Source organism: Cupriavidus sp. GW822-FHT03E04 (genome assembly GCF_058801495.1).
In genome coordinates this window covers 57,672-280,253 of sequence record NZ_JBXANI010000010.1, presented here as the reverse complement: position 1 = coordinate 280,253, position 222,582 = coordinate 57,672, and the positions used below count along the sequence as shown (strand labels likewise).

The 222,582-nt window shown below is 65.1% G+C and carries 220 protein-coding genes and 4 pseudogenes (2 of these 224 running past the window's edge); 97 read left to right on the top strand and 127 right to left on the bottom strand.

Annotated elements, in window-relative coordinates:
- The 6 genes from AC1RQC_RS16785 to AC1RQC_RS16760 form a co-directional block, all read left to right on the top strand.
- Positions 1-72, top strand: the end of a protein-coding gene (locus AC1RQC_RS16785) for a Bug family tripartite tricarboxylate transporter substrate binding protein (RefSeq protein ID WP_150985594.1). Its footprint begins 909 nt before the window's first position; 72 of the gene's 981 nt are visible here — the last part of the coding sequence; its start codon lies off the left edge, out of view; it ends in the stop codon at positions 70-72.
- A 135-nt stretch (positions 73-207) separates the two neighbouring features.
- Positions 208-1,386: a DSD1 family PLP-dependent enzyme gene (locus tag AC1RQC_RS16780; protein ID WP_492884028.1), complete on the top strand. Its 1,179-nt coding sequence runs from the start codon at positions 208-210 to the stop codon at positions 1,384-1,386.
- A 74-nt stretch (positions 1,387-1,460) separates the two neighbouring features.
- On the top strand, positions 1,461-2,987 hold the full coding sequence (locus tag AC1RQC_RS16775; protein ID WP_492807228.1) for an amidase: 1,527 nt from the start codon (positions 1,461-1,463) through the stop codon (positions 2,985-2,987).
- A gap of 505 nt (positions 2,988-3,492) precedes the next feature.
- Positions 3,493-4,947, top strand: coding sequence for a cytochrome ubiquinol oxidase subunit I (locus tag AC1RQC_RS16770; protein ID WP_492371988.1), 1,455 nt, complete (start codon positions 3,493-3,495; stop codon positions 4,945-4,947).
- 5 nt (positions 4,948-4,952) lie between these two features.
- A complete protein-coding gene (gene cydB / locus AC1RQC_RS16765; protein ID WP_492371989.1) occupies positions 4,953-5,960 on the top strand; it encodes a cytochrome d ubiquinol oxidase subunit II in 1,008 nt (335 codons plus the stop codon).
- Entirely contained in the window at positions 5,960-6,124 is a 165-nt protein-coding gene (locus AC1RQC_RS16760; RefSeq protein WP_492371990.1) for a DUF2474 domain-containing protein, read from the top strand. The genes cydB and AC1RQC_RS16760 overlap by 1 nt, the downstream gene beginning before the upstream one ends.
- A gap of 89 nt (positions 6,125-6,213) precedes the next feature.
- On the opposite strand, the gene AC1RQC_RS16755 is transcribed toward AC1RQC_RS16760, so the two are convergent.
- Positions 6,214-6,978, bottom strand: a complete 765-nt coding sequence (locus AC1RQC_RS16755) for an SDR family NAD(P)-dependent oxidoreductase (RefSeq protein ID WP_174423665.1) — start codon at positions 6,976-6,978, stop codon at positions 6,214-6,216.
- A gap of 158 nt (positions 6,979-7,136) precedes the next feature.
- On the opposite strand from AC1RQC_RS16755, the gene AC1RQC_RS16750 reads away from it, so the two are divergent.
- The 9 genes from AC1RQC_RS16750 to AC1RQC_RS16710 all read left to right on the top strand — a co-directional run bounded on the left by AC1RQC_RS16750 (position 7,137) and on the right by AC1RQC_RS16710 (position 17,766).
- On the top strand, positions 7,137-7,733 hold the full coding sequence (locus tag AC1RQC_RS16750) for a TetR/AcrR family transcriptional regulator (protein ID WP_492884026.1): 597 nt from the start codon (positions 7,137-7,139) through the stop codon (positions 7,731-7,733).
- Positions 7,734-7,786: 53 nt separating this feature from the next.
- Entirely contained in the window at positions 7,787-9,103 is a 1,317-nt protein-coding gene (locus tag AC1RQC_RS16745) for an MFS transporter (RefSeq protein WP_492371992.1), read from the top strand.
- 364 nt (positions 9,104-9,467) lie between these two features.
- Positions 9,468-11,483, top strand: a complete 2,016-nt coding sequence (locus tag AC1RQC_RS16740; protein ID WP_492884024.1) for a hypothetical protein — start codon at positions 9,468-9,470, stop codon at positions 11,481-11,483.
- A gap of 30 nt (positions 11,484-11,513) precedes the next feature.
- Complete coding sequence (locus tag AC1RQC_RS16735; RefSeq protein ID WP_416052405.1) at positions 11,514-11,681, top strand: hypothetical protein; 168 nt, start codon at positions 11,514-11,516, stop codon at positions 11,679-11,681.
- 101 nt (positions 11,682-11,782) lie between these two features.
- On the top strand, positions 11,783-13,951 hold the full coding sequence (locus AC1RQC_RS16730; protein WP_492371994.1) for a phosphocholine-specific phospholipase C: 2,169 nt from the start codon (positions 11,783-11,785) through the stop codon (positions 13,949-13,951).
- 147 nt (positions 13,952-14,098) lie between these two features.
- Positions 14,099-14,968 (top strand): LysR substrate-binding domain-containing protein, encoded by an 870-nt coding sequence (locus AC1RQC_RS16725; RefSeq protein ID WP_492371995.1) that lies wholly within the window; start codon positions 14,099-14,101, stop codon positions 14,966-14,968.
- 137 nt (positions 14,969-15,105) lie between these two features.
- Positions 15,106-15,804, top strand: a complete 699-nt coding sequence (locus tag AC1RQC_RS16720) for an HAD family hydrolase (RefSeq protein ID WP_492371996.1) — start codon at positions 15,106-15,108, stop codon at positions 15,802-15,804.
- A gap of 166 nt (positions 15,805-15,970) precedes the next feature.
- Positions 15,971-17,002, top strand: coding sequence for a M14 family zinc carboxypeptidase (locus tag AC1RQC_RS16715; RefSeq protein ID WP_492371997.1), 1,032 nt, complete (start codon positions 15,971-15,973; stop codon positions 17,000-17,002).
- On the top strand, positions 16,999-17,766 hold the full coding sequence (locus AC1RQC_RS16710) for an alpha/beta fold hydrolase (protein WP_492371998.1): 768 nt from the start codon (positions 16,999-17,001) through the stop codon (positions 17,764-17,766). The genes AC1RQC_RS16715 and AC1RQC_RS16710 overlap by 4 nt, the downstream gene beginning before the upstream one ends.
- A gap of 17 nt (positions 17,767-17,783) precedes the next feature.
- Here AC1RQC_RS16710 and treF read toward each other — a convergent pair whose 3' ends face one another.
- The 4 genes from treF to AC1RQC_RS16690 form a co-directional block, all read right to left on the bottom strand.
- The gene (treF, locus tag AC1RQC_RS16705; protein WP_492371999.1) at positions 17,784-19,454 is read right to left on the bottom strand and encodes an alpha,alpha-trehalase TreF; all 1,671 of its coding nucleotides are present in this window, start codon (positions 19,452-19,454) and stop codon (positions 17,784-17,786) included.
- Between the two features lie 191 nt (positions 19,455-19,645).
- Positions 19,646-21,823 carry a sensor domain-containing protein gene (locus AC1RQC_RS16700; RefSeq protein ID WP_492372000.1) on the bottom strand — a complete coding sequence of 726 codons (2,178 nt, stop codon included), beginning with the start codon at positions 21,821-21,823 and terminating at the stop codon, positions 19,646-19,648.
- A gap of 146 nt (positions 21,824-21,969) precedes the next feature.
- Positions 21,970-22,710 carry a DsbA family protein gene (locus AC1RQC_RS16695; RefSeq protein WP_492884021.1) on the bottom strand — a complete coding sequence of 247 codons (741 nt, stop codon included), beginning with the start codon at positions 22,708-22,710 and terminating at the stop codon, positions 21,970-21,972.
- 68 nt (positions 22,711-22,778) lie between these two features.
- Entirely contained in the window at positions 22,779-23,684 is a 906-nt protein-coding gene (locus tag AC1RQC_RS16690) for an MBL fold metallo-hydrolase (protein ID WP_492372002.1), read from the bottom strand.
- Between the two features lie 148 nt (positions 23,685-23,832).
- On the opposite strand from AC1RQC_RS16690, the gene AC1RQC_RS16685 reads away from it, so the two are divergent.
- On the top strand, positions 23,833-24,759 hold the full coding sequence (locus AC1RQC_RS16685; RefSeq protein WP_492372003.1) for a LysR family transcriptional regulator: 927 nt from the start codon (positions 23,833-23,835) through the stop codon (positions 24,757-24,759).
- Between the two features lie 66 nt (positions 24,760-24,825).
- On the opposite strand, the gene AC1RQC_RS16680 is transcribed toward AC1RQC_RS16685, so the two are convergent.
- From AC1RQC_RS16680 to AC1RQC_RS16670, 3 genes are all read right to left on the bottom strand, one after another.
- The gene (locus AC1RQC_RS16680; protein WP_492884019.1) at positions 24,826-26,964 is read right to left on the bottom strand and encodes an alpha/beta hydrolase domain-containing protein; all 2,139 of its coding nucleotides are present in this window, start codon (positions 26,962-26,964) and stop codon (positions 24,826-24,828) included.
- Between the two features lie 166 nt (positions 26,965-27,130).
- Positions 27,131-27,652 (bottom strand): DUF2938 domain-containing protein, encoded by a 522-nt coding sequence (locus AC1RQC_RS16675; protein WP_492807201.1) that lies wholly within the window; start codon positions 27,650-27,652, stop codon positions 27,131-27,133.
- Positions 27,645-28,526 carry a class I SAM-dependent methyltransferase gene (locus AC1RQC_RS16670; protein ID WP_492884017.1) on the bottom strand — a complete coding sequence of 294 codons (882 nt, stop codon included), beginning with the start codon at positions 28,524-28,526 and terminating at the stop codon, positions 27,645-27,647. Before AC1RQC_RS16670 ends, AC1RQC_RS16675 begins: the two co-directional genes overlap by 8 nt.
- A gap of 73 nt (positions 28,527-28,599) precedes the next feature.
- Between AC1RQC_RS16670 and AC1RQC_RS16665 the strand changes: the two genes are divergently transcribed.
- Entirely contained in the window at positions 28,600-29,037 is a 438-nt protein-coding gene (locus AC1RQC_RS16665) for a helix-turn-helix domain-containing protein (protein ID WP_492372007.1), read from the top strand.
- Between the two features lie 166 nt (positions 29,038-29,203).
- Here AC1RQC_RS16665 and pdxR read toward each other — a convergent pair whose 3' ends face one another.
- Positions 29,204-30,649, bottom strand: coding sequence for a MocR-like pyridoxine biosynthesis transcription factor PdxR (pdxR, locus tag AC1RQC_RS16660; protein ID WP_492884015.1), 1,446 nt, complete (start codon positions 30,647-30,649; stop codon positions 29,204-29,206).
- Positions 30,650-30,730: 81 nt separating this feature from the next.
- On the opposite strand from pdxR, the gene AC1RQC_RS16655 reads away from it, so the two are divergent.
- Positions 30,731-31,627, top strand: coding sequence for a DMT family transporter (locus AC1RQC_RS16655; protein WP_492884013.1), 897 nt, complete (start codon positions 30,731-30,733; stop codon positions 31,625-31,627).
- 345 nt (positions 31,628-31,972) lie between these two features.
- Here AC1RQC_RS16655 and AC1RQC_RS16650 read toward each other — a convergent pair whose 3' ends face one another.
- On the bottom strand, positions 31,973-32,389 hold the full coding sequence (locus AC1RQC_RS16650; RefSeq protein ID WP_416052389.1) for a hypothetical protein: 417 nt from the start codon (positions 32,387-32,389) through the stop codon (positions 31,973-31,975).
- Positions 32,390-32,908: 519 nt separating this feature from the next.
- Between AC1RQC_RS16650 and AC1RQC_RS16645 the strand changes: the two genes are divergently transcribed.
- The 4 genes from AC1RQC_RS16645 to AC1RQC_RS16630 all read left to right on the top strand — a co-directional run bounded on the left by AC1RQC_RS16645 (position 32,909) and on the right by AC1RQC_RS16630 (position 36,572).
- Positions 32,909-34,675 carry an FAD-dependent oxidoreductase gene (locus tag AC1RQC_RS16645; protein ID WP_492807189.1) on the top strand — a complete coding sequence of 589 codons (1,767 nt, stop codon included), beginning with the start codon at positions 32,909-32,911 and terminating at the stop codon, positions 34,673-34,675.
- 170 nt (positions 34,676-34,845) lie between these two features.
- Entirely contained in the window at positions 34,846-35,133 is a 288-nt protein-coding gene (locus AC1RQC_RS16640; protein WP_253929278.1) for a hypothetical protein, read from the top strand.
- A 257-nt stretch (positions 35,134-35,390) separates the two neighbouring features.
- A complete protein-coding gene (locus AC1RQC_RS16635; protein WP_492884011.1) occupies positions 35,391-36,077 on the top strand; it encodes an alpha/beta hydrolase in 687 nt (228 codons plus the stop codon).
- Between the two features lie 72 nt (positions 36,078-36,149).
- Positions 36,150-36,572, top strand: coding sequence for a hypothetical protein (locus AC1RQC_RS16630; protein ID WP_492884048.1), 423 nt, complete (start codon positions 36,150-36,152; stop codon positions 36,570-36,572).
- A gap of 47 nt (positions 36,573-36,619) precedes the next feature.
- Here the strand turns inward: AC1RQC_RS16630 and mdtD are convergent, their stop codons facing one another.
- Positions 36,620-38,014 (bottom strand): multidrug transporter subunit MdtD, encoded by a 1,395-nt coding sequence (mdtD, locus tag AC1RQC_RS16625; RefSeq protein WP_492884009.1) that lies wholly within the window; start codon positions 38,012-38,014, stop codon positions 36,620-36,622.
- 189 nt (positions 38,015-38,203) lie between these two features.
- On the opposite strand from mdtD, the gene AC1RQC_RS16620 reads away from it, so the two are divergent.
- Complete coding sequence (locus AC1RQC_RS16620) at positions 38,204-39,064, top strand: LysR family transcriptional regulator (RefSeq protein WP_043354809.1); 861 nt, start codon at positions 38,204-38,206, stop codon at positions 39,062-39,064.
- A 30-nt stretch (positions 39,065-39,094) separates the two neighbouring features.
- Here the strand turns inward: AC1RQC_RS16620 and AC1RQC_RS16615 are convergent, their stop codons facing one another.
- On the bottom strand, positions 39,095-39,685 hold the full coding sequence (locus AC1RQC_RS16615; protein ID WP_492807183.1) for a copper resistance protein CopQ: 591 nt from the start codon (positions 39,683-39,685) through the stop codon (positions 39,095-39,097).
- A gap of 339 nt (positions 39,686-40,024) precedes the next feature.
- Between AC1RQC_RS16615 and AC1RQC_RS16610 the strand changes: the two genes are divergently transcribed.
- A complete protein-coding gene (locus tag AC1RQC_RS16610) occupies positions 40,025-40,744 on the top strand; it encodes a Crp/Fnr family transcriptional regulator (protein WP_492831073.1) in 720 nt (239 codons plus the stop codon).
- 24 nt (positions 40,745-40,768) lie between these two features.
- Here the strand turns inward: AC1RQC_RS16610 and AC1RQC_RS16605 are convergent, their stop codons facing one another.
- Complete coding sequence (locus tag AC1RQC_RS16605) at positions 40,769-41,908, bottom strand: AGE family epimerase/isomerase (RefSeq protein WP_492807181.1); 1,140 nt, start codon at positions 41,906-41,908, stop codon at positions 40,769-40,771.
- A 376-nt stretch (positions 41,909-42,284) separates the two neighbouring features.
- Between AC1RQC_RS16605 and AC1RQC_RS16600 the strand changes: the two genes are divergently transcribed.
- Positions 42,285-42,557: a hypothetical protein gene (locus tag AC1RQC_RS16600; RefSeq protein WP_174423701.1), complete on the top strand. Its 273-nt coding sequence runs from the start codon at positions 42,285-42,287 to the stop codon at positions 42,555-42,557.
- A 42-nt stretch (positions 42,558-42,599) separates the two neighbouring features.
- On the opposite strand, the gene AC1RQC_RS16595 is transcribed toward AC1RQC_RS16600, so the two are convergent.
- The 8 genes from AC1RQC_RS16595 to phnG all read right to left on the bottom strand — a co-directional run bounded on the left by AC1RQC_RS16595 (position 42,600) and on the right by phnG (position 49,270).
- Positions 42,600-43,181 carry an MOSC domain-containing protein gene (locus AC1RQC_RS16595; protein ID WP_492372015.1) on the bottom strand — a complete coding sequence of 194 codons (582 nt, stop codon included), beginning with the start codon at positions 43,179-43,181 and terminating at the stop codon, positions 42,600-42,602.
- A 2-nt stretch (positions 43,182-43,183) separates the two neighbouring features.
- Positions 43,184-44,425: an alpha-D-ribose 1-methylphosphonate 5-triphosphate diphosphatase gene (locus tag AC1RQC_RS16590; protein ID WP_492884007.1), complete on the bottom strand. Its 1,242-nt coding sequence runs from the start codon at positions 44,423-44,425 to the stop codon at positions 43,184-43,186.
- Between the two features lie 52 nt (positions 44,426-44,477).
- Positions 44,478-45,251 carry a phosphonate C-P lyase system protein PhnL gene (gene phnL / locus AC1RQC_RS16585; RefSeq protein ID WP_492372017.1) on the bottom strand — a complete coding sequence of 258 codons (774 nt, stop codon included), beginning with the start codon at positions 45,249-45,251 and terminating at the stop codon, positions 44,478-44,480.
- 2 nt (positions 45,252-45,253) lie between these two features.
- Entirely contained in the window at positions 45,254-46,042 is a 789-nt protein-coding gene (gene phnK, locus AC1RQC_RS16580) for a phosphonate C-P lyase system protein PhnK (RefSeq protein WP_150989340.1), read from the bottom strand.
- Complete coding sequence (locus AC1RQC_RS16575) at positions 46,039-46,950, bottom strand: alpha-D-ribose 1-methylphosphonate 5-phosphate C-P-lyase PhnJ (protein WP_492372018.1); 912 nt, start codon at positions 46,948-46,950, stop codon at positions 46,039-46,041. Before AC1RQC_RS16575 ends, phnK begins: the two co-directional genes overlap by 4 nt.
- Positions 46,947-48,101, bottom strand: coding sequence for a carbon-phosphorus lyase complex subunit (locus tag AC1RQC_RS16570; RefSeq protein WP_492372019.1), 1,155 nt, complete (start codon positions 48,099-48,101; stop codon positions 46,947-46,949). Before AC1RQC_RS16570 ends, AC1RQC_RS16575 begins: the two co-directional genes overlap by 4 nt.
- Position 48,102: 1 nt before the next feature.
- Positions 48,103-48,681: a phosphonate C-P lyase system protein PhnH gene (gene phnH / locus AC1RQC_RS16565; RefSeq protein WP_492372076.1), complete on the bottom strand. Its 579-nt coding sequence runs from the start codon at positions 48,679-48,681 to the stop codon at positions 48,103-48,105.
- Positions 48,682-48,760: 79 nt separating this feature from the next.
- A complete protein-coding gene (gene phnG / locus AC1RQC_RS16560; protein ID WP_492372020.1) occupies positions 48,761-49,270 on the bottom strand; it encodes a phosphonate C-P lyase system protein PhnG in 510 nt (169 codons plus the stop codon).
- 196 nt (positions 49,271-49,466) lie between these two features.
- Between phnG and phnF the strand changes: the two genes are divergently transcribed.
- From phnF to phnN, 4 genes are all read left to right on the top strand, one after another.
- Positions 49,467-50,201, top strand: coding sequence for a phosphonate metabolism transcriptional regulator PhnF (phnF, locus tag AC1RQC_RS16555; RefSeq protein ID WP_492372077.1), 735 nt, complete (start codon positions 49,467-49,469; stop codon positions 50,199-50,201).
- 93 nt (positions 50,202-50,294) lie between these two features.
- The gene (locus AC1RQC_RS16550; RefSeq protein WP_492372021.1) at positions 50,295-51,491 is read left to right on the top strand and encodes an alpha-D-ribose 1-methylphosphonate 5-triphosphate diphosphatase; all 1,197 of its coding nucleotides are present in this window, start codon (positions 50,295-50,297) and stop codon (positions 51,489-51,491) included.
- 26 nt (positions 51,492-51,517) lie between these two features.
- Positions 51,518-52,279: a DUF1045 domain-containing protein gene (locus AC1RQC_RS16545; RefSeq protein ID WP_492372022.1), complete on the top strand. Its 762-nt coding sequence runs from the start codon at positions 51,518-51,520 to the stop codon at positions 52,277-52,279.
- Between the two features lie 11 nt (positions 52,280-52,290).
- The gene (phnN, locus tag AC1RQC_RS16540) at positions 52,291-52,920 is read left to right on the top strand and encodes a phosphonate metabolism protein/1,5-bisphosphokinase (PRPP-forming) PhnN (RefSeq protein ID WP_492372078.1); all 630 of its coding nucleotides are present in this window, start codon (positions 52,291-52,293) and stop codon (positions 52,918-52,920) included.
- Here the strand turns inward: phnN and AC1RQC_RS16535 are convergent.
- The 7 genes from AC1RQC_RS16535 to AC1RQC_RS16505 all read right to left on the bottom strand — a co-directional run bounded on the left by AC1RQC_RS16535 (position 52,874) and on the right by AC1RQC_RS16505 (position 61,229).
- Positions 52,874-54,154, bottom strand: coding sequence for a CoA transferase (locus tag AC1RQC_RS16535; RefSeq protein ID WP_492807175.1), 1,281 nt, complete (start codon positions 54,152-54,154; stop codon positions 52,874-52,876). The genes phnN and AC1RQC_RS16535 overlap by 47 nt on opposite strands.
- 44 nt (positions 54,155-54,198) lie before the next feature.
- Entirely contained in the window at positions 54,199-55,395 is a 1,197-nt protein-coding gene (locus AC1RQC_RS16530) for an acetyl-CoA C-acetyltransferase (protein ID WP_492884005.1), read from the bottom strand.
- Complete coding sequence (locus AC1RQC_RS16525) at positions 55,392-56,216, bottom strand: enoyl-CoA hydratase/isomerase family protein (protein ID WP_492372025.1); 825 nt, start codon at positions 56,214-56,216, stop codon at positions 55,392-55,394. The genes AC1RQC_RS16530 and AC1RQC_RS16525 overlap by 4 nt, the downstream gene beginning before the upstream one ends.
- Positions 56,209-56,958 (bottom strand): SDR family NAD(P)-dependent oxidoreductase, encoded by a 750-nt coding sequence (locus AC1RQC_RS16520; protein WP_492884003.1) that lies wholly within the window; start codon positions 56,956-56,958, stop codon positions 56,209-56,211. Before AC1RQC_RS16520 ends, AC1RQC_RS16525 begins: the two co-directional genes overlap by 8 nt.
- Before the next feature lie 47 nt (positions 56,959-57,005).
- Positions 57,006-57,899 (bottom strand): MaoC/PaaZ C-terminal domain-containing protein, encoded by an 894-nt coding sequence (locus tag AC1RQC_RS16515; protein WP_492884001.1) that lies wholly within the window; start codon positions 57,897-57,899, stop codon positions 57,006-57,008.
- 138 nt (positions 57,900-58,037) lie between these two features.
- On the bottom strand, positions 58,038-60,143 hold the full coding sequence (locus tag AC1RQC_RS16510; RefSeq protein ID WP_492883999.1) for an acetate--CoA ligase family protein: 2,106 nt from the start codon (positions 60,141-60,143) through the stop codon (positions 58,038-58,040).
- Positions 60,144-60,251: 108 nt separating this feature from the next.
- On the bottom strand, positions 60,252-61,229 hold the full coding sequence (locus AC1RQC_RS16505; RefSeq protein ID WP_492372029.1) for a tripartite tricarboxylate transporter substrate binding protein: 978 nt from the start codon (positions 61,227-61,229) through the stop codon (positions 60,252-60,254).
- Positions 61,230-61,377: 148 nt separating this feature from the next.
- Between AC1RQC_RS16505 and AC1RQC_RS16500 the strand changes: the two genes are divergently transcribed.
- Positions 61,378-62,343: a LysR family transcriptional regulator gene (locus AC1RQC_RS16500; protein ID WP_492883997.1), complete on the top strand. Its 966-nt coding sequence runs from the start codon at positions 61,378-61,380 to the stop codon at positions 62,341-62,343.
- Between the two features lie 55 nt (positions 62,344-62,398).
- Positions 62,399-62,929, top strand: coding sequence for a DUF2726 domain-containing protein (locus AC1RQC_RS16495; RefSeq protein ID WP_492883995.1), 531 nt, complete (start codon positions 62,399-62,401; stop codon positions 62,927-62,929).
- A 31-nt stretch (positions 62,930-62,960) separates the two neighbouring features.
- On the opposite strand, the gene AC1RQC_RS16490 is transcribed toward AC1RQC_RS16495, so the two are convergent.
- The 5 genes from AC1RQC_RS16490 to phnC form a co-directional block, all read right to left on the bottom strand.
- On the bottom strand, positions 62,961-63,458 hold the full coding sequence (locus AC1RQC_RS16490; protein WP_492883993.1) for a GNAT family N-acetyltransferase: 498 nt from the start codon (positions 63,456-63,458) through the stop codon (positions 62,961-62,963).
- A gap of 43 nt (positions 63,459-63,501) precedes the next feature.
- A complete protein-coding gene (locus AC1RQC_RS16485; protein ID WP_492372032.1) occupies positions 63,502-64,038 on the bottom strand; it encodes a phosphonate degradation HD-domain oxygenase in 537 nt (178 codons plus the stop codon).
- Positions 64,039-64,107: 69 nt separating this feature from the next.
- The gene (gene phnE, locus AC1RQC_RS16480) at positions 64,108-64,899 is read right to left on the bottom strand and encodes a phosphonate ABC transporter, permease protein PhnE (protein ID WP_492831065.1); all 792 of its coding nucleotides are present in this window, start codon (positions 64,897-64,899) and stop codon (positions 64,108-64,110) included.
- Between the two features lie 102 nt (positions 64,900-65,001).
- A complete protein-coding gene (phnD, locus tag AC1RQC_RS16475; RefSeq protein ID WP_492883991.1) occupies positions 65,002-65,994 on the bottom strand; it encodes a phosphonate ABC transporter substrate-binding protein in 993 nt (330 codons plus the stop codon).
- A 69-nt stretch (positions 65,995-66,063) separates the two neighbouring features.
- Positions 66,064-66,903, bottom strand: a complete 840-nt coding sequence (phnC, locus tag AC1RQC_RS16470) for a phosphonate ABC transporter ATP-binding protein (RefSeq protein ID WP_492883989.1) — start codon at positions 66,901-66,903, stop codon at positions 66,064-66,066.
- A 384-nt stretch (positions 66,904-67,287) separates the two neighbouring features.
- Here phnC and AC1RQC_RS16465 point away from each other — a divergent pair, with 384 nt between their 5' ends.
- On the top strand, positions 67,288-67,695 hold the full coding sequence (locus AC1RQC_RS16465) for a DoxX family protein (RefSeq protein WP_492372035.1): 408 nt from the start codon (positions 67,288-67,290) through the stop codon (positions 67,693-67,695).
- 22 nt (positions 67,696-67,717) lie between these two features.
- On the opposite strand, the gene AC1RQC_RS16460 is transcribed toward AC1RQC_RS16465, so the two are convergent.
- From AC1RQC_RS16460 to AC1RQC_RS16450, 3 genes are all read right to left on the bottom strand, one after another.
- Positions 67,718-68,008 (bottom strand): type II toxin-antitoxin system RelE family toxin, encoded by a 291-nt coding sequence (locus tag AC1RQC_RS16460; protein ID WP_150989398.1) that lies wholly within the window; start codon positions 68,006-68,008, stop codon positions 67,718-67,720.
- Positions 67,998-68,252, bottom strand: coding sequence for a type II toxin-antitoxin system Phd/YefM family antitoxin (locus AC1RQC_RS16455; RefSeq protein ID WP_043354770.1), 255 nt, complete (start codon positions 68,250-68,252; stop codon positions 67,998-68,000). The genes AC1RQC_RS16460 and AC1RQC_RS16455 overlap by 11 nt, the downstream gene beginning before the upstream one ends.
- 196 nt (positions 68,253-68,448) lie before the next feature.
- Positions 68,449-69,099, bottom strand: a complete 651-nt coding sequence (locus AC1RQC_RS16450; protein WP_492807157.1) for a VTT domain-containing protein — start codon at positions 69,097-69,099, stop codon at positions 68,449-68,451.
- A gap of 210 nt (positions 69,100-69,309) precedes the next feature.
- On the opposite strand from AC1RQC_RS16450, the gene AC1RQC_RS16445 reads away from it, so the two are divergent.
- A complete protein-coding gene (locus tag AC1RQC_RS16445; RefSeq protein WP_253929250.1) occupies positions 69,310-69,711 on the top strand; it encodes an OsmC family protein in 402 nt (133 codons plus the stop codon).
- Between the two features lie 64 nt (positions 69,712-69,775).
- Here AC1RQC_RS16445 and AC1RQC_RS16440 read toward each other — a convergent pair whose 3' ends face one another.
- Complete coding sequence (locus tag AC1RQC_RS16440; RefSeq protein ID WP_492372037.1) at positions 69,776-71,008, bottom strand: bifunctional alpha/beta hydrolase/OsmC family protein; 1,233 nt, start codon at positions 71,006-71,008, stop codon at positions 69,776-69,778.
- Between the two features lie 189 nt (positions 71,009-71,197).
- Complete coding sequence (locus AC1RQC_RS16435) at positions 71,198-71,599, bottom strand: MerR family transcriptional regulator (RefSeq protein ID WP_492372038.1); 402 nt, start codon at positions 71,597-71,599, stop codon at positions 71,198-71,200.
- Positions 71,600-71,661: 62 nt separating this feature from the next.
- Here AC1RQC_RS16435 and AC1RQC_RS16430 point away from each other — a divergent pair, with 62 nt between their 5' ends.
- Together AC1RQC_RS16430 and AC1RQC_RS16425 are read left to right on the top strand one after the other, a co-directional pair.
- Positions 71,662-71,895: a GDCCVxC domain-containing (seleno)protein gene (locus AC1RQC_RS16430; RefSeq protein ID WP_492807154.1), complete on the top strand. Its 234-nt coding sequence runs from the start codon at positions 71,662-71,664 to the stop codon at positions 71,893-71,895.
- Between the two features lie 54 nt (positions 71,896-71,949).
- The gene (locus AC1RQC_RS16425; RefSeq protein WP_492831063.1) at positions 71,950-72,150 is read left to right on the top strand and encodes a hypothetical protein; all 201 of its coding nucleotides are present in this window, start codon (positions 71,950-71,952) and stop codon (positions 72,148-72,150) included.
- 21 nt (positions 72,151-72,171) lie between these two features.
- Here AC1RQC_RS16425 and AC1RQC_RS16420 read toward each other — a convergent pair whose 3' ends face one another.
- The gene (locus AC1RQC_RS16420; protein WP_492372041.1) at positions 72,172-73,089 is read right to left on the bottom strand and encodes a LysR family transcriptional regulator; all 918 of its coding nucleotides are present in this window, start codon (positions 73,087-73,089) and stop codon (positions 72,172-72,174) included.
- 95 nt (positions 73,090-73,184) lie between these two features.
- Between AC1RQC_RS16420 and AC1RQC_RS16415 the strand changes: the two genes are divergently transcribed.
- The 4 genes from AC1RQC_RS16415 (at position 73,185) to AC1RQC_RS16400 (ending at position 79,672) form a co-directional block, all read left to right on the top strand.
- Positions 73,185-76,616, top strand: a complete 3,432-nt coding sequence (locus tag AC1RQC_RS16415; RefSeq protein WP_492884046.1) for a molybdopterin-dependent oxidoreductase — start codon at positions 73,185-73,187, stop codon at positions 76,614-76,616.
- A gap of 43 nt (positions 76,617-76,659) precedes the next feature.
- A complete protein-coding gene (gene lhpI / locus AC1RQC_RS16410) occupies positions 76,660-77,652 on the top strand; it encodes a bifunctional Delta(1)-pyrroline-2-carboxylate/Delta(1)-piperideine-2-carboxylate reductase (protein ID WP_492372042.1) in 993 nt (330 codons plus the stop codon).
- Positions 77,649-79,112, top strand: a complete 1,464-nt coding sequence (locus AC1RQC_RS16405; RefSeq protein ID WP_492372043.1) for a short-chain fatty acid transporter — start codon at positions 77,649-77,651, stop codon at positions 79,110-79,112. The genes lhpI and AC1RQC_RS16405 overlap by 4 nt, the downstream gene beginning before the upstream one ends.
- Before the next feature lie 155 nt (positions 79,113-79,267).
- The gene (locus tag AC1RQC_RS16400) at positions 79,268-79,672 is read left to right on the top strand and encodes an FKBP-type peptidyl-prolyl cis-trans isomerase (RefSeq protein WP_006163829.1); all 405 of its coding nucleotides are present in this window, start codon (positions 79,268-79,270) and stop codon (positions 79,670-79,672) included.
- A 270-nt stretch (positions 79,673-79,942) separates the two neighbouring features.
- On the opposite strand, the gene hfq is transcribed toward AC1RQC_RS16400, so the two are convergent.
- Complete coding sequence (hfq, locus tag AC1RQC_RS16395; RefSeq protein WP_492883986.1) at positions 79,943-80,311, bottom strand: RNA chaperone Hfq; 369 nt, start codon at positions 80,309-80,311, stop codon at positions 79,943-79,945.
- Between the two features lie 360 nt (positions 80,312-80,671).
- Here hfq and AC1RQC_RS16390 point away from each other — a divergent pair, with 360 nt between their 5' ends.
- The 3 genes from AC1RQC_RS16390 to AC1RQC_RS16380 all read left to right on the top strand — a co-directional run bounded on the left by AC1RQC_RS16390 (position 80,672) and on the right by AC1RQC_RS16380 (position 84,469).
- On the top strand, positions 80,672-81,595 hold the full coding sequence (locus tag AC1RQC_RS16390; RefSeq protein WP_492807147.1) for a LysR family transcriptional regulator: 924 nt from the start codon (positions 80,672-80,674) through the stop codon (positions 81,593-81,595).
- 335 nt (positions 81,596-81,930) lie between these two features.
- Positions 81,931-83,232 carry an MFS transporter gene (locus tag AC1RQC_RS16385; protein WP_492372046.1) on the top strand — a complete coding sequence of 434 codons (1,302 nt, stop codon included), beginning with the start codon at positions 81,931-81,933 and terminating at the stop codon, positions 83,230-83,232.
- Between the two features lie 52 nt (positions 83,233-83,284).
- Complete coding sequence (locus tag AC1RQC_RS16380; RefSeq protein WP_492372047.1) at positions 83,285-84,469, top strand: M20 aminoacylase family protein; 1,185 nt, start codon at positions 83,285-83,287, stop codon at positions 84,467-84,469.
- Positions 84,470-84,618: 149 nt separating this feature from the next.
- On the opposite strand, the gene AC1RQC_RS16375 is transcribed toward AC1RQC_RS16380, so the two are convergent.
- Positions 84,619-85,050 (bottom strand): hypothetical protein, encoded by a 432-nt coding sequence (locus AC1RQC_RS16375; RefSeq protein WP_492883984.1) that lies wholly within the window; start codon positions 85,048-85,050, stop codon positions 84,619-84,621.
- A complete protein-coding gene (locus AC1RQC_RS16370) occupies positions 85,050-85,634 on the bottom strand; it encodes a M35 family metalloendopeptidase (RefSeq protein ID WP_492883982.1) in 585 nt (194 codons plus the stop codon). The genes AC1RQC_RS16375 and AC1RQC_RS16370 overlap by 1 nt, the downstream gene beginning before the upstream one ends.
- A gap of 49 nt (positions 85,635-85,683) precedes the next feature.
- Here AC1RQC_RS16370 and AC1RQC_RS16365 point away from each other — a divergent pair, with 49 nt between their 5' ends.
- The 4 genes from AC1RQC_RS16365 to AC1RQC_RS16350 are packed head-to-tail and all read left to right on the top strand — an operon-like array spanning position 85,684 to position 87,581.
- The gene (locus AC1RQC_RS16365; RefSeq protein WP_492372050.1) at positions 85,684-86,031 is read left to right on the top strand and encodes a PAAR domain-containing protein; all 348 of its coding nucleotides are present in this window, start codon (positions 85,684-85,686) and stop codon (positions 86,029-86,031) included.
- Between the two features lie 2 nt (positions 86,032-86,033).
- The gene (locus AC1RQC_RS16360; protein ID WP_492372051.1) at positions 86,034-86,567 is read left to right on the top strand and encodes a PAAR domain-containing protein; all 534 of its coding nucleotides are present in this window, start codon (positions 86,034-86,036) and stop codon (positions 86,565-86,567) included.
- A complete protein-coding gene (locus tag AC1RQC_RS16355) occupies positions 86,506-87,273 on the top strand; it encodes an EF-hand domain-containing protein (RefSeq protein WP_492372052.1) in 768 nt (255 codons plus the stop codon). Before AC1RQC_RS16360 ends, AC1RQC_RS16355 begins: the two co-directional genes overlap by 62 nt.
- Positions 87,270-87,581, top strand: coding sequence for a hypothetical protein (locus tag AC1RQC_RS16350; protein WP_492372053.1), 312 nt, complete (start codon positions 87,270-87,272; stop codon positions 87,579-87,581). Before AC1RQC_RS16355 ends, AC1RQC_RS16350 begins: the two co-directional genes overlap by 4 nt.
- 123 nt (positions 87,582-87,704) lie before the next feature.
- Here the strand turns inward: AC1RQC_RS16350 and AC1RQC_RS16345 are convergent, their stop codons facing one another.
- A complete protein-coding gene (locus AC1RQC_RS16345; RefSeq protein ID WP_492372054.1) occupies positions 87,705-89,342 on the bottom strand; it encodes an acyl-CoA synthetase in 1,638 nt (545 codons plus the stop codon).
- 159 nt (positions 89,343-89,501) lie between these two features.
- Here AC1RQC_RS16345 and AC1RQC_RS16340 point away from each other — a divergent pair, with 159 nt between their 5' ends.
- The 3 genes from AC1RQC_RS16340 to AC1RQC_RS16330 all read left to right on the top strand — a co-directional run bounded on the left by AC1RQC_RS16340 (position 89,502) and on the right by AC1RQC_RS16330 (position 91,625).
- Positions 89,502-90,257 (top strand): Crp/Fnr family transcriptional regulator, encoded by a 756-nt coding sequence (locus AC1RQC_RS16340; protein WP_492372055.1) that lies wholly within the window; start codon positions 89,502-89,504, stop codon positions 90,255-90,257.
- A gap of 152 nt (positions 90,258-90,409) precedes the next feature.
- A complete protein-coding gene (locus AC1RQC_RS16335; RefSeq protein ID WP_492883979.1) occupies positions 90,410-91,057 on the top strand; it encodes an AraC family transcriptional regulator in 648 nt (215 codons plus the stop codon).
- A gap of 343 nt (positions 91,058-91,400) precedes the next feature.
- Complete coding sequence (locus AC1RQC_RS16330; RefSeq protein WP_492372057.1) at positions 91,401-91,625, top strand: hypothetical protein; 225 nt, start codon at positions 91,401-91,403, stop codon at positions 91,623-91,625.
- 242 nt (positions 91,626-91,867) lie between these two features.
- Here AC1RQC_RS16330 and dmpG read toward each other — a convergent pair whose 3' ends face one another.
- Genes dmpG through AC1RQC_RS16295 form a run of 7 tightly spaced genes read right to left on the bottom strand, consistent with a single transcriptional unit; the run spans position 91,868 to position 99,517 of the window.
- Positions 91,868-92,884, bottom strand: coding sequence for a 4-hydroxy-2-oxovalerate aldolase (gene dmpG / locus AC1RQC_RS16325; protein WP_492372058.1), 1,017 nt, complete (start codon positions 92,882-92,884; stop codon positions 91,868-91,870).
- Between the two features lie 27 nt (positions 92,885-92,911).
- Positions 92,912-93,862 carry an acetaldehyde dehydrogenase (acetylating) gene (locus tag AC1RQC_RS16320; RefSeq protein WP_492883977.1) on the bottom strand — a complete coding sequence of 317 codons (951 nt, stop codon included), beginning with the start codon at positions 93,860-93,862 and terminating at the stop codon, positions 92,912-92,914.
- Positions 93,863-93,888: 26 nt separating this feature from the next.
- Complete coding sequence (locus AC1RQC_RS16315) at positions 93,889-94,869, bottom strand: Bug family tripartite tricarboxylate transporter substrate binding protein (protein WP_492372060.1); 981 nt, start codon at positions 94,867-94,869, stop codon at positions 93,889-93,891.
- Positions 94,870-94,921: 52 nt separating this feature from the next.
- A complete protein-coding gene (gene mhpD / locus AC1RQC_RS16310; RefSeq protein ID WP_492372061.1) occupies positions 94,922-95,713 on the bottom strand; it encodes a 2-keto-4-pentenoate hydratase in 792 nt (263 codons plus the stop codon).
- Positions 95,714-95,730: 17 nt separating this feature from the next.
- Positions 95,731-96,681: a 3-carboxyethylcatechol 2,3-dioxygenase gene (locus tag AC1RQC_RS16305; RefSeq protein WP_492372062.1), complete on the bottom strand. Its 951-nt coding sequence runs from the start codon at positions 96,679-96,681 to the stop codon at positions 95,731-95,733.
- Between the two features lies 1 nt (position 96,682).
- Entirely contained in the window at positions 96,683-98,548 is a 1,866-nt protein-coding gene (locus AC1RQC_RS16300; protein WP_492372063.1) for a bifunctional 3-(3-hydroxy-phenyl)propionate/3-hydroxycinnamic acid hydroxylase, read from the bottom strand.
- A 33-nt stretch (positions 98,549-98,581) separates the two neighbouring features.
- Positions 98,582-99,517: an alpha/beta fold hydrolase gene (locus AC1RQC_RS16295; protein WP_492807132.1), complete on the bottom strand. Its 936-nt coding sequence runs from the start codon at positions 99,515-99,517 to the stop codon at positions 98,582-98,584.
- 175 nt (positions 99,518-99,692) lie between these two features.
- Between AC1RQC_RS16295 and AC1RQC_RS16290 the strand changes: the two genes are divergently transcribed.
- Entirely contained in the window at positions 99,693-100,499 is an 807-nt protein-coding gene (locus tag AC1RQC_RS16290; protein ID WP_492372080.1) for a DNA-binding transcriptional regulator, read from the top strand.
- 7 nt (positions 100,500-100,506) lie between these two features.
- On the opposite strand, the gene AC1RQC_RS16285 is transcribed toward AC1RQC_RS16290, so the two are convergent.
- The 9 genes from AC1RQC_RS16285 to AC1RQC_RS16245 all read right to left on the bottom strand — a co-directional run bounded on the left by AC1RQC_RS16285 (position 100,507) and on the right by AC1RQC_RS16245 (position 108,030).
- A complete protein-coding gene (locus AC1RQC_RS16285) occupies positions 100,507-101,514 on the bottom strand; it encodes a Bug family tripartite tricarboxylate transporter substrate binding protein (protein WP_492372065.1) in 1,008 nt (335 codons plus the stop codon).
- Between the two features lie 57 nt (positions 101,515-101,571).
- Complete coding sequence (gene hpaI, locus AC1RQC_RS16280; RefSeq protein WP_492372066.1) at positions 101,572-102,375, bottom strand: 4-hydroxy-2-oxoheptanedioate aldolase; 804 nt, start codon at positions 102,373-102,375, stop codon at positions 101,572-101,574.
- A gap of 21 nt (positions 102,376-102,396) precedes the next feature.
- The gene (gene hpaH, locus AC1RQC_RS16275; RefSeq protein WP_416052332.1) at positions 102,397-103,200 is read right to left on the bottom strand and encodes a 2-oxo-hept-4-ene-1,7-dioate hydratase; all 804 of its coding nucleotides are present in this window, start codon (positions 103,198-103,200) and stop codon (positions 102,397-102,399) included.
- A 63-nt stretch (positions 103,201-103,263) separates the two neighbouring features.
- The gene (locus AC1RQC_RS16270) at positions 103,264-103,653 is read right to left on the bottom strand and encodes a 5-carboxymethyl-2-hydroxymuconate Delta-isomerase (protein WP_492372068.1); all 390 of its coding nucleotides are present in this window, start codon (positions 103,651-103,653) and stop codon (positions 103,264-103,266) included.
- A gap of 51 nt (positions 103,654-103,704) precedes the next feature.
- Complete coding sequence (gene hpaD, locus AC1RQC_RS16265; RefSeq protein ID WP_492883974.1) at positions 103,705-104,553, bottom strand: 3,4-dihydroxyphenylacetate 2,3-dioxygenase; 849 nt, start codon at positions 104,551-104,553, stop codon at positions 103,705-103,707.
- A gap of 37 nt (positions 104,554-104,590) precedes the next feature.
- Entirely contained in the window at positions 104,591-106,051 is a 1,461-nt protein-coding gene (gene hpaE, locus AC1RQC_RS16260) for a 5-carboxymethyl-2-hydroxymuconate semialdehyde dehydrogenase (protein WP_492807128.1), read from the bottom strand.
- Between the two features lie 68 nt (positions 106,052-106,119).
- Entirely contained in the window at positions 106,120-106,884 is a 765-nt protein-coding gene (locus AC1RQC_RS16255; RefSeq protein WP_492372070.1) for a fumarylacetoacetate hydrolase family protein, read from the bottom strand.
- Positions 106,881-107,546, bottom strand: coding sequence for a fumarylacetoacetate hydrolase family protein (locus AC1RQC_RS16250; protein ID WP_492372081.1), 666 nt, complete (start codon positions 107,544-107,546; stop codon positions 106,881-106,883). The genes AC1RQC_RS16255 and AC1RQC_RS16250 overlap by 4 nt, the downstream gene beginning before the upstream one ends.
- Positions 107,547-107,784: 238 nt before the next feature.
- Entirely contained in the window at positions 107,785-108,030 is a 246-nt protein-coding gene (locus tag AC1RQC_RS16245; protein WP_492372071.1) for a hypothetical protein, read from the bottom strand.
- Between the two features lie 35 nt (positions 108,031-108,065).
- On the opposite strand from AC1RQC_RS16245, the gene AC1RQC_RS16240 reads away from it, so the two are divergent.
- The 9 genes from AC1RQC_RS16240 (at position 108,066) to AC1RQC_RS16200 (ending at position 119,068) form a co-directional block, all read left to right on the top strand.
- Positions 108,066-109,166, top strand: coding sequence for a substrate-binding domain-containing protein (locus tag AC1RQC_RS16240; protein ID WP_492372072.1), 1,101 nt, complete (start codon positions 108,066-108,068; stop codon positions 109,164-109,166).
- Between the two features lie 77 nt (positions 109,167-109,243).
- Entirely contained in the window at positions 109,244-110,275 is a 1,032-nt protein-coding gene (locus AC1RQC_RS16235) for an ABC transporter substrate-binding protein (RefSeq protein WP_183032245.1), read from the top strand.
- 524 nt (positions 110,276-110,799) lie between these two features.
- Entirely contained in the window at positions 110,800-111,618 is an 819-nt protein-coding gene (locus AC1RQC_RS16230) for an ABC transporter permease (RefSeq protein ID WP_416052326.1), read from the top strand.
- 11 nt (positions 111,619-111,629) lie between these two features.
- Complete coding sequence (locus AC1RQC_RS16225; protein WP_492375212.1) at positions 111,630-112,511, top strand: ABC transporter permease; 882 nt, start codon at positions 111,630-111,632, stop codon at positions 112,509-112,511.
- Complete coding sequence (locus AC1RQC_RS16220) at positions 112,504-113,577, top strand: ABC transporter ATP-binding protein (RefSeq protein WP_492375200.1); 1,074 nt, start codon at positions 112,504-112,506, stop codon at positions 113,575-113,577. The genes AC1RQC_RS16225 and AC1RQC_RS16220 overlap by 8 nt, the downstream gene beginning before the upstream one ends.
- Positions 113,574-114,437, top strand: a complete 864-nt coding sequence (locus AC1RQC_RS16215) for a phosphodiesterase (protein WP_492807124.1) — start codon at positions 113,574-113,576, stop codon at positions 114,435-114,437. Before AC1RQC_RS16220 ends, AC1RQC_RS16215 begins: the two co-directional genes overlap by 4 nt.
- Before the next feature lie 493 nt (positions 114,438-114,930).
- Positions 114,931-115,593 carry a response regulator gene (locus AC1RQC_RS16210; RefSeq protein WP_492807122.1) on the top strand — a complete coding sequence of 221 codons (663 nt, stop codon included), beginning with the start codon at positions 114,931-114,933 and terminating at the stop codon, positions 115,591-115,593.
- 3 nt (positions 115,594-115,596) lie between these two features.
- On the top strand, positions 115,597-117,408 hold the full coding sequence (locus tag AC1RQC_RS16205; protein WP_492375197.1) for an ATP-binding response regulator: 1,812 nt from the start codon (positions 115,597-115,599) through the stop codon (positions 117,406-117,408).
- Positions 117,409-117,616: 208 nt separating this feature from the next.
- The gene (locus AC1RQC_RS16200) at positions 117,617-119,068 is read left to right on the top strand and encodes an aldehyde dehydrogenase family protein (protein WP_492883971.1); all 1,452 of its coding nucleotides are present in this window, start codon (positions 117,617-117,619) and stop codon (positions 119,066-119,068) included.
- Between the two features lie 52 nt (positions 119,069-119,120).
- Here AC1RQC_RS16200 and pssA read toward each other — a convergent pair whose 3' ends face one another.
- Positions 119,121-119,753, bottom strand: coding sequence for a CDP-diacylglycerol--serine O-phosphatidyltransferase (gene pssA, locus AC1RQC_RS16195; RefSeq protein ID WP_492807120.1), 633 nt, complete (start codon positions 119,751-119,753; stop codon positions 119,121-119,123).
- A gap of 107 nt (positions 119,754-119,860) precedes the next feature.
- Positions 119,861-120,484 carry an HAD family hydrolase gene (locus tag AC1RQC_RS16190; RefSeq protein WP_492375194.1) on the bottom strand — a complete coding sequence of 208 codons (624 nt, stop codon included), beginning with the start codon at positions 120,482-120,484 and terminating at the stop codon, positions 119,861-119,863.
- 162 nt (positions 120,485-120,646) lie between these two features.
- Here AC1RQC_RS16190 and AC1RQC_RS16185 point away from each other — a divergent pair, with 162 nt between their 5' ends.
- The 3 genes from AC1RQC_RS16185 (at position 120,647) to rrtA (ending at position 125,965) form a co-directional block, all read left to right on the top strand.
- Positions 120,647-122,755, top strand: coding sequence for an ExeM/NucH family extracellular endonuclease (locus tag AC1RQC_RS16185; RefSeq protein WP_492807116.1), 2,109 nt, complete (start codon positions 120,647-120,649; stop codon positions 122,753-122,755).
- A 125-nt stretch (positions 122,756-122,880) separates the two neighbouring features.
- Positions 122,881-125,364 (top strand): ExeM/NucH family extracellular endonuclease, encoded by a 2,484-nt coding sequence (locus tag AC1RQC_RS16180; protein WP_492883969.1) that lies wholly within the window; start codon positions 122,881-122,883, stop codon positions 125,362-125,364.
- On the top strand, positions 125,351-125,965 hold the full coding sequence (gene rrtA, locus AC1RQC_RS16175) for a rhombosortase (protein WP_492883967.1): 615 nt from the start codon (positions 125,351-125,353) through the stop codon (positions 125,963-125,965). The genes AC1RQC_RS16180 and rrtA overlap by 14 nt, the downstream gene beginning before the upstream one ends.
- On the opposite strand, the gene AC1RQC_RS16170 is transcribed toward rrtA, so the two are convergent.
- Complete coding sequence (locus AC1RQC_RS16170; RefSeq protein WP_492375190.1) at positions 125,940-126,404, bottom strand: DUF2127 domain-containing protein; 465 nt, start codon at positions 126,402-126,404, stop codon at positions 125,940-125,942. The two genes, rrtA and AC1RQC_RS16170, sit on opposite strands and share 26 nt — an antisense overlap.
- A 127-nt stretch (positions 126,405-126,531) precedes the next feature.
- Here AC1RQC_RS16170 and AC1RQC_RS16165 point away from each other — a divergent pair, with 127 nt between their 5' ends.
- On the top strand, positions 126,532-126,759 hold the full coding sequence (locus tag AC1RQC_RS16165) for a DUF3820 family protein (protein ID WP_043354709.1): 228 nt from the start codon (positions 126,532-126,534) through the stop codon (positions 126,757-126,759).
- A gap of 21 nt (positions 126,760-126,780) precedes the next feature.
- Here AC1RQC_RS16165 and AC1RQC_RS16160 read toward each other — a convergent pair whose 3' ends face one another.
- On the bottom strand, positions 126,781-128,274 hold the full coding sequence (locus tag AC1RQC_RS16160; protein WP_492883965.1) for a fumarate hydratase: 1,494 nt from the start codon (positions 128,272-128,274) through the stop codon (positions 126,781-126,783).
- A gap of 132 nt (positions 128,275-128,406) precedes the next feature.
- A complete protein-coding gene (locus tag AC1RQC_RS16155; protein WP_492375188.1) occupies positions 128,407-129,135 on the bottom strand; it encodes a GntR family transcriptional regulator in 729 nt (242 codons plus the stop codon).
- Positions 129,136-129,365: 230 nt separating this feature from the next.
- Between AC1RQC_RS16155 and AC1RQC_RS16150 the strand changes: the two genes are divergently transcribed.
- Positions 129,366-130,337: a tripartite tricarboxylate transporter substrate-binding protein gene (locus tag AC1RQC_RS16150; RefSeq protein WP_492883963.1), complete on the top strand. Its 972-nt coding sequence runs from the start codon at positions 129,366-129,368 to the stop codon at positions 130,335-130,337.
- A 31-nt stretch (positions 130,338-130,368) separates the two neighbouring features.
- On the opposite strand, the gene AC1RQC_RS16145 is transcribed toward AC1RQC_RS16150, so the two are convergent.
- From AC1RQC_RS16145 to AC1RQC_RS16125, 5 genes are all read right to left on the bottom strand, one after another.
- Positions 130,369-130,668, bottom strand: coding sequence for a hemagglutinin repeat-containing protein (locus AC1RQC_RS16145; RefSeq protein ID WP_492883961.1), 300 nt, complete (start codon positions 130,666-130,668; stop codon positions 130,369-130,371).
- A gap of 36 nt (positions 130,669-130,704) precedes the next feature.
- Positions 130,705-131,238 (bottom strand): PoNe immunity protein domain-containing protein, encoded by a 534-nt coding sequence (locus AC1RQC_RS16140; protein WP_492883959.1) that lies wholly within the window; start codon positions 131,236-131,238, stop codon positions 130,705-130,707.
- Positions 131,156-131,758: a hypothetical protein gene (locus AC1RQC_RS16135; protein WP_492883957.1), complete on the bottom strand. Its 603-nt coding sequence runs from the start codon at positions 131,756-131,758 to the stop codon at positions 131,156-131,158. The genes AC1RQC_RS16140 and AC1RQC_RS16135 overlap by 83 nt, the downstream gene beginning before the upstream one ends.
- A 5-nt stretch (positions 131,759-131,763) precedes the next feature.
- Complete coding sequence (locus tag AC1RQC_RS16130) at positions 131,764-132,615, bottom strand: hypothetical protein (RefSeq protein WP_492883955.1); 852 nt, start codon at positions 132,613-132,615, stop codon at positions 131,764-131,766.
- A gap of 77 nt (positions 132,616-132,692) precedes the next feature.
- Positions 132,693-134,696: a zinc-dependent metalloprotease family protein gene (locus AC1RQC_RS16125; protein ID WP_492883953.1), complete on the bottom strand. Its 2,004-nt coding sequence runs from the start codon at positions 134,694-134,696 to the stop codon at positions 132,693-132,695.
- Between the two features lie 551 nt (positions 134,697-135,247).
- On the opposite strand from AC1RQC_RS16125, the gene AC1RQC_RS16120 reads away from it, so the two are divergent.
- The gene (locus tag AC1RQC_RS16120) at positions 135,248-135,958 is read left to right on the top strand and encodes a GntR family transcriptional regulator (RefSeq protein WP_492829612.1); all 711 of its coding nucleotides are present in this window, start codon (positions 135,248-135,250) and stop codon (positions 135,956-135,958) included.
- A gap of 5 nt (positions 135,959-135,963) precedes the next feature.
- Here AC1RQC_RS16120 and AC1RQC_RS16115 read toward each other — a convergent pair whose 3' ends face one another.
- The 3 genes from AC1RQC_RS16115 to AC1RQC_RS16105 all read right to left on the bottom strand — a co-directional run bounded on the left by AC1RQC_RS16115 (position 135,964) and on the right by AC1RQC_RS16105 (position 139,066).
- Positions 135,964-137,223 (bottom strand): MFS transporter, encoded by a 1,260-nt coding sequence (locus AC1RQC_RS16115; protein WP_492375210.1) that lies wholly within the window; start codon positions 137,221-137,223, stop codon positions 135,964-135,966.
- Between the two features lie 80 nt (positions 137,224-137,303).
- Positions 137,304-138,002 (bottom strand): hypothetical protein, encoded by a 699-nt coding sequence (locus AC1RQC_RS16110; protein WP_492807109.1) that lies wholly within the window; start codon positions 138,000-138,002, stop codon positions 137,304-137,306.
- Positions 138,003-138,154: 152 nt separating this feature from the next.
- Positions 138,155-139,066: a LysR family transcriptional regulator gene (locus AC1RQC_RS16105; protein ID WP_492375185.1), complete on the bottom strand. Its 912-nt coding sequence runs from the start codon at positions 139,064-139,066 to the stop codon at positions 138,155-138,157.
- 415 nt (positions 139,067-139,481) lie between these two features.
- Between AC1RQC_RS16105 and AC1RQC_RS16100 the strand changes: the two genes are divergently transcribed.
- Positions 139,482-140,327 (top strand): AraC family transcriptional regulator, encoded by an 846-nt coding sequence (locus AC1RQC_RS16100; RefSeq protein WP_492375184.1) that lies wholly within the window; start codon positions 139,482-139,484, stop codon positions 140,325-140,327.
- 112 nt (positions 140,328-140,439) lie between these two features.
- Complete coding sequence (locus AC1RQC_RS16095; protein ID WP_492375183.1) at positions 140,440-141,381, top strand: alpha/beta hydrolase; 942 nt, start codon at positions 140,440-140,442, stop codon at positions 141,379-141,381.
- 174 nt (positions 141,382-141,555) lie between these two features.
- Here AC1RQC_RS16095 and AC1RQC_RS16090 read toward each other — a convergent pair whose 3' ends face one another.
- From AC1RQC_RS16090 to AC1RQC_RS16070, 5 genes are all read right to left on the bottom strand, one after another.
- Positions 141,556-141,873, bottom strand: a complete 318-nt coding sequence (locus AC1RQC_RS16090) for a hypothetical protein (protein WP_492375182.1) — start codon at positions 141,871-141,873, stop codon at positions 141,556-141,558.
- Complete coding sequence (locus AC1RQC_RS16085; protein WP_492807106.1) at positions 141,861-142,028, bottom strand: hypothetical protein; 168 nt, start codon at positions 142,026-142,028, stop codon at positions 141,861-141,863. Before AC1RQC_RS16085 ends, AC1RQC_RS16090 begins: the two co-directional genes overlap by 13 nt.
- Before the next feature lie 183 nt (positions 142,029-142,211).
- Positions 142,212-144,413 carry a peptidase domain-containing ABC transporter gene (locus AC1RQC_RS16080; protein WP_492883951.1) on the bottom strand — a complete coding sequence of 734 codons (2,202 nt, stop codon included), beginning with the start codon at positions 144,411-144,413 and terminating at the stop codon, positions 142,212-142,214.
- Positions 144,414-144,465: 52 nt separating this feature from the next.
- Positions 144,466-145,725 carry an HlyD family secretion protein gene (locus tag AC1RQC_RS16075; RefSeq protein WP_492375180.1) on the bottom strand — a complete coding sequence of 420 codons (1,260 nt, stop codon included), beginning with the start codon at positions 145,723-145,725 and terminating at the stop codon, positions 144,466-144,468.
- Between the two features lie 73 nt (positions 145,726-145,798).
- Positions 145,799-147,061, bottom strand: coding sequence for a TolC family outer membrane protein (locus AC1RQC_RS16070; protein WP_492807471.1), 1,263 nt, complete (start codon positions 147,059-147,061; stop codon positions 145,799-145,801).
- On the opposite strand from AC1RQC_RS16070, the gene AC1RQC_RS16065 reads away from it, so the two are divergent.
- A complete protein-coding gene (locus tag AC1RQC_RS16065; RefSeq protein WP_492884052.1) occupies positions 147,039-147,515 on the top strand; it encodes a hypothetical protein in 477 nt (158 codons plus the stop codon). The two genes, AC1RQC_RS16070 and AC1RQC_RS16065, sit on opposite strands and share 23 nt — an antisense overlap.
- 474 nt (positions 147,516-147,989) lie before the next feature.
- Here AC1RQC_RS16065 and AC1RQC_RS16060 read toward each other — a convergent pair whose 3' ends face one another.
- From AC1RQC_RS16060 to AC1RQC_RS16050, 3 genes are read right to left on the bottom strand one after another with little or no spacing between them, the layout of a single operon-like run.
- A complete protein-coding gene (locus tag AC1RQC_RS16060) occupies positions 147,990-148,832 on the bottom strand; it encodes an NAD-dependent protein deacetylase (RefSeq protein WP_492883949.1) in 843 nt (280 codons plus the stop codon).
- A gap of 60 nt (positions 148,833-148,892) precedes the next feature.
- Positions 148,893-149,162, bottom strand: coding sequence for an oxidoreductase-like domain-containing protein (locus AC1RQC_RS16055; protein WP_492372173.1), 270 nt, complete (start codon positions 149,160-149,162; stop codon positions 148,893-148,895).
- Positions 149,163-149,184: 22 nt separating this feature from the next.
- Complete coding sequence (locus tag AC1RQC_RS16050) at positions 149,185-150,057, bottom strand: helix-turn-helix transcriptional regulator (RefSeq protein ID WP_492883947.1); 873 nt, start codon at positions 150,055-150,057, stop codon at positions 149,185-149,187.
- A gap of 114 nt (positions 150,058-150,171) precedes the next feature.
- Between AC1RQC_RS16050 and AC1RQC_RS16045 the strand changes: the two genes are divergently transcribed.
- Positions 150,172-151,608, top strand: coding sequence for an MFS transporter (locus AC1RQC_RS16045; RefSeq protein ID WP_492883945.1), 1,437 nt, complete (start codon positions 150,172-150,174; stop codon positions 151,606-151,608).
- On the opposite strand, the gene AC1RQC_RS16040 is transcribed toward AC1RQC_RS16045, so the two are convergent.
- Entirely contained in the window at positions 151,609-152,133 is a 525-nt protein-coding gene (locus AC1RQC_RS16040; protein WP_492372178.1) for an SRPBCC family protein, read from the bottom strand. It lies immediately after the preceding gene.
- Between the two features lie 369 nt (positions 152,134-152,502).
- On the opposite strand from AC1RQC_RS16040, the gene AC1RQC_RS16035 reads away from it, so the two are divergent.
- Complete coding sequence (locus AC1RQC_RS16035; RefSeq protein ID WP_492883943.1) at positions 152,503-154,584, top strand: patatin-like phospholipase family protein; 2,082 nt, start codon at positions 152,503-152,505, stop codon at positions 154,582-154,584.
- A 96-nt stretch (positions 154,585-154,680) separates the two neighbouring features.
- Here the strand turns inward: AC1RQC_RS16035 and AC1RQC_RS16030 are convergent, their stop codons facing one another.
- The 4 genes from AC1RQC_RS16030 to AC1RQC_RS16015 form a co-directional block, all read right to left on the bottom strand.
- The gene (locus AC1RQC_RS16030) at positions 154,681-156,228 is read right to left on the bottom strand and encodes an efflux transporter outer membrane subunit (RefSeq protein WP_492372169.1); all 1,548 of its coding nucleotides are present in this window, start codon (positions 156,226-156,228) and stop codon (positions 154,681-154,683) included.
- An 11-nt stretch (positions 156,229-156,239) separates the two neighbouring features.
- Positions 156,240-159,431: an efflux RND transporter permease subunit gene (locus AC1RQC_RS16025; protein ID WP_492372168.1), complete on the bottom strand. Its 3,192-nt coding sequence runs from the start codon at positions 159,429-159,431 to the stop codon at positions 156,240-156,242.
- A gap of 225 nt (positions 159,432-159,656) precedes the next feature.
- Complete coding sequence (locus tag AC1RQC_RS16020) at positions 159,657-160,919, bottom strand: efflux RND transporter periplasmic adaptor subunit (protein ID WP_492372167.1); 1,263 nt, start codon at positions 160,917-160,919, stop codon at positions 159,657-159,659.
- Between the two features lie 143 nt (positions 160,920-161,062).
- Positions 161,063-161,986, bottom strand: coding sequence for an alpha/beta hydrolase (locus AC1RQC_RS16015; RefSeq protein WP_416052301.1), 924 nt, complete (start codon positions 161,984-161,986; stop codon positions 161,063-161,065).
- Positions 161,987-162,281: 295 nt separating this feature from the next.
- Here AC1RQC_RS16015 and AC1RQC_RS16010 point away from each other — a divergent pair, with 295 nt between their 5' ends.
- Positions 162,282-163,238 carry a LysR family transcriptional regulator gene (locus AC1RQC_RS16010; RefSeq protein ID WP_492372166.1) on the top strand — a complete coding sequence of 319 codons (957 nt, stop codon included), beginning with the start codon at positions 162,282-162,284 and terminating at the stop codon, positions 163,236-163,238.
- A gap of 33 nt (positions 163,239-163,271) precedes the next feature.
- On the opposite strand, the gene AC1RQC_RS16005 is transcribed toward AC1RQC_RS16010, so the two are convergent.
- Entirely contained in the window at positions 163,272-163,736 is a 465-nt protein-coding gene (locus AC1RQC_RS16005) for a RidA family protein (RefSeq protein WP_492372165.1), read from the bottom strand.
- A 127-nt stretch (positions 163,737-163,863) separates the two neighbouring features.
- Between AC1RQC_RS16005 and AC1RQC_RS16000 the strand changes: the two genes are divergently transcribed.
- From AC1RQC_RS16000 to pstS, 3 genes are all read left to right on the top strand, one after another.
- Positions 163,864-164,523: a helix-turn-helix transcriptional regulator gene (locus tag AC1RQC_RS16000; protein WP_492807095.1), complete on the top strand. Its 660-nt coding sequence runs from the start codon at positions 163,864-163,866 to the stop codon at positions 164,521-164,523.
- A 149-nt stretch (positions 164,524-164,672) separates the two neighbouring features.
- Positions 164,673-165,488, top strand: a complete 816-nt coding sequence (locus tag AC1RQC_RS15995) for an alpha/beta hydrolase (protein WP_492883941.1) — start codon at positions 164,673-164,675, stop codon at positions 165,486-165,488.
- Between the two features lie 237 nt (positions 165,489-165,725).
- A complete protein-coding gene (pstS, locus tag AC1RQC_RS15990) occupies positions 165,726-166,757 on the top strand; it encodes a phosphate ABC transporter substrate-binding protein PstS (protein ID WP_492807091.1) in 1,032 nt (343 codons plus the stop codon).
- A 41-nt stretch (positions 166,758-166,798) separates the two neighbouring features.
- Here the strand turns inward: pstS and AC1RQC_RS15985 are convergent, their stop codons facing one another.
- Both AC1RQC_RS15985 and AC1RQC_RS15980 read right to left on the bottom strand, forming a co-directional pair.
- The gene (locus AC1RQC_RS15985) at positions 166,799-167,053 is read right to left on the bottom strand and encodes a hypothetical protein (protein ID WP_183031900.1); all 255 of its coding nucleotides are present in this window, start codon (positions 167,051-167,053) and stop codon (positions 166,799-166,801) included.
- Between the two features lie 89 nt (positions 167,054-167,142).
- On the bottom strand, positions 167,143-167,901 hold the full coding sequence (locus AC1RQC_RS15980) for a CDP-diacylglycerol diphosphatase (protein ID WP_492883939.1): 759 nt from the start codon (positions 167,899-167,901) through the stop codon (positions 167,143-167,145).
- Between the two features lie 462 nt (positions 167,902-168,363).
- Here AC1RQC_RS15980 and AC1RQC_RS15975 point away from each other — a divergent pair, with 462 nt between their 5' ends.
- Both AC1RQC_RS15975 and yjjJ read left to right on the top strand, forming a co-directional pair.
- Positions 168,364-168,609 (top strand): DUF3562 domain-containing protein, encoded by a 246-nt coding sequence (locus AC1RQC_RS15975; protein WP_416052295.1) that lies wholly within the window; start codon positions 168,364-168,366, stop codon positions 168,607-168,609.
- 354 nt (positions 168,610-168,963) lie between these two features.
- Complete coding sequence (gene yjjJ, locus AC1RQC_RS15970) at positions 168,964-170,289, top strand: type II toxin-antitoxin system HipA family toxin YjjJ (RefSeq protein WP_492883937.1); 1,326 nt, start codon at positions 168,964-168,966, stop codon at positions 170,287-170,289.
- A gap of 96 nt (positions 170,290-170,385) precedes the next feature.
- Here the strand turns inward: yjjJ and AC1RQC_RS15965 are convergent, their stop codons facing one another.
- On the bottom strand, positions 170,386-171,408 hold the full coding sequence (locus tag AC1RQC_RS15965) for an SGNH/GDSL hydrolase family protein (RefSeq protein ID WP_492372158.1): 1,023 nt from the start codon (positions 171,406-171,408) through the stop codon (positions 170,386-170,388).
- Positions 171,409-171,745: 337 nt separating this feature from the next.
- A complete protein-coding gene (locus AC1RQC_RS15960; protein WP_492829610.1) occupies positions 171,746-172,366 on the bottom strand; it encodes a TetR/AcrR family transcriptional regulator in 621 nt (206 codons plus the stop codon).
- Positions 172,367-172,489: 123 nt separating this feature from the next.
- Between AC1RQC_RS15960 and AC1RQC_RS15955 the strand changes: the two genes are divergently transcribed.
- From AC1RQC_RS15955 to AC1RQC_RS15940, 4 genes are all read left to right on the top strand, one after another.
- A complete protein-coding gene (locus tag AC1RQC_RS15955) occupies positions 172,490-173,545 on the top strand; it encodes a sugar phosphate isomerase/epimerase family protein (RefSeq protein ID WP_492883935.1) in 1,056 nt (351 codons plus the stop codon).
- A 65-nt stretch (positions 173,546-173,610) separates the two neighbouring features.
- A complete protein-coding gene (locus tag AC1RQC_RS15950; RefSeq protein ID WP_492372156.1) occupies positions 173,611-174,492 on the top strand; it encodes an alpha/beta fold hydrolase in 882 nt (293 codons plus the stop codon).
- Positions 174,482-175,420 (top strand): alpha/beta hydrolase, encoded by a 939-nt coding sequence (locus AC1RQC_RS15945; protein WP_492807081.1) that lies wholly within the window; start codon positions 174,482-174,484, stop codon positions 175,418-175,420. The genes AC1RQC_RS15950 and AC1RQC_RS15945 overlap by 11 nt, the downstream gene beginning before the upstream one ends.
- 278 nt (positions 175,421-175,698) lie before the next feature.
- The gene (locus tag AC1RQC_RS15940; protein ID WP_492372154.1) at positions 175,699-177,033 is read left to right on the top strand and encodes an MFS transporter; all 1,335 of its coding nucleotides are present in this window, start codon (positions 175,699-175,701) and stop codon (positions 177,031-177,033) included.
- A 126-nt stretch (positions 177,034-177,159) separates the two neighbouring features.
- Here the strand turns inward: AC1RQC_RS15940 and AC1RQC_RS15935 are convergent.
- The 3 genes and pseudogenes from AC1RQC_RS15935 to AC1RQC_RS15925 all read right to left on the bottom strand — a co-directional run.
- Positions 177,160-177,429 (bottom strand): annotated as a pseudogene (locus AC1RQC_RS15935) (DJ-1/PfpI family protein); the annotation flags it as partial.
- A 163-nt stretch (positions 177,430-177,592) separates the two neighbouring features.
- Entirely contained in the window at positions 177,593-178,930 is a 1,338-nt protein-coding gene (locus tag AC1RQC_RS15930; protein ID WP_492883933.1) for an MFS transporter, read from the bottom strand.
- 29 nt (positions 178,931-178,959) lie between these two features.
- Positions 178,960-179,652: a DJ-1/PfpI family protein gene (locus AC1RQC_RS15925; RefSeq protein ID WP_492829551.1), complete on the bottom strand. Its 693-nt coding sequence runs from the start codon at positions 179,650-179,652 to the stop codon at positions 178,960-178,962.
- Between the two features lie 58 nt (positions 179,653-179,710).
- On the opposite strand from AC1RQC_RS15925, the gene AC1RQC_RS15920 reads away from it, so the two are divergent.
- Positions 179,711-180,715: a GlxA family transcriptional regulator gene (locus AC1RQC_RS15920; RefSeq protein WP_492829606.1), complete on the top strand. Its 1,005-nt coding sequence runs from the start codon at positions 179,711-179,713 to the stop codon at positions 180,713-180,715.
- Between the two features lie 169 nt (positions 180,716-180,884).
- Positions 180,885-181,922 (top strand): carbon-nitrogen hydrolase family protein, encoded by a 1,038-nt coding sequence (locus AC1RQC_RS15915; RefSeq protein WP_492883931.1) that lies wholly within the window; start codon positions 180,885-180,887, stop codon positions 181,920-181,922.
- Positions 181,923-181,979: 57 nt separating this feature from the next.
- Here the strand turns inward: AC1RQC_RS15915 and AC1RQC_RS15910 are convergent, their stop codons facing one another.
- Positions 181,980-182,933, bottom strand: a complete 954-nt coding sequence (locus AC1RQC_RS15910) for an AraC-like ligand-binding domain-containing protein (RefSeq protein ID WP_492372150.1) — start codon at positions 182,931-182,933, stop codon at positions 181,980-181,982.
- Positions 182,934-183,159: 226 nt separating this feature from the next.
- On the opposite strand from AC1RQC_RS15910, the gene AC1RQC_RS15905 reads away from it, so the two are divergent.
- Positions 183,160-184,026, top strand: a complete 867-nt coding sequence (locus AC1RQC_RS15905; RefSeq protein WP_492829546.1) for a transporter — start codon at positions 183,160-183,162, stop codon at positions 184,024-184,026.
- A gap of 91 nt (positions 184,027-184,117) precedes the next feature.
- Here the strand turns inward: AC1RQC_RS15905 and AC1RQC_RS15900 are convergent.
- The 3 genes and pseudogenes from AC1RQC_RS15900 to AC1RQC_RS15890 form a co-directional block, all read right to left on the bottom strand.
- Positions 184,118-184,435 (bottom strand): annotated as a pseudogene (locus AC1RQC_RS15900) (helix-turn-helix domain-containing protein); the annotation flags it as partial.
- A 123-nt stretch (positions 184,436-184,558) separates the two neighbouring features.
- Positions 184,559-185,200 carry a DsbA family protein gene (locus AC1RQC_RS15895; RefSeq protein WP_492372148.1) on the bottom strand — a complete coding sequence of 214 codons (642 nt, stop codon included), beginning with the start codon at positions 185,198-185,200 and terminating at the stop codon, positions 184,559-184,561.
- A 31-nt stretch (positions 185,201-185,231) separates the two neighbouring features.
- A complete protein-coding gene (locus AC1RQC_RS15890; RefSeq protein WP_492372147.1) occupies positions 185,232-186,110 on the bottom strand; it encodes an MBL fold metallo-hydrolase in 879 nt (292 codons plus the stop codon).
- Between the two features lie 113 nt (positions 186,111-186,223).
- On the opposite strand from AC1RQC_RS15890, the gene AC1RQC_RS15885 reads away from it, so the two are divergent.
- The gene (locus AC1RQC_RS15885) at positions 186,224-187,144 is read left to right on the top strand and encodes a LysR family transcriptional regulator (RefSeq protein ID WP_492883929.1); all 921 of its coding nucleotides are present in this window, start codon (positions 186,224-186,226) and stop codon (positions 187,142-187,144) included.
- A 222-nt stretch (positions 187,145-187,366) separates the two neighbouring features.
- On the opposite strand, the gene AC1RQC_RS15880 is transcribed toward AC1RQC_RS15885, so the two are convergent.
- Complete coding sequence (locus AC1RQC_RS15880) at positions 187,367-188,143, bottom strand: alpha/beta fold hydrolase (RefSeq protein WP_492883927.1); 777 nt, start codon at positions 188,141-188,143, stop codon at positions 187,367-187,369.
- 166 nt (positions 188,144-188,309) lie between these two features.
- On the opposite strand from AC1RQC_RS15880, the gene AC1RQC_RS15875 reads away from it, so the two are divergent.
- Positions 188,310-189,266: a LysR family transcriptional regulator gene (locus AC1RQC_RS15875; RefSeq protein WP_492883925.1), complete on the top strand. Its 957-nt coding sequence runs from the start codon at positions 188,310-188,312 to the stop codon at positions 189,264-189,266.
- A 139-nt stretch (positions 189,267-189,405) separates the two neighbouring features.
- On the opposite strand, the gene AC1RQC_RS15870 is transcribed toward AC1RQC_RS15875, so the two are convergent.
- Complete coding sequence (locus AC1RQC_RS15870) at positions 189,406-190,599, bottom strand: alpha/beta fold hydrolase (RefSeq protein ID WP_492883923.1); 1,194 nt, start codon at positions 190,597-190,599, stop codon at positions 189,406-189,408.
- Between the two features lie 8 nt (positions 190,600-190,607).
- The gene (locus AC1RQC_RS15865; protein ID WP_492829531.1) at positions 190,608-190,973 is read right to left on the bottom strand and encodes a nuclear transport factor 2 family protein; all 366 of its coding nucleotides are present in this window, start codon (positions 190,971-190,973) and stop codon (positions 190,608-190,610) included.
- Positions 190,974-191,086: 113 nt separating this feature from the next.
- On the opposite strand from AC1RQC_RS15865, the gene AC1RQC_RS15860 reads away from it, so the two are divergent.
- Positions 191,087-192,034, top strand: coding sequence for an AraC family transcriptional regulator (locus AC1RQC_RS15860; RefSeq protein WP_492372142.1), 948 nt, complete (start codon positions 191,087-191,089; stop codon positions 192,032-192,034).
- Positions 192,035-192,093: 59 nt separating this feature from the next.
- Here the strand turns inward: AC1RQC_RS15860 and AC1RQC_RS15855 are convergent.
- From AC1RQC_RS15855 to AC1RQC_RS15830, 6 genes and pseudogenes are all read right to left on the bottom strand, one after another.
- A pseudogene (locus tag AC1RQC_RS15855) lies at positions 192,094-192,387 on the bottom strand (DUF3363 domain-containing protein); the annotation flags it as partial.
- A complete protein-coding gene (locus AC1RQC_RS15850; protein WP_492372180.1) occupies positions 192,324-192,644 on the bottom strand; it encodes a hypothetical protein in 321 nt (106 codons plus the stop codon). The pseudogene AC1RQC_RS15855 and the gene AC1RQC_RS15850, both read right to left, overlap by 64 nt.
- 98 nt (positions 192,645-192,742) lie before the next feature.
- Complete coding sequence (locus tag AC1RQC_RS15845; RefSeq protein WP_492372141.1) at positions 192,743-193,366, bottom strand: HD domain-containing protein; 624 nt, start codon at positions 193,364-193,366, stop codon at positions 192,743-192,745.
- A gap of 134 nt (positions 193,367-193,500) precedes the next feature.
- Positions 193,501-194,154, bottom strand: a complete 654-nt coding sequence (locus tag AC1RQC_RS15840) for an alpha/beta fold hydrolase (protein ID WP_492883921.1) — start codon at positions 194,152-194,154, stop codon at positions 193,501-193,503.
- A 112-nt stretch (positions 194,155-194,266) separates the two neighbouring features.
- Positions 194,267-194,617 (bottom strand): DUF6616 family protein, encoded by a 351-nt coding sequence (locus tag AC1RQC_RS15835; protein WP_492883919.1) that lies wholly within the window; start codon positions 194,615-194,617, stop codon positions 194,267-194,269.
- A gap of 271 nt (positions 194,618-194,888) precedes the next feature.
- Positions 194,889-195,530 carry an HD domain-containing protein gene (locus tag AC1RQC_RS15830; RefSeq protein WP_492883917.1) on the bottom strand — a complete coding sequence of 214 codons (642 nt, stop codon included), beginning with the start codon at positions 195,528-195,530 and terminating at the stop codon, positions 194,889-194,891.
- Positions 195,531-195,707: 177 nt separating this feature from the next.
- Here AC1RQC_RS15830 and AC1RQC_RS15825 point away from each other — a divergent pair, with 177 nt between their 5' ends.
- Complete coding sequence (locus AC1RQC_RS15825; RefSeq protein ID WP_492829526.1) at positions 195,708-196,676, top strand: GlxA family transcriptional regulator; 969 nt, start codon at positions 195,708-195,710, stop codon at positions 196,674-196,676.
- A gap of 199 nt (positions 196,677-196,875) precedes the next feature.
- Here the strand turns inward: AC1RQC_RS15825 and AC1RQC_RS15820 are convergent, their stop codons facing one another.
- Complete coding sequence (locus AC1RQC_RS15820) at positions 196,876-197,832, bottom strand: AraC-like ligand-binding domain-containing protein (protein ID WP_492372136.1); 957 nt, start codon at positions 197,830-197,832, stop codon at positions 196,876-196,878.
- 220 nt (positions 197,833-198,052) lie between these two features.
- Between AC1RQC_RS15820 and AC1RQC_RS15815 the strand changes: the two genes are divergently transcribed.
- The 3 genes from AC1RQC_RS15815 (at position 198,053) to AC1RQC_RS15805 (ending at position 200,229) form a co-directional block, all read left to right on the top strand.
- Positions 198,053-198,400: a hypothetical protein gene (locus AC1RQC_RS15815; protein ID WP_492883915.1), complete on the top strand. Its 348-nt coding sequence runs from the start codon at positions 198,053-198,055 to the stop codon at positions 198,398-198,400.
- 55 nt (positions 198,401-198,455) lie between these two features.
- Positions 198,456-199,208, top strand: coding sequence for a DJ-1/PfpI family protein (locus AC1RQC_RS15810; RefSeq protein ID WP_492372134.1), 753 nt, complete (start codon positions 198,456-198,458; stop codon positions 199,206-199,208).
- A gap of 352 nt (positions 199,209-199,560) precedes the next feature.
- Positions 199,561-200,229 (top strand): peroxiredoxin-like family protein, encoded by a 669-nt coding sequence (locus AC1RQC_RS15805; RefSeq protein WP_492372133.1) that lies wholly within the window; start codon positions 199,561-199,563, stop codon positions 200,227-200,229.
- Here AC1RQC_RS15805 and AC1RQC_RS15800 read toward each other — a convergent pair.
- Positions 200,160-200,927: a hypothetical protein gene (locus tag AC1RQC_RS15800; RefSeq protein ID WP_492883913.1), complete on the bottom strand. Its 768-nt coding sequence runs from the start codon at positions 200,925-200,927 to the stop codon at positions 200,160-200,162. The two genes, AC1RQC_RS15805 and AC1RQC_RS15800, sit on opposite strands and share 70 nt — an antisense overlap.
- Positions 200,928-201,280: 353 nt before the next feature.
- Between AC1RQC_RS15800 and AC1RQC_RS15795 the strand changes: the two genes are divergently transcribed.
- A complete protein-coding gene (locus tag AC1RQC_RS15795) occupies positions 201,281-201,664 on the top strand; it encodes a DUF2946 family protein (RefSeq protein ID WP_492372129.1) in 384 nt (127 codons plus the stop codon).
- 89 nt (positions 201,665-201,753) lie between these two features.
- On the top strand, positions 201,754-202,707 hold the full coding sequence (locus AC1RQC_RS15790) for a TonB-dependent receptor (protein ID WP_492372128.1): 954 nt from the start codon (positions 201,754-201,756) through the stop codon (positions 202,705-202,707).
- Between the two features lie 50 nt (positions 202,708-202,757).
- Here the strand turns inward: AC1RQC_RS15790 and AC1RQC_RS15785 are convergent, their stop codons facing one another.
- The 4 genes from AC1RQC_RS15785 to AC1RQC_RS15770 form a co-directional block, all read right to left on the bottom strand.
- Positions 202,758-203,366, bottom strand: coding sequence for a TlpA family protein disulfide reductase (locus AC1RQC_RS15785; protein WP_492372127.1), 609 nt, complete (start codon positions 203,364-203,366; stop codon positions 202,758-202,760).
- A gap of 39 nt (positions 203,367-203,405) precedes the next feature.
- Positions 203,406-204,269, bottom strand: coding sequence for a GntR family transcriptional regulator (locus AC1RQC_RS15780; protein WP_492884050.1), 864 nt, complete (start codon positions 204,267-204,269; stop codon positions 203,406-203,408).
- Positions 204,270-204,485: 216 nt separating this feature from the next.
- Positions 204,486-204,800 carry a hypothetical protein gene (locus AC1RQC_RS15775; protein ID WP_492883911.1) on the bottom strand — a complete coding sequence of 105 codons (315 nt, stop codon included), beginning with the start codon at positions 204,798-204,800 and terminating at the stop codon, positions 204,486-204,488.
- Positions 204,801-205,113: 313 nt separating this feature from the next.
- Positions 205,114-205,356 (bottom strand): hypothetical protein, encoded by a 243-nt coding sequence (locus tag AC1RQC_RS15770; protein ID WP_150990685.1) that lies wholly within the window; start codon positions 205,354-205,356, stop codon positions 205,114-205,116.
- Between the two features lie 288 nt (positions 205,357-205,644).
- On the opposite strand from AC1RQC_RS15770, the gene AC1RQC_RS15765 reads away from it, so the two are divergent.
- Entirely contained in the window at positions 205,645-206,322 is a 678-nt protein-coding gene (locus tag AC1RQC_RS15765; RefSeq protein ID WP_492807068.1) for a LysE family translocator, read from the top strand.
- A gap of 60 nt (positions 206,323-206,382) precedes the next feature.
- On the top strand, positions 206,383-207,186 hold the full coding sequence (locus AC1RQC_RS15760; protein WP_492807066.1) for a BPL-N domain-containing protein: 804 nt from the start codon (positions 206,383-206,385) through the stop codon (positions 207,184-207,186).
- Positions 207,187-207,287: 101 nt separating this feature from the next.
- Here the strand turns inward: AC1RQC_RS15760 and AC1RQC_RS15755 are convergent, their stop codons facing one another.
- The 7 genes from AC1RQC_RS15755 to AC1RQC_RS15725 form a co-directional block, all read right to left on the bottom strand.
- On the bottom strand, positions 207,288-208,034 hold the full coding sequence (locus AC1RQC_RS15755) for a type II toxin-antitoxin system HipA family toxin (protein ID WP_492372122.1): 747 nt from the start codon (positions 208,032-208,034) through the stop codon (positions 207,288-207,290).
- Positions 207,928-208,320 (bottom strand): hypothetical protein, encoded by a 393-nt coding sequence (locus tag AC1RQC_RS15750; protein ID WP_492807063.1) that lies wholly within the window; start codon positions 208,318-208,320, stop codon positions 207,928-207,930. Before AC1RQC_RS15750 ends, AC1RQC_RS15755 begins: the two co-directional genes overlap by 107 nt.
- Positions 208,320-208,781: a helix-turn-helix domain-containing protein gene (locus AC1RQC_RS15745; RefSeq protein WP_416052270.1), complete on the bottom strand. Its 462-nt coding sequence runs from the start codon at positions 208,779-208,781 to the stop codon at positions 208,320-208,322. Before AC1RQC_RS15745 ends, AC1RQC_RS15750 begins: the two co-directional genes overlap by 1 nt.
- Positions 208,782-208,931: 150 nt before the next feature.
- On the bottom strand, positions 208,932-209,846 hold the full coding sequence (locus AC1RQC_RS15740; protein ID WP_492883909.1) for a glutaminase: 915 nt from the start codon (positions 209,844-209,846) through the stop codon (positions 208,932-208,934).
- Between the two features lie 84 nt (positions 209,847-209,930).
- Positions 209,931-211,088 carry an MFS transporter gene (locus AC1RQC_RS15735; protein ID WP_416052268.1) on the bottom strand — a complete coding sequence of 386 codons (1,158 nt, stop codon included), beginning with the start codon at positions 211,086-211,088 and terminating at the stop codon, positions 209,931-209,933.
- 308 nt (positions 211,089-211,396) lie between these two features.
- Complete coding sequence (locus AC1RQC_RS15730) at positions 211,397-212,089, bottom strand: LrgB family protein (protein WP_477132310.1); 693 nt, start codon at positions 212,087-212,089, stop codon at positions 211,397-211,399.
- Positions 212,082-212,570, bottom strand: coding sequence for a CidA/LrgA family protein (locus tag AC1RQC_RS15725; RefSeq protein WP_492883907.1), 489 nt, complete (start codon positions 212,568-212,570; stop codon positions 212,082-212,084). The genes AC1RQC_RS15730 and AC1RQC_RS15725 overlap by 8 nt, the downstream gene beginning before the upstream one ends.
- A gap of 167 nt (positions 212,571-212,737) precedes the next feature.
- Between AC1RQC_RS15725 and AC1RQC_RS15720 the strand changes: the two genes are divergently transcribed.
- A complete protein-coding gene (locus AC1RQC_RS15720; RefSeq protein WP_492883906.1) occupies positions 212,738-213,634 on the top strand; it encodes a LysR family transcriptional regulator in 897 nt (298 codons plus the stop codon).
- An 865-nt stretch (positions 213,635-214,499) separates the two neighbouring features.
- Here the strand turns inward: AC1RQC_RS15720 and AC1RQC_RS15715 are convergent.
- Positions 214,500-214,928: an NUDIX hydrolase gene (locus AC1RQC_RS15715; RefSeq protein WP_492807469.1), complete on the bottom strand. Its 429-nt coding sequence runs from the start codon at positions 214,926-214,928 to the stop codon at positions 214,500-214,502.
- Between the two features lie 27 nt (positions 214,929-214,955).
- A pseudogene (locus tag AC1RQC_RS15710) lies at positions 214,956-215,261 on the bottom strand (transposase); the annotation flags it as partial.
- A gap of 187 nt (positions 215,262-215,448) precedes the next feature.
- On the opposite strand from AC1RQC_RS15710, the gene AC1RQC_RS15705 reads away from it, so the two are divergent.
- Positions 215,449-215,925: a GNAT family N-acetyltransferase gene (locus tag AC1RQC_RS15705; protein WP_492807055.1), complete on the top strand. Its 477-nt coding sequence runs from the start codon at positions 215,449-215,451 to the stop codon at positions 215,923-215,925.
- A gap of 274 nt (positions 215,926-216,199) precedes the next feature.
- Positions 216,200-216,379, top strand: a complete 180-nt coding sequence (locus AC1RQC_RS15700) for a hypothetical protein (protein WP_416052260.1) — start codon at positions 216,200-216,202, stop codon at positions 216,377-216,379.
- A gap of 425 nt (positions 216,380-216,804) precedes the next feature.
- Here AC1RQC_RS15700 and AC1RQC_RS15695 read toward each other — a convergent pair whose 3' ends face one another.
- From AC1RQC_RS15695 to AC1RQC_RS15670, 6 genes are all read right to left on the bottom strand, one after another.
- Entirely contained in the window at positions 216,805-217,551 is a 747-nt protein-coding gene (locus tag AC1RQC_RS15695) for an immunity protein Imm33 domain-containing protein (RefSeq protein ID WP_492829500.1), read from the bottom strand.
- Between the two features lie 12 nt (positions 217,552-217,563).
- Positions 217,564-217,872 carry a hypothetical protein gene (locus tag AC1RQC_RS15690; protein ID WP_492829499.1) on the bottom strand — a complete coding sequence of 103 codons (309 nt, stop codon included), beginning with the start codon at positions 217,870-217,872 and terminating at the stop codon, positions 217,564-217,566.
- A gap of 53 nt (positions 217,873-217,925) precedes the next feature.
- A complete protein-coding gene (locus AC1RQC_RS15685) occupies positions 217,926-219,329 on the bottom strand; it encodes a HEAT repeat domain-containing protein (protein ID WP_492883904.1) in 1,404 nt (467 codons plus the stop codon).
- A 229-nt stretch (positions 219,330-219,558) separates the two neighbouring features.
- On the bottom strand, positions 219,559-221,331 hold the full coding sequence (locus AC1RQC_RS15680; protein WP_492883903.1) for a ShlB/FhaC/HecB family hemolysin secretion/activation protein: 1,773 nt from the start codon (positions 221,329-221,331) through the stop codon (positions 219,559-219,561).
- Positions 221,332-221,402: 71 nt separating this feature from the next.
- The gene (locus AC1RQC_RS15675; RefSeq protein WP_492883901.1) at positions 221,403-221,915 is read right to left on the bottom strand and encodes a hypothetical protein; all 513 of its coding nucleotides are present in this window, start codon (positions 221,913-221,915) and stop codon (positions 221,403-221,405) included.
- A 139-nt stretch (positions 221,916-222,054) separates the two neighbouring features.
- Positions 222,055-222,582, bottom strand: the 3' portion of a protein-coding gene (locus AC1RQC_RS15670; RefSeq protein ID WP_492883899.1) for a hypothetical protein. 42 nt of this gene lie beyond the right edge of the window; only the last 528 of its 570 coding nucleotides appear in the window; the start codon falls outside the window, past its right edge; it ends in the stop codon at positions 222,055-222,057.

Here is a 222,582-nt window from a genome sequence, read left to right as displayed (position 1 = left end):
ACCGCGCTGATCACCAAGGAACTACCGCGCATGCGCGCCATTGCGCAGCGTGCCAACATCACGGCGGACTAAGCGCACCCAAATGGCCCGTGGCGGGCTCGGTTTGACAGCGCCCGCCTCCAGCCCACATCATCGCAAGCACCGCCGCCCCCGAGGCGGCGCCACGCCCTCCAGAACGATCCGAGACAGCCCAAGACAGCCCGACATATGACGCTCCCCGACTCCACTTCCGCCACCCTGCAGCTTGGCGCCTGCGCCGTCGTCGGCCAGCCCGCGGTGGCCATCGACACGCCGGCGCTGATGCTCGACCTCGATGCCTTTGAGCGCAACCTGGCGCAAATGCAGCAAGCCGCCGACCGCGCAGGCGTGCAACTGCGCCCGCATGCCAAGGCGCACAAATGCCCGGAGATAGCGCTGGCGCAGATCGCGCGCGGCGCGGTCGGCATCTGCTGCCAAAAGGTCAGCGAGGCGCTGCCCTTCGTGCAGGCCGGGGTCAGGGACATCCATATCAGCAACGAGATTGCCGGGGCGGCCAAGGCCGCGCTGCTGGCCCGCCTGGCGCGGCATGCACGGATGAGCGTTTGCGTGGATGACGCGCGCCAGGTCGCCGCGCTGGCGCAAGCCGCCGCGCAGGCCGGCAGCAGCATCGGGGTGTTCGTCGAGATCGACGTGGGCCAGGGACGCTGCGGCGTGGCCGACGCGCCTGCCGCGCTGCGCCTCGTCCAAGCCATCGGCGCGCACCCGCAACTAGCGTTCCGCGGCTTGCAGGCGTATCACGGCGGCATCCAGCATGTGCGCGATTATGCTGCGCGCCGGCAGGCTGCAGCCGATGCCGCGGCGCGTACCGCCAACATCGTCGCCGAACTGGCCGAGGCCGGCGTGGCTTGCGCCACGGTGACGGGCGGCGGCAGCGGCAGCGTGGAGTTCGACCTGGAGAGCGGCGTCTATACCGAAATCCAGCCCGGCTCCTATATCTTCATGGACGCCGACTACGGCCGCAACGACTACAGCGGCGCGCTGCGTTTCGAGCACAGCCTGTTTATCGCCACCACCGTGATGAGCGTGGCGGCGGCAACGCGGCCCTCGCCGCGCGTTGTGCTGGACGCGGGCCTGAAATCGATGGCGGTGGATTCCGGCCTGCCGCTGGTGTGGGGCGCCAATGGCCAGGACCACGCGCTGGCCTATGTGGCGGCCAACGACGAGCACGGCATCGTCGAGCCCGTGCCCGGCACCAGCGCAGCGGGCCTGCCGGGCCTCGGCAGCCAGGTGCTGCTGGTGCCTGGCCATTGCGACCCCACCCTCAACCTGTACGACGAGATCGTTGGCGTGCGCGGGCAGGCCGTGGCCTGCTTGTGGCCGGTGTCGGCGCGCGGGCTGAGCCGCTAGCGCGATCCGGATGCCACGCCGCCGCACCTGCCATGCCGGCGCGGCGCTTCCCCCTACCTGCCAGAGAATTCACCATGACCCAGACCGATAACCTGCTTGCCCAATCCGCCGTGGCGCTGCGCCGCCTGATCGGCAGCAAGGAGATCTCGCCCGTTGAGCTGCTTGAGGCGTGCATTGCCCGCATCGAGGCGGTCAACCCCTTTATCAACGCCATCACCGCCACCTGCTACGAGCGTGCCCGCGCAGAAGCCCGCGCGGCTGAGCGCGCCGTGCTCGACGGCGCGCCGCTGGGCCTGCTGCATGGCCTGCCGCTGGGCGTGAAGGACCTGGAAGCCACGGCCGGCCTGCTCACCACCTATGGCTCGCCGCTGTACCGCGACAACGTGCCCAGCGCCGACAACGTGCTGGTGGCCCGGCTGCGCGCGGCCGGCGCCATCGTCACCGGCAAGACCAACATCCCGGAGATGGGCGCGGGCGCCAACTCGCGCAACGCGGTGTGGGGCGCCACCGGCAACCCCTTCAACCCCAACCTGAATGCAGGGGGATCCTCGGGCGGCTCCGCTGCCGCGCTAGCGACCGACATGCTGCCGGTCTGCACCGGCTCGGACACCGGCGGCTCACTGCGCATCCCCGCCGCCAAATGCGGCGTGGTGGGCTTCCGCCCGTCGCCTGGCGTGGTGCCGAGCTCGCGCAAGCTGCTGGGCTGGACACCCATCTCCGTAGTCGGCCCGATGGGCCGCACCGTGGCCGATGCCTGCCTGCAACTGGCGGCCTCGGCCGGCGTCTCGGCCAGCGACCCGCTCACCTATGCGCTCGACCCGATGTCGTTCCTGCTGCCCGCCAATGTCGACCTGGGCTCGCTGCGGGTCGGCTGGACCGAGGATTTCGGCGTGTGCGCGGTCGACAACCAGATCCGGCAGGTCTTTCGCGACAAGATCGCCGCCATGCGTCACCTGTTCCGCAGTTGCGACGAGATCCAGTTCGACCTGGGCGAGGCGCACCGCTGTTTCGACGTGCTGCGCGCCGAGAGCTTTGTCGCCGGCATGCACGAGGCCTATCAGCGCGATCCGCAGAGCCTGGGCCCGAACACGCGCGCCAACTATGAGATGGGCGCGGCCATGTCGCTGGTCGACAGCGCCTGGGCGCAAGCCGAGCAGACCCGCATCCTGGGCCGCTTCCAGGCCGCCTTTGAAGACTACGACGTGATCCTGTCGCCAACCACGCCGGTGTCGCCGTTCCCGTGGACCAACCTCTACGCCGAGACCATCAACGGCGAAAAGCAGGAAAACTACTACCGCTGGCTGGCCCCTACCTATGTGGTCACGCTCACCACCCACCCCGCCATCAGCCTGCCCTGCGGCCTGGACCATGCCGGCATGCCGTTCGGGCTGCAGGTGGTGGGCCGCTTCCGCGCCGATCACCATACGCTGGGCGTGGCGCATGCCATGGAGCAAGCCTTTGCAGGGTCGGAGGCACTGCGCCGTCCGCTGCCGCGGCTGGACCAGTTGCGCGCGGCGCAGCCCGGGCTGAAGTCGATCGTCACCGCGCCGCCGGTGCTGGATGGCTCGTCGGGCGGTGCCGCTTCGGTCTCGGCCGTCTAGCGCAGCCGCTGCCGCCCGCGCGCGCGGCAACAACGTGACGTGAAGCGAACGCCCCCGGCAAGGACTCCGCCTGTGCAAGTCCCCGGGGGCTTTGCTTCGAGCGCTCAGGCGGCAGCCCGCCCGGCGACGGCTCGGCCGCTGAGCCGTCTTCCGAAACAAGACACCGCTCTCAAATCTGATCCGGTCTTTTTCTGAGCCGTTGCTTCTGTTATCCACCGCAAGCTACCGGTAGCATGTTGTCCATGGCATGCCGCCAATCTCCCAGCCTCACTGCTGCCCCATCCATGGACATCCCTGCATCAAACCCGGCCGCCTCGGCGGGTTTCCTTTTGCGAGCCACATCCCCCGGCCTTTCGCCCCCTCAGTCAGCCCACGAAAAAGAGCACCTCTATGCGCTCGGCCTGTGGTCTACTCTATGTACGCGTGCGCCTGAAACGCAACGTGAATGGACCGCCCCCGAACTGGCCGGCCAAGCCTGTTCCCAATGCCCCACGGAGATCACGACATGTTTGGCTTGAGCGCGCTCGACCTGGCACGGATCCAGTTCGGCTTCACGATTTCCTTCCATATCATCTTCCCAGCCATCACCATCGGCATGGCGAGCTACCTCGCCGTGCTGGAAGGCTGCTGGCTGCGCACGCAAAACACGGTCTACCGCGATCTCTATCACTTCTGGTCCAAGATCTTTGCCGTCAACTTCGGCATGGGCGTGGTCTCGGGGCTGGTGATGGCGTACCAGTTCGGCACCAACTGGAGTTTCTTCTCGGACTTCGCCGGCAGCGTGACCGGCCCCTTGCTGGCCTACGAGGTGCTGACCGCGTTCTTCCTGGAGGCCGGCTTCCTGGGCGTGATGCTGTTCGGCTGGAGCCGGGTCGGCCCCGGCCTGCATTTCTTCGCCACGCTGATGGTGGCGCTCGGCACCCTGATCTCGGCCACGTGGATCCTGGCCTCCAATAGCTGGATGCAAACCCCGCAGGGCTACGAGATCGTCGATGGCCGGGTGGTGCCGGTGGACTGGCTGGCGGTGATCTTCAACCCGTCGTTCCCCTACCGCCTCTTGCATATGAGCGTGGCGGCCTTCCTCGCCACCGCGCTGTTCGTGGGCGCCTCCGCCGCCTGGCACCTGCTGCGCCGGCGCGACAATCCGGCCATCCGCAAGATGCTGTCGATGGCCATGTGGATGCTGCTGATCGTGGCCCCGATCCAGGCCGTCATTGGCGACATGCACGGCATCAACACGCTCAAGCACCAGCCGGCCAAGATCGCCGCGCTCGAAGGCCACTGGGAAAACCGCGGCGACGAACCGCTGCCGCTGATCGTGTTCGGCTGGCCCGACATGGCGCGCGAGGAAACCCGCTTCGCGGTGGAAATCCCGCGCCTGGGCAGCCTTATCCTCACCCATAGCCTGGATGGCCAGATCCAGGGCCTGAAAGAGTTCGCGCCGCAGGACCGCCCCAACTCCACCATCATCTTCTGGAGCTTCCGCGTGATGGTGGGCCTGGGCATGCTGATGATCCTGCTCGGCCTCTGGAGCCTGCTGCTGCGCCGGGGCGGCAAGCTGTTCCACGCGCGCGCGTTCCTGCGCATGGCGCTATGGATGGGCCCGACCGGGTTGATCGCGATCCTGGCCGGCTGGTTCACCACCGAGATCGGGCGCCAGCCGTGGGTCGTCTACGGCGTGATGCGCACCGCCGACGCGGTCTCGCCGCACGGCGTGCCGGAACTGGCGTTCTCGCTCGCGCTGTTCGTGGTGGCTTATTTCTTCGTCTTCGGCGTGGGCATCGCCTACATGATGCGGCTGGTACGCAAGGGCCCGGTCGAGCATGAGGGCGATCCGGAACCCGACGGCGGACACGCTGTGGAAGGCACGCCGGCGCGACCGCTCTCCGCGGTGGACGATCCAGGCGATGTGCCTGGCGCGGTCGCTTCCACCAACCGCCTGGCCGATAGCAGGAGCTGATCATCATGGGCATCGACCTCTCTCTGATCTGGGCCGTCATCATCTTCTTTGGCGTGATGATGTATGTGGTGATGGACGGTTTCGACCTGGGCATCGGCATGCTGTATCCCTTCGTGCCGGACCGCCATGACCGCGACGTCATGATGAACACGGTGGCACCCGTGTGGGACGGCAACGAGACCTGGCTGGTGCTGGGCGGCGCGGGCCTGCTGGCCGCGTTTCCGCTGGCCTACTCGGTGGTGCTCAGCGCGCTCTACCTGCCGCTGATCTTCATGCTGCTGGGGCTGATCTTTCGCGGCGTGGCGTTCGAGTTCCGCTTCAAGGCCAATGACCGCGAGCGCCACGTCTGGGACAAGGCGTTTATCTGCGGCTCGCTGGTGGCGGCGTTCTTCCAGGGCGTTTCGCTGGGTGCGTATATCGACGGCATCAAGGTGACCGGGCGCACCTTCTCGGGCGGCCCGCTGGACTGGCTGCAGCCCTTCCCGCTGTTCTGCGGCATTGGCGTGGTGGTGGCGTACACCGTGCTGGGCAGCACCTGGCTGATCATGAAAACCGAAGGCAAGCTGCATGAGCGCATGCTGGAGCTCACCGGCAAGCTGGCCTGGGTGTTGCTGGCTGTCATCGCGGTCATCAGCATCTGGACGCCGCTGTCGCAGCCGCGCATTGCCGAGCGCTGGTTCAGCCTACCCAACCTGTTCTGGTTCTCGCCGGTGCCGCTGCTGGTGGCGTTTGCCATGTACCGGCTGATCCGCTCGTTGCAGCAGCATGCGCACCTGGCGCCGTTCATGTACACGCTGGCGCTGGTCTTCCTGGGCTATAGCGGGCTGGCGATCAGCGTATGGCCGAATATCGTGCCGCCGGATATCTCGATCTGGGACGCCTCCTCGCCAGCGCAAAGCCAGGGCTTTGCGCTGGTGGGCGCGCTGTTCATCATTCCCTTCATCCTGATGTACACGGTGTGGGCCTATTACGTGTTCCGAGGCAAGGTGAAACACGGCGAGGGCTATCACTGATGCCAGCGACGCAGCACCGCCGGCGACCGCCGGATGATGCGCCCAGGCCGTGGCTCAAGCGGGTCGGCTGGATGGTGCTGATCTGGGTGGCCAGCGTGGCCGCGCTGGGCGTGGCGGCTTTACTGCTGCGCCTGCTGATGCGGCTGGCAGGCATGCATAGCTGAGGGGCGTTTGCGGCCCGGCGCCCCGGCATCTGCGGGGCGCGATCCTTTGACCGTTGACCGTTGACCTTTGATCCTTGACCCTCAGCGGCTCACGCCGAAAGTCCACCATCCACGCCAATGCTCTGGCCGTGGATAAAGCGCCCGGCTGGCGATGCCAGCAACACCGCCAGCCCCGCTACATCCTTCGCCTCACCGATCCGCCGCATGGGAATTGCGGCGGCCAGGCGTGCCTCCTGTTCGGGGTTACCCCATAGCGCCTCGCGCGAGAACTCCGTGCGCACCGGCCCGGGGTTGATCGCATTCACGTTGATCCCCTTCGGCCCGAGCTCCAGCGCCAGGCTGCGCACCGCTCCGTCCGTTGCGGCCTTGGTGATGCTGTACATGCCGAGCATGGCCGAGCCGCGCTTGGCGGCGATGCTCGACATGAAGATGACGGCACCGTCACCACGCTCGATCATCTGCGGCGCCAACGCATTGACCAGCACCAGGTTGCCTCGCACATTGCCCGCCATGGCCTGCTCGAACACTTCCGGGCCCTGGCTCAGCAGCGCGCCCGCCGTGCCGCTGCCCGCCGCGTTCAGCACCAGCGCATCCACGCGGCCGTAGGCGTCCAGCGCTTGCCTGGCAAACGCCTGGACGCTCTCCACGTTGCCGATATCGCAAGCGATGCCCTTGGCCTTGAAGCCCTCGCCCTCCAGTGCGGCCGCTACCGCCTGGGAAGCGGCCTGGTCACGGCCGGATACCACGAGCGCGGCGCCGGAGGCGCCCAGCGCGCGGGCCATTTCCAGGCCCATGCCCTTGGTGGAGCCGGTGATGACGGCAACGCGGCCGGTGAGATCGAACAGGTTCTGCATGACGGATTCTCCTGATACAGAGGAAAAGAAAAGCGACGCTGCCCGCATCTGCGATGCCGCGCGGCGACGCCGGTTTAAATGATGACCAACATCTATTGAATAAATTATGGTCGTCATATAAAATCCGGTCAAGCAAAGTTTCAGCAGGAGAGATCAATATGGCGCGCGCATCACGAGAGCAGGCCGACAAGCATAGGGAAGCCATCGAGCAGGCCTCCTCCAAGCTATTCCGCGAGCGCGGCCTGAACGGCGTGAGCGTGGCCGAACTGATGGCCGGCGCCGGCCTCACGCACGGTGGCTTCTATGGGCACTTCTCGTCCAAGGACGCGCTAGCCGCGCTGGCGAGCAAGCGCGCCTTCGAGGAATCCGCGCAGCGCTGGTCGCGCCGCATCGAACGCGCCAAAGGCGACAAGCAAGCGATGCGCGCCAACCTGGTGGAGGCCTACCTCACCACGGCGCATTGCGCCAACCGCGGCGAAGGCTGCGCGGCGGTGGCACTCGCTGGAGACATTGCCCGCGAGCCGGCGGACAAGCCGGTGCGCCAGGTCTATATCGACGGCTTCAAGGTCATGGTCGATGACTGGATGAAGACGGTCGAGCACGCCGACCCGGCCGAGCGCCGCAAGCTGGCGCTGGGACAACTGGCCATGCTGGTGGGCGCCATGACGCTGGCACGTGCCACCGAAGGCGATGCCATCTCCGAAGACATCCTGGCCGCGGCGCGCGACATGCTCCTGGGCCCGAATCCGCAGTAACAGCAAGGGCCAGCGCCCCAAGACAAACCAAACGCCCCCCCGGAACCCGACCCATGTTCGCTCAAGCACTTTCCAGCCGGCTCGACCGGCGCGGCATCCACTACGCGTGGCTGATCGCCGCCATCACCTTCTGCGTGATGCTCACCACCTCGGCCGCACTCGGCCTGCCCGGCGCCTTCCTCAAGCCGCTGACGCGCGAGATGGGCTGGGACACGGATCAGATCTCATCCATCCTCGCGTTTCGCTTTGCGCTGTTCGGCCTGATGGCCCCGTTCTCGGCGATCCTGATGGAGCGTTTCGGCGTGCGCAACGTGGTGTGGGCCGCGCTGGCGCTGATTGCCGGCGGCATGGCGCTGGCCACTGCGGCCACCGAGCTGTGGCAGTTGTTCATTGCCTGGGGCCTGATGCTCGGCATTGGCTCTGGCCTGACCGCGCTGGTGCTCGCGGCCGTGGTCGCCAGCCGCTGGTTCAGCGCGCGCCGCGGGCTGGTGATCGGCATCCTGACCGCCAGTTCGGCCACCGGCCAGTTGGCGTTCCTGCCCGTGGCCGCCTGGCTGATCGAACATATGGGCTGGCGCATCGCGGTGCTGCCGGTGCTGGGCGCCTGCGCGGTGCTGGCCGTGCTGGTGTTCTGCTTCATGCGCAACCGTCCCGCCGATGTGGGCCTGGCTGCGTTCGGTGAAGTGCCAGTGCACGTGCAAGCCGCGCCGGCACCGACCAGCGCGCCCGCGCCGCTGACCTTGCGCGGGCCCTTCGTGGTGCTGCGCGACGCCGCCCGCAACCAGACCTTCTGGATCCTGGCCGGCACCTTCTTCATCTGCGGGCTAAGCACCAACGGCCTGATCCAGACGCACTTCATCTCGCTGTGCGCGGACTTCGGCATGGCCGCCGTGCCGGCCGCCGGCGCGCTGGCGATGATGGGCGCGTTCGACTTTGTCGGCACCATTCTCTCGGGCTGGCTGTCGGACCGCTATGACTGCCGCAAGCTGCTGTTCTGGTATTACGGCCTGCGCGGCCTGTCGCTGTTCTGGCTGCCCCACTCCACGTTCACGCTGTACGGCTTGTCCATCTTTGCCATGTTCTATGGCCTGGACTGGATCGCCACGGTGCCGCCCACGGTCAGGCTGGCAGGCTCGGTATTCGGCAAGGAGCGTGCGCCGATGGTGTTCGGCTGGATCTTTGCCGCCCACCAGGTCGGCGCCGCCACGGCTGCGTTTGGCGCGGGTCTTACCCGTACCTTGCTGCTGACCTATACACCGGCGCTGTACGCCGCAGGCGCGGCGTGCGTGGTGGCCGCGCTGCTGGCGTTGATGGTCCGCCGCCCGAGCACGCAGCCTAGCGGTGCGGCCCCGCAGGCAGCCAAGGCCTGACATTCGCGGCGCTCGCCGCCGCTGCGTTGCCCACGTCGCCATGACAAGGGCAACGCAGCACGTTTGATCCCCGCACTACATCCCGCCTTACGCCTCGCTTCCTCTCCCTTCGTCGTCCTCCGCGGTCATTCCTGACGCCGCGCTTTCCTCGTTTTTTCGTCCCCCAACCCGCCATCCAGGCAGGGCCTGTGCCTCTGCGCGCCTGTCCCATCAAGAATGCAAATGGGCGCATCAGCATTCTTTGCCTCCCTGTCACCCGCATGACAACCCCTTTTTTTACTCTGCCAACGCGTCACGGGGAGCGTGATCGGACGCGCCGCCGGAGCGGCGCGCCGCGTTGGACAACAGAAAAGAGGAACCGGATATGGCATGGAAACAGCAGGCACGCATGGCATGTGGCCTGGCCCTGGCGGGCACGGTAGCGGCATGCGGCGGCGGCAGCGACTCGCCGGCAGTGGTGGCACCCGATCAGAACAACTTGAGCGGCGCAAGTGTCGGCAGCAAGAAGAAGGTGCTGCTGGTCGGCGTGGACGGCGCCACCTATAGCCAGCTGCAGAGCGGCATCGGCCAGCGCACTTTGCCTAACCTGGCCACGCTGTCGATCACGCCAGCATCGACCGGCGGCCGGCTCGGCACCACCACCGAGCAGGCTCCGCTTGCCGGCCCGAGCTGGGCCACGGTCCTCGCCGGCAACTGGGCCAACCGCCACGGCGTCAGCGACGACGTTGCCGTGGCCAGCGGCATGCGCACGCCGAGCCTGTTCCAGTACTTGCGTGCCAACGCCAGCTCGAGCCGGCTGCGCCGCGGCGTCGCTTCCAGCGCGCCCGTGCTGCCGGCACTGCTCAAGGCCGACGTGACCGCGGGCAATCTCGATTCGATGCGCGACTGCACCGCCGACGACAACTGCGTGGCACAAGAGGGCGTGAAGCTGGTGCAGTCCGGCTACGACGTGGTCTTCACCCAGTTCAGCGCGCCCGGCCTGGCCGCTGCCGCCCAAGGCTTCCAGGGCGGCAGCTACGCCACCGCGCTGTCCGCCTTCGACCAGGCACTCGGCAAGCTGCTGGCCGCCGTGCAGGCAAGCCGCCAGGCCAACGCCGATGAGGACTGGCTGGTAGCCGTGACCACCAGTCACGGCCTGGACGCGACGGGTTCCACCACCACGCTGCCGACGGTGCAAAACCGCACCACCTTCATCGCGCTCAACAAGCCCTTCAACACCGCGGTGGCCAGCAACTTGCCGGCCGCGCCCGCCAACGCGGACGCGCTGGCGGCACTGCCGACCGAGGCCGACCTGCTGCCCACCATGCTCGCGCACGTCGGCGTGGCCCTGCCCGCCGCCTCGTACCAGATCGACGGCTCGGCCTTGGCCGGCACTGCGGGCGTGCGGGCCTTGCAGTCCGTGGTGGGCAGCACCAACACCTCGGTCGTGCTGTCATGGCAAAACCCCACCACCGCCACCGGCGACATGACGCTGCTGCGCGACGGCGTGCAGATCGCCACGCTGCCCGCCGGCACGTCCACCTATGAGGACAAGACCATCACCGCGCCGGCCAGCGGCGTGTACCGCTTCAACTACACGTTGGTGCGCAACGGGGTGCCCACCGCGTTGCTGGCGCAGATCAACTACGCCAAGCCGATCGTGCTGGCCGACACGCTGCGCAACAACCTGGCTGCTTACTACAGCTTCGAGACGCTGCCGGCAACCGACAGCAAGGGCACTACCACCATCGGCCCCTGGGTCCCCGGCACCGATGGCGGCTCGCTGAGCAGTGACAATTTCGGCGGCAAGGCGCTGAAGGTCGATTCGAGAATCGATGCCTATCGGCTCACGCAGAGCGGCGCCGATATCGCACTCGCCCCGCAATTCACCATCGGCTTCTGGTTCAGGTCCGACTGCACCCAGGGCAACGGCACCGGCGAGCCGATCCTGGCCAACAAGGACTGGACCTCCGGCAGCAACCCGGGCATCGCGATCGGCCTGTGGGGCAGCTGCTCGGTGAGCTTCAACATCGGCAGCGGCGGCAAGCGCGACGACATTAAGGGCATGACGTTCAGCGCCAACCAGTGGACCTATCTGGCCTTGTCGATCAACGCCACGGCCAAGACATTCAGCGCCTACGTCATGGATCCGGTCCTCGGGTTGCAGAAGAGCGAGAACATGGCCATCGCCAACACCGACGTGACCAAGCTCAACGGCCTGGCCACCAAGGCTTGGGGCCTCAATGACGATGCCACGCATGCCTATGTGCCGAACAACGGCGGCGCGCTCAAGGGCGTGATGGAGTTCAACGACCTGGCCATGTGGACACGCCAGCTCAGCCTGGCCGAGCTGCAGACCATTGCCGGCTCGCGCCAGCCGCTGTCCACGCTCAACCCTTGATACCCATTCACCCCGAGAGCAAACATCATCATGAAGCCTTCGATCTCCTTCTTTGCCCGGCCAGGCTGGCTGGCGGCACTGGCGCTGTGCGCCGCGCTGGCCGCCTGCGGCGGCGACTCCACCGACAGCAAGCCCGCCGATCCTGCGCAGCCCGGGCAGCCGCCCGCAGCCACGCCGCAGCTGCGCTGCGCGCCTTAACGAGCAGCCGCCAACAGCGGCGACCCGTCCCTAACAGCAGCGCACCGCAGGGCACCGGCCCTGCCCACCGCACGAACCAAACAGTCCAGCTAAACACCAAGATGAGCCTTCACAGCAGACGCAAATTCCTCAAGATGGCCGGCGGCAGCGCCGCCGCCACCGCGGCGCTGGCCGCCTTCCCGCCGTCGATCCGGCGCGCGCTGGCGATTCCCGCCAACAACGCCACCGGCACCATCCGCGACGTGGAGCACGTGGTGATCCTGATGCAGGAAAACCGCTCCTTCGACAATTACTTCGGCACGCTGCAGGGCGTGCGCGGTTTTGGCGATCGTTTCCCGATCCCGCTGGCTGGCGGCCTCAATGTCTGGCAGCAGGCCTACACCAACCGCATCGTGCAGCCGTACCACCTCGACAGCACGGCCGGCAATGCGCAACGCGTCAGCGGCACGCCGCACAGCTACCCCGACGCCCAGAACGCCTGGGACCTGGGCCGCATGAACAAGTGGCCCACCTACAAGAACACCCAGTCGATGGGCTACTACACCCAGACCGAGCTGGACTTCCAGTTCGCACTCGCCAACGCCTTCACGCTGTGCGACGCCTACCACTGCGGCTTCCATGGCGGCACCAACACCAACCGCCTGTTCCACTGGACCGGCACCAACGACCCCACCGGCGCCAATGGCGGCCCGGTGATCGACAACAGCGGCGACTCCATGGGCGCTTCCACCGGCGGCTACCGCTGGACCACGTATCCGGAACGCCTGCAGGCGGCGGGCGTGAGCTGGAAGCTGTACCAGAACATGCCGGACAACTTCACCGACAACCCGCTGGCTGGCTTCGTGCAGTACCGCAAGGCCAATGAGGCGCGGGGCAATACGTCCAATGGCAGCCCCTACCCGGCCTATACCATCGCCGACGACGTCATCAACCCGCTCATCAAGGGCATCGGCAACACCATGCCGGACGGCGGCTTCCTGCAAGCGCTGAAGGACGACATCGCCGCGGGCAGCCTGCCGCAGGTGTCGTGGATCGTGGCGCCGGCGACCTACTCCGAGCACCCGGGGCCTTCCAGCCCGGTGCAAGGCGCCTGGTACACGCAGGAAGTGCTCAATGCGCTGACGGCCAACCCGGCCGTCTGGAGCAAGACCGTGCTCCTGATCAACTTCGACGAGAACGACGGCTTCTTTGACCATGTGCCGCCGCCCTGCGCGCCTGCCTACGACGCCAACGGCGTGCTCGCCGGCAAGTCCACCGTCGCCACCGACGGCGAGTACCACACCGACATGCATCCTTACGGCCCTGGCCCCCGCGTGCCGATGTACGTGGTCTCGCCGTGGAGCCGCGGTGGCTGGGTCAACTCGCAGGTGTTCGACCACACCTCGGTGCTGCGTTTCCTGGAGGCGCGCTTCGGCGTCGCCGAGACCAACATCAGCCCGTACCGCCGTGCCATCTGCGGCGACATGCTGTCGGCGTTCAACTTCGTCAGCCCGAACAGCGCGGCGCTGCCTGTGATCCCGAACCGCACCAAGACCGTTGCCGACAAGGTGCGCACGGATCAGGAAGGCATGGCACCGGTTGCGCTGCCGACCGTAGCCTTCCAGACCGCCAACCCGGCCACCCAGCCGGTGGGCACGCGGCCCTCGCGCGCGCTGCCTTACGAGCTGCATGTGAGCGGCCGTGAGGATCCGGGCCGCCAGGATCCCAACAGCAGGGGCATGTGGCTGCTGTTCAGCAACACGGGCACCGCCACCGCGGTCTTCCACGTATATGACCGTCTGCACCTGGACCGCGTGCCGCGCCGCTATGCGGTCGAACCAGGCAAGCAGCTTAACGGCCTTTGGGACGTCTTCTCCGCTGACAACGGCAAATACGACCTGTGGGTACTGGGCCCGAACGGCTTCCATCGCGCCTTCCAGGGCGACGTCAGCACCGTGACGGCAGCTGGCGGCACCGCGCCGGAGATCCGGGTGTGCTACGACATCGCCAATGCCGCGGTCTACCTGACCATGATCAATACCGGCGCCACGGCCTGCACCTTTACCGTCACGCCCGCCGCCTACCGCGACGACGGCCCCTGGACCTTCGACATCCCGGCAGGCAAGCAGCTCGACCAGCACTGGCCCGTCGGGCTGCAGGGCAACTGGTACGACTTCGTCGTGACAACCACCCAGGGCAGCTTCCGGCGCCGTTTTGCAGGCCGGCTGGAGACAGGCGCCGACGGCATCTCCGACCCCGCCCAGGGCAAGCCCGCACGGGCGGTGCCCTGAACGCAGCCTGGGCCGCACGCACCGGCCCGGGCTTGCCTGCCATCCCTGCTTCTTCGCCGCGCCGCCGCGCCCGTGGCCGCGCGGCGAAGAACTGTCATAAATCGCGGCTAGACTGGCGCGCTTGCATAATTCCCACGGAAATCCCCCATGCTCGGCGACCTGCTGACGACGTTCTATGAAGTGGCACGGCAGGGCAGCATCACCACTGCTGCCAAGCAGTTGCGCGTAAGCCAGCCCACGGTCACGGGCCGCATCCGCCAGCTGGAAGAGAACTACGGCGTGGAGCTGTTCTACCGGCGCGCTGGCCGGGTCGACCTGAGCGACGTCGGCGTGGCCCTGATGCCGGTGGTGGAGCAGTTGATGCAGCACGAAGGCAGCGCGGATTTCCTGCTGCGCAATGCCGGCAACCTGCATCTCGGCCATTTGCGCATCGGCGCTACCGGGCCCTACTACATCCTGAAGAGCGTGGCCGCGTTTCGCGAACGCTATCCCGCCATCGAGATCAGCATCGATATCGGCAACTCGCAGCAGATGCTGGATGCGCTGATCGAGTACCGCATCGACGTCGCCGTCTCCTCGCACGCCGTCGTCGACGATCGGCTGGCCCGCATCACGCTGGCCACCGACCCAATGGTGCTGGTGGTCAACCCAGCCCACCCGCTGGCGCGCGCGCCCAGGGTCAGCCTGGCGCAGCTGGCAACCTGCCACCTGCTGATCCGCGAGCACGGCTCGATGACGCGCAAGGCCACCGAGACCGCGCTGGACGACGCCGGCTTGCCACTGCCGGCCAGCACCGTCATCGGCAGCCGCGAAGCCATCTACGAAGCCATTCGCCAGGGCCTTGGCGCAAGCGTGGTGCCGCTGGGGGAAGTGCCGCGCGACCCGGCGCTGTGCGTTGTGCAGTTTGCCAGCCAGCCGCCCGTGCTGCACGAATACCTCTATTGCCTGCAGGGCCGCACGCATACGCGGCTGATCGGGGCCTTCCTGGAATGCCTTGCGCCGCGCAAGGCAGCGTAAGTGCCATCAGCAGCGTGAGCTAGCTGCGCAGCGCCGGCAAAAATCCCTGATATCCGTATTGGGATTCTTGCGCCGCACTTCATCCGTGGGTCATTGCCGGTAGGCATGCTTGCCGCTTTTCCGACCGGAGACGGCGCATGTCCTGCCTTGCCTTGTTTGACCTCGACCACACCTTGCTACCGCTGGATAGCGAATATGAATGGGCACGCTACCTGGTGGAGGCCGGCGCGGCGGATGCCGCCGAAGTCGAGGCCAACAACGCGCTGTGGCTGGCCGAGTACAGCGCCGGACGCCTGGACTTCCACCGCCACGCCGCCTTCGCCCTGGGCCTGCTGGCGCGTCATCCGCACGCACAGCTGGAGAGCCTGCGCAGCGGCTTCATGCGCGACGTGATCGCGCCGGCCATCCGCCCCGAGGCGCGCGCGCTGCTGGCCGCGCACCAGGACGCCGGCGATCTTTGCTGCATCGTCACCGCCACCTGCCGCTTCGTCACCGAGCCGATCGCCGAAGCGCTGGGCGTGGCGCACCTGCTGGCGGTAGAGGCCGGGCGCGACGCGTCGGGCAATTTCACGGGTGCGGTAGATGGCGTGCCAAGCTTCGGGGTGGGCAAGATCACACGTGTGGCGCAGTGGCTGGAATCGCTCGGCATGGCGTGGGCGCAGTTCGAGCGCAGCGTGTTCTACAGCGACTCGCGCAACGACATTCCGCTGCTCGAAGCCGTGAGCCACCCGGTGGCCACCAACCCGGACGCCGCGCTGCGCGCGCTGGCCAACACGCGCGGCTGGCCCCTGCTGATGCTGTTTGCTTCGGCCGAGCCGGCGCTGGCCACGGCCTGACACCCGTGACACCCGTGACACCCGGCGCCAGTCACGGGGCTTTCACAAAACCGGGGGATGATGGCGGGCACGCTTTTGTTACCTGACCGGCCGCCAGCGCCTATATTGACGTTGACGCCCTGACAATCGACCATCGCATCGCCCCCCCAAGGAGCCGCCCTCGCCCATGGCGCAGCCACCCAACGCAGGCAGTTTTGCTGAAATGCAGCAACTGGAGAGCATCCTGGAAGCCGGCGCCAGCCGCCTGGATGCCCGCCGCGTTGGCGAGGTGCAGGCAGGCGGCCAGTGCTTTCCCTTGTACACCGCCAGCATCGGGTCGAACGATCCGCACGCGCCCGCCATCGGCTTTTTTGCCGGCATCCATGGCCTGGAGCGCATCGGCACGCATCTGCTGCTCGACTACATGCGCATGCTGCTGTGGCGCCTGGAGTGGGACGAACTGCTGGAGCGCCAGCTGCAATCCGTGCGGCTGCTGTTCATGCCGATCGTCAACCCGGGCGGCATGTGGGCGGGCGCGCGCGCCAACCCCAATGGCGTGGACCTGATGCGCAACGCGCCACAAGACGCGGTTGGCCGGGTGCCGCTGCTGGCCGGCGGCCAGCGCGTGGGGGCGTGGCTGCCGTGGTACCGCGGCAAGCTCGGCGCGCCCATGGAGGTGGAAAGCGCAGCCATGCTGCAAGTGGTGGAGCAACAGTTGCAGGGCCGGCCCTTGAGCTTCGCACTGGATTGCCACTCGGGCTACGGCTGGGGCGACAGCATCTGGTTTCCCTACGCGCGCACCGCCGCGCCAATGCCGCACCTGCCCGAGATGTTTGCCCTCAAGACCATGTTCGAGCAGGCACATCCTCACCATGGCTATGCCTTCGAGCCGCAGAGCCGCCAATACCTGCTGCACGGCGACCTGTGGGACTGGGCCTACGACCACACGCCGCCCGGCAATATCTTCCTGCCGATGACGCTGGAGCTGGGCTCGTGGCTGTGGATCAAGAAGAATCCCCGCCAGTTGTTCTCGCGCCAGGGCTTCTTCAACCCGGTCAAGGCGCACCGCACCGCGCGCGTGCTGCGCCGGCATGCCAACCTGCTGGATTTCCTGGCCCGCGTGGCCTATGCGCCCGAGCGCTGGCTGCCACGCGGGCAACACCGCCAGGAATTGCTCGACCGCGCCAACGCGCAGTGGCCCTGGGGGCCGCCCGGATGAGCGACTGGATATTGCTGCGCGGCCTGACACGCGAAACACGCCACTGGGGCGTCTTGCCGGGCGTGCTGCAAACCCACGCCGGCATCGGGCCAGTCACCATGCTGGACCTGCCTGGCAATGGCGTTGAGGCGACCGGGCGCGCGCCGGCCAACGTAGCTGCCATGGTGGCGTTCCTGCGCGATCGTGCCGCCAGGCAGGGGCTGGCGCGGCCGTACCGGCTGCTGGCGATGTCGCTGGGCGCCATGGTGGCGGCGCAGTGGGCGCAGCAGCACCCGGAGGAGATCGGCACGCTGGTGCTGGTCAACACCAGCATGCGACCCTTTTGCAGCGTGGCCGAGCGGCTGCCAACGCGCAACTGGCCCGCACTGCTGGGCATGGCGCTGCGCTGGCACAACGCACCTTACTGCGAGCGCATCATCTACCGGCTGACCTGCAACGCCAGCGCGGCCTTCGCGACGGATGTGGCGCACTGGTGCGCGATTCGCACCAGTGCGCCGGTAAGCCGGGCCAATGCCCTGCGCCAGCTATGGGCCGCGGCACGCTATCACGCGCCGGGTGCGCCGCCGGCCTGCCCGACGCTGGTACTGTCGTCGGCGGCGGATCATCTGGTCGACCCGGTGTGCTCTGCGCGCCTGGCCGAAGCATGGGGCGCGCAGCACCGCCGCCATCCCTGGGCGGGGCACGATTTGCCGCACGATGATCCGGCCTGGCTGGCTGCCACGGTGGCGCGGTGGCTGGGCGCAACCGGCGCCAGCCACCGCTGAAGCCACGCCTTCATGCCTCACGCCTTCACGGACTTCACACCCGCGCGGCAGCGGCACGCCACATGCGTAGGGTGCTCCTGCAGCAGCCTGCGCACCACACCGTTGGTCCAGCCAAAGCCATCCTGCAGCGGATACTCGCCGCCCCCGCCGCCTACGGCGCCGTCCTCTGTGAGCTGCAGGGCGTACTTCTCCACCAGCTTGTACTCACGCTGGTAAAGGCTCGCCACGGTCAACAGCCAGCGATGGGCGATCTCGTGCGCAAGCGCCGCTTGCCCGGAACACGCAAAGCCGCCGATCGCCAGCCATTGCAGCGGCGCCCAGCCGTTGGGCAGGTCCCACTGCTGGCCGCTGACGTGCTCCGTGGTGGCAATGCCGCCGGGCTGCAGCAGCCTCGCGGCCACGGTTTGCGCCACCCGCGCCGCCTGCGCGGGAGTGGCCGCGCCAACGTAGAGCGGCACCACGGTCGCCGCCGTCAGGTTGGCGCGGGCGTGGTGGCGTTGCCAGTCGAAATCGAAGTAGGCGCCCTCGGCCTCGCGCCACATGAACCGGTCGATGGCCTCCCGGCGGGCCTGCGCGCGCTGGGCGAAGACCGGTGCGTCGGCATCGCCAGCGGCCCGGGCCAGTTCGGCGAGCTTGTGCTCCAGCTTGAACAACAGGCAATTGAGATCTACTGGCAGGATCGCCGTGGTGCGAACGCTCTCCAGCCCGCCGCCGGGTTCCTGCCAGCGCGAGCTGAAGTCCCAGCCCGATTCGGCCGCGGCGCGCAGGTCGCGGAATACCTCGGCGGCCGGCCGGGCGGCCAATGCTGCCGTGCCGATATCTTCGATATAGGCTTCCTCGCGCGGGGTGTCGCGCTCGTCCCAGTAGCGGTTCAGCAGGCTGCCGTCGGCCAGCCTGACCACCCGCCGGCACGCCTGCCCCGGCGCAAGGCAGTCGGCGCCCCGCATCCAGAAAGCGTACTCCTTGCGCAACTGTGGCAAGAAGCCCAGCTCGGCCTGCACACCGTGTTCCTCGAACAGCTCCACCATCAGCGCGAACACCGGCGGCTGCGAGCGGCTCAGGTAGTAGCTGCGGGTACCGTTGGGGATCACGCCATAGGTGTCGAGCAGGTAGGAGAAGTTGTCCGCCATGCCGCGCAGCAAGCCGGCCTGCCCACTGGCGGCCAGGCCCAGCATGGTGAAGTACGAATCCCAGTAGTAGAGCTCGGAGAAACGCCCGCCCGGCACCACGTAGGCATGCGGCAGCGGCAATAGCGAGCATTGCGGCGGGTGCTGCGCGGGATGCCGGGTCAGCACCGCCCACAGCCCGTCGATATGGTCGGCCAGCGGCTGGTTGGGGTCGGACTCGTAGCAGCTGCGCGGCACCTCGGGCAGCACGAAATGCGCGTGCACAAAGGCGGCAAGGTCGAAGCCGGCTGCGCTGGCGCGAGCTCGGTAGGCGGCCAGGATGGTGGCCGGGTCCTGCCGGGGCATGGCGTCGGTGAAGGTCTTGCTGTCGGGAAAAATGCGCCCCATCTGCACCGCCACGAACAACTCCTGGTAGCGATCGGCGGGCGTGAGCGGATCGGCGTGCGCACAACCTGCCAAGCGGTGCGGGGCGAGTGTCTGGCCACCGGTGGGGTCGTCCACCTCGCGCACATGAGGCTGGCCTGCCGGCTGGCCGCCTTCGACGGTGATGCGTGGTGCCACGGCCCCTCCCGGTTTTTACCTGTGCGGCAGCGCGGGAAGCTGCCGACAAGCAATGAGAGTGGCTGGCGGGCGGGCGAGTTCCACCGCCGCGCAAAGGCGCCGCGTGCGGCCCGGACCGCGCGTCAAGCGCACGGATCGCGACATGCGCGCACAGGAAGCATCGCATGCGCCGCATGCGCCGGATGCGCCTCTTAGCGTTCCGATGTCTGCGTCGTCACCAGCCGCGGCCCGACCACGGCGTGGGCGCGGCGGAAATACTCGAGCGGCTGCGGGCGCCCGAGCAGGAATCCCTGCGCTTCGTCGCAGCCCTCGGCTTGCAGCAGGCTGAGCTGCTCGTCGGTCTCCACGCCTTCGGCCAGCACCGGGATCGCCAGGCTCTGGCCCAGCGCCAGAATGGCGCGGATGATGGCCTTGGCCTGCTGGCTGTCGGAGATTTCCGCGATAAAGGTGCGGTCCAGCTTGATCTTGTCGAACGGGAAGGAGCGCAACGTGTCGAGCGACGAGTAGCCCGTGCCGAAATCGTCGATGGCAATGGTCACGCCCAGCGCCTTGATGCGGCGCAATATGTCCAGCGCCCGCTCCTTGTCGCCGATGATGGTCGACTCGGTGATTTCGAGTTCCAGCCGTCCCGCCGCCAGCCCGGTTTCCTCCAGCACTTGCGCCACCAGCGTGACCAGGTTGCCGTGGGTGATCTGCACCGGCGACAGGTTGACCGAGATCTTGCGCGGGAACGTCCACTGCGCGGCTTCCTGGCATGCGGTGCGCAGCACCCATTCGCCGATCGGCAGGATGGCGCCGCATTCTTCGGCCAGGGGAATGAAGCTGTCGGGCGCGATCAGCCCGCGCTCGGGATGATGCCAGCGCAACAGCACCTCGCAGCCGATGGCCTCACCACTGGCAATGGCGGTCTGCACCTGGTAGTCCAGCACGAACTGGTTGGCGGCAATGGCGGTCCACAGCTCGCCGGCCAGCGCGCGCCGCTCGCGCTCGGCCTCGTCCATCCGGCTTTCGTAGAAGCAGATCGATTCGGACAAGCTGCCCTTGGCGCGGTACATCGCCAGGTCGGTATTGCTGACCAGCTGGTCGCGATGGGTGCCGTCGCCGGGATAGATCGCAATCCCGATGCTCGCGCCCGTGGTCAGGTCAAAGCCATCGAGCCGCACCGGCTCGCTCAGGCATGTCACCAGGCGCGCGCTGAAGTCGCTCAGCTCGGCCTGCCGCTCGAAACGCTTCACGGCAATGAACTCATCGCCGCCGATGCGAGCGATGAACTCGCCCGGCTCCAGCTGGCTGGCGATGCGCTGGGACACCGCGCGCAGCACAGTGTCGCCGGCCGCATGCCCGTGCAGGTCGTTGATTTCCTTGAAGCGATCCAGGTCGATGCCAAGCGTTGCCACCCGGCTGCCCTGCCTTTGCGCGCGCTGCAGTTCTTCGTCCAGGTAGTCGTTGAAATAGCTGCGGTTGGGCAGGCCGGTAAGCCCGTCGTGGCGCGCCATGTACTGGATCTTGGCTTCGATGCGTCGCTGCTCGGTCACGTCCTCGCAGGTGGTCACCCACGAGCCGTCAGCCATGGCGCTGTGCGACAGCGCAATGGCGCGCCCGTCGGGCAACGCTTCCACGCTGCGCCATTGCTGGTGGCGGCGCAGGATCTCGCGGTGCCGCTCGCAAAGCGCCTGCGCGTATTGCTCCGCACGGTCGTCGGACTGGCCGGCCTCGGCCTGCATATCGCCGCCAAGGCGGCTGGCGAGCACGCCTGGTGCCGCGATTTCGCTCTCGCGCGCGCCAGCCATGGTACGGCACAGGGCGAGAAAATCCGCGCCTGGCACCAACGCCGCGCCCGCGCCGCGGAAGATGTCTTCCATGCGGCGATTGGTCAGGATGATCGTGCCATGCGGATCGAACAGGCACAGCCCCTGCGACATGTTCGCAAGAGCCAGGTCCAGCGTGCGTGTCACCTCCGCAATGCGCTCGGCGTCGGCCTTTTGCTGCGTCATGTCGCGCGTGACCTTGGCATAGCCAAGCTGCTTGCCCTTGCGATCGAAGATCGGCGTGATCAGCACGTGGGCCCAGAAGCGGGAACCATCCTTGCGCAAGCGCCAGCAGCCTTCCGCCGCGAAGCGGCCTGCCTCGCGCGCCTGCCGCAACGCCTGCTCGGGCAGCCCTGCGGCGCGATCCTCCGGCGTGTAAAAACACGAGAAATGCGCACCCAGGATTTCATCCCGGGTGTATCCCTTGGCCCGCTGCGCGCCGGGGTTCCAACTGCTCACGGTTCCAGCGGGATCCAGCGCGTAGATCGCGTAATCGGTCACGCCGAGTACAAGCGTGCGAAAAAGTTCGGTCTCTCCGGGAGGGCCTTGGATGTGCGGCATGTAGGGTGCGGGTGTAGGGTCGATGCCGTCTCGTGCGGCGCTCGTCCCGACGAAAGGACAAGCCGCGTGCAAACGACAATCGACGGAACCGGCGCAGCCTGTGTGCCGGGACGTCGATTGGTATAACGGCAATGCGGGCGCGAAGTTTACCCTTGCGCCGGCAAAGCGCAACCCTGCGCGTCGCAAGCCGGGCCGCCGGCGCCATCCTGGCTGCCCGCCTCCATGCGCCCGCCCTGCCGCGCAACCGCCCGCGCCAGGCTCTCCTGCCACGCCCGCGCGTCGCCAAGGAACGGGCCCACGTCCAGCACCGCAAATTGATCGGTGCCGTTTTGCAGCGCAAACGTGGGGAAGCCATGCCCGCCCAGACGGTTCAGCAGCGCGCGGCTGGCGGCCATATGCGCATGCGTCTTGTCACCGCCAATGTCCAGACAAAGGCCGGCAAAGCGCTGCGGGTCCAGTCCGGCCTGTCCGGCAAGATCGGCCAGCACCTGCGCATCGGCAATGCGCAGCCCGTCCACATAGTGCGCATGCTGCAGGCGCGCCAGCAGATCGGCGGCGGCCCCGACGCCGCCCAGCGCCTGCGCGGCCAGGATCGCGGTGGTAGGCGGCGCGGAGTCCATCATCGCGCTCTCGTCGCGCAGCAAGCCTTCGAAATAGCGCTCGCCGAACGGCTGGCCGGTGAGCGCGGCGATGCGGCGGTCGTGCGGCATCACGTAGTCGCGCCATTGCGCCGTGATGCGGCGGCGGTTGGCGCCCGTGAGCATGCCGCCGCCGTGCAGCGCGAGCGCGAGGCCAGGCACGTCGCGCGCGGCACGCACCAGCGGCGCGGCGCCGTAGCACCAGCCACACAGCGGGTCGTAGATGTAATGCAGGGTGAGACCGGACATGATCAATGCTTCCTGAGATTTGATGCAGGCGTCATGCGCATCGCGAAACGCGGCTTGGCGCACCGCCGTTATTTTGCGGGCCACTGCATTTCGCCCTTGATGACCTTGGCGCTCAGATCGAGCGAGTCCAGGCCGCCCAGCTGCGGATAGTGCTTTTGCATCGCCGCGCTCAGCGCCTTGGCATCCGGCGCGCGCGCCGCCTCTTGCTCAAACGTGCGCAGGTAGTCCCGCGTGAAGCGCACCGACGCCAGCGTCTGCGGCGCATCGTCCAGATAGTGCCCGGGCACGACCCGCGCTGGCTTCTTAGCCGCGATGCGATCAAGCATGGCGATCCAGTGCTGGCGCGAGGCCGGTGTTTGCGTATCGGCCACCCAGACGTGGCTCTTGCCGAAGACCACCACGCCGCCGGCCACGGTCTTGAGCGACGGAATCCACACCACCGTGCGCTCCGGCGCCTGGCCGTCCAGGCCCAGCACTTCCAGCTTGCTGCCCTCGAGCTCGATGGCATTGCCGGCCAGCGGCTCGGGCAGCACCAGCGCCTTGGGCGCATTGTCCTTCAGGATCGGGGCCCAGTAAGCCAGCTTGCCCGACATGGATGCCTGGATGGCCGCCACCGTTTGCGGCGTGGCAACGATCCTGGCCGCCGGGAACGCGGCCTTGAGCACGTCCAGCCCGAAGTAGAAATCCGGATCGCTGTGGCTGATGTAGATGGTGGTGAGGTTCTTGCCGCTGGCGCGGATGCGCGCAACCAGCGCCTCGGCGTCGTTGCGCTGGAACTGCGCGTCGATCAGCACCGCGTCGTGCGCGCCGGTGACGAGCTCGGACGAGACCGGGAAAATGCTCTTGGTGCCGGGGTTGTAGACCTCCAGCTTGAGCGCGGCTGCGGCCACTGCGGGCGTGCTGGCGACGATGCCCAGGCACAAGGCGGTGGCGAGGCCGCGCAGGAATCGGTTCAGGGTCAGGCTGGAGCGCATCGGGAGTCTCACATGGCTGGGGATCAAGGAAACCGCCAGCATAATTTGCACAGACCGGTACAAAAACCCCATAGAATGAACATCTTTGTTGCATAAATCGATTAAATAGGGCAACAAGCTACACCAACGCCACCCGCCAACCCATCCCATGGACCGCATTACCGCCGCCGAAGTCTTCGTCGCCATTGCCGAACGCGGCAGCATGACGGCCGCCGCCGAGGCGCTGGACATGTCGCGCGCCATGGTCACCCGTTATCTCGCGCAGATGGAAACCTGGGCCGAGCAACGCCTGCTGCACCGCTCCACGCGCAGCCTGAGCCTGACACCCGCCGGGGAGCAAGCGCTGTTGCGCTGCCGCCAGATGCTGGAGATCGCCGCCCAGATGGCACGGCCCGAGCATGAGCGCGCGGGCATGCCGCGCGGCATGCTGCGCATCAGTTGCGCGCAATCGCTGGCCGAGTCCGTGCTTGCCGCGGCCGTGACGGCCTACCTGAAACGCTATCCGGAAACCGCCGTCGACCTGCATATCGCCAGCCAGGCGGTCAACCTGGTGGAGACGCGCATCGACCTGGCGATCCGCATCACCAACGACCTCGACCCCAACCTGATCGCACGCCCGCTGGCAAGTTGCGCCTCGGTGATCTGCGCCGCGCCTGCCTACATCGCCGCCCATGGCATGCCACGCCAGGCGCAAGACCTCGCCATGCACAACTGCCTCACCTACTCGTACTTCGGCAAAAGCCTGTGGCAACTGGAACGCGCGGGGGAAACGCTGGCGGTGCCGGTGCAGGGCAACCTCAGCGCCAATGAATCGACCGTGCTGCTGGCCGCCGCGGTGGCTGGCGCCGGCATTGCCATGCAGCCGCTCTACTCTGCCGCGCCGCTGCTGCACAGCGGGCAACTGGTGGCCCTGCTGCCCGGGTGGCAACCGCAGGCGCTTGGCATCCACGGCGTCTACGCATCGCGCCGGCAAATGCCGGCAATCCTGCGCACCATGCTGGACTTCCTTGCGGAGCGCTTTGCCGCGGACCCCGGATGGCAAGGCGCAGGAACCGCAGCCAGGCTTCCAGGCTAGGCGGGGCGGAGCGCCCCGCCCGCCGCATCACAGCCCCTTCAAAAGCCCCTTCAAAGGCCCCTTCGCTCAGGGCAACACGGGATTCGCCTGCGCGTTCGCCACGCGCCGGTCGGCATCCGCCTGCAGCAGGAAGCGCCTGGCCACCAGCCCGGCGGCCACGCTCTGTACCTTGGCCACATAGCCGGCCTGGTCGGTGTAGAGCGACTCCAGCGAGGGCCGCGTATCGCCAGCCGCAATGCGCGCGGCCTCGGTCTTGTGGAAGGGAATGTAGCTGCCGCTCAGGTTGACCAGATCCACAATGCCCGGCGTGGCCACGTAGTTGAACTCCAGGCTGGTGCCTACTGGCGCGTCCACGTCGACGCCGTGGATGCCGGCCTTGGTCAGCCCGGTCTGCGCGTCCACCTGCGGCACCATGATGGCGTAGTCCCGTCCCATGTACGACGGTGGCAGCAAGGTCGGGATGCCGGACTCATCCTGCGGGCGATAGGTCGGGCCGTAGTCGAGCAGCGGGAAGCCGTTATAGCGCGCCAGGTACTGCAGCGCGGGAATCGCAGCATTGCTGCCCGCGCCGGCCCAGGTAATGCCCTTGGTCACGGGGAAGGTCAGCTGATCGGGCCGCACCAGCGTGCCATCGGCGATGGCCGGAACCTGGCTGGCCGGCGGCGCGACATCACGCGCTACCCAGTCTTCCAGCGCGACGAACAGCGCGCGGAAGGTATCGGCAAAATCGACCATGGAGCCTGCCGGGTACACCGTCGACGCTGGCGCGTAGCTGATCAGCGGCGACTTGCCGCCGTGCTGCGTGCTGGCGTAGTAGTAGATGCGCGCATTGTCAGGCTGCTTCAGGTCGGCAAAGCCGTAGGGATCGGTCAGCACCGGCGAGCCCTGCAATTGCCAGAACTCCGTGCCCGACAGGCCGAGGAAGAACTTCGGGCAAGTCTGCGTAGCGGTGCAGCGCTGCATGACGCCGCCGCTGCGGCCCGCCAGCGTGTCGTGGTAGTCGGCAGCCAGCCCGCGCGGCGCGGTCTGCCCGAAGGCGCGATGGTCGGTGCGCAGGCCACCGCCGCCACCCGGCACGGCGAAGCGCGTGTTGATATTGGTCTGGCGCGCGGCCACATGCGCGTAGATGCCGTCGAACACCTTGCTGCCATCCAGCGCCTGGTTAAAGCCAAGATGCAGGAAGGTCTTCATCGCGTTGCCCGATTGCGAAGTGCCCTGCCCGATGGCAAAGCGCACCGCGCCCGCCACCGGATTGGGCGTGCCCGCCGAATCCGCGGCCTGGTGCCGGAAAAACGTGATGGTGTCGCGCAGCGCCGCCAGGCCCACACCCATCACCTTCGGGTCTTTCGCCACGTAGGTGATCTCGTAGAGATAGCCCGGCACGAAGCCGCCCTTGAGGCAGATGTTGGCGGCGTCGGACTTGCCCGGGAAGGGGTTGCCTGCGTTATCGCAGGTGGCGAACTTCCAGTCCGTGGCGGGAATCGCCACGCGCGGGTCGGTCTCGTTTACGCGCCGCGTCAGCGTGTAGCCCGGCAAGGTGTTGTCGAGGCTGGCTGGCGCATAGGGAATCATCGTGCTGTTGAACACGCCGCCCGGCAGGCTCATCGACGGGCTGGCAGCGCTCGGGATCAGCTCCGCCGCATACGGGCCGGTAATGCTGGTGCCGTCCTTGTTCTTTGCCACCGGCACCGCCAGAGTGAGCCTTGCCGCCGAGCTCTTCGGCACATCGCCCTGCCAGGCCGAGTACAGCAGCACGTAGCCGCGTTCGAAGTAGAGCGAATCCCCGGGCACCGCGGTGGGGTTCGGCATGGTCAGGATATTGCCGCGATTGGGCGCGTCGTAACGCAGCACGCCACCCGCCTTGCTCATGTCCTTGGGCTTGAGCATGACGAATTCCGTGGTGTACTCCACAAGCCCGCGGCCATTCACCGGGGCCAGCGCCAGGTCCTGGATGATGGCGTTATGCGCATCGGCGGGATCGACCTCGCCCTTGAGCGTGCCCGTGAGTTTTTCGTAGGCGCCTACGTTGCCATAGGTGCCAGGCATGTCTTCCCGCGCGGTGATGGTCAGCGTCATGCCCGGGGTGGCCGCCGCGGTGGACGTGACGGCGGTGCCCGTGTTTGCGCTCTCATCGTTGCCGCCGCAGGCGAGCAACGGCAAAGCTAGCGCCAGCGCCGCCGTGCGGCGCGCCAAGGTGATCTCCATACTTGCTCCTCTCTTGTCGTACGCCCTGCTAAGGGGGGCGTTGGCGCAAAGTGTAGGGAGCGTGGCAATATAAGGTAAATGGATAGTTTCGATGGATTATGCGGATAAACCGCTGAATCGCTTTTTGGGGCGCGTAGGCATTGCGGGAAGAACGCGCTTGGCGCTGCTACCAAAAGCTCGGCCATGGCAACGTGTCCAGCCAGCTTGTCACCCGGCCCGCCGCATAAAGACCCAGGCCGAATATCCCGTGCGTGACGAGGCTATGGAAGCGCGCGGCGGCGGGACGCGGCGTGCGGCTTGCTGCGACGCCGGCGCCCATGGCCGGCTGCATCAAAAAGAAGGGAGCCGCCACGCTGCCAATGCCAACGATCAGCGCGGGGCCGAGCGTCGGATGACGGACCCAGCCGTGGCCCCAGAAAGCGAGCAGCACGGCCGCAAATGCGATGCCGATCAGATAATGGGCGACCCAGCCAATCAGGCGTTCGCCCCGTACGCGCGGCGAAGCGGCAATGGGATCGTGGCGAAAGCGCCCTCGCGCCAGATGGGCGAGCCAGCGGCCTACCAGGGCATAGTTCAGTGGAGGAATGCCGAGCAGCCACTGTCGAGCCGCGGCCCAGATGTCCATCACCACGGTCGCGCCCGTCCCGATCAGGAAAGCGCACATCGGGTAGCCCACTGCGTCAGACATGGGTGGCCCCCTTCAGCGCGCCCGACGCAAACGGCGCTCGGGCGCTGACCATCCAGCAGGCCGCAGTGAAGCGAACTTCAGCGCCGTGCACATAGGGATCGAAGGCGGTGCGGGCCGTTTCGATGACCTGCATGCGCGTGCGCTCGTCCGCCTCTTGCAGGATCAGGCCAACGGGGCCGAGTTGGGACAGGTAGCCGACCAGTTCGTTCTCGGGGAAGGTGCATTCCACGTTGAGCGGCCGGATGTCGATCTCGGCCCAGCCGCTCTCCTCCAGCATGGAAGAGACCCAATGCCCTTCCGCGAAGGAGAACTGTCCCGGCGCACCTGGCCGGCGGGCGGGCATGCTCGGCAACAGCGGCGCAGCGGCGCGCTCGGCCGTCGTCATGAACGGATTTTCCGCGGCGCTGCGCCACGCGATAAAGCAGAGATCTGCGCCGTCCCGTGCGGCGTGGCGCAGGTTCTTGAAGGCCAGGACCGGGTTGTCGAAAAACATGACGCCGAAGCGCGAGATGATCAAATCGAAGCTTGCGGGCTCGAAGTCATGTTTCTGCACGTCGGCGCGGATGAAGCGTGCGGTGATGTCTTCGCGTTCGGCGCGCACCCGCGCAGCGGCGATCATCGGATCCGAAATGTCGGCGCCGGTGCAATGGCCCTTCGCGCCGAGCCGCCGCGCTACGGCGAGCGTGGTGCTGCCCGTACCGCAGCCCACATCCAGCACCCGGTGCCCGGCGCCGCCACAGACCGCTTTGACGAGCAGGTCTTCGAAGGGCTTGAACATCTGGTCGAGCAGCGCCTGCGCCTCGACCCAGGCGCGCCCGGAGCGGCCCCTCCAGAGCGCCGCCTGCTCGCTTTCGGCCTGTTGTGTGACGTCCATGATCGTTTTCCTTTGCTGCCCCAGGGAGCGGAAGCTAGACTGTGCCAGTTCAAGTCGACTTGAGGTCAAGAGGGTGAAAAGCCTAGACATAGCCGAAGTGGCGCAGCAGTCCGGCGTTCCCGCATCGACGCTGCGGTTCTATGAGGAAAAGGGGCTGATTGCCTCCACTGGCAGGCGCGGGCTGCGCCGCCTGTTCGATGCCGGCGTGCTGGAACGGCTGGCGCTGATCGCGCTGGGGCGCGCCGCCGGCTTCTCGCTCGACGAAATTGCCCTCATGTTCGCGCCGCAGGGGCAGCCGCGCATCGACCGGCAGATGCTCGCGGCCAAGGCGGATGAGCTGGACAGGACGATCAAGAAGCTCAGCGCCATGCGCGACGGCCTGCGCCACGCCGCCGCCTGCCCGGCGCCTAGCCACATGGAATGCCCAACCTTCCGCCGCATCGTGCAGGCCGCCGCGTCCGGCGCCCTTGGAGCGCCGCCGAAGAAGGCGCCGCGATCGCCGCGGAGTTAGCGCGGAGTACGCACCATCGGGGTGGTCATGCCCACGCTGTGATAGGCTCGCGTGCCGAGCATATCGCCTCAAAGTCGGATTCCGGCCCATGCCCCATGTCTCCTCCGATCCGACCGAATGCGCCAAGAGTTGCACCGCGAGCATCTAGGCTTGACCGCGCCGGCCCTCACCAAAGCTTGCGCAGCGCCTTCAGCCCCGCCGCGATGCCCGCCTCGTCGATCGCGCCGAAGCCAAACAGCAAGCCCGCACGGTCCTGCGGGCCAAGGTAGTACTCCTGCGTGGTCCAGACCCCGATGCCCTGCTTCCTCGCGCGCTCCGCCAGCGGCTCGATATCGGCATGGCCAACGCATAGCGCGGCCAGATGCAGCCCGGCGGCGCAGGGCACCGGATCGAGCCGGCCGCTGAAATCCGCGCGCAGCGTATCCAGCAGCAGCTGGCGGCGCACGCCATAGAGCCGGCGCATCTTGCGCACGTGGCGTGCCAGGTGCCCTTCGGCGATGAAGGCGGCGAGCGTGTCCTGCGCAGCGGCAGCGCAATGCCAGTCGCTGCACTGCTTGGCCAGCGTGAGCGCCTGCCGGGCCCACCGCGGGGCCACCACGAAGCCCAGCCGCAGCGTGGGAAACAGGCTCTTGGAGAAGGTCCCGACGTAGCACACGGATTCGGCGCGGTCGAGGGTCTGCAGGGCGTCGAGCGGGCGCTCTCCGTGGCGAAACTCGCCATCGTAATCGTCTTCGACGATGACCGCGCCGTGCGCCTGCGCGAACGCAAGCAAGGCCGCGCGCCGCGCCGCCGACATGGCATGGCCGAGGGGAAACTGGTGCGATGGCGTGACGTAGATCACCCGCGTATCGGCAGGCAGCCGGTCCACCACCAGCCCGTGCGCGTCCACCGGCACCGGCACGATCCTGGCGCCGGCGGCGGCAAAGGCAGCGCGGGCCGGCGGGTAGCCCGGGTCCTCCACCGCCACCACGGTGCGCCCGGGCGTCACCAGCACGCGGGCCAGCAGGTCGAAGGCCTGCTGCGCGCCCGCCGTGACCACCACGTCGCCAGCCTGGCAGGCGACCGCGCGCGCAAACGAGACGTGGCTGGCAATGGCCTCGCGCAACGCGGGCTGCCCCTGCGGGTCGGCATAGGCCACCGGCGCACGCGTCATCGCCCGCATTGCGCGCGCCGTCAGGCGCCCCCACAGATCTGCCCGGAATCCCGACAGGCTGGGCACGCCTACGCGAAAATCAAAGCGCGGCACCAGCGGCGAAGCTTCCCGAGGCGGCAAGGGCGGCGCGCGCCAGAACGCGGCCAGCCGGCGCTCAGCCTCGGGCGCGCCGGGCTGCGGGGCTGACTCGCGCGTGGGCGCCAAGAGCCCCGCCACATAGGTGCCGCCACGATCGCGCGCCACCACATAGCCCTCGCTCAGCAGCAGGTCGTAGGCGGCCACGACGGTGTTGCGCGACACCCCACAGGCCTGGGCCAGCGCGCGCGTAGCAGGCAGGCGCAAACCAGGGCGCAGGCGCCCGTCCAGGATCGCCCCCTTGAGCTGGCCGTGCAGGCTGCGCAGAAAATGGCGCGAGCCGGGTGCCGGCAAGCGGATCGGGAAGGCGAATTCTGGATCCATAAACTTCCTTGTTCCTGGTTCTTTTCAGGTACCAGTTTGCCGTCTTATCCTGGCCCTGTCATCCCCATGAGGTGCCTGGAAATGAAACGCTCCGATCTTTCGATGTTGCTGTCGCTGGCCGCCCTGTGGGGCGCCTCCTACCTGTTTATCCGTCTGGGTGCGGGTGAGTTTGGCGCGGTGCCGCTGGCGGGCGCGCGCGCCGGCGGCGCGGCCCTGCTGCTGCTGCCGCTGCTGGCCTGGCGCGGCGGGCTGGCCGGCCTGCGCCGCCGCTGGTGGGCGATCGCCGTGGTAGGGATCACGAATTCAGCGCTGCCCTTCGTGCTGTTCAGCTTTGCCGCGCTGACGATTCCGGCCGGGCTCTCCGCCATGTTCACCGCGGCCACGCCGCTGTTTACCGCGCTGATCGGCTGGCTGTGGTTGCGTGAAAGCCTGGGGGCGCCACGCGTAGCCGGGCTGGCCCTGGGCTTCGCCGGGGTGCTGTGGCTGGTGTGGGATAAGGCCGGGCTGCACCACGGCGCCGCGGGCAAGGCCGCCGGCCTGGCTGCGCTGGCCTGCCTGGCCGCTACCCTGCTCTATGGCTTCTCCGCCAACTTTACCCGCAAGTACCTGGCGGAGGTGCCGCCGCTGACGGTGGCAGCGGGCAGCCAGCTCGCATCGGCTCTGCTGCTGTGCGCGCCTGCAGCCTGGCTGTGGCCCACCACGCAGCCAAGCGCGCACGCGTGGCTGGCACTGGGCGCGTTGACCGCCGCCTGCACCGCGCTGGCCTATGTGCTCTTCTTTCGCCTGATCGCCAAGGCGGGACCCGCGCGGGCAATGACCGCGCTATTCCTGATCCCGGCCTTCGGTGTGTTGTGGGGTGTGCTGTTCCTGGGAGAGCGCATCTCCCCTTCGATGCTGCTGGGCTGCGCCGTGATCCTGGCCGGCACCGCCCTGACAACGGGCGTTGTGCGCGGATGGAGCAAGCGCCTGGCAAGCTAGCAAGGCGCAGGGATGCGGACTGGATTCACGGGGGACTGGAAAAAGCTTCGGCGCGCCACAGTGGGCGCGCCGATTCGCAGGCAGCGTGGGGACGCTGCGATATGCCTTCTTTACCACGGATGCTGTGGATCCCGGGGAACCCTCAGGCCGGCAGTGCCTGTGCCACTACGGTGGCCATGGAGCCGCTGGCAACGCAAACCAGCGCCCAGCCTGCCAACATCCGGAAACTCTGCCAACGGTTCATGATGCGCTCCTGGTATCCGCGCGTCGTTACGGTGACGCCGCGGGGTGATGCATGCAGTCTGGCACTTCGGTCATCGAGACCTGAGAGGTACCGGTTTTGACTCAGGCCCTTGCGCCGTCGGTGTACACGTCACGTGCGCCGCTGCGGGCACCGTCGAAGTACGGGTTGCGCTTGTCATTGCGGGCGCCATCGGTGTACGGGTCGAACTTGCGGCTGGGTTCAGACGACACACCGCTGCGATCCAGGCCTGCGACGGTACGGAAACCATCCGTGTACGGGTCGGTCTTGCCAACGCGGGCACCATCGGTGAACGGATCGGCCTTGCCGGCGCGTGCGCCTTCGGTGAAGGTATCGAACTTGCCGCTGCGGGCGCCGTCGCTGTAGACGTCGCGGGTGCGGTATTCATAGCCGTACTTGTCGGCGGTAACGGTTGCGGCGGCCTGGGCATGGCCAGCAGCGAACGCTGCGGCGAGGGTGGCGGCGGTGAGCAGGGACTTGGCAAAAAGCTTGGTGTTCATGATGTTCTCCAATCGAAGCATGGGTCCGGGGGTCTGCTTTGGCCGCGGGGACCGGGTTTTAGCTGGTTCGTCGTTTTTTCTGCCTTCTTACCTATCACTAGGTAGAGAAGCGGAGCAAAAAAAATGACTTTCGTCTTTGTTCCTCATTTGCTGCATTGGAAACCGGCTGGCTGGGCCTTGTCTGCTTGGCGTTACCTTGCTGCGGCATCCATGGAACACATCTTATCTACCTGTAAGTAGATAGTCAAGGGTTTTTACTAGGTTGTACTTACGATATCCACCAATGGCATAAGCAGCACAAACCAAAGAAGGTGTTCATGAGTCACTATTTGGCGCTATAGCCCTTTGATGCCCCGCGTGTACTACGCTTTTGGGGTGCGCGGACAACGAGGGATTGCCGCATCGCGGCATCGCGAGCAAACTCTCCGGGCCATGCCCGGGCATCCCCGCGCACGCATCAGCAGCACTCGACTCATCCGCACCGGCGCCCGCGCGGTGCCACCGGGAGGCCTTACAGCCATGAGCGCAGACACCGCTATCGGAAGCCTGGAACCCCCTGGCCCGCAAGCCATTGTTGCGGCGGGCCTGGCCATCGAGCAGGAGGCAGCCACCGCGGCGTTCTCCCCGATGGAGTCGCGCCGCCACCAGATGTGGCCCCTGCTTACCGCCGCCGAGATCGTGCGGCTCCAGCATTTCGGCACACTGCGGCAGTGGCGCGCCAATGAATACCTGTTTCGCACCGGCGACCCTGCCCACGGCATGGTGGTTGTATTGCGGGGCCGCGTGCGCGTCTTGCAGCGCGACGCGCGCGACCGTGCGTCGGTGGTCGGCGAGCACGGGCCGGGCAACTTCCTTGCCGAGGTGGGGCAGCTATCGGGCAAGCCCGCGCTAGTCGACGGCCTGGCGCTGGAGGACATCGAGGCCATCTCGATTCCACCCGATCGGCTGCGCGCGCTGATGGTCGCGGAAGCCGATCTGGGCGAGCGGATCATGCGTGCGCTGATCCTGCGCCGCGTTGGCCTGATCGAGCGCGGCAATGGCCCGACGCTGCTGGGCCGCGGCAGCGACGCGCGCCTGCTGCATCTGCAGGCGTTCCTGCGGCGCAACGGCTATCCCCACACCGTGGTCGACGCGGATACCGATCCCGATGCGTGCGCCCTGCTCGATTTCACCGCCGCCGCGCCCGGCGACTTTCCGCTGGTGATCTGCCCCGGCGGCGCGGTGCTGCGATGTCCGGACGCGGGCCAGCTTGCCACCTGCCTGGGCCTGCTGCCCGAATTCGACCCGGACTATATCTACGATGTGATCGTGGTGGGTGCCGGTCCGGCGGGTCTCGCCACCGCGGTGTATGCCGCTTCCGAAGGCCTGTGTGTTGCGGTGTTCGACAGCCTTGCGCCAGGTGGCCAGGCCGGCGCCAGCTCGCGCATCGAGAACTACCTGGGCTTCCCCACGGGTATTTCCGGGCAAGCATTGGCCGGCCGGGCCTTTGTGCAAGCCCAAAAGTTCGGCGCGCACCTTGCCATCCCCTTGCAGGTGAGCGCGCTGCATTGCGGCGAGCATCCGCAGCGCATCGAGCTGAGCGATGGCCGCAAGATTGCGGCCCGGACCGTGGTCATTGCCAGCGGTGCGGCTTATCGCCACCCCGCCATCGCGGAACTCGATCGCTACGAAGGACGCGGCGTCTACTACTGGGCCTCCCCGGTGGAAGCCCGCCTGTGCAACGGCGAAGAGGTCGTGCTGGTGGGCGGCGGCAATTCCGCAGGGCAGGCCGCAGTGTTCCTGGCCGCGCACGCCAAGCGCGTGCACATTCTCATCCGGGCATCAGGGCTGGAGGCCAGCATGTCGCGCTACCTGATCGAGCGCATCGCGGCCCAGCCCAATATCGAACTGCATACCGGCACGGAGATCGTCGCCCTGGGCGGGGAAGAACGCCTGGCCACCATCGGCTATCGCTCGCGCGACAGCGATCGCGTGACCGAGGTGCCGGTCCGGCATCTGTTCCTGTTTACTGGTGCCGACCCCAATACGGGATGGCTCGCCAGCTGCAATGTGCGCGTGGACGCGAAGGGATTCGTGCTGACCGGCACAGACACGGCGCATGAAGGCACCATGCCGGCATCCACGCTGGAGACCAGTGTGCCAGGCATTTTTGCAATCGGGGACGTGCGCTCGGGTTCCACCAAGCGGGTTGCGGCGGCCGTGGGCGAAGGCGCGGCGGTGGTCGCGCAGATCCACGGCTACCTGGAAAAAATGAAACAGCCGGAGCCGGGAACGCTTGCCATGTAAGCGCTGCCGGGCACCTTGCAAACACCGGACGATGAATTTACTCCTGCCGTTGCACGCCGGCAATCGACCGTGTGGACGGCGCGCGACAGGGCCTGAAATGCGCTTTTATTTACTATATTGGTTGCATGGCAGGAGCTTCAATTCGAAGCCGTCGATAGCGGGAGGTTGCCATGCGTTCGCTTGCAGACATGTTTAGTCCGCCCACCCCGGAGAAAATCGCAGCAAGGGAATTGCAGCAAATGCGGCTTACCTTATTCCAAGCCGAGCGTCGTCTGCTGGAGGCACAGATGCAGGTCGACTACTACCGCGACCTGGTCGCCTTCCTGGAGGAGGTGACCGCCTCTGGCGTCGAGAGCGTCGTGGACAAGCGGCGCGCACCCGTTGCCGCGGAGCATGCGCAAGCGCCCCGCTCCGCGCCCGGCCTCATCACGGTGCCTACCGTACCTTCAGCAGCCTGACGGTTTGCCGTCAGGCCATGCCGCGCGGCTTGAAGCCGCCGCGGCCATCCGCTCGCATGACACGCGGCGCTTGCTGAAGCGTTCCCGATTGCCCAGCCGCCGGCACCGCGCCGGCGCTGTGCGATACTTGCCGCCTCACGCGGCCACCCCCATGCCATCCGCACAGACACATTGCCCCGCACCGGGCAGTGGCGCCCAGCGCGCTCGCCGTGCCGGCAAGGGGGCCCGATCAGGATCCGGGAACAAGGAACATCGAAATGAGCGCACTGCTGCCAGCCATTGAAATCGAAACCGCGCCGTCACCCACGTGGTCGGTCATCTGGATGCACGGGCTCGGCGCCGACGGCAGCGATTTCGTGCCCGTGGTGCCGAAGCTGGGCCTGGCGTCCGCGCCCGGCGTGCGTTTCGTGTTTCCCAATGCGCCGGCCATCCCGGTTACCTGCAACGGCGGCTACGTCATGCCGGCCTGGTACGACATCCAGTCGCTCGATGACGCCCGCCGCCATGCGGACGAGGCCGGCATCCGGGTCTCCCGCGATGCCATCCGCGCCCTGATCGCGCGCGAGAACCAGCGCGGTGTGCCCAGCCACCGCGTGGTGCTGGCGGGGTTCTCGCAAGGCGGGGCCGTGGCCTATACCACAGCCCTGACGCATCCCGAAGCGCTGGGCGGCATCATTGCCCTTTCCACCTATATCCCCGCGCCGGCAATGCTTGCCGCCGAGTTCAGCGAAGCCAACCGCGCCACGCCGATCTTTGCCGGACACGGCAGCGAGGACGATGTGGTGGCCGTGCAGCTCGGCCTGCTGGCGCGCGAGACCGTGGAAAAACTCGGTTGCAAGGTGGAATGGCACACCTACCGCATGTCTCACTCGGTCTGCATGGAAGAGATCAAGGCGATCGGCGCCTGGCTGAATGCGCGCTTCGCGGCGGCCGGGAAATCCTGACCCGCACGCACGCCGCCCCGGCACCGGATAGCGTGGTAGGCTCGCGCCCCACCGCACGATTTGCAAGTCATGATGAAAACCTCTCCCCCCGACGCTTCTGCTTCTGCTTCTGCTTCCGCTTCCGCCCCCACGCCAGCGCCCGCGCTCAAGCTCGACTTCAATACCCGCAAGGCCTTGCTGTTTGCGCTCGCCGCCGAGCGCTTGTCGGCATTCTACGAGCACCGCCAATGGATGACCGATGCCCAGGGCGCCACCCTGGCGAGCCTGTGGCTGTCGCGCTCCAAGCTGCAACTGGCGCTGGCCGAGCGGCGCTTGCTGTCGCAACTGAGCGATCAGTTCGCGCGCCAGCTCGCCGGCACGCTCTCGCGCGAGGCCGGGCTGTACACCGCCCACGAAATGATGGAAGCGCTGGACCCCAATTACCAGTCGGCCTTTGCGCGCGACCTGCTCGATGAGTGCGAGCGGCTGCTGCATGAGAACGGCGTGACTGAGTGATGACGGGGCAAGCCGGCGCGCGATGCGCCGCGTCCCGCCATGGGGCATCAGCGACTGGCTACGCTGGCCGGGCCGCGGCTCTTGTCGAACTGCTCGGCATCGAGCCGGCGGAACACCAGCGCCGATAGCAGCGTGATCATGCCCACGGTGAAGAACGCCAGCCGGTAAGCTGTGCCGGCCACGCCCAGCTGGGCTGTGAACATGCTGACCAGCCCGCCGCCGATGGTGACCCCGAGGCCGATTGCCAGCATCTGCACCATCGAGAACAGGCTGTTGCCGCTGCCCGCGTCTTCCACGCTCAAACCCTTGAGCGTCACGCTGTTCATGGCAGCAAACTGCATGGAGTTGGTGGCCCCGAACAAAGCGAGCTGCGCAATGGCAAGGCCCACGGGCCATCCCGGCGCAATCGCTGCGAACGAGGCGATCGAGCCACCTACCAATACCGTGTTGACCAGCAGGAAGTTGTCATAGCCAAAGCGCTTGACCAGCGGCACGATCCAGCGTTTGGCAACCACGCCGGCCAGTGCGGCCGGCAGCAGCATCAGCCCCGAATGCAACGGGGAATATCCCATCTGCAACTGCAGCAGCAATGGCATCAGGAACGGTACCGCACCCGAGCCGATGCGGCACACCAGGTTGCCGGCCAGGCCCACGCTGAAATTGGGCTCGCGAAATAGCGCCAGCCGGAACAGCGGACTTTGACGGCGCCGCGCATGCGGGATGTAAAGCAGCGCGGACAGCAGGCTCAGCGCGAACAGGCTGCCGCTCCATGCCGCGTGGCTTGCCTCGCGCGGGGTGTCCAGCGCCAGCGAGAACGCCACCATGCAAAGCGACAACAGGCCGCAGCCAACAAAGTCGAACGGTGGCGCACGGCCAATGGTGTGGTCGGGCAGGTAGCGCAAGACCGCCAGCATCCCTATGGCGCCCACGGGCACATTGATCAGGAAGATCCAGTGCCAGGCCACCGACTGCACGATCCAGCCGCCCAGCACCGGGCCAAAGATCGGCCCGACCTGCCCCGCCACCGAGACAAAGGCCAGCGCCGCGATGTAATGCTCGCCGGAGACGCTGCGCAGCACCGCCAGCCGGCCGATTGGCAGCAGCATGGAGCCGCCCACGCCCTGGATCACGCGGGCAATCACGAGCTGGTCCAGGCTCTGCGCACCCGCGCAGAACAGCGAGCCCAGCACAAAGATCAGGATCGCGGCGAAGTACACGCGACGGGTGCCGAAGCGGTCGGCCAACCAGCCCGAGGCCGGCGTGAGCATGGCCATGGTCAGCGTGTAGGCCACTACCACGGGCTTCATGTCGAGGGGGCTTTCGTTGAGGCTGCGCGCCATCGCGGGCAACGCGGTGTTGACAATGCTGGTGTCGAGCGTTTGCATGAAAAAGCCCGCTGCGACGATCCACAACATGGCCTTTTGCGAGGTTTGGCTGGTCATCTGGTACGTCTCGAGGCAAGTGCCGGCAATCAGGGGCAATGACCGGCGCGGCATCTGGAGTGGACCGTGGAAGAAGCGATCGGGGCAAAACCAGTGCCAGGAATGCTGCCGATGTTAATACCGGCCATGCCAATCGGGAACCCCGCTAGGTATATTGACTGTCATCGGAAAATCCGATGACAATGCGGCATGCTCAATCCTGTCTGGATCAAGACCTTCGCCACCGTAGCCGCCGCGCACAGTTTTACCGACGCGGGGCGCCAGCTCGGCCTGTCCCAATCCAGCGTCAGCGACCACGTCCGGCGCCTGGAACAGCACGTCGGGCGCCGGCTCTTTGTTCGCGATACCCACACCCTGACCATGACCGCCGACGGCGAGGCGCTGCTGGCGCACGCGCGGCTGATCCTGGATGCCATTGCGCGCGCGGAGTCCCAGTTCAATGCGCCGCGCCTGCAGGGCCGCGTGCGCCTGGGTACTTCCGATGACCTCGCGCTGGGCCCCCTGCCCAATGTGCTAGCGGCGTTTCGCAACTCGCATCCGGATGTGGAGCTGGAAATCACCATCGGCATGACCGGCAAGCTCTACGAGCTGATGGATGCCGGCGCGCTGGACCTGATGATCGGCAAGCGCCGCGAAGGCGACCGGCGCGGGTCTCCGTTGTTCAGGGGCAAGCTGGAGTGGCTAGCCCGGCCGGGCACGGTGGCGGACCTGCGCCAGCCGCTGCCGCTGATCCTGGTGCCCGAGCCCAGTGTCACGCGTGCCATCGTGCTCGATACGCTGGCCAAGGCCGGGATGCGCTGGCAGATCGTCTGCACCAGCAGCAGTCACTCGGGCTGCATCGCCGCCGCGCGCGGCGGGCTGGGCATTACCGTGCGCGCGCAATACCTGTCCGGGCGCGGGCTGTCGCCGCTGGTCAACGGCGACAGCCTGCCGGCGCTGCCGGAGGTGGAGTTCATCTCGCTGCGCGCGGGCCGCCTGAGCCGGCCCGCCGAAACCTTGCTGCAACTGCTGCAAAAGAGCGATCTGCGCGGGTCCTGGCTGGACGAGTAGCCGGCCCCGGCGCATTGGACCGCGCGCGGCTCACGCATCCGCGCCATCCTGGTACACGTTGAAGCTGCGGGCCGGCGACGCCGAAACGCCGCGGGTATCCATGCCAGCCACTTTCTGCGCGCCATCGACGAACGGGTCGATATTGCGCGCCGGATCGGCGGAAACGCCAGTGCGATCCAGGCCAGCGATGCGGGCCCCATCGGTGAACGTATCGAGCTTGCGGGCGCCGTCGACGAACGGGTCGATGCTGCGCGCCGGATCGGCGGATACGCCAGCGCGATCCAGGCCGGCGATGCGCGCGCCATCGGTGAACGTATCGAGCTTGCGTGCGCCGTCGACGAACGGGTCGATGCTGCGCGCCGGATCTGCGGAGGGACCAGTGCGGTCCAGGCCGGCGATGCGCGCGCCATCGGTAAAGGGATCCACCATGCGGGCGCGGGCGCCATCGGTGAAGGCGTTCACGGGCGCAGTGCGCGCCCCGTCGCTGTAGATGTCGCGCACGCTGGTGGCGCCGTGGGCAGCCGGGCTGGCGGCTTGGGCGCTGCCCAGGGCAAGCACCGCGCCGGTGATGGCGGCGGCAAACAGTGACTTGGTGAACGACTTGGTGAGGTTCGGGTACATGGCAATCTCCAACTGGGTGAATGTGCCCATTCGTCGCCGCCACCCACAGGAACTTACAGGTTTTTTTAGATTGTTTGAGCCGATCCGTCCGCCGCATCCCCGTGCGGCGCCCCGGCCACCTAACCCCCCCGTCAAAAGTATGAACCCGGGGCTGAATCCAGCCAAAAGCATATCCCCCCAATACCGTGGCGATCTCCAACCTCCGGCCAGTGTCGGCAAGCGCACGCATGACGCTTAATACGTTAACGGGTCAAGCCCGGCTGCGTGGCATACCGAACAGAGAAAAAACCAAACGGCTGGCGCAGCAGCCGCGACCTTTCGACTTCGGGAGACAACGGGATGATCGATACCGAACTGGATCTGGCCGCCAATCACTTGCTAGGCGCCCTGCCGCCGCACGAGCGCCGCTTGCTGCTGCCGCGCCTGGATAGCGTCAGCCTGCGCACAGGGCAACTGTTGAGCGATTCCGGCCAGCGCATCCGGCATCTCTATTTCCCGAGCACGGCGGTGATCTCGATGATGTCGCTGCAGGAAAGCGGCGCCACCGTGGAACTGGCCTCCGTGGGCCGCGAGGGGCTGGTGGGACTGCCCGCGCTGACCGGCGCCGAGACCATGCCCAACCGGATCGAGGTACGCAGGAGCGGCACCGGGTTTCGCGTCGCCGCGAGCGACCTGCGCACGATCTACCCCGAGCTGCCCACGCTGCAGCGCATGGCCCTGCTCTATATGCAGGCGTTGCTCACGCAGGTGTCGCAGACGGCCGTCTGCATCCGCCACCACTCGCTGACCACGCAGTTGTGCCGCTGGCTGCTGCTGGCGCTGGACCGCTCGCCTTGCAATGAGCTCGACGTGACCCAGCAGACCATTGCCGACATGCTTGGCGTGCGCCGCGAAGGCGTGACCGAAGCGGTGGGCAAGCTGGCGGAGCTCCAGATGATCCGCCACAGCCGCGGCCATATCACCGTGATCGACCGGGCTGGGCTGGAGGGCTTTTCCGGCGAGTCTTACCGCATCGTGCGCAACGAGTTCGACCGTTTGCTCCGCCGCGCGGCCGGCTGATGCGATGGTGGATCCGCCAGGCCGTCAATCCTGCGGCAGCGCCTGGTAGGCGGTGGCAAGGTGATATGGCGTGGTCGAAGGCATCTCCGCCCGCTCCACCTTGCCGGCAGGCGAGAGGCACTCATGCCAGCCGCCTGCGTGCAGGAATCGCGCCGGGTAGGCTTTCAGCCAGGCCTGCAGGTGCGCCAGCGCCACGCTGTCGCCGCGCACCGCCAGCGCCCGCGCGAATTCGGTCTGCGCCCAGATGCGCTGGATCGGGTCTCTGGGCGAGCCATCCAGATGCAGCGCCGCGGCTACGCCCATGGTGCTGGTGTCAACGCCGTGCTGCATGGCAAAGCCGAAGGCGCTTGCCAGCGCTTGCGCAAGCCCGGAGCCGTCGAACAACGCGGGCGCGCTGGCAAGCAGCGAGAACCACTCGAACTGATGGCCGGGCTCGACCCGGTTGCCAGCGCGATCGGTGCACATCGGCAACTCGGCAATGCAACCCGTCGCCGGATCGACAAAGGTGGCCAGCACGGCGGCGGCAATGCCCGCCAGCCGGTCCGCATAAGAGCGCTCCCCGGTGACCTCGAACGCCGCCAGGTAGGCCTCGGTCAGGTGCATGATCGGGTTTTGCTGGGGCGCCCCGCCCAGTGGGCGAAAGTCCTGCGCTAGCGCCGCATGGTACAGGCCATCCGCGGTGGCGAAACGCGCCTCGATCAGCCGTGTGGTGCCATCCAGCAACGCACGCGCCTGCGTGCTGCCCGACCGCTTGAAATACGCCGCACAGGCAAAGACGACGAAGGCGTGGGTGTACAGGTCCTTGGTGGTATCCAGAGGCTGTCCCTGCGCATCGATGCTGTAGATAAAGCCACCCTGCCCGCCATCGGCAAAGCAGCCCCCGAGCGATGCGAACAGGCGCGCGGCATGGGCGGCCTCATCGGTGCCATCGCACTGCGAAAACACATAGAGCTGGCGCGCGCAGGCCATGGCGCGGTAACGCGCCACCGGCAGAGGCTGCTGGTCGGCGCCGGACAGCGCCTCATAGGGCAGCTGCATCGTGGCGTTCCAGCCCGGCCCGGTCCAGAGCGGCAGGACGACGCCATCGTAGTGCGCGCGCAATGCGGCGAAGGAAGCGGCCTCGGGATCAGCACCAGTGGTGGCAAGGGGTGGCGTAACGTTCATGCGGAAAAGGAAATCGGTAAGAGGCGCGTATCTGCCACCCGTGGAATATACCTCAGCCCGCCAGGTGGCCTTCCCGAGCTGCGATGGCGGCCGCTGAGTGCCGCCTTCGTCCTACTAGCTCTTTTACGCCGACGGCAAGCTTGATCCCGCCAGTAAATCGCCTAACCTTACGGCGTGGCCCCTTGAATCGATCGCCGCGGTAAGCGGCTTTTGCGCCGTATTCCGCGCCTGCCGCGGCGTCCTGGCCACATTCCTGGTTTGTGCAGGTGACATGGACGGAGGGCTCCCCCCGCCGCCCGTCCAGTCCGTTCTCCAAGCACTTTCGGCCCGTCCGGAGCCCTCCGGAGGTCGCGCCCATGCTCCATGGGAGAGCAAGATGGAAAAGCCGGTTGTAAGCCCCTTGCGTTTTGTCGAACTACTCAACGCCAGGCTGCCCGCCCATCCCCTGTATCAGGAAGGGATGCGCGTGTACGCCATTCCCAATCATTCGGAACACCCGCACAGCCTGGTCTGCGTAGGCCCGCGTGGCGTCAAGGGCGTCTGCGCGACGGTGGAGTTGATCGTGCGCGGCGAGTGCGAGATCTTCCCCGACATACCGGGCGACTGGCACGGCTCCCACCACGGAACGGTCCGCGCGTCGCACCGCTAGGGCTGCTCCACCCTCACCCGTACCCTCATCCTCGCGTCCTGCTCAAACCCGATCCAGCTTGCGGTGAGGCTCGGGCGGCAGCGTCACGCGAATCGCGTCGTGCGCGCGCACCAGTCCGCCGGCCAGGACAATGCCCATGATGCCGGCCTTGCGCACCAGCTTGCCTTCATCGTCCCGACCCAGCACCCGCGCAAGCAGGCCCGGCTGGAAGCGCTCGATCTGCGCGCAGGGATTGCGCAGCCCGGTGATCTCGACCAGCGCGGTCTCGCCCAGGTGCAGCCGCGCGCCCGTTGGCAGCGCCAGCAGGTCGATGCCCTGCGTGGTGATGTTCTCGCCCAGCGCGCCGGGCGCCACCGCATGGCCTGCGGCTTGCAGCATCGCCTGCAGTTCCACCGATAGCAGGTGAACCTGCCGCAGGTTCGGCTGGCTGGGGTCCACCGCCACGCGGGAACGGTGCTTGACGGTTTCCCCCAGATGCGCGTCACCCTCCACGCCCAGCCCGGCCAGCAGGCGGATGACTGGCGTCACCGTCTTGCTGAAGGTGTGCGTGGCACTCAGGCTTACCGCGGCCACACTGCCCGCCTGCGGCGATTCGGCCCACCCGTTGCCAATATCGGCCGCCATGGTCATGCTGCCGCGCGGCTTGGTTCGCCTGGTGCGTCGGGCGCCGGCATCTGGACCCCCCCCGAGCTGTCAGCCGCCAGGGCGCCCGCCGGATAGCGCGCGGCAAACACCAGCCGTCCCGATGACCACGTATGCGTGACCAGCGGCTGGCCGGCCACCATGGCGACCGCCACCAGGTCGGCACGCAGCCCGGCCCCGATGCGCCCGCGATCGGACAAGCCGCAAGCCGCGGCCGGGTTGGCGCTGACCAGCGCGGCAGCCTGCGGCAGGCTCAGGCCAGCGAGGCGTTCCGCGGCAAAGGCGGCGGCAATCAGCGTGGATGGCTGGTAGTCCGAGCACAGGCAGTCCGCCACCCCGGCGTTGATGGCGTCGATGGCACGCATGGAGCCACTCTGGCTTTGGCCGCGCAGCACGTTGGGCGCGCCAAGGATGGTCGGCAGCCCCTTTGCCTTGGCGGCCTGCGCCGTCTCCAGGTTGATCGGGAACTCGCTCATGCGCACGCCCAGCGCATGCATGGTGGCAATACGCTGTGCCGAGTCGTCGTCATGGCTCGCGGCCGGCACCCCTGTGCGCGCGGCCAGTGACAGCAGGCGTTCAACCCGGTCCAGTGCGCCGTCCTTCTCCACCAGTTTCTTGGCGGCGGCGGCATGGGCCTCTTCGCGGCTCATGGCGTGGTTGCCCATCATGTAGGCCAGGTAGGCCTCCAGTGTCTTGAACTGGCCCTGCCCGGGCGAATGGTCCATCACGGAGACCAGGTCCACCAGGCCGGATTCCACCAGTTGCTCCAGCACCGGCAACGCGCTGGCGTCCGTGACCTCATAGCGGCAATGGATGCGGTTATCCACCAGGCTGTGGCCGCGAAAGGCGGCGACGGCGCGCACGAGCTCGCCGGCCGTGTCGAAATTGCGCACGCCGAACGAGTTACCCGCGAACGAGACCGCGTGGTAAGGCGTGGTGATGCCCGCTGCGGCGTTGCGGCGATCGATCTGCGCCACGGCAAAATCCAGCGGGAACATCACCCGCGAGCGCGGCTCGGCTTCTTTCTCGATGGCGTCGCAATGCAGGTCGACCAGGCCGGGCAGCAGCGTCTGGCCACGCAGGTCGATCACCTGGGCGGCACGCGGCACGGCGGCGGCATCGGGCTCGATGGCCGCGATGTGGCCGTTATCGATCAGCAAGGCGCTGTCGGCTAGCACGCCGTCGGGCAGGACGATTCGTGCATGAGTCAGGTAAGCAGGAAGCATGGTCGGTTCCGGGAGCGATTGGGAACGAGTGAATACGGGAAAAATGAATGGCTCAGCCCGCGACAGCCGCAAGCTTGCCGACCGGCGCAGCCTCCATGACAGCCGGCGGGTGCAATGGCAGCAGCCTGGTGGCCACCGTCTCGCGCACGGCTTCATCGTGGAAGATGCCGACCAGGCACCGGCCCTCGGCCAGCGCCTCGCGGATCAGCGCCACCACCACCGCGCGGTTATCCGCGTCGAGCGAGGCGGTCGGCTCGTCGAGCAACAGCACCGGATGGCCGCCGATCAGCCCGCGCGCAATGTTCACGCGCTGCTGCTCACCGCCCGAGAACGTCGCGGGCGGCAGGCTCCACAGCCGGCCCGGCACCTGCAGCCGCGCCAGCAGCACCGCGGCACGCTCGCGCGCTTCGTCGGCACTGGCGCCACGCTGCTGCAGCGGCTCGGCCACCACATCGAGCGTGCTCACGCGTGGGATCACATGAAGGAACTGGCTGACATAGCCAATCACCTCGCGCCGCAATTGCAGGATGCGTTGCTCCGGCGCGCGGGTCAGCTCCACCCACGCGTCGTTGTCACGGATGCGGATGCTGCCTTCGGTGGCCAGGTAGTTGCCGTACAGACAGCGCAGCAGCGTGCTCTTGCCCGCGCCGGAACTGCCGGCCAGCACCAGGCATTCGCCGGCGGCAGCGTCGAAATCGATGGCCTGCAGCACGGGCAGGCGCGTGCCGCCCTGGTTGTGCAGGATGAAGGTCTTGCCGAGGCCGCGCACCTGGATGCGCTGGGCGTCGGCGGCCGTGCTTTGATGGTGGTAGGCGTCTTGCGTCATGATCAGCCCTGCAGAATGGAAGACACCAGCAACTGGGTGTACGGGTGGTGCGGATCGTCGAGGATCTGGTCGGTCAGGCCGCTTTCCACCACGCGCCCGCCCTGCATCACCAGCGTGCGGTGCGCCAGCAGGCGCGCCACGGCGAGGTCGTGGGTGACGATGATGGCAGCCAGCCCAAGGTCCGCCACCAGCCGGCGCAGCAGGTCGAGCAGGCGGGCCTGCACGGAGACATCGAGCGAGGCGGTAGGCTCGTCCATGAACACCAGGCGCGGATGCGTCACCAGGTTGCGGGCAATCTGCAGGCGCTGCTGCATGCCGCCGGAGAAGCTGGTCGGCGCATCGTCCAGGCGGCCCAGGTCGAGCTCCATCTTTTCCATCCACGTGCCAGCCACTTCGCGCAGCTCGCCATAATGGCGCCCGCCCACCGCCATCAGGCGCTCGGCGATATTGGCGCCGGCGCTCACCCGCATGCGCAGGCCATCGCGCGCGTTCTGGCGCACGAACCCCCAGTCGGTACGCGCCAGCAGACGCAGCCGTGCGTCGGACAGCGTGGCGAGGTCAACCAGCCCTTGCTCGCGGGTGTCGTAGCAAACGCTGCCGGATTCCGGCGCGGCCTGCCATGACACCGCCTGCAGCAAGGTGCTCTTGCCCGAGCCGGACTCGCCCACCACGCACAGCACTTCGCCGGGGAACAGATCGAAGCTGACATCGTGGCAGCCATGCACGCCGTCCCAAGTGCGGGTCAGGCCGCGCACGGACAACAGCGGCTGGTGCGGATCGGTGCGGCTCATGCGGCCTCCTTGCGTGCGTGGGCGGCGGTGCCGTTCGGCCCGGTCTCACCCTGCTCCTGGCGCGTGGCGCAGTACTCGGTATCGGAGCAGACGAACATGCGCCCGCCCGCGTCGTCGGTGATGATTTCATCGAGATAGCTGTCGGTGGAGCCGCATAGCTCGCAGCAGCCATCCCACGTCTCCACCGCGAACGGATGGTCGTCGAAGTCCAGGCTCTTCACGCTGGTAAAGGGCGGCACCGCATAGACTCGTTTCTCACGCCCCGCGCCGAACAGCATCAGCGCCGGGCTGTAGTCCAGCTTGGGGTTGTCGAACTTGGGGATCGGCGACGGCCGCATCATGTAGCGCTGGTTGACCATCACCGGGTAGTCGTAGGTGGTGGCAATACGCCCATGGCGGGCAATGTCCTCGTAGAGCTTGACATGCATCGCGCCGTACTCGGCCAGCGCGTGCATGGTGCGGGTCTCGGTCTCGCTCGGTTCCAGCCAGCGCAGCGGCTCCGGGATGGGCACCTGGAACACCATGATCTGGCCCTTGGCCAGCGGCGTTTCCGGAATCCGGTGGCGGGTCTGCACGATGGTGGCTTGTGCGGTGCGCTCGGTGGTCTGCACGCCGGTCACGCGGCCAAAGAAGCGGCGGATATTGATGGCGTTGGTGGTGTCGTCAGAGCCCTGATCGATCACCTTGAGCACATCGTCGCTGCCGATAATGGAGGCGGTGACCTGGATGCCACCGGTGCCCCAACCGTAGGGCAGCGGCATCTCGCGGCTGCCGAAGGGCACCTGGTAGCCGGGGATGGCCACCGCCTTGAGCAGCGCGCGGCGCAGCATGCGCTTGGTGGATTCGTCCAGGTAGCCGAAGTTGTAGTGTTCGTCGCGCACGACGGTGTTGGCATTGGTGTCGGTCATGATGCGATGGCCTCCTGCGCCAGCACTTGGGAGATGACGGCATCGTCTTGCCCGGGCGGCGTGGGCGCCGGGGAGGGCACGCCCTGACCGCGCTCGGCGCGCAGGCGGCGCAGCAGTTCGAGATTGGTCTGGAAATCCACGTAGTGCGGCAACTTCAAGTGCTGCACGAAGCCGGAGGCCTCCACGTTGTCGCTGTGGTAGAGCATGAACTCCACGTCGTTGGCGGGCGCGTCGGCGGCCTCGCCCAGTTCGGCGGCGCGCATGGCGCGGTCGGCCAGCGCCATCGACATGGCCTTGCGCTCGCCATAGCCGAACACCAGGCCGTAGCCGCGCGTAAAGCTCGGCCCTTCCTGCGCGTTGCCAGCGAACTGGCTCACCATCTGGCATTCGGTGACCTCGATCTCGCCGATGGTCACGGCAAAACCCAGTTCCTCCACGAACAGTTCCACTTCCACCTCGCCGTAGCGGATCTCTGCCGCGAACGGGTGCGAGTTGCCGTAGCCCCGCTGGGTGGAGTAGCCCATCGACAGCAGGAAGCCTTCATCGGCGCGAGCCAGGTTCTGCAAGCGCGCCGGACGCGCCGCGGGCAGCGCCAGTGGCTCGCGCGTGAGGTCGGGCGGCGCGGGATCGTGCTCGGGCACGGTCTCCGGCTCGATCAGCGACTCCTGGCGCAACAGGTCCGTCACGCGTGGCATGCGCGCATCCAGCGTGGTTGCCGCAGCCGGCAGCGGCGCATTGTCGCGCTCGGCTTCCAGTGTGAAGTCGAGCAGGCGCTGGGTGTAATCGTAGGTCGGCCCCAGCACCTGCCCGCCCGGCACGTCCTTGAAGGTGGACGAGATCCGGCGCTGCAAGCGCATGGCGCCGGTATCGAGCGCCACCGAATAGCCAAAGCGCGGCAGCGTGGTGCGATAGGCGCGCAGCAGGAACACGGCTTCGATCAGGTCGCCCGCGGCCTGCTTGATCGCCAGCGCGGCCAGGTGCGGGTCGTACAGCGAGCCTTCGGCCATCACGCGCGACACGGCCAGCGGCATTTGCTCGCGCACCTGCGCCAGTGTCAGCTCCGGCACGCGGCGGTCGCCGCGGCGGTAGTCGTCCAGCATGCGGTACGAATTGAGGATGGCGCGCTCGCCCCCTTTGACGGCAACGTACATGTCAAGCCTCCGCTTGGGTGGTGCGCGGCAGCGCGCACAGGGCGCTGCCACTGGTCAGCAGCACGTCCACGCCGAGCGGGAAACGCGCATGGTTGGCCTGCCACTGGGTCCAGAAATCGGCCGGCAAGCCTTGCACGGCCAGCGTGGCGTGGGTCTCGATGCCCGGGCCGCGCAGCGTGACCTTGGGGCCGCCGTTCAGCGAGGCGACCTCGATCAGCAACGTGGCGGAGCGGTCCGGGTACGCCGGATCGCCCTGGGCGCAAGCCACCAGATCGGGCACGGCATGGCCGGCCGGCACCGCCACGAAGGCCGCCTGCGCCACTTGCGCCACCAGCGGGCAGCCACAATGGAAGCGCAGGAAGGCGCGCACGCCCTCGGGCGTCTCGGGCGGCAGCCACAGCGGCGTATCGCTGTCGACCAGCGCGAGCAGCAGCGCGCTCAAGGCCGGGGACAAGCCCTGCGGCACGCCGCACGGCTCGGCCAGTTCGCCGATGCTGCCCGGGTGGGACATGGCATGCAGCGCGGCGCGGAAGGTCCGCTGCGCCGATTGCACCGCATCGTCGAAGCCGGGCAGCAGCATCGGCGCAAGCGCGCCGTGCCGCCCCGGGGGCACGTTGTCGTATCCGGCCGTCTGGGCGGCAATCGTTTGGCCTGGCATCTCAGTCCTCTCCACGCACCATGGTAAAAAACTCCACCTTTGTCTGCGCCGCCACGGCGGCCTTGTGTTCGCCTTGCGCCGTGCGCGCCCGGGCCAGCGGCGCGACCACTTCGGCCTGCACGCGCGCATGCCAACCGGGCAACTGCAGCAGCGCATCCAGCACGGCGATCTGCTCCGCCTGGGCGTGGGTGCGGCCTTGCACGTAACCCACCCCGACCACGCCCGGCTCCAGCGTCACCGCGCAGCGCGTCACGCTGACCTCCCCGAGGTTGAACTGCGCCCCCGTGCCGCCGGCGCGCCCCCGCACCATGGCCATACCGCTCTCCGGCTTGCGCAGCAGGCGGTAGGCCGGCAGCGCGCCGAGGCGGCCCACGGCCTGCGCCAGGGCATCCGGAGCGGCCAGAGCCAGCACGCGCAGCCAGGCGGCTCGGGCCGCTTGAGCCGCTTGAGCCGCTCGCTGCTGGGCCGCCGCCCCTGCCTGCGTGCCCGCTTCGGTATCGGTTCGATCCATTTCACATCCCCTATACGTCTATACGTTTAGATGTAGAATACCATCCATGGCCGAACTACAACACAGCCAGATGAAGCTTTCATGACGCCCTGCCGTGCGCTTCGGCCCCGTGCACGGCATGGCCAGGTTGAGGCACAATCGCATCCTATTGAAGCATGCGAATGATTAACGCAGGATGACGAAAAGGCAGGGCACGATGGTGGAACAGGAAGTCGAGCGGGGTTCGGGAGTTGCGGTATGGCGCCAGATCGGCGAGGCCCTGGCGCTCGACATCCGCAACAAGCTCTATGTCCCGGGCGAGCGCCTGCCGCCCGAGCCGGAGCTGGCCACGCGTTTCGCCGTCAACCGCCATACCATCCGCCGCGCCATGGGCGAGCTGGAGCAAAACGGGCTGGTGCGCATCGAGCAAGGCCGCGGCACCTTCGTGCAGGAACACGCCATCGACTACGCCATCGGGCGGCGCACGCGTTTTTCGCAGAACCTGGCCAGCCAGGGCATGCGCGGGCACATCGAGGTGCTGGAATCGCAAACACTGCGCGCGCCCGAGATCGCCAAGCACCTGGGCCTGGCGCGCAGCGCGCCCATCCTGCGCGTGCAGATGCTGGGCAAAGCCGAAGCCCGCACCATCGACGTGGCCGAGCATTATTTCGATGCCACGCGGTTTCCGGACATGGACGCCGAGTTGCGCGCGCGCCTGTCGATCTCCAAGGCGTTTGCCCATTACGGCATTACCGATTACACGCGCAAGTGGTCGCGCATCACCGCCGCCATGCCGACGGCGCCGGTGGCCCGCCAGCTCAACCAGCCCAAGACGCGGCCGATCCTGCAGGTGGAGGCGCTCAACGTCGACCTGGAGGGCGCGCCGCTGCAATACAGCGTGGTGCGCTTTGCCGGCGACTGGGTCCAGCTGACCGTAACCGACCAGGACTAAAATGCGCAATCGTCCGCCGTTTGGGATACACGCCCTACCGATCAAATTGGTCTAGACATCTGTTTGTCATTTGCCCGCGCTAAGGTCGCCAGCATGGATACCAATCACGCACCTCACCCCACCCTTGCCGGCCTGAGCGGCCGCCGCGTTCTCACCGCCAACGGCATTGCGCCGGCCGCCTTCGCGTTCCGCGACGGTTGCCTGGCGGGGCCGGCCAGCACGGCAGGGCCTGCCCTCGATGCGGGCGACCTGCTGGTGCTGCCCGGCATCGTGGACATTCACGGCGACGCCTTCGAGCGTGCCGTGATGCCGCGCCCCGGCGTGAGCTTTCCGTACACCAGCGCGCTGTTCGACGTGGACCGCCAGTTGCTCGCGCATGGCATCACCACCGAGCTGCACGGCGTGACGCTATCGTGGGAAGGCGGCCTGCGCGGCGAGGCTTACGCCCAGCGCATGTTCGACGGCCTGGAGCGCATGCGCGGCACCCTTGGCGCGCAGCACCATGTGCACCTGCGCTTCGAGGCACATCACCTGGCCGGGCTGGAAACCGCGCTGGCCTGGATCGATAGCGGCAAGGTGCGCTTCCTGGCCATCAACGACCACCTGCCGCTGATGGCCACCCGCCTGCACGACGCGCGTAAGCTGGCGCAGTACGCGGACCGCGCGGAGTGCGATCCGGTCATCTTCCGCCAGCGCCTGGAGCAAGCAGCCGCGCAGGCAAGCGAGGTGCCCGAAGGCGTGGCCCGGCTGATTGCCGCCGCCCGTGCCGCCGGCCTGCAGGTCGCCTCGCACGACGACGGCGACGCCGCCACCCGCCAGCGCTATCACCAGCAAGGCTGCACCGTGGCGGAATTCCCGCTCACCGTGGATGTGGCCCGCGCCGCCCACGCGCTGCGCAACCACGCTGTATTCGGCGCGCCCAACGTGATCCGCGGCGGCAGCCACACCGGCGCCCCGGATGCCACCGAGATGATCGCCGCCGGGCTGTGCAACGTGCTGGCCTCCGACTACTACTACCCGGCGCCCCTGCAAGCCGCGTTCCGCGTAGCACAGCTCGGCGTGCTGCCGTTGCCGGCCGCCTGGGACCTGGTCTCGCGCAACCCGGCGCGCGCCGCCGGCATGAACGACCGCGGCGCGCTCAGCCCCGGCCTGCGTGCCGACGCCATCATCGTCGACGACCGCGATCCCGCCCTGCCCCAGGTCTGCGCCGCCATTGTCGGCGGTGTGCTGCACCACGCCACGCGTGCCTTCCCGCTGGTGCAGGCCAGCGGCGAGCGGCGCGCGGCCTGACCCGCATGACCAGGATGCCGAGCCCGATGTCGAACAATCCATTGCCACAGGCTTACCGCTACGCCATCTACCTCAACCCCGCCGCGCCCTTTCGGCTGGTGGGCGAGCAATGGCTGGGCCGCAGCGCCGAAACAGGCGAGGCAATTGCGCGTACCGTACCCGACGATGCCCGCCGCATTGCCCGCATCGCCCGCTGGACGGAAGCACCGGCCCACTATGGCCTGCATGCCACACTCAAGGCCCCGTTCCGGCTGGCGGATGGCCAGACGCCTGCCGGGCTGGACGCCGCCATGCGCGTCTTCGCGCTGGACCGCCAGCCCTTCGCGGTACCGCTAGCGCTGCACAACCTGCGGGGCTTCCTGGCCTGGTGCCTCGGCGGCGACGCCAGCGCCAATGCGCGCATGCACGCGCTGGCAGACGCAGCGGTGCGCGAGTTCGACAGCTTCCGCGCGCCGCCCACCCCCGCCGAGCTGGCACGCCGCAAGCCAGGGCAACTGAGCGAGCCAGCCCGGCGCATGCTGGATGCGTGGGGCTACCCGTACGCGTTCGAGACCTTTATTTTCCACATCACGCTCACGGGGCTGCTCGACCAAGCCGAGCAGGACAGCGCCATCGCCATGCTGCAGGCCGCGAGCGGCCCGCTGCTGCTGCAGCCGATGACGGTACGCGACGTCAGCCTGTTCGTGCAGAGCGCGCCGGACGCGCCCTTCCTGGCCGCCCGCCACTATGGCTTTGACGGCAGCACCACCGATGCCGCCGGAGCGGTCCTGCTGGAAGCCACGGCATGAGCGCCAAGGCCATGCGCACCGCGGTGCGCGCCAACATCGCCGCGCCCTGCGCCGAAGCCCCGCGCGGCAGCGGCCTGGTTTACCTGATGGGGCCCTCCGGCAGCGGCAAGGACTCGCTGCTGCGCGTGATGCGCGACAAGTTGCAGGATGATGCCGGCGTACGCGTGGCGCAACGCTACATCACCCGCGCCAGCAGCGCCGATGAAGACAGCGTGGCGATCACCCCCGCGGCGTTCGAGCACCGCGTGGCGCAAGGCGGCTTTGCGCTGCACTGGCGCAGCCACGGCTTGTGCTACGGCATTGGGACCGAGCTTGACGACTGGCTGGCGCAGGGCTTGTGCGTGGTCGTGAACGGGTCACGCGAGCACCTGGCCGCCGCCCACGCGCGCTATCCGGCCCTGCACGCCGTGCAGGTCAGCGTGCGCCTGCACGTGCTGGGAGAGCGCCTGCGGCTGCGCGGCCGCGAGGACGAGCAAGCCATCGTGCGGCGCCTGCAGCGCGCCGGCGAGCCGTTCGCCGTACCGGCAGGGTGCCGGCTGACGGTGATCGACAACAGCGGCGCACTGGAGGACGCGGCAAGCGCGTTGATGCGGCTCACGCACGAGCGCACGCGCCAGCACCAGAATCAGCAACAGCCGTAGGGTCCCGCTCCGGGCCCGCCACCACCCCGGCATCATGCAGCCGGCCTACGGCGGCGCCATCCAGCCCCAGGACTTCATGCAGCACCTGGTCGGTATGCGTGCCCAGCAACGCAGCAGGCATGGTTGCCTCGCGCTCCATCGACGCAACCCGCACCGTCGCGCCGGCCGCAAGATGTTCGCCGATCCCTGGGGTCGCAATGCGCTCGAACACCGGATTGGCAAGGCTGACACGCGGATCGCCGGCCAGCAACTCGCCGACCGTGCTGTAGCGGCCCCAGCAGACCTTGCGCGCTTCCAGCAGGCGCTCCGCCTCTGCCTGCGTGCGGGTGGCAAACCAGGGTGCAACCAGTTCGGCAATGGCCTCGCGGCAGGCAAAGCGATCGGCCTCGTCACCAAGGTTCAGGCCCGTGCGCTGCTCCAGCGCAGTCACCTGCCCGGCGATGCCGCAAGCCTCCACCAGCGCCTTCCATTGGCCCGCCGAGATCGCCGCCACCATCAGGCGGCCGCCGTCCAGCGTGCCAAAGTCGCGACCGAAGGCGCCATACAGGTGATTGCCGATCGACGGCCGCTCCTGCTGCAGCAATTCGGCCTCGGCCAGCAGGCCAAGATGCGACAGCATGGTGAAGGCCATGTCGGACAACGCCAGCTTCAGCTGCGCGCCTGCGCCCGTGCGCCGGCGTTGCTCCACCGCGGCGACCACGGCAAAGGCGGCCTGGTAGGCGCAGGCAATGTCCCAGGCCGGCAGCACATGGTTGACCGGCCGCTCGCGCGACCCGCCGCCGGTGACAGCCGGATACCCGGTGGCGCAATTGACGGTGTAGTCCACCGCCGTGCTGCCGTCGCCGTTGCCCTGGATGGTGCAGCTGATCATGTCCGCGCGCCGCGCGGCCAGCGCCTCGTGCGCGAGCCACGCTGTGCCGATATTGGTCAGCAGTACGCCCGCATCCGGCCCGGGCGCCGTCGCCAGCGCCTGCACCAGTTCACGCCCTTCGGGCTTGTGCAGGTCGACCGCGATGCTTCGCTTGCCCTTGTTCAGCGCGGTCCAGTACAGGCTGCGTCCCTTGCCGCCGGCCTGCGGCATGCGCGGCATGCGCATGTAGTCAATGCCGCCGCCGATCATGTCCACGCGGATCACGTCAGCGCCGAACTGGGCCAGCGTGAGGCCGGCCAGTGGCGCCGCGATAAAGGCCGAGCTTTCGATCACGCGCAGCCGGTTGAGGAATGGATAGGTCATGGGAGCGGTCCGGTCCGTAGTGGCGTAGTGGCGTAGTGGCGGCGTCAGGCGCGCTCGAATACGGCGGCAATGCCCTGCCCGCCGCCGATGCACATGGTTTCCAGGCCGTAGCGCGCACCGCGCCGGCCCAGCTCGTGCATCAGCGAGGTCATGATGCGCACGCCGGTGGCGCCCACCGGATGCCCCAGCGAGATGCCGGACCCGTTCACATTGAAGCGATCCGGATCATTCCAGCCCCAGCCCTTGGCGCAGGCCAGCGCCTGGCAGGCAAAGGCTTCGTTCAGTTCCACCAGGCCCATGTCGTCAAAGCCCAGCCCGTTCTTGCCGAACAGCTTCTTGACGGCTGGCACGGGGCCAATGCCCATGTGCGACGGCTCGCAACCAGCCACGGCCCAGCTATGCAGGTAGCCGATGGGCGCCAGGCCAAGCGCTTCCAGCTTGTCTTCGGCCACGATCAGGCAGGCGGCGGCGGCATCGTTCTGCTGGCAGGCGTTGCCGGCAGTGACGATGCCGTCCTTCATCAGGGGCTTGAGCCGTGCGAGCTGCTCGATGGTGAGATCCCCACGGATGCCCTCGTCCTCGCTCACGATCAGCGCCTCGCCCTTGCGCTGCGGCACGCTGACCGGCACCACTTCCTGCGCGAACTTGCCGCTGGACCAAGCGGCAGTGGCGCGCTGATGGCTGCGCAGCGCAAAGGCATCGGCCTCCTCGCGCGAGATGCCGTAGTCGCGTGCCAGGTTCTCGGCTGTCTCGATCATGCCGGAGATGCGGCCGAAGCGGGCTTCGGGCTGCGAGCGTTCGCGCCCGCGCTCCAGACGGTCGTGGAACTTCACGGTGCCGGCGCGCTTGCCCCAGCGCATGTCGGTGGTGTAGTACTCCACGTTGCTCATGCTCTCGACGCCGCCGGCCATCACGACATCGGCGACGCCGGTCTGCACCATCATCGCAGCCGTGGCGATCGCCTGCAGGCCGCTGCCGCAGCGGCGGTCCAGCTGCATGCCGGCAACGCTGATCGGAAAGCCGGCCTGCAGCGCTACCCAGCGGCCGGTGCAAGGCACTTCGCCGTTGGCGTAGGAATGCGCGAACACCACATCCTCGATACGGGCCGGATCCAGGCCCGTGCGCTCGACCACGGCGCGCGCCACGGTAGCGCCGAGTTCTTCGACAGAGATACTGCGCAGGCTGCCGCCGAACGCGCCGATGGGCGTGCGCAGCGGGGAGACGATTGCGGCTCGTTTCATGATGGCATCCTTTGTTCTTGATGCAGTTCGTCAGTGCCGAACCGCGGGGTTTCCCTGGCGAAGAAGGCACGCACGCCTTCCTGCGCTTCCTTGGAGCTGAAGACGCGGTCCGACAGCGGCAGCGCCTGGCGCATCGCCTCGTCTTCGGTGGTGTCAAAGCTCAGGTCGATGGCCTGCTTGCACAGCGCCAGCGCCAGCGGCGGGCGCTGTGCCAGCGTGGCCGCCAGCGCCAATGCCGCTTGCAGCGCCTGGCCCGGCGGGGCCACGCGGTTGACCAGGCCCCAGGCCAGCGCGGTGGCTGCATCGATAGGCTCGCCCAGGAACATCAGCTCCTTGGCGCGCCCTTCGCCCACGCGCCGCGTGACGCGCACCGGGCCGCCGCTGCCGGGGAACACGCCCAGCTTGATCTCGGGCAGCGCGAAGCGCGCCGTCTCGTCCGCCACGATCAGGTCGCAGCAGACCGCGATCTCCAGGCCGCCGCCGAACGCCAGGCCATTGACCGCCGCCACTGTCGGCTTCGGGAAATCGTCCAGCCGCCCGAACACCGCATGCTGCAGGGCGAGCTTGCCCGGCACGATCTGCCCGGGCCGCATCAGCGGCCGGAACTCGGCGATATCGGATCCCGCGCAGAAGGCACGGGTGCCGGCGCCGGTCAGCACCACGGCGCGCACGGCGGGATCGCGTTCCAGCGCATCCAGCGCACGGTCAAGCGCCTCGGTCAAGCCACGGAAAACCACGTTCAGCGGCGGGTTGTCCAGCGTCAGCGTAGCAATGCCGTCTTTGGCGGAGCAACGCACCGGCCCTGCCGAGATCTCAGCCATAGCGCCCACCGGTGACGTGCAGCACCTCGCCGGTAATGAAGCTGGCGCGCTCCGAAGCCAGGAAGGCCACCGCATCGGCGATGTCGCCCGGCCGGCCAACCCGCTTGATCGGCTGCGCGGCGACGGCCCGCTCCTTGATGGTCTCGTAGGTGGGCAAGGCCTGCACCATCTCGGTTTCCATGAAGCCAGGCGCCACGCAATTGACCGTCACGCCGTAGCGCCCTTCCTCCAGCGCCAGCGCCTTGGCCATACCGATCAGCCCGGCCTTGGCCGCCGCGTAATTGGCTTGCGTGGGATTGCCGAAGTGCGCGCGCGAGCTGATATTGATGACCCGCCCCCAACCTTGTTCGATCAAACGCGGCATCACGGCCTTGGTAGCCAGGAAAGCGCCCTTGAGCATGACCTCCATCACCAGGTCCCAGTCCTCCTCGGTCATCTTGACGAGGTACTTGTCGCGCGGAAAGCCGGCGTTATTGACCAGGATGTGCACCCCGCCAAAATGCGCGACGGTTTCATCCACCAGCCGCTGCACGTCGGCGCCCTTGGTGATGTCGGCGACGATGCAATGCGCCTGCAAGCCATCGGCGCGCAGCGCGGCGGCCGTGGCTTCGGCCTGCTCGCGCAGGATGTCCGTGATCACCACCTTGACGTCCTCTTGCGCCAGGTGGCGTGCCGTAGCCGCGCCCAGCCCGCGGGCCGAGCCCGTGACGATGGCGACTTTGTCCTTGATCTGCAGGTCCATTCGGTTCTCCTCGGAATACGTGTGTCGGGATGGCTGCGCAAGCAGCGTCAGATTGGAGCCGGCGGCTGGCTCAGGTCCACGCGCCCGGCGTTGAGCACCACCACGCCGCGTTCCAGCGCCGTGGTGCGCAGCGACACCACCGGGCCATCGACCCAGATCGCCGTGCGCAGCGTTTCGCCGGGCAATACCGGGGCGGTAAAGCGCACCCGCATGCCGCGCACCGTGGCGGCGTCGTAGGCCAGCACGGTTTTCAGCACGGCGTGCATGGCGATGCCCATGGTGCACAGGCCATGCAGGATGGGCCGCGAGAACCCGGCCGCCTGCGCCACCGCCGGGTCGGCGTGCAAGGGATTGAAGTCCCCGTTGAGCCGGTACAGCAGCGCAGCCTGCGGCAGCGTCGCCAGATCGCACACGGCGTCCGGTTCGCGCTCGGGCATCGCATGCGGCGGCGGCGGCGTGCCCGCCCTGGCACCGCCGGCGGCAAAGCCGCCATCGGCGCGCAGCATGGTGGTCTGGGTGACGGTGGCCAGCAACTCGCCGGTGGCCGCGTCATGCACCTGGCGCTCCTGCATCATCAACGCGCCTTTATCCGGGCCTTTGTCGTACAGCGCGGTGACCTTGTTCCGGCCAACTACCCGCCCCTGCGCCGGCAACGGCCGGTGCAGCACGAACGCCTGCTCGGCGTGCACCAGCTTGCGCCAGGTGATGCCGGTGTCCGGCTGGTCTGCCCAGAAGCCGCTGTAACCCAGCACGTTGACCAGCGTGGGCAGCGCCTGCAGGCCGCCGCGCGCGTGCTCATAGACGTAGCGCAGCTGGCCAGCGTCCAGCGGATCGGCGCCCAGGCCGATGCCCAGCGCGTAGCGCATGCTGTCGCGCGCGCTGTAGGCCTGCTCGACGGGCGCAAACTGGCGGCTGAGGAGATGCTTGGGGTCGAGTGGCATGGCGTGTTGTCTGCAGTTGTCTGCTGGATGGTGACGGCGTCAGGCGCGCGGCGTACAGGCGCTCGGCGGGTACCAATTCCTCGCGCACAAAGCGCCGGATGCTGTCGCGCAGGGCGTTGAGGGTTTCGGCGTCGCGAATCATCGGGGCAACTCCGTCACCTCGATCACGGCGTCGACGGCAAAGGCGCCCTGTCCTTGCGGCATCGCAAACACCGGATTCAGGTCCACCGATTGCAGGCGCGGGCCGGCCTGGTGCGCAAACACAGACAGCCGCGCCAGCATGCCCGCCAGCGCCTTGATATCCACTGGCGGCTTGCCGCGCGCACCCAGCAGCAGCGGCGCGCCCTTGATGGAGCGGATCATCTGCTCGGCCACGTCCTCGCCGAACGGGCAACGGTGCAGCACCACGTCCTTCATCACTTCCACAAAGATGCCGCCCAGCCCGAACATGGCCACCGGGCCAAAGACGGGATCGCGCTGGATGCCGAGAATGCACTCCACGCCGCCGCTGAGCTGTTTGGCGACCAGCACGCCTTCGAGGCGCGCGCCCGGCACGGCCTCCTTGCCGCGTGCAATCAACAGACCGAAGCCAGCACGCACGCCTTCGGCATCGGTGACGTTCAGCAGCACGCCGCCGATCTCGGACTTGTGCTGGATGTCCGGTGACAGGATCTTGAGCACCACGGGATAGCCCAACGCCTCGGCCGCCGCCACCGCCTCGCTGGCCGTGGCGCAAGCGCGTTCCGGGGCCACGGCGATGCCAGCCTGCGCCAGCACGCGCTTGGCCTGCGCCTCGCTAGGCATGCTGTCAGGCAGCTCCACCGCGGGCACCGAGGGCGGCGGCAAGCTGGGAGCGCGCTCAAACGCTTGCCCAAAACGGCTCATGGCTTCGATGGCCACCACCGCGCGGGTGGGATCCTCGAACACGGTGAAGCCGTCGGCCTCGTACTCGCGCACACGCTCGGGCGAGGCCAGCACCGACAGCAGGTACAGCCGGTCCGGATGCTTGTCGCGCACGCCCTTTAGCTGCTCGCGCAGGCGCGGCGCGATGGAGTCGGCGCCGCCTGTGTAGGTAAAGAAACCCAGCACCGACTGGTAGCCGCCCTCGGCCACCACCGCTTGCGTGAAACGGCCCGCGATGGTCATGTCGTTCAGGAACTGCGCCGTGCAGTCCACGGGGTTGCGCGGCGCGGCAAAGGGCAGCAACGCTTTCAGGCGCTCCTGGGCCGCCGGGGGCATCTCCGGCATCGGCAAGCCAACCACTTCCGCCGCATCGGAAATGATGACGCCGGCGCCGCCGCTGACGGTAATCACGCCCAACGAATTGTTGGCCGGATAGATGCGGCGCGTGGCTAGCCGTGCCACGTCGAGCATATGCTCGGTGGAGCGCGCCCGCACCACGCCGAACTCGGCCAGCACGGCATCGGTCACCGCGTCGTTGCCGGCCAGCGACGCCGTGTGCGACTGCGCCGCCGCGCTGCCCACCGCGCTGGTGCCGACCTTCATCATGACCACCGGCTTGCGCGCCTTGCGCGCGGCCTCCAGCGCCTGCATCAGGCGCTGCCCGTCGCGTATGCCCTCGGAGTAGACCGCGATCACATCGGTGTTGTCGTCGTCCACCATGGCGTGGACGATGTCGCCCAGGCTGATGTCGCTCTCGTTGCCGCTCATCACGCAGGCCGACACGCCAATGCCTGCATCGCGCGCAATGCCCAGGATGTGGCTGCCATACGCGCCGGACTGGCTGGCAATGCCGACCCGCCCCGCCGCCGGAAAGCCCATTTCCACCACCGAGGTGAAGCTGCCGTAAAAGCCGGTGCCGGGATTGACCACGCCCAGCGAGTTCGGGCCAAGCAGGCGCATGCCGGTTTTGCGCGCCGAAGCCACCATGCGTTGCTGGATCTGCGCGCCCTCGTCCCCGGCCTCGGCAAACCCTGCGGAAAACACAATGGCCGCCGCCGTGCCGCGTGCCGCTAGTTCCGCCACCACGTCGGGCGCCAGTTTGGCGGCCACCGCCACGATGGCCACATCCGGCGTCTGCGGCAGGTCAGCCACGCTGGCGTAGGCTTCCAGGCCCTGGATGGTGGCGCGATTGGGATTGACCGGCATCAGGCGGCCCTGGTACCCCTGGCTGCGCATGTAGTCGATAGGCCGGCCGCCGATGCGCAGCGGATCGTCCGAGGCGCCGATGACGGCGACGGAACGCGGACGAAGGAGACGGACAAGGGGATGACGGTCTGGCATGGCGAGATCGCTTGCAAGAAAAACGGTGGCGGCGGAAGGGGAATAGGAAAAAGAAGAGGAGCGGATCGGGTCGGGGCGGCACCCGCCCCCTGCCTTCGCAAATCCGGCTTACTCGACTTTGGCGCCGGAAGTCTTGACGACCTTTGCCCAACGGTCGATCTCCGAGCGGATCAACGCGCCGAATTGCTCTGGCGTGCCCGGCGACGGCTCGAAGCCCTGGGCGCGCAGGCGCTCCTTCATCTCCGGCGCGTCCAGCGCCTTGTGGATCTCGGCGTTGAGCTTGTCAATGATCGGCTTGGGCGTGCTTGCCGGCGCCATCAGCCCGTTCCACGCCAGGGTCTCGAAGCCAGGCACGCCGGACTCCGCCACCGTTGGCACGTTAGGCAGCAGCGGCGAGCGCTTGGCGCCGGTGATGGCGATCGCACGCAGCTTGCCGCCATTGACCTGCGGCAGCGCCGAGAACATCAGGTCCATCACCAGTTGCGCATTGCCCGCCATCACGTCCGCCATGGCAGGCGCGCTGCCGCTGTACGGGATGTGGGTCATCTTCACACCAGCCATCGAACTCAGCAGCTCGGTAGCCAGGTGCGTGGACGAGCCGTTGCCCGCCGAGCCGAAGTTGATCGATCCCGGCTTGGCCTTGGCCGCGGCGATCACGTCCCGCACCGTCTTGTAAGGCAGCGACGGGGTCACCATCACCAGCATCGGGCCGCGCGTCAGCTCGCTCACCGGGGTGAGATCGGTCTTGATGTTGTAGCGCAGGTTCTTGTAGAGCGAAGGGTGAATCGAATGCCCCGTCGTCACCAGCAGCAGCGTGTAGCCGTCGGGCGCCGCGCGGGCCACCTGCTCCGCGCCCAGGTTGCCGGAGGCGCCGGGCTTGTTTTCGACCACGAACGGCTGGCCCATGCTGTCACCCAGCTTCTGCGCCAGCAGGCGCACAACGATGTCATTGGTGCCGCCCGGCGGGTAAGGCACGACGATCTTGACGGGCTTGGCAGGAAAAGCCTGCGCCAGGCTAAGCGCGGGCAAGGTGAGAGCGGCGGTCGCCGCAACGGCAGCGGCAAGCCAGCGTTTCGTGCTGATCATCGATTGTCTCCGGTCTGAGGTCAGGCGCGGCCGAAACGTGTGTTCGGCGCCCTCGGCTTCTTTGTGCCTGTTTCAGAAACAATCGTAAGCAATGCCATATACTTAATCCAATACTTTACATGCACCTAGCTATACACGAGGTATATGGATGGACCTGCGTCAACTCAAGCAATTCGTAGCCGTCGCCGAGACCAGCAGCTTCAGCCGGGCGGCAGAGCGGCTGTTCATGGCACAGCCGCCGCTTTCCGTCGCCATCCGCAAACTGGAGGAAGAACTCGGCACGCCCTTGTTCGAGCGCACTGCCCGCGGGGTACGGCTGACCGCCCCCGGCGAAGCCGCCCTGCAAGCCGCCAGGAAATGCCTGCAGAATGCGGAAGAAGTCAGCGCGGCCGCGCGTGCGACCGCCACCGGCGAAGCCGGACGGCTACGCATCGGGTTTATCGGCTCGGTCACGTTCGGTTTGCTGCCGCGGCTGATACAGGCGTTCACCAAGCGCCACCCGCAGGTCAAGCTGGAGTTGCGCGAAGGCACCAACCTCGAACTGCTATCGCTGGTGGAAAACGGCGAGCTCGACGTGGGCTTCGTGCGCGTGCCCACCGCCCGCCCGGAGAACGTCCGCTTCCAGTTGATCCAGACCGACGTATTCTGTGCCGCGCTCCCGCGCGGCCACGCACTGGCCAAGCAGAAGCAGGTCGCCTTGCACGACCTCGCCGACTGTCCCCTGATCGGCTACACGCCCTCACGCGTGGGCGGCCTGCAAGCCGCGGTGTCGCACCTGTTCGCACGCGCCGGCATCAGCCCCTACATCGCGCAGGAAGCCGTACAGGTGCAGACCGTGGTAGGGCTGGTGGATAGCGGGCTCGGGGTCGCCCTGGTGCCATCGGTCAACGCATCGCACTCATCGGGCCGCGTAGTATTCCGCCCGATCTCCGACCTGCCGCCGGATGCGTCGATCGGCATTTCCCTGGCGTATCACGCGCTGGCCGAAACCGCTGTCACGCAGCGTTTTCGCGAAAGTATCGAGGCGCCGGCGGAGAAGGCGCCCGGAGCCGGGGGGGAGACGGTGAGGCGGAGTGGGGGCAAGCGGCAAGGGAATGCTGGCGCGCTACGCTAGCGTGTGAACGGCGCTGCGATAGAATCTCCGACAGAGCAATTTCACTGGAGACCGCATGAAAGCACTGTTCGGCATTGCAATACTGTTCGTCATTGTACTGGTCGTGATTTCTGCGCTCAAAGCAAAACGCGGAGGCGGCTCCCCAACGTCCAAGGGATTCCAGTTTGCTCGAAAGGCGCCGTTTATGCGGCAGGACGAGATTGAGTTATATGAACGGCTGGCAATGGCGCTGCGAAACGCGCATGTCTTCCCTCAGGTTTCGATGTCGGCGTTTGTGCAGCACAAGGGAAAGGCTCGGGAAGCGCGCAACCAGTTCTCACAGAAATATGTGGATTACCTGATTTGCGAGCGCAAGACACTGCGCCCGCTCTATGTCATCGAACTCGATGGCGCCTCGCATGGCTCCGAAAAAGCCAAGCGCCGTGATGCGCAAAAGAACGAGGTACTTGCCTCGGCAGGTATCCCGATCAAGCGCTACACCTCCAAGAATGTGGACTTCACGGTCATACTGAGCGACTACGTCTCAGTGGTTGCGCCGGTCGCCCCCGGCTCGCGGGTAAGCGAGCCGGTTCGAGATGCGGCTTGATCGGCCATGCCTATCGGCGCATGGGATGCAATCAGAGGTACACCGCCGCCACCGGCAACCCGACGCTAAAACTGGTCCCGTGCTCCGTAAACCCAAGCCGCCGGTAGAACTGATGCGCCTGCAGCCGGCGCGCGCTGGACGATAGCGCCAGCTTGGAGGCGCCCGCCTCTTCGGCCAGCCGCATGGCAGCGTGCATCATGGCCGTGCCTACGCCGGTGCCGCGCGCGGCGTGGGTCACCACCACGCTTTCCACGATGGCCTCGCTGCGGCCGTCGTGCGCCAGCACCGGGAACACCAGCAGGCAGAACGTGCCGAGCGCTTCGCCGGCGGCGCTGCGCATCAGGTAGCAGCGATAGTGCGGCATCGCCTTTAGCTGGGCGAACAGCGCGCGCATGCGCTGCAAAGGCAGCGGCGTCTCGTTGTCCATTTCGGAGAGCAAGGCGGCCACCTGCAGCAGTTCGGCATCGGTGCCGGTCACTTCGTGCAGGGTCGGGCCGCCGCTGGCGCGGCGTGCATCTGGCAGGTCCATGCGGATATCAGCTTCGAGTGAGATTACTTAGGTGCGATGCCGGTCAGGGCGCGCGGCGCAGGCAGCGCGCCACCATCGGCAGGTAGTGCTCCAGCGGCGGCGTGGCAAGGCCGACGACCTTGGCCAGGTCGTCGTAGCGGCGCAGGCGCACGGCTGCCGGCCCGTGGGGATGGGCGACGAACGCCTCCGCCTGGGTGGCGCCAAAGGGGCCGCCCTGCAGTGCCAGGCTGTGTTGCGAGGCAGGCGACAGGGTGGCCTGGTAGCCCGGCTCGGTAGCGCACAGGTAGCGCTTGGCGGCCACATGCATGCGCACCGGCTCGGTCACCTCCGGCCCAAACCCGACCGCGAGCAGGTCGGCGCCGACTTCCTGGTGGCGCAGATCGATGGTGCTGTCCTCGGACATCACGAGGTGGCCGAGGTCGTGCAGCAGGCTGGCAACGATCAGTGGCTCAGGGTCGCCGGCCTGCTCGGCCAGCTGCGCGCACTGCAACGCATGTTCGGTCTGGGTGATGGCCTCGCCGCCGTAGAAGGCGGTACCGTGGCCGGAGAAGAGGATTTCGATGCGCCTGAGGATCGTCATGATGATTTGTGTGTGCGGGCTGGTGTCGTGAGGCGGCTTGAAGCGGCTTGGGGCGGCTTGAGGCCGCTGTCAAACCAGCGCCTTGCGGATCCGGGCGGACAGCAAATCGATGACCGTGACAAAGCCAACGATGATGATGATCACCGCGCAGGTCTCGGCATACTGGAAGCTGCGGATGATCTCCCACAGCACGGTGCCGATGCCGCCAGCGCCGACGATGCCAAGCACCGTGGCCGAGCGCACATTGGATTCGAAGCGGTACAGCGCATAGGAGATCCACAGCGGCAGCACCTGCGGGATCACGCCGTAAACCACCTCTTCCACAGCGCTGGCACCGGTGGCGCGCACGCCTTCCACGGGGCGCGGGTCGATGGCCTCCACGGCTTCCGAGAACAGCTTGGCGAGCACGCCGGTGGTGTGCACCCACAGCGCGAGCACGCCGGCGAAGGGGCCCAGCCCCACCGCCACGATAAACAGCATGGCGAACACCATCTCATTGATGGCGCGGCAGGCATCCATCACGCGGCGCATCGGCTGGTAGACCCAGGCCGGCACGATATTGGCGGAACACGCCAGCCCCAGCGGCACGGCAAACACGATGGACAGGAAGGTGCCCCAGATCGCGATCTGCACGGTCACCAGCATCTCGTCCAGGTAGATGCGCCAGTCACGGAAACTGGGCGGGAAGAAGTCGGCGGCGAATTTCGCCATGTTGCCGGAGTCCCTCCACAGGTCGAGCGGACGCATGTCGGCGCCCTGCCACGACATGACCAGCAAGGCGAGCACCACCGCCCAGACGAACATGACAGGCAGGCTGGCACGCGGCGGACGGACGGCACGAGGCGGAGTGGCTGGGATCATGGTGGGGTTGGCGGAAGGATGCATGAATACTCGGGCTAAAGCAAAGGTGAGGCGACGGTGTGCGGCCCGCCCCGGCTTTGGGGCGGGCCGACGATGGGCGCGTTACTGCGCGCTGGCGGCGATCTTGTCCAGCTCAGCCAGCTTGCTGCTCAGGTCGGCAAGGCGCTTTTCCTTGTCCGGCGCGGCCATCGTGGTGTCGGATTCGATCTTGGTCTTCTCACGGGCCAGCTCGATCTGGCGGATCGGCACCAGCTGGTTGTCGTTGGACGCGCGGAAGCCCTGGTAGGTCAGCTTGGCAAGGTTCTCCTTCTCGCGCGCGGCGTCGGCACCCTTGCCGTAGTTCACGAAGAAGGTCTGCACCTTAGCCTTGACATCGGCCGGCAGGTCCTTGCGGTAGACCAGCGGATCCGCCGGGATCAGCGGCGACTTCCACAGCACGCGCACCTGGTCATAGGCGTTCTTGCCGGTGTTGATGCGGTAGCGCTCCATGTTCTCGGTGTTGTTGACCGCCACGTCGACCTGCTTGTTCAGCACCGACAGCAGGTTGGTTTCGTGATTGCTCACGCGCACCGTCTTGAAAAAGGTCTTCGGCTCGATCTTGTGGGCGCCCCACAGGTAGTGGCCCGGCACGGCGGTGCCCGAGGTGGAATTCGGATCCCCCGCGCCGTAGCTCAGCGACTTGCCTTGCTTGAGCACGTCATCCACCGTCTTGAGGTTGCTGTCCTTGTTGACGATCAGGAGCGACCAGTAGCCGGGGTTGCCGTCCTTGTCGATCACCGAGGCGAACACCTCGCCGCTGGCGCGGTCCACCGCTTCGATGGCGGACTTGTTGCCGAACCAGGCAATCTGCACCTTGTTGAAGCGCATGGCTTCGATAATGCCAGCGTAGTCGGAGGCAAAGAACGGCTTGACCTGCACGCCCAGCTGCTTGCTCAGGTCATCGACCACCGGTTGCCAGGCGGACTTCAGGTTGGACGAGGTTTCCGTCGAGATAAAGCCCATGTTGAGGACCTTGCCTTCCTGGGCAAAGGCGGGCAGCGAGAGCGCGCCAGCGGCGCTCGTGACGATCAGGGCGAAAAGGGTTCTGCGCAGCATGAGGGAACTCCGAGGAAAAACCTTGTTGGGGGTGCTTGCGGGAAACATGACGAAGAAATCCGGGGTCAATCAGGCCGCCGCCAGGCCGCCGTGCGGCATGGCGGGCGCGGCAACCTCCAGCCCCGCGCCGTCGGGCAGCAGCTCGGCGGCTTCCGTGCCATACAGATCGCGCAACATGGCCGGGGTCAGCGCGGCGGACGGGCCGTCGTAGACCACCTTGCCGTGGCGCAGCGCGACCACGCGCGGGCAATAGCGCATCGCCACATCCACCTGGTGCAGCGACACCACCACTGCCACGCGGCGCGCTCGGTTGATCTGCGCCAGCAACTCCATCACGCGCCGCGCGGATTCGGGATCCAGCGAAGCGATCGGCTCGTCGGCCAGGATCACCCGCGCGTTCTGCACCAACGTACGGGCAATGGCCGCGCGCTGCTGCTGGCCGCCCGACAAGGTGGATGCCCGCCGAAAGGCATAGTCGTCTATACCAACCTGGGCAAGCGCTTCGAGCCCTGCGTCGATCTCGCCGACACGGAAGAAGCGGATCAGGCTGCGCCACAGCGGCACGCGCGGCAGCATGCCGGTCAGCACGTTCGTGATCACCGGCAGGCGGCCCACCAGGTTGAACTGCTGGAATACAAAACCGATCTCTGCCCTTGCCGCGCGCACATCACGCGCCAGCCGGCCGCCTTGCTGGATGGCCCGGCCATTGACCAGCACCTCGCCAGCGCCGCCCGCATCGGCAGCGATAAACCCCGCCACGTGGCGCAGCAACGTGGACTTGCCCGAGCCCGAGGCACCCAGCAGCGCCACCATTTCACCCGGGGCAACGGCAAGGCTCACGTTATCCAGCGCCTTGCGTCCCGCCTGGAACGACTTGGACAGGCCGCGCACTTCAATCGCATGCGTCATCCCACACTCCTTGCATCAACAGTGAGCGCATTCTGGGTGGTGCGGATGACAAAACGATGAAGGTTGGAGAGCAATCTCGAATTGGGAGGCCCGCTTGGCCAGCCGCCTGCACCAAGTGGCCTCGGGCCGACCTCGCTGCCGGCCCGCCGGGCCGCATGGGCTACTGGGCGCGAGGCATGCACATGGCCATGCAGGACAGTGGCCATTCTCCGCCCCGGGGACCCCATCTCTCGATTGAAACAGGTGGAACATTCAAACGGTGCAAAGCGCAAGGTATCCTTCTTGGGCACCTTCCACGTGGGGGAGCACAGGGTGCCCGGCCAGACCAGAGGTTGCCCCCGATGAAACCCTCCGGATTGCGTACGCGCACCGACAAGGACGTTCATGAGCAAAGCAAAACGCGCCGGGCTGCTGTTTGTGTTCGTATGGTTCGCCCTCGGCGGGCTCGGGCACTTCATGCTGACGCCGTTCTTCGTCAGCATCGTCCCTCCATCGATCCCCTACCCTGCCGCCGCCGTGCTGGTGAGCGGCGTGTTCGAACTGCTGGGCGCGCTGGGGGTGCTGTGGCTGCCCACCCGGCGAGCGGCGGGATACGGCCTAGCACTGCTGACGCTTGCGGTCACGCCGGCCAATGTCTACATGTGGCAGCACCCCGAGCTGTTCCCGAAGATTCCGCCGAGCCTGCTGGGTATCCGGCTGGTGGTGCAGGTGTTGTTGCTGGTGTGCATCTTGTGGAGCACGAGCCGGCCGGATGATGCCGTTGCTACGCGAGATGGGAAAGGCGAACCATAGGTCGGGCAATACAAGGTGACCGCTATCGCCTTACACCGGCCCGGCGATAAGCCTCACTCTTGTCCCGTCGTCCAACAGCGAGCACTAGCACAGTGACGGTACGATCGTTGACCTCGTACACCAGCCGGTATCCGGCATCGCGCAGCTTAATCTTGTATACGTCTTTCATGTCCTTGCCACTGAGCTTGGCAGACGGCACCCGGGGTTCGGCCAGACGTTTCTCGAGCTGCTTTCGAAACTGATCCTTGATCGACGCATCGAGTTTCTTCCATTCCTTCAAAGCGTCTTCGTGAAAGGCGAGCTCATAACTCATCCAGCGACACCTTTACGGACTTCCCGCCGCGACGCTGCCGAACGATTTCTGCAAGCTCGATGTCCTCAAGCCGGTCCATAAGTGCTTCGAAAGCCTGGGCGGGAACCAGGTATGCGGCCGGGCGATTGTGATTGAGGACTGCCACGGGTTCGTTACCGGCCTCCTCAATGATGGCACCGGGGTTGCGGCGAAGGTCCGTGATGCTTACGGTCGCGGTAGCGTAGATGGCGCGTGTGACTGTCATATCTTTGGGTTGCCTGGCGTAGCGGGTTCCAATCGGACTGCATGGACAGGCTTGCAGCCCGTTCGTTACCCGTAATAAAGCACATAATTTAGCACAAAAATATGTGTACTTTTTGTCCTATCGATCAGCAACCAGAAGCCGGGCGACCCGAGGCCTTCCATGTCCATGCTTGCGCGCCGTCACAACCGCAAACGACTCACCCCCGTGCCCCCTGCCTGCCCTTCACCGCCCGCCACGCACTGGCCACCACCAGCGACCCCAGCCCAAGCGCAAGCCCAAGCAGGACGATGGCGCTCATGTGATCGCGCACCAGCGGCACATTGCCGAAGAGATAGCCGCCGGCCAGCAGCGACACCACCCACACCGTGGCGCCAGCACTCGCGGCCAGCGCGAAGCGCGTCGCGGACATGGCGGACACGCCCGCGACGAACGGGGCAAAGGTGCGCACCACGGCGACAAAGGGGGACAGCAGCAAAGTCAGGCCGCCGTGGCGCTGGTAGAAGTCATGCGTCCTGCGCAGTGCGTCGCGGTTGATCCATCGGTAGCCGCCCGTGAACACGCGGGCCCCGATGGCTTTGCCGATGGCGTAGTTCAGCAGGCTGCCGGCCACCGCGGCGACCAGCAGCACCGGCAGCAGGATCCATAGCTTGAGCGCGCCCGCCGCGCAGAACGCGCCACAGAGAAACAGCAGCGGGTCGCCAGGCAGGAAGAACAGCGGCAACAGCCCGATCTCGCAGAACACGATGGCAAACAGGATGCCGTAGACCAAGATGCCGTATTGCGCGATGGCAGGGCCGAGATGCTGGTCGAAATGCAGCAGCAACGGCAAGACTTGCGATGCTTCCATGCGTGCCCCCGGTCTTGAAGTGATGGCTACAGTGTAGGCGCGCCCTGGCCACCGGGGACCCCAGGTGGGTACGGTGCCCTGGCCTCTGTGCCGATGACAAGCGGGAAATATGGCGAGAAGAGCCTTTCCCTCCGGCGCGCGCCCGCATAATATTGAGCATAACCCGCATAATCCGCACAATCCTCTGCACCAACAACCCCAGGAAATACCATGTCAAATTCCCAAGCCACCGCCCGGATCGGCTCGGTCGATGCCAACTACCTGGTGCACCTGCAGGCCGGCAGCCACGCACTGGTCGGTGACGAGTCCGCCGGGCTGGGCGGCACGGACCAGGGCCCGCCGCCCTTTGCCTTCGTGCTGTCCGGTCTGGTGTCCTGCACCGCCATCACGCTGAAGATGTACATGCAGAGGAAACAGTGGCCCGTGGCCGATGTGGAAGTCACGGCGGTCTTCCAGGGCAAGGACGAGGCACGCTTCATCCGGCGCGAGGTCCGGCTTAGCGGCGTGGAACTGGGCGAGGCCGAGCGCGAGCGGCTCGCGCAGATCTGCGAGCGCACGCCGGTGACGCTGTTCCTCAAGGGTGCGTCGCGAATCGAGACAACCTTCCTCTGAGAAGCCCCAGGCAAAACCGGAAGGGGCAGCCCGCAGGCCATCTCTTCCGGTTCGTGCCGGCGGCCTACCCGGCGGCAGTCTCCGCCAGATGGGTGCGCACCACCACCTCCGAATGCAGGGTCCGGTGGACCGGGCACTTGTCGGCGATCTCCATCAGCGCCGCGCGTTGCGCCTCGTCCAGCGGGCCGCGCATGGTGATCTCCCGCTCGATCCAGTCGATCTTGCCTTCGGTGGTGGAGCACTCCGCGCAATCGGTCGCGTGGATCTTCTCGTGGCGCAGCGTCACGGCCACGTGTTCCAGTGGCCAGCCCTTGCGGTCCGCATACATGCGCATGGTCATGGCGGTGCAGGCGCCCAGCCCCGCCAGCAGCAGGTCGTAAGGCGCGGGGCCGCCGTTGAGCCCGCCAAACGAAACGGGTTCGTCGGCCAGCAGGTGGTGCGGCCCGGCGGTGATGCGCTGCTGGTACTTGCCGGCGTGGCTTTCCTCCACCCGCACCAGCCCTTCCTCGGCCACTGCGGCCGGCACATCCAGGGCATCGATGTCGAGATAGCGCTGGCTCCATGCCGCAATGGTGTTGGCCACGTAAACGGCATCGGCCTTGCGCGTGAGCAGGTGATCGGCGCGGTCGAGCGAGACGAAGCTCTTGGGATGCTTGGCGGCAATGAAGATCTGCGTGGCGTTATCGATGCCGACGGTGTCGTCCTGCGGCGCATGCATGACCAGCAGCGCCTTGCGCAGCTTGGCTACGTTATCGAGCAGCTTCTGCTCGGCCACGTCTTCGATGAACTGCCGCTTGATCTTGAACGGACGGCCGGCGAGCCGGACCTCGGCCTCTCCATCGGCCTCGATGCGTGCGGCCTGGTCGCCGAACAGGCCGACCACATGGCTCGGATCGCTCGGCGCGGCGATGGTGACGACCGCCTTGGCTTCGGGGATGCCGTGCGCGGCGCTGAGCACCGCCGCGCCGCCCAGGCTGTGGCCAATCAGCAAGGCTGGCGCCCGGTGGTGCTGGCGCAGATAGTCCGCCGCCGCCAGCAGGTCGGCCACGTTGGACGAGAAGTTGGTATTGGCGAAATCGCCGCCGCTGCCGCCAAGGCCGGTGAAATCAAAGCGCAGCACGGCGATGCCGTGTGCCGTCAGCGCCTGCGCGATACGCGTCGCCGCCAGCACGTCCTTGCCGCAAGTGAAGCAATGGGCGAACAAGGCAAAAGTGCGCACCGGGCCAACTGGCAAATCCAGCCGCGCGGAGAGTTGCTGACCATCACTTCCCGGGAACTGCAGGCGCTGGGCTTCCATGGGTATCCTCATGCTTGACGCGAACTGTATGAGGTTCCCACTCTAGCCAAGTTTGCCGCCGGGTGCTACTGGCGTCGCATGGCTGGCCGCGCACAACGCGCAGTTGCGCCGGCAGGCTTGCCAGCGCCTTGCTTTCCGTTGTACGGCAAGTCCCCGATCCTCCCTGTGGATGCCCGCAATGCTGCACGGCTAGCAGGACGCGCACAGCGTTGCAATCAAGGGGCACGAGCCAGTGCCATCGCTGGCGTGGCATTGCCCGATCAACCTGCGCAAGTCGGTACGCAGCGCCTGCAACTCCCCCAGGCGCGCCTCCACCGCCTGGAGCTTGCGTTCAGCCAGCGTACGCGCGGTCCCGCACGTGCTACCGTCATTGAGTTGCAGCAAGACGCGGATTTCATCCAGCGCGAATCCAAGCGCCTGCGCGCGGCGGATGAAGATCAGCCTTTGCAGGCTTTCACGTGGATATTGCCGGATGGCGCCAGGCGCTCGCTCGGGTACCGGCAGGAGGCCACACCTTTGGTAGTAGCGCACCGTTTCCACGCCCACATTGGCCGCCTTGGCCACCTGCCCGATCGTCAGTGCCGATTCCATCGCTTGACTCCGTACCCGAGTACGCACCTAGACTATGTGCAAGCTGGCCTTAAGGGAAGGGGATGCGCACCGTCCTACTGCAGTCGACCATCACCTGCCCACATTGCGGACACCGGAGCGCCGAGAACATGCCCACCGACGCGTGCCTGTGGTGCTACACGTGCGGGCACTGCAACGCCGTGCTGAAACCCAAGGCCGGGGACTGCTGCGTATTCTGCTCCTATGGCGATACCCGTTGCCCGCCGCGCCAGCAAGAACCGGGCGAGCGCAAGCGATGCTTCGCTCGTGCTCCCTGATCTGCCACCTTCCCCGCTTCCATCATGCTATGTCCAAGTTGCAGGAAATCTGACTTGTCAGTGGCAACGCTCGAGATCGATGCGCCCGAACTGGGTTCGTCTTTCCTCCTGACCGTGCTCAGGTGCCCCCTGTGCAGCGAAGGGATCATTGCGAAAAAGGAACTCCGGCGGATATTCCGCAAAGGCCGGAAGCCGGCAATGGCCGGCAAACCGGCCCCGCCCGTGCGGCTTCGGGAATCCGGCGCCGGCCACTGATCCTGGCATAGGCCCGCCGGCTCACATGCGCGCTTTCTCCCTGCCCTTGAGCGCACTGCGCAGGTAGTCCGCAAGCGCCACCACATTGCCCGGGGTGGCGGGCTCGCGCTTCCATACCAGCCCCACGTCCATCGACGGCACCTTGTCGGCAATCGCGCGCCGCACGATGCGCTGCCCCTCCAGCGACCACGGCCGGTAAACCAGGTCGGACAGGATGGCAATGCCGCGCCCGGCCGCCACCAGGCTGCGGACCGCCTCGATCGAGCAGCTCTGGTAGCGGACCTGCGGTGCCAGTCCATATTGCCCCCAGTACTTGCCGACCGTGGCAATGTGCTCGTCCATGTCGAGCAGGATGTAGTCATGCCGCGCCACGTCCGCCAGGCCGATGCGGTCCGCCATCATCAGCGGATGCTCGGGATGGCCCCATAGCTGCCTTGGCGAGCGCAGCAGCGTTTCGCAGGTGACATGGTCGAGCCCTGGCAGGTTCGAAACCAGCAGCAGGGCAATGTCGATCTCGCCACGCAGGATGCCCCGCTCGATGTCATGCCGTTCCCGCTCCAGCAACTCAAGCCGCAGCCGGGGGAACTTTCTCTCGATGGACTCCAGCAAGCCGGGCAGCACATAGGCCGTGATGGTTTCGGTCACGCCCAGGCGCACCGTGCCCGCGATGTCTACCGGCGCCACGCTGACGGCTTCCACCGCATCCAGCACGGCGTCCTCGATCTGCTGCGCATGCCGCAGGAAACGCGTACCGGCTTCGGTGAGGCGCACGCCGCTGGCGTGCCGGGTGAACAACTGCACGCCTACCGCTTCCTCCAGACCCTTCAGGGAGGCCGTCATGGATGACTGCGATACGTGGCAACGAAGCGCCGCACGCGACACCTGTCCCGTCTCGGCGATGGCCACGAAATGCTGCAGTTGCTTTAAGGTGGGTAGCATCGATTTTTCCGATATTGCTATGTCGAAATTATGAATTAGAAATACTTCCTCATGCTAGCTAGCATCCGGTCAGGAGACAAGATGCGGTGACAACCATGATTCAGGAAGACAAGCGCGGCTACTGCACGTTGTGCCGCTCCCGATGCGGCACGGTGAACGTGGTGGCGAACGATGCGCTGATCGCAGTGCGCCCCGACACCGCGCACCCCACGGGCAAGGCAATGTGCATGAAGGGAAAATCCGCGCCGGAACTGGTCCATAGCGCCGACCGCGTCTTGTATCCGATGCGGCGAACCACGCCCAAGACCGATGCGGATCCCTGCTGGCAGCGCATTAGCTGGGAGGAGGCCCTGGCCGAGGTTGCGCAGCGCCTGCTCCAGGCCAGGCGTGAGGGCGGCGCCGAATCGGTCGCCTTTGCCGTCACCACGCCGAGCGGCACGCCGCTATCCGACAGCATCGACTGGATCGAGCGGCTTATCCGGCTCTTTGGCAGTCCCAACACCTGCTACGCCACGGAAATCTGCAACTGGCACAAGGACTATGCGCACGCCTTCACCTTCGGCTGCGGCATGCCGACCGCCGATTACCGCAATGCCGAACTCATCGTGTTGTGGGGCCATAACCCGACCAACACCTGGCTGTCGCAGGCCGAAGCGATTGGCGCCGGCAGGGCCGCCGGCGCAAAGCTGCTGGTGGTGGACCCCAGGGAGACAGCGCTGGCAGGCCAGGCGGAGCAATGGCTGCGCGTGCGGCCGGGCACGGACGCCGTGCTCGCCATGGCGATCGCCAACCTGCTGATCGAAGCCAATGCGTTCGACCTGGCCTTCGTGCGGCAATGGACCAATGGCCCCTTGCTGGCGCGCTGCGACAACGGGCGCTTCCTGCGGGGCCGCGACCTGGGGCTGGCCGATGGCGATGCCTACCTGGTCTGGGACGCCCATGCCGGACAAGCCCGGCCGTCATCGGCGCTAGCCGGGCGGGATTTTGAGCATGTTGCGCTAAGAGGCACATTCGAAGTGGGCCAGGCCACAGCCACAGCCACGGCCACGCTCGCTTGCCGACCCGCCTTCGACCTGTATGCCGGCGAATGCGCCCGTTACCCCGTCGACGTAGCCGCGCGGCTCACCTGGGTGGCACAGGCGGATATCCACCATGCGGCAAGCCTGTTCGGCTCGGCCAGGCGCGTGGCCTATCACGCCTGGTCCGGCGTTGGCCAGCACGACAACGCAACCCAGACGGACCGGGCAATCGCCTGCCTCTATGCCTTGACCGGCAGTTTCGACAAGCCGGGCGGCAACCGGATCTTTCAAAAGCCCCCGTACAACCCGGTCAGCAGCTTCGACCTGCTGCCGCCGGCGCAGAAGAGCAAGGCGCTGGGCTATGACGCGAGGCCGCTCGGGCCGCCCGCGCAGGGATGGGTCACCGCGCGCGACCTTTACCGGGCGATCCTGCACGCGCAGCCCTACGCCGTGCGCACGCTGATGGCATTCGGCACCAATCCCCTGCTCTCGCAAGCCGATGTGGAAGACGGCGAGCGCGCCTTGCGCAGCCTGGACTTCTATGTCCATTGCGATTTGTTCGAAACCCCCAGTTCCCGCTACGCCGATATCCTGCTGCCGGTCAACACGCCATGGGAGCGCGAGGGACTGCGCATCGGCTTCGAGATCTCCGCCGAGGCCGAGCAACTGGTGCAGTTGCGCCAGCGCATGGTGTCGCCGCGCGGCGAGTCGCGCTCGGACAACGACATCGTGTTCGATCTCGCCGTCAGGCTGGGCATGGGGCAGGCGTTCTTTGGCGGCAGCCTGGAGGCGGGATGGAATCATATGCTCGCCCCGTCGGGGTTGACGGTGGACAGGCTGCGCGAGCAGCCGGAAGGCATCCGCGTGCCCGTTGCCGACGTGGAGCGCAAGTATGCGGGCCGGCCGCGTGAGCGCGCCTTCCATACGCAAACGGGGCTGGTGGAGTTGTACTCAGAACAGCTGCTGCGTCACGGCTATCCGCCACTGCCACGCGCCGGCCAGTGCCCCGAAGAAGCGGACGACACTGCCGGCGGCGCCTATCCTTTTGTCCTGACCTCGGCCAAAAGCGGCTACTACTGCCACAGCCAGCATCGCGGGCTGCCCTCGCTGCGGCGCCGCGCACTGCAACCCGAAGCGGAAATCCCGGCCGCGCTGGCGGCCGCGCGCGGGATTGCCAGCGGCGATGCGATCCGGGTGACCACGTCCATCGGCAGCGCAAGGTTTATCGCCAAGGTCCGGGAAGGCCTGCATCCCCGCGTGGTGGTCGGCGAGTTTGGCTGGTGGCAGCGCTGCGATGCGCTTGCGCAGACCGCGCTGGGCGTCACGGGCGAGAACAACAGCAACTACAACGGCTTGATCGCCGCGGACAGCATCGATCCGGTCAGCGGCTCCGTGCCGCTGCGGGCCTACCGCTGCAACGTCGAGCCCGATCCGGCTTTCGACGTAACGCGCCGCCGGTGGGACGGCTATCGCGCCTTTCGCGTCGCGAGCCTGGCGAAGGAAGCGCACGAGGTCATGTCGGTATGCCTGGAGCCCTTGGATGGTGGCGGCTTGCCGGACTTCCTGCCGGGCCAGCATGTGACGATCAAGCTCACCGTGCCGCCCGCCGGCGAAGAGATCGTGCGCTCGTATTCCCTGACCGGCCCCGCCGTCTTGCCGGCGCGGCGCGGCTACTCGATCTCCGTGCGCCGCGCTGCTGGCCTGACCGATGCCGGCGAGGCCGTGTTCGGGCGCGCTTCGTCGCATATCAACCTGTGCCTTGCGGTTGGCGACATCGTCTCGCTGCGCGCGCCATCCGGCACCTTTGTCATGCCGGTGCGCACCCGGCGCCCCCTGGTGCTGCTGGCCGGCGGGATAGGCATCACGCCGTTCATCAGCCTGCTCGAATCGCTGGCCGGGCTCGCCGATCCGTCAAGGATGCTGCTGTTGTACGCGAACCAGAACGGCCTGGCCCATGCGTTCCGGTCACGCATCCGGGCGCTGCGGCAAACCCTGCCGACGCTGGAAGTCGTCAACTTCTACGACCGTCCCGCGCAAGGCGACGTGCCCGGCGTCGACTACGACGTGGCCGGACGCGTCAGCGCCGAGCATGTCCCCGCCGAACTGCTCGGCCAGCGCCCGCTCGTCTATATGTGCGGCCCCGCGCCAATGATGACCGCCTTCGCCAATGCGCTCGCCGAGCGTGGCGTGCCGCGCGCCGACATCTTGCGCGAAGTGTTCCGCTCGCCCGAGCGCGTGGCGGCCGGGCCCGGCCAGCAGTTCAATGTGGTGTTCGCCAGGTCCGGCACCACCGGCACCTGGCGCTCGGCGGACGGCCCCCTGCTGGGCTTCGCTGAAAAACTCGGCCTGGCACTGCCCAGCGGCTGCCGGGTCGGCCAGTGCGAGAGCTGCGCGGTTTCCGTCCTGTCGGGCCGCACCCGGCACCTGCATGGCGAGGAACCCGAGGATGCCGGCATGTGCCTGGCGTGCCAGGCCGTGCCCGCCAGCGACATCGTGCTGAACGCGTGATCGCGCCCGCCGCCGCCCTTTTTCCAACCCCACCCAAGCCAAGATGCTGATACTCGACTCCGACACCACCCGCGCGCTGCTGCCGTTCGCCAGGCTCGTGCCCGCCCTGCGCGACGCGTTTATCCGCGGCTGCGAGGTCCCCCAGCGCCACAGCCATGTCATCGATCCGCACGGCGCGGCGCCGGGGACGATGCTGCTGATGCCCTCGTGGCAGGCCGGCGCCTATCTCGGCGTGAAGACCGTGACCATCTACCCGGGCAATACGCTGTCCGGGCTGCCGGGCCTGTACTCGACCTACCTGCTGCACGATGCGTGCACCGGCAAGCCGCTGGCCATGATCGATGGCAACGAGATCACGTCCAGGCGCACCGCCGCCGCGTCGGCGCTGGCGGCCTCTTACCTGAGCCGCAATGATGCTTCGTCGATGCTGGTGCTCGGCGCGGGCCGCGTTGCCAGCCTGCTGCCCCATGCCTATCGCGCCGTCAGGCCGATCCAGCGCGTTGCCGTCTGGGATATCAACGCGAGCCAAGGCGAAGCGCTGGCGGCAAGACTGCTGGCCGACGGCTTCGAGGCGCGCTTTGTCCCGACGATCGCCGCCGCCTGCGAAGACGCTGACATCGTGACCTCGGCCACGCTCTCCACCTCGCCGCTCGTGCAGCGCGCGTGGCTCAGGCCCGGCACCCACCTGGATCTGATCGGCGGCTTCACGCCAGCCATGCGCGAGGCCGACGACGGCTGCTTCGAGTCAACCTCCGTCTTCGTCGATACCAGCGAAGCCGTGCTCAAGGCCGGCGACCTGCTCCACCCCATCGAGGCTGGCGTGCTCAAGGCCGCCCACATCCGGGCCACGCTCGCGGACCTGTGCCAGCAGCGCCATCCCGGCCGCGCGGATGACACGGAGATCACCGTCTTCAAGGCCGTCGGCACCGCGCTGGAAGACCTCGCGGCCGCCGTCATGGCTTATGGAGGATTCGAAGGCTCGCCGCGCACCACGCCGCGCGCAGAAAGCCATGGCAATGCAAGGAGACAAGCATGAAAAGCACCCCCCTATCCCTGGACACAACGGACCAGCCTGAACACCCGGACCACCCGGGCCGCGGCGGACTGGAGCGCCTGGCCGTCAAGGTCACCGACTGGTCCGAGCGCTGGTTCCCCGACTCGTATATTTTCGCCGCCATCGCGGTGATCGTCGTGGCGCTTGGCGCGATGGCCATCGGCGCGCCCGCGCAAGGCGTAGCCCGCGCATTTGGCGACGGCTTCTGGAGCCTGATCCCGTTCACCATGCAGATGGCGGTGGTGGCCATCTCGGGCTACGTCGTGGCGGCCTCGCCCCCGGCGTCCCTGCTGATCGAGCGGCTAGCCGCCCTGCCGCGCACGGCGCGCGGCGCCATCGCCTTTGTCGCGCTGGTCAGCCTGCTGACCTCCCTGCTCAACTGGGCCATCAGCCTGATCTTCAGCGGGTTGCTGGTGCGGGCCATTGCACGACGCACCGGGCTGCGCGTGGACTATCGCGCGGCCAGCGCCGCCGCCTACCTGGGGATGGGTGCCACCTGGGCACTGGGCTTAAGTTCGTCCGCTGCGCAGTTGCAGGCCAACCCCGCCAGCCTGCCCAAGTCACTACTGGATATCACCGGCGTGATTCCGTTTTCGCAGACCATCTTCCTGTGGCAATCGATGGCGATGACGGCCGTGCTGATCGTCGCTTCCTTGCTGGTAGCATATTTCTCAGCGCCGGCGGGCGAGCGCGCGCGCACCGCGCAGGACATGGGCGTGGATATCGACGATGCCGGCGATGGCATTGGCCGCCCCACGCGTCCCGGCGAATGGCTGGAGTACAGCCCCTTGCTGACCCTGCTGATCGTAGCCCTCGGCGCCGGTTGGCTGGTGCATGAGTTCACCACCAAGGACCCGATCCTCGCGATCTCCAACCTCAACACCTACAACTTCCTGTTCCTGATACTGGGAATGCTGCTGAACTGGCGTCCCAAGCGCTTCCTGCGCGCCGTGGCCAGATCCGTGCCATCCACCGCGGGGGTGCTGATCCAGTTTCCGCTGTATGGCGGCATCGCATTCATCCTCACCAAGGCAGCTGGAATGGATGGCACGACGTTGTCGCACCACCTGGCATCGGCTTTCGTCTCGGTCGCCACCAAGGAATCGTTCTCCGCGGTGATGGGCGTCTATTCCGCCGTCCTGGGCTTCTTCGTGCCATCGGGCGGCGGCAAATGGGTCATCGAGGCGCCTTACGTGATGCAGGCTGCCAATGAACTGCAAGTCCACCTGGGCTGGGCGGTGCAGGTGTACAACGCCGCGGAGGCGCTGCCCAACCTGATCAACCCGTTCTGGATGCTCCCGCTGCTGGGCGTGCTGGGGATCCGGGCCAAGGACGTGGTCGGGTTTACTTTCACCCAGTTGCTGGTCCACGCGCCGCTTGTGCTGTTCATGCTGTGGGCCTTTGCTTCAACGCTGCCTTACCGTCCGCCAGTCATGCCTTGATGCCGTGGTGCCTTGCCGTCGAGTGGCTTGGCAGGCCTGGCGGCCACGCCGGTAGCGGTGGACAAACCCGGAGGGATCCCATTCCCGGTTTAAGATGCTGGTTTTCAGGCCGGCGCGACCGGCCAACTTTCCCCCTCCACTCTGCCAGCTGACATATGAAGAAGATTGCACTGCTACTTGCCGCCCTGGGCATGGCGTCCATCGCTCACGCTGCCGCCCCGGCCGCGGAAACCCTGCCGTCCGGCATGTCCATCCAGACCATCGTCAAGGGCACCGGCGCCACGCCGAAAGCCTCCGATGTGGTCAAGGTGCACTATCGCGGCACACTCACCGACGGCACCGAGTTCGACAGCTCCTACAAGCGCGGACAGCCGATCTCGTTCCCGCTGAACCGCGTCATTCCCTGCTGGACGGAAGGCGTGCAGAAGATGCAGGTCGGCGGCAAGGCCAAGCTGGTGTGCCCGGGGCCGACCGCCTATGGCGCGCGCGGCGTACCCGGCACGATCCCACCGAACGCCACGTTGAACTTTGAAGTCGAGCTGCTCGGCATCGGCAACTGACGCGAGGCAGCCTCACCGCTTTTCGCAAGGCCCCGGCCTCCCGGCCGGGGCGCGATTGACTGGCACCGCAGCGCTACGCCTGCACTGCCGTCGCCACACCCCACAGCGCGAGCCAGCGTATGTCCTCGCCTTTGCGTCCTGCGGTCATCCGGGCGCAGATCGGCATCGGATTCAAGGAAGACGGTACGCAGCAGTTCCGGCCATGAGCGCGGCAATGAGCGGGTCAGGCGGAACGTAGAAGGCCACCCCGCCCGGGGTGGGCGGCCAGCATTACTCGTTTGAACCGCCAGGCGCCATGGCGCGGCGCTTGCGCGTTACCACCAGGGGCGCCTGGGCGTTGCCTTCTGAAGACACGCGCGGCGGACGGGGGCCAGAGCCCGGCGTCCGCGGGCCTGCGCCGGGCGGACGTGCGCCGCCACCGGGAGGACGCGTGCCGGTATCCAGCTGGATCGTCGAGATGGCGCGCTTGTAGATGGTCTGCATGCCGCCGGGCGTGCTCAGCATCACCACGAATGCGTCGAAGGACTCGATGGAGCCGACGAGCCGGATGCCGCTGACCAGGTACACCTGCACACGCTTGCGCTCTTTGCGCGTGGTGTTCAGGAAGGAGTTTTGCGGGTTGGTGTCGTCAAGCTGCATGGGATATTGAGAGTAAGGCAGACGAAGCGCTGCGAGAAAAAGATGGCTACTGCGGCGCAGCTTCGTCGGCGGCGCACCGATGCACAATATCGGTGCGCACGCGCTAACGCAAGATGAATCAGGCACGCCCGGATGGCAGCGCATCATGATTGCTTACAGTGGCTAGGCTTGCCATTCTAGCGCAAGCCGGATGCAGTTCCCCGCGCAAGGAGCATGCCAACGGTTCCGGCGCCCGGCTGAAAGCCACCTCAAGACCACCTCACGGCCACCTCGCATGCCGATCACCGCACCAGGCTCCCATCCTTTCGCGCCGCCCGCTTTGCCATTAACATGTCCGCCCACGATCCAGCAGGCCACCACATGAAGCTCAACCAGCTGCGCGCCCTGGCCGCCGTTGCCGAAACCGGCAGCATCCAGGAAGCCTCGCGCATCCTTCACCTGACGCAGCCCGCGCTGAGCAAGGCGATCAAGGAGCTGGAGAGCAGCGTCGGTGCCACCTTGTTTGTGCGCTCCAGCAAGGGCGTGCAGCTCACGCCCTTTGGTCAGCGGCTGGTCTCGCATGCGCGGCTGATCAGCGAGAATGTGCGCCGCGCGCGCGAAGACCTGGAAGACATGAAAGGCACGGTGCAAAGCGAGATCACCGTGGGGGTGACGCCGGTCACGGCGCTGATGCGGCCGATGGCGGCCTGCCTGAGTACCTTCCGCCGCGAGTTCCCGAACGCCCGGCTGCGGGTGCTGGAGATGCGCCCGGCGCAGTTGCTGGAGCACCTGCGCGAGGGCACCATGGATTTCGCGGTGACCTCGCAGTTGCTGCCGCTGGATCGCGGGCTGGACTGCACCCAGGTGTGCCGGCTGCCGACCGTGATCGGTGCCCGGCGCGGGCATGCGCTGCGCGCGGCACGTTCGGTGCGCGTGCTGCAGCAGGCGGACTGGCTCGCGCTGGACCCGCTGTCCGATGCGAGCTCACCTTTTCATCAGTTGTTCGCGGGTAACGGCCTGGCGGTGCCGACCCGGGTGGTCGAGTGCACGTCGATGGGCTTGGCGCTGGACCTTTGCTGGCAGGTTGACACCCTGATCCTGCTTTCCAGCGAGTCGCTTGGCAGCCAGTACATCACCGAGCGGATGGATTTCATCGAGGTCGCCGAGCCCGTGCCCGACCGCATCATCTCGCTGGTCACGCGCGACCGGCATGTGCTGACGTGGGCGGCGGCGCGCCTGCACGACGCCGTGCTGCAAGCGCTGGCGAGCCACTATCCGCCACCGGGCAGCACCGCCGCCCAGTGAGCGGTCCCGCATGCGCCGGCAACGCGCATGCGGGCCAGGCAATGCCCCAGCACCGCGCTGGCCCGGCATGACGCGATGACGCAAACCCATCCCCGATTAAAACCCATAACAATCAATTAGTTACGGGCAACAATCGAATCGAAGGGCAATGAAAACAGCCCATTGCCTGACGCCGCGCGCCCAATCGGCAGCCGCCCCCCCCGATTCCCAATGCTCATACCCATGAAAAAAAGCGAAGTGCTTATCCAGCGCGCGGCCCCTACCATGCCCCCACACCGAGAGTAACGGGGCCACGCCGCACCCGCTGCCCATCTACCCCACCCGAGGAGGACAGCATGACCATCGCCCACACCGCACCAGGCCACCCGGCCGGCGCCGTGCCTGCCACTGCCGCCCGCCCGCACTCGCGCCGCGCCATCGTTGCCGCCGCCATCGGCAACGGGCTGGAAATGTACGACTTCACGGTCTATAGCTTCTTTGCCGCCACCATCGGCAAGTTGTTCTTTCCGTCGAGCAGCCCGCTGGCATCGTTGCTGCTGTCTTTCGCCACCTTCGGTGTCGGCTTCGTGATGCGTCCCCTGGGCGCGGTGCTGATCGGCAACCTGGCCGACCAGCGCGGCCGCAAGGCGGCGCTCACGCTCACCATCGTGCTAATGACGGCAGGCACCGCGCTGATCGCCTTCACGCCCACCCATGCAAGCATTGGCATGGCCGCCACCGTGCTGGTGGTCATCGGCCGGCTGCTGCAAGGCTTGTCGGCTGGCGGGGAAATCGGCGCCGCATCGGCCCTGCTGCTGGAGACCGCCAGCAAGCGCAACCGTTGCTTCCTGGTCAGCTGGCAAGCCGCCACGCAAGGCGGGGCCGCGCTGCTGGGCGCGCTGACCGGTGCCGCGGCATCGGCCTTGCTCAGCCCCGACGCCATGCTTGCGTGGGGCTGGCGCCTGCCGTTCATGCTTGGCCTGCTGATTGCGCCGGTGGGCATGTATATCCGCCGGCACCTGCAAGAAACCCACGAAGGCGGCAGCGCGCATGGCGGCGTCGGCAAGGTGTTTCGCGAACATGGCCGCACGCTGCTGCTGGGCATGCTGCTGATGACCGGCAGCACCTCATCCATGTACATCATGGTGTTCTACATGCCCACTTACCTGGTGAGCGCTCTGCATATGCCACCTGTCACCGCCTTCCTGGCGGCATGCACGGCAGGCGCTGCCATGCTGGTGATGGCGCCCTTGTTCGGCCTGCTGGCCGACCGGCTGCCGAGCCGCAAGCCCCTGCTGTTTGCCGGCGGGCTGACTTCGCTGGCGCTGGTCTACCCCAACTTCACGCTGCTATCCGCGGGCCCCAGCCTGCCGCTCACCATGGCGTTGATCGGCGGGGCCGTGACCCTGGGCTCGGTCGGCAGCGGCGCGGGTGCCGCCCTGATGATGGAAGCGCTGCCGCGCCACCAACGCGCCACCGGCATGTCGGTGATGTACAGCTTTGGCGTGACCGTGTTCGGCGGCTTCGCCCCGCTGATCGTGACCTGGCTGATCAGCGCCACGGGCAGCAACATGGCGCCTGCCGGGTACCTGATCGCGGCCTCCTGCATCAGCCTGACCGCGCTGGCGCTGTTCCCCAGCCACCCCGGCCGCGACTGACCCGCGGCGCAAAACCCATCCCTTCCGAACGCACGACACACACCCTGCAGCCATGACCAAGCACCCAGGAAACATCCCGCCGGCACTGACCGAATCCGCCGAGCGCTTCGCCGAACTGCGCCACCGCATCCACGCCCACCCAGAGTTGGGCGCCGACGTGCCACGCACCGCCGAAATGGCCGCCGCGCTGCTGCGCGAATGGGGCTATAGCGTGCACACCGTGGGCGGCCACGGGCTGGTGGCACAACTGAAGGTCGGCAACGGTGCGCGCACCATCGGTATCCGCGCCGACATGGACGCGCTGCCGCTGCAGGAGCGCACCGGCCTGCCCTATGCCAGCCAGGTAGCAGGACGCATGCACGCCTGCGGCCATGACGGTCACACCGCCACGCTGCTGGCCGCTGCCGAGTACCTGGCCGCCACGCGCCACTTCGACGGCACCCTCAACCTGATCTTCCAGCCCGACGAGGAAGGCATGACCGGCGCGCTGGCCATGATGAACGACGGCCTGTTCGAGCGTTTCCCCTGCGACGCGATCTACGCCTTTCACAATGCGCCCGGCCTGCCGGTGGGCATGGCGGTAGTGCAGAGCGGCCCGATGGGCGGCTCCTCAGACCGCGCCACGATCACGTTCCGCGGCAAGGGCGGCCATGGCGCCATGCCCCACCGCGCCACCGATCCCACGCTGGCCCTCGCCTCGACCGTGATGGCGCTGCAAGGCATCGTGGCGCGCAATGTGGCGCCGGTCGACGCCGCCGTGATTAGCGTGGGCGAGATGCAGGCCGGCAGCACCTACAACATCATCCCGGAGACCGCGACGCTGAAGCTGAGCGTGCGCGCCACCGTGGCGCAGGTGCGAGACCTGCTGGAGACCCGCATTCGCGAGGTGGTGACGCACCAGGCCGCCTCGTGCGGCGTGACGGCAGACATCGCCTACGAGCGCCTGGCGCCCGCGATCTGCAATACCGTGGAAGAAACCGCCATCGCACGGCAGGCCGTGGCCAGCGTGCTGGGCAGCGACAAGGTCATCCAGGTGCCGCCGTCCATGCAGATGGGCAGCGAGGATTTCGCGTGGATGCTGGAGAGGATGCCGGGCTGCTATTTTGCGCTGGGCAATGGCACCGGCGAGTGGGTGGGCTGCTCGGTGCACAATGACGGATATGACTTCAACGACCAGCTGATTCCGCTTGGCGCTGCTTGCTGGGTGGCGCTGGCCGAAGGCTATCTGCGCGCCTGAGACGGCGGCATGGCCGGTTTTCTCCCTGCTTTCGCCAAGGCCTTGTCTGAGGTTATTTAGAGAGCGTCAGGGACACTGCCTGCAGGTGGGTAGCCGGCCCAGGGCGCCCCCGCACCAGGGGACACGCCCCAGTAGGCACGGAGAACAACTCACCGACTCGCTTTGTCGCAACATGCGTGCGGGCATCGCGGGTTTACAGCTATCGTAACGGTGTTCAGGAACGTGGCGGCATCCGCTGATGGGACGTAGTGGTTGTCGATGTCGCGAATCTCTGGCTGGTGAATGTCGGCGCCGTTGACATCCATGTGCTCAAGCAGATCAGCAAGCCAACGTGCACGCGCTTCGGCAAGCTTCCTGGTGATTCCGGCGCTCTCGTTCCGCCACAGCGACATGAATACCTCAAAGCCCGCAGGAAACGCTTGCCGCGTATCACTGCGCCACGCGGCCAGCCGAGCAATTTCGGGAGCGGAGAGCTTCGCCGCCCCACGCTCAAAGATGGGTTCGTGCGTCAAGAATGCAGGGCGGCAGGCATAGGCAGGCAACACACAGAGCAATACGAATGCAACGAGCAGCTTTTTCATCACGGTTTCCATGCTGGCGGCCTGTAGCTCCAATTTGGGATGTTCGTCACGTAGTATGCGATGTTGTCTGCATTGACGATGCAAAACTGATTGCGCGCTTTGGCCCGAAGCCTTGACAGGAGAATGTTGTACCACTTGTCTTCAGAGTTCATCGCCTCCGGGAAATGTGAAACCTCATGAATGAGTACTGTTAGCTTACTATCCTTATCGAAGGGGATTCCCTCTGGGCTATTCTGCTCGTGATCCAGACGGCAGAATTCTGGGCCGACAAAAATGGTGTAGGTGCCATCCGGCTTGCAAACACTCGCGGTAGCTTCAATCTCCCCATCGCGGGCACGCGGTACACACCCCACGCGCCGGAGTCCCTCTTCTGAATGGCGTTCAAAGTTCTTTTCGCGCAAGCTTCCCATAATGTCACGGATTCTGGTCAACCCATCGCGTAGCGTTTGCCGCGTATTGCCAACCGTGTGACCGAACCACAGGATCACCTTGTCCTGGTCTGCTTGATTCCACCGCGACAACTCGAAAAGCCGATCACTCAGCGCTGTATTTCGGACTTGTCCGATTGACTTCAGCGGTTGCACCTGGTGATATGGATGTTGGCAATTCGCCACTTTCAATCAGGAGTAAATGATGAGCGACACAAAGATCAAGGCTGTCTATGTGGCAGCGTTCGCTGGCGCCAAGACTGCCAAGGGCGGCGAGGTTCTTATAGGGTCGGGAATACACAGCTGCGATGGTCTCACCCTCCTTCGCGTGGGCGACGTGGCAACCTATCCAGACGGCAGTACCGCGGTGATTGTCGCGGGCGCTGGCAGCGCTATGAAGGTAGAAGACATGCCCGTTGCGATTGTCGGGAGCCCTCTGAGCAATGGCGACACCATAGTATCCAGCCCTATCACGCCATTGGAATTTCATGAACTCGACGGCGAGCCCATTTTCGGCCTGCTTGATCCGTCATATCAAAGCGCAGGGGCTTAACCGTGGAACGCAGAGTTGCTTGTGTAGGTGATGCTCTCTCGACCGGCGGCAGGATTCTGCCGTATGCCGGACAAGTCTGCACCTTCGGGAGCGGCCATCAGGTCGCGCTCATTGGCGGGGATGCCTATTGTGAGGCTTGTAAGAGCATTGGCAGAATCGCAAAAACAGGCGGCCCTCGTCGAATCAATTTCATGGGCGAAACAGCCGCAGACGGTGACATTGTGCTGTGCAAGTGCGCAAGGCCTCCGCGAATCGTGGCGACCCTTTCCGGCAATAGCTGGTGCGATGACATGGCTGGCAGCGAGTATGCCAGCGATACATTTAGCGCCTTTGGTTATGACGATTCCACCTCCAGTCCTTTTGCTTACGACCAGCACTTTCTGATCGAGGACGAGGAAACGGGCGAGCCACTTGCCAATCGGCGTTATCGCCTCACGTATTCAGGTGGGGTGATCGATGGCCGCACGGACTCTCATGGGTTTACGCAGCGAATCGGAAGCGATAGCGCAGAAGCCGTACGACTGGAAATTTTCTAGGGAAAAAATGGGAAACGAAGCAATTTCAGTAAAAAATGGAAAAATGACGCCAGCGCAAGATCGAAACCCCATCAAAGCTCCCGTCAGGCCACCACTTTTATATTTTTCCATATATTACTATGACAAACACCATTCCTTCAAAAAGGCAGCCGAAACCAAAGAACGGGAAATAAGAAATTCTAGCAAATGGGATCAATCAAAAGATACCTACATTGCAATAGAAGTGCTAACGGAAGCCGATTTTCTTGCCGCCTGGGATCGCATAGCCAGTCTCGCCAATCAGGACGGACGTGTTATCGCCGAAGGTCACTTATTCACGCACGCAAGCAAACCGGGCGGCGAGAGTAGCGGCCTTGAATTCGCCGCCATACCTGGCACAGGCGATGGCACCCTCGATAAAGCCGAGTTGATGCGACTACCGGTATTGCCGTGGCGAAAAACTGGCGAACTGGTCCTCTATGGTTGCAATACATCGCGGACTGGCGAGCGCAGAGAATGGACGCCAGCGCAGCTTTTTGCTGATACGCAGAAGGTCAAGACAACCGGACAACCAGCATTCTCCGACTTTTCAAACAGACCGGACAAATACTCCAGAATATCCTCCGATTCCAATAACGTTTATCTTTTTCCATTTCACAGAGGGCAGAACGGAAGATTCGGGAATGGCTCCCGCTATCCGTCCCAATCATTTGAGCCAACCCCATGAAAAACATATTTGTTGCTATTGCTGCGTCCCCGACCATCATATCGTTGATGTTTCTTGCACATCGCGTTTTTCAAATTGACATCAATCATGTCAGCCTAACCCCCCATTATCTGGATATCCTTTCAATCTGCTCAATATTTCTCGCCTTGATATTTCGCGTGAGCCGTCCAGCGCTCTGGGGGATTACATTGCTCGCGGCCATTAATACTCTTATCGTTGTATGGGTTATTGACACACACAACTTCCTGGAATACGAGGACTGGATTAAGCGAGGTATGCCGGAAAAAACCGTGGGGCCAGGCTCCTAATGATTCAGATTGGCTTCGCTTCCCGTGGCCCCAGCTAAACCTCCCCTCCGTACGGAGAGAGAAAGTGACAGCCGCCTTCATTGCAGACGGCTCTGGCGTATCTGGCGACTTCGGAAAAAGCCCTTATACGTCGATCGCCGCATCCGACTTGACCTTCTTGCGCAACTCGAACTTCTGGATCTTGCCCGTCGATGTCTTGGGCAACGGCCCGAAGTACACCGCCTTGGGCACCTTGAAGCCCGCCAGCAGGGTGCGGCAATGGGCGATCAGCTCCTCGGCCGTGGCGCTGGCGCCATCCTTCAGTTCCACGAACGCGCAGGGCGTCTCGCCCCATTTCACATCCGGCTGCGCCACCACCGCCACGGCCAGCACGGCGGGATGGCGATAGATCGCGTCCTCCACTTCCACGCTGGAGATATTCTCGCCACCGGAGATGATGATGTCCTTGCTGCGGTCCTTGATCTTGACGTAGCCGTCCGGCGTGCACACGCCCAGGTCGCCGGTATGGAACCAGCCGCCGGCAAATGCCTCGCGCGTGGCCTTCTCGTTCTTGAGGTAGCCCTTCATGCAGATGTTGCCGCGGAACATGATCTCGCCGATTTCCTCGCCGTCCGAGGCCACCGGTTGCATGGTGTCCGGGTCCAGCACGGCCACCTCCGTCTGCAGGTGGTAACGCACGCCCTGCCTTGCCTTCTTGGTGGCGCGGTCCTCTTGCGACAGGCCGGCCCAGTCGTCCTGCTCGGCGCATACCGCGGCGGGGCCGTAGGTTTCGGTCAGGCCATAGACGTGGGTCAACGCGAAGCCCATGGCCTCCATCTGCGCTAGCACCGCGGCGGGCGGCGGCGCACCCGCGACCATGCCGCGCACCGGGCCGCGCAGGCCTTCGCGCCACGCCGGCGGGGCGTTAACCAGCGCGGTATGCACGATCGGCGCGGCACAATAGTGCGTCACGCCCTCGTCGCGCATCAGGTCGAACACCAGCTTGGGCTCGAACTTGCGCAGGCAGACGTTGACGCCGGCGCGTGCCGCGATGGTCCACGGAAAGCACCAGCCGTTGCAGTGGAACATCGGCAGCGTCCACAGGTACACCGCGTGCTTGGGCAGGTCCCACTCCAGGATGTTGGAGATGGCGTTGATGGCCGCGCCGCGATGGTGATAGACCACGCCCTTGGGGTCGCCGGTGGTGCCCGAGGTGTAGTTGAGCGCGATCGCATCCCACTCGTCAGCGGGCATTTGCCAGGCGAACTCCGGGTCGCCCGAGGCCAGCAGGCGCTCATAGTCGGTCTCGCCGAAGGCCGGGGCGTCCTGCGGGCCGAGCGCGTCAAGCACCGCCACCACCTTCAGCCCGGGAATCTCGTTGGCGATCTGCCGCGCCAGGTCGGCAAACTCGGTATCGGCCAGCAGCACCCGCGCTTCGCCATGGCGCAGCATGAAGATCAGGTTGGAAGCATCGAGCCGGATATTCAGCGCATTGAGGACCGCGCCCACCATCGGCACCCCAAAGTGCGCCTCCACCATGGCAGGCGTATTGGGCAGCAAGGCCGCAACGGTATCGCCCTTGCCCACGCCCAGGCGTGCCAGCCCGCTGGCCAGGCGCCGTGCCCGCGCGTAGGTGTCGCGCCAGTTCTGGCGTACCGGGCCGTGCACGATGGCCAGCCGGTCGCCATACACGCTGGCGGCGCGCGCCAGGAAATCGATGGGTGTGAGGGGTACGTGATTGGCCGGGTTCTTGCCCAGGCCAGTGTCGAAATCGCTTGGCATTGCCGTAGTCTCCGCATGCGCCGGCTGTGCGGGTATTGGCCCTCAGGATGAGCCGCGCGCCGCCGGTCGCTGTTACTTTTCACTGTGCAAGGCTATCATCGCACAGGACCAAGCTCTGTCGTCCGGATGACAATGCCCGTGCCGGGCCAAGCCGAAATCATGCCCAGCCTGCCCGCAGCCACACCCAGATCGCCTACCCCTCCCCCCGCAGATATCACGACGCCACCGCCCTGCACCGGGCATGCCGCCCTGCTTTCCCAGCATGAATGGTTCGCCGCGCTCGCGCCCAGCCACCAGGCGCTGGCAGCGCGGCAGGTGGTGGTGCAGGATTTTGCCGCTGGCGCCTTCATCGCGCATCGTGGCGAGCCATCGCGCTACTGGATCGGGGTGGAGACCGGCCTGATCAAGCTCGCGGTCTACACGCCGGATGGGCGCGGTTGCACCTTTTCGGGGGTACCGGCAGGCGGCTGGTGCGGAGAAGGCAGTGTCATCAAGCGCGAAGCGCGGAGATACGATGTGATCGCCATCCGCGACTCCCGCCTGGCGCTGGTGCCCGACACCGTGTTCCATACCTTGCTCAGCGAAAGCCTGCCGTTTGCCAGCTTTGTGGTGCGCCAGTTGAACGAGCGCATGGGCCAGTTCATCGCCACCGTGCAGAACGAGCGGCTGCTGAGCGTCGATGCCCGCGTGGCGCAGGCGGTTGCCCAGCTCTTCCACCCGGCGCTGTACCCCCGTACCAGCGCGGTGCTGGAGCTGTCCCAGGAGGAGATCGGCCTGCTGACGGGGCTCTCGCGCCAGCGGGTCAACCAGGCGCTGCGGCGCCTGGCGGCGGAGGGCATGGTCGATTTGTCGTACCAGAGCATCCGGGTGACCGACCTTGAGCGTTTGCGTCACTTTGGCCTGTCGGAGCTGTAGGCAGCGGCCATAGCGCAGCGGTCGCGGCCAAGGCTGGCGTTGAAACCCTCCTTCGGCATCGTGAAACTCACTGGCCGCGCGAAGCCGTACAATGCGATTTTTCCCCTGGCGCCGCGCCCGATGCGCGCCAGCCTGCGTCACCTGAGCTTCGCATGGCCCTCGTCAGCAGCACCGATCTGCGCCTGTCTCACCTGCGCTTCCCCTTTGCCGTGCGCGTCGATGCGCGGCATGGCACCGCGCGCCTGCGCGACGCGAATGCGCGGCGGGAGGTAACGCCTGGCAACCCGTTCGTGGTGCCGGCGTTTGCGTACTTCGATTGCGACCTGCTGCCGGCGCCGGGCCAAAGCACCGCCATCACGCTGCAGGAAGTGCCGGACGACGCATGCCCGCGCATGACCCTGGCCACCCTGCCGGGCTGCCCGTGCCATTCGGAGAAACACTGGTCACGCGCGCTTGCCGGCGAGATCTTCGGCCAGCCTCGGCTACCGTGGAATGCGGCACTGGTCGCCCAGCGATGGGAAGTCACCCCGCGGCTGGTACGCGCACGGCTATTCGCCGAGGGCGAGGCGCTAGGCGTGCTGCTGCGCGAGCAGCGCGTCGCGCGCGCGGTGTACCTGCTTGCGGGCGGCAGCGGCGTGCGCACCGATTGCCTGGCCGCGCAAGTGGGCCTGGGCAGCGTTGCTGCGTTGACCTCCGCTTGCGCGAACACGCTGGGCCCTGCCGCGTTGAGCCTGCTCGAAGCCAGCGACGACCGCGGGACCCCTCCCGGTCCGGCGCCGCGCTTGCACTTGGCGGCATAAGAGGCCGGCCCCTGGCGGTGACCGTGCAGTCGCGGATCTTCTGCTTTGTGCTGTCAGTGGCGCTGCCGGCCCGCTTGTAAAAACCTGCGGGATTTGTAAAAAGGGCTGGCAAGACCCCGCTAGCGGGCCCTGGCAAGTGCAGATCCACCGACTTGCGGTGCGTGTCCGACGCAGCATCTGTATGGACGAGGAAAGCGAAAGGCTGCGCCATCCCATGCCAGACAGGTATTTCCCAGGTATCAGCCGCGGCAAAACCCTCCCATGTGGCGCCAGCGCACAAGCAGTGGCACGCGCCTTGCACCTTTCCCTCTCGCGGCACTACCGCCGCGCCATGGAGACAGAGATGGGACAGCAACAGCAACCCGGCCAAGGCCAGCAAGACCAAAGCAAGCAGCACCAGCAAGGCGGCCAACAAGGCGGACAGCAAGGTGGCCAGGATCAGAAGGGCGGCCAGCAACAGCAGCAGGATCGCGGCCATGACAAGCAAGGCCAGCAAGGCCAGAAGACCGATCAGGCTGGGCAACAAAGCCAGCAAGGCCAGAAGAGTGGCCAGCAAGGCCAACGCTAGCCGCTTGGGGCTGCAACAGCCGCCCCAATAGCCTTCGGGACCTGACGCGACCCAACGCGACTGACCTTAGGCGACTGACCTTAGGCGACATAACGCACTTTGCCCGCGGCGACGTTCTCCGTCGCCGCGACACGCCGCCTGCCTGGCGAAAGCGGGGAGGCGGCGTCGTGTTGTCTGCCGAGGCACTGAGCCGCAAGCAGCGTGCCAGATAACATGAAACCTGAGGCGTCACGCCGATGACCTTAGCGCGCCTTCAGCAAATCCAGCGCCACGTCGACGATCATGTCTTCCTGCCCGCCCACCATGCGCCGGCGGCCCAACTCCACCAGCACGTCGACGGTCTTCAGACCATACTTGCTCGCCGCGGCCTCGCTGTGGCGCAGGAAGCTCGAGTACACCCCGGCATAGCCCAGCGCCAGCGTTTCGCGGTCGACCCGCACGGGACGGTCCTGCAGCGGACGCACGATGTCATCGGCCGCGTCCATCAGCCTGTACAGGTCGCAGCCGTGGTCCCATCCCATGCGCTCGGCGGCCGCGATAAAGACCTCCAGCGGCGCGTTGCCGGCGCCGGCGCCCATGCCGGCCAGGCTGGCGTCCACGCGGTCGCAGCCCTCCTCCACCGCCACGATGCTGTTGGCGACGCCCAGGCTCAGGTTGTGGTGCGCGTGCATGCCGGTCTGCGTTTCCGGCTTCAGCACCGTCTTGAAGGCGCGGAAGCGGTCGCGGACATCGTTCATGGTCAGCGCGCCGCCGGAGTCCACCACATAGCAGCAGGTGGCGCCGTAGCTCTCCATCAGCTTGGCCTGCGCGGCAAGGTTCTGCGGCGTGGTCATGTGGCTCATCATCAGGAAGCCAACGGCTTCCATGCCCAGATGGCGCGCGTACTCGATATGCTGCCGCGAGACGTCCGCCTCGGTGCAATGCGTGGCCACGCGGACGATACGCGCGCCGGCATCATAGGCAGCCTTGAGGTCGTGAACGGTGCCGATGCCGGGCAGCAACAGCGTGGCGATCTTTGCGTGCTTGACCACGCTGGCTGCGGCCTCGATCCATTCCAGGTCGGTGTGGGCGCCAAAGCCATAGTTGAAGCTGGATCCCTGCAGCCCATCGCCATGGGCCACTTCGATCGAATCGACCTTGGCGTCATCCAGCGCCTTGGCAATTTGCCGGGCCTGCTCGACGCTGTACTGATGGCGCACGGCGTGGCTGCCGTCGCGCAGCGTCACATCGGAAATGTAGATCTTCTTTTGGCCTTGCATGGCAGGCACTCCTTATCTGCAGGTGAGTCAGGCGGCGGCGCGCTGGGCAAGCATGGAGCTCGCCATCCGCTCGGCGATGGTGAGCGCGGCGCTGGTCATGATGTCGAGATTGCCGGCGTAGGCCGGGAGGTAGTGCGCCGCGCCCTCCACCTCCAGGAACACCGAGGTCTTGAGCCCGCTCACACGCCCCACCCCGGGCACCACCAGCGGCGCATCCGCCGGGATGCGGTCGAACTGCACCTTTTGCTTGAGGCGATAGCCGGGCACGTATTGCCGCACCTCGGCGGCCATGGCGTCGATCGACGCGGCGATGGCGGCCTCGTCCGCCATCTCGCTCAGGCAATACACCGTGTCACGCATGATCAGCGGTGGCTCGGCCGGGTTGAGCACGATGATGGCCTTGCCCTTGCTGGCCCCACCGATCGCTTCGATCGCCTTGGAGGTGGTCTCGGTAAATTCGTCGATGTTGGCGCGCGTGCCGGGGCCCGCGCTCTTGCTGGAGATGCTGGCCACGATCTCGGCATACAGCACCGGCGCCACCCGCGATATGGCCGCCACCATGGGGATGGTGGCCTGTCCGCCGCAGGTGACCATGTTGACGTTGTGCGCGTCCAGGTGCGCATCGCCGTTGACCAGCGGGATGCAGTAAGGGCCGATGGCCGCCGGCGTCAGGTCGATCATGCGCAGCGACGGCCGCAGGCCACGCAGGAACGCATCGTTCTTCACGTGCGCGCCGGCGCTGGTGGCATCGAACACCACATCGATATCGCCGAACACCGGCAGGCGCGTCAGTCCTTCCACGCCTTCGTGGGTGGTCGCCACGCCCAGGCGCGCGGCGCGCGCCAGGCCGTCCGATGCCGGGTCGATGCCGACCATCGCGCCCATCTCGACGTACGCGCCGTGGCGCAGGATCTTGATCATCAGGTCGGTGCCGATATTGCCGGAACCAATGATGGCGGCCTTCAGTTTGCGGGTCATGGATCTCTCCTGTTGGATCTCTTGCGTCATTCCACACTGGCGCCGCTGGCCTTGACCAGCGGGGCCCAACGCGTGCTTTCACTGTTGAGGAAGGCGCCGAACTGCTGCGGCGTCATGGGCAGCGCTTCCAGACCCTGGTCGGCAAAGCGCTTGGTCACCTCGGGTGCCTTGAGCGCCTTGAGCGCGGCCTCGTTGAGACGCGCGACAATGGCATCGGGCGTGCCGGCCTTGACCACCATGCCAAACCAGACGCCGGCATCCAGCCCGCCGATGCCGAGTTCGGAGAGCGTGCGTACGTCCGGCAGCGAAGGCGAGCGGCGCGGCGCCGCGATGGCCAGCGGCTTGACCTTGCCGCCCTTGATCAGCGGCGAGGTGGTGATCACCGGGTCGAACATCATGTCGACCTGCCCGGCCATCACGTCCTGCAAGGCCGGGGCTGAGCCCTTGTAAGCCACGTGCGTCATGTGACCGCCAGCCTTGTCGGCAAACAAGCCGCCCAGCAGGTGGCCGATCGAGCCGATCCCCTGCGAGGCATAGTTCACGCCGTTCGGCTTGCTCTTGGACAGCGCTACCAGGTCCTTGACGGAATTGACGGGGCTGCCCTGCGGCACCACCAGCACCAGGGGCGACGACGCCAGTGCCGTCACCGGCTTGAAATCCTTGAGCGGGTCGTACGAGAAATTGCGGTACAGGCCGGGATTGATCGCGAACATTTCGGTGGCGGCCACGAACATGGTGTAGCCATCCGCGTCAGCTCGCTTGACCGATTGCGCCGCGATCTGGCCGCCACCGCCGGGACGGTTCTCGACCACGACCGGCTTGCCAAGGCCGGTCTGCATCTGCTGCGCCATCTGGCGCGCAATCATGTCGGTCACGCCGCCGGCGGGGAACGGCACCACGATGGTCAGCGGGTGGCTGGGGAACGTGTCGGCATGGACGGGGGCGCTGCCAAGCACGCCGGCGGTCACGAGCAATGCGCCTGCGAGGATGGATCTGGTGGGTTGCATGTTGTCTCCTTGTGTATTTTTAATGTGGTAAAAAAGCTTGAGATGCCGCACGTCACCCCGGCGCAAACCGTGCCCGCACGCTGCCGATGCCGCTGATGCGGGCCTCGAAGCACTGCCCCGGCGCCGCGGCCGCCATCGGCCCCAGCGCACCGGTCAGGATCAGGTCGCCGGCTCGCAGCGGGTCCCCCAGCGAGGCCAGTTTCCGGGCCAGCCAGACTGCGGCGTTAAGCGGATGGCCAAGGCAATCCGCGCCGGAACCCGTGGAAACTCGCTCGCCATCACGCAGCATTTCCATCTTCACGGTCTTCAGGTCCAGGCCAGCCAACAGCACCGGCACCGCGCCCAGCACCACCAGGCCGCTGGAGGCGTTGTCAGCCACCGTATCCACGTACGAGATATCCCAGTTGCGGATGCGGCTGCCGACCACTTCAATCGCAGGCAGCACGTAGGCGACGGCGTTGATCAGGTCGACCAACGTCGCATCCTCAGCTGGGACATCGCGGCTCAGCACCAGCGCGACCTCGGCTTCGGCCTTCGGCTGCAGGGTGCGGGCGAGCGGAATCGGCTCGTCGTCGCCGAAGACCATGTCGGCAAACAACGTGCCAAAGTCGGGCTGGTCCACGCCAAGCTGGCGCTGCACCGCGAGCGAGGTCAGGCCGATCTTGCGGCCAACCACGCGGCGGCCCTGGGCCCGCCACGCGTCGACGTTGGCGCGCTGGATGGCATAAGCCATCGCTGCATCGCCCGGCGGGATTTCGCCGCGCAGCGGCTCGACCGGCGTGCGCCTCTGCTCTGCCTCGCGCAGCCGCCTGGCGAGCGCGAGCGTCATTTCCTGGTTTGACATGGTTGGTCCTGGTTGGGTTATGCGTGCCCGGTGGCGGGCTGTGCCTGCATCACGCCGAAGCCTGCGATCCACTCGTCGATGGGCCGGTAGTACTCGATCGATGCCTGGTAAGGCCCGGCGGCCGCCAGCGCGCCAAAGGCGGCGATCCAGGTGCGGATCTCGTGCGCCGACTTGCCGGCGTCGCGCGTGATGTCGTCATTGCGCATGGCATCCACCGCTGCAAGGTTTGCGCCGGCCAGCCGTTCCAGGAAGGCGCGGTCCCATGCCGGATTGAGCGGATGCAGGGGGCTGTCGCCTTTGGTGAACGCTTGCGCGGCGGCCACGGTACGCGCCTGGCGGGCAGCACGCGACTCGGGCGGCGGATTGCGCCCGGCAATCAGGCGCTCGGCGGCCTCCGCATTGGCCGAGGCGATTTCCGGCACGGGCGGCTCGTGCGAGATGCCGCCCGACCCCACCACCAGCACACGCTTGCCCAGGCCCTGCAGGAAGCGTCCGATCGCGTCGCCAAGCAGCCGCGCACGCCGGCACGTTGCCATGGGCGGCGCCACCGAGTTGATGAAGACAGGGATGACCGGGCAAACGTCCAGCCCGCCCAGCAGGACTTCCAGCGCCTGCGCGCAGCCGTGGTCCACCTGCATGCGGTACGACACGGCCACATCCACGTCGCGGTCCAGCACCGCCTGCGCCATCGCGAGCGCGGTGGCGCGCGGCACATCGAGCGGGCCCGCCAGGCTCTTGAAGTCGCCAATGGCACTGGCCGCCACGCCGATGCAGAACTGCGGCATCACGTCGTAAAAGAAGCCGTTGAAGTGATCCGGCGCAAAGACCACCACCAGCTCCGGCGCAAAGGCTTGCACGCGAGCGCGCGCCGCGGCCTGCACGCGCTCCACTTCGGCCACGATCTCCGGCGCGGGATCGTGGTAGCCATGCAGCGGCGTGTGGGACAGGCATTCGAGATGCATCGGCATGTCAGGCTCCCCGCGCAAAGGCGATGGCGTGGTCGCGCGCCGGCTGCGTGCCTGGCTGCGCGGGCAAAGCGCCCGGCGCAGCGTCAGCCGACGGTGACGCGTCGGACAGCGCGAGCTTTGCGGCCAGCACCTGGATGGCATCGGACACTTGCTGCGGCGAGCACAACCCGGCGATAAAGCGGTCGGGGCGCAGCAGCACCACGGAGCCGGGCAGCTTGCCGAACCAATCCTTGAGACGCCCGGCAGTGTCGCCGATGGCGATCACCCCTTGCGGCACGTCGTCGCGATAGGCAAGCTGCGTATCGGGCTTGGCCATGACGAAGCACGCGCCCAGCTTTTCCCAGACGGTGCGCGCTTGTGGCGTCAGGCCAAAGGTCGGGTCCGCGCCCCAGGCGATGATGGCAAAGCGATTGCCGATCACGTCGTCCAGGCGCACGGTATGACCTTGCTCGGTCCGCACCATTGGCTGGATGAACATGCGCCCAACCGGCGAGCTTCCCGCCGGATCGCGGCCGTGAACGAGCCGGCCAACCAGCGAATCCCGCTTCTCGCTCATCAGGCCCAGCATGCGTCCCAGCGGCGAGTTGCCGGAGCGCTCCAGCAAGCGCGCGAGGAACCGGTCGTCACCCTGGCGCTCGGGCAATAGCACCACGCCCGATTCATAACGCGGCATGGGCTTGAAGCGCATCTCCACGAAGTACCGCTTGACCGAGGGAAACACGTTCAGCACACAGGTCAGGCCATCGCGCAGCGACGCGCCGAAGCGGCTGGCGGGCGCGAAGATATCGCCCGCCACTTCGGACAGGTGGATCATCGAGCGCGCATGAGCGCGCCGCTCCATGCTGTAGGTATCCAGCAGCCGGTCCTGCGCCACGCCCTTGACCACCATCGCCAGCTTCCAGCCCAGGTTGCTCGCGTCGCGGATGCCGCTGTTGTAGCCCTGCCCCTGCCAGACCGGCATGATGTGCGCGGCGTCGCCCGCCAGCAGCACGCGCTTGACGCGGAAGGTCCGCGCCAGGCGCGCGTTATGGGTGTAGACGCGCTTGCGGATGTAGTCGACCTTGTCCGGATCGGCCACTACCTTGCGGATCAGCGCGGCGAGGTTCTCCGGCCGGGACAGCTCCTCTTCCGTCTCGCCGGGCATGACCATGAACTCGAAGCGGCGGATCCCGTGCGGGAGCGCGGCCGACACATAGGGACGCGTCGGGTCGCAGTGCATGTAGATATGTGGCGTGCCGATCGGGTCATTGCGCACGTCCACCACGATCCACTGGTTGGGCTTGGTGCGGCCTTCAAACGGCACGTCCAGCGTACGCCGCACGACGCTGTTGCCGCCATCGCAGCCGGCCAGGTAGGCGGCGCGGATGGCGGTGACACGTCCGTGCGCGTCTTCCGCGCGGATCGTCACGCCGTGTTCGTCCTGCGTGAAGGCCGATAGGCCGTGGCCGAACAGCACCTGTACATGGGGAAAGCGCCGCAGGCCCTCGTACAGGATCCGGTCCGCCAGCGGCTGGATAAAGGCGTTGCGGCGAGACCAGCCAAACTCGTCGGTGCGCGGCTCGATCGACGCAAAGCAGCGGCCGGTGTGCGTGACAAAGCGCATCCAGTGGTGCGGCGTGGTATGCGGCAGCAGTGCATCGGCCAGGCCAACGGACTGGAACACCCGCAGCGCCTCGTCGTCCAGGCCAATGGCGCGGGGGTAGTCGATGATCTGGTCCAGCTTCTCGACCAGCACGACGCGCACACCCTGCAGCCCAAGGATGTTGGCAATCATCAGGCCCACCGGGCCGGCGCCGATGATGGCGACGTCGGTGTCCAGATCCCGCGGACGAGCGTCTGCGCCCGCCATCTCGATGGCGTTGTTCATGTCTCCTCTCCTGCTTGTCCGGTACTTGCCGGCTTAAACCGTGGCCGCTTCCGGCACGGCATTGCCGAGCAGGAAATTCAGGTGAATGCGGTTGAAGGTGTCGGCATCCTCGAACTGCGGCCAGTGGCCGCAACCGTCCATCACCGTGAACAGCGCGCCGGGAATCATGGTGGCGATGCGCCGTCCTTCCGACACATCGGCGGTGGGATCGTCGGAGGTCCACAGCACCAGCGTCGGGGCCTTGATGCGGCCATAGTGCTCGGCGCGAAGGATGTTGCGCTGGCGCGTTTCCATGTCCTGCAGCACCATGTTGCCGCGCTGGGCCTCGACCATGCCCGGTTGCGCGTAGATGGCCTGACGCGTGGCGATCAGGTCGTCGAAGGCCTTGGCCTTGTCGGCCATCAGCCATTCCACGCGCGCCTTGATGAAATCCCAGCCCGGTTCTTCCACGGCGCGCATGGACAGCGTCTTGAGGCGCTCCATCACCACCGGGTCCGCCTGCGAGCCACCCGCGGTGTTGAGCACCAGCCGCTCCACGCGTTCGGGGTGGTCAATCGCCAGGCGCGAGGCCACCCAGCCGCCCAGCGATTCCCCGCTGAACGCAGCGCGCGCGATGCCGAGGGTATCCATCACGCGGATCACGTGGTCGACGTAATCGGATATCTCGCGCCCGCCCGCCGGCTTGTCGGTCCAGCCGTGGCCGATCATGTCGATGGCCCATACGTCGAAATGCTCGGCATGCGATTGCAGGTTGCGCACGTAGGCCTCGGCGTGGCCGCCGACGCCGTGCAACAGGATCAAAGCGGGCTTGTCGCTGCTGCCGGCATGCAGGTAGCGGGTGCGGATGCCCTTGGCATCGAGCCAGCCCTGGCTGAAGGAGACGCCGCGCAACTCGCCCCAGATGCTCTGGAACGGCAGCTCGGGCTGGCTGGACGGGACGGACTTGAGGGGCGTGGCAGCGGTCGACATCGTGTCTCCTTCGTTCGTGAATGTTTTTGAATGGCTAACTGGTACAGCGGAGTGTAGAGAGCCGATTGCATCCGGACAAAAAAACGAACAGAATGTGCAAGGAGTGCACAACGTTGATTTAAAAGGGTTTTTTATGCCTGGAATGCCTGGAATGCCTGGGGTGCCTGATCGCCGCATCTCGCCTTACGCCAGCGTGCGCGGGCTGACCCGTGGCCTGGACGTGCTCAAGGCGCTGAACCGGATGGAAAGCGGGCGCGGGACCGCGCAGCAGCTGAGCGAGCTGACCGGGCTGCACCGCACCACGGTCAGACGCCTGCTGGAAACGCTGATCGCGGAGGGTTTCGTGCGCCGCAGCGACTCGGACGACAGCTATCGCCTGACGCTGCAGGTCAGGGCCTTGAGCGAAGGCTTCAATGACGATGAGTGGATCTCCACCATCGCCGCGCCGCTGATGGGCGAGCTGCTGCAGCGCGTGCTATGGCCGTCGGACCTGACGACGCCCGACGGCGACGCCATGATCATTCGCGAGACCACGCACCGCTTCAGCCCGCTGTCCTTTCACCGCGCCATGGTCGGGCGGCGCCTGCCGATGCTGTCGACGGCCGCCGGGCGGGCCTATTTCGCGTTTTGTGGCGAAGGGGAACGGGAGGACATCCTCAACCTGCTGCGCTCAGGTGGCGGCAGCGATGAGCAGGCAGCGCTGGCCAACAACGCCGCCTATGTGCGCAAGCTGGTTGCGCACGTGCGCGAGGATGGCTTTGGGTCGAATCGCGGCGACTGGCTGGAGCAGCGCAAGATCGGCGCGGTCGCCGTGCCGATCCGGCACGCGGACCGCGTGCGCGGCAGCCTCAACGTGGTGTATCTCGCGCGCGCCCTGAGCGAGCAGGAGGCGATCAAGCGCTTCGTGGCACCGCTGCAGGACATAGCCAGCCGCGTGCAGGCAGCCATGGCCTCGCCGGCGCCCGCGCGGCGGACCACTTAGGCTAGGCTCAATCCAGCACGATCTTGTGCGCGCGGATCAAGGCGCCCCATTTGGCGCGCTCATTGTCCACGAACGCGGCAAAGCCCGCCCGGCTATCGCCCATGGGCTCCAGCCCAAGCTCCTGCATTTGCTTGACCACCGCCGGGTCCTTCAGCGCTGCGGCAATGGCCGCGTTAAGCTTGTCGACCGAGGCCGGCGGCGTGCCGGCCGGGACCACTACGCCCTGCCACGCGAATGCCGTGAAGCCAGCCAGCCCGGCCTCGGCAAAGGTTGGCACATCCGGCAGCACCGCCGAGCGCTGCTCCGCGGGCAGCGCGATGGCGCGCAGCCGGCCGGCGCGGATCAACGGCACCGCGGCCGAGAGATCGGCCATCATGAAATCGACCTGCCCGCCCGCCACGTCCTGCAACGCGGGTGGCGTGCCTTTATACGGCGCGTGGACGGCGCTAGCCTGCACGCGGTCGAGCAGCAGCTCGGCGCTCAGGTGGTGGGGGCTGCCGGTGCCGACAGAGGCATAGGTGGCCTTGCCCTGCCCCGCTTTCAGCCACGTGATGAACTCGTGCAAGGTCTTTACCGGCAAGGCTGGGTTGGCGACCAGTATCACGGGCAGCTTCACCAGGGAGGTCACCAGCGTGAAATCCCTGGCGGCGTCATAGGGTAGCTTGCGATACAGCGCCGGGTTAAGCACCAGCGTACCCTGCCCGGCAGTCAGCACCGTAGCGCCGTCGGCACGCGCCTTGGCCACGTCCTGCGCGGCGAGGATGGTGGCGCCGCCCGGCTTGTTGTCGACCACGAAGTTCTGGTGCATGGCCGGCGCGATCTTCTGCGCGACGATGCGCGTGGCGAGGTCACTGCCGCCGCCAGCGGTGTAGGGCACCACCCAGCGTGCGGCGGGGTCGGCGGCGTGAGCGGCGCTGGTCCCGCCCAGCGCTATCGCCAATCCTGTGGCAACGCGCGAAGCATGCTGCGCCATGGCATAGAGGCGCGTGCGCCGGGCGCAGGCGTTTGCTTGCATGATTGGGTCTCCTCCGATTCTTCTGTTGTTTGTTTTTTTGCTTTGTGCAATCCGCAGCTAGTACGTCTTATCCTGGCTGGTCCCCGCACTGCCCTGGCCCTTGAACTGCGCGGCAAGACTCTCTGCCGCCCGGGCCAGCATCGTGGCATCCACGCCAACGGCGGTGAACGTCGTGCCCAGCGCCATGTACTGCCGCGACTGCGCCACGTCCGCGCTGAGGATGCCCGCGCCCTTGCCGGCGCGGCGGATGCGCGCGATGGCGTCGGCGATGGCGCTCTGCACGTCCGGGTGGCCCGGGTTGCCGAGATGGCCCATGTCGGCGGCGAGATCCGCCGGGCCGATGAACACGCCATCCACGCCTTCGGTGGCGGCGATGGCATCGAGGTGCGCAAGCCCGGCGCGCGTCTCCACCTGCACCAGCACGCACATCTCGCCGTTGGCCTGGGCCAGGTAGCCGCCGACACGGTTCCAGCGCGAGGCACGCGCCATTGCGCTGCCCACGCCGCGCACGCCTTGCGGCGGGTAGCGGGTGGCGGCAACCGCGGCGGCCGCCTCGGTCGCGTCCTGCACCATCGGCACGAGCAGGGTCTGCACGCCCAGGTCAAGCAACTGCTTGATCTGCACGGTGTCGTTCCACGACGCACGCACCACCGGCCGCACGGGATAGGCGGCCAGCGCCTGCAGTTGCGCCAGGATGGACGGCACGGTGTTGGGTGCGTGCTCGCCGTCGATCAGCAGCCAGTCGAAGCCGGCGTCGGCCAGTACTTCGGCGGTGTAGGGACTGGCCAGGCCGAGCCACAGACCGATCTGCTGCTCGTTGGCGGCAAGCGCGCGCTTGAAGGTATTGAGGGGGATTTCCATGATGGCGTCCGGGTCAGGCGTTCAGCCGAAGTGGCAGGCCACGGCGCCCAGCGCGCCATAGTCCACGTGGAATGTATCACCCGGGCTGGCCGCCACCGGCCGCGTGAAGGAGCCGCCGAGGATCACCTCGCCCGCTTCCAGGCCCACGCCATGCGGATGCAGCTTGTTGGCCAGCCATGCCACGCCGTTGGCGGGATGGTTGAGCACACCGGCGGCCACGCCGGTTTCCTCGATCACGCCGTTGCGCGACATGATGGCCGAGACCCAGCGCAGGTCCACATCGAACGGCCGCACCGGGCGCCCGCCCATCACCACGCCGGCATTGGCCGCGTTGTCGGCGATGGTGTCGAACACCTTGCGCGGGCGCTTGCTGTCGGGGTCGATCCCATGGCTGCGCGCATCGATGATCTCCAGCGCGGGGATCACGTAGGCGGTAGCGTCATACACGTCGAACAGCGTGCAGTTCGGCCCCTTGAGCGGCTTGTCCAGCACGAAGGCCAGCTCCACCTCCACGCGCGGCACGATAAAGCGCCCCGGCGGGATCGTCGCACCGTCCTGGAAGAACATGTCGTCCAGCAAGGTGCCGTAGTCAGGCTCGTCGATCTGCGAGGAAAGCTGCATGGCGCGCGAGGTCAGGCCGATCTTGTGGCCCTTGATGGTGCGGCCTTCGGACAGCTTGTGGGCCAGCCACTCGCGCTGGATGGCGTAGGCATCTTCAATCGTGATGTCAGGGTGGTCCAGCGAGATTTGCCGGATCTGCCGGCGCGATTGCTCTGCGCCGTGCAGGCGATGGGCGATCTGGTGGATCAGCTCTGGGCTGAGCATGGGGTCTCCGTGGGAAGCGTTGAGCGTTGTGCGCAGGGGCCTGTTGGTCGACGGTGGAACCGGTCAGGCCTTCTTGAAACGGGCGTGCACGTTGTTGTGCTTGTAGCTGCCACCCTCGTTGAACTCGACCAGCTCCATTGACAGCGCCAGGTAGCGCCGCGCATATAGCTCGGCAAAGTGCGCCTTGACAGCCTCGAAGAGCGCATCGCATGCCGCCTTCTTGGCCGCCTCGGGACGCCCGGCGCCGATCTTCAGCGTGATGTGGACGAAGGCGTAGTCCTCCTCGCCGTCGGCCATGCGGTAGTCGGCCAGCGCCAGCGCGCGCGAGCGGATGCCGCCGATGGGAAACACGCCGTCCTGCGCGATCAGCACGTCGTTGATGGTCTTGAGCAGGGTGGGCACGCGCGCGTCGGCGCGGATGTTGTCCGTGTACTCGACGATGATGTGGGGCATTGGCAGGCCTCTCCGATAAAGCGTGAATCGTAATCCGTGATCGGTGATCCCTCAGCACACCGGGAAGATCGCATTGATCTGGCCGGTGCCCGAGCTGGTGAAGTAGTCGGTGATGATCTCCACCGGGCGCTCGTACTTGTCCCAGCCCAGCAGGCCCAGCAGCATGGCGGTGTCATGCATGCCGCCCTCGCCGATGCAGTGCTCGTTGTACTCAGGCAACATGCGGCAGAAGGTGGCCCAGTCGCCCTGCTTCCAGAGTTCCACCACGCGCAGGTCCACCTGCTTGAAGAACTCGCGGCTGATCTGGTGGATGCTCTCCTCGGGGCTGTTGTTGTCGTTGAAGCGGTGCGACAGCGAGCCGCTGGCGAGAAACGCCACATTGGCATCGCTGGCCTCGATGGACGCACGCAGCGCCTCGCCAAAGCGGCGGCTCTCATCGAGCTGGTGCCAGGCGCACCAGGCCGCGATGGAAACCACCTTGAAATGGCGGTCTGCGTTCATGTAACGCATCGGCACCAGCGTGCCGTATTCCAGCTCCAGGCTGGCGATCTCGTGGGCGCGGGTCATGACGCCCTGCTCGCATGCGGTGCTGGCGATCAGCCGGCCCAGTTCGGGATTACCGTCATAGGCGTAGGCCATGTCCTTGATGAAATGCGGCAGCTCGTTGCTGGTGTAGATGCCCTCGAAGTGCGCATTGCAGTTGACGTGGTAGCCGGCGTTGACCAGCCAGTGCACATCGGCCACCACGATGGTGTCGACGCCCAGCTCCCGGCAGCGCCGGCCGATTTCGCGGTGCCCGGCAATCGCCGCCTCACGGCAGCCGTGGTGCTTGCCCGGCAGCTCGGACAGGTACATCGACGGCACGTGCGTGACCTTGGCGGCGAGGGATAGCTTGCCCATGGCGGTGTCTCCTGTTTTGTTTTGGTGCGGGCTGTGCTCAAACGCCCCAGCGCGGAATATGATGCCCGCCCATCGAGATGCAAACGTTCTTCACCTCAGCAAACACCTCGAAGCTGAACTCGCCGCCCTCGCGCCCCGTGCCGGATGCCTTGGTGCCGCCAAACGGCTGGCGCAGGTCGCGCACGTTCTGGCTGTTGACGAACACCATGCCGGCCTCGATGCCGCGCGCCAGGCGGTGCACCTTGCCCACGTCCTGGGTCCAGATGTACGAGGCCAGGCCGTAAGCGGTGTCATTGGCCATGGCCAGGCCATCGTCTTCGCCCTTGAACGGGATCAGGCAGGCCACCGGGCCAAAGATCTCTTCCTGCGCCACGCGCATGTGGTTTTCCACATTGGCCAGCACCGTGGGCTGCACGAAATTGCCGTTGCGCAGGTGCGCCGGCAGGCCGGACGGCCGCTCGGCGCCGCCGGCCAGGATGGTGGCACCCTCCTGCTCGCCCAGGCGGATATAGCCCGTGACCTTCTCCCAGTGCTGCTGGGTGATCATGGCGCCCACATGCGTCTGCTCGCTGGTCGGGTCGCCCACGCGCAAGCGCCTGGCGCGTTCGGCGAACTTGCCGACGAAGTCGTCGTAGACCGTGTCCTGCACGAAGATGCGCGAACCCGCGGTGCAGCGCTCGCCGTTGATCGAGAAAATGGTGAACAGCGCGGCGTCCAGCGCGCGCTCCAGGTCCGCGTCGTCGAACACCAGCACCGGCGACTTGCCGCCCAGTTCCATCGAGAATTTCTTCAGGCCCGCGCGCTCGATGATGCGCTTGCCGGTGGCCGTGCCGCCCGTAAACGATACGGCCCGCACGTCCGGATGGCGCACCAGCGCGTCCCCGGCGCTGGCGCCGTAGCCCTGCACCACGTTGAGCACGCCAGCCGGCACCCCGGCTTCCAGCGCCAGCATGCCGAGCTGGTCCGCCGTGAGCGGCGACAGCTCCGACATCTTCAGCACCGCGGTATTGCCCAGCGCCAGGCATGGCGCGACTTTCCAGGTGGCAGTCATGAAGGGCACGTTCCACGGCGAGATCAGCGCGCACACGCCCACCGGCTGGTAGAGCGTGTAGTTGAGCATCTGATCGTCCACGGGATAGGTGCGGCCGTTCATCTGCACGCACACCTCGGCGAAGAAATTGAAGTTCTCGGCGGCGCGCGGGATCAGCTGCTTGCCGGTCTGCGCGATCGGCAAGCCTGTGTCCTGCGTTTCCAGCGCGGCAAGGTGCGGCACGTGCTCGGTGATCAGGTCGGCCAGGCGGCGCATGATGCGGGCGCGCTCCTTGGCCGGGGTATTGGCCCACTTGGGGAACGCCGCCTTGGCCGCCGCCACCGCGGCGTTGACCTCGGCCTCGCCGCCCGCGGCCACCGTGGCGATCTCTTCACCGGTGGCCGGGTTCCAGGTGGTGAACGTGTCCTTGCTGTCGACCTGCTTGCCGTTGATCCAATGCTTGATCATGGTTGTCTCCTGTTGGCATTTGGTGCGCCCGGTGCGCCTGGGTTCGCTTCAGCTCGCTTCAGCTCGCTTCAGCGCCCGCTGCCGTATTCGGTAGCCGAGGCAATGGTGTTCACCAGCCGCCCCACCCCTTCGATTTCCGTAACGATTTCATCGCCCGGCTGCGTGTCGGCCAGCCCTTCCGGCGTGCCGGTCAGGATCACATCGCCCGCCTCCAGCGTCATGAAGCTGCTGAGGTATTCGATCAGCCACGGGACGGCGAAGATCATGTCACGGGTGCTGCCCTGCTGGGTCAGCTTGCCGTTGACGGTAGTGGTGAGCGCGAGGTTCATCGGATCCGGCACGTCGTCGCGGTCCACCAGCCACGGCCCCAGCGGCGTGCAGGTGTCGCGGTTCTTCACCCGCAGGTTGGGGCGATAGTAGTTTTCCAGGTAGTCGCGGATGGCGTAGTCGTTGGCGACCGTATAGCCGCGCACGTAGTCATAAGCTTGCGCCGCCTTGACGCCGCGCGCCGTGCTGCCGATCACCACCGCCAGCTCGCACTCGTAATGCATGTACTTCACGCCCTCCGGCCGGATGGTATGCGCCCGGTGGCCAATGAACGCGCCCGGCCCCTTGAGGAAGACGAGAGGTTCTTCCGGCGCCTTGAAGGCCAGTTCGCGCGCGTGGTCGGCATAGTTCAGGCCAAGCGCGAAGGTGGTGCGCGGCACCACGGGCGGCAGCCACGTCACGGCGTGCTCGCTGACCACGCGGCCGTCGTCCAGGCGCAATGCGCCTTCGCCAGCCGGCTGCGCGGTGTGGACCAGGCCATCGAAGGCTACACGTGCGGTTCTCATGCTGCCTCCCCGGGCGCTGCCTTGATGCCGTGCCGCAGGCGCCCTACGAGTTCGATTTCGATCTCCACCATGTCGCCGGCACGCGCCAGCGGCGCGCCTTCGGGCACGCCCGCCAGCAGCACGTCGCCGGCTTCGAGCGACATGAAGGCGGTGACATCGGCCAGCAATTGCGCCACGGGGCGCAGCAGGTTGCCGGTGTGGTTGCGCTGGCGTTCCTCGCCATTGATGCGCACCACCATGCTGAGCGCATCGGCGTTGCCGACCTGCTCGCTGGCCATCACCCACGGGCCAATCGGGCAATAGCCGTCGCGGCACTTGTGGCGCACCGCCGGGCGGTAATAGCTGGCGTGCGGCACGCTGACATCCGACACCACCGTGTACCCTGCGATATAGTCCGCGGCCTGCGCCGGGTCGATGCGGGTTGCGCGCCGGCCGATCACGATGCCGAGCGCGGCGCCGATTTCCAGGGTTTCCTGGCCCGGTGGCAGCGCGACAAGGCTGCCATGGGCGGCCAGGGTATTGGCCGGCTTGATGTAGAGGATCGGGCCAGCAGGCGGCGCCTGGTAAGGGGCCGCATTGACACTGTCGCCAAGGGCCGCGAGCGCGCCCTTGAAGTTCAGCAGCGTGCCGTACACCGTGCCGGTGATGGCGGGCTGCCACATGAATTCATCCTCGCGCAGGGCGCGCCCACCGTCCAGCGGCAGCAAGGTGGCACCGTCCACCGGCACTGCCCGCACTGGCCGGCCGCCGGCGGCGATTCTGGCTTGTCGCATCGTGCTCCTCTCTGGTTGCGCCCGCACGTGGCCGGGCGCTTGCGCTGCCGGGCCGGCGGATCGTCGACGGCGGATCGCCCGTTGGCGCCGCCTGTAATTAACATGTTAATGAAATTGCATGATAGTTTCAACCCCATTGTGATCCGCGGCGCCGCGATCCAGCCGCCCGGCCCTTCGCGTCCTCGTCTGCGCCTGTCATCGTGCTGTCATGCAGCATCCCCAGAATTCGCGCTGTACCGGGTTTCGCCTTGCCGCAGCGCGATTGCGCTAATGCACCGCAGCAGCAAAAAGGCTTGCGACCCGATTTTTTTGCGGCTTGAATGAAAACGTTTTCATTTTTACCGCTGTTGCGCGCCTGGTTCGCCATGCGCACGATGTGATCCCGAAACCAAGACCGGAAGCTCTCGCGTGAAGCGCACCCAGGACCGTTCCAGCAGCACCGCCCCGGACGCCGCCGGCACCGCCACGCTGGTGGACGTTGCGCAAGCAGCTGGTGTATCGCTAGCCACCGCATCGCGCGCGTTCAACAGCCCGGCGCTGGTGCGCGAAGGCACCGCGCAGCGCGTGCTGGAAGCCGCACGGCGGCTGAGCTTTCGCCCCAACCTGCTCGGCAGCAAGCTGCGCGCGCAGCAAAGCCGGATGATTGGCGTGATGCTGCCCACCCTGGAAAACGCCGTGTTCGCCGAATGCTGGCGCGGCATCGAGGACGCCGCGCTGGCCGCCGGCTACTCGCTGATGCTGGTGACCAGCGCCTACGACCCCGCGCGCGAACGCGAGCGCATCGAATACCTGCTGCGCCACCGGGTCGACGGCATGGTGCTCACGGTGGCCGACGCCGCCCGCAGCGCCGTGCTCGACCAGCTCGATGCCGAAGGCGTGCCCTATGTGCTGGCCTACAACCAGGCAGCCGCGCGCGGCCAGCGCCACTCCGTCTCCGTGGACAACCGCGGCAGCGCCCGCGAAGGCGTGCAAGCCCTGATCGCGGCAGGGCACCGCCGCATCCGCGTGGTCTCTGGCGCCTTCATCGCCTCCGACCGCGCGCGCCAGCGCTTCGAGGGCTACCGCGACGCCATGCACGCGCACGGCCTGGAAGCCGCACCACCGCTTTGCCTGCCCACCCACATCGCCAGCAACGCTGACCAGATCGGCGCGCTGGCCGCCGGGCCGGATGCGCCCACCGCCTTTTTTTGCACCAACGACCTGCTGGCGATCGGCGTGATTTCCGACCTGAAGCGGCTCGGCCTGCGCGTGCCGCGCGACATTTCCGTGCTGGGCTACGACGGCATCGCGCTGGGCGCGCTGGTGGAGCCGCCACTGGCATCGGTGGTGCAGCCCAACACCGAAATCGGCGAGCGCGCCGTTGCGCAGTTGCTTCAGCGCTTCGGCCTCGCAGCAACCGGCGTATCCAACGTATCCGGCATACCCAACGTATCCGGCGCCAGACCCGGGCGCATTACCTTGCTGCCCCACGGCCTGCGCCTGGGCGGCACGGTAGCCGCACCGGCATGACCCTTCACCCACCGCGTTCCCCCAGCCCTAGCCCTAGCCCTAGCCCTAGCCCTCGTATGCAACCCAAGGAGTTCACCATGCAAGCAACCCGTTCCTGGCACAAACCGCTGCGCCGGATCGCCAGCGCGCTCGGCGCCGCCGCCGTCTGCGCATTCAGCCAGGGCGCGGCAGCGCAAACCGCGATCTGCTACAACTGCCCGCCCGAATGGGCAGATTGGGCCTCGCAGATCCGCGCCATCAAGGAAAAGACCGGCGTCACGGTGCCGCATGACAACAAGAACTCCGGCCAGTCGCTCGCGCAGCTGGTCGCCGAAAAAGGCAGCCCGGTAGCGGACGTGGTGTACTACGGCGTGACCTTCGGCATCCAGGCCAAGAAGGACGGCGTCACCGCCCCCTACAAGCCGGCCCACTGGAACGACATCCCCGACGGCCTCAAGGACCCGCAAGGCAACTGGTTCGCCATCCACTCCGGCACGCTCGGCTTCATGGTCAACGTCGACGCGCTGCGCGGCAAGCCCGTGCCGCAGTCCTGGGCCGACCTGCTCAAACCCGAGTACAAGGGCCTGATCGGCTACCTCGACCCGGCCAGCGCCTTTGTCGGCTACGTCGGCGCGGTTGCCGTCAACCAGGCGATGGGCGGCTCGATGGACAACTTCGGCCCGGCCTTCAAGTACTTCCGCGACCTGCAGAAGAACCAGCCCATCGTCCCCAAGCAAACCGCCTATGCCCGCGTGCTCTCCGGCGAGATCCCGATCCTGCTGGACTACGACTTCAACGCTTACCGCGCCCGCTACAAGGACAAGTCCAACGTGGCCTTCGTGATTCCGAAGGAAGGCACGGTGGTGGTGCCGTACGTGATGAGCCTGGTGAACAAGGCACCGCACGATGCACAAGGCAAGAAGGTGCTGGACTTTGTGCTGTCCGATGAAGGGCAAGCCCTGTGGGCCAATGCCTACCTGCGCCCCGTGCGCAGCGCCGCCGTGCCCAAGGAAGTGCAAGCGCGCTTCCTGCCAGCAGCGGATTACGCCCGCGCCAAGCCGGTGGATTTCGGAAAAATGGCAGATGCGCAGAAAGGCTTCAGCGAGCAGTATCTGAAGGAAGTCCGTTAAACGGCGAGCGCAAGTGGATGAGTGCAGCATCGCAAGCTTGACGGCGCCCGCCCTGTCCCCCGTCCCGTCTCCCACAAGTAGGAGAGGGCGCCAACCAGCGGACATAGCGAACGATTCGGTGTAGCCGTGTTTCCCGCCCGAAGGGGCGGGAAACACCCACGGCGATGCGAAGCGAGCCGTGGAGGTGTGCCAAGGCCGTATGGGGCGCCTCGGGATTCGGCGAAAAGAGCGGAAAAGAGGGACCCATGTCTGAGTATCGCCCTAAGGCGATGCGAGTTTGGGTCCCGGCCGCTCTTTTCGTCGAAGCCCGAGGGGGTGTCGCCCCATCCGGCGCGCCTTCTTTGCCTACTTTCTTGGCAAGACAAGAAAGTAGGTCGCCGCGCCGCAGGCGTGGTGAAACTGAAGTTGCAGTTGAAGCTGAAGCTGAAGTTGAAGTTGAAGTTGAAGTTAAGCAGCCCCCCATGAACCCAAGCAACCACCGTTGAAGCTGATCCTCCCCAACCCCGGGAAAAAGCAAACCCATCATGCCTAAACGAAGCCCCCCACTCCTCCTCTTCGCCCTCCCGGCCCTGATCGTCTTCTTCGCCTTCTTCTGCCTGCCCATGGCAAAGCTGCTGGCGATCAGCGTCACGGGTGAAAAAGGCGCGAGCGTCTACTGGACCGTCATCTCAAGCGAGCGCTATCTGCACAGCCTGATGGTCACCGTGCTGCTATCGGCAACGGTCACGCTGGCCACCCTGATCATCGCCGGCATCACCGGCACCTTCCTGGAGCGCAACGCCGTGCCCGGAAAGGCTCTGCTGGTCGCCATGCTGACGTTCCCGCTAGCCTTCCCCGGCGTTGTCATCGGCTTCATGGTCATCATGCTGGGCGGGCGCAACGGCCTGCTCGCCATGGTGGGCGACTGGCTGGTGGGAGACCGCTGGACCTTTGCGTACGGTCTCGCCGGCCTGTTCGTCGGCTACCTGTACTTCTCCATCCCGCGCGTGATCCTGACGGTGATGGCAGCCGTTGCCAAGCTCGACGCATCGCTGGAAGAAGCCGCCCGATCGCTCGGCGCGGGCCGCTGGCGCGTGGTGCGCGACGTGATGTTGCCCGCGCTGATGCCGGCCATGATTTCCAGCGGCGCGATCTGCTTCGCCACCAGCATGGGCGCCTTCGGCACGGCCTTCACGCTGGCCACGCAGCTCGATGTCTTGCCGCTGACCATCTACAACGAGTTCACCAACTACGCCAACTTCGGCATGGCCGCCGCACTGTCCCTGCTGCTCGGCACGGTCACCTGGGCCTTGCTGGCGGTGGCGCGCTGGTTCTCGGGCGACGCTGTCGCCGCTACTGCCTGAGGCTACCCATGATGACGTCTTCCCGCCGCGGCAATGCCTACTGGCTGCAGCTCGCGCTTACCCTTCTGGTATGCCTGTTCATGGTGGTACCGGTGGTGCTGTCCGTGCTGGCCGGCCTCACCAACAACATCTTTGTCGGCGTGTCCAGCGGCCTCACCACGCGCTGGCTGGTAGAGGTGTGGGCGCTCTACCGCAACACCATCTTCCTGTCGCTGGGCATTGCCCTGGCATGCCTGGCTTGCACCCTGGTGCTGGGCGTGCCCGCGGCCTACTACATGGCGCTGCGGCGCGGGCGCGTGACGCGCCTGATCGAGGAGCTGCTGATGCTGCCGGTGGCGGTGCCAGGGCTGGCCACCGCGCTTGGGCTGATCCTGCTCTATGGTGGCTGGCAGGCGTTCCGCACGAGCTGGGTGTTTATCCTCGTGGGCCATGTGCTGTTTACGTTGCCGTTCATGGTGCGCTCGGTGCTGGCCATCATGTCGGCCATCGATATCCGCACGCTGGAGGACGCTGCCGCCAGCCTGGGCGCAAACCGCCTGCAGCGCTTCTTCACCGTGGTGCTGCCGAACTGCCGCCAGGGCATCCTGGCCGGGGCGCTGATGGTGGTAACGCTGTCGGTGGGGGAGTTCAACCTGACCTGGATGCTGCATACGCCCACCACGCAGACGCTGCCCGTGGGGCTGGCCGACAGCTACGCCTCGATGCGGCTGGAGATCGGCTCGGCCTACACCATCGTGTTTTTCTTCATGATCATCCCGCTGCTGGTGCTGATGCAGGGCTTGTCCGCGCTGGGCGCGCGCGCCCGCAAGCACCAGCCGCTTGCCGACGGCGCCGACGCCAGAACGATCCCCGGCACCGATCCGCTCTCCACTTCCGAGGCCCGCCATGCATGAACCGACCACCATCACGCTGCGCCACTGCGGCAAGACCTTCGCCGACGGCACGCTGGCGCTGCAACCGCTCGACCTAGACATCGGCGCAGGCGAGACCGTGGTGCTGCTCGGCCCCTCGGGCTGCGGCAAGACCACCACACTGCGCATCATCGCCGGGCTGGAGTTCCCCGACGCCGGCGGCGTGGTGATGTTTGGCGACAACGATGTGACGCCGCTGCCGATCGAGCAGCGCGGCGTGGGCATGGTGTTCCAGAGCTACGCACTGTTCCCCAACATGACCGTGGCGGAGAACATCGCCTACGGCCTGCGCGTGCGCCGCATCGACGCCGCCGCGCGCCGCCGCCGGGTGGACGAGATGCTGGCCATGATGCATCTGGGGCCTTTTGCCGAGCGGCGCATCGACCAGTTGTCCGGCGGCCAGCGCCAGCGCGTGGCGCTGGCCCGCGCCATTGCCGTGCAGCCGCGCGTGCTGCTGCTCGATGAGCCGCTGACCGCGCTGGACGCCAAGCTGCGCGACGCCTTGCGTGCCGACATCAACCAGTTGCTGCGCAGCCTGCATATCACCGCCGTCTACGTCACCCACGACCAGGCCGAGGCAATGGCGCTGGGCGACCGCATCATCGTGATGGACCGTGGCCGCATCGCGCAGACCGGCACGCCGCAGCAGATCTACCGCGCGCCGGCCAATGCCTTCGTGGCGGATTTCATCGGCACCATGAACCGCCTGCCGGCCGTGCTGGAGGCCAATGCCTGGCGCGTGCCGGGCGGCCTGGTGCCACGCCATGGCACCGCCGCAAGCCTCGCCGCCGCGCCCTCGCCGCGCGCCGAACTGCTGTTCCGCCCCGAAGACGTCGCGCTGGCACAGGCCGAGGATGCCCACCTGGGCGGCTCGGTCGTCACCGCGCTGTTCCTGGGCAACTACACACGCTTGCTGGTCGACGTGGGCGCGCCGGCGCCGCTTGTCGTCGACACCACCCGGCGCGATGGCTGGCTCGCGGGCGACCGCGTGGGCCTGCGCCTCGATACCGGCCACCTGATCACGCTCCCCGAAGCGCTCTGCGCATGAACACCACCAACGACAACCCGGCCGGCACCTACCTGCTGGCCCACATCACCGACCTGCACATCAAGGCCGGCGGCAAGCTGTCCTACCGCATGGTAGACACCGCAGGCGCGCTGCGGCGCTGCATCGCGTCGCTGCTGGCGGCGCCGCAGCAGCCCGACTCCGTCGTCATCACCGGCGACCTGGTGGACTTCGGCACCGAGGAGGAATACCGCTTCCTGCGCGGCATCCTGCAAACGCTGCCGATGCCGGTGCGGCTCTTGCCCGGCAACCATGATCACCGCGCCACGCTGCGCCGCGTGTTTGCCGATCACGATTACCTGTTCGCCAACGGCGACGGCGACGCGCCGGTTCACTACAGTGTGGAGGCCGGGCCACTACGCCTGGTGGCCTTCGACTGCACGGTGCCGGGAAAGCCGGGCGGCCGGGTCGATCCCGCCGCGCTGCCGTGGCTCGAGGCCACGCTCGCGGCCGAACCTGGCAGGCCTACGCTGTTGATGCTCCACCACCCGCCCTTTCATACCGGCATCGGCCACATGGACCAGCAGGGCCTGAAGGATGCAGCGCTGCTGGAGGCGGTGGTGCGCAGGCACCCGACCGTCGAGCGCGTGTTGTGCGGCCACCTGCACCGGCACATCACGCACCGCTTTGGCGGCACCATCGCCATGACGGCGCCGGGTCCCGCGCATCAGGTCACGCTCGATCTCGATCCGCAGGCGGCCTCGCGGTTTCGCATGGAGCCGCCCGGCTACCTGCTGCATCAGTGGGATTCCGCGCATGGGCTGGTCAGCCACGCGGCGGTGATCGGTGACTTTGGCGCAGACCATCCTTTCTTCGATGCCGCGGGCAAGCTGATCGACTGACTGGCCGGTCGGTCAACTAAGAAGGCATCGGCAAATCGGCCTGCAACAGGTTGCATCCCCCGGGCGGGGGGCCTATCCGGCGGCGCGAAACCGTGGGCCAAAAAAAACCCACTGCCGGGTGGTAGTGGGTAACAAAAGTGGTATGGGCGAGTCGCGGAAATCACCCATGCGTGCATGGTGACACCAGACGTGCGCGAACAAAATAATCCTTCTGGACTAGTGCCCATCCCTGCGCCAAGCCGCCGGCGCCCGCATGCGGCAGATCATTTCCCGCGAGCGCCAGCGCACAGGCGATCTGCAGGGCGGCACCACGCCAGACCCCGCTGCGCCCCACCCTTCCTTTCCCCTCTTTAGTGGGGAAATAGACAAGCCCACCATAATCGAGTCCAATTCGCCTTGGCGCTCGCTTCGACCGGGGCGCAGCGCGTCACATTTTGCTCCACTTGTTCCATCGGCCGCAGCCTGCGCGCCGTGCGCCGGCCAACCCCAACCCATGCTCAACGCCCACCTGCTGCTGATCGACGACCACACCCTGTTCCGCACCGGCCTGCGCCTGGTGCTGGCAGACAGCCCAAGCGTGGCGAGCATCATCGAGGCGGGCTCCGTCATGGGCGCGGTGGAGGAACACCGCGCCGCCAGCGTGGATATCATCCTGCTGGATATCCAGATGCCCGGCCTCAACGGAATCGAGGGCATCAAGGTGTTGCGCCGCCACTTCTGCGCAGCGCGCATCCTGATCGTGTCCGGCACCTCCGGGCTGGAAACCATTCCCGCCGCCGCGCGCAAGGAGATTGCCGGCTTCCTGCCAAAATCCGCGAGCAGCGGCGAGATCGAAGACGCCATCGCCTCTTGCCTTCGCGGTGACACGTACTTCAACGCCGGCGCCGACTGCGCCGACTGCGGCAACCCGGATGGCCATGCCAGCGGCAACGCGTACCAGGGCTACCAGGCCAGCTCGCTCACGCCGCGCCAGCTCGAGGTGCTGGACCAGCTCAGCCAGGGCCGCTCCAACAAGATCATTGCCTATCATCTGGGGCTCTCGGAAAACACCGTGCGCGTCCACGTGGCGGCCATTCTCGATTACCTGGGCGTGGTCAGCCGCGTCGAGGCGGTGCTGGAGGCACAGCGCCGTGGCCTGGTGCAGACGGGCAGGTAAGCCATGGCGTTTCTCCTCCCTCGCTTTGACGAACCGCGGCTGCTGGCCGCGCAAATGGAACTGATCGACCAGAGCTTCGGCATCGCCATGCTGGGCTGCGCGCTAGCGGCGTTCATCCTGGCCCTCGGCCTGGTCCTTGGCGGCGGGCATCCGGGTGCGTTGCCCTGGGCGCTGACGATGGGGCTGGCCTGCGCCGCCGGGCATTTCGGGCGGCGCCTGATGCCCGAGCGCACGGCCGAAGCCCATGCCGGGCGCTACGCGCGCAGCATGACGCTGCTGCTGACGCTGATCGGCGCGCTCTGGGGACTGGCGGCGTGGCTCTACATGGATGTGAGCACGCCCGCGACGGTGATCTGCATCCTCTCGCTGATCGCGGGCATGAGCGCGGCCGCGCTGGCGGTGTTCTCCGCCTGCCTGCCGGTTGCCGTGGGGTTCTTCATCCCGGCCATCGTGCCGGTCTGGGCGGTCTTCATCGCCACCGGCGACGTCGCCTACCTGCCCATGTTCCTCGGCGCGCCGCTTTATCTCATGGTGCTGATGATCTTTGCGCGCAACTATGCGCGCGTGGCACGGCACGGCATTGCGCTGCGCTTTGCCAATGTGGAGCTGATCTCGCAGTTGCGCGAGCAGACAGCCCGCGCTGAATATGCCCAACGCGAGGCCGAGGAAGCCAACCGCGCCAAATCCGTGTTCCTCGCCTCGGCCAGCCACGACCTGCGCCAGCCCCTGCATGCGCTCGGCTTGTTCGTGGTCACGCTGGGCCGCTCCGAGCTCACCGACAAGCAGCGCCAGTTGCTCACGCACATCGAGGCTGCCTCCGGGGCGGCGCGCGAAATGCTCAACACGCTACTGGACTTCTCCAAGGTGGACGCGGGCGTGATCACCGCCCGGCCGCGCGCCTTCCGCCTGCAGCCCTTGCTCTACAAGCTGGAGAACGAGTTTGCGCCGCAGGCCGACGGCCGCGGCCTGTTCTACCGGACCCGGGATACCACCGCCACGGTGTTCGCCGACCCGACGCTGGTCGAGCTGATCCTGCGCAACCTGATCGCCAATGCGATCCGCTATACCACCCAGGGCGGCGTGCTGGTGGCATGCCGCCGCCGGGGTGAGCGCACGATGATCGAGGTCTGGGATACCGGGATCGGCATTCCCATGACCCAGCATCGCGCGATCTTCAAGGAGTTCCACCAGTTGGGTAATCCGGAGCGGGACCAGCGCAAGGGCCTCGGGCTAGGCCTGGCTATCGTGGAAGGGCTGGCGCGCACCATCTCCACCCGGATCCTGCTGAACTCTCGGCCTGGCCGCGGATCGGTCTTCCGCTTCGCCCTGCCCCTGACTGAGGACCGCGCCGAAACCCAGCCCGCCGGCTTGCATCACAAGCCGAGCCTGAAGGGATTGCGCGTGCTGGTGATCGACGACGACCAGGAAATCCGGGTCGCCATGACGGCGCTGCTGGAGAGCTGGCAATCGGTGTGCCTGGCCGTGGAGTCCGAGGAAGACGCGCTGGCCGCGCTTGGCGCCTTCCAGCCCGACCTGCTGCTGGCCGACTATCGCCTGCGCAGCGAGCGCACCGGCCAAGAAGCCATGATGGCGATCCGCGAGCGGCTAGGACACGCCATTCCCACCGTCATCATCACCGGCGATACCGCCCCGGACCGCCTGCGCAGCGTCCATGCCGGGGGTGCCGCGCTGCTGCACAAGCCAGTTGTGGCGCATCAGTTGCATACAGCCATGACGGCGCTGTTGCGCAATGCCGGCTGGCGACAGGACATCCCCCGGGGCGCCGCGGTCCGGGCAACACGCGCCGAAGGCTGACGGGCGCGTCTGCCCCGCTTTTATCCCGTCTTGATTCATGCTTTTTTCGTATTAATCAATCCGTCCTATTAATTGGACTTAGTGCCAACGCCCACCCACACTGCATCGTGACAGCAGGCACGGGCGTCACTGGCAAGCCGTATTGCTTCCGCTAACGTGCCGCGAGGTTCACCGACCCCAAGTCACCGATCCCAAGCGAGGAGCAACCATGAGCACGCAGCCCCAACTGCCAAGACACGACCTGCTGATCGACGGCAAGCGCCTGCCCCCCGGCACTGGGGAGTACTCCACCGACATCAATCCGGCCACCGAGCTCCCGATCGCCCTGGTCGCGCAGGGCAGCGCGGCCGACGTCGACCTGGCCGTGACCGCCGCCCGCGCCGCGCTCAAGGTCTGGTGCGGCCTGCGCGCGGCCGAGCGTGGCCGCATCCTGTACCGCTTTGCCGACCTGCTGGAAGCGAACCAGGAAGAGCTGATCGCGCTGGAAAGCCTGGATGCCGGCAAGCCGCTGGCCGCCGTACGGCGCCAGGACATGCCGGCGGTGATCGACACCGTGCGCTATTACGCAGGCTGGGCCGACAAGATCAACGGCCAGGTGGTGCCAACCCGCCCCGGCGCGCTGACCTACACCGTGCGCGAGCCGGTGGGCGTGGTCGCCGCCATCGTGCCGTGGAATTTCCCGCTGATGATCGGCATGTGGAAGATCGCCCCTGCGCTGGCCTGCGGCTGCACCCTCATCGTCAAACCCGCCGAGATCACGCCGCTGACCGCGCTGCGCGTGGGCGAGCTGGCACTGCAGGCCGGGTTGCCGCCCGGCGTGCTCAATATTGTCACCGGCAAGGGCAGCATCGTGGGCAATGCGCTGGTGGCCCATCCCGGCATCGACAAGGTGACGTTCACCGGCTCGCCCGGCGTGGGGCGCGGCATCATGCAAGGCGCCGCCGCCAACTTCAAGCGCGTCACGCTGGAGCTCGGCGGCAAGTCCGCCAACCTGATCTTCGCCGACGCCAACGTGGATGCCGCGGTGCGCGCCGCCGCCTCGGGCATCTTCTTCAATGCGGGGCAAGTCTGCTCGGCCGGCTCGCGCATCCTGGCGCAGCGCGAGGTCTATGACGAAGTGGTGGAAAAGCTGGCGGCGCGCGCCGCCTCGATCCGCGTGGGAGACCCCGCCGCGCCGGACACCACCATGGGGCCGCTGGTGTCGTCCGCGCAGATGAAGACCGTGCTGGACTATGTGGAGATCGGCAAGCGCGAAGGCGCCATCGCCGTGACCGGCGGCGAGCGCGTGGGCGGCAAGGGCTACTACGTGCAGCCCACCGTATTCGCCAACGTCCGGCACGAGATGCGGGTCTCGCAGGAGGAAATTTTCGGACCGGTTGCCAGCGTGATCCGCTTCGAGGACGAGGCCGACGCCGTGCGCATCGCCAACGGCACCGCGTTCAGCCTGGCGGCGGGCGTGTGGAGCGCCGACATCGGCCGCGTGCACCAGGTGGCCGCCGAGCTCAAGGCCGGCACGGTGTGGATCAACACCTATGGCCACACCGACGTGCGCCTGCCCTGGGGCGGGGCCGGCGACTCGGGGCTGGGCCGGGAGCATGGCGACGCTGCCATCGACAACTTCACCGAGCCCAAGGCGATCTGGCTGTCGCTGCGGCAATAGTGGCCAACCTGCGGCGCGAGCGTGGAGCGGGGGCGGCCATTCTTGCGCGGGGCTACATCTTCGGGATGCGCAAGGTCTTGCTGATCATCAGCGAGCCGGAGAGCACGAACAGCAGCGCGAGCGGATGCAGGTCCGCAGGGCCGATCGACCACACGCCGCCGTAGAGCGCATCGCCCACCCGGCCCTGCCGCGCGCAAAAGGCCAGCACGGCAGTCAGCAGCACGCTGGTGGGAATCGGCGTGCCCTCGAAATACGCTACCTTGCCGCTGCCCTCGGACAAGGTCTCGGCGGTGACATTGAAGCGTGCCAGCCGGCTCACGCCGCAGCAGACGAAGTAGATCAGCGCCGCCATGTCCCAGCCGCCGCGCATGCCCGCGGCAAACGCCAGCGTGGCCGGGCCGACCCCGAAGGAAATGATGTCGGCGAGCGAGTCCAGCTCGCGGCCCAGCGCGGAATGCTGGTGGCGCCAGCGCGCGATGCGCCCGTCCAGCACGTCGAAAATGAAGGCCGCAGGCGCCAGCGCTGCCGCCGCCATGAAATGCGCTGGCAAACCCGAAGCGATGTAGAACATGGCGAAAAACACCGATGCCATGCCGCAGGCGGCGTTGCCCAGTGTGAACAGATCGGCAAGATGCAACTCGCGGATCATGGAGAAATGCTTGGGACGTTCTGGTGTGGATGCCATGGCGGCGGGCTCCTGAATCCTCTGGCGCGTAAGACTGTCGGAATGACGGTCGGAAAACAAGGTTTGCCCGCAACAAGCAAACCAGGCAATCGATCTGGCTAGTCTGGCTAGAAATGCAATCCCGCTGCGTGCAGCGCGCTTGCGGTCTGCGCGGCGCTGGCATGATGCACAGCCTGCCAGCCGAGTGCCGTTGCCGCAGCCACATTGGCCGCGTTGTCGTCGATGAACAGCAGCTCTCCTGGCGCGATGCCCGGCAGGCTGGCATCGATGCGCGCCTGCATGAGCCGGTAGATGGCCGGGTCGGGCTTGGCCACGCCAACCTCGCCGGACACCAGGATATCGCGGAACCATGACAGAAAATCGCCAATACGCTCGGCATAGGGATACGTTTCGCTGGACCAGTTGGTCAGGCCGAACAGTGGCACCTGCGCGTCGTGCAGGCGCTGCAGCAGGGCCACGCCATCGGCCAGCGTACCGCGCAGCATCTGCGGCCAGCGGCCATAGAACGCGCGGATCAGGCCGGCCTGCGCGGGATGCTCGGCCACCAGGGACTCGGTGGCCTCGTGCAGCGGCCTGCCGGCATCCTGGCGGATATTCCACGCCGGCGAGCACACCTCCGACAAGAACCGGGCGCGCTCCTGTGGATCCGGAATCAATTCGCGATACAGGTATTCCGGGTTCCAGTCGAACAGCACACCACCAAAATCGAACACTACGGCACGGACAGTCACGGTATCTCGTCAGCTGCGTTGAGGACAAGGCTGCATTCTCGCAGAGTCTGCGCCGCGCCCAGTATGAGAATTGGCTCAATCCGCGAGCCGGCCCTGGGTTTTACGCTTGGCATCAGCAGTCCATCCGGACCCACATTGCGCCGAGACCTTGGAGACCCATCCATGCGCCTGTTCTTGCCAAAGCCTTTCCTGCACGGCTGCCTGCCGCGCATTCTGCCGCGCTGCCTGCCACCCTGGCTGGCCTTGCTCTGCTTTGCCTTGCCCGCGCATGCCGACGCGGGCGATCGCGATCAGGCACGTGCGCTGCTGGCCCCTCCCACCGCGCAATGCGGAGCGCCGGCCACGCTGATCGCGAACCTGCGGGACGAAAGCGAGGGCACGCCGTCGATCGGGCGAAGGGTCGCGCTGGAGGCGGTGGTCACGGCCGACTACTCGGGCGCCGACGGCCTTAGCGGCTTCTTCGTGCAGCAGGCCGACGCCCAGCGCCAGCGCCGTCCCGGCGTATCCGAGGGCATGTTCGTCCATGCGCCGCGCGCGGCTGCGCGGGCGGGCGATCTGGTGCGCGTGCTCGGCACGGTGGAGGAGCGCGCGGGCCAGATGCGGCTTAGGCTGTCCGGCCCGGCCACGGTGTGCGCGGCGGGCCAGGCGGTCACTCCGGAAACCATCACGCTGCCCACGCCGCACACGGGCTCGCTGGCGGCCTATGAGGGCATGCTGGTGCGGCTGCCGCAGACCCTCACCGTCAGCGAGACCTTCGAGCTCGGCCGCTACGGCAGCGTGGTGCTCAGCCTCGGCCGCCCGCCGCTGCCCACCAACGTGGCCTTGCCCGGGGAAGCCGCCGCCGCACAGGCTGCCGCCAATGCGCTCAATCGCCTGGTGCTGGACGACGGCTACAGCCGGCAAAACCCGCCGCGCGTCATCCATCCCGCACCGGGCCTGAGCGCATCGAACACACTGCGCGGCGGGGACACCGTCGCCAATGTGCGGGGCGTGCTGGAATGGCGCGCAAACGCCTGGCGCGTCCAGCCGCTCCCCGGTGCGCCGCTGCCGGCGTTCCAGCGCACCAATCCGCGCACCGGCGCCCCGGCGCGCGCCGCCCGCACCGATCTGCGCGTGGCGGCGTTCAATGTCGAGAACTACTTCAACGGCGACGGCCGCGGTGCGGGCTTCGATGACCCCGGCAATCGCGGCGCCAAGACGCCTGCCGAGTTCGCCCGCCAGGAAGCCAAGATCCTGAGCGCATTGCAAGGCCTGAATGCCGACGTGATCGGCCTGATGGAAATCGAAAACAATGGCCATGGCGAGCTGAGCGCCATCCACCGGCTCGCGGGCAAGCTCGGTCCGGACTGGCGCTTCATCCATCCTGGCCGGGAGCAACTGGGCGGCGACGTCATCAAGGTCGCACTTGTCTACAACAGCCGCACCGTGGAACCCGTCGGCACGCCGGCCACCCTGGCGCTGGGCGCGAGAACCCGCCAGCCGCTGGCCGCCACCTTCCGCCTGCCGGGCCATCCCGCCAAGCTTACGGTGGTGGTGAACCATTTCAAATCCAAGCGCTGCAACGACGCCCGCGGCGTCAATGCGGACCAGCGCGATGGCCAGAGCTGCTGGAATCCCACGCGCGTGGCGGCGGCCAGCCGCATTGCCGACTGGCTGGCCACCTCGCCCACCGGCGTGCCGGACGATGGCAAGCTGGTGATTGGCGACCTCAACAGCTACGCACAGGAAGACCCGATCCGCCTGCTGGCAGAGCGCGGCTATGCGGACATGATTGCGCGCTTCGCAGAAGCCGGCACCCCATCCTACAGCTATGTCTTTGGCGGCGAGGCCGGCTACATCGACCACGCGCTCGCCGATGCGGGGGCGGCGAGCCGCACCCTCGCGGCGCGCCATTGGCACATCAACGCCGACGAGCCGATTTCCCTGGCCTATGCGCTGGCCCACAAGAGCGAGGCGCAGCAGCAATCCTTCTATGCACCCGACGCCTATCGCTCTTCCGACCACGACCCGCTGGTGGTCGACCTTGCCATGCGCAGCGATGGCGTGGCCACGGGCGGCACGGCGGGCACAGACGACAGCGCGGGAAGTACGAGCACTCACACTGGCACCAGCGGTGGCAACGGCGCGAATGGCAGCAAGGAATCCATCGAGAAGGCGCAAGCCGGCGCTGGCGCCACGGATCCCTGGCTGCTCTGGGCGTTGGCGGTCGCCACGGCGCTCACCGCGTGGCACTGGTTTGTGCGCCGCGTCCTGCCGCGCTGGCGGGCGTGAGCCGCGTGCTTCTCCGGGGCGGCCGGGGGGAGGCGGTCAAATGTATGCCAGCCATTCATGCCCCTGTCACCTGCGCTCAATAGCATCACGGACTTTGCAAAACCCAACCCATCGAGCCGCCCCACATGCGCCTGTCCGTCCTTAGTGCCGCCCTGCTTGCCATCGCCCTGCCCGCTCATGCCGACCTGATCATCAGTGAGGTCGTGGAAGGCACCTCCAACAACAAGGCCGTCGAACTGTACAACCCGGATGCTACCGCGATCGACCTGTCGCAATACAAGCTGCAGCAATACAACAACGGCGCCACGGCGCCCACCAGCACCTTCACGCTCAGCGGCACACTGGCACCCGGCGCGGTCTACGTGATGGCGCATACCAGCATGGCGGCCACACTCGGCAGCCGCCTGAACCAGGTCATCGCATTTACCTTCAACGGCGACGACGCGCTGGTACTGACGCGCGCGGGCACCGTGATCGACCGTTTCGGGCAGGTCGGCGTGCAGCCTGCCGGCGGCGCCTGGGGCACCGGCGCCTCCACCACCAAGGACAACACCTTGCGCCGCAAGGCCGGGCTGGTCGCCGGCGACACCGACAGCACCGGGGCCTTCGATCCGGCGCTGCAGTGGGACGGCTTCGGCACCGATGCCTTCGCCGACCTTGGCTACTACAACAACGCGCCGGCGCCATTGCCGCCGGTCACCGCGCAGTGCGGCGCCCCGGCCACGTTGATCGCCGATATCCAGGGCGCCGGCGCCACCTCGCCGCTGGCCGGGCAGACGGTCGACGTGGAGGCGGTGGTGACGGCCGACTATCCCGGCACGGATGGCTTCGGCGGCTTTTTCGTCCAGCAGGCGGATGCCCAGCGCCAGAACCGTCCCGGCGTGTCCGAGGGACTGTTCGTGTACGCCCCCTCGACCAGTGCCCGTGCCGGCGACCTTGTCCACCTGGTTGGCAAGGTCGAGGAGAAGTTCGGCCAGACGCAGCTGGCGCTCGCCAGCACTGTGGCGGTTTGCGGCAACGGCCAGACCGTCACGCCCGCGGTAATCACGCTGCCCGCGCAGACCGCGCAATCGCTGGCTGCCTTCGAGGGCATGCTGGTGCGGCTGCCGCAAACCCTCACAGTCAGCGAGACTTATGAACTGGGCCGCTACGGCAGCGTGCTGCTGAGCAACGGCCGCCTGCCGCTGCCGACCAATGTGGCGCTGCCCAAGGCCGGCGCGGCCGCGCAGGCCGCGGCCAACGCACTGAACCGCCTGGTGCTCGACGACGGCTCGAACAAGCAGAACCCGGCGGTCGTGCCGTTCCCCGCGCCGGGCCTGAGCGCGGCCAACACGCTGCGCGGCGGCTACACCGTCAGCAATGTGCAGGGCGTGCTGGAAATGCGCTTTGGCAGCTGGCGCCTGCAGACCGTGCCCGGCGCGCCCGCCCCGGCCTTCCAGGCCACGGCAAACCCGCGCACCAGCGCGCCGGCACGCGCGGCCCAGTCCGATATCCGGGTGGCCTCGTTCAACGTGCTGAACTATTTCAACGGCGATGGCAAGGGCGCGGGCTTCGACGACCCGAACAATCGCGGCGCCAAGACGCTGGCGGAGTTCGAGCGCCAGGAAGCCAAGATCGTGGCCGCCCTCAAAGCGCTGAATGCCGATGTCGTTGGCCTGATGGAAATCGAGAACGACGGCTATGGCGAATTCAGCGCCATCCAGCGGCTGGTCGGCAAGCTCGGTGCGGACTGGCGCTTTGTCGACCCGGGCGTGGACAAGCTCGGCGGCGACGCCATCAAGGTCGCCCTGATCTACAACAGCCGCACCGTGGAGCCCGTGGGTGTGCCTGCCACGCTGGCCATCGACGACAAGAACCGCCAGCCGCTGGCCCGCACCTTCCGCCTGCCCGGCCAGTCCCGCAAGCTCACGGTGGTGGTCAACCACCTCAAGTCCAAGGGCTGCACCGGATCCACGGGCACCAACGCCGACCAGGGCGATGGCCAGAGCTGCTGGAACCCGACCCGCCTCGCCGCCGCCGGCAAGATCGCCGACTGGCTTGCCACCTCGCCCACCGGCGTCGCGGATGACGGCAAGCTGCTGATCGGCGACCTCAACAGCTACGCCAAGGAAGACCCGATCCGCCTCTTTGCCGACAAGGGCTACGCCGACATGGTGGCGCGCTTCATCGGGGCCGGCGCCTATAGCTATGTCTTTGGCGGCGAGGCCGGCTACATCGACCACGCACTGGCCAATGACGCCGCGGCAAGCCGCATCCGCGCGGTCAGCGAGTGGCATATCAATGCGGATGAACCCATTGCCCTGGAGTACTCGGTGGCCTTCAAGAGCGCGGATCAGCAAACGTCGTTCTACGCGCCGGATGCCTACCGTTCGTCCGATCACGACCCGGTGCTGGTGGACCTCGCACTGCGCGACGACAGCCTTGCGCCGGAGGGTGAGCAAGCGGGTGCGGGCAACGGCAATGCCGGTGGCGCCACCGCCAGCCAGGGCGGCGACACCGGGACCGGCGCAGCGGACACGTGGATGCTGCTGGTTTTGGCCGGCGCCCTGGCCGCAGCGGCATGGCGCCGCTTGGCAGGCGGCATTGCAGGCGGTGTTGCCCGCCGCTGAAATGCACGCTGACGTGCACGTTGGCAGGCGGCGCGCCGCTGGCGGGTGGCTGCTGCTGGCCCTGGCGCTGGTCGCGCTCCAGGCTGCCGGGCCTGCGCTGATGCAGGCCCTGCGCTTCGACCGCGAGGCCATGCTCGCGGGCCAAGCCTGGCGCCTGCTGAGCTGCCATTTCGTGCATCTCGGCTGGACGCACTGTCTGCTCAACGTGGCGGGCCTGCTGATGCTGGCGGCGATCCAGCCGGCGCGCATGCGCGCCTGGCAGGTGGTGCCGCCGTTGGCTGCCATGACAGGATTGCTGCTGCTAGCCGGCGAGCCGGGGCTGCTCCGCTATGCGGGCTTCTCCGGCATCAACTACGGGCTTGCCATGGTCGCCCTGCTGCCCCGGGCCCGCCGCGATGGCCTCGCGGCGATGCTGCTGCTCGCGCTGGCGGCGCGCGCAGGCTGGCAGATTCTGGCGGGGCCCGCCGAGGACGCAGGCGCGTGGCTGGGCGGCCCGGTCGTGGCCAGCGCCCACCTGTACGGCCTGGCCGCCGGCGCATTGCTGGCCTGGCCACGCCGGGAGGCGCCTGCGATGGCTAGGCGCCGGCCGGATTGCGCCTGATGCTGTTGGCCAGGTAGGCCACGATCAGTACATTGGCGATGGCCAGCCCGATGTGAATCGCACTGGGATGCGCCACCGCCTCGTACAGTTCCACCGGAATGTAGACCGCGCCCGACCATACGCCCAGCCATTTCGCCCACACGCGCTGACGCCACAGGCCGTAGGCCTCCGTGAGGCGCATGGCTGCGTACATCGCGGCGGATCCGCCAATGGCCCACAGCCGCGCGTCGCTCGGATGGGCCATCAGCGACAGGAAGATGGTCGGGTAGCGGCTCCCCGGGTTCAGGTGCAAGCGGGCCACAATGGCCTCGGCCAGCGCCTGCGCATCCCGGTGCAGCAGCGCCACCAGGCCCAGCCCCGCCAGGATCACCAGCACGCCCTTGGCGGCTTCGAACAGGGCGATGCCTTTCAGGCCAGCGCCTGTGCCTTGCTTTGCCATCTTGCTTGTCCTCGTTAGCGGTGAGGTCAGGATCGTACCCCGGCGCGGCCGGCGGCGGCAAACCGGGCGCGGCACGCTGGTAACATCCCCTTGCCGGCGCCATCCGAGGCCCGCCTGAGGTCGCTCCATGAATCCCGAACACCTGCCACTCCTGCTCACCCGCACCATGCCCTACGGCAAGTACAAGGGCCGCGTCATCGCCAGCCTGCCGGGCACCTACCTGAACTGGTTTGCGCGCGAAGGCTTTCCGCCGGGCGAGATCGGCCAGTTGCTGGCCCTGATGCACGAACTCGACCACAACGGCCTGACCAGCCTGCTGGATCCGCTGCGCGGGCGCTATCGGCCCCAGGCGTAGCTCCTCGGAGCGCTGCGGGCCTCAGCTCGCGACGATCCGATGAATCGACCGCCCTGCGGCATCCACCGCCACTGTGGCAGGCATGTCCTCCACCTCGAACTCATAGATGGCCTCCATCCCCAACTCTGCGAAGGCCAGCACGCGTGCCTTGCGGATCGCCCGGGAGATCAGGTAGGCCGCGCCACCCACCGCGATCAGGTAGGCCGCGCCGTGGCGGCGGATAGCCTCGATGGCCACTGGCCCGCGCTCGGCCTTGCCGATCATCACCAGCAAGCCCGTCTGCTCCAGCAACTGCGGCACGAACTTGTCCATGCGCGTCGCCGTGGTAGGCCCTGCCGGGCCCACCGCTTCGTCGCCCACTGCGTCGACCGGCCCCACGTAGTAGATCGCGCGATTGCGCAGCGGCACCGGCAGCGGCTCGCCCGCATCCAACATGGCTACCAGCCGCTTGTGCGCGGCATCGCGCGCCGTCAGCAGGCGGCCGCGCAGCCGCAAGGTCTCGCCAACCTGCCATTGCGCCACCTGCGCGGCATCCAGATTGTCCAGGTCGACCACGCGACCTGGCTTGGCGGTCAATGCGCCGGGAATGCCATCCCAGGTATCGGCAGGCGGTGGCTCCAGCCGCGCGGGGCCTGAGCCATCCAGTTCCACCGTGACAAAACGCGTGGCCGCGCAATTGGGAATCAGCGCCACCGGCAGCGTTGCAGCGTGACACGGCAGCGCGGCTACCTTGACATCCAGCACGGTGGCCAGCCCGCCCAGCCCCTGTGCGCCGATGCCGAGCGCGTTGATGCGCTCGAACAGTTCCAGCCGCAGCCGCTCGGTGTCGTTCGCGGGCCCCTTGTCGCGCAGCGCATGGATATCGATGGGGCTGAACAACGCGCGCTTGGCCGCCAGCATGGCCTGCTCCGGCGTGCCGCCCACCCCGACGCCAAGCACGCCGGGCGGGCACCAGCCGGCGCCCATCTGCGGGATGGCGGCGAGGATCCAGTCGACCAGCGAATCGCTTGGGTTGAGCGTGGCGAACTTCGCCTTGACATCGCCGCCGCCGCCCTTGGCCACCACCGTCATCTTGATGGTGTTGCCGGGCACCAGTTCCAGTTGCAGGAAGCCCGGGGTGTTGTCGCCGGTGTTGCGCCGCTCGCCCAGGGCCGAGCCAACCATGGTGGCGCGCAACGGATTGGCGCTATGCGTGTAGCCCCGGCGCACGGCAGCGTCCACCATCTGCTGCACGGACAGCTTTGCTGCGCCATCGCGCGCCGCAAAGCGCACGTCCATGCCCACGGTCATGAAAACCTGCGCCACGCCGGTATCCTGGCAGATCGGCCGGTGCGCCTCGGCGCTCATGCGGCTGTTGACCAGCAACTGCTCGATGGCATCGCGCGCCGCGCCGGCACGCTCGGCGGCAAAGGCGCGCTTGAGCGCCTGCACGAAATCGGCGGGATGGTAGTAGCTGACGTACTGCAGCGCGTCGGCAATGGTGTCGACGACGTCTTCCTGGAGGATCACAGTCATGGCGGGGTGGGCGCAGCATGCCGAACAGCGGCTGCGCGATTCAATTATGTCTATACATAATGACACGCCCCGCCACCGGAAAGCAAATCCTTTGGCCACCCGTCTCCGGACGATCTTCGGGCTGGCTAAGGCTCAGCCCTGACGCTGCAGCACCGTCGAATACGTGAAGCGATCGGCCGGATGCAAGCTCACCACCACTTCGAACAACCGGTCCGACTGGTCGAAATACCGCCGCACGAATTCCAGCGCATGCGCATCGGGCGCGGTGCCCAGCACCTCCGCGAGCGCAGCGGGCACGCCCACCGCCCGCACGGTCTGGCGCACTTCCTTGACCAGGCGCCCGGTAGTCTTGCCAACCAGTTCGCTGATCAGGCCGGGATCTGTCTTGAGCAGCTTGCGGATCTTGGCGCCGTCAGCCGCCATCACGTAGACATCGGACCATGACAACGGATGCGATGGCGCTTCGGGATTGGTGCGCGAGGTCTCGATATGCAGCCAGCGCGAGCCCGGCGGGCAGCCCAGCCGGGTGGCCAGTTCGATGTCCAGCACGATCTCGCGCACGCCGTGGATCACGCGCTGCGTCGCGGCGCCGTATTGCACCAGCTCGTCGATGGTGGAGAGCTTGGGCGTGTACTCGCTGCTGCGCGGCGCGGCGGCTTCCACCCGGGTGCCGGCGCGCTTTTTACGCGAGACCAGGCCTAGCTCCTGGATGCGCATCAGCGCCACCCGCACGGTGCCCCGGCTGACGCCGTGCTTCTCGGCCAGTTCCAGTTCGCCCGGCAGGCTTGACCCTACCGGATAGACCCCGCTCGTGATGTCGTGAATAAGTGCCTTGGTCAACTCGGCGTGGCGTGGCTCCATGGGTTCCCTGAATGATCGATCGATGTGCCTGAGGCGTAGCAAATGCTAGCGCCTGGCGGCCCGCAAGCCAAGCGTAAAGGGTAAACGAGATGCGGATCCGGGTTGACGGTCGAGTGCCACATTCCTAGAATATGTTTAAACATATATGAAAAATGTACATATAAACAGTACCGATCATCTCAAAACTACCGATCAAAACAACCAAAACCACCTCGATGATGGAGACAACAATGACCAAGCAACTGGGCGCCACCCTGGCCCTGCTAGCCCTGTCCACCAGTGCGCTGGCGCAAAGCTACCCCACCCGCCCGATCACGTGGATCGTGCCCTTCGCCGCCGGCGGCCCAACCGATGCGCTTGCCCGCAATATCGCGGACCGCGTCGGGCGCGATCTGGGCCAGCCGGTGCTGATCGAGAACCAGGCCGGCGCCGGCGGCACCATCGGCGCGGGCAAGGCGGCAAAGGCCGCGCCCGATGGCTATACCTTCCTGGTCGGGCATATGGGCTATATGGCCGCGGCGCCGTCGCTGTACAAGAAGCTGTCGTATGACCCGGTCAAGGACTTCGAGGGCGTGTTCCGCTTCCCCGACACGCCGCTGGTGCTGCTGGTCGGCGCGAACTCGAAGTTCAAGACCGTGCAGGACCTGGTCGCCTTTGCCAGCGCCAATCCGGGCAAGCTCAACTTCGGCAACGCGGGCGTGGGTTCCACCTCGCATCTGGTCGCCGCCATGTTCGCCCAGCAGGCCAAAATCAAGGTGACCCCGGTCTCCTACAAAGGCGCCGGCCCGGCCCTGACGGACGTAATGGGCGGCCAGGTCGACGGCATGTTCGACCAGACCAACACTGCCCTGCCGCAGGTCAAGGGCGGCAAGGTCGTCGCCGTCGCGCAGACGGCGAAGCTGCGCGTGCCGCAGTTCCCCGGCGTGCCCACCGTGGCGGAAACCGTGGTGCCGAACTTCGAGGCATCCACCTGGTACGGCCTGTATGCGCCAAAGGGCACGCCCAAGGACGTTATCGCCCGCAATTACGCCGCGTTCGCCAAGGCCATCGCCGACCCGGAGTTTGCGAAGAAGCTGGCCGACCAGGGCATCCAGCTGCTGCCGGACGCCGCCTACAAACCCGCCGCGCTAAACCAGCACACCGCGGCCGAAGTGGCCAAGTGGAAGGCCGTGATCACAGCGGCGGACATCAAGCTCGATTGATGGCGGCTCGGCGCACTCGATCAAGTCGAGTTCAACAATGGTGACCATTCCGGCATCTAACGGCGTAGGTCCCGTGGTGACCAGTCCATTCTGCGTTGCCGCCGAGGCTTTGGTCCTTGCCCTTGAAGGGCCTGGTGTCCTGCAAGCTCTCAATGTTGAGGTTGCCTCCGACGCCGGCCACCACCTGCTTGCCGCCGGCGAGCGCGCCGCGCAGGGTGGTGTCGCCACCGGACTCCAGGGTCAAGCGCTCGCCAGCATTGACGCGGGTGTTGCTCCAGGTGACGCCTTTGCCCCTGGAGCCACTGGCATTGGCGGTAATGCCCAAGGCCACTCCATCCTGACCGATACACAGCCACACAACTACAGCTCACTTGCCGAGCAGGTGCTGCAACCACCCTCGCGCAGGAGCACTTGGCTGGTCTGCAGCTACCGCATCAGGATACCGAGGGCTGCGACCATCCATCAGCAAATCGCCGGGGTAGTTGGGATGGTCAAGGCAGAGGCTATCGCCTATACCGAATGCCTTGGCGACAGCAACAGCCTCAATGCACCAGCGCCCAAAATATCCACTGTCTTCCAGTTGTTTGTCTCCCAGAGTGTACCAATACGGACGATCATATACTGCAGTAGCTCCTGACAGTCCTGGCCTTTCTGGTGAGCGATGCAATTCCTCATACCAATGCTGTACGAACTCTCTCAAGAGGTTGGCCTGTTTACTCGGCGGTGCCTCAATGGCTTTCAACAATCTGGCATAAGGACTTGCTTGGCAGACTTTCGTTCCGATCTTGCGATCTAACTGTCGTGTCGCTATGACCCGATCAAGCAGTGCATAGAAGGTTTTTGTTTTCTTCCTCTTTTGGTGATTGCAACTTTGCCTTGAGAATCGGGTAGACCTCGGCACGGGGGTTTGCGATCAGGCCGAATGCGCTGTTGTCTCTACCGCCCTCTCCCAGCCCGTGCGCCAACAAAAGTGCTGATTCCAGCGTAGGCGCCTTTCGCAGAAAGCCGAAGGCGATTTCCATCGCGGTACTGCTCGTCCTTGGGTCGCTCACGATAGCGCGGACTTCCGGCACGATGGCATTCTGTTGCCGACGAACATAGGCATAAGCTTCATCCCACTGCTCGTGGTCGATCATTTGTGCCAGGCCAGGCATATTCGTTTGCTCCTGTATGACTTGATCTTGCGCAGCCCATGTTTGTGGCAATGCAATGGTGCTGGCAAGCAGCAGGCTCAGGCAAAGACACCTTGCCCAGCGTTGTCGGACGGTGGTGACCATACGCTGCTCAACAGTTCGCGGCGGCGGAATCCAGCGAGGCGTCGGCTTGACGCCTTCGGCTCGCGTCGGCTGCGAATCGTTACCGGCTGCTGGTTTGTTGCCCGGCTCGGGCGAGGGGATGCCTTGCGGGTCCATGTCGGCCATCTTGCTTAGACTCCGTTCGTGAGCGGATGGGGCTCATCGGTCACCGTGTAGCCCAAGTCACGCAGCTTCTGCTTGACCAACTCGCGCTGCTCCTTGGAATAAGTCACGTCGTCCTCGATCTTGAACGGAACGTCGATGTTCAGCGTCTTGACAAGGATGTTCAGCGCGTAGTCGCGGGCGCGTAGATAGCGCAGTTCTTCCGGCGTCATGGCCGATTCGCTGCCATCCGCGTTATAGCGGCGCAGTCCGATATCCTTGATCGGCATGGGGTCGTTCAGCACGGGAATCAGCATCGGCACAAATCTCGGCGTGCGCCATGCGCGGAACTGATAGAAGATCATGAGTGGGACTTCCTTCTTGCCGCGAACCCCCGAGCCTAGGGCGCGTGCCATCAACTCCATACTGCCGGGGTCGTCCAGCAGCGCAAGGCCGAAGACCGCGCCGACGCGCACCCCGTAGTTTTTTGCCGCTAGATAGGGCTTGAGATCGGCGATGCGCTGCTCCGGTGGCACGGGCATCTGCGCCATTGTGAGCAGAAGGTTCTTGTTTTCCTCCTCCTTTGGAGGTTGGAGCTTCGCTTTGAGAATCGGGTAGACCTCGGCACGGGGGTTTTCGATCAGGCCGAATACGCTGTTGTCTCTACCGCCCTCTCCCAGCCCGTGCGCCAACAAAAGTGCTGATTCCAGCGTAGGCACCTTTCGCAGAAAGCTATAGGCAATGTACCTCGTGGTGCTGCTTGTGTTTGGGTCATCCGCGATAGCGCGGATTTCCGGCACGATGGCATTCTGTTGCCGGCGAACATAAGCATAAGCTTCATCCCACTGCTCGTGGTCGATCATTTGTGCCAGGCTAGGCATATTCGTTTGCTCCTGTATGACTTGATCTTGCGCAGTACACACCTGTGGTACCGCTACGGTACAGGTGAGCAGTAGACTCAGGCAAAAACGCCTTGCCCAGCGTTGTCGGACGGTGGTGACCATGCCGTTTTCTTCTCCGTTGACGATTCAGACTGGTTGAGTAGTGCGATCCCGCGTGCCGTGACAATTTCAGAAAATGGATCGCTTGACACAACCTTCGGCACCGTCTTGCAGCACAGCATCTTGCCGCCCACATGCCAGCCATTGCCAACATCCTGTTGCCGTCCTCGTTGCCGGGTATTGGCGTCCAGTGGACCGATGCCGTTCAAACCGGTATAGACATACATCAGCATCCGGCGAGACCAGAAATCCTCCAGGTTGTGGCGTTCATCCCTGCCTTGAATTTGCACTTGAACATCGTCCCCCTCGGGGTTATGCGTTGCGGGGTGCCACAGTCCGAGAAAATGTCCGATCTCGTGGGCGAACGTCTGGATGAGCTGATCCTGACTGGAAGGCTGGCCGCCATGCATCTGCTCGGCGGCCACCAGGGCGGTATTGCAAAGCCCCCAGCCAATGCCACTACCGATTGTGGATTCCACCACATACATGTTCAGATGCCTCGCCTTGCGATTCAGACTGGTCACCGCGGGGAACTCGTTCACCGCGGGTTGCCCGTTTTTGGCAGGCTTGACGGTCATCGCCCCTGCCTGCGTCAAGTCGATGGTGTCACTCAGCCATTGCTTGACCTCAAAGCGAATCCCCGCTGCCCGCCAGATGTCATTGATCTTGTTGAAGATGGGTTCGAGCTTTGGACGCTGAAGGGACGGAGGAACCCGTGGAATCTCCGGCCTGCCGGCCTGCCCAATAGACACAAAATGCACCGCCACAGCAACGTTGATGGGGTCGTAGACCTGCACAGCCAGGGTGTGCAGTAGTGGCCCAGTGGAACTGCCGAAGCGCACTTCAATATTGGCCGTTCGTGGAGATGCTTCTTCTCCGCCACGTACCCCTGACAGTTCAATCAAGTCACCCGTCGCCTGACTGATCTTGACCGTGCTCTCATCCGTGCTGACGAAGCTCAGCGGCACGCTCGCCCCGACATGCAGGCGCAGCAGCAACAGGTCAATTCTCTGTCCAGCCATCAGGCTCACGATTGGCCCGTCATGCTCCCGGTAGCCGCGCTCGTCCAGTTCGGGCCTGCTCGGATGAAAGGTGGTCGATTCGTTGTACCGCACGAAACGCACCGGTACAAACCGGTGTCCATCGTAGATTTCGCGTGCCAGCGGTTTTGGCGACGGTCCCGGCGTGGCAGATCCGACTGTGCCTTTGTCTTTCGGTCGTGGCGGAGGCGGGACGGTACATGGCTCCATGGTGCCCGGAGGGGCGCTGCCGCCGCCCGCTGCCAGCTTGGCGACGAAGTCGGGGTGAAACTGCTTGACGTTCGAGCCAGTGAGATCGCGGTGAAAGCCAAACGCCTGCGACGGATCGATCTTGCTGCCAGCGAGTTCGTGCCGCTCAATTTCGCCATTGGGCTCGAAGCCGCTGTCCACCTGAAAGCGCAGGATCGCGTCCTCGATTTCGATGTGGTCCAACTTGTCATCGGGCGTCTGCGACACAGCCACTTGCCCGGGACGTACGGACCGATAAGGCTTGTCGTAGTAACCCAGCACCATCAGGCGACGCTTGGCACCCTGGATGCCCATCGTCGTTGTGCCGTCGGTCTTTTCGTCATCGCTGTAGTCACGCGCGGTCAACTGGATCAGTGTGCCAAGAATTTCCAGCTCGCCTGTGATGCCAGGTTGCAGGCCCGGCAAGAGAATCTGGCCGTTGGCCCCAGTCGTGCCTTCGCTGTCCGTTTGTCCAGGGATGCGCAGTTTGTAGCTGAGGCCAGCCAACCCGCGCTCGGCCTCAGTGCGGGAGATACCCGGAAACAGTTGGAAATAGATGCGCAATGGGCGCAGCGGTAGCACCACCTTGCACACCGCGCCACCCGGCTTGAGGGTCAACTCCGGATTCGGCGCGGGCCGCGCGGGCGTTCTTGCAGGCGGCTTTTGCGAAGGATGTGTGAAATGGGTCGCCATAAGCCGTCTTATAGAATTTCAATCTTTACGGTTTCGCCGAACTCGGCTAGCTTGAGCGCAGTCTCGCCGCGCGCATTGGTTACGCCTTCGATGAGGCTGCCACCGGCGCGCGTAATGCGGTACCCGTGCAGGTAAGCTCCTTGATGTCCGGCGCCCTCGGAGCCTTCCTGACGCAATGCGAAAAAAACCAGGCCACCTTACGTGACTTGGGCTCCCGAAAAAAATCCGCTACTCCGATGAATTTAGCTTCACAACCCTATCGACTTGGAAACGGGACGTCTATGAGACTATTCCGGAATTGAACCCAGACAATTCGCAGCAATGCGAAAATTACGGAGATTTTGGATTGGCTTGGCAGTGGCGGGGCGTGGGAGCGAGAAAACGCGCTGGCAAGGGTTATCGCCACGGGCGCCGGCAAATCCACCTGGAAAGACGTTGTCGTCACCGCCAGGCGCAGTGAGCACAAGGCCCAAGCGTTCGCGCCTGCTTTTGGTAGTACGATATCGCCCTTGCACGCGTTGCCGTGTTGTCGGGAGAGAGTTTTGCCATCAGTGGATCGCCGTAGCGCCGGCACATCGCGCGCCCGGGCCAGGACCGAAGAACCATCGCAGAATGAGCTGGCCTATACCGGCCTGCGGGAGCGGCTGACCACGCTGGTCTACCGCCCCGGCGAGCACCTCAACATCTCCACCCTGGTCGACGATCTTGACCTTGGCCGCACGCCCATCAACCAGGCGCTGCACCGGCTGGCCAACGAAGGATTGGTGCAAATCCTGCCGCGCAAGGGCGTGGTGGTCTCGCCACTGTCCATCGACGATGCGCTGCACCTGATCGACGTGCGCCTGGCCAACGAAACGCTGTGCGCCAGGCTGGCCGCCGAGCGCATCACCGCCGCCGGCCTGCACAAGCTCGAAAGCCTGCTGAGCCAGGTGGAAGACGCCGTGGCGCAGCGCAACCTGCCCGAGGTGACCAACCTGGACCGCCTGTTCCACGAGGAAATCGCGCAGGTCTCGGGCAACCCGATCCTGATCGAAATCCTCAAGGTGCTGCACGCGCGCTCGCAGCGCTTCTGGGCCATTTCGCTGTCGTCCGAAGGGCACCTGGCCGAGGTCGGCGCCGAGCACCGCGCGATCCTGAAGGCGCTGCGCGAGGGCGACGGCGCGGCAGCGGCCAGCGCGGTCACGGCCCATGTGCTTTCCTTTCGCCAGGCGCTGCTGCAGGGCCGCCGCGAAACGGTCTTCGCGACGGCGATCGAGGGTTAGCCGGATCAGCTTTCGAGCGGCTTCTTTGCGGTTTCCCGCGCCACCAGCAGCGCCACCAGCGTCAGCGCCACGGCGGCGCTGACATACAGCGAGATCGCCAGCGTCGAGCCGTACGACTTGTACAGGCTGGCGATGATCAGCGGCGCAAAGCCGCCGCCCACGATGCCCGCCAGCGTATAGGCCAGCGATGACCCGGCGTAGCGCACCCGCGTGGGGAACTGCTCGGTCACGAAGGCCGCCTGCGGGCCGTACATCATGGCGTGGATGATCAGCCCGACCACCACCGCGGCGCAGATCTGCAGCGGCTGCGCGCTGTCCATCAGGCGGAAGAACACAAAAGCCCACACCACGGCCAGCAAGGCCCCGGCCATGTACACCGGGCGGCGGCCGAGCTTGTCCGACAGGCTGCCGAACAAGGGCACCGCGATGGCGTTGCACGCCGCGCCGATCATGGTCGCGCTCAGCGCCAGCGGCCGGGACAGGTGCAGCACGCTGGTCACGTAAGTCAGCGTGAAGACCACCACCAGCGCATAGAGCACGTCGGAGCCGATGCGCACGCCGCCGGCCACCAGCAGGCGCCGCCAGTGATCCACGAACACTTCCTTGATCGGCGTCTTGGCCGTGCTCTTGCGCGCTTCCATCTCCTTGAACAGCGGGGTTTCCTCGACGCCCTTGCGCAGCCACAGCCCGAACAGCACCAGCAGCACGCTCGACAGGAACGGAATGCGCCAGCCCCACGCCTGGAAATCTTCCGGGCTCAGCCACAGCGACACCACGGCGATAAAGCCGGTGCCCAGCAGCGTGCCGCACGACGGCCCCACCTGCGTAAACGATGCATTGCGCCCGCGCTGGTGCTGCTCGCCGTGCTCCATCGACAGCAAGACCGCGCCAGCCCATTCGCCGCCGATCGCCGCGCCTTGCGCGAAGCGCAGCGCCACTAGCAGGATCGGGCTCCAGATGCCCCACGACATGTAGGTGGGCAGCAAGCCCATCAGGCCCGTGGCCACGCCCATCAGGATCAGCGTGGCGACCAGCACGAAGCGCCGGCCGAGCTTGTCGCCCAGATGCCCGAACAGCACGCCGCCAAGCGGACGGGAGACATAGCCCACCGCATAGGTGGAAAACGCCAGGATCGTGCCCGTGAGCGGATCGAACGAGGGGAAGAAGACCGCGTTGAACACCAACGCGGCCATCAGGTTGTAGACGGTGAAGTCGTACCACTCCAGCGTGGTGCCGATGGTGCTGGCCGCGGCCAGCCGGCCCATCCTGGGCTTGGCGGCGTGGGTGACCGCATCGAGCGTGCCCGCGGCGCCCTGCGTGGTGGAAATCGTGCTTGCGTTAGTCATCACGCCACCTCCCCGGAGAAGAGCTTCCATTTCAACGCGTAGCGTGCGGCCTGCTGCATCGATGCGCCCAGACGCTTTGCCGCCTCCTGCAGTGCCTGCTCGCTCGCGGCTTCGGCGCTGCTCTCGATCACCAGGATGGGCAGCAGTTGCCGGTCGGTCAGGCTCTCCTTGGGCAGCGGCTGGCTTAGCTCGGCGTCTGGCATCAGCAGGTAGGACTGGACAAAGCCGGGCTGTGCGGACAGTTGCCCGCCAACCTCGCCCGCCAGGTCGACCAGTGCCAGCGGATCTTCCGGCTGCGCCAGCGGCAGCACGGCAATCCAGCTGCCGCTGCCCTGCCCAACGGTGGCGGTGACTTCGCTCACGCGGCGCATCGGCTGGCGCATGCGGTCCAGGTTGGCCACCGACCACGGCGTCTGGCGGCGAAAAGCCGCCTTGTAGGCCGCGGAGGTGAATGCACCGAGCGACTCGGTGCGATACAGGCCGAGATACTTGGGGCCGCCCTGCACGGCCTCATAGCGCGCGGCGGAGATGAAGCCTTCGATGCGGGCGCGCTCTTCCACGTGCTCGCGGTCGTACCATTGATTGAAATCGGCCTCGTCGGCCGCATCCACATTCGACGCGACAAACAGCATGCCCTGCGGGGCCATGCCTGCCGCGCTCTTTGTCGCCGAACTTTCGGTCGCAAACATCTCGCTCATCAAACTCTCCGGTTGCCACGCCAATACAAAGCGGTGAGCTGATGATCGGCGCGATCGCCGCGCGCGACAAACGGGTTTTTCTTCGTGTTTCCGATCAGTTTTTCTGTTCGATCCGCCTGCGTTCGCGCACCAGCTTGGCGCGCGGCCGTGCTTCACTCCGGCGCAAACGGTGCAGGCAGCGAACGCACAAAGCGATCCGATTCGCGGCAGGCCAGATCCGCCACCAGGCGAATCGCCTCCGACGCCGCATGGTCGAGATGGCTCACTACCAGCCGTTGATGCGGCAGCGGCACATCGCAACAGATCACGCGCAGCTCGCCGCGCTCCACCTCTTCACGCACCGGCGCCAGCGGCATCAGCGCATTGCCAAAGCCCGCCTTCACCAGCCGCACGATGGCCGCGATGGAGCTCACGCAGTGCACCTTGCCAACGGGCAGCCCGGCCTTGCGGTACAGCTCCTTGAGCGCCACGTGCGGCTGCGACCCCGGGCTCATGGTGATAGTCGGGTGCTGCAGCAGCGTGGCCAGTTTCCCTTCATCGGGCTGCGCCGCGCCGGGCCGCCCGACCCACCCGATCGCCATCGGCAGGCACGGCGTGCTGGTGATGCCCTCGCCCACCGCGGGGTCCGTCTGCAAGGCGATATCGATGCCGCCGGCGCGCAAGGTCTTGTGCAGCCCTTCCGTGGTCTCGGAAGTGATCTGCACCTCGATGCCCGGATAGGATGATTGCAGGTGCCGCAGGAAGTCGACCAGCCAGGTATGCACCACGCTCTCGATGGCGCCGATGCGCACCAGCCCCAGCAACTCGTGGCCGGAGCGCCCCAGCACCATGATCTCCCGCTGCAACTCCAGCAGCCGCTCGCCGTAGCCAAGCAGGCGCAGGCCCACCGGCGTGAGCCGCAGGTCCCGCGCCTCGCGCTCGAACACACGCGCGCCAATCTCCTGCTCCAGCGAGGCAATGCGATTGGACATGGCGGCCTGGGTGATGTGCAGCTTCTCGGCCGCCGCGCGAAAGCTGCCTAGCCTTGCTACCCACATGAAGGCTTCGACAAAGCGCGTGTTCATGGCCTCGTGCTCCCGGCATCGCCTCCCGGGCCGCCGCGCAGGCTGCCCCCTGCATGGCCACGCTCCCGTGCACCGGGCGGCCGCGTGCGCGCCAGGTTTTGCTGGCCAGGCGCACCGTTGCAGTGCGGCAGCCGCGTCAATGCCGCCCCGGACGAGGCTGGGAGAGACGCTGAATTCGTGCCGGTATCTGCATTTTTATCCGTCATCTGAAATTTCACAAGATTTACAGAGAGATTTTTATGCAAATTCCACGCCAGCGCTCTAGTGGCATTCCCTAGGGCTGCCATGCCCGGCCAGGGCAAGGGGCCGTCCGCGGCGAGCCCCTTGCCTCACATCATCGACGGCAAGGCCGATGCGTACAATGCGGGGCAGTCCATCCAACTGTTCAACCTGCTTCTCCGCCGCAGCGTACGCCATGCCCCGACCGCGCGACCATGCCATCCCCGCCGGCAGCGGCAAGCCTGCCGTCAGGCCCGCACCCAAGAGCACCAACCCACTCGACTACCAGCAAACCGCCCGCCCCGCGGCGGTCATGCCCAAGGAATTCCCGGACGGTTTCGTAGTAGCTGCGCACCGGCACGAACGCGCACAGCTGATCTATGCTGTGGCCGGGGTGATCGAGGTGGCGGCGGGCCACGCCCTGTGGCTGCTGCCAACCCAGCGTGCGCTATGGATGCCGCCAGGCATGGAACACGGCATGCGCGCCCGCGGTGCCGTGTCGCTGCGCACGCTCTATATCCACCCGGAAGCCCGTCCCGGCGCTACGCCGGCGCAACCCCGGCTAGTCAACGTGTCGCCGTTGCTGCGCGAGCTGGTCGTGCGTGCGGCAGCGCTGCCGCTGGACCACGCACCGGGCGGCCGCGAGGACCGGCTGATGCGCGTGCTGCTGGACGAACTCGAATGGTCGCCGGAACAGCCGCTGCCGTTGCCGGCTGGCGAGGACCGGCGCCTGGCGCGCATCTGCGACGCCCTGCGCGACAACCCCGCCGACGCGCGCACGCTGGCCGAATGGGCCCTGGAGGCAGGCGCCTCCAGCCGCACGCTGGCGCGCCTGTTCCAGGCACATACGGGCGTGTCCTTCGTGCACTGGCGCCAGCAGGCGCGGCTGCTGTACGCACTGCCCCGCCTGGCCGCCGGAGAACCCGTCGCAACCATCGCGGCGGAACTGGGCTACGACACGCCCGGCGCTTTCGCCGCTATGTTCCGCCGCTATACGGGCACCACGCCCAGCCAGTATTTCAGGATGTCCGATCCGGCGTAAAGAGTGGCCCGACCGGCGCAGACGCGCCGCCTGGCCGGGCGTATCGTGGCGGGCATGCCCTTTCGCTACAGGCTACAGGCATCGGGTATGGCACGATAACCAGGACCAGGACATGACACGTTCAGACATCGAATTCATCTCCGAAGGCGCCACCCTGCGCGGGTGGCTGTACGCACCGGAGGGCACATGCACGGGCCCCCGCCCCGCCATTGTGATGGCCCACGGCTTTTCCGCCGTCAAGGAGCAGTATCTCGACCGCTACGCCGAGATGTTCGCCGCCGCGGGCTTTGCCGTACTGGTCTACGACCACCGGAACTTTGGCGCCAGCGACGGCACGCCCCGGCAGGAAGTGGACCCGGCCCTGCAAAGGCGCGGCTACCGCGATGCCATTACCTGCCTGTGCAGCCGCGATGATGTCGCGCACGAGCGCATCGGCATCTGGGGCACCAGCTACAGCGGCGGCCATGTGATCGAGGTGGCGGCACTCGACCGGCGCGTGCGCTGCGTGGTATCGCAGGTGCCGCAGATCAGCGGCCATGCCTCCGCGCTGCGCCGCACCCGCGCCGACCTGGTACCGGCCGCGCTCACGCGCTTCGAGGCCGACCGGCTGGCGCGCTTCCGGGGCGAACCGCCGGCCATGCTACCGGCCGTCAGCGCGGACCCGGCCGCCGCCTGCGCCATGGGTGGCGCCGACAGCCACAAGTTCTTCACGGACACCGCCACCTTTGCGCCGGCCTGGCGCAACGAGGTGACGCTGCGCAGCGCCGAACTCGCGCGCGAGAACGAGCCCGGCATCCACATTGCGCGCATCAGCCCCACGCCGCTGCTGATGATCGTGGCCGACCGCGACCTGCTGACCGCCACCGACCTGTGCCTGGCAGCCTATGAACAGGCCTTGCAGCCCAAGCAGCTGCTGATGATTCCGGGCGGGCATTTCACGCCCTACCTGGAACAGTTCGAAACCACCAGCCAGGCTGCGCGCGACTGGTTTGTACAGCATCTCAGGCCGCAATCTCCGGCCATGGCATCTCAGGCCAAGCATCTCAAGCCATAAGGCGGCTGCGCAGGATTGCCAGGCAGCCTCGGAGCGCCCAGCCATTGCGAAACGCGGCTGGCCGGCATGGCGCGGGAATCGGCGGCAAGCCTTCGCCCTCCCCGGCGTAGCCGGCAATTGATGGAAACCGCCGACGCCGGGCAGCGGGCATGCCGCCCGGCACCGGGAGCCGCCTTAGACCTTCGGCGGGTTCAGGGTCGGATCCAGCAGGGATCCGGTGGCATTGTTGAAGACAGGCACGGTTGCCGCCCAATCGTTCACGAAACCATAGGCAGCGCCACTGACAACACCGGCGATGCCGCCAACGATAAAGCCGACACCCGCCGACAGGATGCCCAGACCCAGCAGGCCACCCGAGCTGCCGCCAGTCACGGCGCCCTTGTATACGCCCTGGACCAGGCCGGCAATGCCGCCCAGGACTGCGGCACCCGTGCGGGAGGCGAAGCTGGCGCCCGAAACCTGGTCAAGTTCCATTACGGTCAATTCACGCATTGATTTATTTCCTTGTTGCTGATTAGTGATCGCCAATCATTCCGGGCCGGATTGGCTTCGGCCATCTTGCCGGCATCGATCGCCGGCAGAATTGCTGCCGGCATGCCCACATCCCGTCGCGGGATTCCATCGCCGCCCTTCGTGCCATGAGGCATGCAAGCTCGAGCCCTGCCCTTGCCCGTTCAGCACGGCCTGGCACCCGGGCACACCTCGGGACCGCTGGCGAAACCAGGCTCGGCATCAGACGGGCGCCGAGGGAGAAAATCGCCTTTGGCACTCAGGCCGCCAGCGCCCCGGATTGCTTCGGTATGGTTCCGCTTGCACAGTGCTCAACGCCATCAAACAGGCTTGCTGATCAACTCGCCCGGAGCGGCGTCGATCTCCCCCTGCATGGCTGATTGTGCGGGCAGCATCTCCGGCGCCAGCGCACGTACCGCGCCTCGCTCCAGCACGATCACCCGGTCCGCGCTGCGGATCGTCTCCGGCCGGTGCGCTATGATGATTCGCGTGACCCTCATGGCACGGATGGCCTGGTTGATGCGCTGTTCGCACTCCACATCCAGGTGACTGGTGGCTTCATCGAGAATCAGGATGGACGGCTTGCGGTAGAAAGCCCGCGCCAGCAGCACGCGCTGGCACTGGCCGCCCGACAGCGATGAGCCCATGTCTCCCACCAGGGTCTGATAGGCCATCGGCATGGCGGCAACGTCATCGTGGACCTGGGCCACGCGCGCGGCTTCCTCGATGCGTGCCATGTCCGGCTGCGGATCGAAGAAGCCGATGTTTTCGGCAATGGATCCGGCAAAGAGAATGTCGTCCTGCATCACGCAGCCGATCATGTCGCGGTACTGGTGCAGGCCCAGCTTGCGGATGTCGACGCCGTCGGCGCTCACCGCCCCTTCCTCGGGTACCAGCAGGCCCAGCAGCACCTTGGCCATGGTCGTCTTGCCCTGTCCCGATGGCCCCACCAGGGCAACGGACTCCCCTGGCGCGATCGAGAACGTGCAGCCGTCCAGCACCCACGGCTCGGTCTCTGCGTAGCGAAAACGCAGGCCGCGCACGTCGATGGCGGGCGAGGCCACCAGGCCTTCGGCCGCTGCCGGCGGACGTAGCGTCTTCGTTTCCATGTCGCTCTCGACGCAGGTCAACACGATGTCGGCCAGGCGCTCGCCATGCAGGCGCAACATGCGGAAATCGATGACGGTGTCGATCAGCCCGGACGCCCGGGACGAGAACTGCTCCGCGAAGCTGACGAAGGCCACCAGCATCCCGGCGGAGAACTGGCCGTCGAGCACCAGTCGCGCCGCCAGCCACACCAGCACGACCCGCCCGGCACCGGAGATGATGCCCTGCAAGGTCGAGAAGCTGATCGAAAGCCGCTGGATCGCCACGTTCTTGTTGGTGGTGTCGACCACGGCGTTGGCGTAGACGGCAACGCGCACATCCTGCTTGTTGCCCAGCTTGATCGCCTGGACGCCGCGGATCGATTCCAGCAAGTTCGACTGGGCGCGTGCCGCATAGACGATCTGGTCCTCGTTGGCCTGCCGGAACGGACGGTAGGAGACCCAGCGGATCAGGGCATAGGTGGTGAAGAGTCCCAACTCGAGCCAGGTCAGCATCGGGCTGTAGATGAACAGCATGAGGAGCGTCACGATCGCCATGACGCCGTCGAGCAGCGTGCTGACAAAGCGCGTCGTGAGCGTGCTCTGGATGGTGCCGATCGAGCCAAAGCGCGACACCACGTCACCGATATGGCGCTGCTCGAAATACGACATGGGCAGCTTGAACAGGTGCGAGCAGAGGTTGGCCGTCCACTGCACGTTCAGCAGGCTGGAGAACCATGTCAGCACCCATGCGCGCAGGGCAGCGATGGCATTCTGGAACAGCACCACCATGAGGAAGCCGATGCCGAGCAACGTCAGCAGGTCGACGTCGGCCGACACCAGCACGTGGTCCATCACCCATTGCATATAGAACGGCGAGACGATGCCGAAGACTTCCAGGGCGACCGAGAGCAGCAGCACCTGGAAGAACGCGGCGCGGATGCCGGCCACGCTGCCGATCAGCTTCAGCATCGAGATGGATTCCTTCTCGCGGGTACGCTCGAAGGTGGGCGATGGCAGCAATTCCAGCGCCACGCCGGTGAAATGATCCGACGCTTCGGACAGCGGTACGTCGAGTATGCCGCGGGCGGGATCGTGGATCGTGATCTTGTTGCGGCCGATGCGCTTCAGGACCACGAAGTGATTCAGGTCCCAGTGCAGGATACAGGGGCGCCGCAGCTTGACGAGCTCGCCGAGCTCGAGGCGCAGCGCGCGCGAGGCCAGTCCCAGGCGCGAGGCCACCAGCATCACGTCGGCCAGGGTTGCCCCCTTGAGCGAGGGGCTGAAGCGGCGGCGCAGGCTGACCAGATCGATCTCGCGGCCGAAGTAGCCGGCGACCATCCCGACGCATGCCAGGCCGCATTCCGCCGCCTGGGTCTGGAGCAGCACCGGCAGGCGCTGGCCCCAACCGAACTGCAGTGCTTTCATAAAACGCATGATCCGAGCGATTCCAAGGTGATTTGACGCATGGCGCGATGGCGGAGGATCGTCACGATCCGGCGCGGCGGCCCAGGGCATACAGCGGCGCCAGTACCCACTCGATCAGGCGTCGCCTGTCAAGCAGCACGTCGGCTTCGAGCGCCATGCCGGGCTTGAGCGGCTCATGCTTGCCATAGGCCTGGATGTCCTGCCGGTCCAGCGCGACAACCACGCGGTAGTGCTGTTCCTGCACGTTGCCCTGTCCGGTGAGATTCGCGACCTCCTTCGGCGAGAGCGCGGTGCGCGACACTTCGGTCACGCGTCCCGATTGCTGGCCGAACTTCTGGTATGGATAGGCCTGGTAGCGCAGCACGACAGGCGCGCCGGGGCGGATGAAGCCGATCGCCCGGCTCGGCACCATCAGTTGCGCCTCGAGCTGCGCGCCCTGCGGCAGCAGGGACATGACGGTCTGCCCGGCATTGACGATCTGCCCCGGTTTCGCCAGCAGCGCGCCCACCACGCTTGCCCGCGGCGCGCGCAGGATCACCGAGCGGCGCGACTCGTTCTCGGCCGTCGCCTGGTCGATATCCGCGAGCTTGCGTGCGATCTCGTTGCGCTGGTTGCTCATATTGAGCGGCAGCTCGCGCTGCCGCTGGCGGACCTGTTCGAGCTGTTGCCCGATGTCCAGCCGGTGGCGGACGAGCTCCTGCAGCCTCGCCTGGGAATCGATCAGCACGCCCTCCTGCTGCTCCACCTGGCTATTCGAGGCATAACCCTCGGCCCGCATGGACTGCAGCTTTTCGAGCTGGCGTGTGGCCAGGTCGGCCTGGCGGGTACGCTGTTCCTTCTGCGCCTGGATCTGTGCGAGCTGCTCGCGCAGCATGCCGGCTTGCATCTGCAGGCCGCGCTGCGCCTCGCCAGCCAGTTGCAACTGGCTGGCGAGGTCGATCTCGAGCTTGGAACGCTGCAGCTTGAGCTGCGTGCCGATGTGCTCGCGCGTTCCGCCCAGTTCCGTGGCCACTTCCGCGGAAACCACCATCAGCCCGGCGCCCTCTTCCACGGACTGGCCTTCACGCACGCGGGTCTCGACCAGGGTGCCGGTGAGCGGTGGCGTGATACCGAACAGGCCTTGGGCTGGCAGCAGTTGGCCGAGGACGCGCTCGCGCTTGGTGTAGGTGCCGAACACCAGCAAGCCCGCGATGGCAGCCGCCAGCGCACCGGCCACGCCGATCATCAGCCACCGGTACGGCGGGGAATACAGGCTGACCGCGCCCATGAGCCTGTACTTGCTCGCGTCGAGCGCTTCTTGCCGGAACAGCGAATCAGTCATTGCAACGTCTCGACATTGAGTCAGGATTGAATAGCGCGCGGTGCCCGGCGCGCCAGCGTCTGCCGGCCGATGCTCACCCCTTGTGCTGGTGGCATGCCAGCGCGGCGACATCGGCATCGCCCAGCGAGCCGAGCGCGGCCGACAACTGCAGGCGCGCGCGCAGGTGCTTGTAGCGCGCGGAGGCCAGGTCACGTACCGCCTCGAAGTAGCGCTGCTGCGCATTCAGTTCGTCGATGTTCGTCCGCATGCCCACCTCACGGCCAAGGCGGGTCGACTTGACCTTGCCTTCGGCGGATCCCAGCGCACGCTGCCGTGCTTGCACCAGCGCGCCACCGTTCGTCATACCGAGATAGGCGGCACGCGCGCTCTCGCGCGCCCTGCGCCGCGCATCTTCGAGCGCGTCGCGGGCCTGGGCGCGGCGGCTGTAGGCCTCGCGCCCGGCCGAGAGTTGCGCGCCGCCGGCAAACAGCGGAATGGTGATCGTCACGCCGATCGTCGACGAGCGCGTCTTCGAGGTGGTGCCGAAGATCGCATCGAGCCTGTTCTCGCCGGCACCGTAGCTCCAGTTCGTGCCGTAGGATGCCTGGGCGCTGACGACAGGCAGGTTTGCGCCCACGGCAGCGGCGACGTCGGCCCCGGCCTGCTCGGCCTGCTGCTCGGCAATGCGCACCTCCAGATTGTCCCGGGCGGCTTCCTCCATGGCAGCCTCCATGTCGGCCGCCATGGCCGACGGCATGCATTGCAGCCCGACAGCTTCGACTTCGTCCGCCGACAGGCCGGTCAGCCTGCGGTACGTGCCGCCGGCAATCTCGAGATCGGTCAGCGCAGCCACTGCGCTGGCAAGCGCCAGGTCCAGGTTGGCCTGCGCCTCGTCCACGTCGGTCCGCGTACCCTCCCCGAGCCGTAGCGCGGCTGTTGCCTGGTCGAGCTGCTTCTGGAATGCCAGCTTTGCCGACACGGCCGCCTGCAGAACCTCGCGCTGGTACAGGACATCGAAATAGGCATCGGATACGCGGACCATCAGGTCCTGCTGCGACTTCTCGAACTCGATGTCCGCCAGGGTCGCCAAGGCAATGCCGCGCTTGACGTCGGCAAAGCGCGGCATATCGAAGATGGGCTGCGTCACGCTGGCGGCAATGCTGTGCCGGCGCACGGCGGTGGCATAGGCCGCCCCGGGCTGATCCTGCTTCGCGTAGCTGCCCTCGAGCTGCGCGCGCGGCAGCAGGCCGGCGATCCCCTGCCAGCGCTTCTCCCGGCCAGCCATCCGGGCATTGCCCGCGGCGGAAAAACCGGCGTCGAAACCTCGCGCCGCATTGATTGAATCCAGCAAGGTCACCGCGTGCGAGACCTGGGCACTTGCCAAAACACAGGGAAGAACCAACAGATCAATCAACTTCATCTTCAACATCGGCGCCCGATCCTCTCCAATCCATTGGGGAGCTTTTTTCAACATGAAACAAAGCGGTCCTGAGCAGGGAGGAACAGCGAATTCGGATCACGAAATGATCCGCCTGCGCAACGGTGTGCGCCTGCAAGGGCGAGGTCGCGGACAGGACAAATGGTACGTTCCGTGCCGTGCAACGACGCCAGGGCTGCAGCCTGGAGCATTTGCCGAGCAGCGGCGATCGCCACCGGATCCTCGCACCAGACTCGTTCCTGTCGCATCTGCATCGCGCTGGCTTAAGGATCGGACGATAGCAGGGATCGTCGATGAAAAAACCAGGATTAATCTGATTCTTTCAATCCTAAATCTGAGAGAGGCCGACATTTCCAAACTCCATGATGAGTAGTCGGAGTCGGGGGCTCACACCCATTATGGGATCCGCGCAACGGCATTTTCTATACCTGGCGGCGGGCGCCCGCGCCCGCCACGGCGCCGAGACACCCGCGGGGTTCGGAAATCAGCGTGTCGCCCACGTGGGCGCCATGAAAGCAAGGCCTCGGAATTCCCGCCCGCCTGCTGCCCCGATTGCGAAACGCCGCGCAGCCGTGGCGCGAGTGACTGAGTGACGCAGCAGCCGCGCGCGCGTTGTGCCATGCCCGCCGGTTGACGTAATGCGCTTCGCGAGCAACCATTGAACCATCCGCCCGATCCACCTGGATCCGGAGGACATGGGCCATGAATCCGCGCGGCGATCGGCGAATGGACGTTGGCAACACCGCCGCCCGCAATCCCGGCCCTGGACATCAGTTGGCGTCACGCCGCATCGGAGTCGTGGCGCTGCGCTTGCGGCTTTGACCTTGACACCGGCAACCAAGGCCCCTCACCCCACCCCCAGCCGCCCGGCAAGATCCACCAGCGCCGCCGCGCAAGACACCTCCGCCTTCAATGCCAGCAACGCATCCGCGCGCGTCTGCCCGAGATTGACCGCAGCGACCGGCTTGCCAAGCTTGCCCGCTGCGAGGCAAAAGCGATAGCCGGAGAACACCGTCAGCGACGACCCGATCACCAGCAGCGCATCGGCCCCCTCCAGCGCCTGCATGGAAGCGTCGACGCGCTCGCGCGGCACCGACTCCCCGAAGAACACCACATCGGGCTTGAGCACGCCGCCGCAGTGCCCGCACGCGGGAATGTGCACGGCCTCGAAACTGGCCAGCTCCAGGTGCGCATCGCCATCGGAAGCCGGCAGCGCGCGCAGTTCCGCCAGCGCCGGGTTGTCCACCTCGAGTTGCGCCTGCAGCGAAGCGCGCGGGCGGCGCGTGCCGCATTGCAGGCAGATCACGCTGCCCACATGGCCATGCAGCTCGATCACGCCGGTGCTGCCAGCGCGCTGGTGCAGGCCGTCCACGTTCTGGGTGACAAGCTGGCGCACATAGCCAGCCGCTTGCAGCTGAGCCAGCGCGAAGTGCGCGGCGTTAGGCTGCGCGTTGGCCAACACCGGCCAGCCCAGCATGCTGCGCGCCCAATAGCGCTGGCGCACCGCATGCGAGCGAAAGAAATCCTGCGCCTGCACGGGCGGCGTGCGCTGCCAGTTGCCCTGCGCGTCTCGGTAGCCGGGAATGCCGGAGTCGGTGCTGATGCCGGCCCCCGTCAGCACCAGCAGGCGCGGATGGTCCCGCACGAACGCGTGGAGATCGGCCAGCAGGTTCCGGTCGGTGACGGTCAAGGGGAGCTCCTTGTCTTGTGCGCGTGGCGTGCGGGGGGCGTGCGTGGCGTATCAGCCGGATCAGAAGCTGGGACCGCCCGCGCCCGCGGCGGCATCGGCGGTCTGCCCGGCGAGCGCCAGCCAGGCCTTCAACTCGGCGCGATACTGCTCCATCGCCGCGGCGTGCAGGTCGAAGATGCAGGGATCGCAGCCATTGCCGCAGCAATCATTGATATCCGGCGTGGGCGGCGCTACAGGCTTGGGCGGCAATGCTTGCGCTGCCGGCTCCGGCGTAGCCGCCGTTTCTGGGGTGCGTCCTGCGGGGGACGCCAGGTTTTCTACCGACACCATCGACTCCAATTGAATTGCACGATCAGTATACGGCCGGCGGGCGCGCGCCGCTGCCGATGCCACTGGCCAGCCATGCCTCGAATGCCTCGCTGCCCGGCTCCCCCGCTACCGCCGCGTAGACCACCAGCCGCAGGTGACGCTCCTCGTCCGCAGTGAGCGTGGCATGCTCGCAGCGCACCGTGCCCACCGCATCCAGCCACAAGGCCCGGATGCCGGTGCAAACGCCCTGCACATCGTGCTGGCGCCACCATTGCCTGAAATCCGGCGCTGCGCGCTCCAGCTCGTCCACCAGCTCAAGCAGGGTCGGATCGTCCGGTGCGCGGGCCAGGTCGCGGCGAAAGCTCGCCAGCATCTGTGGCGCCTGCGCCTCCCAGCCGGCAAAGCGCTCGCGCATGGCCGGGTCCAGAAAGATCATGCGCAGCATATTGCGATGGCCCGGCGCGCAAGCGCCAAAGCCGAACACGCGCTCGGCCGCCGCGTTCCACGCCAGCACATCCCAGCGCAGGTTGAGCACATAGGCAGGCCGCAGCGGCAGGTCGTCCATCAACCGGCGCACCAGCGGCGGCACCGTGCACCAGGTGCGCCCGCTCTCGGCTGGCGGGCGCTGGTGCGCCAGCAGAAACAGGTGGCGCCGCTCGGCGGCGTCCAGCCGGAGCACGCGCGCCAGGTTCTCCAGGAACGCCGCCGAAACGCCGATCTCGCGCCCCTGCTCCAGCCAGGTGTACCAGGTCAGGCCCACGCCGGCCAACGCCGCCACCTCCTCGCGGCGCAGGCCCGGGGTGCGGCGCCGGCCGGCGCTGGGCAGGCCCGCCTGCGCAGGCGAGATGCGTTCGCGCCGCTGGCGCAGGAAGTCCGCCAGCGCAGCGCGGGTACGGTCTAGGGTGCGTGGCGGCATGAAATTAGCGGCATGGCGTTAGCCTGTTGCCTGATGTAATAGCATAATTAGTTAAATTGTAATACTTTAACGAGCAGCTGAGAATGCGGGCCTAAGTATTCAACAGGATCCCCCATGCCCTCTCCAAGCGCCTTGCCCGTGCTGTTCGTGCTGTTGCTAGGCGGCTTTGTCACCGTCTTCGACCTGTTCGTGGTCAATGTGGCGATTCCTTCCATTCAGGCCGACCTGGGCGCCAGCTTCGGCGAGATCGGGGCAGTCGTGGCGGCCTACGAACTTGCCTACGGCGTGCTGCTGATCACCGGCAGCCGCCTGGGCGATCTCCACGGCCGGCGGCGGCTGTTCGCGCTCGGCATGGCAGGCTTCACGCTGGCCTCGGCGCTGTGTGGCGTGGCCCCTACCGCGGCGCTGCTGATCGCGGCGCGCGTGCTGCAAGGCGGCGCCGCCGCGCTGTTGTTCCCCCAGATCTACGCCGTGATCCGCGTCAGCCTTGACGAGGCCGCGCGCCGCCGCGCCTTCGGCCTGCTCGGCATGACGCTTGGCCTGGCTGCCATCGCCGGCCAGGTGCTGGGCGGCCTGCTGGTGCAGAGCGACCTGTTTGGCCTCGGCTGGCGCCTGATCTTCCTGATCAATATCCCGGTGGGCGCGGCAGCCATGCTGGCCGCGCGGCGCATCCCCGAATCGCGGGCCATGGCAGCGCCCGGCTCGCCCGCAAGCGGGCTGGATTGGCCCGGCGTGCTGCTGGCCAGCGCCGGGCTGACGCTGCTGCTGGTGCCGCTGCTGGAGGGCCCCGCGCGCGGCTGGCCGGGCTGGGCCTTTGCCTCGCTGGCGCTGGCCGCCGCCTTGCTGGCCGGCTTTGTGCGCTTGGAGCGGCGCCGATCCGCGCCGTTGGTGGATCTGGCCCTGTTTGCCCAGCGCCGCTTTGCCCTGGGCACGCTGGTGGTGCTGCTGGTGTACTCCACGGCCAGCGCGTTCTTCCTGTGCTTTGCCCTGCTGTTGCAGGCTGGGCTGGGCGTCGGCCCGCTGCTGGCCGGCAGCGTGTTCGCGCCGGCCAGCGTGGGATTCGTTGCCGCGTCGATGTGGGCGCCCCGGCTGGTGGGGCGCTTCGGCAACGCCGTACTCGCCGTGGCGGCCTTGCTTTACGCCACGGCGCACACCGTCCTGACGCTCCAGGTGGTGACGGCAGGCGCCATGCTGGTGCCCTGGCATCTGGTGCCCGCGCTGATCCTGTTCGGCCTGGCCCAGGGCATGCTGATGACGCCGCTGCTCAATCTCGTGCTCGGCCTTGCACGCGAGGCGCAGGCCGGCATGGCGTCCGGGCTGGTGTCGACCATGCAGCAAGTGGGCGGCGCATTCGGCATCGCCATCGCGGGCATGTTCTTCCAGCAGGCGCTGCAAGCCGAAGGCGGCATCGGCAGCACGCAACGCTATGCCCACGCGTTTGCCGGCGCGATGGGCTACAACCTGGCGGCGGCGCTGCTCTGTGCGCTGCTGTTGCTCGCACTGGCTCGGCCGCTAGCCCGCCCGGACGCCGCGGCCCAGGCGGCACGCTGATCAGCCGCCCGTGCCGGGTGAGGGCTTGCGGGCCTCCAGCACCGCCCGCAGCCGCGTCACCGCCTCAGCCGACTCGGCCTCAATGCGCTTGCGCAGCACCAGCCAATTGGTCAGCGCAAACAGCAGGTTCGGCGCGGGGTAGCTGAATTCGCGCCGGAAGTGCGTGCCCTGCGGCGTCTGGGCGAGCGTGTAGCGGACCGCGCCCGCCTCGCGCCCATCGATGGTGCCCTGGATCATCCAGGCCGAGGATGGGCTGCGCTCCACCGCGGTCCACACCACCTGGCCGCGCCGCCCGGCTACCGAGAACGTCTCGGTGACCTGCTCGCCGGGCAGGAGCGAATGACCGGCCGAGGCGCCAGTCACGGCGAGCGAAGATGGATGCCAGTTGGGCCAGTTGGCGGGCGTGGAAACGTAGTCGAACACCACGGCATCAGGCTGCGCGATCGTCACCTCGTTGACGATATGCGTGACGGCGCGCCACGACCGCGGCAAGGGGAGCAACAGCACGGCCGCCGCGCCCGCCAAAACCAGGAACCCGACGAACAGGGTCCGCCGCTTGTGGGTCCGCCTTCTGTGGATTCGCCGCCTGCTCATGGTGGGGGCCTGGACTATCAATGCGCCGACGGGCTGCGGTAAGGCCTGCGGCCCTCTCCGGCTAGGGTGGCCGAAGTGCTTTTAGCTTTTAGTGTAGTCAGCTTTGATCGCCGCGATGGCTCGGCGAATCACGCATGCAAGACGCCCTATCACGGGGACGGCCACCTCGCCCATCCCATGAAATGCTTACCCCCAATTGGCCGTATTCCGGCCATTGGCTGGTTGCTATGCTCAGTGCCGAAAAGGCGGAAAAAGCAGAGAAGGTAAAAAAGGCCGGATGGCTCTATGGAGACGAGGTATATGCGCAAAGCACTAATTTCCTGCCTGGGACTGGCAATGGCGGGCTGCGCCGTGGGTTATCGGAACTCCGATCTCGCCGGGGCTCAGGACCTGCGCATGCCGCTACCGCCCTGCACCGCCCCCGCGGCTAGCAACTGCCTGAACGACAGCCAATCACTCGAACCAGAGGCCATTTACGCGGCGGAAGTGGGATCCCGAACTAACAGTCCGCGCGTCGGGCTAGCACTGTCCGGAGGTGGGTCAAAGGCGGCACCGTTCGCGCTTGGCGTCTTGCAGGAGTTAGTCAACGCCGACGCGCTGGGCAGCATCGACTATATCTCCAGCGTGTCGGGTGGCAGCTATGCGGCACTTTACCTATACGCCAACGCGTTGAGGGTCAGCGAAAAGCCCGAACTCGGGCCCCTCAAGCGGTACTTCGCGGATATCCGTCCCGTTAGTTTCCCCCCAAAGGAAAAGACGGTTGGCACCGAGGGCTACGTGCCTGCTGCCAGCCCGGGAGGGCTGAAGAAAGACCTGCAATTGGATGTAGCCCAGGCAGGTGCCTGCGAGAAGATATTCACCCCGGCGCAGGAACCCGTCGTTCAAGACAACCGGAACCTCGGGTGGGTAGATTGCTACCAGGACATCCTGTTTACCGCGCCCGGCGGAACGTCCAAGCGCTATGACCGTACAGAGCCTGTGCGCAAAGCGGCCTTTACGGCGCTGGAGAACATCTCCACCGCGCCCGTTGCGCTGCTCAGTGGCGTGCTGTTTGACTGGCGTCTACCCACCTCACCCTCGCAGCAGCAATATGCGCGAGGGATTTTCCGGACCTACGGTTATCAGCCGTCCGCAGGCGAGGAGGTTCCAGCGCCCCTCTGGAGCGCGGATATCGCAGCGCAGATGAACTCGCTGACATTCAGGCGGCTGAGGACGCTCTATTCGGCATCGCCTGTGAATCCGCGCGTGCCGATCTGGATCATCAACGCCACCGCAGCGAGTGGCAATGTGCTGCTGGATGTCGACTCCGCACCTTATGACCTGTCCGAAGCCGTCTTTGAGGCCACGCCGTTTGGTTACGGCGCTGGCCGCTTCGGCTACGTGCGGGGCTATCTGGACGACCTGGGCGTCGGCGTCGCCGACACCGTGCTGGCTTCGGCTGCCTTCTTCGACACCGCCCAACGACAATACAACCGTTTCGCAGTCAACAGCGTGCTGACGCTAACGAACTCGCGGTGGGGAATCGATATCGCCAACTATCGCGTCGGCGACGCCACGCGCCGCTGGCACTCGCTGCTGCCCTGGCCGTTCTACTACCTGAATGACCTCCCCTCATCGAACAGCGGCCCCACCATTCATTTGTCCGACGGCGGGCAAAGTGGCGACAACCTTGGGATGGTCAGCCTGATTCGGCGCGGCATGGACAAGCTGATCGTAGTGGCAGGGGAACAGGATTTCACCGCCACCGGCGAGCGCGATGGCTATTCGGACTTCGCTTCGCTTTGCGCAGTCAACCGCTATCTGGGCCAGCAGTCGCCGCAGCGGCATATCGTGTTCTTCGGCCATCCGTCGGAGCCAAACGAGGATATGTTCGACCTTTCAGCACAATGCGATGCCGACAAGGTTCGCCTCAAGACGGCAATCTTGTCTGCCGAAGCCAAGCAACCCGTGCCGGGAGCCGTCAACCCCTTGCGCTGGCGCAATGCGGTTTGGCGAGGCCGGATCGTCCCGCTCGACGATACGCAAGCCGCCGCGTCGGAAAAATGCGTTCAGCCAGCTTGCGCGGAGGTGTTCTATCTGATGTCTGGATTGGATCGAGCGCGCTGGATGGCCAAGGCGGCCTATCTGATCGATGACAAAAAATACGCGGAGGTGCAAAACTGTATCGGATACAAGGCCTTCGATCCTGACGGATTCGAGTACAGTTGCCCTGTGTTGCAGTACTTGTTCGAGCAGATACGCGATCCGGTTTGGCGCTGGCCACAGACTACGACCGTCGGCACCACCTATAACAGCAGTGTCAACCTTGCGCGTGCCTACCGTTACCTCGGCGTACTGGGCGCACGCTCGCTGCGCGAAAGCCGGTTGTTTGCCAAAGAATAGTGCAGCGAGCCCGTACGGCCGGTTGTCCGACGCATACGGGCCCATCGTGCGGCAACGCAAGCACAGCCAGGCAGCAGGACACCACGCTGCTTGTGCTCAGTGGTTCGATGCCAGCGGGCCAGTGCCCGCCTGCGCCACACTGGGTGCGGCATCCGGCAACGGCCCCCACCCGCCGCCCAGCCGGCGCACCAGCGCCACCGTGGCGGAGGCACGCAGCCCGGCCACCTGGTTGGCGTCGCGCTGCGACTGCAGTACCGTGCGGTCCGCGTCGATCACCGTCAGGTAATCCACCGCGCCCGCCTCGTAGCGGCTGCGCGAGATCTTGGCCGCGCGGCGGGCGCCGCCCAGCGCGCCGTCCAATGCGCCGGCCTGCTGGCTCAGCCAGCGTACGTCCGCCAGGCTATCTTCCACCTCGCGCATCGCGGTCAGCACGCTCTGGCGGTAGCTCGCCACCGCTTCCTCGTGCTGGGCGCGCGCCGCCGCCAGGTTGGCCTTGTTGCGGCCTCCGTCGAAGATCGGGGCGGCGATCGTGCTGCCGATCAGCGGCCCCAGCGCCCACGCGCTGGAGGACCACTTGAACAGGTTCGACAGGTCGCTCGACTCAAAGCCGAACAAGCCGCTCAGCGTGATGCGTGGATAGAACGCGGCCTTCGCCACGCCGATGCGTGCATTAGCAGCCGCCATCAGGCGCTCGGCTTGCGCGATGTCGGGACGGCGCTCCAGCAAATCGGAGGGCAGCCCCGCCGGCACGGTGATCAGCGCGGCGTCCAGCGGGCGCGCAGCCAGCGTGAAGGCGGCCGGCGGCGCGCCGGTCAGCACCGCCAGCGCGTGCTCCTGGTTAGCGCGGCGGCGCTCGATGCCGGCGAGATCCGCGCGGGCTGTACCAAGCTCGGCTTCGGCGCGGGCGGGGTCGAGGTCCGTGGTTTCGCCTTCGTCGAAGCGGCGCTTGAGCAGCTTGAGCGCGTCCTCGCGCAGGGTGATGGTGGCGTTGAGCAGGTCGCGCTCGCTGTCCAGCGTGCGCAGCGCGAAGTAGGCTTGCGCCACGTCCGCCTGCAGCGCCAGCAGCACCGAACGATACAGGTCTTCCGCCGCATCGCCTTCGGCGCGCGCCGCCTTGACGTTGTCGGCCACGCGACCGAACAGGTCAAGCTCGTAGCTGGCAAAGGCGCGTGCCCTGAGCACGGTCTGCGGCGCCACCTTGGTGCCATCGGGCAGCCCTTGCGAGGCGGCCGACAATTGCGTGCGGGTCGGGTCCAGGCCCACGCTCAACTGCGGGTACTGGTCGGCCTCGGCCACGCCGGTGAAGGCGCGGGCCTGCTTGAGGCGTGCCGCGGCGATCGCCAGGTCCTGGTTGGATTCGGTCGCGGTGGCGATCAGGCGGTCGAGATCGGCGTCGCCGAAGATCTTCCACCATTCGCCGCGCTGCGCGCCTTCGGCGGGCGTGGCCACCTTCCATTGCGTGCCTTCGGCTTGCGCGGCCATCGCTTCCTTGTAGGCCGGCGTGGCGGCGGTCGCGCTTTCCGGCACCTTGTAGGTCGGTGCCAGCGAGCAGCCCGCCAGGATCAGGGCCACGGCCAGCGTGGCCAGGCGCGGCAGCGCCGCAGGCAGTAGCGATGTCATCTTGGATGTCAATGTTGCGTTCATGTCGATCACCGTTATTCAGCGGAGGCGATAGCCTTGTGGCTCGCCGACGGCGCTTCCGACACCTTGCGGCGCTGGCCACGGGTCGCCAGCATACGCAGCGCCACGTAGAACACCGGGGTCAGGAACAGCCCGAAGAAGGTCACGCCCAGCATGCCGGCGAACACTGCCACGCCCATCGCATGGCGCATCTCGGCACCCGCGCCGGTGGACACCACCAGCGGCACCACACCCATGATGAACGCGAACGACGTCATCAAGATCGGGCGCAGGCGCAGGCGGCTGGCTTCAATGGCGGCGGCCACGATGGAGCGGCCCTCATGCTCCAGCTCCCGCGCAAACTCCACGATCAGGATCGCGTTCTTGGCTGACAGCCCCACCAGCACGATGAAACCAATCTGCGTGAAGATGTTGTTGTCGCCCTTGGTCAGCCACACGCCAGTCATGGCAGCCAGCAGGCTCAGGGGCACGATCAGGATCACGGCCAGCGGCAAGGTCAGGCTTTCGTACTGCGCGGCCAGCACCAGGAACACCAGCAGCACGCACAGCGGGAAGATCCATACCCCCGCGTTGCCGGCCAGGATGTCCTGGTAGGTCAGGTCGGTCCACTCGAACTTGATGCCCTTGGGCAGCGTCTCGGCCGCAATGCGTTCAGCCGCGGCTTGCGCCTGGCCCGAGGAGAAGCCCGGGGCCGGGCCGCCGTTCATGTCCGCCGCGGTGAAACCGTTGTAGCGGATCACGCTGTCCGGCCCAAAGCCCTGGTTGACGGTGAGCAGCGACGACAGCGGCACCATGTCGCCCGCGCTGTTGCGCGTCTTCAGTTGCAGGATGTCCTCGGCGTGGGCGCGGAACTGCGCATCCGCCTGGACCTTGACCTGGTAGGTCCGGCCAAACTTGTTGAAGTCGTTGACATAGGCCGAGCCGAGGTAGGTCTGCAGCGTGTCGAACACGTCCGTCACCGGCACGCCCAACTGCTTGGCTTTCACCCGATCCAGTTTCACATCCAGCTGCGGCACGTTGACCTGGTAGTTGGTGAAGATACCGGCCAGCTCCGGCGTGGCGCGCGCCTTGGTGGTAAAGGCGTTGGTTGCGTCGAACAAGGCGTCGTAACCCAGCGCGGCACGGTCCTCGATCATCATCTTGAAGCCGCCGATGGTGCCCAGGCCCTGAACCGGCGGCGGCGGGAACACGGCGATGAAAGCATCCTGGATCGCGGCGTACTTGCCATTTAGCTGCGCTGCGATGGCGTTGCCCGACAGTTCCTTGGTCTTGCGTTCTTCAAACGGCTTGAGCGAGACAAAGACAATGCCGGCGCTCGGGCTGTTAGTGAAGCCATTGATCGACAGACCCGGGAAGGCAATCGCCGATTCCACGCCCGGCTGCTTGAGCGCGATGTCGGACATCTGGCGGATCACGTCCTCGGTGCGGTCCAGCGTGGCGCCGTCAGGCAGCTTGGCAAAGCTCACCAGGTACTGCTTGTCCTGCGCCGGCACAAAGCCCTTGGGCACCAGCTGGAACACACCCCAGGTCAGCGCCAGCATCACGGCGTAGACGCCGAACACCGCCGTCTTGCGCGAGATCACGCCCTTCACACCCTTGCCGTAACGATCGGCGCTGGCGCCAAAGAAACGGTTGAAGCGGCCGAAGAAGCCACCCAGCACGCGATCCATGCCGCGCGAGAGCCAGTCCTTGGGCGCATCGTGGCCGCGCAGCAGCAGCGCGGACAAGGCCGGCGACAGCGTCAGCGAATTGAAGGCCGAGATGATGGTCGAGATGGCGATGGTCAGCGCAAACTGCTTGTAGAACTGACCGGTCAGGCCCGTCATGAAGGCCAGCGGCACGAACACGGCGATCAGCGTCAGCGCGATCGCGATGATCGGGCCGCTCACCTCACGCATGGCCTTGTAGGTGGCCTCTTTTGGCGATAACCCCTCGGCGATATTGCGCTCGACGTTCTCCACCACCACGATCGCATCGTCCACCACGATCCCGATAGCGAGCACCAGCCCGAACAGTGACAACGCATTGATCGAGAAGCCAAAGGCGTGCATCAGCCCGAACGTCCCCACGATCGACACCGGCACGGCCAGCAGCGGAATCACCGAGGCGCGCCACGTCTGCAGGAACAGGATCACCACCAGCACCACCAGGGCGATGGCTTCGAACAACGTGTGGGTCACGGCCTCGATGCTATGGCGCACGAACTGCGTCGGGTCATAGACGATGCTGTAGTCCACGCCATCGGGGAAGTTCTGCTTGAGCTCCTCCATGGTCTTGCGCACGTCGTCCGATATCTGGATGGCGTTGGAGCCAGGAGCCTGGAAGATCGGAATGGCCACCGCGGACTTGTTGTCCAGCAGCGAGCGCAGCGCGTACTCCGACGCGCCCAGCTCGATGCGGGACACGTCTTTCAGGTACGTCACGCCGCCATCGGGCGAGGTCGCCACGATGATGTCGCCAAAGGCCTCCACGGTTTCCAGGCGGCCCTGCGCGTTCACCGAGAGCTGCAGGTCGGCGCCCGGCAGCGCGGGCGAGGCGCCGATCACACCAGCGGCCACCTGCACGTTCTGCTCGCGGATGGCCTTGACCACGTCGGCGGCCACCAGCTTGCGCTCGGCCATCTTCTCGGGGTTCAGCCACACGCGCATGGAATAGTCACCCGAGCCGAACAGCTGCACCTGGCCCACGCCCTGGATCCGCGCCAGGCGGTCCTTGACGTTGATCACCGCGTAGTTGCGCAGGTAGGTCATGTCGTAGCGGTCGTTCGGCGAGACCAGGTGGACCACCATGGTCAGGTCGGGCGAGCTTTTCACCGTGGTGATGCCCAGGCGGCGCACGTCCTCCGGCAGGCGCGGCTCGGCTTGCGCCACGCGGTTCTGCACGAGCTGCTGGGCCTTGTCCGGATCCGTGCCGAGCTTGAAGGTGACGGTCAGCGTCAGCAGGCCATCGCTATTGGCTTGCGACGACATGTAGAGCATGTCCTCGACGCCGTTGATCTGCTCCTCCAGCGGAGACGCCACGGTCGCGGCAATCACCTTGGGGTTGGCGCCCGGATACTGCGCGCGCACCACCACGGACGGCGGCACCACCTCGGGATACTCCGAGATGGGTAGCTTGAACATCGAGATGGCGCCGATCAGGAAGATCAGCACCGATAGCACGCCGGCAAAGATAGGCCGGTCGATAAAGAATTTCGAGAGATTCATCTCAGTCTCGGCAGTCTTGGCGAAAGGGCTCCCCCTGGCGGCCTGAATGGCAGGCGCCATGTGGAGCGGGGAAGCTAAAAAATGGTTTGGCCTCGGGGGAGAGGTACTTTCAAAGCCGGCGCACCGTGGATACGCCCGCCCTCTCCCCCGGCCCCTCCCCCGCCATGCGGGAGAGGGGAGCAAACCCTTGACGGATTCAGCGTATGCGGTTCATGCCGGATCGGCTCAGGTCACCGGCTTTCCGTCGGCCGCCTTATCCGTGGTTTTCTCCGTGGCCGCTTGCTTGCGGTCAGCCGATTCGCCGCGTTGATCCAGTTCGCGCTTGAACGCCATATCGACCGGCTTGGGCGCAACCGTGATGCCGGGGCGCACACGCTGCAGGCCATTGACCACGATCTTCTCGTCGGCCTTCAAACCCTGGCGGATCACGCGCAGCCCTTCATACGACGGCCCAAGCGTGACTTCGCGATAGGCCAGTTTGTTGGCGCCATCCAGCACCAGCACAAACTTCTTGCCCTGATCGGTGCCGATGGCGCGGTCGTTGATCAGCACCACCGGATGCGGCGTGCCGCCGCCGAGCTTGATGCGCGCATACAGTCCCGGCAGCAGGCGGCCGTCCGGGTTGTCGAACACGGCGCGCACGCGGATGGTGCCGCTCTTGGTGTCGAGCCGGTTGTCCAGCGACTGGATATGGCCCTCGCGCGGATAGTCCTCATCGTTAGCCAGGCCCAGGAACACTGGGAGCTTTGACTGGCCACCTTCGCCACCGGACGCTTTGTCCGCCGTATAGCGCAGGTAGGTCTGCTCATCGAGCTCGAAGCTGGCATAGACCGGCGAGACCGACACCACCGTGGTCAGCACCGGCGTGCCGGCACCGGCCGCCACCAGGTTGCCCACCGTGATCTCGGCGCGCGATACGCGCCCGCTGACCGGCGCGGTGATGCGCGTATAGGTCAGGTTAAGGCGAGCCACATCCAGCGAGGCCTGCGCGGCACGCACATTGGCGATGGCTTCGCGCGAACCGTTGTCGCGCTCATCGAACTCGCGGCGCGATACCGCGTTGTCCTGCACCAGTCGCTGCGCGCGGGCCAGTTCGGTCTGCGCGTGGCCGGCACGCACTTGCGCGGCGGCCAGCGCGGCTTCCGCACGCGCTACCTCTGCGGCATAAGGACGCGGGTCGATGGTAAACAGCGGATCGCCCTTCTTCACCAGCGCGCCTTCACGGAAGTGCACGGCGTCGATGGTGCCGCCAACGCGGGCGCGGATCTCAACCCGGTCCACCGCTTCCAGACGGCCGGAGAACTCGTCCCATTCGGTGATGGTCTTGCCAAGGGCCGCTGCCACGTCCACGGTGGTGGGTGCTGCCGGGCCAGGCACGGCCTGCGCCTCGCCGGCGTGCCAGGGCTTGAAGATCGAGGTGGCCAGGCCAGCGCCGAGCACTGCGACGATGGCCAGGGCAATCATGGTGCGTCGAGTTTGCTGATTCATTTTCTTGACTCCGTATTCCGTCTGCGGGTTTTCTTCAACTGGAAAGCAAAAATAGGACGAACGCCCCCGCCGGAGCACGCAAAGGGAGCGCGCCCGGTACGCCTGCTGATCGCAGGCCGGCGTGGCTTATTGGTAACGCGGGATCAGCCGGGCGGGCTGGCTCCTGTCTGGCGTTCGGCCTTGGGTGAGGCGTCGTCGTCGCCGGCAAGATAGCCTTGCAGGTAACGCGCGCCTTCGTTTATCCACACCTGACATCGGTCGTGGGACACTTCCACGCCGGCGCCACAGGCACCGGGCATGATCTGGACCTGCGCCGGCACACTGGCCGTCTGCAGGCGGCTGACGAAGGCTTCGCCTTCGGCACGCAATGCATCTTCTTCCGCCACCTGCACAAAGGTGGGCGGCAGGCCGGCCAGCCGCGAGGCCAGCGCCGGGGCCGCGTAGGGATGCACGCTGGCGGCCGGGGTCGGCAGGTAATCACGGTAGTAGCCCGCCAGGCGCTGGAGCATTTCCAGCGGCACGCTGCGCCCGCCCTGCCCGACCGAGCACGAGGCGTGCTGCAGGCATGGATCAGTCACCGGGCGGATCAGCCACTGCGCGCGCGGCTCGGGCAAGCCGCGGTCGCGCAGCATCTGCGACAGCGCGATCGCCAGGTTGCCGCCCGCCTCTTCGCCCACCAGGGCAAAGCGCAGCTTGTCCACCTTGAGGCGGCGCGCATGGCGCAGCACCCATTCGGCGGTATGAAACACGTCCTCCGGCGCCGCCGGGAACGGAAAATCGGGGGCCAGCGAATACGCCGGAGTGACCACCACCGCAGGCACGGTAACGGCCAGCGAGCGCGCCAGGCGCTGGGATTTCTCCAGGCTGCCGTCCACAAAGCCGCCCGCATGCAGGTAGATCAGCCACGGCAGCGACGGGGCGGCCTTGCCCTCCGGATAGCCCGGCGGGTAATTCAGGCGCACCGTGATGGTGCGCCCGCAGCTCTCCACCGCGTGCTCCGTCACGCGCCCCTCGGCCAGTTCGGCTGCTAAGGCTGCTGCTGCGGCTTTCGATTGCGAGGGCGACATGTCGGTCACGTGCGGCGCGATGGCGACGCATCCATTGCATATTGCGATGCAGCGAATTATGGTGGTTGATGAAGGTGGGATAAAGCGAGGCTTTACCAATGCACTGTTTCTCCGGTGAAATAATCGGGCATGTGGCGCCCGGGAGACCCTTCGCTGTGCAAGGTCATCCATTTTGTGCTCCACTCCCGCACTTGCGCAGCCGCGCAAGCCGTCATGAGCCACGCCGGGCCGCACCCCACCCGGGTGCCTGCCCCGCCAGCCAGACCTGCCTGTTTCCTTACCCAGGGGAGTGAACATGGATCGTCTCGTATCAATGCAGGCCTTCACCCGCGTGGTGGATGTCGGCAGCTTTGCGCGCGCGGCCGAGGCCATGGACCTGCCGAAAGCCACGCTCACCCGGCTGATCCAGAACCTGGAAACCCATCTCGGCGTGAAGCTGCTGCACCGGACCACCCGGCGCATCAGCGTGACCACCGACGGCGCCGCCTATTACGAGCGCTGCGTGCGGATCCTGGCGGACGTGGAAGAGGCCGAGCAATCCCTCACCCACCAGAACAACACGCCGCGCGGCACGCTGTGCGTGGACACCACCGCCGGGCTGGCGCAACTGGTGCTGATCCCCAAGCTGCATGAGTTTTTTGCCGCCTACCCCGAGCTCAAGATGGAGCTCACCATCAACGGCAAGCCCATCGACCTGCTCAAGGAAGGCGTGGACGTGGTGCTGCGCGTGGGCGACCCGGTGGACGACACCATGGTGGCGCGCCGCATCGGCCAGCTGCGGCTGGGGCTCTACGCCTCGCCGGTCTATCTCAAGCGCAACGGCACGCCCACCCAGCCCAGCGAGCTGGTGCAGCACCGGGCCGTGAACTACCTGTCCAACCGCACCGGCCGCGAAGTACCGTGGCCGCTCGGGCAAGGCGAGCAGCGCACGGAAATGCTGCTGCCCTCGTCCATCTCCACCAACGACGGCGACGTCTACCTGAGCTGCGCGCTGGAAAGCCACGGCATCGCCCGCATCTCGCGCGCCATGGCCCTGCCCTATGTGGAAAGCGGCCGGCTGGTCGAAGTACTGCCCGACTGGCCCACAGACTCGTTGCCGATCGCCGCGATGTACCCGCAGAACCGCCACCTGTCGGCCAAGGTGCGCGTGTTCGTCAACTGGGTGGCCGAGCTTTTCGCACACCATCCGCAGTTTGGCGAGACCCAGGCGGGACAGCCTCAGCCATCCCGGCAACCCAAGCTGGCGGCCTGAGCGCAACACGGGCGTACTGCGCATTAGCACCGGTTACACCGCGCCGGAAGACGCGGCGGACATTGAGCCCTCCGCCACGGCCAGCGCTTCCACCTCGAACAACATCCCGTCAAGCGCCAGCCGCGGCACCGGAATCAAGGTGCATGCCGGCTTGGGTGTATCGCCCCAGGCGCGCGCCACCGCCGCCGCCAGCACGGCCAGGCGCGCCTCGTCGTGATCCACCACCAGCACGGTCAGCTTGGCCACATGGCGCAACTGCGCGCCAGCGGCGGCCAGCGCCACGCCCAGGTTGTCGAACGCCTGGCGCACCTGCGCCTCGAAACTCTCAGGCAGGCTGCCATCCGCGCGCTCCCCACCCTGCCCGGCCACGCAGACCAGGCCCGCGCCGGGCGCGACCATCGCCACATGGGAGTAACCGTTGGCGCTGGGATCATAGAGGCCAAGCGGATTAAGCATGGTGAGCTGACGCGATGCGTGTTGGGTACGAGTGGCTTGCATGGGACGATTTCCTTGATAGACAGCATTGAGACAGCAATGATCGGCTTGGCCAGATGCAGGACAGACTCGACATTGCCGCCCGCCTGCCCTAATATCCAAGACAGTTTTTGGATATTAGGGTGCACCCATGAATTATGCAAACAATAACTTGGATAACCCTACTGGGTCTCCGGGTGATCGCATCCTGTTCCTGTTGAAGACCAAGGGCGCGGCATCGACCACGCAGATCGCCCAGGCGCTGGGCGGCACCGCCGAGGCCGCACGCCAGCAGGTGCAGAAGCTGCTCGCCGCCGGGCTGATCGAGGGCCGACAGCAAAGCGCCAGCGGCGCAGGCCGGCCGCGCCAGGACTGGACCCTCACCACCAGCGGGCACGGCCGCTTTCCCGATACCCACGCGCAACTCACCATCCAGCTGATCGGATCGGTGCGGCAGTTGTTCGGCGAGGAAGGCATGGACAAGCTGATCGGCCAGCGCGAGTCCGAAACCCGCGCGCAATATCTCGCGGCGGTCGCCGGCCAGGGCGAGTTGCAGCAGCGGCTCGCCACGCTCACCGCGCTGCGCCAGGCCGAAGGCTATATGGCGCGCCTTGAGCAAGACGGCAAGGACTGGCTGCTGATCGAAGACCATTGCCCGATCTGCGCCGCTGCGCAGACCTGCCAGGGGTTCTGCCGGGCAGAGCTGCGGATCTTCCAGGAGGTCATCGGCGCGCAAGCGACCGTCACCCGCGAAGAGCATCTGCTGAGCAACGCGCGGCGCTGCGTGTATCGCGTCACTGCCGCGGCATAGGTGCCATAGGTGAAATAGGTGAAATAGGTGAAATAGGTGACCAGCCGGGGTTAGCGTGGATTGGTCATCCTCGCCGCCGATGCTATCTTGCTGCGCACCCACGGCGCCGTGCCCGCCAATTCGAAATTCGAACCCCGGAGAGACAACCCATGCCTTGCCGCCAAGCAAACACGCCGCGACGGTTGCGCCAGGCCACGCTCTGCCTCACGCTGCTGCTCTGCACTCTGGCAGCGCGCGCACAGACCGCGCCACAGGTGGTTGACATCCCGACGCGCCCCGGCGTGACGCAGCGCTTCCTGTATCTGGCGCCCGCACAGCCCACGGCTGCGGTGATCCTCTACGCAGGCGCGCATGGTGGCCTGAACATCTACCCCAACGGGGGCGTTGCCTGGGGTGCCGGCAATTTCCTGGTGCGCTCGCGCCAACTCTTCGTCGACAACGGGTTCGCGGTTGCCGTCATCGATGCGCCGAGCGACCGCCTGTCCTGGCCCTACCTGAGCGGCTTCCGCCTGTCCGCCGAGCATGCCGAAGACACCAAGGCCGTGATCGCCTGGATGCGCAGCCACACCAACCTGCCTGTCTGGCTGGTCGGCACCAGCCGCGGCACCCAGTCGGTAGCGTCCACCGCGATCCGGCTAGCGGACGATGGCGGCCCCGATGGCATCGTGCTGACCGCCACCATCCTGCGCGACGATCGCGGCCAACAGGTGCCGGCGATGGCCCTCGACAAACTCAAGATACCCGTGCTCGTGGTCCATCACGAACAGGATGGCTGCAAGCAGTGCCCGTACAACGAAGTGCAAGGACTGATGGACAAGCTGGCCAAAGCCCCCAAAGCCGGACTGATCCACTTCGCCGGCGGCAAGAGCGTTGGAGACCCGTGCGAGGCCATGTCCTATCACGGATTCAACGGGATCGAGCCACAAGTGGTGACGGCCGTAGCGGGGTGGATGGCGGAAAAGTAAAGACTCGGCAAGCCATGATGACAGCCCGGCGACAACATCATGACAACGCGATGACGCACCGTTGCGCCTCTCCGTCGCACTTGCAAAACACCTTGCCGATAACAAGGCAGCGAGTGCTAGGATAAGCATGTGACCTCCCCGGCGGACCGCGCCGTTGAAGCGTTACATGCAGTACGTCCGATACGGGCGTACGTGCGCTAAGTGCGCCGTTCACTGACATGCCTGGGAGGTTGCAAAATGACTCCAACCCTCTTTTGGCAAAACGTGAAGCGCAGCGCCACGCTCATCAGCCTGTTCGCCGGCTGTGCGCTTTGCGCGCACGCGGGCGACATCACCGGCGCTGGCTCCACCTTCGTCTATCCCCTGCTGGTGAAATGGGCGGCCACCTACTACGCCAAGACCGGCCAGGAGGTGAACTACCAGCCCACCGGCTCGGGCAACGGCATCCGGCAGATCAAGGCGGCCAATGTCACGTTCGGCGCCTCCGACATGCCGCTCAAGCCAGATGAATTACGCGCAGCCGGACTGGTCCAGTTTCCGCTGGTTGTCGGTGGCGTGGTGCCGATCGTCAACCTGGACGGCGTAGCCGCTGGCCAGGTCCGCTTTACTGGCCAATTGCTGGCGGATATCTATCTGGGCAAGATCGCCAACTGGGATGACCCGGCCATCGGCGCGATCAACCCCGGCATCCACTTCCCCAATCAAAAGATCCTGGTCGTGCATCGCAGCGACAGCTCCGGCACGACCTTCAACTGGGCCGACTACCTGTCCAAGGTCAGCGACGAATGGAAAGGCAGCGTGGGTTCGGGCACCACCGTCAAATGGCCGGCAGGCGTCGGCGCCAACGGCAACGAGGGCGTGGCCACCTACATCAAGAATGTCAAAGGAGCGATCGGCTATGTCGAGCTGACTTACGCACTGCAACGCAAGCTGCCCTACACGGCCGTGCGAAACCGGGACGGTGCGTTTATCGAGCCCGCGCGGGAGAGCTTCAGCGCAGCGGTAGCATCCGCAGACTGGAGCCAGCACCCCGACTTCTATCAGGTCATTACGGACGCGCCCGGCACGCAGGCGTGGCCAATTACCGGCGCCGTGTTCGTGATCATGCCAAAGGCCCCGAAGGATCCCGCCAGCGCCAAAGCCGCTCTCGCATTCTTCCGTTGGGCACTGAATGACGGGCAGGCTGATGCCGCGGCAGAGCACTACGTGGCGCTGCCACCCGCGCTGGTCAAGCAGATCGAAGCCTACTGGGGAGAGAACCTGAAGTGAGTGCGGAAAGCCCTGCGCTGCAGCGCGTTCCCGGTTTCCGCTCAGTGCTCCGTATCGCCGGCGTGGGCGCTCCAGTCAATATGGTCCGAGAGATAGTGCCTGTAGGCATACTCGACATCGGCATCGGCGTCCTCATGGGCCTGGAGCGGATTGTCCCTGCACATGGGGCAAGTGTGCCGTGATGACGCTTGCGTCTGCGTGCCCTCCATCATGGTCACAAACCCTCTGTAACGCCCCCAGGGCAATTCCTCAACAGAAGTGACGAGGAACAAATCGCCGCGCTGATACGTTGCCATGGCTGCACTCCTTCATGCTGATCGGGGACATTCATTCTAGCAACGGCTTGCGCGAGCGCAACCCCGGTTTGGCAGCCTCGAAGCCGAGGTTACTCAAGCGCCGCTGGCGCGTCTTCTTGCACATCCTCTTGCGCCAGTTTGCACTGGCCGTCCAGGAAATCGCTGGCGTGTCCATTGCTGCCAGCCTCACGATCGACCGGTTGGTCCACGATGACAAAGCCGCCCGTGCCCTTGGCATCCGCCACATAAGTGACAAACACGCCCCGGTCCGGCACGACTGACGCCGCCTCGCCAAGACGATGCTTGATAAGCAGGAATGGATTGACGGACAGCGCCGCTCCCGGCGAAGGCACGAAAACAGCCTGTACCGGCTTGCCCATGAACCGCAGCGCCGTCCAGGCGGTCCCGATACGCGCACTCGCGCCGGCGACAAAGTCCCTGGCATCCCGGCTGATGCAGTCCAGGTGGATATGCATCTGCTCCTGGCTGCGTGCCGCCTTAGCATTGATCGCCAGCCCCAGGATGCCATCGGGCAACGGCCGCCCGCGTGCCTGCCCGACAAACCGCCTGACGTCCCAGCCGAATGCCCACGGGTTCGGCCCGCCCTCTTCCCACAAGCCTCGTTCCTCCACGCCAGTCACGCGATGATCCGGAATGACGAGAAAATGCGAGCGGCCGATGGCATCCTTGTAGAGCACCAAGCCTTTTTCACGATCCACCACCACGCAATCGGGATGATGCGGCGCGCCGGGTGCCAGGCAGCGCGCCTGCACGTTACGCCAGAGCCCATCCTTGGCAAACATCGCAAGAAACCCGACGTCCGCATCGGCCCAGGCACTCGTCGCCATGCATAGCACCAGCAGCAGGGCCAATCGCCGCGCCGTGGCACCAAAAGCAAAACCAAAAACAAAAAGAGCCATCAACCTGATGGCTCCACACCCCGCGAACAAACAAGCAAAGCACACCCCATCCCCAGCATCCCCGGCATTCTTGGACGCACGGTGAGACCACAAAGCGAGGGAGAGGCCAACCGACTCGTTACGACGACTACGACGATCCAGGCCTGGGGCAGTCGTGGGTATTGGCATTCAGAACTTATCCACCTGAGTCGGCATAGCCTGCATTGTGCAGGACAAATATGGCAACACGATGGCGTGTTTAGCGACGCTGCATTCCTATACTTGAGAATGCGCCTCACCGATTATCAGGCGAGTGCCTGACCAAGCCCTTTCGCCCTTTCGTCCTCAAACAACACGCGCCAGCACAGCGCCACATCACGCACCGCCGTTTCCTGCCAGGTGGCAGGCAATATGAAAACCGAATCACAGTCCTCAATGATCGCCAGGATATCCGAAGCCCTGAAAGTCCCGGTGGAGGAGGTGGAGCGCGCGTATTTCGCCGCCTGGCACGAGCTTCAGGCCGGCGCCAAGATTCACGACTACCTGCCGCTGTTTGCCGCCAGGCGCGTGACGGAGGCGTTTCGGAAACAACGGCAATCCTCAGCGCTACCACCCCCGCCTGTTCCGGCATCGGCCGCGCCGCCGCGCTACGTTTAGCAGCCGAAGGGGCCGAAGTCATCGTTGGCGCGCGCCGCACTTAAGCTAGAGGAGTGGTGGAGCGGTGTTCCTAAGACCACTGACTTTCTGCGTACCAAACGCCGCTTTGTGCGATTTTTTCCGCTTGTCCGCGTAACCCGGACACGGACACGGACAAGCCTCCTACGGCGCATACGCTCTCCCCCACTATCGATCAGCCCCAATCGAGGGGGCGCTCGACCTCCTTCTTGTTCGCGTCCGCCTGTCGCTACCCGCCCGTATCTATTCACGAGGCAGTGACCCAAGCAAGAAAACACTTCCAAACCATTGATATACAATGAATTCCTGAAATGACGATCCATTCAATATCTATTCATGCCCACCCGACCATCCGCCCTGCTGGAAATCCTTAGCGAGGGACCCGCCAACGCGGCGAGCTTGTGCCTGCGGCTGAAGATCAGCCAGCCCACGCTGTCGCGCCGTATCGCAGAAGCTGGCGACCGCATTGCGCGTGTTGGCAGCGCGCGGGCTGTGCGGTATCTGGCATGCCGGATTGTGGCGGGGCAGACGCAATTTGCGCTGTACCGTGTTACGGCTGCAGGTCGGATTGAACAATGGGGCGAGCTGCTGCCGGTCCATCCAGGCTTTATCCTACGCCAAAGTGGCGAAGACGACTGCTTGCTGGACAGCTTGCCTTGGTGGCTACAGGACATGCGCCCGCAAGGCTTTATCGGGCGGCACTGGGTGCGCCACCGTGCCGCTGCGCTAGGTTTGCCAGATGACCTGCTGAATTGGAGCGACGACCATGTGCTGGCCGCGCTGGCGGCGGGAGAGCATGATGTGCCCGGCAATCTGCTTCTGGGTGACGCAAGCCGCTCCGCCTGGCTGGCACACCAGCCGGACAGCATCGCCACGAGTGAGCGCGCACAGCATTACCCTCGCCTTGCCGCCCAATCGATGGCGGGCGAATTGGTTGGCTCCAGTGCCGGCGGGGAGCAACCCAAATTCGCCGTGCACATGAATGGGCATGCAGTCCTCGTCAAGTTCAGTGCCGCGCAGGACAACGCGATTAGTCAGCGTTGGCGCGACCTGCTGCTGGCGGAGCATCTCGCCCTGCAACAGTTGGCCAATCACGGCCTATTAGCTGCCAATAGCGAAGTGCTGGATGCTAACGGCCAGCGTTTCCTGCAGCTATCGCGCTTCGACCGCACCCAGCAGGGTGGTCGGCGTGGCGTGGTGTCACTGGCCACCTTGGACGCGGAATTCGTCGGGCGGGCTCGCGCGACCTGGCCGGAACTCACCGAAGCACTACTCAAGCAGGCCCGCATTACGAAGCAAGCCCATCAGGATGTCTGCCGGCTATATGCCTTCGGCCGCCTGATCGGCAACAGTGATATGCACAATGGCAACCTTGCCTTTCTGCATGAAGGCACCATACCCCTGTCACAGGCCCCTGCTTATGACATGCTGCCCATGGCCCTGGCCCCCGACCGCAGCGGCACAATGCGCGACAACCTGCCCACGTTCACACTGCCCACTCAGCCGCCGGCCAGCGTATGGCACGAAATGCTGCCGTTGGCCCGCGCATACTGGCGGCGCCTCGCCGAGCACCCGCTGGCCAGTTCAGAATTTGCGGAGATTGCCGGACGGCAGCAGGCCTGGCTCGACGAAGCCAGCCGGCAGCTCGAGCGGCTGGCCTGAGAGCAAGCACGCCCGCATGCTCTGGGGCCATGCTGGCAAAAAAACGAACGTGCTGGAACCCGACGATTCTGCTGGCAAGTCATCATTTTCCCAGGCTCAGTGACCAAGACCACTCCTGGCGATCTGCTGCTCAACGAACTGGGCGAACAATGCATGCAGGCGCGTCGCCGGATGAAGGTCGTCGGCGAACATGTAGGTCTGATCGGCATTGGCCGTCACGTAGGTAGCCGGCGAGCACAACAAGGCCGTGTCGTGAGGCGTTTTCGCAGGATCGCAGGCGACGCCGGTGTTTGACACGACGAAGCCATTGGCCTGAAAGCTCGCAATGATCTGGTTCTCCCATGTATAAGAATCGATCTGGATGACCTTGCCTTGCAGGCCATCGGCCTGCAAGGCAGCGATCAAGCTGTTGTTGAAGATCTGCGATAGCTGGGTCAGGTTTGCCCCGCCGTCGGACGAGGCGATGCCTTTGGGCGATAGTCCGACATTCGGGACATTGACCACGACGACATGCGTGGCGCCGTTCTGGATGATCTGTCCGACAATTTGAGCCAGGGTGGTTGCCGCCGTCTGCACGGTCTGCGCCGCGGCCGGCAGTGCCCCGGCGCGAAGCACGTCGTTCGAGCCGCCCCAGACCAGCACCAGCTGATTGGCGTTGAAGCTCCCGTGTGCGGACAAATAGCTCGAAACCTGCTGGTTGACGGGCATTTCGACGTTGCCGATCACGTCAGTCAGAAAATTGTTCAGGTTTGCCGGCGTTGCCACCGTGGCGCCGCCCTCCGCATAGCCGAGGCCGCCTTGCGCACTCAACTGATGCGTGATGCCGATCGTAAACGCAGCGCTTAGCGTATCGCCATAGTATTGCGCCACATTCTGAGTCCACACTTGCCCAGGATTGGTTGTGAATCGCCCTCCGCCGACCGCGCTAGCGATCGGCGCAAAGGTCCCTACATCAGACAGGCTGTCGCCAAACGAGACAACTTGCAGCGCAATGCCGCCTGCCGGGCCGGACGCGCCACTGCTGCTACCCGAGCCGCCTCCATCCCCGCCGCATGCGGCAACCAGCGAAATCACCACGGCAAGAATCGCGGCACGTACCTGATCGATGCTTCTTTGCATGGTTTCTCCCCGCAGGTTGGCCGGGCAACCGCCCCCACGTGGCGGGCCGATCGGCGGCCCGCATATCGCTCTTGCGATAGGTACCTTGTCAGGCTGACGAGTGCAAAGCGCACATGGCTGCCTTGCCGCTGACCGGCGGCTCATCAGTAGCCCATCAGTAGCTAGACTAGCGAAGGGCTCTGCGCGATGACGCATGACGCATGACGCATTGATTATAGTGACCTGAACGGGCCGTGCAGTCGGTACGGTGCCGGACATGGTGGACGTCCGGATGTCAATCCGGCCCAGATCAGCAAGCAGGGGCCGCACCCGGTGCAGCGAGCGCCACGCTTCCGAATCAACGTTGAGAGTCGGCTTTGCCAGGGGCTGCGGCAGCATCCAGAGCCAGCATCGCGGGCCCGATCATCGCCTGCAAGCGGGCGCGGCTGACGCCGTCGCGGGCCTGCACGGAGATGCCGTGCAGCAGCGCGCCGTAGAGATCGCCAAGCGCGGCGATGTCGGTGTCCTGCCGCAGTTCACCGCTTTGCACCGCCGCATGTAGCCGGTCAATGATGGATTGCGTGCGCTGGCGGCGATGTTCTGCCAGCCAGTCGGCCACCGGTTCGTTCTCGAGTGCGCAACTGCTGGCCGCGGACACCACCAGGCAGCCATGCGGACGGCCGCGTTTGGTGTAGGTCCGCGCCGCGTCGTTGAGCAAGCGTTCGATGGCCTGCCTGGCCGACTCCTCTTCCTGCATGGCTCGATCCGCGAAGCCACCTTCGCCTGCCTCGTAGAGCGCCACCGCTTCCCGGAACAACGCTTCCTTGCTGCCGAACGCCGCGTAGATACGCGCCGAGGCCAGGCCCAGCGCCTCGACCAGCGTCGACATCGACGCGCCTTCATAGCCGCGCTCCCAGAACACGGTCATGGCCGTATTCAGGGCTTGGTCTCGATCAAATTCTCTGGGGCGTCCGGCCATGTTCTGCTCGTGAGTGAATGCTGTCGCGGCGTGCATTTTACCGTCGCGGCGCCGAACACGGTTGACTTCCTCATCCTTGCCATCTATTCTTTGTCGCTCAACAAACAATAGGCGGTTCAATCCATGCAAACCATCAAAGGTCCAAGTCTCCACCTCGCCCAGTTCAGCGACACGCAAGCGCCGTTCAACACGCTGCCCGCCATCGCCAAATGGGCCGCCGACATCGGCTTCAAGGCATTGCAGATTCCAGCGTGGGACGAGCGCCTGTTCGACGTGAAGACCGCAGCGCAAAGCCAGACATACTGCGACGAAGTCAAAGGCATGCTGGCCGGGCACGGCCTGGTCATCAGCGAACTGACCACGCATATCTTCGGGCAGCTGGTGGCGGTGCATCCCGCCTACGATTCAATGTGCGACAACTTCGCGCCGCCCGCGCTGCGCGGCAATCCGCAGGCGCGCTCCGCCTGGGCGCTGGAGCGCCTCCAGCTTGCCGCCAAGGCGTCGCGCCGGCTTGGCCTGACCGAGATGGGCGCCTTCTCCGGCTCGTTCGCGTGGCCTTACCTGTTCCCGTTCCCGCAGCGCCCGGAAGGCTTGATCGAAGCCGCCTTCGAAGAACTCGCCAAACGCTGGTTGCCGGTGCTCAATGCCTGCGATGCGCAAGGCGTCAACCTTTGCTATGAGATTCATCCCAGCGAAGACCTCCACGACGGCGCCACCTTCGAGCGCTTCCTCGGCCTGGTTGGCGACCATCCGCGCTGCCACATCCTGTTCGATCCCAGCCACTTCGTGCTGCAACAGCTGAACTACCTGGACTACATCGACTTGTACCGCGACCGCATCCGCATGTTCCACGTCAAGGACGCCGAGTTCAACCCAAGCGGGCGGCAAGGCATCTATGGCGGATATACGTCGTGGACCGAGCGCGCCGGACGCTTCCGCTCGCTGGGCGATGGCCAGGTCGATTTCAAGTCGATTTTCTCCAAGCTTGCGCAATACGACTACCAAGGCTGGGCCACGCTCGAGTGGGAGTGCTGCCTGAAAAACCAGGAAGACGGTGCGCGCGAAGGCGTGGATTTCATCAACCGCCATATCATCCGCGTGACCTCACGCATCTTCGACGACTTTGCTGGCGCCACCGTCAACAAGGCGCAGATCGACAGCATGCTCGGCATCGCCTGACACCGACATCGCATTCATCGCATCCAATGCCTCCGATGCATCCAATCCATCCACCGAAGACATCCATGCAAGACAACACCCAACACACGCACACTTATGTACGCATTGACGGCCACCGTGTGCACTGTGTCACCGCAGGCAGCGGCCAGCCGGTTCTGCTGATTCCCGGCTGGCCGCAGACGTGGTTCGCCTGGCGCCATGTCATGGCGGCGCTCGCACAACGCGGCTTTCTCGCCGTCGCGGTCGACCCGCCGGGCACTGGGCATTCCGACCGGCCGCCCACGGGCTACGACACCGGCGCCACTGCCCACACATTGCACCGCGTGATGGCCGCGCTGGGCCATGGCCGCTATCAGGTGGTCGGCCACGATGTGGGCATGTGGGTGGCCTACGCGCTGGCCAGCGACCATCCCGACGCAGTCACGCGGCTGGCGCTTACCGAGGCCGTGATCCCCGGACTTGCGCCTGCGCCGAGCATCTTCGCCCCGCCTGCCGAGAACAAGTTCCTGTGGCACTTCATGTTCAACCAGGTAGCCGATCTGCCCGAGACGCTGATCGCCGGGCGCGAGGCCGCCTACCTGAATTTCATGTTCGACCAGTGGTCCCATCGTCGCGACCGCGTGGCCGTGGACACCTACATCGCGGCCTATTCGGCGCCGGGCGGCCTGCGCGGCGGTTTCGCCTACTATCGCGCGATTCCGGAAACGGTGCGGCAGAACCGCGAACGCGCAAAGCGCAAGCTGGCGATGCCGGTGCTAGCCATCGGCGCGGAGCACGCCACCAACGATGCGCCACTGGAGACGCTGCGCGACAACGCCATCGACCTGCGCGGCGTGGTGGTGCCGGACTGCGGCCACTTCATCATGGAGGAGGCACCAGAGGCATTCATCGCTGAACTGCTGCCGTTCCTGGAAGCGCAGCAGGGAGGGCATGCGCATGTCCGTTGATGTAGATATCGTTCGCTTCCTGGCAGCGTTACCAGCAAGTGTCGGTGAGACGTCGCTAGTGGAAATGCGCCAGGCCACCGAACGAGATTTGCCTGCGCTGCACGGCCCCTTGCAGGAAGTGGCCGCGATCAAGGTGTTCAGCGTGACAGCCGATGACGGCTACGAGATCAGGATTCGCGGCTACTGGCCGACGGCGTCGCGGCAAGCTGACGCGCCGCTGCCCGCCATCGTGTTCGCGCACGGCGGCGGCTGGGTTCTCTGCTCGCTGGCGCTTTACGACAACCCCTGCCGTGCCTTGGCCAACGCCACCGGCTGCGTGGTGCTGTCGGTGGACTACAGGCTCGCGCCCGAGCACAAGTTCCCTGTGCCGCTGGAGGACGTGTATCGCGCGGTGGTGTGGGCATTCGACAAAGCTGCGGAACTCGGCATCGATCCAAAGCGGATCGCTGTAGGCGGCGACAGCGCCGGCGGCAACCTTGCCGCCGCTGCGGCCCTGTTGGCACGCGACCGCAATGGCCCCGCCATCGCGCATCAGTTGCTGCTGTATCCCGCGTTGGACAGCGCGATGGACTCGAACTCCTACGCCGAATTTTCCGAGGGCTACTACCTGACGCGAGATGTGATGGCATCCTGCTGGTCGGCCTACCTGCGCGGACCGGCGGACAACGGCTCGCCGTATGCGTCGCCGCTGCGCGCAGAGCGGCTCGATGGCCTGCCACCCGCCATCATTCTGGTCTGCGAGTACGACCCACTGCGCGACGAAGGCGAGGCTTACGCCCGCCGGCTCGCCGACGCGGGCGTCATCGTGCAACAGACTCGCTTGCCGGGCATGGTGCATGCCTGCATCCACCTGCTCGGCGTGGCGCCTGCTGCGCAATGCCTGTTCGATCGCGTCGGCGCGATGATGAAAGCGGCGCTACGGGCGTAACCGTCGGATGCCACTCAGGCGCGCAACGCGCCGGACGCTACCGGATGAACCTGGTGGACGCTGGGCAGGCCATCGCGCCGCCCGCGAGCAGCGCGTCATATCGCTCGCGGGCGGCATTCTCCGCGCGAATGCGGTAGGCGTGGGAACATCGAGTCCCATTTTTTACCTACACGTTTCCCGCACTGACGCTCTATTCTGTTAACCATGCCCGGTGGCGCAGCCCGCACATGCACGGGAGCCCCTCCGATTGGTTTTCCGAGGACGTGTACGTGGCCCCCATGTCCAAGAACTTCAAACGCGCCTCTACGAAAACGCCGGCCGCATCCGCTCGTCACGGTGCCGAGGGCAGCGACCGAACCCTGCTGTATTTCGGTTGCCTCACCCTGTTCATCTATCTGGCAACGCCGGCGGGTTTCCTGGTTGATGTACAGACGTCGTACATACTCAAGAACCAGTTGCATGCAACGGCAACGCAGATCTCGACATTCCGGCTGGTTACGGGCATACCCGTGTACATCGCGTTCGCTTTTGGCCTCGCGCGCGACCAATGGAACCCGCTGGGATTGCGCGATCGTGGCTTCTTCCTGATTTTCGCTCCGGTGACCGCGGTGGCATTCGTCTGGATAGCGTTTTCAGGTTTCTCATACGCGGGACTGGTCATCGGGATGCTGCTGGCAATGCTGTCGTCCCGATTTGTCGCCGCGGCCTATCAGGGCTTGATCGCCTTGGTGGGCCAGGAAAAACGCATGTCCGGGCGCCTGAGCGCGCTGTGCAACTTGGTCAGCTCCGTCCCGGTCGTTGCGGGCGCGTTCGCTTCCGGGTACATCTCCGATCATCTTGCCGCGAAAGAAGCCTTTATCCTGGTGGCGACGGTCACGTTATTGATTGCCGCGCTGGGGCTCTGGAAGCCCGTTTCCGTCTTCGGCCAACTCTACGATCAGCCGCAAGCCAGGGGCGCGGATCTCCTTGGCAACGTCAGCAGGCTGGCGAAGCATAAGGCCGTCTATCCAGCGGTTCTCATCTGCTTTCTGTGGAACTTTGCGCCAGGATCGGCCACTCCGCTACAGTTCTATCTGACCAATGTGCTGCATGCATCGGATTCCATTTACTCGTACTACAACGGGATCTTTGCCGCCGCGTTCATCCCGACATTTTTGCTGTATGGCTTTCTGTGCAAGAAAGTACCGCTGAACAAGCTGCTGTGGTGGGGAACGATCGTCGCAGTGCCACAGATGATTCCGCTAGCATTCATTCACTCAGCCAATCTCGCGCTTGTGTTGGCGGCTCCGATAGGGCTGATGGGCGGTGTAGCCACGGCAGCATATCTCGATCTCGCGATGCGGTCCTGCCCGCCTGGCTTGCAAGGCACCTTGATGATGCTGGTGGATGGCGTACTCGCGCTCTCGGCGCGTGCCGGGGATCTATTGGGCTCATGGATCTATAACAGCAGCCCAACGCACGGATTCACCTATTGCGTGATCGCGACGACCGTGGTGTACGCCCTGATCCTGCCCTTGATCCCGCTGGCGCCGAAAGAATTGATTGCTACCAAGGATGGCGAACCCAACCCGGAGGTCGAAGCCAAGGTGCTGAGCGAGATCCGGGAAACGTAAGCGAGTGACTTGTACCGTCGGGCCCGTACGTGGCGATCCGCTCTGATAGGGAGGCTCTGGATCGTACTCCATCTGGAGCTGTACTTCCTGTGCCACGTCATCGCCCATAAGGTCGGCCACTATGGATAAGGCAAAGTCGATCCTCGAGGTTACACCCGCACCAGTCATCCGGTTTCGATTCCGCACAACGCACTCGCGAACGGGTTCTGCTCCGAGCAGACTCAACTGATCGATAGAGGACCAATGGCAAGTTGCACGGTAGCCCGTGAGGAGGCCAGCCGCCCCCAAAACCAGGGATCCAGTGCAGACAGACGGATCTGTTCGAGCACCGTCGTCTTGAATTCGGCGCTGTACCCGCGCCTTCGCGCGCCGCCCAACTGTCGACACATTATCCATCGTCTCCACGATCTCCTTCGTGGGGACGATGCAGGATCGCTTCGATCAGCTCAAAGTGGGAAAGCTGGACGCTTACCGTTCGACGTCGAATCGAACGACGAGCTGCTGGCGCTCATCAGCGTGCTTCCTCTCGTTCCGTACATGGACCCTTCTCGCGTCAGCGCTAAAGAGTCAACTCTGAACTCACGGAACTTGCGCGCCCGTTGTTACGGCTGATCCACTGCATCGCGAACGCCGATGTGAGTCCGCCGATCGCGACAATCGCGACCAACAACCCGGGTGCCGCCTTGTTTCCGGTTGCATTTGCGATCAGTGTAGTGGCGAGAGGCGTAAATCCACCCAAGAGGGCAGCGGCAACGTTATAGCTGATCGCCAAGCCGCTGAAGCGAAGCCTTACGGGAAATAGACTCGATGCAAGTACGCCGAACGAGCCTGAGATCAGTGAGCATACAAGCGCCATGCTAAAAAACGTGAGATATGGAGGACGTGCGGGCGCCGTGAGCAGCGATGCGTAGAACGGGTAGGCACCCATGGCAATCGCTGCGCTACCGAGGATATACAAGCTGTAGGGGCGTATGCGATCTGCAGCATAGCCGACGACGACGATGGCAATCGACATAACTGCCACGGCGGTCATCACGAGACCGCTGGCTGCACGAGCCGAGAATCCGGCTACCTGTTCGAGGTACGGGACCATCGCAACGTTCAGCATTGCTATCAGCATCTGGTTCAACCCCACGATACCAACGCCAACCGCGATCTGCGAAGAGTACGTGCGTGTTACCTCCCATGCCGGCAATCGAGCGCGTTTTTGAGCTTGGACCGAGAGGAACATCGGCGTCTCACGCAGATTTCCACGCATGCATGCACCAACGACACCGAGCACGCCACCTGCAAGAAACGCCAGTCGCCAACCAAATGTGCCTATGTCCTCGGCATTCAGTATTGTATGCAGCCCCATGCTAATGCCGACGGCGAGTAAGCTCCCAGTATTGACGCACGAGAACATGAGGCCACACGCCAGTCCGGTCCGATTCGGAGCCGTCTCGACCACGTACGCAATTGCTCCTGGCAGTTCCCCGCCGACACATGCGCCCTGCACAAAGCGCATCAACACGAAAAGACTGGTCGCGGCGACTCCGAACGATGCATATGTGGGAATGCACGCCATGATGATCGTCGCGGCAGCCATCGTGATGAGCGATACGTTGAAGGCGGCGCGACGACCGAAGCGATCACCAATGTGACCGAGAACAAGACCGCCGACCGGTCTTGCGAAATAGCCGACAGCAAATGCAGCGAATGCAGCGGCCATCGACGTCGCCGGACTACCGGTTGGAAAGAACGCACGAGCGACGTATGGGGCAAACACGCCATAAACGATGAAGTCGTAGAACTCGAGGCCACCGCCGATGCTTGCAATCACTATCGTGCGCCAGTCGATTCTCTGCTCGGAGCGCGCGTGCGCGTCAGTGGGCGAACTGACACCGCTTGTTCCCATGTCATATCCTCCGCTCAATTCGGTTGTGTTCAGGGATGGAGTATTGCAGCGGCACGCGCAACGGCGTACTGTCGACGTTTCATCCGATCTTGGCTCAATGCATCGAGTTGCTCTCGTACTGCTCGTGGCGCACGATCCGGCGATCCCGAGTCGAACGGAGGAGCCGGGTCGTACTCGAGCAAAAGCTGGATGGTCTGTGCAGCCTCGGTGCTTACCAAATCGCCGACGACCTTCAGCGCCATATCGATGCCGGCAGTGACCCCACCCGAAGTAAAGAAACGTCCGTCCGTAGTCATGCGTTCGCGCGTAGGAGTCGCGCCAAAGTCTGCAAGCAGGTCAGCGGATTGCCAATGGCAGCTTGCACGCAGACCGTGTAGACAACCTGCTGCGCCGAGCAGCAAGGGGCCAGTGCAGATGCCAAACACGTAACGAGCCCCGGCCGATTGCTCGCGGACAAAATCGACGGTTCGAGGATCAAGCATGGCATCGTCTACACCAGGGCCACCCGGTACGACCAGCAAATCGTACTGGGGCGCCTCGGCAAAGGACGTCGTTGGCAACCAGGAAAATCCGCGCCCGCAGCGTACTGACTCGCGTGTTTTGGCGACCAAATCTACCTGCCAACTCTCGACTGCGCTTAGCACTTCGAGTGGACCGTTCATGTCCAACTGTGTGATTCCTGGATACATCAGCATCCCTACCCGAAATACAATGTCACTCATGTGAGCCGCTCCTTTGACTGGGCTGGTGTCCATTCTAAGGAGCGCAAAGTTGGCAAAAATGTCAAAGTCCCCGCCTTTCGTGCCACATGTCGAGCGACGTGTCGTTGCGGTCGCTTTTGACGACCATCAACCGCTAGATATTGTTGGACCGATGCAGGTATTCAATCTCGCGAATCGGGAAGGAATTCAGCCCCTGTATGAGGTGCGTGTGGTCGCAGAAGTGCCTGGAAGAGTACGAGTTGCCGCGGGGCCGGATATTGTCGTTGACGACGATCTGTCGCTGCTTCAGCTGGCAGATACAGTCATTGTGCCCGGCGGACCTGGAGTCGGCTCCGCCGCACAGAGCATGGCGCTGCGGCGTGCGTTGAACGCGAGCCGCGGTCGAGCACGGCGGATCTGCTCGGTTTGCACTGGCGCGTTCGTACTTGCGAGCGCCGGGTTGCTTGCGGGGCGCCGTGCGACTACGCACTGGGAGAAATGCGGCGAATTGGCCCGCCTGCATCGTGATGTTGAGGTGCTTACTTCGCCAATCTACGTCAACGATGGCGACGTTTGGACGTCCGCTGGTGTTACGGCCGGCATTGATATGGCACTTGCACTCGTAGAGCAGGACCACGGACATGTAATCGCCGCTCGGATCGCGAGGAAGCTGGTTGTGTATTTGCGGCGTCCTGGCGGCCAGCCCCAGTCCAGCGAGATGCTTGCAATGCAAGAACGTGCCGGCAACGGCCTTTATCTCGAACTCATGAACCGAGTCGCATCAACGCTATATCGTCCATGGAGTATCGAGGAATTGGCTGATGCGGTCGGCCAAACACCGCGAACTTTCCAGCGGCGCTTTAGAGAAGCGATGGGATGTTCGGCATTTGTCGCAGTACAGGACCTGCGACTCGCACGGGCCAGATTGCTGCTTGAAACGACTGACGCACTCACCGCAACGATTTCCAACAAGTGCGGTTTCGCGTCCGAAGAGCAGATGCGCCGGGCATTTCGGCGGAAGTTTGGGGCGCCGCCGGCATCGTTCAGGAGTTTCCCAAAGCAAAAGGAGACAGGAGCGGAATGACAGTGCGAGTGAAGCGCTAAAGCCCTCAGCGATTAGCTGCGTAGTCGGATGTGAACGCGACTACGCAAGCGAGGCATCCCAGGAAACTAGCACATGACAAGCAGGAATCTCAGACAAGGAGGTTGAATTTTCTCGACTATGCTTGGGAACCACACATCAGGAGACCACAATGGCCATTGAACATCCCCGCTATCGGGTAGCTGCTGTCCAGGCGGCGCCAGAGTTTCTTAATCTCGAGGCAACCGTTGACAAGACGATTTCGCTTATCGAAGAGGCTGCACTAGGCGGCGCAAGTCTCATTGCTTTCCCTGAAACGTGGATACCGGGATACCCATGGTTTGCCTGGCTTGGCGCGCCGATCTGGGGCATGAAATTCATTCAGGCATATCATGACAACTCGATGCTCATCGACAGCGTGCAGTTCGATCGCATCGCGCAAGCGGCATCGCGTTGCAACATCACCGTTGTGCTCGGCTTCAGCGAGAAAGACGCAGGAAGCCTGTACATTGCCCAGGCCATCCTGAGTCCTGAGGGGAAGACCATCGCCACGCGCCGCAAGCTGAAGCCCACTCATGTCGAACGCGCGCTCTTCGGCGAAGGCGATGGCAGCGACCTGGCTGTTCACGACACCAACCTCGGCAGGATTGGCGCCCTTTGCTGCTGGGAGCATCTTCAGCCACTTACCAAGTATGCGATGTATGCTCAGAATGAGCAGGTCCATATCGCCGCTTGGCCCAGCTTCTCGCTTTACGTCGACGCGGCTTACGCGCTCGGACCAGAGGTAAACAACGCCGCGAGTCGGTTGTATGCGGTCGAGGGCCAGTGCTTTGTAGTTGCGCCGTGCGCAACGGTTTCGCAAAAGATGATCGACATGCTTTGCGAGACACCCGAGCAGCAAGCGCTGCTGAAATTGGGGGGCGGCCATGCGCAAATCTACGGACCTGACGGCCGATCGCTGGCCGACCCGCTGCCTCCAGATGCGGAGGGGTTGCTATACGCGGACATTGACCTCGCAGCAATCACCCTCGCTAAAGCAGCTGCTGATCCGGCTGGGCATTACTCGCGCCCGGACGTGACACAACTGCTGCTGGACCGCAATCCAAAGCCTCGTGTCGTGCATGTGAAGTACGGCCAAAGTGCAAACGGCAACTTACCGGGCATGCGAGCCGTCGAGCATATAGAGCTCGAGGAAGGTGAACAGGTCTGAGCGTTCAAACGACGTCTCCGATCAAGCTGTCCCACAGGGGACTGAACGGCCCGGCTGTTATTCGCGCGAGCGGAACGCAGCCGGGCTTTGGCCGAACCGCCTCCGGAATGCGCGGCTGAAGTGTGCGGGATCGTTGAATCCCCAGCTCATGGCGATCTGCTTGATGCTCAACCCGGAACAAGCGACGTCGAGCAGCGTCGCCCGACATGCCTGCAGCCTTTGATCCCAGATCCACTCGGCGAGCGAACACCGTTCCGCCTCGAACACTCGATACATTGAGCTGACGGACACACCGAGCGCTTCGCTGATCGAGATGATGCTCAGGTCCGGATCCGATAGATGTTCGTGAATATAGGACTTGATCCGGTTCAAGTGAAACAGCTTCAAGGTCGGTAGCGATCCGACCTGCGAAGCCGGCAAAGTCGCCAGGGCCGTAGCGACGAGATCGAGCACGGCGTTGGAGACAGATGCCTGTGTCTGACCAGCCATCGCTTCTGCATGCTCTGTTAATCCCACCACCAACTCCCCTAGCAGGCGCCCTATGCCCTGGCTGCCGCGAATGGCGATGGCCGTCAACCGTTCCGCCGATGGTGCTCGCACACGCAGGCGGTCGCGTGGCACCGTCACGACCAGTTGTTCGAAGTCCTCCCGGAACACGAGTTCGTAGGGACGAGTGCTGTCATAGATCACAAAATCCCCAGCTGCAAGTACTGCACGCCGACCATCTTGGCGTACTTCCCCCTCACCTGCCAATTGGAAGCTGACCAGGAACAGTTCGTCCTGAGTCTGCCGGATCAGTCGCGACGTCCGCCGCACGTGCTGGCCATTGGAATTCACCACCGCAAGTTCGATGTCCGCGAGATCACTCTGGGTGATGCGACCAGAAAACTGCCGCCCTCCATTGAGCTTAACGGGGTCGAAGTCCAGTTTGACGAAGGCGCGACTGATAGCGTCTCGCCAAAAGTCCAACCGCTCTTCAACAGGTGCGGAATCGGTACTCGTGCTTTTCATCGTCTAACGCATGAACAGGACATCAGTGATGTCTTGGATTGGTGCTGCTCGCCGAACAGTAATAGCCCAGGCACGCCATTTCCCGGGAGAAATCATCGGAACCGGGCCGGCAAGCTGAATCAACGATGTCGGGAGCGTGGTGCAATACCCGCGATCTTTGGCATTGCAGAATGGAACCGACCGGCAGGGGGGACTTCCTTGCCGAAACTTCCTCTGGGTATACTAAATGAAAACTCGTTTCGCCAGCTTGCTGTTTCTCTCGTTGATGGTGGCAACCTCTGCCAAGGCAACCGTTCTCGCGACCGATCCTGCGGACTATGTGCCTTTGCCACCGGGCACTAACCTCGGCCTGCTTTATTACCAGCACAGTGAGAGCACCGCTTTCTATGCCGACGGAAGGCGCACGCCGGCACCCTTTGATGTCCAGTCGGATATCGGCGTTGTCCGCTATATCCACTACGCAAGCCTCTTCGGCTTCACAGTGACGCCGCAGGTCATCATGCCCTTCGGCAGCGTGCGCATGAGTGCCCCGGCCAATCTTCATTCGAATGGTACTGGCGATCCGTTCATCGGCTCGGCGATCTGGTTCATCAACGACCCTGATCACCAGCGCTATCTCAGCACCGCCCAGTTCGTCTCCGCTCCGCTTGGGACCTACCACACCGATCAGGGATCCCTCAATCTCGGCGCACACCGCTGGACAGCCGTGACGCATCTGAACTATTCCCAGAACATCACTGGTCCAGTTTTCCTCGACTTGACAGGCGAAGTGGCTTTCTACGGCACTAACAACGATTTCGCTGGGGCTGACTACAAGCAGCGGCCGACGTTCAGCCTGCAAAGTCACCTCCGCTACGAACTCAGCAACAGAACACGGATCGCGATCACCTATTACCACACCGCGGGCGGCCGTACCGAACTCAACGGCGTCACTCAGAGCGCAAGCATGTCGACCGATACGTGCTTATTCACAGTGGCTCACTTCTTGACACCATCACTGCAACTGGAAATCCAGGGCGGCCAGGACGTACACGTGCGCAACGGCCCCAAGGACAAGCTTCGGCTCAATCTGCGTTTAGCAAAAGCGTTTTAGCGATCGCAAGCGCGCCTGAGATATTGATGCAGCACTTATGCCGGAGAACAGGATCGATGAACGGCAAGCCCTGGGCCAATGCACAGCATGCGCGAAAACCGGTTTCCTTAGCGATGACATCAAGCGGATGCCGGCCCTGTTCGATCATCAGTCGCTCCGCCTCCAGTCGCAGCCCTTCGATTGCCTTGGCGGGAGACTGCCCCGTTTCCAGCGTGAACACACGACCGAACTAGCGCGGACTCAGATGAACAGTCTCGGCCAGTTCCTCCACGGTCAGCGAACGGCTCCGATTCTAACGTGCATAGTTCGGCGCATTCTGGATGCGATCAGAATTTGGCGCTAGGTCGAGCATTTTGGAATGCTGGGACCGCCCGCCCGCCCGACGCTGATGCATAACCAGCTTGTGCGCCGACCAAGATGGCGCCCGCCTAGCCAACGACGAAGTGCGCGTTGACCATGGTGAAAGGAAGGATGGAAATGCGACGGATGACAGTATTGGACTCATAGACGATTGACGAATCAGACCCGCGGCTCAAGCCAGTAATGCGTCGAGCCTTTCGTTCAACGTGCTCAGCGCTGCTCCGGTCGCAGGGAGCTTATGCACGTTCTTTCCGTCCACGAAGAACAAGGTAGGGTAGGAGGACGCACCAAGTCCGCGCGCCAGTTCGAAGTCCACTTTCGCCTGTGCCTTGCCAAAGCCGTCTGACAGAGCACGCAATGCCAACTTCTCGTCGAGACCATGGGCCGATGCGATGCCCGCGATCGTTGCAGGATCGGACAGGCTAAGACCTCGACCGTAGAACGCCGCCTGCAGTTCATGGGCCCAATGCACGGCACGCCCAGGGGCTTGCGCCCGCAGTACAGCCAGGCCCGCGGCGGCATCGACGGAGTCCATGACCATGTTGCCGTGCCTCAGCAGACTCTGATAGGCCTCGCCAAATACGGCGCCGGTCAGCTGGGCGATTCGCTCGTTGGCCTGCGGGATGTGGGGGTAACTGGCGATCGGCTTAGCGCGCTCGCCAACGAACAGGCCGCCACTAATGGCGCTGAACGCGACCTTATTGCGATTGGCGGCTTCGAACTCGCTCATGCGCTCCGAAAAGCCCCAGCACCAACCGCAGTAGGCGTCCGTGACGTACACGACGGACTTGGGCGGCAGATTGAATGCGTGCATGGTGTTGCCTCCTTCTCGCGCTTTTTTCCCACTACCACTTCATTTCGCCCTTGCCGACCTTGGCGCCGATGTCCAGGGCGATGCCGAGTCCAGCGGTGGGATATGCGGCCTTCATCGCGCCGATGAGCGTGGCACTATCGTCTGCCTGCCCCAATTCAGCATCCCAACGCTGCAGATATGCCTGCGTGAAGGCGACTTGGGAGACGTTTTGCTCCTGACCCGGAGCAGAGTGGCCTGGCACCACAATTGTCGGCAGTAGCGCGGCGATATCGCTAAGCTTCTTGGACCAAGCAGCGCGGTCTTCAGCGCTAGCGGCGTCAGCCGTCCAGACGTGTAGACCGGCGAACACATTCACTCCACCGACTACGGCCTTGATAGAGGGGATCCAGACATAGCTACGGTGTGGCAGGCGATCTTTCGTGCCACGGATTTCCAGCGTCTGACCTTCCAGCGTGATCGTGTTGCCGACGAGAACCTCTGGCAGGCTGACACTCTTTGGAGCGTTCGCGCCCATCTTCGGCGGCCAGAACGCCAGCTTCTTGGGCAACGTAGCTTCAATCTTCTTGATGGTCGGAGCAGTAGCGACGACTTTCACATCAGGGAAGTACGTCTTCAGGACGTCGATGCCAAAGTAGTAGTCGGGATCTGGCTGGCTGATATAGATCAGCTTCAGCGTCTTGCGGCTATCCAACACCATTGCGGTGATGCGCAATGCGTCTGCTCGGGTGAAGCCCGTATCGAGCAGCACAGCGTCGGTTTTGCCCGTCACCAGCACCGAGTTGACATTGAAGCTGTCCGCGTCAGCGTTGTAGACCTTCAAACTCAGCGGTCCGGGCTGGGCGTGGGCGGTTACCGCGGTAAGCGCAAATGCTGCAGCAGTAACCAAGCTGGTGAGCGAGCGAGCGATCATGGAGTTCTCCTGTTGGCAGCGGGATGCTGTCGTCAGGTGAACTATATTGACTACCAAAAGAGAGATAAACTGCGTTTCGATTAAATGTTTGTCAACTAAACCGAGCAAATGACATGGACAGACTGACGGCGATGCGCGTCTTCATCGAGATCGTGGATCGAGGAAGCGTTAGTGCGGCGGCAGACACGCTCGGCATGTCCAGAGCGATGGCAAGCCGTTATCTCGAGGGGCTGGAGGATTGGCTTGGTGCACGGCTCCTGCACCGCACTACACGTAGGCTCGCCTTGAGCGATGCGGGTGAGCGAGCGTTGGAGAACTGTCGCGAAATGGTTGCGCTGGCCGAAGACGTCGCCGCGCAAACAAGCCAGGGTGGTGGCGAAGCGCACGGGCGACTGCGGCTGACTTCGTCGCCGGCGTTCGCGCAAGCGCAGTTGACTTCGGCGATCGTGGATTTCCAGGCACTTCATCCCTTAGTGGAAATCGAGTTGATCCTGGTTGACCGAGCGGTCAACCTCGTGGAGGACCGTATCGACTTGGCCGTGCGTCTCAGCAATCGGATCGACCCCGGGCTTGTCGCTCGTCGACTAGCGACCTGCCATTCAGTCCTATGCGCCTCACCGGCGTACCTCAAGCGTGCGGGCGTTCCCAAATCCCCCGAAGACCTACGCACTCACCGCTGTATCATCCATAGCACCGCGTTCGCGCCCGAATACCACCTACGGCTCGAAGGTCAACTGACAACAATTGAAGCTCAAGGAATCCTCACCGCGAACGAGACCTCCATAATGCGGGCAGCCGCACTGGCGGGTGGCGGAATCGTAATGCTGCCCACGTTCTATGTGGGCGACGACCTGGCTCGAGGTACGTTACAGCCTGTGCTGCCCAAGTACGCGCTCGATCCCTTGGAAGTTCAAGCCGTCTTTCTATCTCGTCGGCATCAACCCAAGCCCTTACGACTTCTCATTGAGTTCCTTGCCGATCGTTTTGGTGGCGAGGTCGCGCCGTGGGACGCGAGGACGCACGGCGCGCGTTGAGCGTTTCGTACGCGGGCTGAGTTGCAGCTAGCAAGGGACGAAGAACAGCGGCAAGAGATCGCTTACAGACAGGACGTCCGTCTCGAGAGGAATTCCAGTTTCCACGTTATTCTCCTTTCTCATACGAATCCGGCGAGATCCAACGTTAGGGGACAGCCGCCGGACGATTTCAATAGACCGGGTTAGCAAGCCCCAAGTGAATTGGGCATTGGAAGCACCGCGCTATAGTTCGGCGACGAAGCGGCGGATGGCTGCCGCAACTGCAGACGGTGCTTCTAGCGGCGACAAGTGGCCGATGCCGGGTAGCACCTCAAGGCGCGCGCCGGCAATTCTCGGCAGCAATTCGGCACGCAGCGTTTCCACGCGATCTACCTTGTCCAGCTCGCCGGAGATCACCTGTACGGGCACGTTGATGGCGGCCACGTCGGCGGTGATGTCCTCGCGCATCGCCAAGTTCGGCCATGCGGCCTTGGCTTGCGGCGCACCGCGCAGGCTATCTTCGATCACCTGCTCGCGGCGCACCGGTGCGAGCGGTGTGGCAGTCAGGACGTTGTCCAGCACCCAGCCGATTGATTCGCGCGACGCATAAGCGCCTACCATGGCCGTGCGTTGCTCGTCAGACACCATCATCGGCGACGGCGGCGACGGTGCCACGAGCACCACGCCTTCCAGCCCCGGCAGCCCGCGCGACGCCAGCAGTTGCGCAGTCTTGCCGCCCATCGAATGACCGACGAGCACGTAGCGCTTCAAGCCCAGCGCTTCGATCACGCCTTGCGCGTCGTCGGCAAGGTCGGCGATCGTGTAGCCGGCTTCCGGGGCGTCCGAATGACCCCAGCCGCGGTGGTCGGTCGCCACCGTCCGATAATTTTCCGACAGCTCGTCTGTGACGAACTGCCAGGTTCGTGACGATCCGCCGTAGTAGTGCAGAAACACCAGCACCAGGTCGCCTTGCCCCTTCTCGGTAACGCGAATCCGGATGCCGTTTGATTGGATGTCCATTGTCATCTCGCTGCTTCGTCTGTTTGTGTGGATTCAGATGCGGTCCATATTTGGCTTGCTCGCCGTTCGAACCGTGTCGTTATCGTAGACACTGGCTTCAGAATTTATAATTGTCGTTTCGTGACCTGCAGTCGATAATATAGTTATCGAATCAAGGGGACGGAAGATGGACCGATTCACTTGTATCGGCGTATTCGTGGCCGCGTTTGACGAAGGCAGCCTAGCCGCGGCCGCCCGGCGTTTCGGACTCTCGCCTGCCATGGCAGGCAAGTATGTGACCGCGCTCGAGACGGAGCTGAACGCGCGGTTGCTCCAGCGCACCACCCGCCGCCTGAGCCTGACCGACGTGGGGCACACCTATTACGACCGGTGCAAGCGGATTCTCGAAGCGTTTGACGAGGCGAATCGCGAGGCAAGCGATTCACAAAGCGTCGCCCGCGGCGTGTTACGAATCGCCGCGCCCATGACGTTCGGTGCGATGCATCTGGGAGGTGTTGTGGCGCGCTATATCGAGGCGCACCCACACGTCAACGTCGAGGTGCTGTTGAACGATCGCTATGTCGATCTGCTGGATATCGGAGCGGATTTAGCAATCCGGATCGGTCGGCTACCTGACTCCGGCCTCGTCGCACGGCGGATTGCTCCCTGTCGTATGGCGGTGTGCGCGTCCCCCGCCTATCTGCAGAAGCACGGCACGCCGCACACGGTGGAGGACCTGCAGGGCGCGCAGCGGCTTGTGTTCAGCGAGGCCGTGTCAGCCGGTGACTGGACATTGATAGACACGACAGGCCGCGCGCACGTCATCGGCGGTACGTGCCGCATTAACGCCAACAACATGCAGCTGCTGCTGGCTGCGGCACTGGAAGGCGCCGGCCTCGCCTATGGACCAACGTTCGTCTTCGGCGAGTACGTTGCGCGTGGTGAGTTGGTCGCGCTGCTCCCCTCCTACCGCGCGACGGAGTTGACGATCCAAGCGGTCTATCCGAGCACGCGTCACGTGCCACTCAAAGTACGCCAGTTCATCGACCAACTAATTGGAGCATTCGGCGACCAACCTCCTTGGGATCACCTGCAGCCATCGCATGGAGCCCATGCGATGTCACGGTCTGCTTCGAGGGGCTAGCCTTACATGGTCACACGACAAAGCTAGTGATCAGCGCTTTCTCGCGTGAAGCGAAGTGCATGTCGAGCGACAGTAGAATTCAATGTCTCTGCGCATAAGTGTTCCGTCGGGCTTGTTTGATGAGTAGCACCTGCCGTCGCTAGACGGTTCTGTAGCCGCCTCGAACCCATTCCAGGATTGCCGCGGCGTACTCTTCCGCGCGGTCTTCCCAGGCGAAGTGCCCGCTGTCGAGCAGCAGGGAGCGAGTTCTCGGCAACGACTTGTTCAGGACGTCGGCGTTTTCAGGAGGGACAAGTGGATCATGCGCACCCCATATGCTCAGGATCGGGGTTCGAATGCTGGGGAATGCCGCAGGCAGAATCGGAAGATCGATGGGGTAGGCGCGCACATAGGCCATCGCCTCGATGAAGCGCCGGCCAGCCGAAGCCGCCAGATAGTCCTTCAGGGCTTGAGGCTCAGGCTTGGACTTCATCATCGAGTCAATCGCGGCAGCGGCGAACGTCTCACCATTCATTTCTTCGAAGGCAACCGTCGATGGCGCGTTGATGATGTCCTTCAACGCGCCCGCCGTGAGCGCTGCATCGGTGGCGCCGCTGCCCACTACCAAGCTCTCGAACAGTTCCGGCTGTGCCTGGGCCGCAAAGAGAAGAGCAGAGGTGCCGACGTCAGGCCCGACGGCATGGACACGGCCAAGGCCGAGCGCCGCCAGAATCTTGGGAATGAAATCGCCCATTGCTCTGGGCGACATCAATTGCTGTCGACTTTCCGAGAGTCCAAAGCCGGGAAGATCGAATGCAAGGAGGGAGGCTTCCGCGCTGAGGATCGGCCAAATTCGCTGGAAGGCATATAGACTTTCCGGCCATGGACTCGTGAGCACGATAGGAATTCGTCCTTCAACTCCGTTACGTTGGAAGCGGATTTTCAAGCCATCTACTTCGATGAACTCCATGCTGTCTGGGTTTATTGGTTTCGTCATGATGTGTTCCTTGGTTTGCATGCAATGTCGCTGTGACGGGATCTCTTTGTGGGTGTTAAGTACCGCACCGCTGCCCGGCACGCCAAAGTGCGCCTCCAGCATCGCCGGCACATTCGGCAGCATCGTGGCCACCCTATTGCCGACGCCGACGCCCATTCGAGCCAGCGCATCGGCAAGGCGGCGGCAGCGCGCGAAGGGCTCGCCCCATGTTTGGCGGCGCTCGCCATAGATCAGGGCAAGTCGCTGCAGATACACCAGCGCCGTGTGTTCGTTGAAAGACAGCGGCGACAAGGCAACGAGTTTGGCGGCGTTGCGTTCGAGGCCAGCCGCGTATGGATTGGTCTTTGCCACCGCCATGTTCCCACTCAGAACATCGTGTTCGTGTTGTTGGTCATTTCCGGAACCGGTTGCAGTACGTCCCAGTGCTCGACGATCTTTCCATCGGCATCGAAACGGAAAATGTCTACGCCAGCGGTTTCCTTGCCGCCCCAGTCCAGGTAGCGCACGTGGATGAAAGCCAGGTCGCCGTCGATCGCAATGCGCTTGACTTCGCACGGCACCTTGCCAACCTGCTTGATGTAGCCGGCGATGAAATCGGTGCCATCCGGAAACAGCGGGTTGTGCTGGATATACGGGCCGGCAACCAGGCCTGGCAGCAGCTCTGACTCGCCTTGGTTGAAGATGCGCGCGTAGATGGTGTCGATTGCGGCTTGGATGCGATCTCTATTCATGGGTTCACCTCTTGATTGTGGTGAACTGTATTGAATCAATCGCGAAGGAGATTAGCCATGTCGATAATTCGCTAACACATATCAATTCGTCTCATTCATGCTAACATGAGACGATGGACGCATTGAATGGTTGGTTGAAAGCAGTTCGGGCCGACGGCTTGGTGCTGGTGCGCACACGCGTGGCAGGGCCATGGGGGTTTGCGGTGCAAGCTCGCGATGCCGTGGTGTTTCATTTCGTCGCGGCGGGGCGCGCCTTCGTCCGCCAAGCCGATGCGGCAACCATCGAGTTGCAGGCTGGTGAAATGGTCATGTTTCCGCGTGGCCATGCGCATGAAGTGGCGTACTCAAAGCGCGGCCGAGCCATACCGCTCGAATCCTTCCTCGCCCAGCGCGATGGCGTTCTCGACAGCAATCCAAACGCCACCACGTTGATTTGCGGTCAGTTCAACGTGGATCAGCACCTGGCGCTTCCTGCTCTGCGGGCATTGCCTCAAGTCGTGGCGTTGCGCGCCGGAATGGAACCTGGCAGCTCATCGCTAAGCGATACGCTACGCATGCTGCGTCACGAAGTGGAGACGTCGAACTTCGGCAACCATATCGTGGTGCGCAACCTGCTCTCATCCCTGTTCGTTTACTTCATGCGCGGTTGGGCCGATGCGGCTTCTCCGGCGGCGAACGACTGGTTTTCAGCTTTGCGCTCGCCGCAGATGACACGGGTTCTCGCGCGTATACACGAAGCACCCGACCGTGCATGGACACTGGAGGAACTCGCCAAAGAAGCTCGCTTGTCGCGTGCTGCTTTTGCCCGCAACTTCTGCGCCTTGGTCGGCGAGCCACCACACCAATATCTGACGCGCTGGCGCATGGGCATTGCCGCGCAACTGCTGGAGGAAACCGAGTTGCGACTTGGCGAGATTGCCTCGCGCGTTGGCTATAGGTCGGAATTTTCGTTCAGTCGTGCCTTCAAGTTGGCTCGGGGGGTTTCGCCGACCCAGCACCGCCGCGCACCACGGCGCCACGCGCCTGCTGGCCAGCGCGAGCCTGGATCGGTTACATCATAGGTCTATGTTCAAACTGAAGGCCCACGTTGTCTGCCAAGCTCCCAGGACGCGCCACCACCGCGCAACGTTGCCAGCAGATTACGCGCGAGGATGAGGCGCCGACTAGCCTGTTCGGCCAGCCCCTGTTCAGTCAGGAAATCGGCGCGCTGCCGCGGCGCATCCTTGATCTCGCTACCAAAGCCCAAGTCACCCTGCCCCTTGCCGCCACCGATCAGCTACTGGTCGAGCCAAGTGGCGCCAATCACGCGCGCCTGCCGCTCAATTAGCAGGTGCGATTTCAGTTCCACGGTCACGCTGCCGCCCAGGCGCTGCGCATTGTGCTGGCGGCCCCGCTCAGTCGAATCTCCGGGCACATCAGGGGCCATTTCCGGACCGCGTTGGCCACGGTGTCGCGAACGACCTTGAATGCTGGTTGTTCCGGGACGCCCAGTTCCCCGCAGAACGTGCGAATGATGGCGGGGCTGATGCTCGGTTTGGCCGCCCGCCCGCGTGCTTCATCCTTCTTGGGTTTCGCCATCAGTTCTGGCGGCGGGATGTGCAACGCATGCCCGCTGCGCTTGTTGTAGGCGGAGTCGATTTGAGGCCGATCGCGGGGAACAAGGACGACCAAGTCCTGTTTGATATCGTCGGAAATCCGTTCGGGATCTCGCTGTTCCGCGCTGATCCGGTGCGCCCTCCCTGTAGGGAGAGCGCGAGATCGAGTTCAGGCTACTCGTCGAACGGCGCTCCGTTCAGCACCGCCTGCCCGTCGGGCATCGCCATCGGCGCGCGATTGTGCGCGATGCAGGTGCATATGTGGTTAAAGTGCTGGTAGGGCTGCTTGGTGTCGAGCTCTTCGCAGAGGAGCTCGTAGAAGCCTCGTTTAAAGCCCAGGCGTGGATAGCGCTTCACGACTTCAGCCACGTCTGCGGGGTCGAGCTTGGCGTCAGGGAGTCCGACGACATCGTACAGGATCCCGAGCTCCACCAGGCGCGCTTCGTCCTCCTTGTAGAGATTGATGTCCCATGTATGCAGAGCGATCGTGCTCCACACCTGCCACGACCGGATATCCGGCACGCCCCGATCCTTGAGGAACCGGCGGGCCGCATGAGCACCCTCGATCTCGAAGCGATGCGGGCCGCGCCCATGTTCTGTGAAGCCGAGGTCGTGCAACGTCGCCGAGAGGAACATCAACTCGCGATCAGCCTTGGAATTTTCCTGCCGTGCAAACAGCTCGGTAAACCAGTAGCACCGCATGACGTGGTTGTAGAGCATCGCGCTGGACGACGATTGCACGAACTCCTCAGCTTCCCGGGCCAACTGGGTCTCCGGTGCTTTAATTCCTGAGATCATAAGTACCTCCTGCAGTGTGCCCTACACGATGGTTGATCGAGGTAACGGGCATGCCCGATCCCCCGCCGGCAATGAAGATGGTGTTGCCTGCGAGTTTCATGTTTCCGCTCCTTCTTGAGGGTTAGCTACCGGTGTCAGTCAGGGAACCGGTCGCCAAACATCGGCAAGCCGCCGAGGGACTGTGTCTTGGTTGCCTCTGGCCTGGGTAGCTGCCGACGTCGTCCGAATCGAAGGCGGTAAGCACGTCCCAATGCTCGGCGAGCCATCTGCCGGCCACTGCCGGAAACGCGTCCGTGCGAGATCACGTAATCCTCCTCAGCTGCGATGGCGTGATTTTCGTATTCCAGCGCGCGCGGCACCGTCCGGACCTGGTTGAACAGTCCGTCGGGGCTGGGCGCAATGTGAGCGCTGCGCTGAATGTAGCCATCCGACCAATACTGGTCGGCGGCCGCGTAATCCCGCTTGTTGATGAACGTATCGAAGGCGCCGAGAACGAGCGCCGTGCTCTGCTCTTGTGTGAGCTTGCCTGCGGCGCGCACATCCGCGAATTCATGAATCAATCGCACGTGCTCTTTGGCCGACTTCAGGGGCAATAGATGGCCAGTGTCCGGCACGATCTGTAGAACGGCATGCGGAACGCACAACAATGGCTCTGCCTTGAAAAGCTCGATGGAATCGGCCACATCGAGTTCGCCCGCGATGACGATGGTCGGCACGTTGATTGCCGGCACGTCACTGGTGATGTTCAGAGTGAGTTCACCGTCGCTGCTGTCGGAGGTGATTGTCATGACAGTCTCCTCGACCTTTGACGGCTATACTTGGCACCCACACTGCCACCTGCGCGCCGCCGCAAGATTCGCAAAGATAGGCATCGATGATCGGGTAGCTCTGTGAAAAGGCTTAGCCCGGACGAGCCATCTTGACGTTGCCTAGCAGTACATCCGAAAAACCCTCCGCAGGCCCGCTGACATTCACCTGCTCAAAGTAGTCGTACCAGCCGGACGCAGCAATCCGGCGCTCGAATTCGCGCTGAAACTCAGCACTCGGCACGCGATAGACGCAAAAGAAATCGTACGGCGCACGACGATCCGTTTCGCAGGCGTTCTTGCCATAGGCGATGACATCGACGCCGGCATCTTTCATTCCGTTTACCGACTCGATAACTTTTTTAATAAAATCGGCCCGCTCATTTTCGGAGAATTTGGCCCAGGCAGGACCGTAGTTGTAGAGTTCGACAAATATCTGTTGCACGGATGTTACCTCCGAGTGTGCTAAATGAAGCCATTCCTCGATGAAAAGCGTGGTTGCAGCAACGTCGAGGTGAATTATTTCGTGATGATCCCATGCCGTCCCTTGACGTATTTTGCATTGGCTACTCGGCGAAAGGTGAATTGCGCGGGAGATCAACTGCAGACATACACTTATACTCAGGCACGTACATCGTTGTGCATTTCGCTGGCCAACGGCCAGCGAAGAAATTCGCGACCCGTTCTAACCCACCGCGTTGACGCGACAAAACCTCTCAGCTGTCGAATGGAGCGTCGTTGATGAGGTCGCACAGGTTTGGACAACCGAAGCCATGAACATGGCGATGTCCAATATCGACCAATCCGGTGCCAAAAGATGTATGGGGCTTTTTCCTGACGACTTCAGCTAACGCTTCCGTAAACGCGGCCTTCATTCCTATCCGAGGGTAAAGAGCAAGCACATCATCAACTAGGGATGGCGTAATTTCATCAAGTCGAAGCCCAAAAAGGTCGGCATAAGCCCCGATGTGAATCAGTGCAACCTCGGACTGCTTGCGATCAACGATGCCCGTGGAAGTGTGGAGAGCGATGGCATCCCAGACAAGCTCGGCCTTGGATTTCGGGTAGTCGTTCTCGAGCAGGAACCTGTTGGCAGCATCGGCGCTATCAACCTCGAAGCGCTGGTCCGCCGCGAATTCGTCGGAGAGACTGAGGTCGTGCAGAATTGCGGCTAGGTAGACAAGCTCGCGGTCGTACGCTAGCCCCCGCCGCTTGGCGATAAATTCTGCAAACCACCAGGTCCGGTGCAAGTGGTTAAGCAGTACCTTTGAATGGACCCGTTCGACGAGCGATACCGCTTTCCGGGTGAGCGCAGAATCCGGGGCGCTGACGCCTCCGATAGTGACTGGCGTGTTCATGTGTCCTCCGCGAACGTGAAGTGAACGAGGCTTTCAGTCTAGGCGCCCTCAGCTTGGCGCAAATGACTGTTTTCAGTCTATTTGTGCCAAAATTCAATCTTGTACATACGCGAGGCGAAAATGAGGAAGCGGACGGAGGCGCGTAAGCAGCCTAAGGCTGGCCGGCATAGGCGAATCGTGATTTTGGGTTTGCCGCCGGTCGATGCGATTGACGTGATCGGACCTGCCGAAGTGTTCTCCTTTGCGAACCGGCTACTCGATGGGCCCGCTCCCTACACAATTGAATTGGTATGCTGCAGTGCGGATGTGTGTCTGGAAAGCGAAATCGGCATCGGACTACGGGGGCACAGGACGCTTGAACAGGAGAGCCGTAGCGACGAGTCGATCGACACCTTGATTGTCGCTTCGGGCTTGAAGGCAATCGACCGACTTGATCCAGCAGCGATTGAGTGGATCCGAACCAAGTCACCGTCAGTGCGCCGCGTATGCTCAATATGTGTTGGCGCGTTCGCGTTGGCAGATGCAGGACTACTGGACGGTCGTAGAGCGACAACTCATTGGTGTATGGCAACACAATTGGCTGAACGCTACCCAAAAGTCGCGGTCGATCCGACGCCTATCTGGGTGAAAGATGGCAATGTGTATACCTCGGCCGGCATTTCCGCAGGGATCGATCTAGCGCTCGCGCTGGTAGCCGAAGACCTAGGAGATGATGCCGCGCTGGAAATTGCGAAGACTTTAGTCCTATTCCTGCGACGGCCAGGCGGGCAAGCGCAGTTCAGCGTCGCCCTTCGATCGCAGCGGGCGTCGAGTTCGAGCCTGGACGAGTTGTGCCTTTGGATCGGCGAGCATTTGCATGCGGAGCTTACGGTAGAGATACTGGCAGACAGACTATCAACCAGTGTCAGGACGCTTATCCGTACGTTTCGACGGGAATTAAACGTCACGCCCGCCAAGTATGTGGAAGAGGTGCGGTTAGAAGCTGCCTGCCGGGCATTCGAGTTGGGGCGGAATTCGACGGAAGAGATCGCACGTCGATGCGGTTATCGTAGCGTCGACGTGCTGCGAAAGGCGTTCATAAGACGTATGGGCGTGAGCCCCAACGAGTACGCGCGACGTTTCGCGCGAGACGGCGAGCCGGGCTAAAGGGGCTAGGGCAGCCCAAGTAGGGCCATATTGGCCCCTACTTGACGCGAACAACTTCGTCCCGTCTTTATCGCGACACAACCGGATCAGCGGCGGCCATCGGCACGGCAATTCAAGGCCATGCAGGCGGCGACGCCCGAGTGCTCAAGATCGCCAATGCGATCGAGGCTAGGCTAGGCGGAACTTTCCGAAAACGCTTTCAATCTCGAACGAGCGTCGCCTTGTATTCGCGCGGCGACATGCCGAAGGCGGCGCGAAACCGCTTGCTAAAGTGGGCAAAATTATTGAAGCCATTGTCCATTGCGATCTGGCTGATATATCTAGCCGCCAACAGCGGATCAGCCAGGTCGCGTCGCGCGCGTTCCAGGCGCCTGCTCCAAATACAGTCACTGACTGTTTCCCCCTCCTCGCGGAACAGCGACTGCAGATAGCGAGGCGAGATGCCGAGGACCGACGCCACCCTTTCCGTATTGAGATCAGGATTGTGCAGCGACTCTTCGATTACCGCCTTGGCCCGGCACTTCAGTGCGGTACCGGCCCAACTCGGTCGACGCTCGTCGGCGGAGATTAAGTCACTCAGAGCAGCGGTCACCAGATCGACGGCGATGGAGGATAGACGACGCGCCATGGCCGGATCGACCTGCGACACCACGCCGCCAAGTTGGCGCAGGAAGGGCACCGTCAAGGTACCTAACAGGCTACCGCCACGGACGGCACGAGCGGTCATCCGTTCCGTTTGCCCCAAGCGGCCGACTAATCGTTGCCGGGGAATTTGGAAAACCAGCGCTTCGAAATCATCGCGGAATTGAAGCGTGTACGGACGGACGGAATCGTAGCAGACACAATCTCCGGCGGTGATCGTTGCATCCCGCCCGTCCTGCACAACCGTGCTATTGCCGCTCAACTGAAACTGCATGAGGGCGTACTCCTCACGCCCTCCGTCGATCCGCTGGGACGTACGAATCACTTGATGGTCGCGGCTACGCACCTGGGAAAATTGCAAGTCGTCGACCTGTGCCGTACTAATTTCGCCAAAAAAAGGGCGATCCGACAGCGGAACACAATCTATCTGCACAAATGTGTTGCACACGACATCCTGCCAGTAGGCGAACCGTTTGGAGTCGGCTACACCTGTCGTGGAATGGAACCTGTTCATCCCGCCACCCGCTGCACGAAATACGGCATTTGGAGGCAGCCACGATATCACGTGACCGCTCCAATCTCAATGCATCAGCGACACGTGACACATTGGGCATTTTTCTCCTGGAGCGATTTGTCGCACTGCGCTTGGAAACAACTATTACCTCGCCACCAGAAAAGTGCGCGGACGGCAAAGGAATAGTCTAGGCGACTACATATCAACGTGAAGAAAGGCGATGGAAGCGATCAAAGCCGCGTGCGTACAGGCGGCCCCCCGTGTCAAGCTACTGAGTCCGACTACCGGCAAGCCGGGAGGCGGCTTCTCCATGATCTATGGGCTGGATGGCCATCCTTTGTGTTCGCCTCTGCCCGAGGATGAGGAAGGCATTCTCTATGCCGACCTCGATCCCACCAAAATCGTCCTCTCCAAGAGTGCCGCCGATCCTGTGGGACATTATTCGCACCCCGACACCGTGCGGCTCGTCGTCGACAAAACGCGCCGGAAGGTGATGAGCGTCGTCGGCGAGGATGTGCCCAGTCCCACAGACCAGGAAGCGCCGCAGCTGCTAGATGCGGCTGTTTGATTACAACCATATCTCCAATCGATGTCTCTTTGAGTATCAATAGAAAGCGAGCGTAATGATGACCAATGAATCCCTGAAAACAGACATTCCTTCTCTCAACAGGCTTCGCGACGCGACCGCAAAAAAGGGCCCTCCGTTCCGGGTCGGCATTATGATCGGTCCCGGCTACTTTCCGCTGGACATGGTTGGTGTCCAGGCCGTCCTTGGCACGTTGCCTGGCGCCGAAATTTACTTGGTCTGGAAGTCGCGCGAGCCGGTCGAAGGTTTCCAGGGCTTTTGGACGCTCCCCACAGCGACCTTTTCCGATTGCCCTGACCTGGATGTCATCGCCGTGCCGATGATGCCTCCGGAAGTGCAGACCGATCGCGAAGTTGTGGACTTTGTCGCGACCCGGGGAAAAATGGCGCGCTACCTCATCGGCGTTTGCAATGGCGTACTGACGCTCGGTGCCGCCGGGTTTCTGCGAGGCAAGCGCGCAACGATCAGCCATAACTCCCACTCGATTCTGCCTCACTACGGCGTGACGGAGGTCGTCACGGGTGGAGTTGTCGCGGATGGGAATGTCTATACCGCCGGTCCGAGCGTGGGCAGTTTCGAAGCGGCCCTTCTCGTGGCGGAACAGGCGTTCGGGCGACAGGTCGCGGAACTGGCCGAATTTATCGTCGAGTACGACCCGCATCCGCCATTCGGCACCGGAACCGCGGCAAGCGCAGGTCCCGCGGCGGTGGGCAAGTTCGAAGGAATGATGGCCGACATGATTTCCCTCTATCGCGCCGAAGCTTTGAAGTTCGCCGCCGCTACCGCCTGAAGGCGGCGCTCGGAAGCGCTGGCTTGGTCGGCTGGGACGTAAGTTCCAGCCGACTTCGACCGGCGGACGTTCTCAAGACAGTACCCGTCGCGCCTAGCTCTTGTTACGGATGAGAACGGGGTTCCTCGCAGTCGCATCCTGTCGACGACGCACCGCTGAGCCAGCCGAAGCAACAGCAAAGGAAAGGCTGATTTAATCTGCGTGGCAGTCATCGTTGAGTGGCTCGTAAGCGCTGTCATATGTGTGCCTGAGAGATGAGTCAGAGATGAAGCGACAGATCGGTTTTGCGAAAGCGCAGAGCCACTGCCGGTGTACATGCCTTTATTCAGTTATTCCCTAAATGGAAATCGCTATGTCTTTGAAAGAAAAGCTCGACACCTTCAGAGCAGACGTCGAATCTGGTACGAGAATCCCGAGTTCCGTGGTGGAGAAACTTCACAGGTCAACCGAGGAACTCGTCGTCTCAGGCCAAGCGGAGCGAGCGAAAAAGGCAGGCGACAGAGCGCCAACGTTTGCGCTCGAGAATACCGACGGTCAAACGATCAATCTTGCAGATCTTCTGGCCAATGGGCCGGTGGTTTTGACCTTCTATCGCGGGGTCTGGTGTCCCTACTGCAATATGGAACTTCAGGCGCTGGAAGAGGCCCGCAGCGACGTCGCGGCTCGGGGCGCACAGCTGGTCGCCATTTCAATGCAGACCGCAGCGAACAGCCGCAAGTCGATCAGAGACAATAAGCTCGGTTTCCCGATTCTGATCGACCCACGCGGTACAGTAGCCGACGCGTATGGCCTGCGCTTCGCGTTGCCAGACTATCTGATCGACATCTACAAGACCGCCTTCAAAAACGATCTGGCTGTCATCAACGACGATCCTTCATGGACCCTGCCGATGCCGGCCCGCTATGTCATCGAGCAGAACGGCATGATCGTCTATGCCGAGGTGAACCCCGACTACACCCGTCGACCGGAACCGGCCGAACTGTTGCCCGTTCTCGACCGGCTCGGCACGCCAATCGTATAGGAAGCACAATTGGCGACACCGTGCGATGGCAAAGTCAACACCAAAGGGACACGCGCGGCGTTAATTCGTGTGTCTGGCTGGCCGGCGATGCGGCGCTCGACGACGACATGGGAGGGCTCGGCAACAAAGCCGCCGAAGCGGACGTTCGAAATCAATCTGAAGCTCCACATCGACTGACCGCATTCCTGAAGTCGTCGCGCACGGGGAGCGTTGTGCTCCTCAAGCGGGCGCATCGTGCGCACCAAGGATGTGCGCAAACAGTTGCCGCTGCTGGATGACTTGGTGGAAGGGCTGCGCCGACAGTGGGTGGCGAACGGCACGTCGCGCTGGAACCGTTTCTGGCGCTGGGTTGCCGTGGTCTGAAGCGGGCCGTCTGGCGGCCGGAGATGCCGAAGGCGTACACCCAGGACAGGAGCATCGCCAGATAGAGCAATGTCAGCGCCCGGGTCAAGTAGACCGGCCAGTAGCGGACGATGCCAATCTTGCGCACCAGCATAGCGACGATGTCCCCGCTGTTCAATGCCTAGGACAGAACAGCTAGCAATCGGGCTGTATTCCGGGGCGGGCTGGTCAATGATTTCGGATAGATCATATTGCTCAATCCAGCGTTGCATATCGCGTGCCGAAACCTTGTCGAACACGGCCAGATTCGGCTGGCCGTGACGCATTAAGGTGATTTCCCTGTTCACTGTATTCATGTCCTTGCTGTTCAGTGAGTGCAGAGGATACACGCTGCGGGTACTTTGTCTGAAGGCTTGATGCCAAGCTCCTTAATGACAAGTCACCGGAAACAAAAAGAGACATCGACTTGATGGCGCCGCATCATGCACCACCGCTTTCGTGGTGTAACGCACAAAGAGCAGGGAAATCCCGGCGTAGGCTCACTATGACAAGGGAAGGGACAATGAATGCCCGATGCTACACATGGCAGCCACGATGTCAGTGGGTGCGGCTTTGTGTCCCACCCGGGATCACGCAAAACGAGGACTGAACGCGTCGGCTTTGGCGGCCACCCACCACGATAATCAGCGACCCATTTTCTCTGCACGATATGTCGTTCGCACATCGGCTCATCTTGTGGCTTGCGCTGCTTGGCATGGCGTTGCACGCGCCATGGCCGATGATGGCCCACGCACAATCGGCCGAGGGGGTGATAGATCACACAATCTGCAGCGCAGGCGGAAACCGCGTCGTCTCCAGCGATGATCAAGTGGCGCCCGATGAGGACGCTCCCGGGGACCACCAGAGCCTCGACGATCGCCTCTGCTGTCTGCTCTGCGCGGACATCGGCGGCACGGATGCGATAACGCACGCCCCACTTGTGTTTCTGCCTCACCTCAGCCAGCTTGGTTTCGTGCGGGCAGTGCCACAGCGCAATGCGTATCGGCCTCCGGGCATCCTTCGCGCGACAGCTCGAGCGCCACCCTTGGCATAGGCACCATCGCCTGACCACCCGCGCGCGCCAAAAGCCCGCGCTCTTGCCACGGGCGGACCACCGGTTCGCCCCCGTATGCCCAGAACGCCATGAATCCGATCCTTCGCGCCGGCACCACAGGTGCCGCCCTGCTATTCCCCACCTTTGCGTTCGCGTGCGCAAGCTGCGGTTGCACGCTGAGTTCCGACTGGGACAGCCAAGGCTACTATGCCGATGCAGGCCTGCGACTCGACCTACGCTACGACTACCTGAACCAATCGCAGTTACGATCCGGCACGCACGCGGTCGACCGCGGCAGCCTCGCTGTCCCGAACGACCGCGAAGTCGAGCAAGGCACAATCAACCGCTACACTACGCTCGGCGTCGATTACAGCTTCAACGCCGATTGGGGCGTCAATGTCCAGGTGCCCTATGTCAGCCGGACCCATACCACGATCTCGCCAGGAGACACGGACGTATCCGGCTCGTCCGGCAACGGCCTGGGCGATGTGCGCGTGGTGGGCCGATACCAGGGACTCCTGGAGAGCAAGAACTTCGGCCTGCAATTCGGCGTCAAGCTTCCAACAGGAGGTTTTCACCAGAACTTCAATTCGGGGCCTTCCGCCGGCTCGCCGCTTGACCGTGGCCTGCAGTTTGGCACCGGCACTACCGACCTGATGGCGGGCGCCTATTACTATGGAGCGATAAGCCAGGATTTCGACGGCTTCGCCCAAGCGATGCTGCAGGTGCCGCTAGATTATCGGGAACAATACAAGCCGGGCATGTCCCTGTCAGTCAACGCCGGGGTGCGGTATTTGCATTTTGAAGCTGTTACGCCGCAGTTGCAGATCAACACCAGAATTGCCAAGCGAGACCTTGGCGACAATGCCGACACCGAAAATAGTGGCGGTACCCTGGTTTATCTGAGCCCGGGCGCCACGGTGAACATCAGCAAGCACGTCAAGCTCTACGCCTTTGTCCAGGTGCCAATCTACCAGCGGGTCAACGGGCTGCAACTGGCCCCTCGCTGGACGGGTACGATCGGCACCCGCTACGTCTTCTGACCGAGTTGAACCGGCTGGGGGGCGCAGCTTCCGGCCGGCGTCGCGGTAGCCTAACGCTTGAGCAGCGGCACGACTTGCTTCTCGAGCAATTCCAGGTCGACAGTGGGCTCGGCATGCCAGCCATCCCTGCGCAAGATGCCGTTCTGGTCGATCACGAATGTCACCGGAATTCGCCACAGGCGGCCGAAGCCCTTCACGTCGGCATCGCCAACGAAAGCCAGCGCAAACGTGTAGGACTTCATTACCGCCTGCGCCTCGGCCTGGTCGCTGGGCTTGTCAATGCTGACGGCAATCACGTCCACGCCTTGCGCGTGATGTTCTCGATAGAACGCTTCAAGCGCTGGCATTTCTTTGCGGCATGGCGCGCACCAGGTCGCCCAGAAGTTGATGATCGTAACTCGGCCCGCCGCGGCGCTCGGCGTGACATGGCGACCATCGGTGAGCTTGATGTCGAAAGCCGGGACCGCCTCGCCGACCTCCAGTCCGCCGGCCATGGCCGAAACCGACCATAGCGCACAAGTCAGAACCGCCAGCATGCGCATATTGAGGACACTCCAATGCCATTCGGTAGTCCACATTTTACGGCCGGCATGCCGGCCGTAGAACCGGCCCTCACCGGGCCAAGCGCCTAAGCGCTTCCGAAGGGTCAGGTTGACCATTGACGATTGTCTTGGCCAGCCGTGTGAAAACAAGGTGTGTTAACTCGACCTCAGCGTGAACGCCAGGAGCAGCACATTCACGATGAGCAAGCCGTACAGGATCGCCATGCCTGCGGAGATGGCCCGACGCCGTTCATGTTTAGGCGAGGCGAGCCGATCTCGCTTGCGTTTCCAAAGCCAGGCCACGCCAATGCTGAAGGCGGCAAAGCCCATCAGCAAGCCTGACAACAAGCCTGGCGATAAGCCTGGCGACACCATGGCGCGAGAGGCTGGCTCGGGCGGGACTTGCCCGGTTTCGATCGAGGCGGGCGGCGCCTGAACGTCGGCGACCGCCGGCGATGTCGGCTCGCTCGATTGCGCGCTCTCTGGCACGGCAGCCAACTGAGTCGGCGTCGCCGGGTCTTGCGCGGGAGGTGCCGGCTCCTGCTTTGGCGGGACAGAGGCTGCAACGGCGGTGCTCGGCACAACGGTCGTGCTTGGTACAACGGGCTTGCTCGGCGCAACGGCGGGCCGTGCCGGCTTCATGCGGGCAACGTCCCGCCACCGCCACCATTCATGGAACAGGCTATCAAGACAGCGCACGGACCCGCAGGCATCGCGCTTGCTGCGCCAGGCGCGGACGTCGGCATCGTTGGTGACGCCGCTGTGCAGCAGCCTCTGCTGTTCGGCATAGATGCGCTCGTAGCGCGTCGAAAGCTCCGCGTTATCGCAGACCAGGTGCTTGTTGCGCGAGCGCCCGTCGGTCGCCAGGCCACATCGCATCCCGTTGCCGTTTGGATCTTCACAGCGGACCGATCCCGCGCCGAACGCTGACTTACAGTCGATGTCGGAGGCCTGCGCCCCATGCAAGACAGACAGGCCAAGGACAACGAGCACGGCCAGGTGTCCTATGACCCTGTTCATCACGGCTCCTCATCGACGCGGCCACATCGGCCTTGAGATTCAACATAGTCGATGGCTGCATGGGGCCGCAAGCGCGCGATTGGCAGCGCGATCGGCAGCGCGTGTTGTAGTGCACTTTGTTTGGCGCCGCCAAGCTGCGATGCGCGCGAAGTACCGTATCGATGTCATGCGCCGCGCGGCCATCTTCCCCCCTGTGGCTAGACGGCCGGCCAGCCATCATCCATCGCCGCCCTCCCCCTCACCCTCACCCTCACCCTCACCCTCATCGTCCTGGGCGGCCAACTCGCTCAGCACCAGCGTTTCATGCGCGAGCACGGCCGCCAGCGAAAGCAGATGGCTCTGCGTCTCTTCGGTGATGTTGCACAAGGAGCCGCCAGCAGCGTTCTCGACAGCCACCGAAAGCAGCGCGTTGAGTTGCGCGGTTTTCTCGGCGGCGAGGCTTAGCGGGCTTTCGGAAAGGGCGTGGGCCGTGAGGAAGGTGTCACGCCCGGCGCGCTGGGCGGTGATGTTGTAGTGCGGGTACCTATGCATCGGGCGCCCTCCGTTGGCAGGCGCGCGGGCGCTGGCTGAGGATGGCTGGCTTGGAAGATACGATTTGCCCGGGACGAGCAAGCGAAGACTGGGGCATGGGTATGCCTCCTTTTTCACGCGGATTGATGGCGGATTGGTCACCTTTTTCCGCGGGCCGCTAAACCCGGTCGCTGTGGTTGCAACGACCTGCGCAGTATAACGGCACAAAGTACGCTCCAAACCACCCGCCACAAAAAGTCACACTGCTACACCATCAGCCGGCAAAAAGCACCAAATCGACGTTTACCAGCCCTTTCCGGGCATCAACCGCACCCTAGGCCAGCCGTTTCGCCAGCTCCGCACCGTGGGCAAAACCAGCCGTCTCCGCCGCGTCCGCCGTGGGGAACAGGTCCGTTACCTTGGACGATTCCAGCAACGTCCCGGCGGCCCGGATGTTCGTGCCCGGGCGGCAGACCCGCACCGTGTACTCCCAGACCGTGGGCGTTCTCGGCCGCACCTGCACTTGTACTTCATGGGTCTCGAAAACCCGCTTCTTCCACGCGTATTCTTTAATCATGGCCGTCTCCGCTTTTTATTGGAGAACCGCAACCTCGCCGGGCGAACGCTAGTCGTTCAAGCGCGCATCGCAAGCGCCATAGCGGTTGCGGGCTACCGTTGCGTTCTAACCATCATCGTATCAAAACACGCAATGTCTGCTCATCTCGTGCAATCCCGGCTTGCATTTTTGCCAATTGCGCAACACATGGCGCGGCAACGCCGGGCATGCCAGGCACTGGACAATCTGCCGGCGGGCAATCATCCTATGTCTCCCGCCCGCCCACGTGTGCGCCAGCCAGATTGCACCATGACGCTCCCTACCCTGCTGCTCTTCATCTTTGCCTCGGCAGTGACCATTGCCACTCCCGGCCCGACCGTGCTGCTGGCCCTGAACAACGGCTCCAGGCATGGTGTACGCAAGGCGTGCTGGGGCATGGCCGGGGCGCTCGCGGCCGACATCATCCTGGTCGTCACCGTGGCCGCAGGGCTTGGCGCCGTCATCGCCGCGTCCGAGGTTGCCTTCGAGGCGATCAAATGGTTTGGCGCCGCCTATCTGGCGTATGTGGGGTGGAAGATGCTGCGCTCAGGCAAGGAGCCGCAGACGGTACCGGAGACAACACCGGAGCCGACACCGGATACGCCTTCGGATTCCGCTGCCGCCCGGACGCCGGCATCGGCGCGGGGCCGCGTCCTGTTCTCACGCAGTTTCCTGGTGGCGCTGACCAATCCCAAGGCGCTGCTGTTTATCTCGGCCTTCCTGCCCCAGTTCATCGATACGAGCGCGGCGTTGCTGCCGCAATACGCCATCCTGACGCTGGCCCAATGCCTGCTGAACCTGGCCGTCATGCTGGTGTACGCGGCGCTGGGCGCACGCATTGTGCACGCCTTTCGTGGTGACGGCATGCGCTGGCTGAACCGGCTGTCGGGCGGCACGCTGATTGCGCTGGCTGGCGGGCTGGCGTTTTACCGCCGCGCGCAAACCTGAGGCACGCAGCACCGCTGCCACACTATCGCGCCCAATCGGGCAAAAAAGGGCCAAACCATCATGCCGAAGCCCCAGATCCTGACCTATATCGACGCCGGCACCTCCGACGGGACCTCGCGCCTGATGCGGATGATCGGGCAGCAGTTGCTTCCCGGCGCGTACGAGATCCGGGCGGTCATGGCCGACGACATCCGGCAGGACGAAACGCTCTTTGATGATGCCGTGATGTTTGTCATGCCGGGCGGTGCGGACCTGCCCTATTGCGCAGCCCTGAACGGCGCGCCCAACGCGCGCATCCGGCGCTTTGTCGAAGAAGGCGGCGCCTACCTCGGCATCTGCGCGGGCGCGTACTACGCCTGCAGGGAACTCGCCTTCCATGCCGGCACCGAAGGTGCCATCTGCGGCCCGCGCGAACTGAGTTTCGTGGATGCTGTCGCGGTTGGCTGCTTGCCCGAACTCACCCGGGGCGTCGCGTATGACGCAACACCGCGAAGCACCGCGGCAGCAGAAATACGCACCACCCATAGCCTGACCCATGCCCCGATCACGCTGTATGCGCACTACCACGGCGGCTGCCGCTTCGACTTCGGCGATGCAACAAACCACGCGGCGCAGATCCTGGCCGTGTACACGGGCCTGGAAGGCACCCCGCCCGCCATCGTCAGCGCCCCCGTGGGCAAGGGCTGCGCCATCCTCACAGGCATCCACCTGGAGATCTCGGACCGCGAGTGCAAGGACGCCCTGCGCGGACACAGCGACATGACGGCGCACCTGCACGTTTGCCGCAAGCTGGCGCAAACGGGAGATGCCCGGCTGGCAGTGTTTCGCCACTTGCTGGCGCATGCCGGGTTGATGCTGGGCTGACTGGCTGATCTCGATACCCACATCGAGCCGGAAAACCTCAGGCCAGTAACCAACGGATTCCGGCTCCGGGCCTCTTCGATCCGAGCGGTATCGCGCCCTGCCTATCGCAGCGCCAGGCGAAAGGCAGAAGCCATATTGTCCTGTTCCCGCTGCGACAGTTGCAGTCCGTTCGCAGCAATCCGCCACTGACCGACAACCCTCTTGAAGTCCTCGATGATGTCATCGGCATCGGACATGGAAACCCGGAAATACCCGGCCACCTCTCGTGCAAGCTCCAGATCCAGCGCGTTGTCAGCGTGAGTGATGTTCAGCGTCAAGCCATCGGCGATGGGAACAGGGTTCATGTCATAGGCTTCGGATAGCCGCCACCCCTTTCCTGGCATCAGGATGAATCCATGATTGCGCAAATGGTCATCGGTATTGGAGACAAGGATGTTGAAGACGATGCGTGACCAAAGCTCGCACAAATCCTCGCTGGGCTGCGCACCATGCCGGATGATCACTTCGGCCAATTCTAAATAGCTCGCGCCAGCGGCAGCGTCGTCGCCATCGACCCGACCGGTCATGGTCATGGCGGAAGCGAAATGCAGTCTCCGGCCAGCACTGGTGCGATCGAAGCGCTTGACCATGAAGCAGTGGTGGTCGCTTGCGAAGCGCTGCGCCATCCCTTTCGCTACCCGCAACTCGCACGCTGTAGCCAGGGCGTTCACGACCATCTCCCATGCGCCAACATCATGCTCATCACGGGTGCTCGGGAATTTTGCGATCCAGAGGTGGCCATCGCTGTCCGAGCAGGTAGTCGGACTCAAAGAGCCTTGTGCCCTTGGGGAAGATGCCGTCGCGAACATCGCGCTCCAGCCGCCGCCTCATCAACACGCGCCCCCATCTATCAGGACACGAGTCGACAAATACCCCGAACTTGTCGTGATGTTCTCCTGGAAACTGTGGGCCAGAATAGAGCCCGATGCGGGGATCAATCTGCAAGCGCCCCAATGCGGGATCAGCCAAGGCCGCCGGATCGTACTCGAACTCGAACAGCTCTGCTGCCCTTGCCTTCCTGGCATGCAACCAGCCAAGGCGCTTGGCGGATGCCAGGCCATCCCAGTCAGCGTAGACCCCGATCATCTTGCTCATCACTCGTGTTCCTCGTCCGCTGGCTTCTTTCTCCTTGGGGAGATCAAGGCAGCCAAGGACTCACTATTGACGGGAAGCGGGGTTGCTGTCTCAACTGGCCACCTGTCCTCTGGACGGGCGACTGTTTCGTCGCGAGGCAGGCGCGGCGCAGCGGCGCGCTGGCTGGACGTGCGTCCTAGCAAACGGGAATCTTGCAGGCCTCTGCCGATCTCGTCCGTCTCCGCGATCTTGGCCAGGTCTTTCTCGACGCCCAACACCTGCATCACCGAAAGATAAGCGCCGATCGTTACGCCCGAGCCACCGGCCTCAAGCGATCGCAATGTCATCTGAGACATCCCGGCACGCTCTGCCACCTGCTTGGCCGTGAGCTTTCTTCGCAGGCGAGCGAGCTTGAGACGTTCGCCGAACTCGACAAGCAAACGCTGGGTTGAGGGAAGGAGTGGCGCGGTTTTTTTCGCCATGGCGGCAATATTTCTACATATCCAGGCCGAGAATGCAAAAATAATAGCACTTTTCAGGAGCGACGCAATAAGGCAAATACTCCGGCCATCGTGCGTCCGTAGTGCAAGAATAATTGCATTTATGGCGCTTGCCGCACATTTCCTCCCTATTCAGAAAATTGAATGCCCGCTCAACGTGGTCAGCCACTCCAGGGCCTGCACCCCGGCCAGCGAATTGCCGCTGTGGTCCAGCCCTGGTGACCAGACGCACACGGCCCACCTGCCGGGCAGCACCGCCACAATGCCGCCGCCCACGCCGCTCTTGGCCGGCAAGCCCACCCGATAGACAAAATCCCCCGCAGCGTCATAGGTGCCGCAGGTCAGCATCAGGGCCGACAGGCGCTTGGTGGGGCTGGTGTCCAGCACGCGCTCGCCGCTCCATGGCACCACCCCGCCATGCGCCAGGAACAGCGCCGCGCGCGCCAGGTCCTCGCAGCTCATGGTGATGGCGCATTGGCGGCAATAGGCGTCGATGACCTTGTCCACCGGCATCTCAAGGCGGCCAAAGTCCTTCATGAAATACGCCATGGCGCGATTGCGGTCCGCATGCTCGCGCTCGGACTGCGCCACGCGCGGGTCGTAGTCGATGGCCGGGTTGCCGCTGAGCCGGCGCAGGAACTGCACCATGGCGGTCTCCGCCTGGACAAAACGGCTGCACAGCACGTCGGTCACCGCCAGCGCGCCCGCATTGATAAACGGATTGCGCGGCTTGCCTTGCTCGTACTCCAGTTGCACCAGCGAGTTGAAGGCATTGCCGGAAGGCTCGCGCCCGACCCGCTGCCATAGATCCTCGCCCAGCAACTGGAACGCTAGCGTGCAGGCAAACAGCTTGGAGATGCTCTGGATGGAGAACGGCACCGCGGCGTCGCCCACGCAATGGCTGCGGCCATCGGCAAACACCAGCGCCATGCCGAAATGGGTAGCGGGTACCTTGCCGAGCTCGGGGATGTAGTCCGCTACGCGGCCCTGGGTGAGCAAGGGCGCGATGTCGCGGTGGATGCGTTGGAGGATGTGTGCGTAGTCCATGCCAGGCCCGAAGAAACGTTGCTGGCAACATCCTACAGCCCGACGGGCCCCGCCGGCACTCTGCGCGCCATGGCGCGGCTAGTACTAAGCTGGCACCGGCCCACCCCGGTCCAGCGACGCCGACACCCCCACTGCCAGCAGCGCCAGCGCGGCCACCGCCGCACCCAGCCACGGCAGCTGGGTCAGCGGCAGGCCGGCGCTGATCATCAGCCCGCCCAGCCACGCGCCGGTGGCGTTGCCCAGGTTGAACGCGCCCTGGTTCAGCGTGGAGGCCAGGTTGGGCGCGCCCTTGGCCTTGTCCAGCACGCGCACCTGCGTGGCGGGCACCACGGCAAAGCTGACCATGCCCCACACAAACAGCGTGAAGAGCGTCGGCACCGGAAAATGGCTGGTCCACGAGAACACCAGCTGCACCACCGCCACCGCGGCCAGCAGGCTGGCCAGCGCGGGCATCAGCTTCCAGTCGGCCAGCTTGCCGCCGGCCAGGCCGCCCACGGTGATGCCAGCCCCGAACAACAGCAGCACCATGCTCTCCTGCTGCGCGGTGAAGCCCGTGACGTCACGCAGGATGTAGGCGATGTAGGTGAACACGGTGAACATGCTGACCGATGCCAGCGTGCTGATCAGCAGCGCCAGTTGTACCTGCGCCGCGCCGATGGAACGGAACTCGCGCAGGATGCTGCCGGCCTGCATCGGGATAGCCTTGGGCAACCAGGCCACCAACGCCGCCGCAGCGGCCACGCCGATCACGGTGACGGCCCAGAACGTGGAGCGCCAGCCCAACGCATGCCCAAATGCAGTGCCAAACGGCACGCCCAGCACGTTGGCTACCGTCAACCCGGTAAACATCAATGCCACCGCCTGCGCGCGCTTCTCACGCGGGACCAGCTCCGCGGCCACCACCGCGCCAATGCCGAAGAACGCCGCGTGGCAGAACGCCGTGACCACGCGCGCAGCCATCAGCAATGCATAGTTGGGCGCCAGCGCGCACAGCGCATTGCCAAGGATGAACAAGCCCATCAGCCCCACCAGCGCGGTCTTGCGCGGCCACTTGTTGGTGAGAATGGCCAGAATGGGCGCGCCCACGGCCACGCCGATGGCATAGCCCGAGACCAGCATGCCGGCAGCCGGCGCGGAAACGCCAAGATCGGCGGCCACGTCGGGCAACAGCCCCATGATGACGAATTCGGTGGTGCCAATGCCAAAGGCCGCGGCAGCCAGCGCGAGAAGCGGTAATCGCATGATGTTGTTATTGAAAAACGAGAGAGAGATCGGTGGAGCTTGCGCGTGCGGTGCGCACAATCGGCGCAGAGGGGCGCCGCGCGCGCCGTGGCGGGAAGAACGGCAAGCCACGTGCGGATGAGCGGCGCATGTCGGCGCGCCGGCACGATCGCGCAAGTGCCGCATTTTGCGCCAATTTCGCGCGGCGCGTTGGCGGGCGCGCGAAAAACCCTGCACCCGGAGCGGTCGCAAGGCCATAGGCTACGCAGTACTACTCAGGGTCTGCGCCCAATCGCCCGCAGCCATTGCGCAGTACTACGCAAGCCCGCTCAGAAAAACACGCTGCGGATCAGCGGCGCGGCCAGCACGCTGACCAGCCCCGCGATCATCATCACCAGCGATGCCACGACACCCTGCACTTCGCCCAGCTGCCTCGCCTTGGCCGTGCCGGCACCATGCGCTGCGGCGCCGAAGATTGCGCCTTGCGCCAGCCGGCTGCGCACCGAGGGCAGGCAGGCCAGCACGGTCTCGCCAATCGCCATGCCCGTCAGCCCGGTCATGACCACAAAGATCGCGGCAAGATCCGGTGGCCCGCCCAGCGCGCGCACCGCATCCACGGCAAACGGCGTGGTCACCGAGCGCACCGCCAGCCCCTTTTGCAGCATCACCGGCAAGCCAAAGCCACGTGCCAGCCAGACCGAGCTGAGCACCGACGTCACCACCGCCGCCAGCACGCCAACCGATATCGATAACCAATGCTGGCGCACCAGCGCACGGTGATCGTAGATCGGCAGCGCGAAGGCGATGGTGGCCGGGCCAAGCAGCCACATCAGCCAGCGCGTGTCGGCGATGTAGTCGCGATACGGCACATGCGCGGCCAGCACCAGCGCGATCAGCACCACCGGCGTGGCCAGCAGCGGCATCAGCCACAGCCGCGCACGGCGCGCATAGAGGCGCTTGTTGATGTAATAGAAGGCAACCGTAGCCACCAGGCTCAGCGCCGCCAGCATGGAGTCATGCATGGTGCTGCTGCCGGTTGTATGTGGCACGGCGCGCGCGGCGCGCCAGCCTGCGTTCGAGGCGGACCACCTGCTCCACCACCAGCGCCGTCACCACCATCACCGCGAGCGTGCTCAAGGCAATCACCGCGCAGATCCGCCAGCCCTGATGCCGGACCAGTTCCGGATACTGCACCACCGCCAGCACCGCCGGGATAAAGAACAACAACATCTCGCCCAGCAGCCAGTCCGCCCCGCGACGCACCCAGCCACCGCGCACCGCCCCGCTGAACAGCAGCGCGGCCAAGGCCAGGAGCCCAAGCAAACCAGCCGGCAATGGCAACCCCAGCCGCCCGCGCAACCAGTCCGCCAGCAGCCACAGGGCCGACAGCGCCACCACCTGGCCCAGCGCGATGGCGCCAGTGCGCAGGCGGGCACCGGGCGGCTGCGGCAAGGTCGCGGAGGTGGAGGTAGAAGTGGATGAAGTGGATGAAGTGACAGTCACAGCGCGTGGCATCGGAACATTCAAGCTATGGCGCCACGCAAGACGTGGCAGTGACGCTAGTGTACGAAGCGCACTTCGATATATAAAATGAATATAAATTATTGATTCGATGCCATATTGGAATGGCAAGCCGTGATCACCCACGCACGCCACATCCGAGGAGCCCCATGGATATCCGCGCCCTGCGCTATTTCGTGGAAGTCGTCCGCCAGAACGGCTTCACCCGCGCCGCCGAAACCCTGCATGTGACCCAGCCGACCATCAGCAAGATGGTCAAGAGCCTGGAAGACGAACTCGGCGGCCCGCTGCTGCTGCGCGAAGGCCGCACGGTACAGCTCACCGACGCCGGCGAGGTCGTTTTCGCCCGCAGTCAGGCCGTGCTGGCCGAAGTGGCACGCCTGCGCCAGGAAGTCGCCGAGGTAGACGGCATGGCGCGCGGCGAGCTCAAGGTAGGCATCCCGCCCATGGCCGGCCGCTACCTCGCCCCGGTGATCGGCGCCTATCGCCGCCAGTACCCCGGCGTAAAGCTGCGGCTAAGCGAGCAAGGCGGCCGCGCACTAGAAGAAGGCGTAGCCACGGGCCAGCTCGACCTCGGCGTCACGGTGCTGCCCGCCGCCGTAGCCGGCCTGGCCAGCCTCACCGTGACCCGCCAGGCACTGGTCGCCGTATTTCCCGCCGAGCGCGCACCACGCCGTGCCGGCGCGGTCCGGCTAACCGACCTCGCCACCCTGCCCTTCGTCATGTACGAGGACGACTTCGTGCTGTATCGCGTCATCCTGGACGCCTGCGAAGCCGCCGGCTTTGCACCGCAGATTGCCGGGCAGAGCCGGCATTGGGACTTTATCGGCGAACTGGTCGCGGCCGATGTAGGCGTCGCCATCCTGCCTGCGCCAATTGCCGGGCAGCTAGACCCCGAGCGGGTAGCGATCCGGCCCCTGGTTGCACCTGAGCTGGTGTGGGAACTGGGGCTGGTCTGGCGGGAGGGGTATTTGTCGCGGGCGGCACGCGCCTGGCTGGTTTGTTGTGAGGAGGCGTTTGGGGCGGGGCGAAAGGATGCGATATGAGCGGTTGCGTTGGGACTAGCAGCTCTTGGCCGATGGCGCACAAAGGATCAGGAATTGAAATTCGAGATCGAAGCAAGCAACCGCGGCGGTATCGCCGAGTACCTTGCGCTGAAGGCCCCCTCTATTGACGCCTTGATGGGATCGCGTCCGATTTCAGCAAAGTGATAATGGCGTAGGTGCCATTCTGCCGGCCCGGACTTCGACCGCTCATGTGGCGGCTGATCGAAATTGGCAGCACTCGGAAGCGCAAGGCCGGTGGGCCAAGACCGGATCTCGACCAACTACGCCAGTTCTGGGCAAAGCGATGAAGCCTGCCGCCATCGGAGCTGCCTTATCCGGAATTGGTAAGATGCAGCCTGGCAACCAAAGCAGAGTCTCAACCCGTGATATTCGACAAGCGACCGGAATTTCGGCGTCCGGTAGTGCGCCCCTATCGGGCCACCAGTTGGCGTGGAATGGCTGACACAGTATGCAGCGCGCTTGTCAAAGGTTTGAAGGTCGTCGGCATTCTCATCTTCCTGGTCGTGACTCTGGCTTCTGGCGGGAGTGATCTTCCAAGTGCACGCACGGTCTGGCGCGGCGCTGTCCTTGCGATCGTAGTGGCCCTGCTCTTGTGGGTGGCCTATTACATAGGCCTACTGCACTAGCGGCCCGCATGCACTCCCCCACCCCCTCGCCGAACGGCCGTTCCCGGGTAGAGCCATGCAGTTCGGCTACCGTCCTCAATCAACATGGCCAACTTTGGCATGGAAATTTGGTCGAGTCGCGAATCGCAAAGCTCGGCGTAATCTGTCCACAGCCAGTGCATTCCTTCAGCGCCTTTCAGCTCCTTCAGCGCGAGTACGGGGTTGTTTCGGCGGACCGCTCAAGCTGACCTCGTTAGCGCTCCGATTCGCGCACGAACCTCGCGTAAAGCCGATTGAAAGAGAGGGTGGCATTGTTCGGGCAAGTCCCGCTGCAGCGGGTGCCAATAAAATGCAAACGTGTGGCCGCCGTCGTCGCTAGTCTCGAAGGTCCACTCGTCAGGCAATTCCGCCCCCGACTCGCACAGCTGGAAAGACCAGATCTGTTCCTGATAGGAAGCGCTCCAAAGACCAAGATCGGAGACCACGTGAGCGTCGCAAATACCTGACTCTTCACAGAGCTCACGAATTGCCGCCTCCGGCGAAGACTCACCCTGCTCAATGGTGCCCTTTACCAACTGGTAGCCTGCGGCAGGATGCTTGAATGCGAGGATATGTACGATACCGTGACGACTGCGCAAAACAATCGGGCACGCTTTTGTTGCGATCATGTGGCTCCTTCGATGGATTCCTTGGGAAATGCCGATCTCGTCGAACAGCCTTCGCGTCAGTTCAAGCGCGACGAGCATGCGGCGAAGCTTCAACAGCGTAGTCGCGTCCGGCACCGCTTCGACTGCTAGGTTGATCCCGGCGAACGCGCGCATCGCCATGCTGTCGTACAGAGCGTCTTCCAGCGCCTCGTCCGATAGACCATACCACTGCTAAAGGAAGTAAATGCGCAGCATTCGCTCCAGTCCGATCGGCGGCCGCCCACGTTTGCCGTTGGGGTAGTACGGCTCGACCGCCGCAATCAGGCGCGACCACGGCACCACGCCTTCCATCTGTCACCAAGGCTCGGTTAACGGGTAGCTCCCAGAACGGCCACCAAACGGAACGTATCATGAAGACCGGTGTGTTGTGATAATCTGTTTTGGGAACTACCCGTTAACCGAGCCGATTTCGCTTCAGAATTGACGGTCTATGGCAAACCGAATGCGTGAAATTACCCTTCCGACAACAAGGAAGTTCTAGATGAGTGCGAAGCCATATCTCCACCTCTGCAGACAGACTGAAGATGAGGGCGCGTACCAGCCTGATTGGCCAGGAAATGCGCGTTTGGTCGAATTCACACTGTCATTGGCTGAAGATGCCCATGATTTGATGCAATCCTCCTACGCCATGGGTGGCGGTCAAATTTCAGAATTTCGACCGTGGCTGGACACGCTTCTCGCCGATGCAGAATACGATCCTGCTCTAGTCTTTCCAGTGCTAGATAACTGTGGGCGAATGGTTGCGTTCGCCCAGTGCTGGAGCAGCGGTTTCATCAAAGACCTCGTCGTTGATATCGATCGGCGTCAGCAAGGACTTGGGGAAGCCCTGCTACGCCACCTGCTGGTGACGTTTAGAGAACGAGGGGTGAAACGCGTGTGCTTGAAAGTCGAGTGTGATAACCCAACCGGTGCTGAAAGGTTGTACAGACGCCTTGGATTTGACACCGCACTCGCATGACCGTCCCGATATCCTTCGCCTCAGGACACATTGATCATAGCCAGAAGATGACGGTGGTGACCTGAGACCCGTCTTCCCTCCAGATTTCAGGAGAGTCTTGGTTTTTTCAATGAAGCCTTATGCGGCGCCCCCTCCCCAGCGTACGGCATCGCACAGACTCCCGCTACAGCGGCTCGTAAGATACCTTCTCGGCCCCCCGGCCCATCAGCCGGCAGAGAAGTTGCATCGCCGATTCTGCCAACGCTGGTGTTTGCCATTGCCATCAGGAGTAGCCATGACGACAGATGCTGAGAAGAAGCTGTGGGCAGAGTTCGACGATATCGCATCCAAGAGCGAGAATGAAGACGTTCAATCGATAGTCAAGGCCATCAAGCTGCATGCGCAAGTGATGAGCCTTCGGCTCGGTGCGCTTGAGGCGAACGCAAATACCTCAGCCAAGCATCCAGCAAAGTGACGCGGCCCGGTGCGATCGCCTCGTGCCTGGCACGGCAGGCCCTTGCACTGTCCCATCGACACCTTCCTCCCTGGGCTTGCACAAGAAACCCATGCAAATGCACACTAGCGTACCGACCTGATCCCTGTCCGCGCCCATTGTTGGGTTAGATGCCGATCCGACAAGCATGGAGTCCTTTGAGATGGATGCAAGCCCAATCTCGCCATCTCGACGTCACAGATTGATGAGGAGGAGCAACTCGGCCTTTGCGCGGACGAAGCGAAGGCGATAGCAAGGCGACTGAATGAACGCCCGTGCAAGACACTAAACTTCGATACACCGGCTGAACGATTCTATCAAGCTGTTGCATCGACGGGTTGAATCTGCCACCAACGACGGCCATCCGCTCGAGCTACTCTCTACGCAAAGCCCAAGTCAATCCGGGCTCAATTCGAGCGCTGCTGCCGGTGCCGATTCAACTCGCTAAGGTATGAGCCAGGTATTTGCTTCAATTCTCCATCTGGTCCGAGTACCCCGATGAATGTGTTGTCTACGGCAACTTGGAAACCCGATGGCACCGCGAAGAACTTGACCAAATCTGGCCGGTCAACACCGAGTTGATAGAGCGAGGTTTTGAAGAAGCGTGTCGGGTCCTGTGAGCCAGCGTTGTCATCCAAGTCTGTGAGCCACCAGTCAGAGTCCGTGTCCTGGACGGGTCCGCGCGTCAGCAGTATTCGGCTTGCAGTCTTGTAGTTCACGTGCACGACAGCGCTCTGGCGCAGCGAAGGAAAGTCAGGATCCACCTGGGGCGAGAGGCTTTGAACCATATCTTTCTGATGGCGTAGGTACATCAGCGTGCTGTCAATCGCGTCAGTGAACTTCACGGGGACAACCTTCATATCGGGCTCCATCACCCGTAGATATCCGGCCGGCCCCTCTTCGAGCATCGTGAGCATCCATCCGACTTGCAGGCTCTCACCGCCTCGGAATCTCTCGCCGTCGGCAACCCGCTGTTCGAGAAATCTTAGGAACCAATTGAGGTCTTCCGTCGGAACCACGCTGTTTGAGACCCGAACCTGAAATTCCGGATGATTGAACCGCTTGCAAGCTGTAGTCGCGTAGACCGCAGCGCCGTTTGGTTGCTCCTGAGGTACCTTTGAGCCGAACGACGAGAACGGTAAGCGAAGACGCATGATTGCCTCTTTTCAGGTGACTGGTGACCCGACAGATACTGAGGGGCCGCAGCCGAAAGGCCCTTCCTGGCCGGATTCGCCGGCAAACGAGACCTCCTTGATCACGGCATCGGAATCGATGAACGCCGAAACCTGAGTCGCGGCTGATGGCATCAGCATCTGATACTCGTCACTCAAAAATTCCGTGACCTCGATTGCCGACCACGGACCGAGTGACGCCGAATAGTCGCAGAATTCCTCCTGGATCTCACGCCATGACAAGTAGGGCTTTCTCGACAGAAGTATTCTCGTGCCCGCGTAGATGATGTGGATAAACGCCATGGATAGTCAATGCTCGATGTGCACTATATTTGTTCTTGGACGCAGCGACCTTGTCAAGCCGAGACGCCCACTTCAAGCAGGCGCCGGACAAGCAATGCCTGCGAGCGGTTCGCGAGATTGCACAGCAACGTCATCATGCCCGGCTGCGCCAACACTTCCATATGCGCGGGACTCGGCCGCGTCCAGCTACTCCCTTCCGTAGCAAGCCATATGTCAATAGCCGAAGCCAGATCCTCACGAGTTCGTTCATCCGGCTCGCATAGCTGCCCCACAAAGGCGATGCAAACCAGATAGTCCCATTTCTCTCGCTTGGCGATCCTCAGCGCCGTGATGTGATCCCCGTATTGCTCGAGCATGCCCCGTAGCTGGGCGAGCGAGACAAAGGCACCATGCCTTACGCACAGAAGAGCGGCAGTCCTGCGAACCCGGCGAGATGGGTCTTGCATGGCGCGAGCGGCGATATCGTCTTTGGTGGACGGCGCGAGCTTCGCCATGAGAATCAGGGCCTGCGCGCGCACCTCCACGTGCGCCGATCGTGTGTGCTGCCCAATGACTGGCAACGCCTCTTTGCCTTGCAGTTCCCCGAGTAGAGACAACACCGCTCTGATTTGCCCGGGTCTCAGGCGTCCCGAATCCAGGGTGTCGACGCAGTGACGCAAGGCATCAAAGCCGCGCTGCATCAGCCACCGCGCCGTGCTACAGCGCAGGCTGCCCTGGGGATCAAGGAGCGCGCGCTTAGCGAAGTCCATGGCAGCGGGGTCGTCTTGCTCAAGGATGGACCGCAGGGCGGCGCGGCGCACAGGCCCAAAGGTAGATGTCATTGCCAGTTCAATGCAACGCTGCTGCTCCGCATGCGGAACCTTGTCGATCAGATTTGCTGCCTGACGGGCAAGAACAATATCGCCGGATGCCAAGCCAATCCTAACAAGGTCGACGATAGACTGGAGCCCATGATCGAGGCAAACGGCAAATGCGGCGCGGCGCAGCCTCATATCCGTGCTGGACAGTGCGCCGGAGATAGCTGCGCTGCCGCCTGCCTGGACAAGCTGCTGTTCGAATTTGGCAAGCCAGGGGCCATGATCGGTGCGCATTGCCTGGGTCAGGCTCCGGAGCTTCGGTAGCAGCGGCACGAAGAGTTCGGCCGGCGTCGTCGCAAGCAGCGTGAGCAGCCCATCGCCGGCGACCTTGCGAACCTGGGGCACCCAGTCGTTCAGGCGGTCTGCGATGGGCGCAAGGAATCGCGGGTCGCCGATTTCCACGCACCGGGCAATGCCTGCCTCCCTTACGTAGCCGGAATAGTGGCAGATCGCCTCCGCCAGCAGTTCGCGATCATCCGTGGCCGCGATCCGCGCGAGCGCGGCCCGAAGAGGAACCGGATTGCTCTTGGGGAAGTAGATTGTCTCGTGCGGTGCATCCGCAGGAGGCCGTAGGCAGAAGATCTTTGGGATCAGACTCATTTCCGTTCAATCGTAGGTTTGTTGACAAATTCCCTGCCTCACAACTCGGTTTTCTGCAAGGAAGAGGCCCTGTAGATTCCCCTGCGGTGCCTGCGGACGAGACCAGCATCAAAAATGCCAGAACAAGAAAACGAACGTTCATCAAAATAATCGGAGTTATTCCGGACAAGTTTCTGTAGCTTGCTAGTTCCAATCCGAGATTGAACCGGTGTCTTTGCCGATCGAGCCATCAATACTGAAACACCAACTGCAACCCCGCCGTCACACCCGCCGTATGAAACGCCGCCGGCTTATAAACCGGCATACCCAAGAACAAGTCATACGACACCGCCCCCAGCTTCGACCCCAGCCCGCCTCTCAGCCCAATCACCGCGCCCGCCAACTGCGTACCCACCAGCCCTTCGGTCGACGGCCCAAACACGCGACCATAATCCAGCCCCGCGTACAGCGCCTGCCCGCTCCCGCCCAGCGGCGCCTGTAGCTCATTGCGCCAGTAGAAACCGCGCTCCCCCGCCAGCAGGCTTTCGCCATCGAAGCCGCGCACCGTGTACCGGCTGCCGATGGTCAGCGCGTCGATATAGAACAGCCGGTCATTGGTGAACTGCCCGCGGATCGTGGTGACATAGCGCAGCGACTGCTCCGCCAGCTTGAACGGCACCGACAGGTTCGCATCCAGCACGGCCATGCGGTAACGCCAGGTGGGGCCGCCCAGCTGGGCCAGCGTATCGGGCTGCGCGCCAAGGCCGGCCACGCCCTGGCGGTAGGCCAGGCTGCCGTCGAACTGGGCGGCGCCGAAGTAGTGGCGATCGGTGATGCCCACCTCCACCACCGTGTTGTTGCGCCGCTGCTGCTCGATCTCCGTATCCTCGATAAAGCTCTTGCCAAAGCGCTTGGACAGCCGGAACTGCAGGCCAAGCACATCGTTCTGGCTGCGGCTGAGCACCCGCTGCAGCTTGAAATCCACCGTCTGCGAATTGCCGCTGGAGACAAAGGTCTGGTTGACGCCGGCAATCTGCTGGTAATAGGTGCTGGAATACGCCGACACCGTGCCCGTCCAGTAACCCCACGGCACCGAGTAGAAGCCGTTCCAGCCATGCGTGCCGTGGCGCCGGTCGCCAAAGGCCAAGTCCTGGCTGTAGCCCACGTTGAACAGGTCGTTCAGGCCCAGCGGGTTGTCAATGCCCACGCTCAGGTTGCCCTGCAGCTTGCCGGTGGAGCGCGTGCCCGAGTTGTCCATCGACGCCACCACCGTCCACGGCTTGGTCCGCTTGACCGCGATCACCACGTCGCTCTGGCCCGGCACGCTGGTGGGCACAACCTGCATGTCCACATCCTGGCTGGTCACGCGCTTCATCTGCTCCAGGCCTTGCTCCAGGTCCCGCAGGTTCAGCAGATCGCCGGGGCGCGCGGGAAACGCGCTCTTCCACGTGCCCCGGAGATCCGCCTCGGCAAAGCGCAATTGCCCGATCACGCCGGGGATCAACGCCATGCGCAGCGTACCGGAGCTCAGATCCTGCTCGGGCAGCAACACGCGCGTGGTCACATAGCCCTGGCCAAGGATGACGTGCTGCACGCCCTTGGCCAGCATGTCCACGCCCTGCTTGCCGATGCAAGCCCCCTGGTAGTGATCCAGCCACGCACGGGCAAAGGCGAACGGATCCTGCGGCAAGGCAGACGCGCCGCGCGCATGCAGCGCGGGCGGCAGCTCCGCCGGGACTTCAAGCACAAAGCGCTCGATGCGAAAGCACGGCTGCTCAACCGGCAACGCGGGAAACCCCTCTGCCGACGGCTGCGCTGCCCGCACGCCCGGCGCCTGGACCGCCTGGGCGCGTTCGCGGGCTTCCTGCTGCTGGCGCACGCGCTGCTCCTGTTCCGCGCCGGAGAGGATGGCGGCCTGACCCGGATTGGCGGGAGGCACCTGGGCACGCAATGACGTGCTGGTGTAACCCGCACCACCCGCTACCGAAAGCATGGCGGCAATCATTCGTCTTCTGATCTGCATGAAAGCTTGTATTTGCGTGACCAAGCGTCACGGCATGTTTGGCGCCCGCGCGCGGCTAACCGCTCACGCCATTAATCGAAACCGATGCAGGTAAAACCCCGCTGGCGCGGCTCGACCCGCTTGATCTGCACCGGCTTGACATCCGTCTCGTCCGTCTCATCGAACACCGCGATATGGCAGTAAGGCTTGTTCGCGCTCACCGCCTGCTTCCAGATGGAAACCTTCGCCGACTCCTCATCCGGCCCCGGCCGGCCATGCGCGACGTACTTGTGCCCCGCCTCCGGCTTGAACCGGACCATATCGCGGCAGCGATGAATGCCCGATGCACCGTCAATCGCAATCACCAGCGGACGCGCGGCACGCACGCGGATGCCTGGCGCAGCGGACTGCGTGTTCAGGATGGCATCGCCCTGATAGCATCCCTTCTGGTTCACTTGCGGAATGGTCATGCTGAAGCCGCCGGTTCCGTAAAGCTCGGCAGACGGATCGTCGGGGCCGAGCGGCGGCGCGAGCGTGGAAACCGATGTGCAGCCGGCCAGCAGGGCTGGCAGTACGAGCACGGCGAGACGAGAGAATTGACCCATATAGCGACTTCTTTATATTGGCTTGATGACAACGCCGGGAAATGCACCCCCGGATACGACGTCCGGCCAAGAGGGCGTGCACTCTGCGTTACGCACAACACCCGCAACCCCAGCCCGACAAGACAACAACCGCGGAGCGCTACTCCACGCTAGCCGGAGCAACCGCAGAAGCCGGCGCGGCTTCCGCCGCCGGCTCGGCAGCCTCCTTAGGCGGCGCCTCCTCCTTAATCACATAGGACGGATCGGCAACCCAACGCCCCAGATCCTTCCCGATGGCAACGGCGGTACGGTCAAGGATGGAGCACGTTCCCTTGAAGCCACCCCACATCCCACCCACCGACCACCGGTTGATCTTGGTATTGCGGATCACCTTGCCGTCTTCAAGTAGATCGGCAGTCACAGTGATAGCTTTAGGGCCAGTCCAGGCACCGCCGCCAACACCCAGGATGTGGGTGATCTGCAGCCGGAGCACCTGTGCACCGTTGGCATCGCCCGTGGAGGCTACCGTGCCGTCGCCGGTCTTGTTCCGCTTGCGCAGCACATCGCCGACGCGGGTGGTCAGCATGTTCTCGATCTGGCACTCGGACTTGACCTGGTCGACTACGCTGGCACCGGGGGCGTAGGTAACTGGGGTTTCCAGGAGGACTGGGCTGGCTGCGAAGGCGGT

Bases quoted from the DNA above. Each gene is read 5' to 3' on its own strand.
- AC1RQC_RS15845 (WP_492372141.1), bottom strand. From the start codon at position 193,366: ATGATCTCAGGAATTAAAGCACCGGAGACCCAGTTGGCCCGGGAAGCT.
- AC1RQC_RS15820 (WP_492372136.1), bottom strand. From the start codon at position 197,832: ATGAACAGGTTCCATTCCACGACAGGTGTAGCCGACTCCAAACGGTTC.
- AC1RQC_RS15730 (WP_477132310.1), bottom strand. From the start codon at position 212,089: ATGCATGACTCCATGCTGGCGGCGCTGAGCCTGGTGGCTACGGTTGCC.
- AC1RQC_RS16775 (WP_492807228.1), top strand. From the start codon at position 1,461: ATGACCCAGACCGATAACCTGCTTGCCCAATCCGCCGTGGCGCTGCGC.
- AC1RQC_RS15815 (WP_492883915.1), top strand. From the start codon at position 198,053: ATGGAAGCGATCAAAGCCGCGTGCGTACAGGCGGCCCCCCGTGTCAAG.
- AC1RQC_RS16225 (WP_492375212.1), top strand. From the start codon at position 111,630: ATGACGTCTTCCCGCCGCGGCAATGCCTACTGGCTGCAGCTCGCGCTT.
- AC1RQC_RS16375 (WP_492883984.1), bottom strand. From the start codon at position 85,050: ATGAAAAAGCTGCTCGTTGCATTCGTATTGCTCTGTGTGTTGCCTGCC.
- AC1RQC_RS16500 (WP_492883997.1), top strand. From the start codon at position 61,378: ATGGACCTGCGTCAACTCAAGCAATTCGTAGCCGTCGCCGAGACCAGC.
- AC1RQC_RS15870 (WP_492883923.1), bottom strand. From the start codon at position 190,599: ATGGCGGTGGCAAAGACCAATCCATACGCGGCTGGCCTCGAACGCAAC.
- AC1RQC_RS15740 (WP_492883909.1), bottom strand. From the start codon at position 209,846: ATGGACTACGCACACATCCTCCAACGCATCCACCGCGACATCGCGCCC.
- AC1RQC_RS16650 (WP_416052389.1), bottom strand. From the start codon at position 32,389: ATGAACACCAAGCTTTTTGCCAAGTCCCTGCTCACCGCCGCCACCCTC.
- AC1RQC_RS16725 (WP_492371995.1), top strand. From the start codon at position 14,099: ATGCTCGGCGACCTGCTGACGACGTTCTATGAAGTGGCACGGCAGGGC.
- AC1RQC_RS16520 (WP_492884003.1), bottom strand. From the start codon at position 56,958: ATGGACCTGCAGATCAAGGACAAAGTCGCCATCGTCACGGGCTCGGCC.
- AC1RQC_RS16300 (WP_492372063.1), bottom strand. From the start codon at position 98,548: ATGAACAACGCCATCGAGATGGCGGGCGCAGACGCTCGTCCGCGGGAT.
- AC1RQC_RS16320 (WP_492883977.1), bottom strand. From the start codon at position 93,862: ATGACCCGCAAACTGAAGGCCGCCATCATTGGTTCCGGCAATATCGGC.
- AC1RQC_RS15885 (WP_492883929.1), top strand. From the start codon at position 186,224: ATGGACAGACTGACGGCGATGCGCGTCTTCATCGAGATCGTGGATCGA.
- AC1RQC_RS16135 (WP_492883957.1), bottom strand. From the start codon at position 131,758: ATGGCCGACATGGACCCGCAAGGCATCCCCTCGCCCGAGCCGGGCAAC.
- AC1RQC_RS16710 (WP_492371998.1), top strand. From the start codon at position 16,999: ATGAGCGACTGGATATTGCTGCGCGGCCTGACACGCGAAACACGCCAC.
- AC1RQC_RS16080 (WP_492883951.1), bottom strand. From the start codon at position 144,413: ATGCGTTTTATGAAAGCACTGCAGTTCGGTTGGGGCCAGCGCCTGCCG.
- AC1RQC_RS16095 (WP_492375183.1), top strand. From the start codon at position 140,440: ATGACACGTTCAGACATCGAATTCATCTCCGAAGGCGCCACCCTGCGC.
- AC1RQC_RS16050 (WP_492883947.1), bottom strand. From the start codon at position 150,057: ATGCCGCCACGCACCCTAGACCGTACCCGCGCTGCGCTGGCGGACTTC.
- AC1RQC_RS16545 (WP_492372022.1), top strand. From the start codon at position 51,518: ATGTCGAACAATCCATTGCCACAGGCTTACCGCTACGCCATCTACCTC.
- AC1RQC_RS16645 (WP_492807189.1), top strand. From the start codon at position 32,909: ATGAGCGCAGACACCGCTATCGGAAGCCTGGAACCCCCTGGCCCGCAA.
- AC1RQC_RS15860 (WP_492372142.1), top strand. From the start codon at position 191,087: ATGGACGCATTGAATGGTTGGTTGAAAGCAGTTCGGGCCGACGGCTTG.
- AC1RQC_RS16055 (WP_492372173.1), bottom strand. From the start codon at position 149,162: ATGGTGTCGGTAGAAAACCTGGCGTCCCCCGCAGGACGCACCCCAGAA.
- AC1RQC_RS16530 (WP_492884005.1), bottom strand. From the start codon at position 55,395: ATGAAACGAGCCGCAATCGTCTCCCCGCTGCGCACGCCCATCGGCGCG.
- phnC (WP_492883989.1), bottom strand. From the start codon at position 66,903: ATGACGCATGCGATTGAAGTGCGCGGCCTGTCCAAGTCGTTCCAGGCG.
- AC1RQC_RS15925 (WP_492829551.1), bottom strand. From the start codon at position 179,652: ATGAGTGACATTGTATTTCGGGTAGGGATGCTGATGTATCCAGGAATC.
- AC1RQC_RS16730 (WP_492371994.1), top strand. From the start codon at position 11,783: ATGAGCCTTCACAGCAGACGCAAATTCCTCAAGATGGCCGGCGGCAGC.
- hfq (WP_492883986.1), bottom strand. From the start codon at position 80,311: ATGCAGCTTGACGACACCAACCCGCAAAACTCCTTCCTGAACACCACG.
- AC1RQC_RS16770 (WP_492371988.1), top strand. From the start codon at position 3,493: ATGTTTGGCTTGAGCGCGCTCGACCTGGCACGGATCCAGTTCGGCTTC.
- AC1RQC_RS16640 (WP_253929278.1), top strand. From the start codon at position 34,846: ATGCGTTCGCTTGCAGACATGTTTAGTCCGCCCACCCCGGAGAAAATC.
- AC1RQC_RS16415 (WP_492884046.1), top strand. From the start codon at position 73,185: ATGATTCAGGAAGACAAGCGCGGCTACTGCACGTTGTGCCGCTCCCGA.
- AC1RQC_RS16720 (WP_492371996.1), top strand. From the start codon at position 15,106: ATGTCCTGCCTTGCCTTGTTTGACCTCGACCACACCTTGCTACCGCTG.
- AC1RQC_RS16125 (WP_492883953.1), bottom strand. From the start codon at position 134,696: ATGGCGACCCATTTCACACATCCTTCGCAAAAGCCGCCTGCAAGAACG.
- AC1RQC_RS16675 (WP_492807201.1), bottom strand. From the start codon at position 27,652: ATGTCTGACGCAGTGGGCTACCCGATGTGCGCTTTCCTGATCGGGACG.
- hpaI (WP_492372066.1), bottom strand. From the start codon at position 102,375: ATGGAAATCCCCCTCAATACCTTCAAGCGCGCGCTTGCCGCCAACGAG.
- AC1RQC_RS15985 (WP_183031900.1), bottom strand. From the start codon at position 167,053: ATGGCAACGTATCAGCGCGGCGATTTGTTCCTCGTCACTTCTGTTGAG.
- AC1RQC_RS15770 (WP_150990685.1), bottom strand. From the start codon at position 205,356: ATGATTAAAGAATACGCGTGGAAGAAGCGGGTTTTCGAGACCCATGAA.
- AC1RQC_RS16030 (WP_492372169.1), bottom strand. From the start codon at position 156,228: ATGAACGCAACATTGACATCCAAGATGACATCGCTACTGCCTGCGGCG.
- AC1RQC_RS16390 (WP_492807147.1), top strand. From the start codon at position 80,672: ATGAAGCTCAACCAGCTGCGCGCCCTGGCCGCCGTTGCCGAAACCGGC.
- AC1RQC_RS16595 (WP_492372015.1), bottom strand. From the start codon at position 43,181: ATGGCGGCCGATATTGGCAACGGGTGGGCCGAATCGCCGCAGGCGGGC.
- AC1RQC_RS15805 (WP_492372133.1), top strand. From the start codon at position 199,561: ATGTCTTTGAAAGAAAAGCTCGACACCTTCAGAGCAGACGTCGAATCT.
- AC1RQC_RS15905 (WP_492829546.1), top strand. From the start codon at position 183,160: ATGAAAACTCGTTTCGCCAGCTTGCTGTTTCTCTCGTTGATGGTGGCA.
- AC1RQC_RS16340 (WP_492372055.1), top strand. From the start codon at position 89,502: ATGCCCAGCCTGCCCGCAGCCACACCCAGATCGCCTACCCCTCCCCCC.
- AC1RQC_RS16405 (WP_492372043.1), top strand. From the start codon at position 77,649: ATGAAAAGCACCCCCCTATCCCTGGACACAACGGACCAGCCTGAACAC.
- AC1RQC_RS16210 (WP_492807122.1), top strand. From the start codon at position 114,931: ATGCTCAACGCCCACCTGCTGCTGATCGACGACCACACCCTGTTCCGC.
- AC1RQC_RS15930 (WP_492883933.1), bottom strand. From the start codon at position 178,930: ATGGGAACAAGCGGTGTCAGTTCGCCCACTGACGCGCACGCGCGCTCC.
- AC1RQC_RS16430 (WP_492807154.1), top strand. From the start codon at position 71,662: ATGCGCACCGTCCTACTGCAGTCGACCATCACCTGCCCACATTGCGGA.
- AC1RQC_RS15680 (WP_492883903.1), bottom strand. From the start codon at position 221,331: ATGCAGATCAGAAGACGAATGATTGCCGCCATGCTTTCGGTAGCGGGT.
- AC1RQC_RS15840 (WP_492883921.1), bottom strand. From the start codon at position 194,154: ATGACAATCACCTCCGACAGCAGCGACGGTGAACTCACTCTGAACATC.
- AC1RQC_RS16610 (WP_492831073.1), top strand. From the start codon at position 40,025: ATGATCGATACCGAACTGGATCTGGCCGCCAATCACTTGCTAGGCGCC.
- AC1RQC_RS15685 (WP_492883904.1), bottom strand. From the start codon at position 219,329: ATGAGTCTGATCCCAAAGATCTTCTGCCTACGGCCTCCTGCGGATGCA.
- phnF (WP_492372077.1), top strand. From the start codon at position 49,467: ATGGTGGAACAGGAAGTCGAGCGGGGTTCGGGAGTTGCGGTATGGCGC.
- AC1RQC_RS16420 (WP_492372041.1), bottom strand. From the start codon at position 73,089: ATGCTACCCACCTTAAAGCAACTGCAGCATTTCGTGGCCATCGCCGAG.
- AC1RQC_RS16270 (WP_492372068.1), bottom strand. From the start codon at position 103,653: ATGCCCCACATCATCGTCGAGTACACGGACAACATCCGCGCCGACGCG.
- AC1RQC_RS16635 (WP_492884011.1), top strand. From the start codon at position 35,391: ATGAGCGCACTGCTGCCAGCCATTGAAATCGAAACCGCGCCGTCACCC.
- AC1RQC_RS15810 (WP_492372134.1), top strand. From the start codon at position 198,456: ATGATGACCAATGAATCCCTGAAAACAGACATTCCTTCTCTCAACAGG.
- AC1RQC_RS16085 (WP_492807106.1), bottom strand. From the start codon at position 142,028: ATGCCTCATGGCACGAAGGGCGGCGATGGAATCCCGCGACGGGATGTG.
- hpaE (WP_492807128.1), bottom strand. From the start codon at position 106,051: ATGATCAAGCATTGGATCAACGGCAAGCAGGTCGACAGCAAGGACACG.
- AC1RQC_RS16435 (WP_492372038.1), bottom strand. From the start codon at position 71,599: ATGGAATCGGCACTGACGATCGGGCAGGTGGCCAAGGCGGCCAATGTG.
- hpaH (WP_416052332.1), bottom strand. From the start codon at position 103,200: ATGCTCAGCCCAGAGCTGATCCACCAGATCGCCCATCGCCTGCACGGC.
- AC1RQC_RS15975 (WP_416052295.1), top strand. From the start codon at position 168,364: ATGAAAACCGAATCACAGTCCTCAATGATCGCCAGGATATCCGAAGCC.
- AC1RQC_RS16575 (WP_492372018.1), bottom strand. From the start codon at position 46,950: ATGACCGACACCAATGCCAACACCGTCGTGCGCGACGAACACTACAAC.
- AC1RQC_RS16180 (WP_492883969.1), top strand. From the start codon at position 122,881: ATGCGCCTGTCCGTCCTTAGTGCCGCCCTGCTTGCCATCGCCCTGCCC.
- AC1RQC_RS16330 (WP_492372057.1), top strand. From the start codon at position 91,401: ATGGGACAGCAACAGCAACCCGGCCAAGGCCAGCAAGACCAAAGCAAG.
- AC1RQC_RS16460 (WP_150989398.1), bottom strand. From the start codon at position 68,008: ATGAGTTATGAGCTCGCCTTTCACGAAGACGCTTTGAAGGAATGGAAG.
- AC1RQC_RS15910 (WP_492372150.1), bottom strand. From the start codon at position 182,933: ATGAAAAGCACGAGTACCGATTCCGCACCTGTTGAAGAGCGGTTGGAC.
- AC1RQC_RS16690 (WP_492372002.1), bottom strand. From the start codon at position 23,684: ATGCGCTCCAGCCTGACCCTGAACCGATTCCTGCGCGGCCTCGCCACC.
- AC1RQC_RS16150 (WP_492883963.1), top strand. From the start codon at position 129,366: ATGACCAAGCAACTGGGCGCCACCCTGGCCCTGCTAGCCCTGTCCACC.
- AC1RQC_RS15720 (WP_492883906.1), top strand. From the start codon at position 212,738: ATGGATATCCGCGCCCTGCGCTATTTCGTGGAAGTCGTCCGCCAGAAC.
- AC1RQC_RS16495 (WP_492883995.1), top strand. From the start codon at position 62,399: ATGAAAGCACTGTTCGGCATTGCAATACTGTTCGTCATTGTACTGGTC.
- phnE (WP_492831065.1), bottom strand. From the start codon at position 64,899: ATGATCCCAGCCACTCCGCCTCGTGCCGTCCGTCCGCCGCGTGCCAGC.
- AC1RQC_RS16605 (WP_492807181.1), bottom strand. From the start codon at position 41,908: ATGAACGTTACGCCACCCCTTGCCACCACTGGTGCTGATCCCGAGGCC.
- AC1RQC_RS16490 (WP_492883993.1), bottom strand. From the start codon at position 63,458: ATGGACCTGCCAGATGCACGCCGCGCCAGCGGCGGCCCGACCCTGCAC.
- AC1RQC_RS16160 (WP_492883965.1), bottom strand. From the start codon at position 128,274: ATGACTGTGATCCTCCAGGAAGACGTCGTCGACACCATTGCCGACGCG.
- AC1RQC_RS15865 (WP_492829531.1), bottom strand. From the start codon at position 190,973: ATGAATAGAGATCGCATCCAAGCCGCAATCGACACCATCTACGCGCGC.
- AC1RQC_RS16005 (WP_492372165.1), bottom strand. From the start codon at position 163,736: ATGCAAGCCACTCGTACCCAACACGCATCGCGTCAGCTCACCATGCTT.
- AC1RQC_RS16000 (WP_492807095.1), top strand. From the start codon at position 163,864: ATGAATTATGCAAACAATAACTTGGATAACCCTACTGGGTCTCCGGGT.
- AC1RQC_RS15955 (WP_492883935.1), top strand. From the start codon at position 172,490: ATGCAAACCATCAAAGGTCCAAGTCTCCACCTCGCCCAGTTCAGCGAC.
- AC1RQC_RS16015 (WP_416052301.1), bottom strand. From the start codon at position 161,986: ATGTCGCCCTCGCAATCGAAAGCCGCAGCAGCAGCCTTAGCAGCCGAA.
- pssA (WP_492807120.1), bottom strand. From the start codon at position 119,753: ATGGCATCCACACCAGAACGTCCCAAGCATTTCTCCATGATCCGCGAG.
- AC1RQC_RS16445 (WP_253929250.1), top strand. From the start codon at position 69,310: ATGTCAAATTCCCAAGCCACCGCCCGGATCGGCTCGGTCGATGCCAAC.
- AC1RQC_RS15690 (WP_492829499.1), bottom strand. From the start codon at position 217,872: ATGGCGTTTATCCACATCATCTACGCGGGCACGAGAATACTTCTGTCG.
- AC1RQC_RS15750 (WP_492807063.1), bottom strand. From the start codon at position 208,320: ATGAGCAAGATGATCGGGGTCTACGCTGACTGGGATGGCCTGGCATCC.
- pstS (WP_492807091.1), top strand. From the start codon at position 165,726: ATGACTCCAACCCTCTTTTGGCAAAACGTGAAGCGCAGCGCCACGCTC.
- AC1RQC_RS16165 (WP_043354709.1), top strand. From the start codon at position 126,532: ATGAATCCCGAACACCTGCCACTCCTGCTCACCCGCACCATGCCCTAC.
- AC1RQC_RS16570 (WP_492372019.1), bottom strand. From the start codon at position 48,101: ATGTACGTTGCCGTCAAAGGGGGCGAGCGCGCCATCCTCAATTCGTAC.
- AC1RQC_RS15945 (WP_492807081.1), top strand. From the start codon at position 174,482: ATGTCCGTTGATGTAGATATCGTTCGCTTCCTGGCAGCGTTACCAGCA.
- AC1RQC_RS15765 (WP_492807068.1), top strand. From the start codon at position 205,645: ATGACGCTCCCTACCCTGCTGCTCTTCATCTTTGCCTCGGCAGTGACC.
- AC1RQC_RS15745 (WP_416052270.1), bottom strand. From the start codon at position 208,781: ATGGCGAAAAAAACCGCGCCACTCCTTCCCTCAACCCAGCGTTTGCTT.
- AC1RQC_RS16350 (WP_492372053.1), top strand. From the start codon at position 87,270: ATGAAAAACATATTTGTTGCTATTGCTGCGTCCCCGACCATCATATCG.
- AC1RQC_RS15915 (WP_492883931.1), top strand. From the start codon at position 180,885: ATGGCCATTGAACATCCCCGCTATCGGGTAGCTGCTGTCCAGGCGGCG.
- AC1RQC_RS16200 (WP_492883971.1), top strand. From the start codon at position 117,617: ATGAGCACGCAGCCCCAACTGCCAAGACACGACCTGCTGATCGACGGC.
- AC1RQC_RS15785 (WP_492372127.1), bottom strand. From the start codon at position 203,366: ATGGTCAACCTGACCCTTCGGAAGCGCTTAGGCGCTTGGCCCGGTGAG.
- AC1RQC_RS15800 (WP_492883913.1), bottom strand. From the start codon at position 200,927: ATGAATACAGTGAACAGGGAAATCACCTTAATGCGTCACGGCCAGCCG.
- AC1RQC_RS16440 (WP_492372037.1), bottom strand. From the start codon at position 71,008: ATGGAAGCCCAGCGCCTGCAGTTCCCGGGAAGTGATGGTCAGCAACTC.
- lhpI (WP_492372042.1), top strand. From the start codon at position 76,660: ATGCTGATACTCGACTCCGACACCACCCGCGCGCTGCTGCCGTTCGCC.
- AC1RQC_RS16170 (WP_492375190.1), bottom strand. From the start codon at position 126,404: ATGGCAAAGCAAGGCACAGGCGCTGGCCTGAAAGGCATCGCCCTGTTC.
- AC1RQC_RS15735 (WP_416052268.1), bottom strand. From the start codon at position 211,088: ATGCGATTACCGCTTCTCGCGCTGGCTGCCGCGGCCTTTGGCATTGGC.
- AC1RQC_RS16485 (WP_492372032.1), bottom strand. From the start codon at position 64,038: ATGACGATCCTCAGGCGCATCGAAATCCTCTTCTCCGGCCACGGTACC.
- AC1RQC_RS16100 (WP_492375184.1), top strand. From the start codon at position 139,482: ATGCCCCGACCGCGCGACCATGCCATCCCCGCCGGCAGCGGCAAGCCT.
- AC1RQC_RS16525 (WP_492372025.1), bottom strand. From the start codon at position 56,216: ATGGCTGAGATCTCGGCAGGGCCGGTGCGTTGCTCCGCCAAAGACGGC.
- AC1RQC_RS16780 (WP_492884028.1), top strand. From the start codon at position 208: ATGACGCTCCCCGACTCCACTTCCGCCACCCTGCAGCTTGGCGCCTGC.
- AC1RQC_RS16185 (WP_492807116.1), top strand. From the start codon at position 120,647: ATGCGCCTGTTCTTGCCAAAGCCTTTCCTGCACGGCTGCCTGCCGCGC.
- phnK (WP_150989340.1), bottom strand. From the start codon at position 46,042: ATGAGCCGCACCGATCCGCACCAGCCGCTGTTGTCCGTGCGCGGCCTG.
- phnG (WP_492372020.1), bottom strand. From the start codon at position 49,270: ATGGATCGAACCGATACCGAAGCGGGCACGCAGGCAGGGGCGGCGGCC.
- AC1RQC_RS15940 (WP_492372154.1), top strand. From the start codon at position 175,699: ATGTCCAAGAACTTCAAACGCGCCTCTACGAAAACGCCGGCCGCATCC.
- AC1RQC_RS16035 (WP_492883943.1), top strand. From the start codon at position 152,503: ATGCGCAAAGCACTAATTTCCTGCCTGGGACTGGCAATGGCGGGCTGC.
- AC1RQC_RS15830 (WP_492883917.1), bottom strand. From the start codon at position 195,530: ATGAACACGCCAGTCACTATCGGAGGCGTCAGCGCCCCGGATTCTGCG.
- AC1RQC_RS16515 (WP_492884001.1), bottom strand. From the start codon at position 57,899: ATGCCACTCGACCCCAAGCATCTCCTCAGCCGCCAGTTTGCGCCCGTC.
- AC1RQC_RS15965 (WP_492372158.1), bottom strand. From the start codon at position 171,408: ATGCAAAGAAGCATCGATCAGGTACGTGCCGCGATTCTTGCCGTGGTG.
- AC1RQC_RS16090 (WP_492375182.1), bottom strand. From the start codon at position 141,873: ATGCGTGAATTGACCGTAATGGAACTTGACCAGGTTTCGGGCGCCAGC.
- AC1RQC_RS16590 (WP_492884007.1), bottom strand. From the start codon at position 44,425: ATGCTTCCTGCTTACCTGACTCATGCACGAATCGTCCTGCCCGACGGC.
- AC1RQC_RS16630 (WP_492884048.1), top strand. From the start codon at position 36,150: ATGAAAACCTCTCCCCCCGACGCTTCTGCTTCTGCTTCTGCTTCCGCT.
- AC1RQC_RS16735 (WP_416052405.1), top strand. From the start codon at position 11,514: ATGAAGCCTTCGATCTCCTTCTTTGCCCGGCCAGGCTGGCTGGCGGCA.
- AC1RQC_RS16025 (WP_492372168.1), bottom strand. From the start codon at position 159,431: ATGAATCTCTCGAAATTCTTTATCGACCGGCCTATCTTTGCCGGCGTG.
- AC1RQC_RS15675 (WP_492883901.1), bottom strand. From the start codon at position 221,915: ATGGGTCAATTCTCTCGTCTCGCCGTGCTCGTACTGCCAGCCCTGCTG.
- AC1RQC_RS16550 (WP_492372021.1), top strand. From the start codon at position 50,295: ATGGATACCAATCACGCACCTCACCCCACCCTTGCCGGCCTGAGCGGC.
- mhpD (WP_492372061.1), bottom strand. From the start codon at position 95,713: ATGTCAAACCAGGAAATGACGCTCGCGCTCGCCAGGCGGCTGCGCGAG.
- AC1RQC_RS16760 (WP_492371990.1), top strand. From the start codon at position 5,960: ATGCCAGCGACGCAGCACCGCCGGCGACCGCCGGATGATGCGCCCAGG.
- AC1RQC_RS16335 (WP_492883979.1), top strand. From the start codon at position 90,410: ATGGCCCTCGTCAGCAGCACCGATCTGCGCCTGTCTCACCTGCGCTTC.
- AC1RQC_RS16205 (WP_492375197.1), top strand. From the start codon at position 115,597: ATGGCGTTTCTCCTCCCTCGCTTTGACGAACCGCGGCTGCTGGCCGCG.
- cydB (WP_492371989.1), top strand. From the start codon at position 4,953: ATGGGCATCGACCTCTCTCTGATCTGGGCCGTCATCATCTTCTTTGGC.
- AC1RQC_RS16075 (WP_492375180.1), bottom strand. From the start codon at position 145,725: ATGACTGATTCGCTGTTCCGGCAAGAAGCGCTCGACGCGAGCAAGTAC.
- AC1RQC_RS16510 (WP_492883999.1), bottom strand. From the start codon at position 60,143: ATGCCAGACCGTCATCCCCTTGTCCGTCTCCTTCGTCCGCGTTCCGTC.
- AC1RQC_RS16505 (WP_492372029.1), bottom strand. From the start codon at position 61,229: ATGATCAGCACGAAACGCTGGCTTGCCGCTGCCGTTGCGGCGACCGCC.
- AC1RQC_RS16740 (WP_492884024.1), top strand. From the start codon at position 9,468: ATGGCATGGAAACAGCAGGCACGCATGGCATGTGGCCTGGCCCTGGCG.
- AC1RQC_RS16755 (WP_174423665.1), bottom strand. From the start codon at position 6,978: ATGCAGAACCTGTTCGATCTCACCGGCCGCGTTGCCGTCATCACCGGC.
- AC1RQC_RS16305 (WP_492372062.1), bottom strand. From the start codon at position 96,681: ATGCCGATGCATCTCGAATGCCTGTCCCACACGCCGCTGCATGGCTAC.
- AC1RQC_RS16115 (WP_492375210.1), bottom strand. From the start codon at position 137,223: ATGGGCCGGCTGGCCGCGGCCAGCACCATCGGCACCACGCTGGAGTGG.
- AC1RQC_RS16465 (WP_492372035.1), top strand. From the start codon at position 67,288: ATGAGCAAAGCAAAACGCGCCGGGCTGCTGTTTGTGTTCGTATGGTTC.
- AC1RQC_RS16220 (WP_492375200.1), top strand. From the start codon at position 112,504: ATGCATGAACCGACCACCATCACGCTGCGCCACTGCGGCAAGACCTTC.
- AC1RQC_RS16295 (WP_492807132.1), bottom strand. From the start codon at position 99,517: ATGTCGACCGCTGCCACGCCCCTCAAGTCCGTCCCGTCCAGCCAGCCC.
- dmpG (WP_492372058.1), bottom strand. From the start codon at position 92,884: ATGCAAGGCCAAAAGAAGATCTACATTTCCGATGTGACGCTGCGCGAC.
- AC1RQC_RS16750 (WP_492884026.1), top strand. From the start codon at position 7,137: ATGGCGCGCGCATCACGAGAGCAGGCCGACAAGCATAGGGAAGCCATC.
- AC1RQC_RS16455 (WP_043354770.1), bottom strand. From the start codon at position 68,252: ATGACAGTCACACGCGCCATCTACGCTACCGCGACCGTAAGCATCACG.
- AC1RQC_RS15980 (WP_492883939.1), bottom strand. From the start codon at position 167,901: ATGGCGACGAGTGCCTGGGCCGATGCGGACGTCGGGTTTCTTGCGATG.
- AC1RQC_RS16215 (WP_492807124.1), top strand. From the start codon at position 113,574: ATGAACACCACCAACGACAACCCGGCCGGCACCTACCTGCTGGCCCAC.
- AC1RQC_RS15875 (WP_492883925.1), top strand. From the start codon at position 188,310: ATGGACCGATTCACTTGTATCGGCGTATTCGTGGCCGCGTTTGACGAA.
- AC1RQC_RS16385 (WP_492372046.1), top strand. From the start codon at position 81,931: ATGACCATCGCCCACACCGCACCAGGCCACCCGGCCGGCGCCGTGCCT.
- AC1RQC_RS16670 (WP_492884017.1), bottom strand. From the start codon at position 28,526: ATGGACGTCACACAACAGGCCGAAAGCGAGCAGGCGGCGCTCTGGAGG.
- AC1RQC_RS15715 (WP_492807469.1), bottom strand. From the start codon at position 214,928: ATGATCGCAACAAAAGCGTGCCCGATTGTTTTGCGCAGTCGTCACGGT.
- AC1RQC_RS15960 (WP_492829610.1), bottom strand. From the start codon at position 172,366: ATGGCCGGACGCCCCAGAGAATTTGATCGAGACCAAGCCCTGAATACG.
- AC1RQC_RS16020 (WP_492372167.1), bottom strand. From the start codon at position 160,919: ATGAATCAGCAAACTCGACGCACCATGATTGCCCTGGCCATCGTCGCA.
- AC1RQC_RS16110 (WP_492807109.1), bottom strand. From the start codon at position 138,002: ATGAGCGAGATGTTTGCGACCGAAAGTTCGGCGACAAAGAGCGCGGCA.
- phnL (WP_492372017.1), bottom strand. From the start codon at position 45,251: ATGACGCAAGACGCCTACCACCATCAAAGCACGGCCGCCGACGCCCAG.
- AC1RQC_RS16235 (WP_183032245.1), top strand. From the start codon at position 109,244: ATGCAAGCAACCCGTTCCTGGCACAAACCGCTGCGCCGGATCGCCAGC.
- phnD (WP_492883991.1), bottom strand. From the start codon at position 65,994: ATGCTGCGCAGAACCCTTTTCGCCCTGATCGTCACGAGCGCCGCTGGC.
- AC1RQC_RS16010 (WP_492372166.1), top strand. From the start codon at position 162,282: ATGGATCGTCTCGTATCAATGCAGGCCTTCACCCGCGTGGTGGATGTC.
- AC1RQC_RS16535 (WP_492807175.1), bottom strand. From the start codon at position 54,154: ATGACCTATCCATTCCTCAACCGGCTGCGCGTGATCGAAAGCTCGGCC.
- AC1RQC_RS16695 (WP_492884021.1), bottom strand. From the start codon at position 22,710: ATGTCCGGTCTCACCCTGCATTACATCTACGACCCGCTGTGTGGCTGG.
- yjjJ (WP_492883937.1), top strand. From the start codon at position 168,964: ATGCCCACCCGACCATCCGCCCTGCTGGAAATCCTTAGCGAGGGACCC.
- AC1RQC_RS15755 (WP_492372122.1), bottom strand. From the start codon at position 208,034: ATGTTCGCGACGGCATCTTCCCCAAGGGCACAAGGCTCTTTGAGTCCG.
- AC1RQC_RS16105 (WP_492375185.1), bottom strand. From the start codon at position 139,066: ATGAACACGCGCTTTGTCGAAGCCTTCATGTGGGTAGCAAGGCTAGGC.
- AC1RQC_RS16380 (WP_492372047.1), top strand. From the start codon at position 83,285: ATGACCAAGCACCCAGGAAACATCCCGCCGGCACTGACCGAATCCGCC.
- AC1RQC_RS16700 (WP_492372000.1), bottom strand. From the start codon at position 21,823: ATGCCGCACATCCAAGGCCCTCCCGGAGAGACCGAACTTTTTCGCACG.
- AC1RQC_RS16655 (WP_492884013.1), top strand. From the start codon at position 30,731: ATGAAACGCTCCGATCTTTCGATGTTGCTGTCGCTGGCCGCCCTGTGG.
- AC1RQC_RS16230 (WP_416052326.1), top strand. From the start codon at position 110,800: ATGCCTAAACGAAGCCCCCCACTCCTCCTCTTCGCCCTCCCGGCCCTG.
- AC1RQC_RS15760 (WP_492807066.1), top strand. From the start codon at position 206,383: ATGCCGAAGCCCCAGATCCTGACCTATATCGACGCCGGCACCTCCGAC.
- AC1RQC_RS15695 (WP_492829500.1), bottom strand. From the start codon at position 217,551: ATGCGTCTTCGCTTACCGTTCTCGTCGTTCGGCTCAAAGGTACCTCAG.
- AC1RQC_RS15920 (WP_492829606.1), top strand. From the start codon at position 179,711: ATGTCAAAGTCCCCGCCTTTCGTGCCACATGTCGAGCGACGTGTCGTT.
- AC1RQC_RS16600 (WP_174423701.1), top strand. From the start codon at position 42,285: ATGGAAAAGCCGGTTGTAAGCCCCTTGCGTTTTGTCGAACTACTCAAC.
- AC1RQC_RS16315 (WP_492372060.1), bottom strand. From the start codon at position 94,869: ATGCAACCCACCAGATCCATCCTCGCAGGCGCATTGCTCGTGACCGCC.
- AC1RQC_RS16620 (WP_043354809.1), top strand. From the start codon at position 38,204: ATGCTCAATCCTGTCTGGATCAAGACCTTCGCCACCGTAGCCGCCGCG.
- AC1RQC_RS15795 (WP_492372129.1), top strand. From the start codon at position 201,281: ATGTCGTTCGCACATCGGCTCATCTTGTGGCTTGCGCTGCTTGGCATG.
- phnN (WP_492372078.1), top strand. From the start codon at position 52,291: ATGCGCACCGCGGTGCGCGCCAACATCGCCGCGCCCTGCGCCGAAGCC.
- AC1RQC_RS16400 (WP_006163829.1), top strand. From the start codon at position 79,268: ATGAAGAAGATTGCACTGCTACTTGCCGCCCTGGGCATGGCGTCCATC.
- AC1RQC_RS15790 (WP_492372128.1), top strand. From the start codon at position 201,754: ATGAATCCGATCCTTCGCGCCGGCACCACAGGTGCCGCCCTGCTATTC.
- AC1RQC_RS16450 (WP_492807157.1), bottom strand. From the start codon at position 69,099: ATGGAAGCATCGCAAGTCTTGCCGTTGCTGCTGCATTTCGACCAGCAT.
- AC1RQC_RS16680 (WP_492884019.1), bottom strand. From the start codon at position 26,964: ATGGAGATCACCTTGGCGCGCCGCACGGCGGCGCTGGCGCTAGCTTTG.
- AC1RQC_RS16365 (WP_492372050.1), top strand. From the start codon at position 85,684: ATGAGCGACACAAAGATCAAGGCTGTCTATGTGGCAGCGTTCGCTGGC.
- hpaD (WP_492883974.1), bottom strand. From the start codon at position 104,553: ATGGGCAAGCTATCCCTCGCCGCCAAGGTCACGCACGTGCCGTCGATG.
- AC1RQC_RS16045 (WP_492883945.1), top strand. From the start codon at position 150,172: ATGCCCTCTCCAAGCGCCTTGCCCGTGCTGTTCGTGCTGTTGCTAGGC.
- AC1RQC_RS15995 (WP_492883941.1), top strand. From the start codon at position 164,673: ATGCCTTGCCGCCAAGCAAACACGCCGCGACGGTTGCGCCAGGCCACG.
- AC1RQC_RS16250 (WP_492372081.1), bottom strand. From the start codon at position 107,546: ATGTGGCAGCCCGCCATCACCGGCACGGTGTACGGCACGCTGCTGAAC.
- AC1RQC_RS16345 (WP_492372054.1), bottom strand. From the start codon at position 89,342: ATGCCAAGCGATTTCGACACTGGCCTGGGCAAGAACCCGGCCAATCAC.
- AC1RQC_RS16285 (WP_492372065.1), bottom strand. From the start codon at position 101,514: ATGCAAGCAAACGCCTGCGCCCGGCGCACGCGCCTCTATGCCATGGCG.
- AC1RQC_RS15705 (WP_492807055.1), top strand. From the start codon at position 215,449: ATGAGTGCGAAGCCATATCTCCACCTCTGCAGACAGACTGAAGATGAG.
- AC1RQC_RS15890 (WP_492372147.1), bottom strand. From the start codon at position 186,110: ATGATCGCTCGCTCGCTCACCAGCTTGGTTACTGCTGCAGCATTTGCG.
- pdxR (WP_492884015.1), bottom strand. From the start codon at position 30,649: ATGGATCCAGAATTCGCCTTCCCGATCCGCTTGCCGGCACCCGGCTCG.
- AC1RQC_RS16130 (WP_492883955.1), bottom strand. From the start codon at position 132,615: ATGCCTAGCCTGGCACAAATGATCGACCACGAGCAGTGGGATGAAGCT.
- phnH (WP_492372076.1), bottom strand. From the start codon at position 48,681: ATGCTGCTGCCCGGCTTCGACGATGCGGTGCAATCGGCGCAGCGGACC.
- AC1RQC_RS15950 (WP_492372156.1), top strand. From the start codon at position 173,611: ATGCAAGACAACACCCAACACACGCACACTTATGTACGCATTGACGGC.
- AC1RQC_RS16745 (WP_492371992.1), top strand. From the start codon at position 7,787: ATGTTCGCTCAAGCACTTTCCAGCCGGCTCGACCGGCGCGGCATCCAC.
- AC1RQC_RS15895 (WP_492372148.1), bottom strand. From the start codon at position 185,200: ATGCACGCATTCAATCTGCCGCCCAAGTCCGTCGTGTACGTCACGGAC.
- AC1RQC_RS16355 (WP_492372052.1), top strand. From the start codon at position 86,506: ATGGGTTTACGCAGCGAATCGGAAGCGATAGCGCAGAAGCCGTACGAC.
- AC1RQC_RS16685 (WP_492372003.1), top strand. From the start codon at position 23,833: ATGGACCGCATTACCGCCGCCGAAGTCTTCGTCGCCATTGCCGAACGC.
- AC1RQC_RS15780 (WP_492884050.1), bottom strand. From the start codon at position 204,269: ATGAACAGGGTCATAGGACACCTGGCCGTGCTCGTTGTCCTTGGCCTG.
- AC1RQC_RS16155 (WP_492375188.1), bottom strand. From the start codon at position 129,135: ATGGAGCCACGCCACGCCGAGTTGACCAAGGCACTTATTCACGACATC.
- AC1RQC_RS16715 (WP_492371997.1), top strand. From the start codon at position 15,971: ATGGCGCAGCCACCCAACGCAGGCAGTTTTGCTGAAATGCAGCAACTG.
- AC1RQC_RS15775 (WP_492883911.1), bottom strand. From the start codon at position 204,800: ATGCATAGGTACCCGCACTACAACATCACCGCCCAGCGCGCCGGGCGT.
- mdtD (WP_492884009.1), bottom strand. From the start codon at position 38,014: ATGACCAGCCAAACCTCGCAAAAGGCCATGTTGTGGATCGTCGCAGCG.
- AC1RQC_RS16615 (WP_492807183.1), bottom strand. From the start codon at position 39,685: ATGTACCCGAACCTCACCAAGTCGTTCACCAAGTCACTGTTTGCCGCC.
- AC1RQC_RS15700 (WP_416052260.1), top strand. From the start codon at position 216,200: ATGACGACAGATGCTGAGAAGAAGCTGTGGGCAGAGTTCGACGATATC.
- AC1RQC_RS16255 (WP_492372070.1), bottom strand. From the start codon at position 106,884: ATGAGAACCGCACGTGTAGCCTTCGATGGCCTGGTCCACACCGCGCAG.
- AC1RQC_RS15880 (WP_492883927.1), bottom strand. From the start codon at position 188,143: ATGGACATCCAATCAAACGGCATCCGGATTCGCGTTACCGAGAAGGGG.